The organism is Staphylococcus simulans (assembly GCF_025561465.1).
GTDB classification, from domain to species: domain Bacteria; phylum Bacillota; class Bacilli; order Staphylococcales; family Staphylococcaceae; genus Staphylococcus; species Staphylococcus simulans.
Genome location: NZ_CP095100.1, coordinates 461,371 through 692,056, shown reverse-complemented (window position 1 = coordinate 692,056; position 230,686 = coordinate 461,371). Strand labels below are relative to the sequence as shown.

Sequence of the window (230,686 nt, the reverse complement as noted above, 5' to 3'; positions counted from 1 at the left end):
CACGTTTTAAAATCGATGGATAACTTGCATCTGCGACTTGATGAATTTGTGATTCTTTCTCAATTAATTGTTCAGCTAATTGTGCTGGATCTTCTACTTCCATAAAGACAATTTGTCCAATCATCAAACGTTCACTCGATTCTACTTTAAATCCGCCAGTTTGATTGACTAACTTCGAACCATAACTTGCGGCAGCTACGACTGATGGTTCTTCTACCATCATCGGCACCGCATAATGTTTACCATCTACAATAATGTCTGGTAATAATCCGACAGGCAATGCACCTTGTGTAATCACATTTTCAATCAGACTATCAGCCACTTCTTCAGAAAGCAGCGGTATATCTAACAATTCTTGATGACTTTCTTGTGAAATCCAACCATTGTCTTCTAAACGCTGTAATTTATCTTGACGTGATAAGTGTCTGAAATCTTTCCCCAATGCTTTCATGTTGATTACTCTCCTTTTTCAACTTCTAATGCGATACCTAAACCGCCGCCGATACATGCTGTTGCAATACCGTTGTGTTTGTTTTCTTGATGCAGTTCATGAACTAATGATGTCACTAAACGTGCCCCTGAAGCACCGATTGGATGACCGATTGCGACTGCGCCGCCGTAGATGTTCAATTTCTCATCTGGAATATTCAAATTCTCTTTAACCGCAATACTTTGAACTGAAAATGCTTCTGTCATTTCTACTAAATCAATATCATCAATTGTTTGATTTGTTTTCTCTAATAATTTAGATACAGCATAGTAAGGTGCGATACCCATAATTTCAGGGTCACAACCGACTTCTGCGTAATCACCTAAAATTCCCATAATTTCATAGCCGTTTTCACGTGCATAGTCTGCATCCATTAAGATTAAGGCTGATGCACCGTCATTAATACTTGAAGCATTTCCTGCTGTTACTGTACCGTCTTCTTTGAAGATAGTATCTAAAGTCGCAAGTTTCTCTACATTACTGTTACCGCGGATACCTTCGTCCATTGTCATTTCTTCGCCATCTGCATCTGTTAATGGAATCATTTCTGCTTGGTATTTACCAGCTTGAGATGCTTCGTACGCTTTTTGATGTGAATTGACCGCAAACGCATCTTGTTGTTCACGTGTCACTTCATATTTTTCCGCAATACGTTCAGCCGTAATCCCCATCGGTACATTTTCAAACGCATCTGTCAAACCGTCATGCATAAAGCTTGGTACAGGTTTTTCTTGTCCAGGTAATACCAGTTTCGGTGCATTTGTCATACTTTCAACACCGCCAACTGCGACAACTTTTGCTTCCCCTAATTGAATCAGTTGTTTACCTAAGATTACAGCTTTTAAACCAGAACCGCATACTTCGTTGATAGTCATTCCAGGAGTTGATGTCGGCAATCCGGCATTCACCAAGATTTGACGTGTTGGATTCTGTCCGTTGCCTGCTTGCAATACGTTACCAAAAATTACATTCTCGATTTTATCTTTCGGCAGATTGATAGCATCAATTGCTGCTTCTAAAGCGATGGTGCCAAGTTGTACTGCAGAATAATCTCTTAATTTCCCTCTGAATTTTCCTACTGGTGTACGTTTTGCACTAACAATTGCGATTTTGCTCATAATTTAGTCTCCTTTTTTATCACTAGCTACTAATTTAAAATTGTATTTTTGTACCCTCTTTTGATATGATTTAAAGTGATTTAACATATCAAGAAAGGATGTTGGTTATTTATGACAATTGGTATCGACCAACTTAATTTTTATATTCCGAACTTTTACGTAGATATGGCTGATTTAGCCGAAGCACGCAATGTAGATCCAAACAAGTTTCTGATTGGTATCGGTCAGACTGAAATGGCTGTAAGCCCAGTCAGTCAAGACATTGTAACAATGGGTGCGAACGCTGCTCAACCTATCTTGACAGAACAAGACAAGAAAGATATTACGATGGTTATTGTCGCAACTGAATCAGCAATTGATTCAGCGAAAGCGTCTGCTGTACAGATTCATCATCTACTAGGAATTCAACCTTTTGCACGCTGTTTCGAAATGAAAGAAGCATGCTATGCAGCGACTCCTGCGATTCAAATGGCAAAAGATTATTTAGTACCACGTCCTAATGAAAAAGTATTAGTTATCGCAAGTGATACTGCGCGTTACGGACTTAACAGTGGCGGTGAACCGACACAAGGTGCTGGTGCAGTCGCTATGGTAATCAGTCATAACCCGCGTATTGCTGAGTTGCATGATGATTCAGTTGCATTTACAGAAGACGTTTACGATTTCTGGAGACCATCTGGTGAAATTTATCCGCTTGTTGACGGTAAATTATCTAAAGATGCTTATATCCATTCTTTCCAAGAAAGTTGGAACGAGTACGCGAAACGTTATCATAAATCATTGTCTGACTTTGCTGCGTTATGCTTCCATGTACCATTCACAAAGATGGGTCAAAAAGCACTTGATTCTATTTTAACAGATACAGCCTCAGAAGATACACAAGCAAGATTAAATGACAGTTACAAATCTGCTACGGATTATAACCGCTATGTCGGAAATATCTATACAGGTTCACTTTATTTAAGCTTGATTTCTTTACTTGAAAACCATGATTTAAATAGCGGAGACCGTATCGGTCTATTCAGCTATGGTTCTGGTTCAGTAGGTGAATTCTTCACAGCTACACTTGCAGACGGCTTCAAAGATGCACTTGATGTTGAAGCTCACCAAGCAATGTTGAAAAACCGAAAAGCATTATCTGTTGAAGAGTACGAATCATTCTTCAAACGCTTCGACAACCTTGAATTTGATGCTGAAACTGAGTTAGCAGTTGAACCAAAAGGCAACTTCTACCTTAAAGAAATCTCAGACAACATTCGTTACTATGATACCGTAAAATAATAGATAAAGCTTGTGTGAAGCAATGCTTGATTTGGAAGTCTTGAAGTCATTTCAAGGCTTCTTTTTTATTTGTACATACTCTATTTTTTTATTTGTGTTTCATTCAATTTTCTTTTACCTATAAAAGGTGGATAGTTGTAAACAAAATCTATATAATAGATATTTAATGCATTATATTTCACATCGCGTTTAAGGAAAAACAGACAATCGTAGAGGTGACTAGAATTGAAGAAATTTCTCAGAGCGTTGCGTAACGCAACTAAAGGTGTGGATCTGAGTTTGATCATAACCTTTATCCTGCTTGGTTTTATTGGGATTGTCATGGTTTATAGTGCTAGTATGGTACCCGCTTCAAAAGGTTCTTTAACAGGCGGCTACCCTGTCGCAAGCAACCATTTCATGAAACGCCAAGCTATTTATTTCGTGATTGGACTTATCATAATCTTTTTCTCTCTTTTTGTCAGAATCGATTTCTTTAAATCTCCAAATGTTCAATTGGTCATGTTGTTAGTTACCTTTGGACTTTTAGCTTTAACCTTATTAATAGGTAAAGAAATCAACGGTTCCAAGAACTGGCTGAACTTAGGATTTTTCAGTCTCCAATCTTCCGAGTTTTTAAAACTCGCTTCTATATTTTATTTCTCATACATCATTGATCGACGATTAAGCAGACAGCGTGACTATCAAATTAATCATTTAATTCCACCGTTACTCTTATTAGGCTTTGGTCTGGTCCTTGTACTCTTACAAGGTGACTTAGGCGGAACCATGTTAACCGTCGTCATTATAGGATGCATTTTACTTTATTCTGATATCAAAAATAAAATTAAAGTGCAAATCTTCGGTATCGCACTCTTGCCTGTAGCAATGTATCTGATTTATACATTACTCTTTGATACGAAGAACATTTACAGAATCAAACGTATTGCTGTTTTCTTAAATCCTTTCAAATATGAAAATAATGAAGGGTATCAGCTGACAAGTGCTTTAATTTCAATCGGTAATGGCGGTTTATTCGGTAAAGGACTCGGCAATGGAGTTTCAAAACTTGGGTACCTGCCAGAGCCGCATACAGACTTTATTTTCACTGTCTTGTCTGAAGAGTTAGGCTTAATCGGGGTACTGATTGTATTAGGACTCTATGGACTCATTGTGGTGAAAAGTTTAATCTATGCTAACCGTACTTCAAATCACTTCTACAAGCTGATATGTATCGGTATCGGCAGTTACATCTTTATCCAAGCCTTCGTTAATATCGGCGGTGTTTCAGGTACCATTCCTTTAACAGGTGTAACCTTACCGTTGCTCAGCTATGGCGGTTCATCGATGTTAAGTGTCAGTATTGCATTTGCAGCATTGATTATGACGACACGTAAAATTAATCGTGAACGTACCGCACACACTAAACTTCAAGCAATTAAATAACATTCAAAGCAGGACAAATGTAAGTCTATCACCTTTCTCTTGTCCTGCTTTTTAATATGACTAAGGACCACTAACATTCATCTATTAGTGGTCCTTACGTCTTCAATATTTACATGTTCATTCATCCATACCGTTCTTATTTAGCTGCAAGCGAACGGTTTCTCTTGCCTAAATGCCACATCGTGATAAACGCAATCACTCCGAATAATGCTAAGAAGATGAAAGCTAAGTGGCTTGTTCCTGTTAAGCTTGTCACATACGTAATCACTAATGGTGGGAAGAATCCTCCAAGACCACCCATCATTGATACGATACCGTTTGCGACACCTGCTTCTTTGTGGAAGTAATGCGGTACTAATTTGAATACTAAACCGTTACCGATACCTGCACATGCACTGATTGTTAAGCATCCAATTGTAAATAATAAGATACCATCAGAAATACCTAATAAGACAGCACCGATAATCATAATAATAAAGTCGACTTTTAATGCCATCACCGCATCAATTTTGTCCCCGATGATACCACCAAGCGGTCTAAGTAATGTCGCAATCGCGATAAAGACCCCTGCTCTGATTCCTGCGTCTACTGAAGTCAAATTAAAATGATCAACTAAGTATTTAGGTAAGAAGATACCAAATGCTACGAAAGAACCGAACGTAATGAAATACCATAAGCTTAAGTAATATAAACGTAAGTCTTTTAATAAATCTTTCGCTTGTGCTACAAATGGAACCTTAACTTTAGGTTCTTTAGCATCTCCTAAGAAGAACATTATGATTGCGAATACTGCCATTAAGATTAAGTATAATCTCACTGTTGATTGCCAACCGATAACACCTGCTAATGGTGGTGCTAAGAATGAAGATACGGCTGTCCCTAAGTTACCCATACCGTAAATACCATTCGCTAAACCAACTTTTTCTTTAGGGAAATATTTAGGTAATGACGTTACCCCAACTGAGAAAGTCGCACCTGCTACCCCTAAGAAGAAGCCTGCAATCATTAACATGTTAACTGATGTTGCTGAACTTAATAAAAAGATAGGTACTAATAGAATAATAAAACTTGCGAAGAAGACCCATTTTGCGCCAATAACGTTTGTTAAATAACCGAATGGGATACGAAGAATAGATCCTAAAATAACTGGTATTGCGAGTACAATTGAAACTTGTCCGCTCGTAATTTTAATGTCTTCTGAAATCAGCGGCATCAATGGTGCAATGATACTCCATACCATGAAGCCGGCAACCAAACTCAACGTTTGGATGGTTAACTGTAAACCGCCTCTAGATTTGTTCATTTTTTTCACCCTAACATTACATTTTCATATCATATTTAATAAGAGCAGCAGTATCCCCCTGATGTGTTTTTTGAGTCGAAGTTATTTTATTCATCAGTTAAAGATACTGCTTACACTTAATAGTGTATTATTTAGGTGAATTATTGAACATAAGGGCATTCCCTTAAAACATTCGGCTTTTCCCTAATCCCTCTATTTTAGTTAAAATCAGCATGTTAAAGGCTTTTTTCATCACAATTTTTTCACATATTAGTCACATACTATTCAAATTGTTCGACTTTAAATTAAAAAAAAGAACTCATCTATTTTGATGAGTTCAATGTCATTCCTATTTAAAAATCAAGCAATTTTTTCTTTAAGGCATACTCCACTAATTCTGGTTTAGATTTTAATTCTAACTTCTGCATAATATGTGTTTTATGTGCTTCTACAGTTTTCACTGAAATAAATAATTTTTCTGCGATGTCTTTATTCCCATAACCTTTGGCAATTAAAGGCAATACTTCTAACTCGCGTTTAGATAAAATACGAAACGGATCATTCGTATTTTTGCCATCTTGGTCAGAATTATTCACAAATTCATTGACCAATGATGTCGTCATTTTAGGGTCAATATAAGTGTCGCCGCGATAAACCGTACGCACAGCTGAAATTAATTGTTCATCTGGTGCGTTCTTTAAAATATAGCCTTTCGCGCCATTTCTTAAGACATGGAACAGATATTCATCATCATCATACATCGTTAAAATAAGTATTTTTGTTTCAGGAAAACTTTCCATAATTTTACTTGTCGCAATCAAACCTGACTCCCCTGGCGGCATGCTTAAATCCATAATTAACACGTCAGGGCGATGCTGCATCACTTTTTGGTATGCTTCAACACCCTCAGCAGCAGTATCTACGACTTCCATATCCTCTTGGAAATTCAAGATCATAGAGAAGCCCGTTCTCACCACTGCGTGATCATCTGCAATAACAATTCTCAACATCAAGTCTCCTATCGTTTATCAGTTATTGGAACTTCTAACGTCACTATTGTACCACGTCCCACTTGTGAATCAATATTAACTGAACCATTGACTAATTCAGCACGTTCATTCATGCCGAATAATCCTAGGCCGGTTCCTTTGGCTTTATCACCTATATTGAATCCTGTACCGTGATCGCTCACTTCAGCGATAATGGACGCTTCTCCTAAGTGTAAGGAAACGTAAACTGTGTCTACTTGTGCATATTTCAGCGCATTGAATAATGCTTCTTGTACCACACGATAAACTACCGTTTCGATTTCGCTGTCAAAACGTTGTGCCGAAAAATCAGTATGATACGCAATATGCACACCATAGTTCTTCTCGAACTGTTTAAAGTAAGAGCGGAAAGCAGCGTCTAGTCCTAAGTCATCTAATGAAGATGGGCGCAGCTCTACAGATAAATTACGGACATCATCGATTAAACGTGACATAATGCCTTCAATACGCTTAGAATTATCAACCATTTCATCTTTATCTTGTTGATACTTTAATAAACGTAATTCAACGTCTACATTAATCAATTCTTGGACAATACCATCATGTAATTCTCTGGAAATCCGCTTACGTTCATTTTCTTGTGCTGAAATTGTTTTTTGCATCATCAAACGCTGATAACGTTTATCTTGTCGTTCAATCTGAGGAGAAACATTGTGTAGTGTAAATGCATAGATTTCATTGGCTGTATCGATGATTTCGTATGAAGCAGTGTATGGTTCAATTTTATTGTCTCGTGTGCGCATAAAGACTTGGAAGCTGCCTTTGCCGATTTCTAACGCTTCTAAGAAACAGTTTTCACATGACATAATATCAAACTCATTTGAATAGCCTTCGCATCTTCTGCAAATCGCATTCGTCATTTGACTATAGTCATTTTCTTCAGAAAAGACCTCTTCCGCCGCTTCATTCAACGCGATCACTTGACCTTCCTTATTTAAAAACACCATTTTTTCATTGGTATTTAAATAATACTTGGTCAATAATTCTTGTAATTTTTCACGGTTATCAATTGATTTCATCTCTAAAACTCCCTAACCTGTGATTAATGCGAATCTCTTCACTGCCTTCAGGCAATGGACGCCCATTACGTTGACCTAGCAACAATGCGCCATACACACGATTATCATGCCATAAAGGAATGGCAACCATTGCTGTCAGTGATTCACTTAAAACAATCGGATAACTGAGCTTGTCGTTTGGACTCAGCACAGTATTGACATCATCTATAATCATTCTAGAGCCAGTTCGGATAACAAGACCAGCCAACCCCTTGCCAGGGCGCAAGACAATCAGCTGATAGCGGTTATTGAGATTGCCTGACGCATGTCTCCATTTGATGACTGCACTATGTGAGTCATCTTCAGGCAAAGCAATCGCCGCAAAATCAAACTGTTCTTCTTCTCTGATTTCTTCCAAAGCAGCTTGATAGTTAAAGTAACCCGTCGCAACTACACTATTCAAATTGTCTCCTCCTATCTATGTTTGACTTTGTTTCTGCGGTAAATAATGTAACTTCTGCTCGCATAAGTCAATGGTACACTCCACACATGAACCAATCTTGTGAATGGCCATAACGCAAAGATACCAAAACCAAGTAATACATGAAGTTTAAATGACCATGGCACATCTGTCATTAAATTTGCATCTGGTCCAAATGTGAATAATTGTCTGAACCATACAGAAATTGATGATCTATAATCAAAATCTGGCATAACCGCATTTGTTACTAACGTTGCATAGCACCCCATAAATACAAGAATCAACAAGAAAAAGTTTACAACCATATCTGATGCAGAACTAAGATGTCTGATATTCTTAACTGATACACGGCGTGACGTTAATAAAAACATTCCAATTAATGTTATTATACCAAAAATACTACCGATATATACAGCCCCGAAATGGTACATCTCATGGCTGACTCCCATTGCGCTGATCCATGATGGCGGGATTACTAAACCCACAAAGTGTCCGATTGCTACCGGGATAATCCCTAAGTGGAATAATAAACTGCCCCATTTCAAACGTTTCTTTTCAATAAATTCACTGGACTTTGCTGTCCAAGAGAATTGGTCATATCTAAAGCGGGCAATATGACCGAGAATAAAAATAGCGATACATAAATATGGGTATATGACCCACAAAAATTGATTAAGCATGCGGTGTCACCTCTTCACTTGGTTGTAAACATAATTTGAGTGTTTCTCTTAAGCCTTTAATTAAAGGTGCATACGGACTATCCATTTCTCTTAATTGATTCAGCATCGCAAATGTTCCATCTTCAATTACCATAATAATGAATTCGATATTGCCTTCTGCACGATCATCGTTTTGCCATTGTGCAGCGTATAAGAATTCAAGCATTAACGGTAAGAAGTCTGAAAGTTCATTATCGACCATATCGAGTCCGAACATTTCATAGAGTACTTTGAGTTTCGCTAACATTTGTCCGCGTTCTTTCTGCGTATCAAATTTATTGTAAGTCATATACAGCGGTGCTTCTTTATTAAAATCAAATGTATCTGTATACAGTTGTTTAATTTCAGTCAACGGATAACTTAGAATACGTTCACGATATTCCACCATCTCAGCATATGCTGGATGGTGACTATCGAAAACATCTTCAAATGTCTTAGGATGGAAAGTTAACTTTTCTGGAAAGTTCAGTTGTTGCGCAAAATAACCGATTGACTCTTGATATTTATAAAAGTTATTCAGGTTAATCACGGAAAATCCCTCCATAGAAGCTTTCGTTATAAGCTTCTTGTCCAGTTTGTCCCGGTTTCATTGCTACTGGTGCGCCACAGCCGTCACAACCGCTTCCGCCGATTGTGTTATCGCTGAATTCATAACCTTGACTGCCTTGTGCAGCGTAAGTGTCCATATATTGTTCTTTGTGAGATGTTGGGATTACGAAACGATCTTCATATTTCGCAATCGCTAATAGACGATACATATCTTTAGTTTGACGTTCTGTTAAACCAAGACGGTCTAAACGATCTAAATCGAAGTCTTTACCTGTCACTTGTGCACGCATGTAACTTCTCATCATTGCCATACGTTGTAATGCTTCTTTAACTGCTTTTGTATCACCAGCAGTCAATAAGCTTGCAAGGTATTCAATCGGTAAACGCATTTCTTCAATTGCAGGGAAGATTGCATCTGGGTTCTTGATTGAATCTTTACCTTCGAAGTAGTTCATGATTGGGCTTAATGGTGGGCAATACCAAACCATTGGTAATGTACGGTATTCAGGGTGTAATGGGAAAGCTAGTTTGTACTCGATTGCCAATTTATAAACTGGTGAGTTTTGTGCAGCTTCGATCCATTCCATTGATACGCCGTCTTTTAACGCTTGTTCAATAACTTCTTCATCATATGGATTTAAGAATAAATCACATTGTTTTTCGTATAAATCTTGTTCATTTTCAGTTGATGCAACTTCATGTACACGGTCAGCGTCATACAGTAATACACCTAAATAACGCATACGGCCAGTACAAGTTTCTGAACATACTGTTGGTAAACCAGCTTCAACACGTGGGAAACAGAAAGTACATTTTTCAGCTTTGTTAGTTTTCCAGTTGAAGTAAACTTTTTTGTATGGGCATCCTGTCATACAGTAACGCCATCCACGACAAGCTTCTTGGTCAACAAGCACGATACCATCTTCGTCACGTTTGTACATTGCACCTGATGGACATGATGCTACACAGCTTGGGTTTAAGCAGTGTTCACATAAACGTGGTAAATACATCATGAATGTTTGGTCAAAGTCGAATTGAATTTTTTCTTCAATACGTTGGATGTTCGGATCTTCTGGCCCAGTTACGTGTCCGCCTGCTAAGTCATCTTCCCAGTTAGGACCCCAATGTAAATCCATTTTGTCACCAGAAATGACTGAGTGTGCAGTCGCAACTGGAGAATGTTTGCCTGCTTTTGCAGTTGTCAGATGTTCGTAGTTGTAAGTCCAAGGCTCGTAGTAATCTTTAATGACTGGCATATCTGGGTTGTAGAAGATTTTACCGAAAGCAATCTTAGACCAGCGGCTGCCCGCTTTAAGGTCTAATTTGCCTTTCTTGTTCAGTGTCCATCCACCTTTATATTTCTCTTGGTCTTCCCAGCGTTTCGGATAACCGACACCTGGTTTCGTTTCTACGTTATTAAACCAAATATATTCTGCACCCGGACGGTTTGTCCAAGTGTTCTTACAAGTGACACTACATGTGTGACACCCGATACATTTGTCTAAGTTCAATACCATGGCTACTTGTGCTTTAATCTTCAAGCCAATCTACCTCCTTCATCTTTCTCACTGCTACATAAACATCTCTTTGGTTACCAATTGGACCATAATAGTTAAAGCTATAGCTGATTTGGGCATAGCCCCCAACTACTTGCGTAGGTTTCAAGTGAATACGAGTCGGTGCATTATGTGAACCGCCGCGCATTCCTGTAATTTCAGAACCCGGTGTTTGGATATGTTTATCTTGTGCGTGGTACATAAACATTGTTCCTTTCGGCATTCTGTGTGATGTAACGGCTCTTGCTGTAACAACACCGTTACGGTTATATACTTCTAACCAATCGTTATCGTTAATATCGTGTGCTTCTGCATCTTCCTTAGAAATCCAAACAACCGGACCACCACGGAATAACGTCAACATGTGTTGGTTATCTTGGTATGTTGAGTGAATATTCCATTTACCATGCGGTGTTAAATATCTTAAGACTAAGTTATCTTGACCGCCGATGACTTTCTTATCTTTTGTACCGAAGACCATCGGTGGTAATGTCGGTTTATAAACCGGTAAGCTTTCACCGAATTGCTGGAAGATTTCATGATCTAAATAGTAACTTTGACGTCCAGTCAATGTTCTGAACGGTACTAAACGTTCAATGTTTGTTGTGAATGGTGAATAACGTTTCTTACCTTTATTTGAACCAGAGAATACTGCAGTCGGAATCACTTCACGTGGTTGTGATGTAATGTTTAAGAATGTAATCTTTTCAGCACTGCGGTCACTAGAAATATCTGTTAAAGGCATACCTGTTTTATCTTCTAAGTCTTTATATGACGCTTGAGATAATTCACCGTTTGTTGCTGATGAAATATTTAAGATGACATCTGCAGCACGTCTTGCTGTATCAATACGTGGCAAGCCGTTTTTCACTGTATCGTCATTCCATGTACCAACGATATCTTTAGCTTCTTCGTATTGTTTTTTAACTGGGAAGCTGACACCGTGCGCACCTAACTTCGCATTTTCTAGTAAAGGTCCGACAGAAATGAATTTGTCATAGATTTCTGTATAGTTACGGTCTACAACTGAGAAGCCAGGCATTGTTTTACCAGGAATCGCTTCAACTTCGCCTTTTGTCCAGTCTTTAACTTTACCGTAAGGTGTCGCAATCTCTTGTTTAGAGTCATGCGCTAATGGTGAAGTCACCACATCTTTGAATGTACCTGGCATATGCACTTTCGCTAAATCAGAGAAAGTCTTACTTAATGATTTGAAGATATCCCAGTCTGAACGTGATTCCCATAATGGGTCAATCGCTGGATTGAATGGGTGAACGAATGGGTGCATATCTGTTGATGATAAGTCGTGTTTTTCATACCAAGTTGCAGCTGGTAAGACGATATCTGCTTTTAATGGTGTTGAAGTCATACGGAAATCTAATGCAACAATCAAGTCTAATTTACCTTGTACTTCATCACGCCAGATCATTTCTTCAGGTTTATCTGTTTCGTTTGCTTCAGCAAGTAATCCAGAACTTGTTCCTAACATATGTTTCATGAAGTACTCTTGTCCTTTTGCTGAACTTGATAATAAGTTTGAACGCCAGATAAATAATGATTTCGGATGGTTCTTACGTAAATCCGGATCTTCAATCGCAAATTTCGTTTCGCGATTTTTCACAGAGTCAACAGCACGTTTTAAAATTGCTTCGTTGTTGAACTCTCCAGCATCTCTTGCTTCTTCACCGAACTTCAAGCTGTTTGTATCGAACTGCGGATAAGACGGTAACCATCCTAAACGTGCAGCTGTTACGTTATAGTCAGCTGGATGTTGGTGTTTAATATTTTCTGCTAATGGTGATGCTAATTTATCGACACCAGACTCTTCATATTTCCATTGGTCTGTTGTGAAATAGAACCAGCTTGTACCATTTTGTAAACGTGGCGGACCTTGCCAGTCTTTCGCGAAGGCAATTGTGCTCCAGCCTTCAATCGGACGACATTTTTCTTGTCCTACATAGTGTGCCCAGCCGCCGCCGTTTACACCTTGACAACCGCACAGCATAACTAAGTTTAAGACTGCACGATAAATTGTGTCTGAGTTGAACCAGTGGTTGATACCTGCACCCATGATAATCATTGAGCGGCCACCTGTATCAATTGCGTTTTGGGCAAACTCTTCAGCAACTTGAGTGACTACTTTTTGTTTCACACCTGTTACTTTTTCTTGCCATGCTGGTGTGTATTCTGTATCCGCATCGTCATAACCTTTTGCTTCTAATTCATGTCCGAAACGACGTACACCGTATTGACTTGTCATTAAATCGAAAACAGTCGCCACATATGTTGTTTCGCCGTTTGCTAATGTTACTTTACGTGCTGCAATCGGACGTTCGAAAATGCTGTTGCCAGCGTTATCGAAGTAAGGAAATTTCATAATTTTAATTTCGTGTTCATCGTCAGCTACTGTTAACGCTGGATCGATTTTAGAACCATCTTCATTTTCAAGTTTCAAGTTCCATTGCTTGCCTTCTTCCCAACGTTGACCCATTGTGCCGTTAGGTACGATAATTTGACTTGATTCTTTATCAAATACAACAGGTTTCCATTCGTTGTTTTCAGATTCCATACCTAAGTCGCTTGCACGTAAGAAACGACCTGCTTTGAAGCCATCTTCATGTTTATCGAACATGATTAAGAATGGCATATCTGTATATTGTTTAGCGTAGTTAACGAACATTTCAGAAGGTTCATCTACGTAATATTTTTGCAAGATAACGTGTGTCATACCTTGTGCAATCGCTGCGTCTGAACCAGGGTTTGGTGCTAACCAGTTGTCAGCGAATTTCACGTTTTCAGCATAGTCAGGTGCAACTGAAACCACTTTTGTTCCTTTATAACGAACTTCTGTCATAAAGTGAGCATCTGGTGTACGTGTTAACGGTACGTTTGAACCCCACATAATGATGTAACTTGAGTTGTACCAGTCACTTGATTCAGGTACGTCTGTTTGTTCACCCCAGATTTGCGGTGACGCTGGTGGTAAATCGGCATACCAATCATAGAAACTTAACATTTCTCCACCTAATAGGTTGATGAAACGTGCACCTGATGCATAACTGATCATTGACATCGCTGGAATCGGTGTGAAGCCTGCGATACGGTCAGGACCGTCTTTTTTGATTGTGTAAAGAAGTTGTGCTGCAATCAGTTGTAAAACATCTTTCCATGCGACACGGATGTGTCCACCTTTACCACGTGCACTTTTATAAATATCTGCTTTTTCTTTGTCTTCAACGATAGAAGCCCAAGCTTTAATCATATTACCTTCATTTTCTTCTAATGCTGTTGTCCAAAGTTCCCATAATTTCCCTCTGATGTATGGGTAGCGTACGCGAAGCGGGCTGTATTCATACCAAGAGAATGAAGCACCACGAGGACATCCACGCGGTTCGAATTCCGGCATGTCTGGACCGCAGCTTGGGTAGTCGATTTGTTGGTTCTCCCAAGTAATGACACCGTTTTTGACGAATACTTTCCAAGAACATGAACCTGTACAGTTCACCCCATGAGTTGTTCTGACTACTTTATCGTGACTCCAACGTTCACGATACATTTTTTCCCATTCTCTACTTTTATCTTGTAAAACAGACCAATTACCATTAAATCTTTCAGTCGGCTTAAAGAAGTTTAATCCAAATTTTGCCATCTCTAACATCCTCTCATCTCAATTACTTTGCTCACTAGGCTGTTAACTTCGTAAATACTGTTTACTATTTTTTCAACTTACTCTTATTGTACGATTTCTATTATGTAAGATGTATTAGGGATTCACCTATAACCTAGAGGGGATTCCCTATGTTTTTTGAACAACACAAAAAAGCAGCACCCTCTTAGTAAGTGGCACTGCTTATACTTAAGATATTTTTTCTATGCTTTCACAATTTCTGTAATGTCATCCATCTGCATAAAGCGGTAGATTAAATCTAATTGACTTTGATGATAAGTGTCTCCGCTATTCGGATCAATCATGGCCCAACCGCCAGCATCATAAATTTCAAATGCTTTTTCAATAGCCGCTTCTCTCTCACCTGTAACGATACATTGTTTACCGAAATACTCAGGCAAGTGATCAGACTCAATATATGTGGCACCTTCTGTTAAGCCCATCGCATCTCCGACTAGTAAAATACCTGGTGCATCTTCAGGTGCAGCATCTCGTACATCTTCTTCAATCGTAGACAGATGTCCGCGAATAATCACTTGATTCGCATAAGAAACGTTGAAAATGGCACAAATCGGGTAATCTTTGCCGACTTGTCGATAAATTTGTTCAATAATCTTATGCAGACGCTTAATGCCCATGTAAATAGCTAAAGTTCCGCCATCAATCAATGAAGCAATATCAATTTCTTCTTCTTTTGAATCTTTAAAGCTTCCAGTTGTGAATGTCACACTCTTAGAGACGTTACGACTTGTTAAACCAATACCTAAAACAGCTGATGCTGCACTGGCTGTCGTTATCCCCGGAACAATTTCACAAGGAATATCATGTGCTTTTAAAGTTTCCACTTCTTCTTGTACACGCCCAAAAATCGCAGGGTCGCCTCCCTTTAGACGAACGACCCTTTGATGTTTGTATGCTGAATCTACAATGATGTCATTGATTTCACCTTGTTGAATATGTCGGCTGTACGGCTTTTTACCTACATCGACAATTTCAATACCAGGAGGTGCGAGTTGCAAGATAAAGGGATTAACTAATCGATCGTAAAGGACAATATCCGCAGTACGGATTAAATGTTCTGCTTTACGTGTCAATAAATTAGGATTCCCTGGCCCAGCACCGACCAAGTACACATGCCCGGTCGTGCTTACAGCCATAAATACACATCTCCATCTTCAACTTCTACTGTATAGACCTCAACGCAACCTTCATCAGGGTCTTGGACAAGACCCGTTTTTAGGTCGATTTGAGAGTCGTGAAGCGGACAGAATACAGTATGACCTGCTACTGTCCCTTCAGATAATGGTCCTTGTTTATGCGGACACACATTATTAATCGCATGAATTATACCGTCTTCTGTTAAGAACAATCCAATTTGTTTATCTTTCACAATGACTTTTTTACCGATTAAGGGTGTTAAGTCATCTAACGCCGCTACTTTAATTTTTTCTAACGTATGCATACTTACACCTTCTCTACTTCAAAGATTTTTTGATCTTCGCGATCATTTACAATTTCAGACCATGGCTCTTGTTCAACTGCACGTTTTGCTTCCATGATACGTTCATATAATGCATCTTGGTTTTCAGGGTTTAAGACATATTCTTTAACCACATCGAAGCCCATTCTTTCTAACCAAGGTGCTGTACGTTCAGTATAAATACCTGTTTCACGGTAATACTGCATGTACGCGCCGCATAGTTTGATTACATCATCTTCAGTTTCTACTGTAGTTAAGAATTGACCTTTCACAACTTCAGTACCGCCGTTACCGCCGACATAGATTTGGAATCCATTTTCTACACCGATAACACCGAAGTCTTTTACGCCTGATTCTACACAGCTTCTTGGACAACCAGATACACCCATTTTGAATTTGTGCGGTGTATCGATATATTCGAATGTTTTCTCTAAGCGGATACCAAGACGTGTTGTATATTGTGTACCGAAACGACAGAATTCTTTACCAACACAGCTCTTAACAGAACGTGTTTTCTTCGCGTATGCTGATGCTGAACGCATGCCTAAATCTTTCCATACTTTCGGTAAGTCTTCTTTCTTAATGCCATATAAGCCAATACGTTGTGAACCTGTTACTTTAACTAGAGGTACATCATATTTCTTCGCAACTTCACCTAAACGGATTAATTGATCAGGGTTAGTCACACCACCACGCATTTGTGGGATAACTGAGAATGTACCGTCATTTTGGATGTTTGCGTGGTAACGTTCGTTTGCGAAACGAGATGCTTTTTCATCTTCGTGTTCATTTGGATAAATCATATTTAAGTAGTAGTTGACTGCTGGACGGCACTTAGGACAACCGCCTTCAGTTTTCCATCCAAGCACATTACGTACTTCTTTAGATGTTTTCAGACCTTTAGCACGGATTTGAGTCACGATTTGATCACGTGTTAAATCTGTACACTCACAAATACCAGCAGGTCTTGATGCGACAAACGCGCCGCCTAATGTATGTTCTAATAATTCACCGATTTGCGGTTTACATTTACCACAAGAGTTACCTGCTTTTGTAGCTTTAGTCACTTCCGCAACAGATGTTAAACCTTCTTCTACAATCGCATTGACGATTGTACCTTTAGTTACACCATTACAGCCACAGATTGTTTCTTCATTATCCATGTCCGCAACAGATAAACCTTCTTCTTCGCCAGCTTTGCTTAATAATGAAACTAATGTGTAGTCTTCGATAGATTCACGTTTTTTCATCATATTGAAGAAACGTGTACCATCATCTGTATCACCGTATAATACCGCACCTACAACACGTTCACCTTTTAAGAAGATTTTTTTATAGATATGATCTTGACTGTTGTAGATTTCAACACCTTCAACTTCTTCATCTTCTTGAATTTGACCCGCACTGTATAAGTCACAGCCTGATACTTTCAATGATGTGAATGTTGTTGAACCTTTATAGCCGTCTGTATCACGGTCAGTTAAGTAGTCAGCTAATACTTTACCTTGTTCATATAAAGGAGCGACTAAACCATAAACTTTGCCGTTATGTTGCGCACATTCACCTACTGCGTAAATGTTTTCATCACTTGTACGCATGAAGTCATCCACAACAATACCGCGTTCTACATCTAGACCAGAGTCTTTCGCTTCTTGAACGAATGGACGAATACCAACAGCCATAACAACTAAGTCAGCTGGTAATTCTCTGCCGTCTGCTAAACGGATACCTTCAACGTCGTTTTCACCTAGAATTTCTTTTGTATTCGCACCTAATTCAAAGCGCATGCCTTGTTTTTCTAAGTCTTCACGTAACATTTCACCTGCTTGACGGTCTAACTGCATTTCCATTAACCATTCAGCTAAGTGAACAACAGTAACGTTCATACCTTGGTCAAGTAAACCTCTTGCACATTCCAAACCAAGCAAGCCGCCACCGATAACGATTGCTTCTTTTTTCGTTTGCGCAATTTCAATCATACGTTCTGTGTCTTCAATCGTACGCCATCCGATTACACTTGGTAATTCATGACCTGGAATCGGTAAGACAAACGCATTTGAACCTGTCGCAAAGATACAAATATCATATGGAATCTCTTGTCCTGATTCAGTTTCCACTAATTTTTGTTCACGATTAACGCGTGTTGCACGTTCTCCTGTAATAAGTGAAATGTTATTTTCCTCATACCATGAGTAAGGGTTCATGATTGTTTCATCAACCGACATTTTCTTTTGCAAAATGTTTGATAACATAATGCGGTTATAGTTTGGATAAGGTTCTTTCCCTATAATTGTGATTTCATATTTATCTTTGTCTCTCTCTAAAATCTCTTCAATTGTTCTGACGCCGGCCATACCGTTACCGATCATGACTAACTTAGTTTTTGGCATCCTTATTCCCTCCCGTATTCTTCAGCTAAAAATTGTTGAATCGCTTGTGCCACATGTTTCGCTTTTTTATAATCTCCGCCATTTGAACGGACACTGATGGATAAATCTTCAAACTCAAATTCTTTCATATTAAAAAAGTCAGATCGTTCTTTATCCCCTGTATGGTTAACCAACTGTGTCGGTTTAGTATCTTTCTTGATCTGATCGTTGATTTCTGGTGAGTCTGTTGCGATAATCACGACATCTGCGTTTTCAATATCTTCCTTCGCATAGTCTTTTGTGATTAATTTCATATTGGGGTAAGACTCTTCAAAAAATTCTGGCAAAAAAGATTTGGAAATAACTGTAACATCTCCGCAATTGGCTTTTGCCAGTTGTTTAAACTTACGGTATCCGATTCTGCCTCCGCCGACTAATACTGCATGTTTCTTTGACAAATCCAGTTGTATAGGATACATATCAAACCGCCTCTTTCTGATTCAATCTATCAATTAACATCTCATCTAACTCCGGTTCAAAATTCAACGCTGAAGTGATTGTAATATTGGAATCTCCTTTTATTTTCTCGATTTTTTTCTTAATCTTATTGACCAAGAAACCATCGTAAAAGAAAATTGGAATCACATAGATTTGGTCATAATCCTCTTTCATTTCAGGGAGTAACCCCTCAAATTGTTTATCCCCATAAAACATCATGGTGTAGACCGGTAAATCTGTAGTGATTCGTGTCGCAATATCATCGATTTCGGCATCAGGCTCTGTCACAATCGGACTGCCGTGCCCAATCAAAACAATTGCTGAACCAGGTGTATGTGCATCTGGCCATGCTTCGATACGTTGATTGATCCATTTAGTTAAACTTGGATGGTCGCAAAGGGGCTGACGTATTTCATACGTAATACTTGGAAACATCAGTTGCATCTGACGCATCACTTCAGGCAAATCTTGTAAGTAATGTCTGCCAGAAAATAATAAAAGCGGCACAATCACAAAGGAAGTTTCACCCTCCCATAAATGTTTACGTATTACCTGAGGTAATGAAAGTTCATCACTCTCGATAAACGCAACATCAAATGTGCCTTCTATTTGTTGTGCAACACTGTCAAGCTCCTCCATCAATAATTGATTTTGTTTGCCACGTCTCATTCCATGCATAACGACAATGGTTTGTGTCATATGCATTTCCCCCCTTTAATTGCATTGTACCTTAAATTTTGAATTAATGTGAATGCATTCACATAATTAATATAAAAATAGGGAATCCCCTTAGCTCTATCTTGAGGGGATTCCCTGACGTATTCAACTATTTATATGTGAAAACATAAAAAATTAAAAAACATTACATCATCTGCTGCATATTCTTTTATTATTTTTGTTGATCTAAGTAGTGATTACGTTTTCCGTTAAAGAATGCATAAAGCAGACCTACGAAAATACCGCCGCCGATATAGTTTCCGATAAATGCGAAAACAATATTTTTTAAGACATCTAACCAAGCTAATGCGCCGATATTGTAGAACATCATACCTGAGAATAAGTTAGCGTTGTAAACAACGTGTTCATAGCCCATGAATACGAAGACTACAACACCACATGCGATAAAGAAGCCTTTTGATAAGCCGTCTTTAAACTGCATAGATACGTAAATACCGATATTGATAAAGAAGTTTGCGAAGATGGCTTTCACTAAAATACCATCCCAAGTGCCAAGGATTGTTTTCTTATCGACAATACCTGTCAACGCTTTAACCATTTCTGGAGTCATAACGCTTGTGAATTTCATTAAACCGAATAACACAAAGCCTCCGACAATGTTTCCTAGGAAACATACGAAAAACAGCCATAAGATTTTACCGATTGGTACTGATTTATAATAAGCACCAGCAGTCATATACATAAAGTTACTCGTTAAAAGTTCTGAATTCGTTAATACAATTAATACTAAGGCTAAACTGAATGAAACAGCTCCGATAAAGTTGATTGTTCCTTCATTTAAACCAGTGTGTTGTGTTTTCATCGCAAGCATAAATACTGCCACAATTGATAATAAGAAACCTGACATCATAGATTTTAAAAAGTAACGTGCAGGGGTTTTGCTTAACATTACTGATTTCATTTGTGATGAACTGACTACGCTATCCATCGTTTCGCGTGAAGTATATGTATCTTCAACCGTTTTATGATTTTGCATAACCATAAAAAACTTTCCCTCCCATAATCTAATCAAGATGTATCTAGTATATTATTAATTTAAGCCGATGCCTACCCTTTATTTAAATTTTCCTATATCTAATATTTAAATAATCTGTTCAGACCAATCAATTTTAAAATTATGTAAATGTTTCTTTGAAATTATGGGAAATTAGAAAAGAAAAAATACTGGAACAAAAACGCTCCAGTATTTCCATATCAATTATTCAGCTTGTTTTTGTGTTTTACGTTTAACCATCCATTTTAAGCCAGCTGAGAAGATACCACAGCCTGCGATTGTTCTTAATGTCCATTTCAATCCGCTATTTGAAACGCATTTTGATGGGAAAATTAAGGATGGAAGTAATGTACTGATAACGTAAAGAATCACAACTTTTACGTAACGCTCGTTCATTCATCTCACCTCTTTTGTGTTAACAATTATAGTTTAGCACTTTCAAATGAGATTGAATATCACTTAGCGCAGAAATCGGGGAATCCCCTATCACTGTTTCAGGAGTTCTTCTAACTGATCCAATGTACTCTCCATACCTTGTTCGACACCCATTTCCATCAGTTGTTTCGCTGCTTCTTCTGAAGGCATCACTGACACAGAACGTACTTCTGTCTGATGAGTTCCTTGTGATGTTAAATAGATTTCCACACGCATACCATGCATCTTTGTATCCACATGACCTTTTTCATCTGCGAAATAATCACGATAAATAATTTTGTGTGGAACTTCTATCATTTCATAGTGTTGTACAGTATAACTTTGAGCGTCTGGCATCGTTATTTTAAAGAAATTCTTTCCACCTGCTTTTGGATTAAATTCAAAGACTTGTATCTCCCCGCCTTTAGGAAAGAACCATTGTTCAAATTTTTCTTTTGTAGTATAAGCATTGAATACCTGTTGTATCGGCGCATCAAATGTACGCTTGCCGATAATTTCATTACCTTCTCTTGTGACTGTCACATTTACACTTCCTTTAATGTTGATTTGAATGTCTTGATAATCTTTTCCCAAATAACAGGCATATCATACCATTTCAAAAGCAAAAATGCGCATAAAAAAACTGGAATACAGCATTCCGCCATATTCCAGTGAGTAGGAAAAGATTAGTCTTCTACGATAAATTCTACGTCAGCTTCGAATTTAACGTCTTTACCGATTAATACGCCGCCAGTTTCTAATGTTTGGTTGAATGTCATACCGTATTTTTCACGGTCAACTTTACCTGAAACTGTGAAGCCAGCTACGTTAGTATCGTTTAATGGGTTTTTACTTACGCCTTCAAAGTCAACATCGAAAGTTTCTTCATGTGTTTCGCCTTTGATTGTTAAGTCTCCTGTTACTTTGTCTTCAGAAGCTTCTTTGATTACGAATTTGATTTCTGGGTGCTCATCCGCTGCGAAGAAATCATTTGTGCGTAAGTGGTTGTCTCTGTCTTCTTGGTTAGTGTTGATTGATTTTACATCGATTGTTGCTTCACCTTTAAGTGTGCTGAAATCGTTTAAATCACCTGATAGTTCTACGTTAAATTGATCGAATGCACCTTTCACTTTAGAAACCATTAAGTGTTTCACTTGGAAAGCTACAGATGAATGTGCTGCGTCAAAAGTAAATTTAGTCATAAAACAAACCTCCAATTTTTATTTGTATACTTAGTATACCACATATATTTAATATATCAACAGTTTTGTCTAAATATTTTCGTTCTATTTTTCGCCTACCCGATTTCTATTAAGATATCCTTAACTTTAAAATAAAAAAACACGCTATTCGATGTGAATAGCGTGACGTTTTAAAACTGTGGCACTTTGATTTTATCTAATTGATTGCCGATAACTACAAGATATTGTTCTGTCTGATTTTGTAAATCTATCGGTTCTATTTCCAATTGACCTTCAGCATATTGTACTAATTGTAATTGAGGATGTTCTGCAAGTTGTATAAAGCCTTTTGCGCGATACGTCGATTGAGGTAAAGTTTCAAACCATTTAACTAAATCTTCAAGTTTAACCGAATGTTTAAACGCAAAATAACGATGACCGATACCAGAATGTGCATGACCTAAGTCACAAGCTTGAGGTATAGTTTCTGCTTTAACTTGTACTTCATTAGAAAAGACTGTGCTCGTTTCAAATTGACCAAAACTGCCGACAGATATTTCTGCATCTTGATTAAGAATCGTTAAATCAGAAAGGATAGGGGCAATATCTTCAGGCTCACATCGATCGATTTTGTTGATAAAGAGATGTGAGCAATACGACAATTGATCATAATACAGCTTTTGCATATCGCCTGGATAACTTTCAACACGTTGATATAATGTCGCATCTACTACACCGATCACACTGCGGATAGTAGAAATAGGTGCAAGCACAGGCGTCAAGCAGGCATCTATCACTGACTGTGTATGCGCAATACCGCTACATTCCACAAAAACTACATCTGGCTGATAATCTAAATAAATCTGATGTAATTGTTTTGATACATCTGCTTTCATCGCACAACAGATACAACCTTCAATAATTTCGTCCATCGGTACTGAACCTTCAACCAGTTGACTGTCGACACTGGCTTGACCGAAATCATTCATAATCACAGCTGGTTGCAACTCTTTTTGAAGTGCAGCTTTAATTAAATGATTTAAAGTGGTCGTCTTACCACCGCCTAGAAATCCGCCAATAATAATAATATCCATGTATTTGCCTCTTTCCATTTATAGAAATTAAATTAAAACACCTGCTAATAAAGCAATGGCTAATGTTAAAACGATTGATGTGACCATTTGTTTACCAATAATCGCTCCGCCTTGTTTTAAACCTAAATGTTTCGCCATCATTGAAACAGTCACCATACATGATGAAAATGTAGAACTGAAGAAAACTAAAACCAATAAACTGGCTGGTGATAATGATTGTAAAACTGCACCATTACCAAAATTAAATAACAACATACCGTCTTTTCGTATCATTGAGAATAAGATCCCTGGTGCCATACTATCTGGAATATGAAGTAAGTAAAGTAATGGCGTGAAGATTGTAGAAATCATCGTTAAAATTGGTGTCAAAGCTAATAAGCTCACAACAATACAGATGCCAATAAAAATCGGTAACGCCTGCATCAGGAACATCTCAATCGTACCCCAAATTTGTTTCAGCAAGGGTTTTAGACTCGGCCACTTCAATTGATTGCGATACACCGGTGGTGTTACATGAAAACTATTTTGTTTACGATACCATAATTTATTATGCAGAATACCCCCTGCAAAGACGAGCAATAAATAAGGCGCAAACAACCATGAATGTTGGGCAGCGCTAAAGATAGATAGTGTCGCACCAATTTGATAACTGCACGATGAACCAAAACTGATAATACTCATACAGCTTGTTTTAGTACAAGCGCTACATTGACTATTTGCTTGTGTAATAGCTGCCGCATTACAACCAAAACCTTCTAAAACCGGAATAATATCTTGACCATCCAACCCTACTTTACGCATCGTGGGTTCAATCGACCATACCACAAACTGTTTTAATTGTGTTTGATCAATCACCGCAGTGGAAATTCCAATCATTACGACCACAGGCAATGCCCATACTAAGGAATAAATACCTAATGACAACACACCGTAATCACCGTACAGTACTTGGTTCAACCATTGAAATGATGTGTGCGCATGCGTGGTCATCATTTCTATCCAATGGGAAACATATTGATTTTGAAGCCAATCCGAAAAGTGATACGCCAAATAAATCGGTAAAGCAAACATAAGGAAGATAATCAACCAACCTAGCAAAGTATCACGAAACTTTGGATGATGTTGTCGACTTGCTTCTACATACGCTTTCAATTTCTGAATATCATATTGTGTTTGTGTATTATCTGAAACCACTGCTTGATATGGCGACGCATGAATATGTTCTTTCGTAATAAACTGGCGCAGCAAAAATTGCTGCGCAGTTGTTAAATGTTTAAAGCCGATCAACTTCAACTGATGTGTGCCATCTGGTATATCAGTGGTTTGCCCGTTTGCTAAGTTGAATTTAACTTCTAGCATGAGCAGTCCACTTCACAGCAGCTGTAGTCATCTAAATACATATTATTGTTTTTATAAACTTCAACCGCTTCCTCATTAATTTCTAATGCTTCTCTTTCTAACACTGTTGTCGCAAGCACCGCAAAACGTGCACGGAATTTATAGATATAACATAAAATCGCATCCGCATGACGTACAGTTGGGCCGATTAAGAAGACATTTGGATAGCGTGTTGATTCATCATTATCTGTTAACTCAATGTCACCATCTTGTGTACTGAATAGTTGTTGGACTAATGGATTCGTTGTCGCATCAAAACCAGTTGCTAAAATCGGTTCATTTTTTGATGTTGCTTGCTTACCATTATTAAACTGGATCACATATTTACGGTCTACATCAGAAAATGAAATTTTAGATGCAGTGTAACCCACATTCAATTCAATCATAGCGCTTTGTTGGACTGCTTTACGTAAGCGTTGATGCGTATATGGTGATAAACGAATACTTGGATCAGCATGTTCATCTTCTAAACCTGTTGAATGCGTATAGATAGAAACTTGCTTTCCTTGTTCAGCCATACAAATCGCCGCGTCAAAGGCACTTTCATTACCGCCGATAATGATATATTCATCACCCAGCATTTTCGTAAAGTCTTCTACTTCGCTATAATGCTGACCATACTTAAATGGTTTACGCGCAAATGAGAAATCTCCTGTCGCTACAAAGATATATTCACTTGTGATTAAACCTTGATTTGTTTCAATTTCATAATGTCCGTCGACAAACTCAACTTTTTCAACGGCAGTATCTTCTTGTATCGGAAGTTCATAGTGTTGGGCTACTGTTTGTAAGTAATCTGCGTACGTTTCACCTGAAACGTGTTCTTCATTAAATGTATAAGCTGGAGAAGTTTCAGTAGACACGGCATTAATGTCCGGCATACCAAAACCATTCGTTGTGAATGAAGGGGTAATTGTTCTTGTAGACTTCGGCCAATTTAAGAAAGATTGTCCGACCTTACCTTTATCAATCACAATCATATCATTATCATCTAAACCTATTTGTTGGAACGCAATTGCCATGCCGACACCTGCTGCACCTGCACCTATAATTGCTACACGGTAATGTTGCATTATTTATTACTTCCTTTCCTTATCTCTCTATCAATCTCTATATAAACTTAAATCGTAATCGTTACGTTTTATATCAAAGTATTTTATCACTTACACATACTAAAGACAAGAATAGGAAATCAGATTAAATATAAAAAAGACAGTTTGCATCGTGACGCCTCACCACACAAACTGTCTTTTGAACTTATTCTTCTAGTAATTTTTTATAGTCTTTAAATTGATAGGGGTCTTTTACAATCTGTCCATCAATATAAACTACTGGTACTGTGTCTATCTTTTTTTCTTTCGCTAAAGCTTTATCTTTTTCAGCTGCTTTATATGACTTGCTGTCTTTGGTTTTATAATCTTTTTTAATCTCTTCTTTTGTTTGTTTTGAGATATTGAGTTCATCAATCAGACCATCTAGTAATTTTTCATTAATCCATGGTTTTTTATGATCTTTTGTTTCAGGTTGTTCTGTATAGATTTTTTGTTGGAAATTTAAATATTGTTTCGGCGCATAAATTTTAACCGCATGTCCGGCACGTGAACCGATAATTGAATCCTTACCTAAGAAAGCCACATTAACCATTTGATAATCAGCTTTACCTTTATCGATATAATCTTTCTTCAGTGTCGGCATGATATGGTCTTCTACTTTCTTGCAGTAAGGACATTTATAGTCCGCGAACTCTACAATTTTAATTTTATCGTCTTTACCTGCTAAATCAGGATCTTTTTGAGAACAGCCTTGAACAATGACTGCCAAAATAACAGTACTAATAAATAATAACCATTTTTTCATTTCATTTACGCCTCGATTCATGAGTTTTACTTCTTTGATGCGAATCGACTTCTTGTCTTATATTTTTTCTACTCACTCTATTTTTATACTCACAAACCTCATCATACACCTGAAAGCATCACCTTTCTAGTTTGAAACGACTTAAATAAAAATAAAAAGCCTTCGATTATGAATTAACCGAAGACTTCCTATTATTATTGTTCTTGAATTACATTTAAGAAGCGTTGTAATGCTTCTGTTTTAGGATGTTCAAACAACTCAGATGGAGGACCTTGTTCACCAATCTGACCTTCATTGATAAAGACAGTTTTATCTGAGACTTCCTTCGCAAATCTCATTTCATGCGTGACGATAACCATCGTCATACCTTCTTGAGCAAGTTCTTTGATAACACGTAAGACTTCAACCACTAACTCTGGATCCAGTGCTGAAGTCGGTTCATCAAACAACATCACTTTAGGGTTCATCGCTAATGCTCTCGCAATTGCCACACGTTGTTGTTGACCACCAGATAAAGCAATAGGATACTGATCTTTCACATGCGTCAAACCCACTTTTTCTAGTAAGTGTTCAGCACGGGCTTTCGCTTCACTTTTAGCCATTTTCTTTACGACAATCAAGCCTTCCATGACATTTTCAACTGCTGTTTTATGGGGGAATAAATTATAGTTTTGGAATACCATGCCAGATTGTTTACGTACACGAATTTGTGATTTCTTATCCTCATTCGTATAAGTTTCACCATTTACAAAAACTTGACCTTCTGTCGGTAATTCGAGCGCATTCATCATACGTAATAAAGTTGTCTTTCCTGAACCAGAACGTCCGATTAATGTTACAACTTCACCTTCAGCGACTTCTAAGTCGACACCTTTAATCACTGTTTTATCTCCAAATGCCTTTTTGATTCCTTTTAATTCAATCATGCGCGATACCCTCTTTCTAAGTAAGCTTCATAGTATGACTGAATCACTGAGATAATAAAACATACTACCCAGTACATTAAAGCAACCAGAATATAAATTGTTAAATATTCATAAGTTGTTGATGCAACTTCTTGTGCTTTTCTGAACATTTCAGCTACTAAGATAAACCCAACTAATGATGTATCTTTCAATAAATTTAAGAAAGTATTACCTAATGACGGTACCGACACTCTGATTGCTTGAGGCAAAATAATACGTCTGATTGTTTGACTGTAATTCATACCAATTGAATATGCCGCTTCTGTCTGACCTTTCGGAATAGACATAATACCACCACGAATTATCTCAGATGCATAAGCACCTACATTTAAAGATAATCCTATAATCGCAGCCACAACTGAAGGCAGTGTCCACTGGGTATCTGGATTATTCGTAATCAATCTGCCAAGTTCCGGCAAACCATAGAATATGATAAAAAGCTGCACAATCATCGGTGTGCCTCGAATAATTGAAACATAAACACGTGCAATACTACGCAATATCTTACTTGTAGAAATACGCATTAAAGCTGTAAATAATGCGATAAGTAAACCTAATACAAACGTTACCAGCGTGATGGGAATAGAATATTTTAATAAACCGCCAAGCATCGGCAAGAATGCTTGTTGTGCTGCGTCCCATGCGTGTTGCTGCTGGTCATTTAGCACAATCGCATTAAGGTTTAGAAACATCTTGACCAAACCATTTCTTACCTATTTTAGCTAACTCACCATTTTTCTCTAATTTATCTAAAGCTTTGTTAACTTCTTTGATCGTTTTGTCATCTGTTTTCTTAGAGAACGTGAATGCTGTTTTACTTTTTTCTGCATTGCCTTCAATCACTTTAATTTTCGCATTAGGTTTTTGCTTAATATAGTCTAAGTAAGATAAATTATCGTTAAATGTACCGTCTGCACGATGAGACTGAATCAAATCTACAGATTGGTTAAAACCATCTACTTTTACTAATTCAGCACCTTTTTTCTTCGCTAACTCACCGAAGTTAGATGTGAATGTTTGTGCCATTTTCTTACCTTTGACATCATCAAAACTTTTGATGTCTGTATTATCTTTGTTCACAACCAAAACACCTTTAGAGAATGTGTATGGTTTCGAGAATTTATATTTTTGTTCTCTTTCTTTATTAATACCGACTTGGTTTGCGATCACATCAAAACGACCTGAATCTAGTCCAGCAAACATTGAGTCCCATTGTGTTTCTTTAAATTTAACTTTATAACCCATTTCTTTCGCTACTGCTTTTGTAACATCAATATCATAGCCAGTCAGCTTACCTTCTTTATCATGGAAAGTAAAAGGTGCATATGTACCTTCTGTCCCAACTACAAATGTTTTATCATCTTTATCTGATGACTTTTTATCATTTGAACCATTGCCGCATGCTGCGAGTGCCACCGCAATAACTAGTGTGAATACTGCTAACAAAATTTTCTTCATAACATTTCTCCTTTTATCCTTATCAATCTAATCGGAATACTTAATATTTTAAGCCAAGTCATAACTTCCGTCAATACAAATTACTCAGACTTAACCGATTTAAAATGTGACGATATTGAGAACGTTTCTCAATTAATTTTATAAATCGTAATCATTCCTATTTACAAACATGTATTTTTCATGCATAATAGGAAATACGATTAGGAGGCGAAAGAAAATGAAACAAGATTTAGCAACAGCAAGACGTAATTTAAGTAGCCCGAATATCAAAACGCGTAAACGTGCGTTAAAGATTATCAAGGCACATAAACGTAATAATAAATAACGTTTTCCATATACTTTGCAAATGATCCTTTAACATTAATTTTCACAGATTTTATGTCCAAGACGTTTTTCACAAACACTTATTTGTGCTCTACCCATTAAGCACACCTCTGCAGCTGGATATAAACAGTATTTCAAAAAACATTCCCTTAACTTTTTATTCCTAGACAATTAATAGTTGTAGTCTATTAAACGCGATTGGTCATTTGCAAAATTATAGCCTGAGCACCCTACTTCCAAGGTTGCTCAGGCTTTTTTACATATATGAAAAAAACAGCGGTAAAATAACCGCTGCCCTTTCATGATTCATCTATTGCTTTATAAATATCTTTTAGAAACAAAGTTCAAATTGTCATCTAATTCATAGATTAAAGGTGAACCTGTTTTAATTTCATAACCTACGATATCTTCATCAGATACCCCTTCAATATGTTTGATTAACGCACGTAATGAGTTACCGTGTGCTGAAACTAATACTGTTTTACCAGTTAAAAGTTCAGGCGCAATTTGATCATCCCAATAAGGAATAACGCGTGTTAATGTATCTTTTAAACTTTCTGAAGTCGGTACAACACGTGCATCTAAATCACTGTATTTACGATCAGCTAAATCTGCTTCACGTTGTTCTGCTGTAGCTTCTGGAGGTGCGATGTCATAAGAACGACGCCAAATATGCACTTGTTCTTCACCGAATTCTTGACGTGCAGCATCTTTGTTTAAACCTTGTAATCCACCGTAGTGTCTTTCATTTAATCTCCAAGTTTTATGAACTGGAATAAATAATTGATCAGAGCGTTCAAGTAAATAGTAAGTTGTTTTGATAGCTCTTTTTAATACGGATGTGAAGGCAACATCAATTTTGATTCCTTCTGCTTTTAAGCGATCACCTGAAGTCGTTGCTTCTTCTTTACCTTGGTCAGATAAATCAACATCTGTCCATCCAGTAAATAAATTTTCTGCGTTCCAAATACTTTGACCATGTCGGCATAATATTAATTGAGGCATATATACCCTTCCTTTCTTCTAAGAAAAGCGCTCAATTTGATATACATCACTTTTCATCTCATATTTTACCACTTTTTTATACAACATCTCATAATTTTTAGCTTAAAATGAAAAGATAGAAAATTTGTCACATTTTTACTCTATAAAAACAAAATGATGAACATATGTCGCTTGATGTTAAATCTCTTCAAATAAAAACAGCACCTAAGCAATGGCTTAAGTACTGTTTACCCTATTTATGAATGATGCACTTCATGAGATTCTTCTTCAGGATGATATGGTTCTGGATGTACGTAAACCGAAGATACACCTTTACTATGCATATGTGTTTCAACTCGGTCACAAATAGCATGCGCTTCTTGTAATGTTAAGTCTGGTTCTACCGCAATGGTCACATCCACGAATACACTGCTGCCGTGATAACGTCCTTTAATACTGTTGACCGCAATGACATCTGACACTTCTAACACATCTTGACGATAATTTTCTAAGTCACGTTCATTAAATCCATCACTTAATGTGAAGATTGCTTCTCTGAAAATAGAAAAGCCTGTATAAACGATTAACGCACCTAAAATCGTTGCGAGAATAATATCGACAATCGGTAAACCGAATTGTGTAAATATCAAGCCGATACCAGTTCCTAAACTGACAATACTGTCAGACATGTTGTCTACTGCCGAAGAATGGAGTGAGCGGCTTTTGGTTTGTTTTGCTAAACGGAAATTATAGTAAGACACACCAAGCATGACAAACCCACTGACAATACTGACAATAATCGTAATCGGTGTCGGTGTATGATAATCATTTAAAAACAAACGCGGGAAGTTTTGCATCATAACTTGAACCCCGACGAACATAATAATGAACGAAACAAGTAATGAAGCAATGTTTTCTGATTTTAAATGACCATAAGGATGATTACGATCAGCAGGTTTGATTGAAATTTTCAAACCGACAATAACCGCAATTGAAACTAAAATATCAGTCATATTGTTTAATGCATCGGCTCTGACTGCCGCAGAATGATACAACGTACCTACAACATATTTAACAATAGATAGTACAACATAGGTAACTAAACTTAAATACGCACCTTTTTGTGCGCGTCGTAAATTAAGTGTTTGCGACATGGAATGTCCCACCTTTTCTTTAATTCATGTTTAGTATGCGGCATTTCATAACCACTTTCAATTTTTTTATTTTTAATTATTTTTTTATTTCTTGTGCTAATTTTTTAGTTAGCCTAACCTAAATATTAATTAAATCTATGCCGTGAGTGGAAACATAGAAAAAACAAGATAAGTCCTTTGTTGAAAAGTGTCTTATCTTGCTTCGTATTAATCTCTTAATATGTATTTAGATAATACAAACGTGACAGGAATGGTAATGATTAACCCTGCAAATGGTGCAATCACTGATGAAATGTGGAACCATTGTACAAAAACATATAATAATACTGTCTGCATGCCCATATTTACAACTTGCGTTAAAGGGAATTGAATAAATTTGCGCCATGTCGGTTTGACTTTATATACAAAATAACAATTCAAATAGTACGAAATAATGAAACTGACTACAAAACCTGTAATATGGCTGACAAGATAATTGATACCTATCACTTTCAACAATAATAAATATACAATGTAATAATTGAAGGTATTAATACCGCCTACTATAATAAATTTGATAATTTCAAAATGTGTTTGTGTTAACTTCATCTATCGTGCACCATCACTTTTCTTCTAAAAATCGATAATTCAACGTTATTATAGCACTTCTAAATTCTGTATTTCACTTATTTTCTGTCGCACTGAAAAAAATATACACACAAGCCGCTGATTTACGTTACAATTAACCATAATAATTGATTAACAGAATAGGAGTTATCTCAAATGGTCAAAACTGAACAATCACGGCTCCCTATTATTATGATTATAGTTTTAGGAGCTATGACCGCTTTCGGTCCGATGTTGGTAGACATGTATAACCCTGCTCTTCCTCAAGTGCGGGATGATTTCGGTGTTTCTACTTCAACATCACAACTTACTTTATCCTTTGTCATGATCGGTATGGCACTAGGACAATTTGTTTTCGGTCCACTCTCTGATGTTTATGGACGTAAGAAAACAGTGTTATCGATTTTAATCGGTATTGCGGTTGTCTCTTTAGCTTGTGTCTTTGTGTCATCTATTAATGTCTTCTTAGTCTTACGTTTTATTCAAGGGTTACTTGGAGGCGGCGCAATTGTAATCGCAAGAGCAACTGTCAGTGACCAATATGAAGGTGCAAGCTTAACGCAAATGATCGCAACTTTGCTTGTGGTTAATGGTATTATTACGATTATTGCACCATTAATCGGCGGTTATACCTTAGCATTTACATCATGGAAAATGATTTTTGCGGCATTAACACTGATTTCATTAGTGATTTTCTCAATTGCATTTATTAAGATGGAAGAAACACGTGATACGGCAAATGTACGCTTAAATTTCGGCGCAATTTTTAAAGACTTCGGTCACTTATTAAGCAAAGCGCGTTTTGTCATTCCAATGTTGATGCAAGGCTTTACTTACGTGATGCTTTTCAGTTTCGCAGCCGCTTCACCTTTCATCACACAAAAAATTTACCATATGTCACCTCAAGCATTCGGTTGGATGTATGCGGTAATTGGTATTGGATTAATTGCGATGAGTCAAATTACCGCATTTGCGGTGAAGTATATTGAAAGAGAGAAATTGCTGCATATCTTAACAGGTATTCAAGTATTTGGTGTGATCCTTGTGGTCATCACAACTGGTTTCCATTTACCATTACCGTTATTATTAGCTTCTTTCTTTATTATGGTATGGCCGGTAACAGGTATTGGACCGCTTGGTTTCTCTTTAGCGATTGAAGAACGTTCTGGGGGAAGCGGTAATGCTTCAAGTTTACTTGGTTTATTCCAATTTATCATCGGCGGTATTATCGCACCATTAGTTGGTATTCAAGGTGGTACAAGCGTCGGTCCATTTATTGTGATTATCTTAATCACTAGTGTGTTAGTCATCGTCTTAAACGTTTGGTTACACAAATTAATTCAAGTTAAATAACATGAATGAGAGTGAGACAACAGTCTCGCTCTTTTTTATATTTTCTGAGACAAAGTAATATACTCAGTCATGTACAACTTTTATAATAAGAGTAATGATGAACGATGGGGAGTTATCAAAAATGAAGAAAATACTAAATGTTAAACCAAAAAGTCAGCTCTCTCCAATTCCTATGGTCATGGGCTGTGAAGGCACTGCCGCATCTATGCTGCTGGATTATAATCATATATTTGTCCACCCTATTTCTTTAATGAAGCGTTGGCCGACACATCCAAGCAATCCGAATAAAGGCTACGTCGGTCATTTCTTAATGATTAAACCGGGTGCACATCAAACGATTTTCCCAAATGCATTTGTTCCCTACTTGAAACAATACGACACACGTATTAAAGATGGTACTGGTAAATCATTAGCTGAACTTGAACGTATTATCGATGCAGGTCAACCTGTGTTGATTTATCACACAGTACTGGGCCAAAAACCGCAGCGTAGAACGTTCAGAGTCGATGACACACGTAAAGAATGGGTCTCAAACATTCATATCACCTTATTAATCGGATATGACCAAAACAACTATTTTTATATTGATCCATTATGGGCACAATTTGGTCGTAAACTCTATGTTCCGGCTTTGATCCCTTCACGTTATCAAGTGATTCAAATCCCGAAAGATAAAATGCGTCAAAGCTATGACTCAGCCGGTCGTTTATGTTTGTATCATGCGACAGAAGCCACAGAAAATTTATAGAAAATGCTTACCCAAACCAGCTAAAAAATAACAAAATTTTTGATAGTTTTAAATTATGTACTTCATAAAAGTTTTTTATATTTATACATTAACAATTGCAATGTCCTGAAATTTTTTATATCATTATTAACATCATTTAACGTCAACCCCTTTGTCATATACAAATCCGAAAGGGTGCAAAAATTTTGGGACAGAAATTACAAAAAGACCTCAGCAATAGGCATATACAGCTAATCGCGATTGGTGGGGCAATTGGTACAGGTCTCTTTTTAGGATCTGGCCAAACGATTAAATTAACAGGTCCGAGCATTTTCATCGCTTATATCATCATTGGGATGTTTTTATTTGCGTTTATGCGCGGACTGGGCGAGTTACTTTTAAGCAACACACGTTTTAATTCATTTGTAGATATTGCTAATGAATATCTAGGACCATTCGGCGGTTTTGTGATTGGATGGACCTACTGGTTTTGTTGGATTGCATCAAGCATGTCTGACTTAACAGCTATCGGTCAATATATTTCATATTGGCTGCCTGATGTTCCTAACTGGATTTCAGTGCTATTCGTGGTATTAATCTTAATTTCATTCAACTTGTTAGGCGCAAAGTTGTTTGGTGAACTAGAATTCTGGTTTGCTTTAATTAAGATTATAACTATCATCGCATTGATCGTAGTAGGACTAGTATTAATTTTCATGTCAGTAAAAACTGAACATGGTACAGCAAGCTTTTCAAACTTAGTCAGTCATGGCGGATTATTCCCTAATGGTGCTTTCGGCTTCTTAATGGCTTTCCAAATGGCAATCTATTCATTTATTGGTATAGAATTGATCGGTGTAACTGCCGGTGAAACGAAAGACCGTGCTAATACGATTCCGAAAGCCATTAATAATGTACCGATTCGTATCTTATTATTCTATGTCGGTTCATTAATCATTATCACATCTGTGGTTCCTTGGAATACTTTAAGTGAAAACTCAAGTCCATTCGTTAAAGTTTTCGGCTTGATTGGTATTCCATTCGCCGCAAGTCTTGTGAACTTTGTAGTTATTACAGCTGCAGCGTCAGCTACTAACAGTGGTATTTATTCAAACAGCCGTATTTTATTCGGTTTAGCTGAACAAGGCTTAGGTCCTAAAGCATTAGGTAAAGTCAATCACCGTGGTGTACCGCATATTTCAATGTTGATTTCATCAATTTTATTACTGTTCGCAGCATTATTGAACTATGTCTTCCCTAATGCAGTACAGTTATTTATCTATGTCACAACACTATCAACCGTACTTTACTTATTTGTTTGGACATTGATTATCATTTCATACATTATTTATGCCTTTAAAAACAAGCAGGAACATAAAACGAATGACTTTAAATTACCAGGTGGTCCATATGCCGGTATCGTTGTGTTACTCTTCTTCTTGTTTGCCTATGTACTGTTATTCTTTACAGAAGAAACAAGAAATGCACTATTTGTATCACCGATTTGGTTTATTATCGTCATTATTTTCTATCAGAAATATAAACACAACGCACATGCGAATGTCGCAAAAATGCGTGAAACAAAAGAATAAATCTCAAAAAAGCCAAGAACGTCAGTGTTCTTGGCTTTCGTTTTATAGTCGCTTCCCTCTTTATATACCATGCGCCCAACAACTTATTTCTTCAATTTCAAAGGAATCATGGCTAAGATACAATTTTTTTGATAAAACAATGTCCATCTTAATAAAATACCTGTTTGGTTATGCAGTAAGTTCTGCCATGTTTTATTCGTAATAATCTGAGGGACAATAACGGTAATCACAAAGCGATCATTTTCAGCTTTGCTTCGAATTTTATCAATAAAGCGTGCTAAGGGTTTAACTACACTGCGATATTGCGAATGTAACATGACCAAACGAATATTGGGATAACGTGCTTGCCATTTCTCTAACATCTTTTGATCTTGATGTTCATCAAACGATACATGAACCGCAATAATGTGATCAGATGTCATTTTGGCGTAGGCAATAGATTTATCTACGATAGAAGATACCGAACTGACTGGTATCAAGGCTAAATTTTTATCAACATGACGCATCGCTTTAAAGAAATTGTCTGTTCGCAACTCTTCAGCAATATTGTGATAATGCGTACGAATACGTAATAATCCCATTACAACTAAAGGCAAGAAAATTAATATCGGCCATACTTGTGAGAACTTTGTAATCAGAAAAATCATAAAGACTACGAGTGTGATAGTACCGCCGATTGCGTTAGCGATTAATTTAAAGAACCAACCTTTCGGACGTTCTTTAACCCACTTTACGACCATACCGTATTGCGCAAGTGTAAATGGAATGAAGACACCTGTCGCATATAAAGGAATTAAACTGTCAGTACGTCCTTTAAATAACATAATCAATACAATCGCAACACCGCCTAGGATAATCATAGAGTTTGAGTAACCTAAACGATCACCTCTGACTGTAAACATATGTGGCATGTATTTATCTTGTGCCATATTCGCCGCAAGCAATGGAAAGGCGGTGAACCCTGTATTCGCAGCTAAAATCAAAATACATACTGTAGATGCTTGAATAAAGTAAAAGGCAACATTTTGTCCGAATACATGTGCCGCAAGTTGTGAAAGTACTGTAGTTTGAAGTTTCGGTACAATGCCATACCAATACGATAAACCAACAATACCTACTAACATCAACGCGAGGATAGTTCCCATCGCAATCAACGTTTTGACGGCGTTTTTAGGTGCCGGATCTTTAAAATCCATCACCGCATTCGATATTGCTTCAATACCAGTTAATGACGATGCCCCTGAAGAAAAAGCACGTAGTAATAAAAATAACGTTACTCCAGGTACTGCTGTACCAATAGACGCGTGAACTTCTGGTGTCGTTTGACCGGTCACTACTTTAAATGCACCATACCCAATCAATATCAACATTCCGAAAATGAATAAGTAAACTGGAAATGACAATACTGTCGCAGAGTCTGTCACCCCTCTTAAATTCAAAATCAAAATAATGATGACAAGCAGACAAGCTATCAATACTTTATGGTGATATAAAGCAGGAAACGCAGCGATAAAAGCATCTGCTCCTGAAGAAATACTAACTGCGACCGTTAATGTATAATCTACTAACAGTGCACCGCCAGCCAACAATGATAACTTTTCTCCTAAATTATATTTCGTGACAGTATATGCGCCGCCTCCCATGAGGGTATGCATATATCACTTGTCTATAAGACAAAACTAAAGCAACTAATAAGACTAAAATACCTGCGGTTATCGGTAAGGTATACCATGTCGCCAAAACACTAAGTGCAGTCAATGTTAATAAAATCTGTTCTGGACCATAGGCAACAGATGATAACGCATCTGAAGATAAGATAGCTAAAGCTTTGACTTTACTTATTTTTTCACTCGATAACTCCCTGTTACGTTTAGGTGTTCCGATCAATATGTGTTTTATTTGTTTTATATTCATATCTAAGGACCTCTAGACTCTTCATGTTTTGAATGGCAAAAACATACTCCTATTCTTTAGAAAAGTACAGTCAATTTATTTAAATTACATAGAACTTTCACATTTTACCTACATTTTTATAAACTGTTCACAAATATTTCTCACCTCTCACATGAATCAAACCCCGTGCTATAATAATAAAAACTAAACTTACAGGAGCACACACATTGTGAAAACAAAATCCATTTACTCTTACATATTACTTTTAGTTATTACCTCTGTTTTATTTTTAAGTATAAGTTATAGCTTGGTATTTTCTTATACAAAGTATTCAGTAAATCATTTTAAACACCAGACATTAAATCAATTGGTCGATCATCGTATTGAAAAAACCATGAAGGAAGATCACATACCTGGATTAAGTGTTGCGCTCATTAAACGTAACGAAGTCGCTTTAAATAAAGGCTATGGGTATGCCGATCTCAAACAACATACCTTAGCTGATGCGCAGACACGTTATGAAATCGCATCTAATACAAAAGCTTTCACAGGCTTAGCTATTTTAGAACTTGCTAAGCAAGGCAAAGTTAAATTAGAGGCACCTGTCTCAAATTATTTACCTTGGCTTCATTTAACCTATCAAGGACATGAACAAGATATCACCTTAAAGATGTTACTCGCTCAAACCAGCGGTATTGATGATCAAATGTCACCAGATCAAGAAGGTGAAGTGCCAACAAAGAAAGATAACTTAAAGGGACGTGTAGAAAGTCTGAATCATGAGGCTTTAAGAAACAAACCAGGCGATTCTTTTAACTATGCTAATATGAATTACAATATCTTAGGCTTAGTTATACAAGAAGTGACAGACACTTCATATGAAGATTATATGCATAAGCATTTTCTTAAACCGCTTCACATGGATCATGCTTTCTTTAAAACAGATAAGCAGCAAGCCGCAAAAGCACAAGGTTATGTATTAGGAGGAAGAGATGTTAAAGCAAATGACCCTGATTATTTCCGTGGTGATACACCTGCCGCTTACTTAATCAGCAGTACAACTGATTTGATTCCTTTTGTGAAAATGAACTTACAACCATCCGCTTCAAATCAAGCACTCATTAAACAATCACACACACTGTTGACAGATGTGCCTGACAAATCACATATGAATGGCTATGGCGCTGGCTGGTTTATTGATCAGTACTCAAATCAAGTCTTACATCCTGGTACATTACCTAATTATTCATCAATGATTATTTTAGATACCAAGTATCAAAATGCGGTCATCCTTTTAGCAAATTTGAACGCGCCTGGTTTACCTGATTTAGCACAAACATTACTCTACCAAATTGAACATTATCAAAACTTCACAGCACTGCATCAAACAGCAGCGGATAATCTTGTGTTATTAACTATTACTTTATGGTGGGTTATTTTAATGTTCACTGTGTTATGTGCAGCTTGCATAAGAAACAGCTATCTTCTTAAACAACATAGACACTTAAACAAATCAAGTTGGCTAAATAAATTATCAATAAGTCTAACCGTACTTATCATCATCGGCTTGCTTTATAGTACTTGGGTTATGCCTTCATGGTTATTAAAAGATGCTAGCTGGTCTATTGCCTTTAGTGTCTTTCCACCTGTTGTATTACTGATAGGTCTCGGCAGTCTACTCACATTGATACTCAGTGTGCTTTATTTCAACAGTTGTATCTTACTTAAATCAAATCGACCTAAATTATAAAATTCAATACTTTTGAACATAAAAAAGAGCAGTTCTCATTGTTTAGTTTCCCTCATAAACTAAACAACAAGTACTGCTCCTTCTTTTCATTTCTATTCTGCTGTCATACGTTTCTCATTATTATTTTTTTGCGTGGAACATTTTTTATTAATAAGTTTCGCCTTGTGATTTTGGAACTAAGAATAATACTGTAACAAACGCAATAAGGCCTAATAAGATATTAAAACCGATACCTGCCATTGCGCCTACTTGCAAGTTGACACTCTCAGATACAACGGCATAAATCGTACCTGAAATCGCAATACCAAATGCGTTACCCAGTGATGATGCCATTTTATAAATACCGGATGCAGTGCCGACTTTATTGTCTGGTGCACTTGTTACAGCTGTGTCTGTTGATGGTGTCGCATACATACCTAACCCTAAACCGAATAGCAGATAGCCAATGACACTAGATACGACATAAATACCTGTCGGCAAGAATGTTAAAGCAATCAGTAACATCCCTGCTGCGTTCAATAACGATCCGTATAACATCGGACGTTTGGCCCCAAGTTTCTGCATGATTTTTTCTCCGACACGAATCATCACAAGTACTGTGATAAGATATGTGATACTCATCATACCTGATTGGTTAGATGTAAATCCGAGTCCTTGTTGGAAATACGTATTTGCGACAATTAAAGTTCCGGCTACAGCGTTCAACGCGAAGTTTGAAATCACTGCACCAGAGTAACCTTTGTGTTTAAATAAGCCAAAGTCAATTAATGGGTTCTGTAATTTCTTCTCGTAAATTAAGAAGAAAATAACTGAAACAATAAACACAACAGTTAAGCTTAAAATCAATGGTGATAAGAATCCGAAGTGAGATGTTTGTGTAATAATCACGTTTAAACTTAACATCATAATCGCTAAAACTACTAAACCTACAACGTCAAATTTGTGACTACGCACATCACTATCTCTTGAAGCTTTTGTTTCAGGTGTGTGACGTATTAGAATCATCGCTAAAATAGCGACAATAATAGATACAATAAAAATCCAACGCCAACCTACGAATGTGGCCATTAATCCGCCAAAGTATGACGTAATACCTGAACCACCCCATGAACCGATTGACCAATAACTTAATGCTCTTTGTCTATCTTTGCCTTGGTAATATTCATTAACAATGGCTAAAGTAGCAGGCATAATACAAGCTGCAGAAAAACCTTGAATGATTCGACCGATAATCAATAATGCTGATAAATTGGAAACAATAATCAACAGTGAGCCCACGACACTGAGGATTAATCCAATATACGTCATCTTGACACGCCCGATTTTATCTGCGATACTTCCGGCCCCCACAACGAACAAACCAGAGAATAACGCTGTCAAGCTGACCGCAATATTGATCGTTCCTGCATTTGAACTAAAGGATTCTTGAAGTGTCGGTACCACATTCAATACAGACTGTGCGAACAGCCAGAATGTGATGACCCCAAGAATGATACCTAACAACAATCTGTTGTCACCTTTGAACGGTCTTGTTGCTGTCATATTTAATTCCTCCTATACCCCTGCAAAAAAATCGAAAAAAATAGCGATTTAGCTTATGCTACAATAGCAATATAAACTAAACCTATCATTTTCAATATATGAAATATCTTACAACAATTTCAACTTAAATTCTATAAATACATGCGATTCCGCTTAAATATAAGTGTTACTTTACATCAATAGTATAGAATATAATTAATTATGATTATGTTGTCACAAAATTCGAACATTACAGGTGATTTCAATGCTCAACTTATTTATGCTTTTACTCGAACGTGTCGGCTTGATTATTTTGCTCGCTTACCTCTTGATGAACTTCAATTATTTCAAGAATTTGATGCATCATCGAGAAACTTGGCGTGCGAAATGGCAGCTTGCGATTATGTTTGTCATCTTTGCTTTGCTCTCTAACGTAACGGGCGTCGTGATTAGAGATTCTCAAATTTTATCAGGTCAACTCTATACTCATTTAGCTCCTGATACTTCACTCGCAAATACACGTGTGTTGACTATCGGTGTTTCAGGTCTCGTCGGCGGGCCTGGTGTCGCTTTAGTTGTAGGGATTATCTCAGGTATCTATCGATTTTATATCGGTGGTGCGAATGCTTTTACATATTTCGTATCTTCTATCTTAATTGCGCTTGTGTCAGGCTATGTCGGCCGTTACTATTTAAAAGCACGACGCTACCCTCCTATTTTCTTAGGTGTCATTGTCGGTGCGTTATTAGAAGTCATTCAAATGACATGTATTCTGTTGTTTGCTGAACATTCTGGTCATGCTTGGTCGCTTGTGAGTTTCATTGCGATTCCAATGACTTTAATGAACAGTATCGGTACCGCAATTTTCTTATCTATTATTATTTCTACAATTAAACAAGAAGAACAAATGCGTGGAGTTCAAACTCATGATGTCTTACAACTGGCTAATGAAACTTTGCCTTACTTCAGAGAAGGTTTGACTGAAGCATCTGCTTTTAAAGCCGCACAAATCATTAAGGATTTAATGCAAGTCCAAGCGGTTGCGATTACCAATCGTCATGATATTTTAGCGCATGTCGGTGCAGGCAGTGATCATCATGTGCCGCAAAAAGCGATTATTACAGATTTATCTAAAACGGTGATTCAAAGTGGAAAAATCAAAGAAGCACATTCACGTGAAGAAATCGGATGTCACCATCCGAATTGTCCATTAGAAGCCGCCATAGTGATTCCGCTTCATATTAAAGACAAAGTAGTCGGTACGTTAAAACTGTATTTTACAGATGCACATCGATTAACCTTTGTGGAAAAGCAATTAGCCACAGGTCTAGCCAATATTTTCTCAAGTCAGCTGGAACTTGGCCAAGCAGAAACACAAAGCAAGTTATTAAAAGACGCTGAAATCAAGTCATTACAAGCGCAAGTTAATCCTCATTTCTTCTTTAATGCGATTAATACAATTTCTGCTTTAGTCAGAATTGATAGTGAAAAAGCGCGTAATTTATTACTGCAACTGAGCCAATTCTTCCGTTCTAACTTACAAGGTGCGCGCAATAACACCATTACGCTTGATAAAGAATTACAACAAGTTGAAGCTTATCTTTCATTAGAACAAGCACGCTTCCCTAACCGCTTCAACATCGACTTTGACATTGATCCAGCAGCACAACATGCACTCTTACCACCGTTTATCATCCAAGTCTTGGTCGAAAATGCTATTCGTCATGCGTTTAGAAATCGTCGTTCTAACAACAATGTCAAAGTTACAGTAAAACTCGAAGCTCATTACTTATATCTCACTGTTAAAGATAATGGTATGGGCATTCCTAAAAACAAAATGCCTTATATCGGCAAAGCCATTGTACATTCTGAATCTGGCGGTACAGGCAGTGCGTTAGAAAACTTGAATTTGAGATTATCGGGTCTATATGGACCAATGTCTATGTTGAAAATTAATTCTAATGAAGATGGAACAACAGTCCGTTGTGCCATTCCATATCGCACACAGAGTGACGAAGGAGGTCAATTGATTTGAAAACTTTAATCGTAGATGATGAGCCATTAGCACGTAATGAATTAAATTACTTACTGACACAAAATGGTCAATTCGACAAAATAGAAGAAGCTGAAACAATCTCAGAAACCTTAGAAAAATTATTATACGATACGTATGATGTCATCTTTTTAGACATTCATCTGATGGATGAAAGCGGATTGGATTTAGCTGAAAAAATTAAGAAAATGCGTCAACCTCCTTATATTATCTTTGCGACAGCACATGACAACTTTGCGGTAAAAGCCTTTGAACTGAATGCGACAGATTATATACTGAAGCCGTTTGAACAAGCGCGTATTGACGCGGCAGTTGCCCGCGTGGCTGCTCAACTGCAAACTCATACAAAAACAGAAACTGAAGTTAAATCAGAAGTGACGAACCATCAACAGCAGAAACAAAAATCCACAGACAAAGCACCTGAAGTCTTACCGATTGAAGTAGATGAACGTATCTATGTGTTGAATCAAAAAGATATTATCGCCCTAACAGTAAATAATAAAAGAACAACGCTGCATACATTAACCCATGATTATGAAACATCAGAACCTATGAATAATTACGCAAAGCGTTTAGATGAGAAACAATTTATTCGTATTCACCGCGCGACCATTATCAACAAAGCACATATTCAAACTGTAGAACCTTGGTTCAATTATACGTATCAAGTTACTATGACCAATGATCTCAAAGTACAAGTCAGTCGTTCTTATATGAAAGCATTTAAACAAACTATTGGGTTAGAATAACTCTAATCAATCAAACGACAAAAGCCTAGTTTCCACTTTACAAGAAACTAGGCTTTTTTGTATTTCAATTCTATTTTTCAGCAACTCAGATTGCTTCGCTTACATTCTAGAAATATTACTCTGAATTTCAACTTCTGATTAGTGCAACTCGCATACGAATACTCGCATCTCATCGTGAAAACGCACACAATCTCGTTTTTTCGTCTTAAACTAAAGACAAGATAAAGAAACGAACGGAGGCAATCCACGATGGAAAAAGCACAAGCAAACGTTAAAAAAGCAAGCAAAACAGCAAAAGCGTATTCATTCTTACATCAAGTCCTTGTCATCAGTATCATTTTATTAATTTCAAAAATTATCGAAAGTTTCATCCCTATTCCAATGCCGGCATCAGTGATTGGTTTAGTATTGATGTTCATCGCACTTTCAACAGGCATCATTAAACTCGGTGAAGTTGAAGGCGTGGGAACTGCGCTGACAAACAATATCGGTTTCCTATTCGTACCGGCTGGTATTTCAGTCATCAACTCACTTGGTATTTTAAGCAAGAGTCCGATATTAATTATCTTGTTGATTATTATTTCAACTGTTTTATTACTACTTTGTACTGGATTTGTTTCTCAAATATTAGTAAAGGGTTCACCTATTAAACGTAAATCTGAACAACATTCAGTCAAACATCACAATAGAGTTGCGGAGGATCATGTATGATTGAACATTTAGGCATTAACACACCGTATTTTGGTATCTTGTTATCTGTGATTCCTTTCTTAGTTGCCACATACTTCTTTAAAAAGACCAATGGTTTCTTCTTATTAGCACCATTATTTGTCAGTATGGTCTTTGGGATTGCGTTTTTAAAGGTAACTGGGATCAGTTATGAAAACTATAAAATCGGCGGAGACATTATCAACTTCTTCTTAGAACCTGCAACTATCTGTTTTGCGATTCCGTTGTATAAAAAACGTGACGTACTTAAAAAATATTGGGTTAAAATTTTCAGCGGTATTGCATTAGGTACAGTCATCGCAATCTTCGGTATCTATGCATTCGCTAAATTATTCCAATTCGGAAGCGGTATTGTGGCATCAATGATTCCGCAAGCTGCGACAACTGCCATCGCTTTACCTGTATCAGATGGTATCGGCGGCGTAAAAGAATTAACATCTTTAGCAGTGATTTTAAACGCAGTCATTATTTATGCATTAGGTAATAAACTATTACGCTTCTTCCACATTGATAATCCGATTGCACGTGGACTAGCGTTAGGAACAAGTGGCCATACACTCGGTGTTTCTGCAGCACAAGAACTTGGTGAAACAGAAACTTCAATGGCGAGCATCGCGGTTGTATTAGTGGGTGTCATTGTTGTCGCAATCGTTCCTTTCTTAGCAACAATTTTATTGTAAGACCTCTTACCTACCACAGCTTTAATTTTCCATTCGTTTAGAGACAGGATGACCTGTCTCTATTTTTTTGATTTATTAACATGAATTAAATGTAAGCGTTTTAATTTAAAGTTTTCATTAAATGTTCAATTATGAAGAGTTGTATCCTGTTTACAAGAAAATATGTGCGTATTACACTATTAGTAAACGATACGTTTCGTTTTAAAACTATATAGATTGGGATGAATTTTCATTATGTTCGGCATTTCATTAATAAGCTTGATCATCCGCTTTATATTCGGTGGATTGGCTGTTACTTTGGCGACTGTTATCGCGTCAAAACTCGGCGGCAAATTGGGTGGTATCTTTTCTACTTTCCCAGCTGTTTATTTAGCTGCCTTAGTCACATTATCTGTTGACTTTTCCGGCAATAAATTAGTTTATGAATCTATCCACTTAAGTGCTGGTGCTGTTATCGGTATTATCGGCTGTATTATCAGTGTCGCTTTAACAGCAATCGCGGTAAAACATATCGGATATAGAAAAGGCGCAGTATTCTCTATCGCCTGCTGGTTTGTTTTATCTTGTATCATCCTAGCACTGAAACATATTTAATCGAAGGTTTGAATAAAAAATGAAAATGCTATTGGTTAAATTTTTAGCCGGCGGCATGTCCGTCTGCTTGAGTTATATAGTATCTGTTATTATTCCATGGAAAGAATTCGGCGGTATCTTCGCAGTATTTCCAGCTGTATTCTTAATCGCTTTAATTGCTTCTGGTATCCAATATGGTGACAAAGTTGCAGCTCATGTCAGTAATGGTGCAGTATTCGGTATGACAGGTGTTTTATTCAACATCTTAGCTACTTGGTTGATGTTAGTTTGGACAAACAACTGGATTCTCAGTATTTTCGTTGGTTTAATTGCATGGTTCTTGAGCGCAATCATCATTTTTGAGATAGTAGAGAAACTAGCACATTTGAAACGAGGTCATTAATATGGCAGGCAGACCAAAAGATCCGAAGATAAATATAAGGATTTTTGATGAGTTAGGCAAAATGTTAGAACGTGAATCCTATAATTCTATTACTATAGATGAATTAGCTGAAAATACACAGATTTCAAAGGCGACTATTTATCGTCGTTGGAAAGATAAAGACAGTATGATTATTGATATGTTTTTAAACAAGGCACATTCTGATGTCACACTTCAAGGTGATTTCTTTGAAGATTTATATGCCACTTTGATTAAAATCACACGTCTTTATAAAACACCATTAGGTAAAGCAGTCATTCAAATCTTATTAACCAATGAAGAGAATGACTTGCGCAATCACTTTATGGAAGATTATTTCAACCAATATCGTCAGATGTTAAAACAGGTCAGCGCACCTTATATACCAGAGGAACATCAAGATATGTTTATTGATTTAATCTTCTCACCGATTTATTTTAATATCTTAATTAAACCTGAAGTGCTTACAGATGAATATATCTATAACATGTTAAATACTGTGATTGATGCCTATCGTCCTACTTAACCTTTCAGCTGTTTAACAAGAATAGAAAATGATATAAAAAATCCCCTCAAACCTATTTTTGAGTTTGAGGGGAATTTTTTTATCACTGTGTTTCTATTTCGCTGATTTCTATATTATTTTCTATCTTTTAAGAACCAATCTAATGCATATTCAATTGCTTTATCCCAGTATGCATAGTCATGTTTACCTGGGCCATCTTCGAATTGATATGCGATTTTTTTGTCATCTAAATAACTGATGAAATCACGGTTGTCTTGGTATAAATCATCTTCTGTACCGCACATAATCAATAATTCCGGAATATCTAATCCTTTTTCTATTGCTTGATCTACCAAGTAATAAGGGTCAAGTTCTGTTCCTCTAGCCGCTGTTTTCTCTCCTAATATCGCATGTTTAGAGAAGTCATGCCAATCTATATTCATCAACCAATCAGGTGTAAAAACTGCAGATAATGGTGCTGCTTTAGAGAAGCGCTCTGTTTGTGTTAATGCATATTTGATTGTGCCATAACCACCCATAGAATGACCTGCGATAAAGTGGTCTTCACGACGTTTAGATAACGGTAAGATTTGAAGTGCATAATCAAATACTTCTAATACATAATCATAATAATTATGACCATAACCCATATTCGCATAACCACTGTGATCGCCTGCTGGCATAATCACTGCGATTTGACGTTCTTTCGCATAACGTTCTAAACTTGTAAATCTTAAATAAGATGTTTCATCGCTTGATAAACCATGTAGTAATAAAAGCACAGGTAATTCTTTTGCGGGTTTACCTGTTTCAAATTGTGAAGGTTCTTCTGGTAAAAATGCATTAAAGCGTTGTTCTTTACCTAATGTGATTGAATCATAATTAACTTGTAACCATGCCATAATAAGTTCCTCCTTATGATTAGTTTCAATACCAATGATAAAGGTATCGCATATCAGATGAAATCATCTTGCATGCGATACCTTCTAATTTAATTACCCATCTACACCTTGAGGTAGTGGACCTTTCGGTTTTCTTTTCTTCACAGGATCGAGACGTTTTTCTAAGAATCTTAAAACAATATCGATGATGACTGCGATTAAAGCAATTGGAATCGCACCTGCAAGAATGAATGTTGTGCCGTCTGTCGCGTTTGTACCACGGATGATAATATCACCAAGTGTCGGTGCACCGATGAATGAACCAACCGCTACAACACCAATTGCGACAACTAATGCGATACGTAAGCCACCGATAATCACTGATAAAGCTAGTGGTAATTCAATCATACGCAATACTTGATTACCTGTCATGCCCATACCTTTACCAGCATCTTTGATATTGGCATCGACACCGATAATACCTGAGTATGTGTTCTGAATAATCGGTAATAAGGCATATAAGAATACAGTGACTACAACTGTTGTTGGACCTAATCCCATGACTAACATCAGAATGGCTAACATTGCGATAACAGGAACTGTTTGAATGATGTTCGCAATAGTAATGACAGTCTTAGATAATTTGCCGAACCTTGAAATCAGAATACCAATTGGAATTCCGACAATCGCAGCAAAGATGACGCCATAAACTGACATAAGTAAGTGTTGGAAGAAAAGTCCCCACAGATAACCGGCGTTCAATGAATAGTATTCAATCAGCTGTTGGAATAAATTACCTTTCATTATTTTTGCCCGCCTTTCTTATCTTCGAAATAATTATGTTTTTGTAAGAACTCTTCGGCTACGACTGCAGGTTCTTTACCTTGTCCGTCTGCTTCATAGTTCAAATGCTGCATTTCTTCTGTTGAAATTTTGCCTTCTAATTTTTTCAATGCTGTATTAATTTCAGGATGTTTCTTTAATAAATCTTTTTTAGCAACTGGACTCGCATCATATGGCGGGAAGAATTTTCTATCGTCTTTTAATACTTTCAAGTCATATGCCGCGATACGTCCATCAGTTGAATAACCTAATGCAACATCTAGTTTTTTACTTTTCAATGCATCATAAACTAAACCGATTTGCATTGGACGTACAGTATTAAAACTAATGCCGTACTCTTTTTTGAATCCTGGATAACCGTCACCTTTACGGTTCAACCAAGAACTATCTACACCTAAGCGTAACTCTTTTTCATGTTTCTTTAAGTCAGAAACTGTTTCTAAGTCATATTTTTCTGCTGTTTCTTTTGTCACCATGAAAGCGTACGTGTTATCAAAACCGTAAGAATCAAAGAATTTTTGATTGAATTTTTTATCGAATCCTTCTTGTGTGACTTTCATTGCTTTTTTAGGATCCTTAATTGGATCTTCACCTAAAGCACCGACTAAGTCCGTACCTGTATAACGTGTACCTGAAACATTCGCGTCACCGTTCATCAACGCGTTATGTTGGATGGTACTTGAACCCATATTATTAATTAATGTCGGTTTGATTTTATCTTTTGTTTCGTGCTCAATCATTAAGCGCACCATATGTGACATGATTTGAGACTCACTTGTTGCAAGTGATGTAATTTCTACTGAATCATCATCTGCACGACCACCGCCTAAACCAGGCAGACTGCATCCAGATAATACAACAAGACAAGTCACCATCAGAATCAAGTATTTTTTTATCTGTTTCATAAAGTTCCAATGTCCTCCCTATCTGGATATTTTATGCTTTTAAGCCTTTTGGTACTGCCCATTTTTCTACTGCGCGTAGTACGTAATCGACAATTAATGCTAATGCTGTAACAAGTACTGCAGCACTCACAATCATGATTGGGTTATATAAGTTCAATCCGTTGAAGACGAAGTCTCCTAAACCGCCTGCACCTACATAACTTGCAAGTGTTGCCCAACTGATAACATACACACTTGATAAGCGGATACCACTTAGAATTAACGGTAATGCTAAAGGCATCTCAACATCTTTCATCAGTTGGAATTTTGTCATTCCCATACTGATCGCTGCTTGGCGAACATCTGGGTTGATATTTTGAACACCTAATACAGTGTTATTTAAAATCGGTAATAAGATATACACAAACAATGCGATAATTGCTGGTGTTTTACCTACACCGAAAATTGGAATCATAATGGCTAATACTGCAAGTGTCGGAATCGTTTGCAGCACACCTGCTGTGGTTAATACAATACTTGCTGCTTTTTTAGTTTTAGCTAACAAAATACCGATCGGCACTGCTACGACGATAGCGATGAGAAGCGCAACAATAGAAATAAAGAAATGTTCGCCCGTCTTTTGAATCAGTTCGCCGCCATATTCTTGAAGGAATTCTTTCATTATCGCTCAACTCCTGCATCCGACGTTTTTTCGTGATCCATTTCTACCGGTGCTTCTTTAATACCTGATGCTTCAGATTCTTGTAGCGCTTCTTCAGCACCTTCACCCCAAATGCTGTCATAAACAATATCTACTAAGTTGGCACGTGTGATTAAACCGACTAATGTGTCGTGATCATCAACCACCGGCACGTTACGTACGTTACGTTTTAAAATCGTACGTACTGTGTCTTGTAATTTACTATTCACATTTACGCGATAAATATCACGTTGCATTGTATCAATCAGTTCTTTACCTGCACGTAATCCTTGGTTGATATCTTCAATATCCATGTAACCTAAGAATCTGTCTTGGTTAGTTACCACAAAGATTGTATCGATACGATGACGACGCATCACATCAACCGCATGGTTTAATGAATCGTCTGCACGAACTGTAATTGGTTTAATCATCGCATCTTCTACTGTACGCATATTCGGACGGTCTTGAATCAAACGGTTTTGACCGATGAAATCACGTACGAAGTCATTCGCTGGATGACGTAAAATATTATCTGGTGTGTCGAATTGAACGACTTTACCTTCAGACATAATACAAATCTTATCTGCAAGTTTGATTGCTTCATCCATATCATGTGTAACGAAAACAAATGTTTTACCTAGTTTTTGTTGTAACTCTTTAACTAAGTCTTGTAATGTATCACGTGTAATCGGGTCTAAAGCACCGAACGGTTCGTCCATTAAGATAATGTCTTGTTCAGCTGCTAAAGCACGTACAACCCCGATACGTTGTTGTTGTCCGCCTGATAATTCAGATGGATAACGATCTAAGTATTCTTCTGGTAAGTCAACTAATTTAATTAACTCACGTGCTTTTTTATCTTTCTTTTCTTCTGGCCATTTTAATAATTTTGGAACCAGTACAATGTTTTCTTTGATTGTCATGTGCGGCATTAAACCGATTTGTTGAATCACATAACCAATGCTGCGGCGTAATTCTACCGCATTCATCTTTCTGACATCTTTGCCATCAATCGTAATTTGTCCTTTCGTTGCTTCAATCATACGATTGATCATACGTAAAGCAGTTGTTTTACCACTACCACTTGTACCAATAAATGCAACAAATTCCCCTGATTGAATATCAAGCGAGATATCATCTACCGCTTTTTTACCTCCAGGGTAAACCTTAGATAAGTTCTTAATACTAAGCATTAAAGTAATTCCTTTCTTTATCGAATTTGTTTAAGCCTAAAGTAAGTTCTAAGTTGTGAGTAAAGAACAGTCTGTCTATTGTTCTCTGTACACACCCTAAAAGCAGTCAATAAAAAAATCACTTGCCCAATGTTTCAATAACTTAACGGATAAGTTCCTAAACAAAGTCGCAAATGACTTGTTAATTGCTTTAGATTCGGTTGCGCTGCAACCTTCACCTCAACTACGTTATAATACAGCGCTGTTCAACAGTGTCTGTTCTTTTGTTCAATACAATAAATTAAAAATTGTATCTTCGACTTACTTGATTAATAGTGTACTTTATAACTATAACACAAACTAAACCATTTGGTCGGATTAATCGCGAAATTTTTTTAAAAAAATTGACATATTTTCAAAATTTCATAATTTAGAGTGGATTAAATCAATATTTAATCCCTACCGCGTAACTAAATTACTTAAAACGACTAATCATTCATACCTTTACCTGCTAAAATTTGAGCTTTGTATTTTTCAACACGCGCTTTTCTTGTAGCTTCCCGTTTGGCTTGGCCGATAAAATACATATACTGACGCTGACGCCCAGGAGTAAGATTGTTAAATGCTTCATTTAACTGTTCATCCGCTTCCAACGCTGCTTGTAATTCTTGCGGCATGTCATACTCCTCAGTCTTTTTCATTTCGACCTTTTTACCAGAATGCTCAATTTCCACTGCTTCATCCACATAAGCTGCAATCATTTCTGATTCTGCTTCGATTTGAGCAAGTGATGTAAAGCGTAATTGTCTTGCTGCTTGTACATTTTTAGTTTGTTGAATCAACTTATGTTCTGGATCCTTCATTAAAGCACCCTTATGAAACAACAATGCACAATAATCTTTGAAACCATGAATCAACACCACATTTTTACCATTCAAGGTATAACATGGATGCATCCATTTGTAATCCTCTGTTAAGTCTTCATTTTTCAAGATAATAGCACGTAGTGCTTTATATTCATCATGCCACTCTTGCGCACGTGTGAAATATGCTTCTGCTTTATCATTTAATCTGTTCTTTGTCATTGTTGTGCTCCTTTTTTTACAGGCTTAATATACCATAGCCATTTATCTATTTTTCTAATCCTCAATTTTACACTTTTTGTATTCTAAAACACTCATTCACTTATTTTTCTCTTTTTCTTTCTCATTCCAGAGTTGTCATTGATTGTCTTGATTATAAGCGATGATTTTCTTGCATTTTAATTTGTTTTCTACTTTTTCTCTATGCATAATCATTAAATATATTAAAACAAGAAAATGCGCCACGACAGTTTTTTACGTATTATCACCATTAATGAATATACAAAAATCGCCGTTATATCGTATTTTCATGCGTTTTCATTCATAAAATATAAACCTGTCCTTTTCCTGTTGACGTCATCTGAATTTTCCGTATAATGTTCTATCATGAGTTAGGTTTGCCTGATTTAAAAATGAAGCAAGCTTATTTTGCTTTACAAATAAAGAGAGCATGTTCTCTGAAACTTAGGAGTTTTACTATGAAACAAACTAATAGTGGTAAAATCAGCCTGTCACAGCTTGTGTTACTTGGACTTGGTTCATTAATCGGTTCAGGTTGGCTGTTCGGGGCATGGGAAGCTTCATCTGTTGCAGGACCTGCAGCAATCTTTTCATGGGTGATTGGTTTCATCATCATCAGTTTAGTCGCATATAACTATATCGAAGTCGCGACAATGCTGCCGCAATCTGGCGGGATGAGCAACTATGCACAATATACACACGGTTCATTACTCGGCTTTATCGCCTCTTGGGCGAACTGGGTTGCTTTAGTTACGATTATCCCGATTGAAGCCGTATCTGCTGTACAATACATGAGTTCTTGGCCTTGGGAGTGGGCAAAGTTCACAAGTGTTCTGATGAAAGACGGTACAATCAGTAATATTGGTTTATTCGCTGTTTATGTCATAATTATTATCTTTTCACTGTTAAACTATTGGTCAGTGAAAGTTCTTACATCTTTTACAAGTTTAATCTCATTCTTTAAATTAGGTGTACCGACATTAACAGTCATCTTATTATTACTATCAGGTTTCCATCCAGGAAACTATGGTCATTCATTAAGCAGTTTCATTCCTTATGGTACTGCACCGATATTTGCGGCAGTTACAGTATCAGGAATTATCTTTTCATTCAACGCATTCCAAACCATTATCAACATGGGTGCTGAGATTGAAAAACCAGAGAAAAACATTTTACGCGGTATCGTGATTTGTTTATCATTAACTGCGTTATTATATGTCGTTCTACAAAGTGTGTTTATTACATCTATGCCTGAAAATATGGTCGCTGATAAAGGCTGGAAAGGTATTCAATTCAACTCACCTTTCGCTGACTTAGCCATCCTATTAAACTTGAATTGGCTAGCGATTTTACTATACATTGAAGCATTCGTTTCACCATTTGGAACTGGGGTCTCATTCGTTGCTTCAACAGGTCGTGTATTAAGCGCTATGGAGAAAAATGGACATATTCCTAAAATTTTAGGCCGTATCAACAAACAATATAATATTCCAAGAGTCGCAATTATTGTCAATGCCATTCTAGCAATGGTTATGGTGACGTTATTCAGATCTTGGGGTACACTCGCAACCGTGATCGCAACCTCAACATTAGTTGCGTATTTAACAGGGCCGACAACAGCGATGGCTTTAAGAAAGATGGGGCCAAAACTTCATCGTCCATTTAAAGCACGCTTCTTGAAAATAGCAGCACCTTTATCGTTCGCCTTAACGTCACTTGCGATTTATTGGGCAATGTGGCCGACGACTGCGAAAGTTATCTTTATCATTATTCTAGGTTTACCGATGTACTTCTTCTATGAATACAAATTAAACTGGGAAAATACTCGCAATCAATTGCGTGGCAGTCTATGGTTGATTATCTATTTACTTGTACTTTCTGGACTATCCTTTATCGGCAGTAAAGACTTTAACGGTATTAACTGGATTCATTATCCATATGACTTTATAGTCATTATTATCGTCGCTTTAGTCTTCTATAAAGTCGGTATCGGCAGTTACTTTGAAAGTAAGTACTATAAGAACGCAGTAGAAATCAACCAAACTTTAGAAAAAGATATTTCTAGCCAAGCAGAAGCTAAAACTTCATCACAATAAATGATATGAAACAGCTGAACAGATGTTATGTCTCTCAGCTGTTTCTTTTTTTATGCTATGTTAGAGGAAAGGAGCGAGTATGATGACATCTATTACAAGACACACAAAAGCAGGCACGATTATCGGACAAATTAAACAACACTGTGAAACGTATTTTGGTATTCCTTACGCTTATCCGCCCATTAACGACAGACGCTTTAAACATGCTGAACTTAAGACAACATGGTCAGAACCTTTACATGCTGATCAATTTAAAGCCATTCCGCCCCAACCCTTTAATAAACTTGAAGCGTTTTTCTCTACACATCCTGAAGACACACAAGTGCCTAAGATTAAACATCAAAGCGAAGATTGCTTATATTTAAATATTTGGAAACCCATCACCGCTTCTTCCAATCAAAAATTACCAGTTATGATTTGGTTTTATGGCGGCGGTTATCTCAATGGTCACGGTTCAGCTGAACTTTATAACCCACAAACCTTCGCTGAACATGCGCAAGTCATTGTCATTACGTTCAACTATCGTTTAGGTGCACTCGGCTATTTGAATTTTAATGCGATTCATGAAGATTACGATATGAACTGCGGCTTATCCGATCAATTCACCGCATTATTGTGGGTCAACCAATTCATCGAAGACTTCGGTGGAGATTCTAACAACATCACTTTGTGTGGACAGTCTGCAGGTGCCATGAGTATTCAAGCATTAATGCATCTAAAAGCAGCACAACCTCTTTTTCATAAAGCGGTCTTAATGAGTGGCCCATTACGTTTTGATGAGGTACAACACAGTCAAAACACTGCGCAACATTTTCTGAACACAGTCACAAAACTTTATGACACTACCAACTTAGCAGCACTCTCAACACATCAAATGATGCATGCGCTAGAAGAAGATTTAGCGCAGTACAGACCTTCTAAAGGTTTAGAATTAATTTACAGTCCTATCTTTGATGAATCCACTATGGTAGATACAACCCCTGACAAGTGGCCTGTGTTAGTGGGTTTCACTGAACAAGAAGGTGATTGTTATATCCGTAATGAATCACGCAAGTTAGCACCTGAGCGCTTTTTAGAAATCATGAAAAATAATGATGTAACCGTAAATACAGCTGCCTTTGATATCACAACGGGCAAAGGCCAATCAGAAGCAATCACCTATTATGAATTTAAACAACCATCCTTACGTTGGTTAGATCATTATCAATATAAGAAGAAATGGCTCTACTGTTTTAATTGGAGTGCACCAGCATCTCAAAATTTTAAAACACCTTATCATATTTTAGATGTCATTTTTTGGTTTGGTCATACAGATATTTTACATGCTCATCATCTTCCTATAACGCCTCATACACATACTTTGATGCAACAGATGATGGACACACTAGGCAAATTTGTGACAGAGGGTCATGTGGATTGGCCTGTTTATACAACAATTGAAGATGCTTATATTTTCGAATAAGAAAAACGCTTAACCCAAAATTGGATTAAGCGTTTTGTTTATATTTGCGGCTTTTGTGTTTGTTTAATACTTAAGACAATTAATACAATCACAATGCCTAAGATACTTGAACTATAAGCAACCGCATGTACACCGATATTTGAGACGATTAAGCCACCAATCATACCGCCCGCTGCAATACCTGCGTTTAAACTAGACATATTCCAGCTGAGCACTTGGCTCGCATCACCTTTCACGTGGTCGATCAAACCACTTTGTACGGCTGGGTTAGTACTCCATTCCATAATATTCCAAATAAAGATGATTAATACAATGATGATAGAATTCGTAATAAACCAATTGACTGCGGCTAAAGATAACGTAAACGCAATTGCGGCAATTAATAACCAAGTCTTACTAGTTAATTTATCTGCAAGGAAACCACCCATGGATGTCCCTAATGTTCCGGCAATTCCATTTACTAATAATATAATAGAGACAAATTGAATGTCATAACCATTTGTCAGCATCAACGGATTAATGTAGACAAACGTAATTGAATTCGCAGTCAGCAACATAAAGGTCACTGCTAAATATTTAATGATTTCTGCACGGTTTAAAATTTTGTATTGTGACGACGTATCGGATGTGTCACCTGACACAGCTGACAGTTCAGCAGGTGTCGGTAAGTAACGCATCATTAAGAAAGCAGCTACAACACTAACCACGATAATAAAAACGAACGTCGCACGCCAACCGAGCCATCCTCCAAGCATCGTTCCGATCGGTACGCCGAAGACATTCGCACCGCTGAACCCTGAATACACAATACCAATCATTTTACCGCGATTCTGTGGTGCCGTCAGCATAGCTGTCAGCGCTAAAATTTTAACAATAATCAAAGCTGCGGCAGCTGAAGAAATAATACGTCCAATAATCAGTAATGTAAAATTCGGTGATACCGCAATTAACGCATTACCGAAGACAAAGACTGCAATGGTCCAAAGTAATACTGTTTTCGCACTGAAACGATTAGTAACTTTGACTAGAATCGGGCCGCAAACGGCGAAAGTAACTGCGTATAACGTCACTAATTGGCCAATCCACGCTTCTGAAACATGTAAATCCGCGCTCATTAAATTCATTATCCCAGCAACCATCATTTCGACCATGCCGACAATAAACACACTGATAATAAACGTTACTATTCTCATAACTGACATTCTCTTTGCCTCCTCTCTTTTGTATGTAAAATTAATATTTTCAACCTTTCCATTATAGTTGAATTGAAATCAAAATGTAAGTGTATGAATTTATTTTTCAATATTCGCTAAAAAAACAGAGCTGTAAAGCAGAAATAGTTTCCCAGCTTTACAGCTCTGTTTATTGTAGATTTAGTTATCATCGTCTTCATCTTCCATCATACTGCCGATGAGTTGATGACGATGGTTAAAGAATTGTTTATAACTTAGATATGTTGCGATGAGTGCTGTTGTGATTGTCGCAGTGGTATGGATAAAGACAACTAAGAGTTGGAATTTGATGGCTTGAAGCGGATCCACGCCACTAATAATCATACCTGTCATCATCCCTGGAATAGAAACTAAACCATATGTTTTCACTGAATCAATCGTTGGGACAATCGCAAGTTTAATACTTTCTCTTACTGCTGATTTAGACGCTAACTTCGGTGTTGCGGCTAATGCAAGTTTACATTCGATTGTACCGTATTCTTTTACAAAAGCACGATCTAAGTTTTGATACGCAAGGTTAATCGCAATTAATCCATTATTCGCAAGCATCCCTGCGATGGGAATCAATTCATTACCGGTAAATTTAATAGCGCCCACAAAGACAATCACGGCTAATGGAATTGCGGTACCGATAAAGATAGATACAAATGAAATCCAAAAGACATGGTGCATCACTTTAGATGCACGACTGATTGTATTCCATGACGCGTTAATAATAATGATTAAGACGAATAAAATTAAAATCCACGGTTCATCCAAATCAAATATGAAATGCAGAATGTAACCTAAGATAACTAACTGAATTACTGCACGAATCGATGCGATGATTAAATCTTTTGCTATGTTTAATTTCTCTTTAATAGAGACTGCAATCGGGATAATTAATAACAGTGCCGTCAGGGCTAAGGCTGTTGTACTCATACATCAATTACCCCTTTCTTATCTTTATTGACTTTACCATCGACAATATCCACACGACGGTCAAAGTGTGACATACTTTGGTCATAGCTATGGGTAATCCACATAATTGATACCCCTTCATCTTTCGCTAAGCCAAAAATAACATCTTCTGCTTTCTCGGTATTATCCGCATCTAAAGCACTTGTGGCCTCATCTAATAATAAAACATCTGGTATGTACATCAACTGACGCGCTAAACAGATACGCTGACGTTCTCCTCCAGATAAAAACTCAACGTTAGTGTCTAAATCATAATGACCTAAACCAAATTCTGATAATAGTTTTAACGCTCTGTCTTTATCGAATTTGTCATTTCGCGCAATAGAAGGAAACGCTAAATTTTCTCCGATTGTACGATCAAATAAATCTGTTTCTTGCGGCATATAACTGATACGTTGACGTAATGTTTCCGGCTCATACGCATCGTATTCCTTGCCGTTATAATACATATGACCGCTCGTCGGACTGATTAAATCACACAACAAATGAAACAGCGTACTTTTCCCGCTGCCGGACGGTCCTACAACTGCGATTTTTCCGCCTTTTTTAACCGTTAAGTCTAAATGGTCAATAATCAGACGTTTATCCGCTTTGTAGCACACATCTTTTAATTCTAAAATCGCCATACTACTGCTCCTTTTCTTCAATCTAGAGAGATGACATTATCCATCACCTTTCTATTCCCTTTCTTATACAATTTAACATATTTCAATTTTGAAAAATATGACAATTATCTAAGTATAGAATAAAAACACTGACTTTATACTTAGCCAGTGTTCATGCATATCTATGACTTAAGAAAATAACATCAAAATAAAGCCGATTGCGTTGTTGAAGGCATGAAGCAAAATCGCAACCGCTAAGTTTTTTCGACTCATCAAATAAACAATAGAAAAGACCGTACCCATCATCACATAAGGTAAAGCTTCATATATAGAAGTCGCATACATCATATGTATACCCGCGAACAAAATGATGGATAATAGTGTTGCTAGAACATTGCCGATTTTCTTACCGAGCTCATGAATAATCACATGTCTGTATAAAAGCTCCTCTACAATTGGCGCGAGGACAACAATGCTGATAAATAAGAATAGCCATAACCATTGATGTTCAAACATAGCTTCAATCATAGCTTGGTTTTGCGTATTATCTAGGTGTAACACATGTTCCATAAGGTATCCTATGCCGGCATTTAAAGTGAAAACCACAATACCTCCGCCAATAATTAGATACCATAGTTTAAATGCACGCCTGATCCTCTCTTTCGCGATAGGTATCAGATAACGTCTATGCATTAAGTAGAAAATGAATAACAAAACTAAACTTGAGGCATCTTGTGCGATACCGCCAAACTCTTCATACTTTATCATCGGAACTTCTCGATTAGTGGCACCATAATAAAGACCAAGCACAAGTTGTAGTAGTATTGCCGCACCAAATAATAAGAAGAAAGATAACGGAATTAGGAAGAAATCACGTTTCATAACTTTAGTCGAGTCAAAAGGATTTTCTAGTGTCTTTGTTGTTTGTGTCATGTTGTCACCTCTTGTTGTTTTCTTTATTGTATAAAACTGAACCAGATTTGCATAAATAAATCATAAAACGTTAAAAACTTATCTTAACCATCAAAGTCTATATAATGCGCGATTTAATTTAATTATTTCCTAGGAAATGAAAAAAGACTGCATATGCAGCCTTTAGAGTGTTTGATTATGCTTTTATATTATGAAAATTTATCCATAATGAACTGACCGACTATGCCAATAAAGCCAATACCATTAATAATCATATGAAAAGCAATAGATACCGCTAAATTACGACGTGAATACATATAAACAAAGACTAATGCACCTGCCATGATCGCATATACACCGAATTCAAATGGCGAGACAGCCCCTGTTACATGAATACCCGCAAATATAATAATGGATAAAATAGCACCAGCTGTATATCCGATTTTCTTACCAAGTTCATGGATAATTAAATGACGGAATATCAATTCTTCTATAATCGGTGTCAAAATCACAATATCAATAAATAAAACTGGCCATGCCCAAGGATTATCAAAGAGTTGAAGAAGAATCATTTGGTTTTGTGTGTTATCAAATTGCAGATGCTTTGGCAGTAATAACATCAATCCACCATAGATTGCTTGTGCGACAGACATCGCTAAGTATGTAAGAAGCAACACCCAAGCGTAGCGTTTTACTTTCGCAAAACGTGCTTTCGCAATTGGTATGATATATTTTCGATGCATCAAGTAATAAATCAGTACTACCACTATTTGACCTACTAAACTGCCGATCACATTCAACAATATAAATGTATGCCTTGTTAAATCACCAAATTGGCTTTCATATATTAAACGTAATGGAAACATCACTAGTGCAGTAATTAATGGAATCACAAGGAAGAACAGCGGAATCAACCAAAAATCTCGTTTCATTACACGATTTGACTGATAAGGATTATCTTGTGTTTGAGCTAATGGACGTTGTTCGTTTTCATTCACGATATCACCTTTTCTAAGCAGCTGCTTATACGTTAACTGCTTGCTTTCGTTTCAAAACAAGATTATAACATATCACTCGTTTATTTAATGTGATTTTTGTGTATATTTTCAAAAATTCATTCTTAATGTTCAACAAAAATCAGACAAAAATATCATCCTAATGCCGACTATTAAAATATAGCAACATTGTCTTTAAGTGAAAAGATTATATATGAAATCTGTGAAGTATGTTTCTAAAAACGCTGCGAGTATGTATAAAGGTAAAGCAACTAGAAGATATACTTTTAGCAAATTACTTAAAGCTAGTTTAAATGAAAAATTTTGCTTTTTATTACTTCTAAATAAATTGCTTATCTTTCTGACGATTGCTTGATTTAATTTATATAAACCACTAATAACGATGCACATGGCAAATATCTCTATAATTGCATGGGGAATTGCGGATCCGACCATAATAATCCCTTTATTAAAATCAAAATGAATTGCAAATCCAAACATGATACCTGTAACTATGCTTGTAGAAATTATATTTAAACAGTACAAAAATGGTATTGGAATTAAGGAAAATATAAACATTTGAAGCGGAACACGGCCACCATTATTTAATATATATTCCCAAACTTTATTTAATCCTTGTGCATCCTCAAGGTTAGAAGGTAAACCACTTGATATACTTTTAAAAGTTTCAATTGATGGGCTAAAGATAAGCGATAACACAAAAGCAATTAAAATAAGAGTCATTGCTACGACGAAAATTTTAATAGTTCTTTTAAAATAATTTGGATCTTGGATATTTAACATAGTTAGCCTCTCTTTTTAAATTATCAAATTAATTGATTACTTTAGGATGAATCGAAAGCTCTCCATCATTACCAATTTGATTATAACAATTATTCTTATTTAATCACGTTAAAATCTATATTTAGTATTATATTTAATGTTTAGTATCTGATTAAAAGCAACAAAAAACAACAAATCACACTGAAGTGACTTGCTGTTTTTATGATGAGATTATTCTTCGCTGAGTGGTTTTTTAACAGTTAAACCAGATTTTTTCAATGATCGTTCTACAGATTTAACATCGACGTAGTCATTGCCTTCTTTTGGCCCAGTCACACCGACTCTATGTGATAACTGTTTTAAATCCGCTTCTTTATAATCAATGTCTACTTTTTGAACTGCTTTGTCTTCTTTGATATCTTTTTTGTATTTAACACCTTTTAAACCTTCGAACACTTTTTCTTGTTTAGCTAAAATATTTTCAGCATCACTTTTCGAAAGTCCATTTTCGTCGTACTTAATTGTCATAATCATTGATTGTTTAACCATTTTATCGCCTTTATAAGTTAAAGTATCAATGACATCTGCCCCTGCTAATTCGCCTTGATATGTTTTGGATTGTTCTTTTTCACAAGCTGCTAAGACGAAAAGACTCAACATAATTATCCCCATAAAGAGAAGGCTGCGTTTCATATCGTTCCCTCTTTTCTTATCCATTTAATAAAATTATTATACCACCTTTTTTCATTTCCACGTATCTCTATTATCTATTTTTTTATGTCCTATTTGAAAATTTAAAGTGTACGCGATTGCTTGTTCAAAATAATGAATATTACTATCATTTTAGTCTATACAGTTAATGTAGAATGTAATGTTTTGTGATAAAATTAAAGTGAGTAAAGAATGTGACTCTTGTTGTCATATCAGGCATTAAGCGTTCTCATTTTTTCTAAAAGAAGGAGTTAGTCATATGATTTTACCAGGACAGAAATTGATTAATCGTCTGCTGACTGCTTCTAAGCAATCAGAGGGGGTTCTCATGAAACGCATTGGATTAATCGATATCGGTTCAAACACCATTAGATTAGTTGTGTTTGAATACGATAGTAAAACAGGCCTTACGGAAATACAAAATATAAAAACACCTGCACGTTTAAGTCAATATTTAGAAGATGACTTGACGATGAATGATGAAGGTGTTCATGTCTTAATTTCAGCATTACAAAGCTTTAAGAAAGTCGCAGATGAATATAAAGTAGACGAACTGCATCCGATTGCGACAGCTGCAATTCGTCAGTCGAAAAACAGAGATGACATTTTAAAACAAGTGAAGAAAAAAATCGGTATGAAACTATCTATCGTTCCAGAATTAGATGAAGCTTATTACGGTTTCTATGCGATTATTAACTCTACTGCCATTGTAGATGGACTTTCTGTCGATATCGGTGGTGGTTCTACTGAAGTTACGTTATTTAAAGGAAAAGAGTTAATTCATTCTCACAGTTTCCCATTCGGTGTCGTTACTTTATCTCGTAAATTCTTTGAAGGCAAAGATCATAATGATAAAGATGCGATTAAAAAAATGCAGAAATTCTTAGACAAAGCCTTTGGTTCACTTGATTGGATCAATAACCAAAAAGTTGCTTTAGTCGGTGTCGGCGGTTCTGCACGTAACGTAGCACGTATCCATCAATCTGAAGTCGCTTACCCTATTGGCGGCGTGCATTGTTATACCATGACGGGCGATGACTTAAATCAAGTTTTTGATTTAATTGAAGACAGTTCACGTGACGACTTAACAAACTTAGACGGCTTAAGTCGTGACCGTGTAGATATCATTCTACCTGCTGTCGCTGTCTTTAAAGCATTATTCAAACAAGTGGATGCGACACAATTCACTTTCTCTAGAAAAGGTTTACGTGAAGGTTATGTGATGTATCAACTCAACCAAAAGATCAAAGATGCTTTTGATCGTTTTAACGTTCGTAACCGTGCATTATATCAATTGTCTAACACCTATAAACATGAAGGTGTAGGTGCCAAACAACGTGTCATTTTAGCTGGTGACTTATTAGATCAATTAAAAGAACAAGACATTATCAAGTTATCTGAGAAAGACCAACGCCTTTTTAAACAAGCAGCTTATATTTATTATTTAGGTCGTTTTATCGATGCCGATTCAGCATCACAACATACGTATTACATTATCTCAAACTCAATGATTGATGGTTTTAGTCACCATGATCGTGTTCAATTAGCGTTAATGGCAAGCTTTAAAAATAAAAGCTTATTAAAATTCTATAATGATGAAACCGGTTGGTTGAACAGTGACCAACTAAGCGACTTACAATCTCTTGGCGGTATTTTAAAATTCATCGATGCCTTGAATGTGTCACATACCAATCCAATCAAACGTATTGAACTCGTGAAAAATGATAAAGAGCATTATACTTTAAATGCCTATTACACCGGTCATCCGATTGCAGAAGAATATCAAGCAAACCGTCAAAAGAAACACTTAGAAAAAGTATTAAAAGGAAAAGTATCAATAAACTTTACAAAATCTTAACATTAATATGTTAAGTTACAAATGGATGTTTCTGTGGATTTAAGCATTTGTATACAATGAAATAAGTTATACAACAAGTTGCACTTGAGCGTTCAATATAAAATTTAAATTGCAATTACTGACATCTCTGAATGACATCACAGAACATAGTCATTTCAATTTTTTTATTTAAATAAAGTCTATTTACTTACCATGGGGTGGTCATTATGGAAAATCAAGTCGTTGAAAAAGATCTCAACAAACCAGAGTTTTACAATAACCGAGAATTAAGCTGGCTCGACTTCAACTATCGTGTCTTACAAGAAGCGAGCGACAAAACAAATCCTTTATTAGAACAATTAAATTTTATTGCGATTTTCGCATCTAACTTAGACGAGTTCTTTATGGTCCGTGTAGCTGGGCTGCAAGACCAAGTTAAAATGAACTTCAACAAACCCGAGAACAAATCTCAAATGACACCTAAACAACAACTGGCTGCTATAAAAGAAAAAAATACGCCACTTGTTGATTTACAGTACGAACGCTATAACGAATTGACGAATCGTTTACGCGAATATAATGTGATTACTACCAAACCACAAGATTTAAATGAAACGTTACAAAATGAATTAGAACAAGAATTCAAAAATAATATTTTACCGACGTTAACACCACTGGGCATTGATGCATATCATCCATTCCCGAAGCTAGTTAATAAAAGTTTGAATATCTTTGTGGAATTAGATACTGATGAAACAACAAATACAGCAATTGTTCAAATTCCATCACTAATTGATCGTTTCATGATTTTAAAAGATGAAGATAAACAATACGTTTTAATGGTTGAGGATGTTATCGATTATTTCATTGAATTCCTCTTCCAAGGTTATGACATCAGAAAAACTTTCACATTCCGTATTACACGTAATGCTGACTTAACGATTCATGAAGACGGTGCTGAAGATTTATTAATCGAAATCGAACGTTTCTTGAAAATGCGTAAAAGCGGTTCAGCTGTACGTCTAGAAGTTGATTCACGTAATACAAATGAATTAGACATTGAAGGTCTAAAAGAACAATTAGAAATTCATGACGATGATGTTTACTTTGTGGATGGTCCATTAGATTTAACAATGGTATTTGGTTTAGTTGGTTATTTAACACCGCAACTGCCAAACTTACGTTATGACCGTTATACACCGCAAATTCCTGAATCATTAGGTTACAATGATGTCTATGATTTAGCGTTAAAACGTGACATTTTCTTCCATCACCCATACGAATCATTTGAACCGATTGTCGACTTCATCCGTGAAGCTGCTGAAGATCCTGATACAATTGCGATTAAACAAACATTGTATCGTGTCAGCAAAGATTCACCGATTATCAAAAGTTTGAAATATGCGGCTGAACAAGGTAAACAAGTCACTGTTCTTGTTGAATTGAAAGCCCGCTTCGATGAAGAAAACAACGTCCATTGGGCACGTATGTTAGAAGATGCAGGTTGTCATGTAATTTACGGTATGACACATCTGAAAACACACAGTAAAATTACATTAGTGGTTAAACGCTTAAAAGGTCGTCTTGTACCATTTGTACACTTAGGTACTGGTAACTATAACGATAAAACAGCGGAAATCTATACAGATATGGGTATCATCACATCACATAAAGGTATTGCTGAAGATGCGATTAACTTCTTCAACTACTTAAGCGGTTATTCAATCAAACCTCACTACAATGAATTGATTGTAGCACCGTTTGATATTCGTGATGTATTCGTAGAACGTATCGAAACTGAAATCAAAAATCATCAAGAATATGGCAATGGTCATATCATTATGAAAATGAACTCTTTAACAGATAAAACGATTATCAAAAAGTTATTTGAAGCATCACAAGCAGGTGTTAAAATTCAATTGATTATCCGTGGTATCTGCTGCTTGAAACCTGGTGTTCCAGGCGTGAGCGACAATATTGAAGTTGTAAGTATTGTAGGTCGTTTCTTAGAACATTCTCGTATCTACTACTTCCATAACAACGGAGATGAAAAAATCTATTTATCATCAGCAGATGCGATGACACGTAACATGATTAAACGTGTAGAAATTTTATTCCCTGTTCATGATGCGAAAATCAGAGAACGCTTATTAAACTTTGTGAACTTACAATTATCTGATAACCAAAAAGGTCGTTATCAAGATAAGAATGGCGTCTACCATTACGTTAACAACAATCAACTGCCTTTAAATTCACAACTTTACTTGATGCATCAAGCAGTTGAATTAGCGAAAGCTATCAAACACAAAACACCATTTACTGAGGCGCGTCCCAAGGGTACGTCTCAACCAAGACGTAATTGGATTTCACGTTTAAAAAATACATTTAAATCTTAAGATAAGTCTCATATCAATAAAGTGTGAGAAATAAGCAAAGACCCGCAAGCCGCGGGTCTTTTCATTTATTCATTTCTATTTTCCATTTTCTTCTGCCTACTGCTTTTTCATGGTTGATGCTGACTGAGGATGTTGATACCAATCTTTTAAGAATTCCAATAATACCGCACTATACTCCGTTAAATCTTGTTTATTGATTTTCTCATCCACACTATGTGCTTCTGTTAATAATCCCGGGCCATACAATATCGTCGGAATACCGTAATCATCTAGCCAACCACCATCTGTCACTGTTGTGGACATGCCTGTCTCAAGCGGTGTGTGATGAATGGTTTCATGGGCTTTTGCTAAGGTTTTGAAACCTTCATGTTCTACTGGCAGTGTGAAGCTTGGGAAGATTTCACCTTGGTCTTCAATCATAGAAGTACCGCCCCATTCAAATTGAAGTGGATTATCTTTTAACCAGACATCCGCTTCAGCCACACGATTTAAATACGCTTCAATTTCTTTAATCACTTCATGATAATCTTCATCCGGTAAGAAATGAACTGTGATCCATAAACGACAAGTATCTGCGATAAAGGCAGGATTTCGACCGCCTTCAATAACCGCTGGATTAATCGTATTAGCACCTGCAGGCATATCTGGATAATATTTCATAACTGCCCAATGTTGTTCTAGCTCTTTTAACGCTGTAATGATTTTAGACATCTTTTCAATCGCACTCGCTCCATGCAGGCCACCGCCTGCATGTACCATTTGGCTGCGTGCACCATCATGAATTGTCGTTTTACTTTGTATTGTAATCCAGCCGGTAATCACGCCACCTTGCCCTAACGCTTGTGCATCACTTGTATCTAATACTAATGCCAAGTCAGCTTTAGGACTTAATTCACATGCCGTCTTAGTACCTGCTTCTCCGACTTCTTCTCCCACAACCGATTGTACAATGATGTCACCTTCTGGTTTTAATCCTTGTGCATGCAGTTGTTCTAAGACATAAAAGAGCGAAGCCATGCCGCCTTTCATATCACTGACACCTCGACCATACACTGCATCATCTACTTCAGTTAATTTAAATGGCGGATATTGCCAATGTTTAGGATCTTCTACATTTGCGACATCTACATGACCGTTTAATATCAACTTCGGTGCATCCTTATTTTCACCCGCTAATACACCAACCACTATACTGTCATTCTCATATAAAGGTTCACGTTTGACTTCAAAGCCTAATCCTTCTAAGTAATTTTGTATTTCTATTTGCAGCGGATCTGTATTACGTGCTGGCGGACTTTCTGTAGGATGTTCCACTAACCATTTCAACAACTCAAATAAGCGACGTTCCATGTTCCTCTTCCTTTCTAAATGTGATTGTTTGTTTTATGTTTGTTTCACTTCTCGTTACCCTGATTTAAGCGTCTTAAATAACTGTGAAATCCTCGCATCACCCATTCATGTATCACTGCTTGTGTAGATTGATAAATGCGCCAAGGTAAACGCGGCGTAAAATGCGTTAAACAGGTATATAGCGATTGTTGCTTTTGAATAAAATAAAAAGCTGAGGCGTTACTTTTAGGTTGATACAACAAGCTGTTTGCTTGAAGCGTAAGTTTGACACCATGCGTTAATGGCACTTGATTCATCGCAATCAAAGGACGTTTCATATTGAGTAAGTGAATATCAAAGCGTTCAGGTTGTCCTTTCACTTGAATAAGACCTAAAGACATTTTCTTTAAGTAATGCGCATAAGCAGTAATACTTTGATGAGCTGTATAGTCTTGAGATACCGACATTTGTTGAAGTGACGCAGCTTGTTTCGTCTTCACTTTTTGATATGCGATAATATCATGATACTCAATCACTTCAAGTGGTCCAGCCGCACATACATAATCTTTAATTAATTGACGTAGGACATGAGGCTTACCATGCCACAAACCATCTCCAAACATTTCAGGCAATGCATTCATCAGCACGATATCTTCTTTTTCTATGTATTTCTGCCAATGTGCTAAGTCTAAATAATCCATTGGTTGATAAATTATACCTGGGTATTGATCAGGTTCTCGATTTGAATCATATACAACAACAATTTCATAGTGTCCCGGATTCAAAGTCTCTAATATGTATTTTGCGGTAAGCGAAATATCTTCTATTATCACAATGCGTGTCATGGTCTTCACCTCTTCATCTTTACTATAACAAAAAAGCACGCATCTAATGAAAGACACGTGCGTTCTAAATCTATACAAATAAACTTAAGAATAAAATAAAGATAAGTCCTGAAACAGAAATAATCGTTTCAAGTAATGACCAAGTTAAGAATGTTTCTTTAATTGTTAAACCGAAGTACTCTTTAAACATCCAGAATCCTGCATCGTTAACGTGAGATAAAATCACACTGCCGGCACCAATCGCAAGCACAACTAATGCGACATTGACATCACTGGCTTGAAGCAACGGTAATACAATACCTGTTGTTGAAATTGCCGCAACTGTCGCAGAACCTAACGCAAGACGTAGAACTGCCGCAACAATCCATGCTAGTAAAATCGGAGACATCGTTGAACCTTCGAACATCTTCGCAATTGTATCACCGACACCGCCATCAATCAGTACTTGTTTAAACGTACCGCCGCCACCGATAATCAAGATCATCATACCGATCGGATAAATCGCATCTGTTACAGACTGCATAATCGCTTTGTTGTTGCGGCCTTGTCGGATACCCATTGTAACCATCGCAAAGAGTACCGCGATCAACATCGCTGTATCAGCTGTGCCGATAAAGTTGATAATACCGATAAACGCATTTTTAGAATTGTCTACATTCCCTGTAATCAATTGAACAACTGTAGCGATTAACATCAAAATAACAGGAAGTGTCGCAGTTAACACACTGATGCCAAAGCCCGGCATCTCTGATTCTTTAAATTCTTTTTGTGCACCTAATGATGAAATGTCACCTTCTCTTGTATAAGCAGTCGGTGTTAATTTTTGTGCAATTTTACCGAATACCGGACCTGCAATAATCGTAACTGGAATCGCGATAATGAAACCATATAATAATACTTCACCTAATGAAGCATGTAATTCTTTTGCGATAACGACTGGGCCAGGATGCGGTGGCAAGAAGCCATGCGTTACAGATAACGCAGTAATCATCGGCAATCCTATTTTAAGTGGAGATACTTTCGTACGTTTTGCTAGAGTAAAGACTAAAGGAACTAATAGTACAAGTCCAACTTCGAAGAACAACGCAATCCCGATCACAAAGGCAGCGACAACCATTGCCCATTGGACATGTTTCTCTCCAAATTTATCAATTAAGGTATCTGCGATACGTGTCGCACCGCCACCATCAGAGAGCAACTTACCTAAGATTGCACCTAAACCGAAGATAATTGCGATATGTCCGAGCGTGCTGCCCATCCCTTTTTCGACGGTTTCAACGACTTTATCTAACGGCATACCTAACATCAACGCAGTGACCATTGATGTAATAATTAAGGAAATAAATGTGTTCAACTTCAATACAATAATGAGTGCTAATAAAATTAAAATACCAATGACCACCGTGATTAACGGCCAAATTTCTGTAAACATAACTTTTCCTCGCTTTCCTTATGAGCACCTTTACTGACAGCGTTTACATCAGTAGTCAAAGAAAAAGCCGAAGTGCTTAATAATTATGGGTAGACACTTCAACTGCTTTTTCTCAATGGCTCATGGCTTTTTGTTTTTATAAATGTTTTCTTTGGAAATCTGCGATCTTACGATATTGCGGAGCCAAACTACGACTCAAATCAATATAAATACTAATCAATTGCTGATAAATCTCTACCGCTTCTTGGTTCGGTTGATGTGCATGTGTTGTCCCGACCATGTCTTCGATAATTGAAAAGTCTTCAATCTCTCCTAATGCTTTCAGTCCTAGAACACACGCACCAAGAGAAGAGCTCTCATAACTTTCAGGTACAATTAAATCCGTGTCAAAAATATCCGACATCATTTGGCGCCACATTTCACTTTTCGCAAAACCACCTGTTGCCTTAATGGCCGTTGGTGTTTCACCCATCATCTCAATTAACGCAAGATAAACGGTATACAGATTGTATAAAATACCTTCAAGCGCTGCACGAATCATATGTTCTTTTTGGTGTGATAACGTTAAACCAAAGTACGAACCTCTTGCATCCGCATTCCATAAAGGTGCACGTTCACCTGCAAGATAAGGATGGAAAATCAGACCTTTCGCCCCTGGTTCTACACGGCTTGCGATTTTTGTCAAAACATCATAAGGATCGACACCAAGACGTTTCGCTGTTTCTACCTCACTCGCAAGCAATTCATCACGCAACCAACGTAAAATAATCCCGCCATTATTTACTGGACCGCCAATCACATACTGTCCTTCATCTAAGACATAACAGAAAATACGTTCTTTCTCATCTGTTCTTGGATGATCAATCACAGTACGAATCGCACCTGATGTACCGATGGTAACCGCTACTTCACCTTTCTTGAAACTATTCACACCTAAGTTTGACAATACGCCATCACTTGCGCCGATAACTACAGGTGTTTCTTTGTTTAGACCTAATAGTGTGGCGTAGCGTTGTTTCATTCCTTTTAAGATATATGTTGTCGGCACAAGTTCTGGTAATTGTTCTGGTGTAATCCCAAGCAAATCTAATGCTGGTTTATCCCATGTCAATGTTTCAAGGTCCATCATACCTGTTGCTGAAGCGATAGAATGGTCCATCACATAGCGTCCATAAAGTTGGTATAAGACATAACTTTTAATATCAATATATTTTGTCGCTTGTTGATAAATCTCTGGATGCTCATCTTTCAACCAATAGATTTTAGATAACGGCGACATTGGATGAATCGGTGTCCCTGTACGTTTATAGATTTCGTGTCCGTGATGTTGTTGACGAATTTCTTCAGCATGTCGACTTGCGCGGTTATCGGCCCAAGTAATACTTTGTGTTAATGGTTTTTGTTCGTTGCCCATCGCAATTAAACTATGCATTTGTGCACTGAATGCGATTAACTTCACATCATCTGGTCCTACTTTGCCTTCTCGTATGACTGCTTTAATCGTCATTAAAACGGCATCAAAAATTTCATCTGGATTTTCTTCAGAGGTATCGACATCTGGTGTCTGCATGTCGTAACCAATATTATGTTTTAACAAATATTGACCATTTTCATCATAAAGAACAGCTTTCGTACTCGTTGTGCCAATATCGACTCCAATCATATACTGCATGGTTTGACCTCCTTATTTCTTCTCTAAAAATAATGCGCTGATATAATCTCCGACATCATCAAAATTACGATGGAATGCATCGCGTAATAATGTCGTATCGTTATGTTCAACGGCTTGTGCGTATACTTCGTGGTTGGCATGAATTCTTTCAAAATCATCAGGGTCCGTCTGCATTCTATCTCGCATCGACAACAAGATTAAACACAATAAAATAGGTTTAATATTATTCCAGCTGCTGAGTAAATAACGGTGCTTCGTCGCATGAATTAACACTTCATGGAACAAAATATCATGTTCAGTAAAAGATTCTGCATCTTCAAACTGTACCGCTACTTTCATCATCTCTAAATGCTTCCGCATAGTTTTAGCTAACGCTGCACGTTCTTCATCTTTAATACGCGCAAACGCAAAAGATTCCATCATAATGCGTAAATCATACACTTCACGACGTTCAGCTTCTCCAAACGTTAAGACATCTGCCCCCATACGTTCTAAACGAATCAATTGATCTTGTTTCAATAATTTAAACGCATCACGCACAGGAGAACGACTGACATTGAATTGTTTAGCGACTTGATTTTCAGTCAAGGCATCGTCTGATGTCAATTCACCATTGATAATCTTCAAACGTAACTCAGCCGCAACTGTTTCCCCTGTTGTCATATTCGCTAACCATTGTTTCGGATATTGTTTTTCCATCACGCACCTCTTTTCGTTCTACATACTTGTATACAAGTATATTAATACAAAGTTTCGAAGATTGCAATCGCTTACAAAAAAGTAATAAAAAAGCCCTCATCCATATTTCTATAGATGAGAGCGTGAAATTTAAATGTGATTCAATTATTCAATCGTGGTGGATTATAGAGAATCTACTTTTTCACCGTTGATTAAGATGTCATCGCCATCAAGTGTTACTTCGATGTCTTTCACATCTGTGTGTTCTAGGTAGTAGTCTGTGATACGATCACGAATTTCTCTTTCAACCACACGACGTAATGGACGTGCACCAAGTTCTGCATCGTAACCTTGATCAATTAACCAATCTTTAGCATCTTGGCTTACTTCAAGTGAGATACCTTTTTTATCAAGTGTATCAGCAACATCATCTAATAATAAGTTGATGATATCTTGTAATGCATCTTTGTCTAAATGAACGAATTCTACGATACCGTTGAAGCGGTTAAGGAATTCTGGACGGAAGAATTTTTTAAGGTCGTCCATTAATGCTTCGCGATCTTTTTCATCTTCATCACCGAAACCTGCGTTTGAAGTACAGATGATGATTGTATTTTTGAAGTTCACGACATTACCTTGACCGTCTGTTAAGTTACCGTCATCCATCACTTGTAGTAATAAAGTTAAGATTTGTGGGTTCGCTTTTTCGATTTCATCGAATAAGATGACTGAGTAAGGGTTACGTCTAACTTTTTCAGTTAAAGTATTAGAGTTATCATCATAACCTACATAACCAGCAGATGTACCAATCAATTTAGATACAGCTGTACGGTCCATGTATTCACTCATGTCTAATTTAATAAGCGCTTCTTTATTACCGAATAAGTCGATTGATAATTGTTTTGCTAATTCAGTTTTACCTACACCAGTAGGACCTACGAATAAGAAGCTGCCGATTGGTCTGTTACCTTCATCGAAACCTGCACGGTTACGACGGATGGCACGAGCTACCATATCTACTGCTTTATCTTGACCAATGATTTTGCTTTTTAGTCGTTTAGAAATGTTTTTCAAACGAGCAATATCATTGTCGTCCATTTGTGATACCGGAATACCAGTCATACGTTCTACAGTGTCTGCTACATCTTGAACAGTTGCTGTTGAACCTTCACCATGACCTGATTCAAGTCTGTCTTGTAATTCTTTGATTTCTTTTTGATATTTGTCTGCATCAGAATAAGCTTCTTCACTGACTGCTTTAGATTTTTTATCTTCTAATTCTTTAATTTCTTTTTCAACTTCCACTTTGTCTACTACAGGATTTTGTGCAGCTAAATGTGCAGCTGTGATATCTAAGATATCTAATGCTTTATCCGGTAATAAACGTTGTGGCACGTATTGGATAGATAAGTCTACACAAGCTTTCAATACATCATCAGGTAATGTTACATTGTGGTGTTCTTCGAATTTTTCACGAACACCTTCTAAGATTTTGATTGTATCTTGTGCTGATGGTTCTTTAACAACTACTTCGTTGAAACGACGTGCTAAAGCTGGGTCTTTCAAGATGTTGTTTCTATATTCGTCTTGAGTAGTTGCACCGATAACTGAAATTTCACCACGGCTCAATGCTGGTTTGATAATATCAGATAAGCCTTTGCTGCCTGAATCTCCGCCAGTAGAACCTGATCCGATGATTTGGTGAATTTCGTCAAAGAATAAGATGACATTTTTTCGTTCTTTAACGCTGTCTAGCAATTGTTGAATGTTTTCTTCGAAAGCACCACGGTATTGAGTACCTGCTTCTAATGAAGAAATGTTTACTGAGATAATTTCTTTATCTTTAATTGCTGCTGGTACATTACCTTTCACAATTGCTTGTGCCAATCCTTCAACGATTGCTGATTTACCTACACCAGCTTCACCGACTAAGATTGGATTGTTTTTATTACGACGGCTTAATACTTCTGCAGTATCTTGAACTTCTTTGTCACGTCCGATTACTGGATCTAATAAGCCTTGTCTTGCTTCTTCAGTTAAGTTACGGCCTACTTTTTCTAAGTAGTCTTCGCCGCCTTGTCCACCGCCAGCTTGTCCTGGTTGTGCACTTTGTACTTGTTGTGAAGGGTGACCACCTTGATGTTGTTGTAATGCTTGTAATTGTTCAGGTGATACTTCACGACCATTAATATAATATTTTTTATTTCCATCTGCGTTTTGCATATCTTGCATCATTCTTCTAAAAATTGAGTCAAATTCATTTCCGAAAAATCCGTTATTCATATATTCATAACCTCCGTTAATTGGTAAAAATCCATTATTTTAAGAATCTCTGTCTGACTTAAAATAACTGTTTTACACTTCCATTTATGTTATTTCCTGTGGCAAGTACACAATACTTTTTCGCTGTGCGTGTCATATTATTAACAGATAGGTGCTTTAAATTCGGATATTCAATTAGTTGACAAGATAAACTACTTCTTACATTTCAAATATACCCACCTTGTCAAAGATTCAAAACACTTTAATATTACATGTTCTTTTTATTTCTCTACTTCTACATTATCTATTGTGTCCTTGCAATTTCATGTCTTGTTTTCAAGTTAAAATTTGTATAATTATTATTTGGTCAATTAAAGTCAAATAACTTAATTCCTTTAGTTATCGCCTCTATCAACCTTACATATGTAATTATAACGCATATTTATGCATAAATCAAGTACTAAATATGCATTTTTCAAAGTTTTTTAAGTTTTTTTGGATTTTTTCGGTTAAATATACCAAATAACTAATTTACCAACCATCTGAGTACCTCTGTGTACATTACATTGATTTTTTCATAAAAAAAGAAGTTGAATCTTCATAGACTCAACTTCTTTCCGATTAATCTTCATGGCTGACTTGTTTTAAAATGTCTCCATGCATTTTCTGCAACTTATACTCTACTGTTTCGATCTCTTTAGCACATTCTTTTAATGTATCTTTATAAACTTCTGTATTTGTCGCATTTTTATAACGTAATTTATGTTCAAGGCTGGCCCACATATCCATACCAATCGTACGGATTTGAATTTCGACTGGTACATACTCAACCGTATCTGTTAAGAACACCGGTATTGATACTACAAGATGTAAACTGCGATAGCCATTCTCTTTAGGATTTTCTATATAATCTTTACGTTTTAATAATTTAACATCAGCTTGTCTTAATAATAAAGAAGCTACGACTTCAATATCTTCCAAATAATTACATACCACACGAATTCCAGCGATATCTGTAATATTTTGACGTGCAGAGTCAGTCGTTACTGGCAATCCCCTTGTTTCCAGCTTACGTACTAAACTGCTGATTTCTTTAACACGTCGTTCCATATGATGAATTGGATTATGTTCATATAAGATTTGGAAGTCATTATCTAAAATACTCAACTTCGTACTGACTTCTTCTAACGCTGATGCATACAAATGATGTAAGCTCACAAAGTCCACGAGTTCTTCAATTCGATAATTTTGTTCTTGAAACTTTGTGATATTACGTTTTAAATCTTCCTTAAGCGCATTAAGGTTAAGTGTTTCTCTTCTCTCTACATACATAATAATCCCCCGTTCTTCAGACATCTTTATTATAACGAAGTTTGTAGTTAAAATTAATTATTTGTAATTCACAAACGAATATTTGCGCATAAATTTTCAAAAGATACAAAACGAGTCTCTGCATATTTAATAGACAATTCTTTATTTTTAAACATTCATAGTTTAGGTTCATCACCTTGCGCACCGTTCTTTTTTTCTATACAATATAAATCGTAATAATTACGATTAAACGCGTGTATATATAAATAGGAGGATTTATTTATGGCTAAAATACCAGTAACGGTACTGAGTGGGTACCTTGGTTCAGGTAAAACAACTTTATTAAACCATATCTTACAAAATAGAGAAGGCTTACGCATTGCGGTCATTGTTAATGACATGAGTGAAGTGAATATTGATAAAGACTTAGTAATTGAAGGCGGGGGCATTTCACGTACTGATGAAAAATTAGTAGAACTTTCTAACGGTTGTATCTGCTGTACATTACGTGAAGACTTATTAAAAGAAGTTGAAAATATTATTAAACGTGGCGGCATTGATCAAATCGTGATTGAATCAACAGGAATTTCTGAACCTGTACCTGTCGCACAAACATTCTCATATATCGATGAAGAACTTGGTATCGATTTAACAAGCATCTGCCGTTTAGACACAATGGTTACTGTTGTTGATGCGAACCGCTTCATCAACGACATCAAATCAGAAGATTTATTAGTTGACCGCGATCAAGGTACAAGTGAAGAAGATGAACGTACTATCGCTGACTTATTAATCGACCAAGTCGAATTCTGTGACGTCTTAGTCTTAAACAAAACAGACTTAGTTTCAGAAGAAGAATTAAACAAACTAGAAGGTATTTTACGCAAATTACAACCAACTGCGAAATTTATCCGTACACAAAACTCAGTAGTTGAACTCAGCGACGTGTTAAACACTGGCTTATTCGACTTTGAAGCTGCATCAAACTCTGCAGGCTGGCTTCAAGAATTAACAGAAGGCGGCCATGCGACACATACACCAGAAACAGAAGAATACGGTATTTCTTCATTTGTATACGAACGTCGTATGCCATTCCACGCAGAACGTTTCCATAAGTGGTTAGAAAATATGCCGAATACAATTGTACGTGCTAAGGGTATTGTTTGGTTAGCACAATATAATCATGTGGCGTGCTTAATGTCACAAGCAGGTTCTTCAGTCTCTATCCACCCTGTTACATTCTGGGTTGCGGCAATGTCTGAAGCACAACAACGTGAAATCTTGCATGAACGTGAAGATGTGCGTGAAAACTGGGATCCTGAGTTTGGCGACCGCCATACACAATTTGTGATTATCGGTACAGACTTAGACCAAGAAGCATTAACAAAATCATTAGATGAATGCTTACTAACAACAGAAGAATACAATCAAGATTGGTCTCAACTACCAGAACCTTATGGATGGCAAATCACACAAGCATAAACAACAGTATATTAGACAAACGAAAGCCTCTTAACGCAATTTGTTAAGAGGCTTTCTTCTATAATAACGTATCTGTTGCTCCCTTGATTCACTATGCAACGCGCTCAGTTTCTTATTATATTGCATGCTGTGAATCGGTACTTTTAAAATACCCAAGTCCTGTTTTAAATAATCATTATCGTGCACTTAATTTAAGATTTCACATGTACTTTTGTGCCACGGTTATCTGCGATTTCATTGGCACGTTTAACCGCTTCTTCTTTCTTATCATAACTATCTGCAGCTTGTTTCGCACCATGCGTTCTGACTTTCCACTCGTTATCTTCTTTATAGACTTCGACATCATTTTCATTTAATTCCGGACGCGCGTCTTTATCTTTTTGATGACTTGTAATATTTTTATTTTTCAACTCATCAAGTTCTTCTTTCGACGCATTTTTATACCATTCTTCAGCTTGCTTTGTCGCAATCGGAATCAATGTACCTTCGTCATAACCATCTTTTAACATCGCATTACCGATATCAATCGCTTTCTTGCGTTCTAACTTATCTAAGTTCTTCCAAGTATTTGGATAGTCATCTAATGTCCAAGGCATATAACGCCCTCCTCTTCAATATCACTTAATATTGCTATACCACTTATTGAGGATTTCCAATCTTGTCCGAATTTCTTAAACGTGCATACTGCTGGATATTCAACAGTGCAGTGCGAATATTCGTATATTGCGGTAAAGAAGGTAAGCCTGTGCCTTGATAAAGCGGTACATGTTGTTCAAAGTGCGTCGCGATACCTTCAAACGCAATTAAATACTGACCCATAACGACATCATCAATCGTTTGCGGTTTTGGATTGTTTTGCGCTCTTGATAACATAAAGCTGATTTCTTCTAACGCAAAGATAATTGGATAATACGCACTGATTTTTGTACTATCCGCAAATAACTCACCATGTGCGTTTTGGTACATACTATTCATATTGCTTAGTTTGATACGTAATTTTAATTCACTGAACTTCGGTGCTTGTTTTGCTAAATGTTCATTTCTTGAGAAGACATAATAGAAGAAAGACATTTCATAACGAACCACTTCAGCAATCGCATCTGGTAATGTTTGCGATGCATTTTTTCTGCCTAGTATTAAGAGACCGATGACTGCGATAATCACACCGATGACTACATCTACAACCCTTGGTAAAGCAATTAAAATAGATAACTTGCCTGATGCAAGGCCGTTCAACATAATGACTTGCGTTGTAATGAAAATCATCGCTATCGCATAATTCGCACCAATAATAACTTCAGTAATCGTCGCACTTAACGCAAGTACAATAATACTAACAATCATATGCGGGTGAAGGGATAAAATAACGGTCAATAAGAGGACCCCGATAAACGTACCAATTGTTCTGGCAACGGCACGTTCCATACTATGAATCGTATTCGTTCCAATCAGTATCGTATGGGCCGTCAATGGAATCCAATACGCCTTATCAAAATCAAACATCAACGCGATAAAGATGGCGGCACCCATAATCATGCTGTAACGTAAAGTATTCATTAATACGAGTGAATCTAATGTTAAGTTATATTTTAACTGTTGTCCGTATAATGGTTGTCTTAGATTCGCTTCGTATTCAATTTGGCCTGTCGGACTATGTAAGATTTCATCTGTACGATAAATCTGTTTTTCTAAACGTTGAAAGCTAACCGGCAGCTCTATTTTTTCTCTCCACTGCATGATTTCTTGTTCTTCTAACCTTGAAGAAACACTTCGTTCAATATACTGCATCATTTCAATTAAAACATCTGGTAATGTTTCGACTTCTTTAGTCTTCAACTCTAACAATTCAGCAAAGATACCTTCTGCGTTATTATGCAGTAAATATAAACGATGTAATTGTTCAGATTGCTTCTTATTAGAAGTAAAAGAAGTAATCAGCTGTTTATCTGTAGATTTAAACTGATTGACCAACTGCTCAGTATTTTTCTTGAATTTCTCACTGTCTGCGTATTCTTTAACCAGTTTTAATAAGCTTTGATACTCCGCTTCAATGGCACGCTCTTGTGTATTTTTCTCTTGTAATTTTAACAGGATTGCTACAACTACTAACGCAAAGATACCGCCGATAAATACAAAAACGCCACGTGTCAATGCTTGTTCCGGCGCAATCGGCATGTTAATCGGTAACGCAAACGTTACAATGAAGAAAGTTGCTGAAGGACCAGGAATTTCTAAAGCACTGAATATGTAGTATGCTACAACAGTAACAAGCAGCAACAATATTCCAAACAGCAACGGTGTTGCAACTGTCAGTGTTCCAAATGTAATACATAACGCAAACCCGACAGCACACCACCATAAAATACGTAATTTAGATTTATCAGATCCGCCAAAGACATAAATATTAGCCAATGTCCCTGTCGCTATTAATAAACCAAATTGGAAGTAACCTAACAGATATCCTAACAGTAACGGTGTCAGCATCAATAAGCCTTGTCTTATTCCTTTACTGTAATTTACATTGTGTTTATTAAATTTAAATAGCGACTTGATATAGTGCGCCATACCATTTCTCCTCTCAAATATTAAAGTTATCTATCTTTTAACTTATCAGATGGTTATGTCCTATATGAAAATAAAAAACGTCAGAACATAATACCCGCGTATTATATCCTGACGTTAGGATGTTGTTTCGCTTATTCTGCCATTCTGATTTCTTCATCGATATTTTCGTAATCAATATCTGCTTCTAAGAATGCTTCATCTTTAGTTGGGAAGTGTTGCTCGAACGTTTCTGCATCAGAAATTTCTACACTGCCTCGTTCTAATTCAAAGCCTAAAATATGGCCGCCTACTGTACGGTCTTGGTCCACGAAATGTAAATGGAAACCTGCTGAACCAACACCGTGGAACAGTTCAGGTGTGAAGAAACCGACAATTGTACCATTTAAATAATCATAATGGTGTTCTGGTTGGCGATTCACTGATTCCATTAATCGCGTATATGGCGGCTCTTGTTTCGGCATCATACGTACATGGACATGATTGAAACTGCCTGTGATACGGATTGCTGAGAATAAGTTGCGGCTCTTCATGCGTTCCATAATTTGATCGTACAATTCATCTTGAGTTGTAACATTCAACACTTCAAATGCCTGTGTAGGGTCAAATTTCGTAATGGTCGCAAACGGCAACATCTCATGACCGTCTAAGTGTCTGAAACCGCCGTATTCATCTGCGTGATAAGCGTTACCGTTAATAAAAATGACTTCACCGTCGCAACCTGTCAATGTACCGATGCCCATATCTCCTTGTTCAAGCATCTCATCTACAGATACTGTGCCTTGAAGCATTCCAGCCATTAACGTCGCCAAAGTTCCATGTTGGTAAATCATACTCTTCATTCTCCTTACTGATTTGACATGACAGACATCTTTATGTCTTTGTCTATTTATGTCCTATTATAGCACTAAAGTCATGCCCTGCCTTATTTGTTGCTTAATTTTCTGTGAGTGTTTCTTGGTTATCAAAGACAATAATTTCTGGCTCATCTAGACAAAGTTGTACGATTTCTTGCCAATACACTTGGAAATGATCAGATTTCTTATGATTTTCAAAGCCTTCTTCACAACTCCATTGTTCAATAATCGCAAAGGCATTTGGGATATTCGCATTTTCATAATGTTCATAGCTGATATTTGATGCTTCAGCTTGTGATGCTGCGACTAATTGTCCCATTAATTGTGTATATTTATCATAATTCATATCGTTGACTTTTGTTTTAACAATTACTGTAATCATATTTTCCCTCTCCAATTTCTATATTTTACCAATACTTTCTTTCCCCTAAAATAATTCAACGAACCATAATAAAATTAAAAGGTCATGCTACGCTTGATAAGACCCTTTCTCTCATTCATCGTAACATGACCTGTATTTACTATCTTATTTTATACTTGTGCTTACATTTTAGAACGATTGACTACAAGCGGACTATCTGGTTTAACGAAGAACCACATTAATATAGCTATCGCAACCAAAATAATTAATGATTGTAATGTCCAAGTCCAACCGATCAAATCAGCTAAAATACCAGCGATTAATGGACTTAACATCGCACCGACGTTACCCCATAAGTTCATCCAACCTGAAACTGTACCAGAGAAGTTACGTCCGATGTCAGCAGCTGCTGCCCAGCTCATACCAGTAGTGACACCCATACCGCTTAAGCATACTGCTAACCAAGCGATATTCACTTCTAATACTTCACTGCGGATTGCGAATAATAAACCAATACTAAAGACAACCATACCTACAATCGCAATTGAACCACGAGCGACAAAACGTGATTTGCCAGCTTGTAAAATTCTATCTGAAATTGCACCAGCAATCATGATGCAAATAAACATCGCAAGCCATGGCACCCCTGCCAATAAGCCTAATGCTGTATATTTAACATGATATTGTTCCATTACGTAAGTCGGTAACCAAATTAAGAATAAACCAACAATAAATTGTACTACGAAATATTGAACTGCAATCGCATAGAAACTGAAATGTTTAAAGAATGCGCTCCATGGTGCAGATTGTTTTTCACCTGCATCAACCACGTCACGACCTTGAATGATATAACGTTTTTCAGCATTGTTAACCATTTTATGTTGTTCAGGTAAGTCTTTTGCGATAATCACCCACAATAACGCAATCACAAAACCAACTGCCCCGAAGATATAGAATACGGCTTGCCAGTTAAATAAACTTACAATCCATACTGTCACGATCGGTGCGATAACCGGACCGAAATATGACCCTGCAAGTAACGCACTAGATGCACGCCCTTTTTCATTTTTAGTAAACCAATATGAGTTGAATACTGCGTTCGATGGATACATCGGCGCTTCCCCTACACCGAATAAGAAACGCACAGTATATAATAAACCGTGGTTCTTAACTAAACCAGTTAAAATCGTAAATGCACTCCACCAAATCAACGCAATCGTCAACATTTTTCGCGCTCCGAATTTTTCCGCAAGAATACCGGATGGGACTTGCATCATCGCATAGCCCGCTGAGAAGAATGTTGCTAATAAACCAAACTGAGCCTTCGTCATATGTAAATCTTCCATCATTGGTGCCGCAATTAAGGAGATGTTAGATCTGTCCATATACGCAATAACCCCAATAATAAAGAACGCAAATGCGAAGAACCATCGTACGTTACTCTTTCTTTCACTCATAGATATCCCAACTTTCTGTGTTCAAAATACATTAGGTCATCATATGACCTAAGTTGTTCTAGTAAATATTACCACTATTTGAAACCGTTCACAATAACTTTTTTACAGAAATTTGAACACTATGAATGACACAATATTATTTCGTTATTTACAAAACACCTCGAACAAACCATGACTACGCCTGACTTTTACGATTTTTAAATTTGGACATGCTTATGCTGGATATATAAATAGATGTCATTTGATTCTATTTTTAGTACAATATAGCTTGGACACAAAACCACAGGTGTTCTTTAAATAAAATTAAAACATTATAAAACTTGTACATAAAAAGGAGTCATCGCATTACCATGGAACAAATACTGACTGACTTTATTTCGCGTTGGGGGTATCTCGCAATTTTTATTTTAATTCTTGCTGAGAATATCCTGCCTTTCGTGCCTTCAGAAATTGTGCTGACTTTCGCAGGTGTATTAGCCGCAAAATCACATATTTCTATTTGGCTGCTATTGATTATCGCAACAGTCGCTTCATTTATGGGGCTATTGATTCTGTATTACATCTGTAGCTTAGTTAACGAACAGAAACTTTACCGCTTCGTAGACAAATACGGTAAATGGATTAAACTTAAAGGTAAAGACGTTGAACGTGCCAACAATTGGTTTAAAAAATACGGTGCAATCGCAGTCTTTATCTGTCGATTCGTTCCAGTCTTACGTGTATTGATCACTATTCCTGCAGGTGTCAATAAAATGAATATCGTCACATTTGCGACATTGTCATTAGTCGGCACAACAATTTGGAACTTCGGTTTAATCTATTTAGGTAAATCGTTAAGCGATAACTGGCACGATATTTTAAATGTAATGCATACATACTCATATATCATGTATGCTATTATCGCAATTGCGTTAGTATACTTTGCTTACCGTTACATTGCGAAACGCCGTCATAGACAAAACTAAACAATACGAAAACAAAGCACACTTCAAAAAAATGAAGTGTGCTTTATCTATTTGTTATGATTTATTTTGATTTTTTAGAAATTCTGATTTTTAAACTTGTTCAAACCTATGAAGTAACCAAACAGCGCAAGTATTAGCGCAAAGACAAGGAAGATAGACATGCGTCCCAGTTCAAAACCAGTATGTTGCATGGCATCATTACCTGAGCCATACATATAACCGCCAATGATAAGTGTTACAGTGTTATACACGAGATATGTAACTACTATAATTCCTGTGATAATCATTTGAATTATATTCGATTTATCTGCACCAACCACATAAGTACACGGATAAAACAATGACACTAACAAACAAATTCCTATCCCTAACATGATAGCTGACAAGGATTCAGTAATAGTACCGAAGCCTAATAGATATCTGCCTGCAAAAATAAACAGAACAATGGCTAACCCTAATCCAGCAGACAGAAAATAATATGCATAATGTGCTTGTACAATTTCTTTGCGACTGACAGGTAATGTAATCGCATATTTATACCAACCCGCTGCTGCTTCATTTTTCAAATTATCAGTCGCAGCTGAAACAGAAAACATTAAAATGATTAAACTAATTAACGGTTGAAACCCTTCTAAATCCACAGCTGTGAACCCGATACCTAACAATAAACCGATACCTAGGTAGATCCACAATGCTTTCTGAGTTGAATAATACTGACTATAAATTAAACCCTTCATATGTCTTCACCTCTTAAGATTATTTTGTTGACTTGATCAATATACTCGATAGGTTCTAAATCAAAAGATAAAGTACGTTCATTTTTTAACACAATCGCTTGAACTTCACCTAAGTGGTGTTTTTTTGCTAACACATCTTCGTCTTCAAGTTTTTCAAATTCTGTTTCATCACATGTTAAACGTGCATAATTGTTGAATAATGCTGCTTTGTCAATTTGCGTATAAACTTGGCCATGTCTCAGAAAAACTAACTTTGTCGCTAAGCGGTCAATATCTTCCGCAATATGAGATGTCATCAACACACCACGATTGCTATCATGTACGAACTTTTCAATTTCATCTTGAATCTCATCACGACTTGCTGCGTCCAATCCTGCTGTCGCTTCGTCTAAAATCAATAATCGACTTTTGTGTGACAATGCGACTGCCATAGAGAGTTTCATAGACATACCTCTTGAAAAGAATTTAACTGCCTGTTTTTCTGGCAGTTCAAAACGCTGGATATAATCATTAAACAAAGTACTGTCAAAATGGCGGAACACCTTTTGAAACATACGATTCAACTTATCAACGGTCATGTTTTTAGTGAAATTCATGGAATCAAATACAACACTCATGTCATTTTTGTAGTCTGTATCTTCAGGTGAGACACGTTGACCGAAAAAATAGATTTCTCCGCTAGTTAAAGGATAATCTCCCACAATCATACGAATTAACGTTGATTTGCCTGAACCATTTTTGCCGATTAAAGCGACAATTTCACCTGGATCAACTTGAAAGGAGACATCATTGATGGAGAAGCGGCTATTAGAAAACTGTTTCGTTAAATGATGTACTGATAATAATGGTGTCATAAGACCTCCTGATATTTTTATGTTATTTTTATTTTAACATAGCTGATTCAAATATTTAGTTTATTTCTCTATTCTCCCTCTTTTTAATCCAACCACACATTATTTTTTCAGTTTTTTAAAACGTCACCATTGAAAAATTGTTAAAAAAGTACAATAATCAAATGTAAGCGCTATTATTATTAAACCCAGGAGGCACAAATGATTACCAACGAACGTGAACTTAAAAATAAGTATTTCGATTTACTTGCAGAGAAATTCAACCATGAAGAACAACTTGCATCAGAAATTATCAGTCTAGAATCTATTTTAGAATTACCAAAAGGTACAGAACACTTTGTCAGTGACTTACATGGAGAATATGAATCTTTCCAACATGTCTTACGTAACGGTTCAGGCAATGTTCGTACGAAAGTCAACGACATCTTCAAAGATAAAATGTCGAACCAAGAAATCAGCGATTTCACTGCTTTAATTTATTATCCAGAAGATAAATTAAGAATGGTTAAAAGCAGCTTCGAAACAAAAGAGCCATTAAACCGTTGGTATGAAACACGTATTGACCAAATGATTCAAATGGTTCAATATTCCGCTTCAAAATATACACGTTCTAAATTACGTAAAGCATTACCTAAAAAGTTTGTTTATATTGTCGAAGAGTTACTTTATAAAACCAACGAACTTGAGAATAAAACACCTTACTACAATACGTTGATGCGTCAAATCATCGAAACTCAACAAGCAGACGATTTAATTATCGGTTTATCTTACACAATTCAACGTCTAGTCGTAGATCACTTACATGTTGTCGGTGATATTTATGATCGTGGTCCTGAACCTGAAAAAATTGTAGAAACATTAATCAACTATCATTCTGTTGATATCCAATGGGGCAACCACGATGCGATTTGGATTGGTGCCTATGCCGGTTCTCGTGTCTGCCTAGCTAACATCTTACGTATTTGTGCACGTTACGATAACTTGAATATCGTTGAAGATGCTTACGGTATCAACTTACGCCCATTATTAAACTTAGCTGAAAAATACTATGGTGATAACCCAGCTTTCCGTCCAAAATTACGTTCTGATTCTAACTTATCTGAACAAGAACAACTTCAAATCACTAAAATTCATCAAGCCATTGCGATGATTCAATTCAAATTAGAAATGCCGATTATCAAACGTCGTCCTTCTTTCGAAATGGAAGAACGCTTAGTCTTAGAACATGTTGACTATGATAACTTAACGTATACATTACATGGCCAAACACATGAATTAACAGATACATGTTTCGTGACAGTAGATCCAGAAGATCCAGCTAAATTATTACCAGAAGAACAAGAGGTCATTGATAAATTATTAGTTTCTGTACAAGAATCAGAAAAACTTAAACGTCATATGACATTCTTAATGGATAAAGGTTCACTTTACTTACCTTACAACGGTAATTTATTAATTCACGGCTGTATCCCGATTGATGAACATGGCAATATGGAAGGCATGGAAATTGATGGCACATTCTATGCTGGCCGTCCATTATTAGACCAATTCGAAATGTATATGCGTAAAGCATTCCGAAATAAAGATATTACCGATGATTTAGCAACTGACTTAGTTTGGTATTTATGGACAGGTAAATATTCTTCATTATTCGGAAAACGTGCCATGACAACATTCGAACGTTATTTCATTAAAGATAAAGCAACTCATAAAGAAGAAAAGAACCCATATTATTCACTACGTGAAGACCCTAAAGTTGTAGGCAAACTCTTAGAAGACTTTGATTTAGATCCTGAACAAGGTCATATCATTAACGGGCATACACCAGTCAAAGAAATTGATGGTGAAGATCCGATTAAAGCCGACGGTAAAATGATCGTCATTGATGGCGGCTTCTCTAAAGTGTATCAATCTACAACAGGTATTGCGGGTTATACGTTACTGTACAACTCTTACGGTATGCAGCTAGTGGCACACCAACACTTCAACACGAAAGAAAACGTATTACGTTACGGTGCAGATGAATTATCTACAAAACGTCTTGTCGATAAAGAACTTCAACGTAAACGTATCCGCGATACGAACACAGGACAATTCATCAAAGAAGAAATCCGCAACTTAAAAGAACTTATGTCTCATCGCTATACAGATTAATAACCATAAAGAAAAGCAGAAGGTTGACTGATTAAACGTCACCTTCTGCTTTTTATGGTTATATCTTATTTTTATAGCTTGTGATTTGTCTCGTGTACTAGCATTTAAGATAATGTATTGAACTGCAATGTAAAGTTTAAGTGATACTCTGCATCATCCATACGATAACGTTCTGGTAATTCCGGTCCACAACTGTTTGTACCGATACCACTTTGGCCAACATCGATATTAACATATGTGTAACCATCTAAGTGTAATTGATCCGCATGTTCTACTGTTGTAAGTTGCGCATCTGAATAAGGTTTCGCATTGAAACTAAATGGTGTTTCAGCGTTAAACGCAACTTGTGTTGTTGTATTGTTTAATGTCACATGTGTTGTATTATTGTGACTGCCGTCTTCTTGCGGTCTGATATGCGGCCAGAAATTATCATTGACTGTAGAAATAAAGTAACCTAAATGACTCGCAAGCTGCTTATCATCATAACTGCTGAAGGGTCCATGACCATAGTATGCTAATTTTTGATAGTCATTTGATAACTTGAATTCTAAGCCAAGTCTCGGTAAGAACGGCATACGTGCATTCTTCTCAAGTTCTAAATCCGCTTCAATCTTACCATCCGCATGCACTAACCAAGTTAAAGTACCTGTTAAGATTTTCGGCACACGTTTATGCACAATACTGATTTGGAATTGAATACTTACGCCGCCTTCAGATTCGACAATCGAATAATCATATACACGCGTATGCGCATGTTCGTAACCCATTTCTTCCCATTGCTTACGAATATTAATGTCATTATCTGTCGGTGCACGCCAAATGCGGATTGCAGTAGGTTCATGAAGCACGAGCTTACCTGCTTGTGTAACGTGCGTTAATGAAGCAGTTCGCGTATCAAACGCATAATCACTATTCTCTCCTGAAATGTGAATAGTATGTGCTGTATCATCCACTGAAACTTGATAAGCAGCTTCATGCTCTGTTACTGTTTCAAATTCCAAACGTTCTTGAACGATTTGATCATGACCTAAAATTGTTTGATCTTTAAGTGAAATATACTCTACTAAAATATCACTGATTTGGTTTAAAATCGCTTCATCAATAAACGTCTGCAGTTCCACAGAAATTTCAGTATGTGGTTCAAATCCTGTTAAATCTGCATACTCTTCATATTGTTCACCTGATAATGTCGTAATCGTAAAACGTAATTGCAAGACTTCATCTGCATCAATAAAATCGAGACGATTATAAAACGTTAACGTCTGTTTATCATAATGAGATAAAATCACCAGACGATTCACTTGTTGGAATTCATAATAACCTTCGTGCGGCGTTCTATCTGGCGACACGATACCATCTACACAGAAGTTGCCGTCATGTAAATCTTCTCCGAAATCTCCGCCATAACGAAAGACTGGTTGCGCTTCATCTTGACTGATATTTACTGCGTGGTCACACCATTCCCAAACAAACGCACCAATAAAGCTTGGATACGCTTCTAATAATTCATGATATTCTAAAAGACCGCCTGGTGAATTCCCCATCGCATGTGCATACTCGCATAAGATAAAGGGTTGTGTAATATTTTGATTATCTAAATAACGCTCTTTAATTTCTTCAGGTGACGGATACATACGACTGATCATATCTAGTTTAGAGAAATCTTCCCCACCTTCTGCGTAAAAGGCACTTTCATAATGGACCGGACGTGTTGCATCTAAATCCTTCGCAAGTTCAGCTGCTTTCTCAATATTGACACCATATCCAGATTCATTACCTAATGACCACATAATAATAGATGAGAAGTTGCGTAGCGGCACAATAGACGCTTCAATACGATCTAAAATCGGTGCTTCGTATTGCGGATCATCTGCGATAATATTAAAGTCTTTAGTATTTTCATCTCCATAAAACAGCACTACGCCATGTGTTTCTAAATCCGCTTCACTCATCACATAGAACCCGTATTCATCAGCTAACTCATAGAAGCGAGGCGCTTTCGGATAGTGTGCTGTACGAATCGCATTAAAGTTGGCTTGTTTCATTAATGTCAAATCTTCATGCATTTGCGCTTCAGTTAAGACATATCCCGTTTCCGGGTTACTGTCGTGATAGTTAGCCCCACGCAATTTCACAGATTTACCATTAATCCATAACTGTTGATCTTTAATTTCAACTTCACGTAAACCGACCTGTTCAGTGATAACTTCATCCGCAGTAGTGATAACTAGCGTATAAAGGTAAGGTGTTTCAGCACTCCAAAATACGGCGTCTTCTACATTTAATACTAAAACATCTTCATTTGTCCCTTTTTGTTCAGTAATGACGCCGCCTTCTTGGTCAAGCAGCGCTACTGTATAATCAGGTTTACCATTTACTTGCGTCACATCTAAATGGACTGCACCTGTTTGTACAGCTGTATCGACTGTCGTTTGAATCGTATAATCTTCAATACGATTGTTAGGACGTTCTACAATATACACATCTCTGAAGATACCTGAATGTCTAAACATATCTTGATCTTCAAAATACGTACCATCTGAATATTTAACGACTAATACTTGAATCGTATTGTCCCCTTCTTGAACAAAAGATGTGACATCAAAACGTGACGCACTGCGTGAAACTTGGCTGTAGCCTACAAATGTATTATTGATCCATACATAATACGCACTGCTGACACCGTCAAAGTTCAACACAAATTGATGGTCATTGTCATAGATAGAATCGATGGTAAAGTTGCGTTCATAATAACCACATGGATTATCTTCTGGTACATACGGCGGATCAAATGGGATTGGATATTTAATATTGACATATTGTGTTTGGTCAAATCCATGTAAATTCCACACAGACGGTACCGGTAAAGTTTGTGTCGCTTTATGACGGCTTGCTTCGAACTCTGCCACACTGTTGAAGAAACCGAAGTTCCAGTCACCAGATAATTGTGTTACAGAAGTATTGTGTTGTTGCGGCTTTGGGATAAAATAAGCGGCATAAGGTAATGTATTAACATGTAATTGTTCTAAGTTATAGTGTAAATCTAATTTCAAGGTATGACCCTCCTAAGTATTTTTCAAAAATTATATAATTTTGTTAAATATACGTGTTATAATGGCTCTATCATAGAGAGAAAGAGAGTGAGACAAGTGCAAGTCTTTTGGACAAAACTTAAAAAAACAAGCTACGAAGCCCAAGTTGATGAATGCGGCAAAGAAAACTTATACGTAGGTAACGGCTATGAATATGAAGTCACTAAACCTGCTGTCTTGCATATCGTGACACAAGGAACCGGCACCTTTACTGTGAATGATACGACTTACCATTTAAAGAAAGGTGATGTCTTCTTATTGCTCAAAGGCATGCATGTCAAATATCATGCGACAGGAGAAACACCTTGGCATTATATGTGGGTCGGCTTCAGCGGCACACATGCCATCAGCTTTATTACACGTACTTCTTTATCAGATGAATTCGTCCTCTTAAATCAAAACACTGAAACACTGTTTAAATTAATCTTTAAAATCTGCATTCTGGCAAACAGCCATACCCCTGAGGACACCCACGATATCTTACTAAAGATAAGACTATTTGAATTGTTATATTTCCTAACACAACAAAACCAAAAAGAAATTGTAATTCCTGATCAACGTGAAGCAACAGATTTAAAAGATGCTTTAGAATATTTCAATGACAATTTCAAAAGCAAAGATACTACTGTTGATAATGCTGCTCAAGTCGCAAACATGAGCCGTAGTCAGCTCTATAAACGTTTCAAAAAGCAATTTGGCGCTTCACCAAGCAGATATCTCACCGATCTTCGTATGGCTTTTGCGGCTGAACAGCTGAAATTCACAAATAAAACTGTGCAAGCCATTGCAGATGAACTTAATTATGATGTGTCACTTGCTTTCTCCAAGGCTTTCTCTAAGTACTTTAACTGTCCACCTACGCAATACCGCAAAAATTATAAGGCCAGAAAAGCATTGCAATCTGAATAAATGAAACTATCAAGCAGCTACTTTTTTGTTGCTGTAAAACAAAAGCAGTGGATAGAGTTATGAATGAAAGCTCTAACACTGCTTATTGTATTGTTACAGTTTTTCTTCTTTATGAATCGGCGGACGTCCTTCTCTTTTACGTTTAAATTCAAGTGTTTGTTGAATATCACGTAAGAAATCGCCTTTTAAGTTGAAGGCTTTATGATATAAAATACTACAAATGATGATAAAGAAGATTGGTACTCCAATCATACCGATTCTGATACCCCAGATTGTATCTGTTGTTTGTTCAACATTTGGCACATAACCAATCATTGATAAACCGACACCGACACTTAATCCCGCAAATGCTTGTGCTAATTTTACTAAGAATGTTTGTGTTGATGTGATGACACTTTCGTTACGTTGACCGAATTTCACTTCACTGTAGTCGATTACGTCAGCTAACGCGACTGTGTTGATTCCGACAAGCGTACCTGTACCGAAGCGAATACATGCACCGCCAATAATTACCCAGATTGCTGCGTGCGGCGCAATAAAGCCTGCAAGCAAGATAACTACTAAACCAATAATAATTCCAAATACAGCGTAGTTGAATACTGCACTACGTCCGACTTTCTTAACTAAGTATGGGAAAATCAATAATGATCCCATTTCCATAAGAATCATTGTGTTAAAGACAGAGAATAAGCTTTCTACGCCTGCCACATATTTAAAGTAATACAAGATAATTGCGTTAATCATTTGTCCACATAAGTTGAATGCTAAGATTACACCAATTACCGCAAGCAACTCTTTGTTTTTAAAGAGAATACGCCAAATATCTTTAAAACGGACTTTAATTGCGTTTTGTCTTTCAATTTCAGTGTCTTCATGAACGAAGAATACTGTAATACCGATAGTAATGATAAATGTAATACTACAGATGATTGCAAGCGCAAAAATACCTGCACCTCTGAATGGTTGGCCTAAGAAATCGTCTAATTTATGGATGAACATTAAACCGAAGCTTCCGATCACAAAAGCCGCAAAGCTCGCAAAGAAACGTGGCACTACCGCAACTTCTTCACGTTCACGTGGATTATTCGTTAAGTTTGGCAGCCATGACCAGTATGGGATGTCCATAATGGTATAAGTCATACCCCATATGATGTACATGATTGAGATGTAAATGTACATGCCGTTGCCTGCGAAATCAAAGTTTGTGAAGAGTAATACTGTGATGACAGCGTTAATTAATGTACCGATAACGAGCCATGTTTTGAATTTGCCGAAGCGGTTGTGTGTATTATCAACAATCATGCCCATAATCGGGTCGTTAATCGCATCCCAAATACGTGCTGCGAAAAACAACACTCCGACGAATGCGGGTGAGAGTCCAACAATGTCCGTAATATAGAACATTAAAAACAAACTGACAATATTAAAAATGGCGTCCTTTCCTACTGTTCCGAATCCAAATGCATACTTTTCAAAGCGCGTTAATTTTCTTTCCAATCCTTTCACCTCTATCTATAGATTGTTATTTCTGGTGTTGTCTTTGTACCTTCAAATAATTAATTTTCTATTCATGTAAACGTTATCATTTTTCTGAAAACAATAGAATATCCAAATCTTTCTTTTATATGTCCAAATGTTTCGAAGTTAAAATATTTATGGCACTTTGAACCTTTAAAAAATAATTCCTCATCTTGTTATTATCATTATTCAAACGAAAAAACCCCTGTCACTTACTCTAAATAAGTAAGTACAGGAGTTCTTTTATATAACTGATATTATAATTTCAATGGTTTAAGATTTTGCGTTAAAGCTTCGCGTCTATCTTCGTATTGTGGCGGTAATTGAAGATGTTGACCTAATTGATCTTTCGGCTCATCTACCGCAAAGCCTGGACCATCTGTCGCCATTTCAAATACGATGTCACCTTTTTCTTTGAAGTAAATCGCTTTGAAGTAGTTACGGTCTTTAACTTCTGTCACAAAGTAACCATGGTCTTCCATGTGTTTTTGCCATTCTAAATGTTCTGCTTCTGTTGGGATAGACCAAGCCACATGATGCACTGTACCTACACCGAATAAACCTTTTGGCAATGGTTGTGCAGACATAATGATTTGGTGTTTTTCTTCGCCTTCTGTTTCTAAGTGGATTTTAGAAGGGTTTTCGTTAACAACACTTAATCCCATATCATCAACTAATGTACTGCGAGTACCTGCTGGATCTGCAGATAATAGTTCTGTACCGTGGAAACCTATAATAGCATTATCTTCAGCTTCTTCTTGTCCTTCAACTAATGCTAAAGCTAGTCCATGCACATCATTAAATTCTAATGTTGCTTCGTCAAACAAACCAGAAATTTTAGTTTCAATACCTTGTTCATTTAAATGTGCTTCCCAAGCATCCATTGAGCCTTTAGGAATTCTGAATGCGATACGTCCAACTTGTCCGCTTCCCACTCGACCTTTATGTTGATTTGGCCAGTTAAAGAATGTCATTACCATACGTTTGTCGTCATCTTGTCTTGAGAAGTATAAGTGATAAACACCTGGGTCATCGAAGTTTACTGTTTGTTTAATCAATTGTAAGCCAAGTACATTACGATAGAAGTCTAAGTTCTCTTGTGCGTCACCTACAATTGCTGAAATATGATGTATGCGTTTAATATTTTCCATATATGGAAACCTCCTTTATTCAGTATAATTATTATACTTACTTTGTTAAACTCATTATAACACTAGTATAATTTTTATACCAGTGTTTTGTTTCATGTAAATAAAAAATACGCACTTCCGATTTAACCGGAAATGCGTATCATAAACGTTAATCACATTAGTTGTCTAAAGCTTTTTTCAGTGACTCGATGTTTTTCTTCATTAATGATTGATAAGTAACATCTTTATCTTTTGATTCATCTTTTGTTAAAACTGATAAGTTATGGAATGGTAATGGTTTCGTGTTAGTTTCTTTTCTGATGATATCTGTCACTTTAGAAGTGATGTTTTGTTCGTATAATACATATGGTTGTTTTTCTTTCTTGATATCAGAAACGATAGCCATTAATTCTTTTTGTGTTGGTTCATCGTTGTTCATGCCGTTAATACCTTCTTGTTCGAAGTCATAACGTTTAGCTAAGTAAGCTAATGAATCGTGAGAGATAATCACTTTGTCGCGTTTTTTGTTTTTAGAAACGTCTTTTAATTCTTTATCTACATCTGAGATGTCTTGAACTAATTTTTTGTAGTTCTTTTCGTAGTAATCTTTGTGATCAGGGTCTTTTTTCACAAATTCATCTTTGATTTCTTTCGCAAATGTTTTATCTGCTACTGGATCTAACCAAATATGTGGATCGTATTTGCCGTGGTGATGATGGTGTTCTTCGTGATCACCATGCTCTTCATGTTCACCGTGTTCTTCATGATCACCGTGTTCGTGGTGTTCACCTTCTTCATGGTCACCATGTTCATGTTCGTGTTCATGCTCATGTTCTTCACCAGGAAGAATCGCGTTTTTGTCTAAGCCTTTTGTTAACTCAAGCACTTTCTTGTTGTCTTTAATTGTTTTCGCAATTTTACCCGCTGCTGGGTCCATTTCTTTGTCTGTATAAATAAATAAGTCGCCTTTAGAAATGTTCATGATTTCTTTTTGTGTTGGTTCAAAACTATGTAAGTCTGTACCTGGTGGGTAAATTGATTTCACATCTGCATATTTACCGCCGATTTGATCCGCAAAACTTTGGAATGCGAATACAGTTGTGTTAACTTTCATCTTATTGCTTTCGCTGTACTTAGCATCTTTACTGTCTTTATTACCGCTGTCTTTGCTGCTGTCACCATTACCGCAAGCTGCTAATACAACTGTTAAGACTAAAGATAACATTATGAAAAGTGTCTTTTTCATCTTAAAAGGTCCCTCCAAATCGTAATCATTATGTTTTAAACTATACCCTTAAATACACTAAATTGCAATGGTATTCATGAAATCTTTTAGATTCTCAGAATTCTGAAATTTTCAACCTAATATTTTATAATTAAAAAACAGTTAGGTTCACTATTCATATACACATTAAAGAGAAAAGTACTCTTTTTAATTTGGCGCTAATTATTTTGTAAATTTATAAATTAAAGAAAACGCTTACATTAAAGAAAACATATAATTTTTGTAATAACCCTTGTTTCTGACCCGCTTTGTTTTGTACCATTTAGATAGGAGTAACATTAAATAGATAAAGGGGATTATGACTATGACAGATTTAAAGCAAGGCGACCATAAGTTCTTTATTGGGGAAGAAAGTTCACCGAGCGCCATCATTGAATTCAGAGATGAGCAAGAAAATGTGATTGATATTTTCCATACTGCTGTCAGTGATGAATTAGGCGGCCAAGGTATCGGAACGAAACTCGTTGAAAAAGTAGTAGATTACGCGAATGCAAATCAACTTAAAATCACTGCGAGCTGTTCATTCGCAAGACGTGTGATTGAACAATTCCCAGAGTTTAAACTATTCTTAGCTGGTAAGGAATAACACTTACATAAACTAAAGAGAAGCACCTAAAGTTCAAACGGCTTTAGGTGCTTCTTTTGTTACGCTTATTCTTTTATCCATTTTGCAGCAAATACATATTATAATAAATGCCTTTTTGCGCAAGTAATTCTTCATGGGTACCCCGTTCGACTATCGCACCTTGATTTAACACTAAAATTTGATTTGCATCTTGAATCGTCGACAATCGATGTGCAATTGCGAGCGTTGTACGTCCTTTACGCATATCTTTCAATGAGTTTTGTATTTGTTCTTCTGTTTCAGAATCAATAAAAGCAGTTGCTTCATCTAAAATAAGAATTTTAAGGTCAATTGCCATCGTTCTCGCAAATGCGATTAACTGACGTTCACCACTAGAGAATGCACTACCCTTCTCTATTACTTTATGCTCATATTGATCTGGCAGTTGTTCAATAAAGCGATCAGCATGCACAAATTCTGCAGCAGCTTTTGCTTGTTCGAATGTCATTGTTGGATGATATAAGCGGATGTTAGATAAGACTGTTCCATAGAAGATAAACGGATCCTGCAGAACCAGTCCTACTTTTTGTTTCAATTCTTGCTTTGGAATTGATTTGATAGATTGACCATCAATTAATATTTCACCTTGATGAAATTCATAAAAGCGCATAAATAAATTAATAATCGTACTTTTACCAGAACCTGTATGGCCTACAAGCGCTATTGTTTCACCAGGATTAGCAGTAAATGTAATATGTTTTAATACATTGTGTTCTCCATCATAACTGAAGGTTACATCTTTAAATTCAATTTTACCTTTTGTGATATGATGGTCAGCGATTTCATTTTGTTTAGGTTCTAATGTGTCGTTATCTAGTAATGTAAAGACACGGTTAGCTGCGACAATAGCTTGTTGGAATATATTCAAATTTTGACTGACTTGGTTAATAGGTTCGAAAAAGCGCTGCATATATTGTACGAACGCATAAACAACCCCTGCCGTCACAGTCGAAGAGAAGCTTAATAATCCGAAATAACTTAGTATCATCACTGTCGCAAAGATACTTAACATACCGATGGCTGGACGTAATAATAGACCATCTAGGCGAATCGTTTTCAAGTTATATTGATAGTGCTCTTCGTTAATTTCATCAAATTCTTTTTGTAGTCTGCGTTCTTGGTTAAAGACTTGAATCATACGGATACCTTCAATAGATTCGGCAAGTTTCGCGTTCAAATCAGATAACCGTTGACGTGCTTGTGCAAAGAATATTGAAGCATATTTACGATATAAAGCTAAAATAATGATAATAATCGGCATAAAACATAAAGCCATTAACGCAAGTCTGACATCTAGAATAAACATCATAATAAAACTTGAAATGACTGTAAATAATGCCATCATAAAGGAAGAAAACACCCCGACAAACATGTTAACGATGGCTTCTGTGTCATTCGTTAATCGTGACACGATACTTCCACTTGGCACCTCATCAAAATACTTCATGCCGAGTTCGCCCATTTTATCAAACGCATCAATACGTAATTGTTGGATAATTTTAAATGCGAAGTTTTGGAACATATAAATGTTAATATATGTTGTTATCGCACCAATCAATTCAATGCCGATAAAGATAACAATCATCCAAATAATTTCATGTTGTGGAAAGTGTCTTGGTGTTAAGTAATCATCAATAAACACTTTCACAATATAAGGCACCGCCACACCTGCTGCTGTGGAAATCCCAAGCATCACAAATGCAGCTAAAATCAACCATTTAAACGGGAAGGTATAACGCATCAAGCGCATTAATGTATGCCACTGATCACGCGCACTGAGTTGATTATCACCATGCATTTTCTGTCTTCTAGCCATGATAATCACCCTCCTCTTCATGTGCCGCTTCATCTAACTTTTTAGTTAATTGGTCGCGTAATTGTTGTGACTGATAAGTTTTCGCATACCAACCTTGATTGCGCATCAATTGTTCATGTGTCCCTTGTTCTGCCACTGTACCTTCATCCATCACGATAATTAAATCCGCATGACTCACTGCACTCATACGATGTGCAGTAATAATATTCGTTTTGCCTTGTCTTTGGTCTCTCATATTGTTAAGAATATGTTCTTCTGTATCTGCATCAACTGCTGACAAAGAGTCATCAAACATCAAGACAGGCGGATCCGAAATGACTGCACGTGCGATAGAAACACGTTGTTTTTGACCTCCTGATAATGAAACACCACGTTCTCCAACAATCGTGTCATACCCTTGAGGAAAATTTAAAATATCATGATGAACATAGCTGGTTTCAGCTGCTTGTTGAATTTGTTGTTTTGTACTATTCGGTGCCGCAAAAGCAATATTTTCTCGGATAGTTGTAGAGAATAAGAAGTTGTCTTGCGGTACATAACCAAACATCGCACGTAAATGTTGTATTTCATAATCACGGATTGGAATACCGCCATAAGTAATATCTTCAGGACGTTGCGTATCAAATTCGCGTACTAACAATCGTAATAGCGTACTCTTTCCTGAACTTGTACGCCCAACTATACCGACAGTCATACCTTCTTCAATAGTAAAGTGTACATCTCTTAACGAAGGATGTTCACTGCCCGGGAAAGTAAAAGATTTAATTTGATAAGTGATGGGTCCTGATGGATAACCATTTACTTTATAAGTTAAATCTATTTCATTTTCTGTGTCTAAAATACCACTAATTCTTTCATAGGATGCATGACCTCTTTGAATAATATTAAAGAAGAAACCTAACGCAAGTAACGGCCACACTAACATACCGAGATACGTTGTTGCGGTAATTAACTGACCCAACGTAATTGTATGATTGAAAATCATAAATGTACCAAACACTAATGCGAGGAAGTAACTTGTACCAATCACTAACATAATCGTTGGACTGAATAAGGCATCAATTTGCGCAACTTTTAAATTTTTTCGAACCACATCATCACTGATAGCTTTAAAGTCCTTTTGGTCACTTTTTTCATAACCCATTGTTTTAGTAACTTTAATACCAGCAATACTTTCTTGTGTCTTATCATTTAAACGACTGAATGCCGCTTGTGCTTTTTTAAAGCCTTTGCTCATCAAACGACCATAATAACTTGTTAATAAGACTAAAATAGGTAAAGGCAGCATAATTATCAACGTCAATTTCCAGTTGATTGTCAGTGCCATCGTAATTAAAATTGATGTTCCTGTAATTAAAGAGTCGCCAATCATTAACACCCCTGGACCTGCGGCACCTTGAACAGCATTAATATCATTGGTCGCATGGGCCATCAAGTCACCTGTTCGACGTCTTTGGAAGAAAGATGGACTCATAGAAGTATATTTCTCATATAAGCGGTTACGTAAAATCTTCCCTAACTTATTACTTGTTCCAAAAATCAGAACACGCCAAGAGTAGCGTAGAATATAAATCATCACTGCCGCAAAAGCAAGTATCATCATATAAGTAAATAGCTGCCTTCCCGTTAAACGATCAGCTGCAATCGCATCAATCGTTTTACCGATGATTTGCGGCGGAATAAGCTGAAATAATGCGATAAAGAGTAATACTAATAGCCCGCCAATATACTTCAACTTCTCTTGTTTAAAAAACCAGCTTAAATGCATAAACACTTTCATCTCATCACTTCCTCCTTTCTTTTATCTTTTTATTTATCAACAGCATTTTAGTTGACTCTTGTTTGTGCATCTCCTGTTTCTAATACTTCCATAGTACTGTTCAATCCGCCTTCAGCAAGATTTTTTACAGCTTCGTGTGTAAAGAATGCGATGTGAGGAGAAGCTAACACATCATCACGTTCAATCAACTCTAGTAAGGTTTCATCTTGAACCTCTCTATTTGAAAAATCTCTTCGGAAATATTGCGCCTCATTTTCATACGTATCGATAACAGCACCCGCTACTTTACCACTATTCAATGCATCTAGCAAAGCTTGTGTCTCAACAACCATACCACGTGCGCAGTTGACAAAGATCACACCATCTTTCAACTGATTAAATGTTGCTTGATTAAACATATGGTACGTCTCTTTATTTCCCGGGACATGAAGTGAAACGATATCTGCTTGTGCGATTGCCTCTTCTAACGAATCTTTAAATTCAACAATATTTTCTAATTCCGGCTTATCTTCGATATCGTAACCAACAACTTTACAACCGAAATTTGAGAACAATTGCGCTGAAATACTGCCGATGCGTCCTACACCGATAATCGCTACGGTTAAATCTTTGACAGGACGTGAAATCAATGGTGCATCCCATACAAAGTTATGATTCTCCATACGTTGTTTGATAAGTGGCAACTGTCTCACAAAATACAAAGCGCCTGTGACTGCATATTCAGCAATAGAACTTGGTGAATAGCTGGGTACTGTTGTAATGATTAAATTATGTGCTTTGGCTTCTTCTAAGTCATACATATCGAATCCAGCACTGCGTTGTGCAATTTGTTTAATACCATAGCTTTCTAATTTACTATAAATCTCAGGATTGAATGGTCCATTATGAGATAATGATAAGCCATCATATCCTTTTACTTGTTCAATATTGTCCATAGTTAAAGGATGGCTTTCATAATCCACTTCTACTTGGTGTTCCGCTGACCAATTTTTAATTGCGTCAATTTCATAAGGTGCGACATCAAACATTTTTATTCTTACCATCTTAAAACTCCCCTTTAATATGTATTACATCTTTATAAATCAAGAATATAGGTAATATTATAGCATTGAAACAAAGGTAAGAAACACAAGATTCAGACAATTAAAATAAAAAGACTCAAGCTGTTAAAGCTCAAGTCTTTCCTAAATAACTATTCAAGCCATTCAATGACATCTTCATATGCTTGACGAGTTTTGGCACGTTTCGGATCTTCTTCACGATAACCGAAAGCTACCATAACTGATGGTAAGAACTCATCTTCATTCATAATTCCTTCATCAGAAAGCAATTGTGTGACTTCTTTCATACTGAAACCTTCAATTGGACAAGAGTCTACACCTAAAAATGCGGCTACTGACATCATATTACCTAAGGCAATGTATGTTTGTTTACTTGCCCAGTCCCATAATGAACGTTCACTTTCATATAAATCCAAGCTATCATTTTGGAACATTTCATAACGTTTATTCATATCTTCTAATACATCATCTGGTACATTTTTTATTTCTTTCATAATATGTGTTAAATATTCTGTACCCGGACGTACGTTTTTACGCGCAAGTAAAATCACAAAGTGTGAGGCTGTATCTAATTGGCCTTGTGCACCCCAAGATACTTTTTTTAATTTTTGACGTAAGTCTTCATTTTGAACGACTAAAAAACGCCATGGTTCCGCACCGATTGAGCTTGGTGAAAGACGCCCAGCTTCAATAATGGTATGGAAATCTTCCGCATTCACTTTTTTGTCTGGATTAAAACGTTTTGTCGCATGTCTAAAATTAAATGCTTGTAAAATTTGATCGCGTATTGCTTGTTGTTCCATTACTATTTTCGCTCCTCATCTTATGTAGTCACCTATAGTATAGTGAACCTACCAAGGAGTCTAAAGGAAAATGCTTGTGGTTACTGTTTTTGAAGTCTTTCAACAAATGCCACATATTCATCAGCATTTTCTGCGAGAGTCGCAAAATTATCGATGTCATCCGTTTGGTAAATCGCATGAATGCCAAAGAAATGGCCACCGATTAAATTAACAACACCTTTTAATGGATTACAAATTTCGTCAATCGTATACCCTATCGGTCCATCTTCTTTATAATGTGCTTTTGGTTGGCCGCATGAAATGGCTAATGCGAAATGTTTTCCTTTTAAAGCGTCACCGCCATCAAACGCAAAACCATGTGTATAGACTTCATCGAACCATTGCTGTAAAAGTGGCGGATAACTCATCCAAAACATGGGATATTGAAAGATAATATAATCATGTTTCTGTAATAACGCTTGCTCATGTTCAACATCAATGTTTCCATCTGGATAAGTTTGATACAAGTCATGTACCGTCACTAAATCAGAACGATCTTCTAATGTTTTCTTCCATACTTGATTAACGTCGCCTTCTTGAATATCAGGATGTGCAATAATTACTAATGTGGACATGATAATCCTTCCTTTCATTCAAAATAAAAATGAGATGTACCCCGAAGTCATCTCATTTTAAGTCGTACTATTTAGTTATTCCCCTTTGGTCTCCATCATTAACTTTGTGTAATAGAATAAGAATACAATGATCATACTGATAGACATTGATTTCAACAGACTATTCATCATTGTACCGATATCTGTCAGGTAAAACGTAATGGCTGAGTTAATGAAGAAAGCAATAAAAATGTATAGTAATCTTGTTATCATATCCCATCATCCCCTTTTGACTAGTTTACCCATAAAAGATACAAATTGCAATATGTATTTTGAATTTTGTGACAACTTATGTTTTTATAAATAAAAACACGCAACCTTTTTCAGGTTGCGTGTTTCTAGAATTTATCAATTTAACTTTTAATGAAATTTACATATTCATCAGGCAATTATGATTTAACTTGTGAGTCACCGAAGATTTTACGTTTGATTGCTTCACCTGTCGGTGTACCTGCTAAACCGCCAAGACCAGTTTCACGTAATTCAGCTGGTAAGTTACGTCCAACTTTATCCATAGCTTCAATTACTTCATCTACTGGGATACGGCTTTCCACGCCAGCTAATGCTAAGTCAGCTGAGATTAATGCGTTACCTGAACCGATTGCGTTACGCATTACACATGGAATTTCTACTAAACCAGCAACTGGGTCACAAACTAGACCTAATAAGTTACTGATTGCGATAGCCATTGCTTGACCTGAAGCTTCTGGTTTACCGCCGAATGTTTCAACTGCAGCTGCTGCAGCAATAGCTGATGCTGAACCAACTTCAGCTTGGCAACCGCCTGTTGCGCCAGCAACACTTGCGTTGTTTGCTACAACACGGCCGAAGATAGCTGCTGTGAATAAGAAGTCCACCATTTGATCTTCAGTTAAGCCATGTGTTTTTTCTAATTTAAATAGTGTACCTGGAATTGTACCGGAGGAACCAGCTGTTGGAGTAGCACAAATGATACCCATTGCTGCGTTCACTTCGTTTGTCGCAACTGCACCCATAACGGCACTCATCATTTCATTACCTGAAAGCGCATGGTTGTTTTCGTTATAGTTTTTAATTTTAATTGCGTCTTGACCAGTATACCCTGTTACACTTTTAACGCCTTCGCCAGTTGTCCCTTTTTCAACTGCGTCGCGCATTACTTGTAAGTTTTGTCTCATTTGTTCACGGATTTCATCACGTGATTTCCCACTTAATTCTTTCTCTTCTTCAATCATAATTTCTGAGAATTTCATATCATGTTTATTCGCATAATCTATGATCTCTTTAATTGAATCAAACATACATTACACCTCTTTATTTTATATATGCAAAGTTTAAGTCGCTATATTTCTCTCTTAAATCGCTAAGTGCTTCTTCTGGTAAGGCTTTGTTTAAGTGTAAAGCCATTAAACAGCCATCTGGATTAATCGTTTTGATTTCTTCGTTGATGTCTGCACCGTGTTCGATTAAATCATTGATTAAATGGTTGATTGTCGCATTGTCAGTTGGTCCATCGATTTCTAATAATGGTAAGCCGTGGTTCATTAGAATACATTGACCATTGACGTTAATGCTTTTAATTTTAATAGTTCCGCCACCGATTGAGATTCCGTTCAATTCGATGTGACGATCACCTTGTTTTGCTTTAATTAATGCACAGTTAGGATGCTCTCCTAAACTTCTTCCTGTTTCTTCGATGAAACGAACATCGATACCATCGTTTTTAGCAATGTTTACTGCATTGCTGATACGTTCGTCGAAAGTGCTGAATCCTAGTAAGCCACCAACGATTGCAACGTCTGTACCGTGTCCTAAGTGTGTTTGTGCAAATGATTCATAATAATGAACTTCAATATCTTCAGGTTCTCCTTGAAGTACCATTCTTGCTGCGTTACCGATTTTTACTGCACCTGCAGTGTGTGAACTTGATGGTCCCATCATAACTGGACCGATTATATCAAATGCGCTTTGGTAATCATGTTTACGTGCCATAGCGTATTGTCATCTCCTTAATCTCTTTATAAGAAATGCTTAATTAATTTGCTTTTGACGGTTCTGCTTTGCCTTCAGGTAATTTGTCAGATAGTTTCTTGAAGTTGATTTTGTTCATAATCTTACCTAAAATCCAACCAAGGATAATTGCTGTCACGATAACAGCTGCGATAGTAATAAGTGATGGAATTGGTTTGTTAAATCCAAACAATACAATTGCACCAGCTATTGGTGTTGCCATTCCCGTTACATTAATAACTAAACCTGCAATCGTAACAATTGTCGCTGTAAACATACCGACTATGGCGTTTGCGCCGTAAAGTTGAATCGGATATTTTGCGATTGTATCGATTTGTGTTAAAGGTTCTACTGCAACTGCGAAGGCTTTACCTAAGCCGCCGATTTTAAGTGCTCTGAACATCATAAAGTTAACGAATGATGAACCTGTAGTTGTTAATGCACCGATAGCCATCGGAACACCTGTTAAACCAAGTAAACTTGTTAATACCATAGAACTTAATGGCGTCATACCTACCACCGGAATGATTAAGCCTAAAATAATTGCTAAAGCGTAAGGATTATTGTCACCAACTGCTGTAATCGCACCACCGATTTGTCTTAACACAGCCATTACTCCTGGTGAAATTAATCCGCCGATTCCGAATGCTAATGCCGGAGCGACTAAGATTACGACAATTAAGTCTAAGCCTTCTGGTACTTTTTTCTCGATCAATTTAATCAAGAAGCTCACTAAGTAAGCAGCGATAAATGCCGGTAATAATTTTTGATCATGTAAAACTAAACCAATGATAACTGCGAAGACTGGAGAGATTCCCAATTTCAAACCAGTTAAAATACCTACTGCAATACCACTTAAGCTTCCTGCTAAGTCTCCAATTCTTTGGAAGAATTCCAAGTGGAACACGCCACCGATCGCATAACTTAAGAATGCTTGCGGTAAAAATGTTGCACATGCTGCACCTGAAAGTGCTTGTAGCCCCTGTTTACCATAAGGAGCAAATTTTAAGAATAACGACATTGCTAGAAGGACTAGCAACAACGTCCCAGTTCCCAAAATAATATCCATGCCAAATGACCTCTTTTCCTACTATATATTTAATTTTCCTACCACCGACATCATACTACCTTTGATAAAGCGTTTTCAATACCTTTTGCAAACATTTTGTGAACAAATTGCGAATAATTTCACAAACTCTTTATTATGACTATTATTACTCTTTATTTTTAAATATAAAGAGTAATTATAATCATAACGTTTATAAAGTTGTCACAATTAGTTTAAACGATAGCAATTAATTTAAACACTTACCATTAATAAAAATAATCTTGCTAACCCTAAAACAACATTAAAAGACTCCCTTTAGACTTTTATTGTTATTTGTCTATACAAATTATTTTCCATTAGCAACTATAACACTTTAGTAAATAACTTTAAACCAACAAATTCGGGTGATTTTATCGGGTAAAAGCTAAAATGCTTGATACCGTAGGATTTTGAGCAATTTAATACCTAAAAAGTTCTAATATACTGAAAATTTACGAAGTTTATCCTTTTTTAAACTCAATTTTAAGTTAGCTTAATATTCCTATGCCATGCTTGAAGTGAAGAAATTGATGATAACGCCGAATCACTGCGGAAAGCAATACTATCCCATAAAGCCGTACACCAGAAATCTATCTCTCACATATCCGCATGTGTATATCAATTTTCTTCGTTGTCGTTTTGTCTGTTTCATCCGACAGTTTATACCTCATACTCATAACACCATGGATGACATGACACTTTCATTTTGAAATAGGAGTGTTGTTTTCATGCCTATGAAGTTAAGTAAAAAGAAAAGCTTGCTTCATGTTTCTACGCTAGCTTTAAGCGGTTTACTATTCTTTAATATGCTTGGAGTGATGAATGCTGCTGAAAGTCATGATTACGCAAATGAACAGTCCGCTGAATTATCCGCTTTGGTCGAAAATACTGATACTGCTCAAACAACTGAAACATTTATCCCTACATCGCATCCAACTGATGTGGCTCAAGCTGCTGATGTTGAACCCGATCCTTCCCTTGCAGAAAATGTTTCAAAGACAAATATCGCAGATGCAGAAAGAAATCGTAAAGAAGCAGATACTGAGTCCACAACCTCAAAAGCAACAGCAGGACAAACCTATGCGCATCAAGCATCAGCAACAACTTCAAAAAGTGAAGATGCAGGCTCACACTATCAGGGTGAAACCGCATCATACGCTGACTTGCCAGAAACAGGACACGTTGACCATCCAGAATCGGGTGCTGTCATAGCCATTATTATGAGTATTGTTGTCTCTACTATTGCCCTTATTCACGTATGCAGACAAAATGCACGTTCAGTTGTCCCAAACCGAGATGACGTTTGATTGAAAAATCCCTAGTATATCATTTCTAAAATCCCTAAAAAAACAGACTTAGAAACCTGTCTTTTCTCCCTTTCTTTAAGACATTGTTTCTAAGTCTGTTTATTTTTTATTCATTTTTAGATGAGTGCACACTAGAGTCTCTGACATTTAACTGTGCCATTAACCAATCTGATTGAATTTGTTCACTTTCTCCTTCAAAAAATTGTTTTAAGCGTGCAAAAATTGATGCGCCGATAGTTTCAGCATGAATACCTACAGCGGTTAATGATGGATAATGTACTTTATTCCAACTATTCTCTTCTAATGTAACAATTGCAACATCTTCAGGCACTTTTAATTCCTTTGTTTTAAGTGCTTGTAAAATACCAGACAACATCGCATGATTCGAAGCAATCAATGCAGTTGGATGATTTGATTGCGCAAAGAGTTGCTGGACGGTGTCATAGCCGTATTTTTCTGTAGCTTGTAAACTTAAATCAGTATATTGATATGAGATTAGTCGTTCATCCATTTGTTGTTCAAAATCTTCTAATGCTGCTTTATATCCCATTCTTGTATCAGCTGTTGCACTGGAAGCAGGATTACCTAAAATTAAAGCGATTGATTGATGGTTTTGTTTCAATAAATGTTCAGCAGCTTGATAGGCTGTATCTTCATGATTTAACCCAATGTAAGGTATCTGTTCATCCTCAATTTGATTATCAATAATTACCATTGGAATGTCTCTCCAACGTTTTGAAATACGCATTTGTGCTGAAACTGGCGAAACAATAATACCATCTACTTGTTGTGATACAAACCAATCAATCAGTTCATCTTGACGTTGTACTTGTTCATTAGATGCCATCGCAATAATTCGAATAGACTCTGAACCTTGTTGATGCTCAATCGCATCAATGACAGAGGCATAATAAGTATCATGTCTCGGTATAATAAATGCGATTGTTTTAATACTTTCTCCGCGTAAAGATTGAATATATCGACTCGGTTCATAGCCTAACATTTCTAATGCTTCCACTACACGTGCACGTGCTTGATCATTAGAAACATGCTTTTTATCTTCTAATATTTGATTGACCGTCGCAATCGACAAGCCAGAAATTCTCGCAATATCATGTAAGGTCGGTTGTGTTTTCTTCATTTTCTTTCAAACTCCTTGAATCAGTTGAATTGTTGTTTATTCTTGGTGTGCTTACTTATCAATGTTCTCCATAGATAATTCAAAATCTAACCAATTTACAATATCTGATAATAACATACCGCGATATGAACTTACATTTAATAACTCATGATCTAACCCGTCATAAATTCTTAATGATTTATGTGTGGTTTTAGCTTCTTTGAAGAATTGGATTGCATCATCAGAACTTACAATGCGGTCACTGCCACCATGCATAATCAACACTTTGTCTTCAAACTTAGAAAATTCGATATCCATATCTCGGACCGCTTCTCTAAATGATTTGATTCTTTTATGTTTCTCAATATCCGCTTCTTCATCCTGATTTTCTATTTCTGCTGAATGATCCACCACATCATCACGAAAGACAGGTTGCCCCGTTGGAGACAAACCACCTGCAGAAATATAACCGTGCACTGCATTCGGATAACGTATACCAAATAATGTCGCTATTGTACCGCCTACACCATGGCCTAAAATAAATATTTTTCCTGTCAATTGTGCTTTAACATAATCTACAACAGCCTTTAAATCTTCTACGACGATATCTACATGTTCATAAAGATTTTTGTCACCAGGAGTTTTACCATGACCTCGTTGATCATAACGAATGACATTATAATCATATTCATTAAATGTTGAAGCCACACCATCATAGTCATCTAATTCTTCTGACAATCCTTGTACAATAATCAAATTAGCCATTGGCTGTTCACCTAACGTAATTTTACTGTAGAGATTCACACCATCAAAAGATGAAATATAATCAATATCTGACACAGATAAAAACCTCTCTTTCACTATATATCCTTATTTTCACTTACCCTATGCAGACTTGAAAATCACTTTTTCATTACAATAGCTCCATTCTCTTTTAGTTATTTACTTACTTGTTTATTCGTATTAAAATAATAGAGTTCTTTCATAGTTAATTTATTATATTGACTAAATTATAAAATGCAGAAAGCAGATGACGCTATTGAACATCAGGACTACTCATATTAAAGATATGCTTCCTTATTTAATCATTATTATATTATTGCACCTGATAGGTGTTACTTGTTTATGGATGGGTGCACATACACATCCTATTTTATTCGGAATGGGTATCTTAGCATATACACTAGGTTTACGTCATGCATTTGATGCTGACCACATTGCAGCTATTGATAATACAGTTCGCAAACTGATGCAAGAAAAACAAAATCCGTCAGGTGTTGGCTTCTATTTTTCTATCGGCCATTCCAGCGTAGTTTTTATCATGGCACTTTTATTAGGTGTTTCAGTATCATGGGCACAGCGACAGATGCCCCTCTTTCAAGCTATTGGTGGAATCATCGGAACGATGGTTTCTGGTCTGTTTCTACTACTAATTGGTATTTTGAACTTAATTATCTTAGTGTCATTGATTCGTTTATTTATGCGTTTACGCTTTGAACAAGTTTCTGACGATGAACTGGATCAATTGTTAGCTTCTAGAGGGCTTATTCAACGATTTGTTGGTCCTTATTTTAAATTCATCAACAGAAGTTGGCACGTTTTACCATTAGGTTTCCTATTTGGATTAGGCTTTGATACTGCAAGTGAGATTGCTTTGCTTGCATTATCATCTGGAGCTGCTGAACAGTCATTGCCTTTTGCTGGCATTATCGCACTTCCATTATTATTTGCGGCAGGCATGAGTTTATTAGATACACTAGATGGCGCGCTCATGAAGTCTGCTTATCACTGGGCATTTCTAAAACCAGTTCGTAAAATTTATTACAATATTACCATTACCGCCATCTCCGTCATAGCTGCGTTGATAATCGGTACTGTAGAAATTCTACAAATGATTGGCGAACATTTTAAATTGCACAGTCCTTTTTGGGATGAAGTTGCATCAATTGAATTTAATCATTTAGGTTATCTGCTCGTTGGTGTATTCTTATTATTTTGGTTAGTATCTGTGATTATTTGGAAACTTAATCACTTTGAAGAACAACAGTTGCGATAGTATTCAAAACTTTTCTTACCATAACAATTCCTTACCTTCATCTAAAATAAAGCAATCCTTACATTTACTTAATTTTTAAAGTGAAATGTAAGGATTGCTTTTTAAAATACAAATTGAACTAATATCATATAAGCGATTGTACCACCCGCAATTGAAATCAACATATTACGTTTAATCACATGCAAGATAATAATCACTACAATCGCAATCAACTCTGGCAGCCCATGATTGCCAGTTAAGATAGGCGTTTTACGCAACGCATAAACGACTAAGAAACCAAATACCGCTGCAGGAAGTACAACGCCTAAATATTGTACAAACTTTGGTGTTTCTTTATCTTTAGAAAAGATTAAAAACGGCAAGAAGCGTGTCAACATCGTTCCAATCACAACAACCGCAATCGTTAAAATTTGTTGGGTTAAGGTCATATTAAGCCACACCCTTTCTTGCGAAATATCCTCTGAGGATAGTCAATGCGAGCACAATTAAAATCATTGAAGGTAAGATGAATTGATTAGGTCCGAAGATGACCAAACAAACTATAGGGATAGCCAACCCAATTAATGAACTTACATGATTCTTTTCTTTCAACCAAGACTCTAAAAAGATTACAACGAAAAGAGCGACCATCACAAAATCTAAGCCTTTTGTATCAAACTTAATAAAGACACCGAACAGACTTCCGATTGTCGTACCGAAAAACCAATAAAATTGATTTAATAATGTGACATAGAACATAAATAAGGTCTTATCGACATTTTTAGGTACATTCGCCATATTATTAATTACGAAGGTTTCATCACACATCCCAAAAATTAAGTATGGCTTATATTTTCCTGTCCCTTTAAATCGGTCCAACATGGAAATACCATAAAATAAGTGTCTGGAATTCAGCATAAGTGTCAATACGAAGACACTTAATGGATTAAATGGAACTAATAATAAACTTCCGGCCACAAATTCCATGGATCCTGCAAAAATCAACAAACTCATCAGCATCGCATAAATTGGCGGGAAGCGTAATGAATGCATATAAATACCATAAGCAATACCAATAAATGAAAACCCTGCGAAAATTGGAATTGTTTGAGGAAATGCTGCTTTTATAGCTTTTAAATGCGGATGTTCAGTCATGACTATCAATCCTCTTTCTATGTATATGAAAATCTTCGAAAAACATTCATTTTCCGAAGATTTAATGTAGCTTATAAAACTCTGAATGCATCAGGTACTGGTACTACTTTTTGTTCAACAATATTGTAGAACCCGCCATACTGCATACCTTGGCAATGGATTTGATTACCTGTACTGATTTCAAATTCAAACACCCATTTTAAACGACTGATTTTCGTTAACCAGCATTTGCCAACGGGTTTGTCGTGAATAGTAAGTGGTATCTTATAATCAATTTCAGTATGCATAAGTATAGGTGAAATATTTTGTTTCAACATTTCAGAAGGGGTTAGATGCTTATTTACAAATATTGTTCTTAAATCTTCAAACCAACGGACATAGACAATATTGCTGACGATACCCATCGCATCAATATCATAGCCGTTTACTTCAATTTCTGTTTCTGCCACTAATTTACGTTCGCTCAACACCGACAACTCCTATCTTTCTTTATAACATCAGTATAACAACGTTTTTATAAAGTTGATAAGTGTTATCTTAATTTACAATGAAGTTTCTGTATTGAATTCATATTTCAGCAAAGCGTATCTATGAAAGTCTTCAAATTGTCCACGTTCAAATGACTCATCTTTATCCGTTCCAACAAAACGGAAGTTTGCACGTTCTGCGACTTTTTGACTGGCTTTGTTTTTAGTGTTGATGTGCAACGATAACTTATTTAAATCCAAAGTATTGAATGCGAAATCACAGATTTTATGTAGGCAACGGGCAATGATTCCTAAGCCATTATACTTACTCTGCAACCAATATCCTACGAAAGCTTTTTTATTTTCTAAATCAATTTGCTGTATATCAATAGTGCCAACTACTTGGTCTCGATAGTAAATCACAAAAAGGCGATGTTCACCTGCAGCCTGTTCCTTCAACATTAACTTAATGAAGTTGAGTTCATCTTCCACCGTTAAGGTATGATCAATGAACGGTAAATACGTTGAAAGAAATGCTCTATCTTGTTCAATCACTTGAAATAAAGGTTCAGCCATGAATGTTTCAGGTTGTGCTAACTTTATGTCTTCATCTACTGGAAAATAAAAAAAGTCCACATGTATCGCCTGCTTTCGCTCTATGTATTTTTTCATGAATAACTAGAGTATAGTGGAGTTGACAGAATATTTCAATATTAATTCGATGTAAAAAAAGACGAGTAATGCAAAATGCACTACTCGTCGAAATTGAGTATTCAGTTCATTTCTTAAATATTATAAGAAACGTTTAGCTGCTACTGAAAGTGGTGGGATTTCATCAAAGTCTAATTTTTTATCTTCAGTAATAGATCTGTATGCCCATTTAGCATAGTTGATTGCTTCATCCGGTACAATTTTACCTGGAAGTGGTGCAGCGTTCGCATCAACATGTACGTTTACGATTGTTGGTCTGTTTTCATTTAATGCAGCTTCAACAACAGTATCGATGTCTGCTGGATCTTCTAATGTGTAACCAGCACCGCCGCATGCTTCAGCGAATTTAGCAACATCCATATCTGAGAAGTCGATTGCATATTCTAATTCACCAGCTGCTTGTTGTTCGTATTTGATGAACGCTAATTGTTTGTTGTTCAATACGAAGATAACCATTGGCATGTTATATTGAACAGCTGTTGCGAAGTCTTGCATTACCATTTGGAAACCACCGTCACCAGCGATACCGATAACTTGACGGTTAGGGAATGCTACGTTAGATGCAATTGCACCTGGTAACGCGCAACCCATTGTACCTAACCAGCTTGAGATAATGAATTCGTTGCTTGGTTTAAGGTTTAGGTAACGTGTTGACCATACTGTTGAAGTACCAACATCAATTGAGAATACAGCGTCATTGTCTGCTTCTCTGTTGATAGCTTGCATCAAGTGTTCTGGACGGATTGGATAAGAATCATTGTTAAGGTCTTTTTCCATCCATTCTTTCCAAGTAGCCATGTTATCTAATGCTTCTTTTAAGAATTTACGGTTTTTAACTGGTTTAACAAGGTTTGTTAATTCAGTTAACGCGATTTTAGCGTCACCGATAATTCCAGCATTTACTTTGAAACGGTGACCGATTGCACTTGGATCAATGTCGATTTGAACGGCTTTGATATTTTTCTTAGGAAGGTAGTCAACATATGGATAGTTTGTACCTACCATGATTAATAAGTCAGCATTTTGCATTGCTTGATATGCAGGTTTTGTACCGATTTTACCGATGTTACCTAAGTTATATGGGTGGTCATCTGGAATGATTGTTTTAGCTGGTAAAGTGATGATTGTAGGGATTTGTGCTTTATTGATTAAAGCTTCTACTTCAGGTCCAGCATGTTTTGCACCAGTACCCATTAACATTACAGGTTTTTTAGCTTTATTAATTAATTTTGCAGCTTTTTTAATTTTAGCTGTGTTTGGTGCTGGGATTGTTGGGCGTTTTTTGTTTACAACTTTATTAGTTGTATCTTTAACTTTGTTAGTTAATAAGTTGTTAGGCAAGATTAAAGTTGCCACACCTTTTTTCTCGTAAGCTGTTTTAATAGCTTCGTTTACGATACCAAAGATATCGTCATCTTTTTCTGAGATTTGACGGTTGTATACTGAAACATCTTCACATAATGATAATAAGTTTGTTTCTTGGAAAGCTTTAGTACCAAGTACAGTACTATTAGATTGACCTACTAGCACTAATTGAGGAACGCCATCCATTTTAGCGTCATACATACCATTTAATAAGTGGATCGCACCTGGACCACCGATTGCTAATGATACGCCGATTTTACCAGTAAGTTTTGTGTAAGCTGAAGCTGCTAAGCTTCCTACTTCTTCATGACGAACATGATAGAATTTAATTTGTTCACTTACTGTACGTAAACTATCAACTACTGCGTCGATAGAGTCGCCCGGGATACCATATAAGTGATCAATATCCCATTGTAGTAAAGCTTCTACAAGTGCTTGATTTGCTTTAATTTTTGCCATTTTAAAAATAGCCCCTTTCTATTCATTAAAAAAGTAACTGTATTCAAACTACCCTTTAGTTAGTGTTTGATGCTGCGTTATGCAAAGTGTGTCTATATATTCTAATGCTAATAAAAAAGAATAATCAGGATTGGTAACAACACTGAACTGATGACTGCAGTCAGAATCATACCAATTGAACTGAATGCACCTGATTCTAAATCTAATTCTAAGGCTTTTGCTGTTCCGAACGCATGTGATGCATTTCCAAATGCAAGCCCTTTTGCAATGGAAGTTCTAAAGTTCCCCATACGCAACAGCAATGAGCCGAGCATACTGCCGATTAAGCCAGTGGTAATAATAAATAGTACTGTAATTGTATCTGCACCGCCCATTTGGTGAGATACTTGGATACCAACCGCTGCTGTGATGGAACGCGGTAATAATGTGACAATTTCTTCTTTATTGAAGCCTAAAATCTTCAACGACGAATAAACTAACACAAAATTGAGTAATACGCCAGTCAATACGCTTGTAAAAATAATATTGAAGTTTTCAAATATTTTATGACGATTGATATAAAGCGGATAAGCTAAGCAAACAACCGTACAGCTCAGCAAGTAATTAATTAAATGGCCGCCTGCCATGTAAGAATTATAATTCTGACGGAACAACAATAACACGATTATAATTCCAATTGAAGCAACTAGGGCTGGATTTAAGAATGGGCTAGGAAATCTCTTGTGCAGCTTCTTCGCTGCAAGATACATAACCACTGTCAGTACTATCATTATGATGTCTTTTAAAATAATCATGATGTGTGACTCCCCTTACCACCATGTTGTCTTCTGGCCATCTTCTCAGCAATTAGCCCAGAGACGTAAGCGACAGCTATTGTTCCGAGAATGATGACGCCGAAGAACAAAATAAAGTTGAGGTGTATGTCACCTATGATATCCATTACACCAACGACGGAAGGGATAAAGAAAAACACCATCGTTGTTAGCAAGAAGTTGGAACCCGCTTCGACCCATTTGACAGGTATAATTTTAAATTGTAATAGTAGGAAAAAGAGTCCTAGGCCGACGATACTTCCAGCTAATGGAATATGCAAAAGGTGCTGAAGGGTGTTGCCTAAATACGTGATGCCCATAATCAAGATAATTTGGAAGATAATCTTTAAAACCTTCGATGTCATAAGCTAACACCTTTCCTTAAAAATAAGCGTATAAATGGTCATTTCCAAATCGATTCTGGTGTCTGAATCTAGTGTCCATCACTATTTATACACATTCTTTTGACTTACATTCCTTATTCTATGACAATTCTGTGTATAATAAAAATATCGATTTTAGATACTACCTATTACTTTTTTCTATGAAAGCGATAACATCGATTACTTTTCTTCCAAATACGAACTTTTGTTACCATCAATCTTGTTCCATAACGTATATACCCCTTTCTGACAGTCTTAACAATAAATTTAAAAGCACACAAAAACAGCTGTTCATTTTACCGAACAACTGTCTTGCTTTAGAAATGAAAGCATTGAAAATACCGTTAAATATAATTGTATGATCTGTGCAACCTCTTAAACATTCGCTTTATACCCCATTATGACATTCTAGTGAACTTTACTTATCTTGGTGACAATTCATCTTCAGTCATCCACATATGATTCTTAACCATCTTGCCATTATCTTTATCTTTATAGTCCACTGTATAAACTGTTGTTTTTTCTACTTTATCGATTGTTGCTTTCGCACCTTTCATACCCTTCATATGATTCGCTTTCAAAGTAACAGTGTCCCCTTTTTTGAAACCTTCTCTCGGTGCATTTTCTATTTCCTCATTCACGACCCATTTGTGATGAGAAACTTTTTTACCGCCATCAGTTGGTTGATAGCTGACTTCGTACACACATGTATTATAAGCGCCTTTAACTTTACCGTCAGCATTCATCATGCCTGGCATGTGGCCTTCTTTTAATCTAACATCATCCCCCTCATCAAACTGACTGTGACGTGCATGATGCATATGTTCAGGCATTTGACCATGATGATGCCCCATGTGATGTTCTCCCTCTTTTGAAGTCTGTTTATCTTGTGTTGTATTTTGAGCATTTTGACTTGAGGTTTGTGTGTCCTCTTGATCATTTGAACAAGCGGTAAGTATCAGAGACGACGTTAACATAACCATTCCGATTCTTTTTAACATACCTTTCACCCTTTCTTTACTCCCACATTTATCATATACCCCCTTTAGGTATATTACAATCTAATAAAAATAGGACGCCCTTATGCTGTCGCAAAAAGTGACATCCTTTGTCTAATTTTTTATATAGTTAATGATGATTTCATGTAATCAATATATTCTCTTGTCGCATAGTTGATATACTTTTCTTTTTTCCAAATCACACCTAGTTGCCATCTCATAGAAGCATCATTAATTTTCGCACTATGAATAGGCCCACGCAGCATTTTCACAATGTTTTCTGGTAGGATACTGACTCCTAATCCAGCTGTTAATAAGTTTTCGATAAAGTTCCATTGCGAAATTTTGGAAATAGTCTTAGGCACAAAACCAGAACGTTTAGCTGTTTCAATAATTTTATCGTTTAAATAGAAATCTTCATTAAACAATATAAAATCTTCATTTGCTAACTCATGCATTTCTACCATTTCACGTCCAGCGAATGGATGTGTTTCACTAACAACCAACAAAATATCCTCTGTATAAAGTGGAATAGATTCAAAGATAGCACTGTCTACAGGCAAAGTTGTAATGCCAATGTCAATTTCATTATTGATGATTTGAGATTCTAATGCCTTCCCGCCATTCTCTACCAAATTGTACGTAATATTTGGATACATTTGATGGAAATTACCTAGTGTATCAATGAATTTATTCATGTTCATAACAGCTGATAATCCAATACTGATATGACCCGCTTCAAGTCCCTTTAACTGATTCACTTCTTTAGGCAGGTTCTCAAACAAATTCATAATTTCCAATGATTTCTTATAGAAAATCTCTCCGCTGTCTGTCAAAGTTAAATGACGTTTACTACGATCAAATAACGCACTGCCCAGTTCGTTTTCTAAATCTTTGATTGCTTTGCTGATTGTGGGCTGTGCAATATAAAGTTCTTTAGAGGCATTTGTCATACCGCCATGTTGTACAACTGCAATAAAATATCCCATTTGTTTAATATCCATGTTTGTACCCCTTCTCTTTTTACAATTTCTTTCTTTTCACATATACCACTATTTTATAATATCAACTGCTGAAGTGCTATATATCCAGAAAAACAGACCAGAGAACTTTTCAACTCTCGGTCTGCTTTCTTTTTATTTAATAATATCAATCAATTCTTTTTTAGCTGCTGCACGTGCTGGTATCCAACCGAATATAATACCAATTAAAGTTGATACACCCACTGCGAGTAAAACAGATCCTAAACTTACAGCACTCTTGATATAATCAGGTGTGACTACATCGACAAGCGAAGCAATTCCGATACCTAATAATAATCCGATAATGCCACCTATTAAACAAAGTACGACACTTTCAACTAAGAATTGTATCTCAATATCTCTTGCCTTAGCACCGAACGCGCGACGTATTGCGATTTCTTCTGAACGCTCCGCAACGGAAATGTACATCACATTCATCACACCAATACCTGCAATGAATAGAGATATACCTGCGACTGCTGCTACAAAGTACGTAATTCCATCAAATATTTTACTGATGCCTTTCATCATTTCTTCCATATCTGAATATTGATAACTACCTGCTGCTTGGCCGCTTCCTTTTTTCGATAACACCTTTGCGACACGTTCACCTACTTCTTTTTTGTTATGACCATCTTCGATCTTAACTTCTAACTGTGCAAAATCTTGCGTTAGATTGGGTAAATAATGTTCAAGCGTTTGTGTCGGCATATGTACGACATTATTTTCAAAGCCATCACCCGTGGTTATACCGACAATCTTAAATCCTTGTCCATTAATAAATAGTGATTGTCCAACTGCTTTTTTAGGTTTATCAAATAAATCCTCAGCTAATTTCTTATCAATGGTTACAACTTTGTTTTCAATCGCATTATCACCTTGATTAAAACCGTGACCTTCATCTACATTGCTAAATTGGTCCTTCACGTAAATATTTGCATTGCCATTTTTACGTGAATTCGTCACTTTAGCTGTAAATGCTTGATCTTTATCTTTTTTAATCTGTGCTTTTTCTACTCCTTTTTCTCTTTCCGCTAATTGAATATCACTAGGTGCAAAAGGCTCTGTTTTTATATCAGCATCCGTAGACTGCATAAAGCTAATAAGCGCAGCATCTTTAGACGCACCTGAATCTGAAAACTGTTCATTTGCGGTCTTTTTGAATCCATTTCCTAAAGCCATGATAGTAATCACAGCCGCAATACCAATAATAATCCCAATCATCGTGAAGATATTACGTCGCTTATTTTTCATGATTGAACGTAGTGAAACAATGAGTATATTAGATAATCGACTCATTTTATCACCTCTTCTTCCTGAATGCGCCCATCCAAGATGTGGAAGATGCGATCTGCTTTTTCAGCTACTGCTCTATCATGTGTCACCATAATCATCGTTGTCTCTTGTTCTTGATTCAGACGTATAAATAATTCCATTATATCTTCTGAAGTTTTTGAGTCGAGTGCACCCGTAGGTTCATCTGCGATAATAAACTTTGGTTGATTCACTATGGAACGCGCAATTGCCACCCGTTGTTGTTGACCGCCAGATAATTTATTTGGCACAAAATTTTCTTTATCGTAGAGCCCGACATTATGCAGTGTATTTAAAACACGCTGCTTTCTTTCTTGACTTCCGATACCTGCATAAACTAAAGGAATACTTACATTTTCTAGCACTGTGTTATTTTGTATCAATTTAAAATTTTGAAAGACAAAACCTACAACTTGGTTTCTAATTTCAGCTAATTGATTATCCGAACTCTTTTTATAATTGTTGTTATTAAATAAGTATTCGCCCTCATAGCCTCTATCAATGAAACCTATGATATTAATCAATGTACTTTTACCTGAACCAGAAGGTCCCATAATTGCGATAAACTCGCCCTTTTTTATTTCCAGGGAAATATCCTTTAAGATATGATTCACTTTATCTCCATTTTTAAAAGAACGATTGATGTTTTCTAACTTAATCATTCTTTCACCTCAATCTTATCTCCCTCTTTTAGAGATGATTTAGGATTTTGAACTAAACGTTCTCCTTCTTTCAATCCTGACTTAACGTAAATAGAACCCTCTTTCTTTTCTACTTTGATTTTACGTTTTTCAATTTTATTTTCTTTATTTAGAACATAAATTGTATTATCTTTGTCCAATACATTTTGAGGAATTTTAATTTTGTCAGTAGCGACAGAAGCATCTAGTGATAAACCTGCACGTACTGGAGAAGATAAATGACCAATAAGCACTTTATATTTCGAAGCATCGTTTGAACTGTCTTTACCTGATACATCATTCATAACAGGATTCGAAGCTTGTCCTGCTCCTTCTTCTTCAGAAGCACCTGCAGCAGAAGCACCACTCATCGCATTTTCATTCAGACTGTCTTCATAACTTGTTGGAAGTTCAGATATCTTTATAACTTCACCTGTCCCTTTGTCACCTGTGCTGTTGACCTTATATTCAATTTTTTGTCCTTCTTTAATTTTATTCAAATCATATTCAGTTACTGTTGTTTTGATTTGCGGATCTTTTGAAATTAATTGAAGAATCGTTTCACCTTCATTAGGATAATCCTCTTGCATAATTTCTATCTTTCCTGGGAAAGCCGCAAATAAGCTATCGTTAATTTGTTGATCAAATTGATTTAATGATTGGTTCGCTTTATTTAAGTTTGCTTGTGCTTCTGATAGTTGTTCGTTGGCTTGCTCATCATTTGGTGCACGATTGACACTTTCTTGCGCTTTTTGTCTTGCACGTTCTGATTGGTTCACTTTATCAAGTAAGCTTTGACGTTGATTCTGGCTCGTATCATAGCTGATAATTTGTTGACCTTTTTCAACGTCTTGACCATTTGAAACAGTAGTATTGATATATGTACCGATAGTTGAATTATTTTGGTAAGACTTCACTGTTTCTGGAGAAGCTTTACCTTGCATAGTTAGCGGACTTTCTTTTTTAGCTTTATAGACACTATATGTATTTTCCTTATTTGATGTGCCTTCAGCATTTTTAACAATGATTGCGATAATAAATAATAGTAGAATTGCCGCAATGATTGAAATTATCCATGTCATTTTCTTTTTCACACTAATTCTCTCTCCTAACGATTAATTTTAAACTCACAATTGAATAATATCACAACTTAAAAATAAATGAATACCTTTACATTAATAAAGTTAGATATTTATAATCTTTAAAGTTGTCTACTAATTTAAGCAACGCTCATTAACAATGAAATCAAATGATTAAAACATCAATAAAAAATTTTATCATTTTTAGAAAAACCATTTATTAAAATTAATGATTATGATACGCTCTTAATAAATCTTACATAAGGAGTAGCATATGGAAAATTCTAACTTACTGCTAGGGGATTCCTTTAGCAAATTCAGAGAACGTCCAAAATGGATACTTAATTTAATTATTTGGATTGTCGTAGTTATTGGTTCACTATGGTTGACTTTCGCTTTTAGTGATTGGACAGAACTCATGAAACAAACCAATCCAAATATGAATCAAGCACAAGTTGAACAAGCTAGATCGTTTATGGGACCAGTCACTGTTATTGGAGGCCTCTTCTCACAACTTTTCTATTTACTTATCGCATTTTTAATCGTTTGGGCAATTGCGCGTATTTTCAAATCTAATGTGAAAAAGAAAAGCATTTTTGCGGGAACATTATTTGCGCTGTTAATCAGCTCATTAGTAGCACTGATTGTCTTAGTGATTCAAGTGATTGTCGGTTTAGATATTGTGAAAATTTCGATCACAAGCTTGAATATATTTGACCCAGGTAATAAAGTACTTAGCGTATTTAACTTACAGACTTTACTTTCTGGTTATTTATTGAGTGTTTTACTGTATAAAACTTGTAAGTTATCAGGAAAAGTTTCTATTATTTTTGGTGTTGCATTAGTCATTATTTCAATCGGATTCGGATTGCTTGGCGCATCCATTCAATAATATAGCTAATGAATAAGAGGGAATGAACATGTGTGTCATTCCCTCTTATTTATATATTTATGATTCGTTTTTCTATTCAAAAAAGCTTAAACTATTAACTAGTCATTTGTAGTGACTTATTCAAGCAGAAAGTAGTGATTCTAATAGATACACAAACAAACACCATACAAACACCTGATAATTTCCAACTTCATATACGTACGCACCTTTCACAACAACCGAAAGGTATCATCATCTATTATCATGGTGGTGGTTTAATTGCGGGTTCACCTCACGATTTATCTGATGAAGCAATTCAAATACTGACACAACATTTTCATTTAGTGGAAGCACCCTATCGGTTAGCACCCGAATCCAATATCGGCACTATTTTAAATGATGCTTTTTTAGTATTTGATAACATCAATAAAATATATCCTGATTTGCCACTCTTTACTTTCGGACGATCTTCCGGTGGTTATTTAGCTTTGCAAATCGCATCTCAACGTACTGTTAAAGGTGTCATTGATTTTTATGGTTATGCAAAAGTGGACTTGCCTGAATTCAAATTACCGCACAGTGAATTCCAAAAGAAAACGGCCCATCTTAACTCAGCTATGATTGATATGATGATTCAATCACAACCGATTACAGAAGGACCGATTCAGTTTCGTTATCCACTCTATTTATATACAAGAGGCATCGGACAGTGGTATGAATTTGTCGGTATTCAAGATGCTGAAAAAACTGAATTAAATTTAAGTGCACGTGCTTTAAAACAATTGCCTCTCGTTTTTATTGCGCATGCTTCAAGAGATATTGATGTTCCTTTTAGTGAAAGCGAACGGTTGAAACAATATATTCCTAATTCCACATTAATTACACTCGATAGTGATGAACACGATTTTGATCGTTCGTTTAATAGTAATATTAAAACAATATACCAACAAGCAGAGCAATTCTTACACCAATGTTTAGAAATTTAAGTCGTAAATTGATTTAAGTCATGATGTTCACATTCTAATAAATAACGCTTCCTATCTAATCCGCCACCATATCCAGTCAGTTTGTTGTGGTGGCCTACCACACGGTGGCAAGGGATAATAATAGAAATCGGATTACTGCCTACTGCTCCACCAACTGCTTGTGCAGACATTTTTTTCTTACCTCTTAACTGTGCAATTTTACGTGCTATATCTCCATACGTTACTAATTCACCGTAAGGAATTTTAACAAGCTCATTCCAAACCTGTTCTCTGAATTCAGTACCAGAAGCATGATACTTAAAATTAATTTCTGGATTTTCCCCTTTAAAATAACGATCTAACCAATCACTGACTTGGTTAAAAACTGGCACTGAGGTTAATGCCACTTTATCTATATTTGGATCTTCTTTATTAATTTGTCCTTCGTAATAAATACCTGTCAATACATCATCTTCGCTTACAAGCGTTAATGTTCCTATTGGAGATTGATAATCACTCATTTTCGTCATTAAATCACCTTTTCTTCTTTTTATCTATTTAAACGCTGCAAATTCAATAATTTCTTTTAATCCCTATTACTTTCATTATGTATAAAAAAAGAACACACCTCAAATGAGATGTGTTCCAAAAATCATTGATAGATTTTTTAGTTAAACTTATTGTTTATCTTTATTGTCTTTACGACGTCTACCGAATAACAAGATTGAACCTAGAGCTGCAAATAATCCACCGAATAATGGTGCGTTATTTGTGCTTTCTGTTTCACCTGTGTCTGGTAAAGCTTCTTCCTTCTCTTTAGAACTTGCTTCTTCAGAAGGCTTTTCTTGTTTTTCAACTGCTGGTTGTTCCACGCTTGGAGCTGGAGTAACAGCTGGTGCAGTTGGTTCCTCTGGTGTTGTTGGAACTTCCGGTTTTTCAGGTGTGCCTGGCTCTTCCGGTGTTGTCGGAACTTCTGGTTTTTCAGGTGTGCCTGGTTCTTCCGGCGTTGTTGGAACTTCTGGTTTTTCAGGTGTGCCTGGTTCCTCTGGTGTTGTCGGAACTTCCGGTTTTTCAGGTGTGCCTAGTTCCTCTGGTGTTGTCGGAACTTCCGGTTTTTCAGGTGTGCCTGGTTCCTCTGGTGTTGTCGGTTCTTCCGGTTTTTCAGGTGTGCCTGGCTCTTCCGGTGTTGTCGGAACTTCCGGTTTTTCAGGTGTGCCTGGTTCCTCTGGTGTTGTCGGTTCTTCCGGTTTTTCAGGTGTGCCTGGTTCCTCTGGTGTTGTCGGTTCTTCCGGCTTTTCAGGTGTGCCTGGTTCTTCCGGTGTTGTCGGTTCTTCCGGTTTTTCAGGTGTGCCTGGTTCCTCTGGTGTTGTCGGTTCTTCCGGCTTTTCAGGTGTGCCTGGCTCTTCCGGTGTTGGATCCTCTGGTGTTGGTTCTACTACTGGTTTGTAGAATCCGCTGTCGATTGTTTTATCATCTGCGTTATTTACAATCACTGTTACAGTTTTGCCGTCTGAGTCTAATGCAGTATTTCCTACATTAACTAATGTTGGTTCATAACCTTCTGGCGTTTCAAATGTAATTGTATATTCACCATTCGGTAAGTTTGTGAACTCATAATTACCATTTTCGTCTGTTGTAGTTGTAACTGTTGATCCATCTGGTTTTGTCAACGTTACTTCTACGCCAGGGATGCCAGGTTCATTTGAGTTTTGGATACCGTCTTTGTTTGTATCTTCCCAAACTTTATCGCCAACTGTGTAAGTTGCTGGTACTGGTGTTGGTTCTACTACTGGTTTAAAGAAGCCACTATCAATTGTGTAGTTATCTGCATTATTGATTGTAACTGTTGTAGTTGTTCCATCTGAATCAAGCGCAGTATTTCCTACATTAACTAATGTTGGTTCATAACCTTCCGGTGCTTCGAATGTGATCGTGTATTCACCATTTGGTAAATCTGTGAATTCATACTTACCATTCGCATCTGTTGTTGTTGTAACGACTGAACCATCCGGTTTCGTTAACGTTACTGTTACACCTTCGATACCTACTTCGTTAGAGTTTTGGATACCGTCTTTATTACTATCTTCCCATACATAATCACCTAAGTTATATGTTGCTGGTACTGGTGTTGGCTCAACTGTTGGTTTGTAGAAACCGCTGTCGATTGTTTTATCGTCGCCGTTATTAACAGTAACTGTTGTTGTCGTACCGTTTGAGTCCAATTCAGGGTTGCCAACATTCGGTGTTGTCGGTTCATAACCTTCCGGTGTTTCGAATGTGATCGTGTAATCACCGTTCGGTAAGTTTGTAAACTCATAGTTACCGTTATTGTCTGTTGTTGTCGTTACTGTTGATCCGTCCGGTTTTGTCAACGTTACTTCTACGCCAGGGATACCTGGTTCATTTGAGTTTTGTACTCCGTCTTTGTTTGTGTCTTCCCAAACTTTATCACCAACTGTGTAAGTTGCTGGTTCTTGTGGTGTTTCTTGTACTGGTTTGTAGAAACCGCTGTCGATTGTTTTATCGTCGCCGTTATTAACAGTAACTGTTGTTGTTGTTCCGTTTGAGTCCAATTCAGGGTTGCCGACATTCGGTGTTGTTGGTTCATAACCTTCTGGTGTTTCGAATGTGATTGTGTAATCACCGTTCGGTAAGTTTGTAAACTCATAGTTACCGTTATTGTCTGTTGTTGTCGTAACTGTTGAACCATCTGGTTTCGTTAATGTTACTTCAACACCAGGGATACCTGGTTCATTTGAGTTTTGTACTCCGTCTTTGTTTGTATCTTCCCAAACTTTATCGCCAACTGTGTAAGTTGCTGGTTCTTGTGGTGTTTCTTGTACTGGTTTGTAGAAACCGCTGTCGATTGTTTTATCGTCGCCGTTATTAACAGTAACTGTTGTTGTTGTTCCGTTTGAGTCCAATTCAGGGTTGCCGACATTCGGTGTTGTTGGTTCATAACCTTCTGGTGTTTCGAATGTGATTGTGTAATCACCGTTCGGTAAGTTTGTAAACTCATAGTTACCGTTATTGTCTGTTGTTGTCGTAACTGTTGAACCATCTGGTTTCGTTAATGTTACTTCAACACCAGGGATACCTGGTTCATTTGAGTTTTGTACTCCGTCTTTGTTTGTGTCTTCCCAAACTTTATCGCCAACTGTGTAAGTTGCTGGTTCTTGTGGTGTTTCTTGTACTGGTTTGTAGAAACCGCTGTCGATTGTTTTATCGTCGCCGTTATTAACAGTAACTGTTGTTGTTGTTCCGTTTGAGTCCAATTCAGGGTTGCCGACATTCGGTGTTGTTGGTTCATAACCTTCTGGTGTTTCGAATGTGATTGTGTAATCACCGTTCGGTAAGTTTGTAAACTCATAGTTACCGTTATTGTCTGTTGTTGTCGTAACTGTTGAACCATCTGGTTTCGTTAATGTTACTTCAACACCAGGGATACCTGGTTCATTTGAGTTTTGTACTCCGTCTTTGTTTGTGTCTTCCCAAACTTTATCACCAACTGTGTAAGTTGCTGGTTCTTGTGGTGTTTCTTGTACTGGTTTGTAGAAACCGCTGTCGATTGTTTTATCGTCGCCGTTATTAACAGTAACTGTTGTTGTTGTTCCGTTTGAGTCCAATTCAGGGTTGCCGACATTCGGTGTTGTTGGTTCATAACCTTCTGGTGTTTCGAATGTGATTGTGTAATCACCGTTCGGTAAGTTTGTAAACTCATAGTTACCGTTATTGTCTGTTGTTGTCGTAACTGTTGAACCATCTGGTTTCGTTAATGTTACTTCAACACCAGGGATACCTGGTTCATTTGAGTTTTGTACTCCGTCTTTGTTTGTGTCTTCCCAAACTTTATCACCAACTGTGTAAGTTGCTGGTTCTTGTGGTGTTTCTTGTACTGGTTTGTAGAAACCGCTGTCGATTGTTTTATCATCGCCGTTATTAACAGTAACTGTTGTTGTCGTACCGTTTGAATCTAATTCAGGATTACCGACATTCGGTGTTGTTGGTTCGTAACCTTCTGGTGTTTCGAATGTGATTGTGTAGTCACCGTTCGGTAAGTTTGTAAACTCATAGTTACCGTTATTGTCTGTTGTTGTCGTTACTGTTGATCCGTCTGGTTTTGTCAACGTTACTTCTACGCCAGAGATGCCAGGTTCATTTGAGTTTTGGATACCGTCTTTGTTTGTGTCTTCCCAAACTTTATCGCCAACTGTGTAAGTAGCTGGTACTGGTGTCGGCTCTTCAACTGGTTTGTAGAATCCGCTGTCGATTGTGTAGTTATCCGCGTTATTGATTGTTACTGTTGTTGACGCGCCGTCTGAATCCAATGCATCGTCACCTACGTTGACTAATGTTGCTTCATAACCTTCCGGTGCTGTGAAATCAACTGTGTAGTCGCCGTTTTCTAGACCAGTAAACTCATATTTACCGTTCGCATCTGTAACTGTCGTTACTGTTGATCCGTCTGGTTTTGTCAATGTTACTGTTACGCCTTCGATACCCACTTCATTCGAGTTTTGGATGCCGTCTTTATTGCTGTCTTCCCATACATAGTCACCTAAGTTGTATGTTGCCGGTACTGGTTCTGGCGCAACCACTGGTTTGTAGAATCCGCTGTCGATTGTGTAATTATCCGCGTTATTGATTGTCACTGTTGTTGACGCGCCGTCTGAATCCAATGCATCGTCACCTACGTTGACTAATGTTGATTCATAACCTTCCGGTGCTGTGAAATCAACTGTGTAGTCGCCGTTTTCTAGGCCAGTGAATTCATATTTACCGTTCGCATCTGTAACTGTTGTTACTGTTGATCCGTCTGGTTTTGTTAACGTTACAGTTACGCCTTCGATTCCTACTTCGTTAGAGTTTTGGATGCCGTCTTTGTTGCTGTCTTCCCATACATAGTCACCTAAGTTGTATGTCGCTGGTACTGGCGTTGGTTCTTCAACCGTTGGTTTGAAGAATCCGCTGTCGATTGTGTAGTTATCTGCGTTATTGATTGTTACTGTTGTTGACGCGCCGTCTGAATCTAATGCGTCGTCGCCTACATTGACTAATGTTGCTTCATAGCCTTCCGGTGCTGTGAAATCAACTGTGTAGTCGCCGTTTTCTAGACCAGTAAACTCATATTTACCGTTCGCATCTGTAACTGTCGTTACTGTTGATCCGTCTGGTTTTGTCAATGTTACTGTTACGCCTTCGATACCCACTTCATTCGAGTTTTGGATGCCGTCTTTATTGCTGTCTTCCCATACATAGTCACCTAAGTTGTATGTTGCCGGTACTGGTTCTGGCGCAACCACTGGTTTGTAGAATCCGCTGTCGATTGTGTAATTATCCGCGTTATTGATTGTTACTGTTGTTGACGCGCCGTCTGAATCCAATGCATCGTCACCTACGTTGACTAATGTTGATTCATAACCTTCCGGTGCTGTGAAATCAACTGTGTAGTCGCCGTTTTCTAGACCAGTAAACTCATATTTACCGTTCGCATCTGTAACTGTCGTTACGGTTGATCCGTCTGGTTTTGTTAACGTTACAGTTACGCCTTCGATTCCTACTTCGTTAGAGTTTTGGATGCCGTCTTTGTTGCTGTCTTCCCATACATAGTCACCTAAGTTGTATGTCGCTGGTACTGGTTCTGGCGCAACCACTGGTTTGAAGAATCCGCTGTCGATTGTGTAGTTATCTGCGTTATTGATTGTTACTGTTGTTGACGCGCCGTCTGAATCCAATGCATCGTCACCTACGTTGACTAATGTTGCTTCATAACCTTCCGGTGCTGTGAAATCAACTGTGTAGTCGCCGTTTTCTAGACCAGTAAACTCATATTTACCGTTCGCATCTGTAACTGTCGTTACGGTTGATCCGTCTGGTTTTGTCAATGTTACTGTTACGCCTTCGATACCCACTTCATTCGAGTTTTGGATGCCGTCTTTGTTTGAATCTTCCCATACATAGTCACCTAAGTTGTATGTTGCCGGTACTGGCGTTGGTTCTTCAACCGCTGGTTTGAAGAACCCGCTGTCGATTGTGTAGTTATCCGCGTTATTGATTGTCACTGTTGTTGACGCGCCGTCTGAATCCAATGCATCGTCACCTACGTTGACTAATGTTGCTTCATAACCTTCCGGTGCTGTGAAATCAACTGTGTAGTCGCCGTTTTCTAGGCCAGTGAATTCATATTTACCGTTCGCATCTGTAACTGTTGTTACTGTTGATCCGTCTGGTTTTGTCAACGTTACTGTTACACCTTCGATACCCACTTCGTTTGAGTTTTGGATGCCGTCTTTGTTTGAATCTTCCCATACATAGTCACCTAAGTTGTATGTTGCCGGTACTGGCGTTGGTTCTTCAACCGCTGGTTTGAAGAATCCGCTGTCGATTGTGTAGTTATCCGCGTTATTGATTGTTACTGTTGTTGACGCGCCGTCTGAATCCAATGCATCGTCACCTACGTTGACTAATGTTGCTTCATAACCTTCCGGTGCTGTGAAATCAACTGTGTAGTCGCCGTTTTCTAGACCAGTAAACTCATATTTACCGTTCGCATCTGTAACTGTCGTTACTGTTGATCCGTCTGGTTTTGTCAATGTTACTGTTACGCCTTCGATACCCACTTCATTCGAGTTTTGGATGCCGTCTTTATTGCTGTCTTCCCATACATAGTCACCTAAGTTGTATGTTGCCGGTACTGGTTCTGGCGCAACCACTGGTTTGTAGAATCCGCTGTCGATTGTGTAATTATCCGCGTTATTGATTGTCACTGTTGTTGACGCGCCGTCTGAATCCAATGCATCGTCACCTAAGTTGACTAATGTTGATTCATAACCTTCCGGTGCTGTGAAATCAACTGTGTAGTCGCCGTTTTCTAGGCCAGTGAATTCATATTTACCGTTCGCATCTGTAACTGTTGTTACTGTTGATCCGTCTGGTTTTGTTAACGTTACAGTTACGCCTTCGATTCCTACTTCGTTAGAGTTTTGGATGCCGTCTTTGTTGCTGTCTTCCCATACATAGTCGCCTAAGTTGTATGTCGCAGCTACAGGTTTATAGAAACCAGAGTCGATTGTTAAGTTATCCGCACCATTAATTGTTACAGGTACAACTAAACCATTTGAGTCTACAGTGCCATCTGTTCCAGCATTTTGTGTAGTCGGAACATAGCCTTCTGGTGTACTAAATTCTACTGTATAATCTCCGTTATTTAAATCTGAGAATAAGTAGTTCCCATATCGGTCTGTTACTGCTGTATTGATAATGTTACCGTTAGCATCTTTAAGAGTAACTAACACGTTTGAAATTGGTGTTTCTCCACTATCTTGAATACCATTTTGGTTAGTATCTTCCCATACATAGTCACCTAGTCTATAAGTTTCAAGTGTTCCGTCTCCAGTACCTGAACTATTTTCAATTACAAAGCTGTTATCAAAGAAATAACTTGCATAGTTACCAAATTGATCTGTAGCCTCTAATGTTGCTCTTGTCGTTAAATCTGAACTGTAGGTTGGATCGAAGTATGAGTCCATAACTACTACATACGGTGTATCAATAGCACCGAAATTAATAACCATATCACCATTTGTATTTGTATAGATACTACCATTATTGCGGAAATTTTGTGCTAAGTCTTGATAACCTGCAGCGTTGAAGTCATAGCTATCAGTTAATTGACTTGGATCTGGTACTTCATAAATATGGAAATTTGTATAATTAAATCCAATTAACGCATTACTATTATAGTCTTTTGGAGATACAGTAAGAATTGCTCTGCTTAAATTTTCATCAGTAGGGTTAACGTAAATTACTTCCGTGAAGTCATTTGTTGTATTTGTCGCATCAACGTTTGTAATCATTGAATCAACAAAAGCAGGGTAATTTCCGTGTTCGTGTGAATCATACGCGTATGTGATTTGTGTATTATATGCTTCACCAGCTAAATTATAATTTAGTGGATATGTTCCATAATCTTGTGCTGTTTTACGATCAGCAAATTGCGCTAAACTAAAGCTTCCTGAAATATTATCTTTATTATTAACCCAATCAGTGAATGTATAAGTCAAAGTTTTAGATGTTGTATCGTAAACACCATTTGCGACTACATATCCTGATGGTGATAATAAATCAGTTTTAAATTGGTTATTTGCATTTGAGTAATCTAATTCCCCATCCATATTTGCATATGTTGGCATTTGTACAGTGAAATAGTCTCCTGCTTGAACAGCGCCATTAACTGTATAGTCTGCATTCAAACGGAAGTTACCGTTTTGGTTAGGGTCAATTTGTTTTGTTGAGATTGTAGGATTTGAAATAGTAACTAAATCATTTACATTCGTACCTGTTGCTGCTGCTAATGTTGTGAATGTTGTTGGTGATGCTGACATTAAACTTAATGAACGTGACATTGGTGTTGTTTCAGCTGTCGTTTGAATTGTGTTTGCATCTTTATTATCAGAAGATTGTTGCAATAATTTGTATGTTGCTAGTTCAGGTGAATCAGCACTTGTAACACCAGCTTGTGCAGCTAAATCACTTGATTGTAAAGATGTATCTTGAGTAGTACCTGTACCTGCATCTGTAGTTGTATTTGAATCAGCAGCTGCAATGACTTGTTGAGTCGGTTCAGTAGATGAGACAGTATTTTGTTCAGCACTTGGTTCAACTGTTGATTTATCAACCGTTTGGTCAGTAGAACCTTGAGTAGTTACAGGTTCTTCAGCTGTTTGAGCAGAAGTCGTATTTGAAGTGCTTGATGTATCTGCTGATTTTTCTTGTGTTGTAGTAGTTGGTTCTTGTGCAGAAGATGTAGGTGCATCTACTTTATCAGAAGTCGATGATTGTGATGATGTATCAGAAGTTGATTTTTCTTGTGTTGTAGAAGTTGTTGTATCAGCTGACTCTGGTGCTGATTGTGATGAAGTATCTTTTGTTGTCGATGATGTATCTGTAGAAGATGCAGTTTGAGGAGAAGTTTCTTGTTGTGGAGCATCTGACGTAGTTGTTGTATTTGTATCATTATTAGTTGTTGTATTTTGTTCTGGTGTTACAGTTTCACCAGTTGTAGGTGCATCTGTAGTTTTTGTATCAGTTTGTGGTGTTGTTGATTCAACAGGTTGGTCAACCGATTGGTCAGTTGATTGATCTGTTGTGTTTGTTTGTGTTTCTTGTGTCGGTGCAGTCTCTTGAGTTGGTGCAGCATCTTCTGTTGGTTGTGATGCTGGATCACTAGTCGAACTACCTGACGTTTGGTTACCAGTAGAATCAGTTGTTCCTTCTGCAGCTCTTGCTTCGTTACCAATTCCGAACAATAAAGTTGCTCCGACGATAATTGAAGCTGTTCCTACAGTGAAACGACGGATTGAATATTTATTTTGACGCCTTGCGTCAAAGCCTCGCGAATGTGAATTATTTCTCATATTAAGATATAACCCCTTTCCAAAAATTAAAAAATTTCCCTTGTCCAATTGTTACGTATATTGTCTACCACTTACCTAAGTTTTCAAAAAACTAGTATAAATAGATAGTATCACAGTTCCAAACAACTTTGTATTACTATTGATTTATTTTTCGTAAATTTTATGGAACAACGCATTTCAACAACAAAAACTTAACTGCATGAAATTTTTTGATTAAATGTATAATTATGTTAATGAAAAATCATCTGTAAGTTGGTCGAATCCACACGATGCAATTGAACTCAATTTATTTCTTTTTTATAAATTATCACTCTGATTAGAGTTAATTTACTCTACAGTTTCCAAAATAATCTCAATAATAAAGCGTTTACAAATTTAATAACCTCTTAATATTTGTCACAATTTAGACACATTTAGATGATTTCTTTTGTATTTTTTGATTTAAATGCCCTAACTTTGACAAATTAAATGTTGTAAAACATCCCTTTCACATAAAAACCTTCACTTGCATATCCTCCCACACAAATGTAAACTTAAAATATTAATAAGTTTACATATTGAATTTCACTATAAAGGAGATCTCGATTATGCAAATTGCACAAGATATTTTAAATGGCAAATCACTCACTAAAGAAGAAGCCTATAATTTATATACAGATGTATCTATTGATACGATGACATTATTAGATGAGGCTTATGCTATTCGAAAACATTATTACGGAAAGAAAGTAAAACTGAATATGATTTTAAATGCGAAGAGTGGTATCTGTCCTGAAGATTGTGGGTACTGTGGTCAATCAAGGGATATGAAAAGAAAAGACCGTTATGCTTTGATTCCTGAAAATGACATTGTGGCTGGCGCAAATGCTGCTGCTGAACATCAAATAGGTACATACTGTATTGTGATGAGCGGTCGTGGTCCTAGTGATAAAGAAGTTGACCATATCACTTCATCAGTGAAACAAATCAAACAAACGCATCCTGAATTAAAAGTTTGTGCATGTTTAGGCATCGCAAATGATGATCAAGCACAACGTTTAAAAGATGCAGGTGTTGATCGTTACAACCATAACTTAAATACAAGTGAAAATTATCATGATACTGTGGTCACAACCCACTCCTATGAACAACGTGTGAATACTGTAGAAATTATGAAAGCACATCATATATCACCTTGCTCTGGCGTTATCTGCGGCATGGGTGAAACAGATCAAGATAGAATTGATATGGCCTTTGCCTTAAAAGAAATTGATGCAGACAGTATTCCTATTAATTTCTTACATCCTATTCAAGGCACAAAGTTCGGAGAGATGGACGAACTTACACCTATGAAATGTTTACGAATCATTGCTTTATTTCGTTTAGTTAATCCAACTAAAGAAATTAGAATTGCAGGCGGACGTGAAATCAATTTGCAGTCACTCCAACCTTTAGCATTACTAGCAGCTAACTCAATTTTTGTAGGTGATTACTTAATTACAGGTGGTCAGCCGAATGAAATGGATTATCGCATGATTCAAGACTTAGGTTTTGAAATTGATCACAGTAATTTACCTGAAGATACTGCCGAACAAATCACACAGAAATTAGAAGCATAATAGTAGATGCATAAAAAATAGACCTGAGACTGTTATCGTTGTCTCAGGTCTTTCTTATTATGCAACTCTTTCAGCAGTATAAATACTACGTGTTTCCCACTCGCCAGTTTGTGGATTATAATCATCACATGTAATTAATGTTAATTGATCTTTTTTCTTTTTCTGTTCAGCTAACACACTAATTTCAGTAGGTTTTACGTCTTTAATCTTTGTGATTTTATATTTACGTGTTTCTTTGCCGACCTTAAAAGTGACTTTTGCACCTTTTTTTACTTTGTGTAAATTTGTAAATTGATAGTTGCCTGATGTATTTGTATGACCGGCAATCGCTATGTTTTGCTGATCTAATGATTCATCCTCTTCGGCTAAGCTGACACCTCTGTTTAATTGTTCAGGTGTTGCTTCACCAGGATAAACCGCTTCTTTAATATTCACACTTGGTATATCAATATACCCTACCAATTGTGATTTATCTTTAGGAACTTGCGGCACTTCTTTTTTCTCTTGTTTTTTTGAGGCTTGTTGTTTATCGTATTGTTCTATTTTCGCTTCATTTTCTTTACCAGCAATAAAGTGGTTGATTTGTGGTTTAAACACCATAAAGATGCCCGCTAAAATAAGTACGACACCCACTAATGTAAATAACCGTGATTTCCATTTACCCATTATAAACCTCCTAATTCAGTTCGACTCATGCTGTGAATTTCATTCATTATAACATGGTTTTCAATATTCATATAGAGCAATGCGCTCACTAGCAATCACAATAAAAATGTTATACAATTAATTAGATAACAAACTATTTTCAAGGAGAAAGACGATGTGGAATTTATTTAAAGGAATCGTTTTTATATTAGCACTTATCGGAACTTACAAAGTATGGCAAGAAGGCAATTATTTAACTAACTTCCTACATTTCTATGGTCAAATTTTTAATGGTACTTTCTTAAGTCAAATTCAACAATGGTCAGATAATCAACCTTTACTTCAAAACCTTGAATATTATACTGAACAACTTCCTTCATTAGATGAAATCAAAAACTTTCTACATTTAACATAAAATCATCATTTATAAAGCCTGTCACTTACTTTATAAATGATGATTTTATTTTATTGTTGCTTATGGTGTTTCAACTTCATAGATTCTTTATATGCTGCATCAGCACTTTGAAAATGCGGACTGCGAGGAATGACTTTATTTTCGACAGCTGTCTCATATGCTCCTAACTTTTGTGCTTCTGTTTTCTTCGGATCATTAAAGAATGCTTTCAATTGTTTTTCTGTTGTTATACCTTTGACTTTATATTTTTGTGTTGCTGCTGCCTTCGCATCATTCTGCATTTCAGCTTTAATCGTATACAAACCTGAACCCACTACTAACAAAAATAATAATGTACCGATGATTAAATTCTTCATCACTTCACCTCTAGGTATGAATTTCAAAAATATTATAAACCTAACCCTAGAACACACTCCACTTTAAACTTACTTGTTCACTAAATCTACTTATTTCATTTCTTTAAGATGCACCAAAAGTGAAAACTTTACCCTTTACATATAGTAATTGTACCTAGTATAATAAATATATCTTAAATTACATGAAAAAGGATGATTATTAATGTCACAAGTTTTATATATCACTGCACACCCATTAGATGAAATGGTTTCCAACTCAATGGCAGTTGGAAAAGCTTTTATTGATACTTACAAAGCAGAACACCCTGAAGATGAAGTCGTTCACATCGACTTATTTAAAGATGAAGTACCTGAAATCGACGCTGAAGTATTTTCAGGTTGGGGTAAATTACAATCTGGCGAAACATTAACTGATTCAGAACAACAAAAAGTTAACCGTTTAACTGAACTTGTAGATCAATTCGTAGCGGCAGATAAATATGTTTTCGTTACACCAATGTGGAACTTATCATTCCCTCCTGCAGTTAAACGTTATTTCGACGCAGTCGCAGTTGCTGGTAAAACATTCAAATACACTGCTGAAGGTCCACAAGGCTTATTAACAGATAAAGCAGCATTGCATATCCAATCACGTGGCGGCTACTACAGCGAAGGTCCAGCAGCTGACTTTGAACTAGGAGACCGTTATATCCGCACTATCCTAGCATTCATGGGTGTACCTGATATTAGTTTAATCGCAATTGAAGGTCACAATGCAGAACCAGAAAATGCAGAAGAAATTAAACTAAATGCGATTCAACAAGCAGAACAATTCGCAAAACAATTTTAATCATATAAAAACGGGCAACCTTAATGGCTGCCCGTTTTTTATTATTTATCTTCGTTTTTCTTTTCTAATTTTTCTTTTTGCTTTTTCGCTTGCTCTTTAGTTTCGTCTACTACGCGTCCTTGGATTGAACCTTTTTTCTCTTCAGCCATAATATAGCCTCCTTTAGTTATGTTTTGTCTTATATCAACTAAACAAACGGTTGAATTTTATAACCGTACTTATTATATTACCCAAAAGAGAATTGAATCACACATATTTATGCTTTTTCATCTTCAAATTGCTCAAAATAATTTTCATCTAAGTGATTCAAATCTAGATGTTCAATCTGTAACGTTGTATGATGTAAGCCATACTTTGTTTTTAATAATTGCTCTAACTGGTTGATGATGCGATAAGCATCCTGGCTATCTTTACTGTCTAATACCACATGTGCAGATAATGAATACTGATCAGAAGTTACACTCCATAAATGGAATTCATGCACATCTAAAACGTGTTCTGCTTTTTTCATATCATCCATGATTTGATCGACATCTAAACCTTCTGGCACAGATTCCATTAAAATCATCCACGCATTTTTCAAGATTTTATAACCGCCATTTAATAACACAGCTGAAATGACAATACTTAAAATCGGGTCAATCATTTGAATACCAGTCAATTTAATTAAAATTACTGCTAAGATGACACCCACTGAATTTAATAAGTCACCAAAGAAATGCCATAATGCACTTTGAATATTGATATTTTCTTCAGATTTTAAAGAATGATACAGTAACCACGTTAATACAATATTAACGATTAAACCAATTACCGCAATCACTAACATTAGTCCACTTTCAATTTCTCTCGGGAAAATCATACGCATAATAGCTTCATAAAAAATCCACAGTGAAATCACTACAAGTGCCAGTCCGTTCAAGAAAGCAGCGATAACTTCGAACCTTAAAAACCCATAAGTAAAACGGTCAGTCGGCTGCCTGCTTGATAAATAAATTGCGACCATTGATAACCCCAGTGCTAAAACGTCACTGAGCATGTGGAAGGAGTCTGATAAAAGTGCCAGTGAGTTCGACACGATACCCCCTATAAATTCAACAAATGTAAAGAATAACGTAATAATTAAAGATAACCACAGTGTTTTCTTAGAACTTTGTTGAATTTTGCGATGTTCCACATGATGAAAATAATAGGTTCTAGAATAATTTCTCGCCATTATTTTCTTCTCCCCCTTCTTGCCATTGTTCCTTTTCTATCCATTGACAATATATCCCGTAATTAACTTTATACTTCTCACTAGTATATCAGTCTTTAATCGTGGTGTACGCCCCACAAAGCAGTTTCACATGTTTTAATAATACGTTTTAATACCGCAATACGCGCTGTTTTCTTATGATCAGCTGGCACAACATACCATGGTGCATTATGAGTATCGGTTTTTTGAATCATATCCGCACTGGCTTCTAAATATAAATCCCACTTTTCACGGTTGCGCCAATCCTCATCCGTAATCTTCCATTGTTTATCCGGATTTTCTTCTCTAGCTTTAAAACGTTCTAACTGAACATCTTTATCTAAGCTTAAGAAGAATTTTAACAGAATTGCTCCTTCATCTGTCCACATTTTTTCAAAGTCATTAATTTCATGATAAGCACGTTGCCATTCATCCGTTGTCGCAAAACCTTCTACACGTTCTACCAGTACACGGCCATACCAACTGCGGTCAAAAAGTTCAATATGTCCTGTTCGTGGCATATCTCGCGCAAAACGCCATAAGTATTGGTGCGCAAGTTCAACATCTGTAGGTGCACTAATCGCATTGACTTCATAACCCGTCGGATCAAGTTTCTCACGAATGCGTTTAATATTACCGCCTTTACCTGCCGCATCCATACCTTCAAACACTAAAATTAATGGAATTTTTCGTTCATATAACGCAAATTGAATTTCTAACATACGTGCTTGAAGTTTTTCTATTTGTGTTTTGTACTCTGATTTACTGACTTTTTCTAATGGATTATCGAAAACATCTGTTGTATACCCTTCAGTAAATAAACCATCACGTGTTTGAACACGTTCGTGATAAGCTTTAATCGCTTTTTTAAGGCGTTTGATAATGTGTTCATACATTAAAATAGTAGCCGCTTCTCCATCCGTATAATCAATAATCTTCCAATCTTTTTGAGTTGGATCTTGAAGAATTTCACGCATTTCTTCAAGATAAATATCATCCGGAATAACATTTTCATATTCTTGTGCTTTCCATCTTGTAAGAGGATTTTCTTTCGTTTGTCTAATATGTTCTTGGCGTTTTTGTTCATCAATTTCAATATAAAATTTAATGATTTCGTATTGGTCGTTTTCAAGCATCGTTTCAAAACCATCAATTTGATCACGCAATACATGATAATCTTTGTACTGTAAATGCTTAATCCCATTTACTTTGTAATCAATATAGTGCGCATACCAGCTACGGAAATAAATATTAATGTCTCCTTTGCCTGGTAATGTGTTCCAATACTTTTGTAAGAATTGGTAACGTAAATTTTCTGGTGTCGGTGATGCGGTCGCAATAAAGCTCGAGTATTTCGCATCCAAAGTTAATAATAATTCATTAGATAAACGTGTTTTCCCTGCTGCAGGTACACCCTCGAAAAGAATCATCACTGGAATTCCTAATTGATGTGTTGTTCTTGTTAACTCAGATGCTTCTAACTCTAGGTCTTTAATCTTAGTTGACATTATTCTCACCCCATTTTTAAACTTACTTATAAATTAACATTTTTTACGCTTGAAATGGACAAAGGAGTAAAATTCCACCAGAACAAAAGCTATGTAAAAAGCGACCTACTTTACCAGTAAGTCGCTATGATTCCAATTAGAAGTTGGCATCACTTAAAATTTTATCCATTGAAGCATCTACACTGCCTTCATACATTGGACCGAATTTCACTAAGTGTACTAATAATAAATAGAATTTATAGAATTCAATGCGTTGATACGCACCTTCATCTAAAGGATAAGCTTTATCATAAGCTTCATAGAATTCTTCAGAGAAACCACCGAATGTCGTTGTCGCTCCTAAATCGAATTCACGATCGCCATACATTGGAGCTGGATCAAAGAGTGCAGGTTCACCATTTTCTAAGAACATATAGTTGCCGCCCCATAAATCACCATGTAATAGCGATGGTTTACTTTTGTGATTGTCTAATGCATTCACAATCACTTGACGTACATTATCAAATTTATTCAATTGATCGACGTTCCACAATCCTTTTTCAACGACCACTTCTCTTAAATGATCCAATCTGCGGTTCACAAAGATTTCTTTCCAAGAATCTGTCCATTCATTATTGAAAGAAATATCTCTGCCTTCATAAGGATGGTCGTAACCAAAACGTTTGTCTGGATTATGGAAATCGTGCAATTTTGCGACCAATTTACCCAGTTCAGCTTGGCTGCCTCGTGGTCCCTCTTCTAGCCAACTTAATACTAAATAAGCATCTCCATCAATTTCACCATTCGCAATCACACGCGGTGCAGTAACTTCCGCATACTCAAAATCTTTCAACCCTTCTGCTTCTGCCGCATAGAAGTCATAAGAAGTATTCGGTTGTACTAATAAGAAGAAAGTTTCATCATTTTCAGTATCAATACGATATGCATCATTCACGTCACCGCCTGCGACAGGTACAATATCTTTAATACCTGAAATCGGTAAATTTTGTTGCCATAACTTATCCATTATTTCTTCCCCCGTTCTAAAATGTCTCATACATAATATATACCACTTATCTTATAATTATAACTTGCTTTTATTAACCCTCTTCTTAGGAACATGACTTTTGTTTATTTCTTTTTACAATAGCGTGTTATTCAAAATAACAATCTTTTTTGCAGTTGCTTTTATGCTATACTAATGACAAATAATTGGAGGGTGAAATCCTAAATGAAAAAACTTCTACATCGTTGGTTTATTCAAGGTCTAAGTTATATGACCTTAGGCCTATTCGGTTCACTTATTATCGGTTTAATCTTACAAACTATCGGTAAACAAACTTTGTTTCCTGTTTTAAATTTACATTTTTTATCTGAAATCGGCACAGTCGCGATGGGCTTAACAGGTGCCGCAATCGGTGGTGCCATTGCTTATGGTTTAGGTGCACAACCTTTAGTTGTCTTTTCTTGTATCATCGTCGGTTCTCTCGGCTATGACAAGTTTGGCGGCGGTGCAGTAGGTGCCTTCGTTGCCACTTTAATCGCCACTGAATTAAGTCGTTTTTATGCAGCTAAAACGAAAATTGACATTATTATCTCACCATTACTTACTTTAATTGTCGGTGGTGCAGTGGCTAAATTTATTGGACCATTCTTAAATGACTTTATGGTGTCACTTGGTAAAATGATTATGCTTGCGACTGATCAACGTCCGCTTGTGATGGGTATCTTAGTCGCAGTGATTTTCGGTCTAGCTTTAACAGCACCGATTTCAAGTGCTGCTTTAGCTTTAATGCTAGATTTATCTGGTTTAGCCGCAGGTGCCGCAACAATCGGTTGTTGTGCACAAATGGTCGGTTTTGCGGTAACGAGCTATAAAGATAATGGCGTCGGCGGTATCATTTCAGTCGGTATCGGTACAAGTATGTTGCAAGTACCGAATATCTTAATGAACCCCGCAATACTTATTCCACCGACACTCGCAAGCGCAATTGTCGCTCCAATCATGACGACACTCTTCCCAATGACTAATAATGCGGCAGGTGCAGGGATGGGAACGAGCGGTTTTATTGGACAGATTATGACGATAAATACCATGGGTGCTTCACTTCACACTTGGATTTTAATCGGTGTTTTCCAAATTGCTTTACCTACCATCGTCAGCTACTTGCTTTATAAAGTGTGTCGTAATGCAGGATGGATTAAAGATGGTGATCAGAAAATCCATATTGGTGACAAACGCACTTCAAATTCATAAACACAATTAAATATACATCATAAAAATAACGTTCTATCCTGATTACTTGGATAGAACGTTATTTTGTATTTACACTAACTTACTTATGAAATTCAGTTATTCTGTTTCAACACCTAATTCAGATAAATAGCTGCGTCCGAATTCAGGCATTGGTACATTAAAGTTATCTGCGATTGTCGCACCGATAGAACTGAACGTTGTATCACCGCTAAGTTCATGTGCTTTATCTTTTAATTTAGGACTATAGAACAATACTGGAATATATTCACGCGTATGGTCTGTACCAGGCGCAATCGGATCATTACCATGATCTGCAGTAATAATGACTAAATCATCTTCTTGCAGATTTTCAAAAAGTTCTGGTAGACGTTCATCAAATTCTTTGATTGCTTGCGCGTAACCATCTTTATCACGACGATGGCCATATAACGCATCGAAATCTACTAAGTTTAAGAAACTGAGTCCAGTAAAGTCATGTTTAACAACTTCAACAAGTTGATCCATACCATCCATATTATTTTTTGTACGTACCGCTTTCGTTACACCTTCACCATCATATATATCATTGATTTTACCAATTGCGATGACATCGTAACCATTATCCTTTAATTCATTCATGACAGTACGACCAAATGGTTTCAATGCATAATCATGGCGATTTGACGTACGTGTGAAATTACCTGGTTCGCCCACATAAGGACGTGCAATAATACGTCCAATTAAATATTTAGGATCTTTCGTTAATTCACGGACCTTCTCGCAGATATCATAAAGTTCTTCTAAAGGAATGATATCTTCGTGTGCCGCAATTTGAAGTACAGGGTCAGCTGAAGTATAGACAATCAAATCACCTGTCTTCATTTGATGTTCGCCCCACTCATCAATAATCTGCGTACCAGAAGCTGGTCGGTTCGCGACTATTTTACGTCCTGTCATATCTTCAATTTCTTTAACTAGTTCATCTGGGAAACCTTCAGGATAAACTTTAAATGGCTGCATGATGTTTAAGCCCATAATTTCCCAATGACCTGTCATTGTATCTTTGCCAACAGAAGCTTCGCTGAGTTTTGTATAAAAGGCTTCAGGATGGTCGACTTCATTAACAACTGGTAATTGATCAATATTACCTAATCCTAAACGTTCTAAATTCGGTAATTTTTGTTTAAATCCTTCTAATGTATGTTTTAAAGTGTGGCTGCCTTCATCGTTGAATGCGGCCGCATCTGGCCCTTCTCCGATACCTACAGAGTCCATCACAATTAAATGTACACGTTTAAATGGAGTTGTCATACTCATTCGCTCCTATCTTTCTTTATTTCAAATTTATTCAGTAATCACCGTATGAATCAATGTCGGCGCTTCACCTGTTTGCGCAATCGTAATATTATCATAGATTTTAGCTTTGACATCATCAATGGATTCCGTATTACTGTAAACTGTCATCAGGCTTTCGCCCTCTTCAACTTTGTCCCCGACTTTTTTATGCAGAACTAAGCCGACAGCTAAATCTATTTCATCTTCTTTTGTTTGGCGTCCTGCACCTAGCATCATAGACGCAATACCCATTTCGTTCGCCACAATCTCAGTGACAACACCGCTTGATTTGGCTGGAATGTCAATTTGGTATTTGGCTTGAGGTAATAATTCAGGATGGTCTACTACTTCTGTATTACCCCCTTGATTGCCTAAGAATGTGCGGAATTTATCTAAAGCTGCACCGCTATCAATAGCTTCTTGAAGTAACGTACGTGCTTCATCTAATGTTTCAGCTTTACCGCCGAGCACGACCATTTGAGAACCAAGCGTCATTACAAGTTCAGTTAGATCTTCTGGTCCTTCACCACGTAATGTATCGATTGCTTCTTTTAATTCAAGCGCATTACCAATCGCATTGCCGAGTGGTTGACTCATATCAGAAATAATCGCCATAGTTTGTCTGCCGACATCATTACCGATTTTAACCATCGCATGTGCCAATGCTTTCGCATCATCTAACGTCTTCATGAATGCGCCGTTACCTGCCTTAACATCTAAAACAATCGCATCGGCACCCGCCGCAATCTTCTTACTCATAATAGAAGATGCGATTAATGGGATAGAATTTACTGTACCTGTCACATCACGCAATGCATAAATCTTCTTATCGGCCGGTGTTAAGTTACCTGATTGTCCAATTACTGCTAATTTATCTTCATTTACAAGACGAATGAACTCATCTTCTGAGATTTCTACATGGAAGCCATCAACCGCTTCTAATTTATCGATAGTACCGCCTGTGTGCCCTAATCCACGTCCGCTCATCTTAGCAACTGGTACACCCACTGCCGCAACGAGTGGCGCAAGTACTAATGTCGTCGTATCTCCTACGCCGCCTGTAGAGTGTTTATCAACTTTAATCCCTTCGATTTTGGATAAATCAATCATATCTCCTGAATGTACCATTGCCATGGTTAAAGCAGCACGCTCTTCATCATTCATATCTTGGAAAAAAATTGCCATCGCAAGACTCGACATTTGATAATCTGGGATGTCACCATTCGTATAGTGTTCGACCATCCAATTAATTTCTTCAGTCGTTAATGCCTTGCCGTCCCTTTTCTTATCGATTAAATCCACCATTCTCATAATACTGTCACTCCTTCAAGTATTCTCTTTCATCTGTGCTTTGTGACACTTGCTTACTTATATTTTACCATGAGAATACATCAAAACGAGAATGAAATGAATAGAGAATGAGTCAAAATCAAAAACAATTATTTGCGCCAAGAATATAAATAACACAATTTCACAAGCTTGTGAAACATAGATTAAACTGCGTATTTCTAGGGAAAGTAGGTGTATAATAAAGTAAATTAGAAATTGGAAGTGTTTAGGGTATGGCAAAAGTGAAAATGCGAGCAATCATCAATAAAAAATATGGCAAACATGCCAAAGCAGAATTAAAAGAAATCAAACGACCTAAAATCAAAGACAATCAAGTGCTCATTAAAATACATGCGGCAAGTGTCAATCCGGTCGATTTTAAAATTGCGCAAGGCGGTAAAATGCGTCTCTTCTTTAATTATAAAACACCTTATATTATGGGACATGATTTTGCGGGGGAAATCGTGGAAGTCGGCAAGCATATTTCTGCATTCCAAGTCGGTGACAATGTCTATGGCTTAAAAGCAGGTGCTTTCGCAGAATATATTACGGCTACGCAAAACCAAATTGCGGCAATGCCAAATCACTTAAGTTATGAAGAAGCTGCTTCTATTCCTATGGCAGGTTTAACTTCTTACCAAGCTTTAAATGACGTCATGCATTTAACCAAAGATCAAAAAGTTTTAATCCAAGCAGGCTCTGGGGGCGTTGGTTCTTTTGCGATTCAATTTGCGAAAGTATTAGGCGCTTACGTTGCGACAACAACCAGTAGTAAAAATCGTGAGCTTGTCAAAGATCTCGGTGCTGATAACATCATCGATTACCGTCGTCAAAACTTTACTGATAGTTTAACCAACTATGATGGTGTTTTTGATACGTTAGGCGGCGAAAACTTATTTTCAGCATTTAAGATTTTAAAACCTTTAGGTAAAGTGGTTTCTATCAGCGGCATTCCTGATGCGCAAACCGCGAAAGATTTGAAACTCTCTTTATGGAAACGTTTCTTATTAAAATTTGCGGCACGTAAAGTTCACCGTGCAGCACGCCAACATCACGCTTCATATCACTTTATCTTTACACGTGACAGTCGTTCACAACTCAACAAAATCAGACAATTGATTGAATCAGGTAAAATCAAACCTGTGTTAGACTTAACTTTTGATTTTGAAGAAACAGATAAAGCTTTAGAATACATTCAACAAGGCCACGCAACTGGCAAAGTGGTTATTCGTATTTCAAGATAACTTGAAATACAAAAGCAAACATAAAAACACCACATCACTTTTATCACAAACCTCAACCTTTGCGATAGAAATGATGTGGTGTTTCTTTATATACTTCAAATAATTATAGTTTATTGAATTGAAATTTCAGCGTCTTCTTCTGCATCAGCACCATTATCAATATAAACATAAGTTCTGAGCGTCAACGCATCTGTATCTTTTTGGAATTCATAATTCTCTAGTGGAAATTCAAATGGTTTTTCCACTGTTTGTGCCGCTTCAACGACTTGTTCACTATGAATTTCATAGACTTGTAAAACATTTTCCATTTCATCAAAGTCACTGTGTTCTGTTTCATTTTCTTTGTGTTCGATTAAAGATAATTTAATTTTAGAGATTTGTTGATCCGCATCTCCGCCTTTTAATACGACTTTACCTTTAATCAATTCATTAGCATCAAACACATCTTTTTCTAAACGTGTTTCTACTGTTAATGCACCTACACCTAATGATGTTAAGATTTTTTCAAACATAGTATGCCCTCCTTGAAATGTGTGAAGTTTTATCCTCTCGACTTATTTATCTCTTCCCTAACTTTAAGTCGTTTAATTCAAAAACTGATTCATTAGATTTGAACAACAACTTTATCTTAAAAAAGAATTTCATCTCATGTCAATCTAAGCATATTGAAAAACAGACACATAGAAAAATTCATTCTAAGCGTCTGTTTTTTTAGTTCTAATATTTATACACTAACTGGAGTGATACCTTTAAAGTTTACTAAATCGTATGCACGTACAACTTCTTCTGTTGTCGGTTCGATTACACCTTCTAATGGATATTCAAGTTCTAATGCTTCGTACTTATGCACACCAAGTTGATGATAAGGTAAGATTTCAAAGCGTTCTACATTCTCAAGTGAGTTAATAAATTCACCGAGTTTAATTAAATCTTCTTCATCATCAGTATAACCTGGTACAAGGACATGGCGAATCCAAACAGGTTGTTTTCGTTCTGACAACATCTTCGCAAATTTAATAATATGTTCATTAGGTTTACCTGTTAATGCGATATGTTTTTCATTATCAATATGTTTTAAATCAAGCAAAATCAAGTCAGTATACTCAAGCAAATTATCTAAATGGGAAAGAAATGCTTTTGTTTCATTCACACAGCCTGCCGAAGTATCAATGCATGTGTGAATATCTGCTTTTTTAAGCTCTTTAAATAATGCTTCTACAAATGGCATTTGAAGCAAAGGTTCGCCACCGCTGATTGTGACACCTCCGCCAGAGACAGTAAAGTAAGGACGATATGGAAGAATCTCATCCACTAATTCGTCAACTGTCGCTTTACGGGATGCGTCAGTCAAACCCCAAGTGTCAGGGTTATGACAGTACAGGCATCTTAACAAACATCCTTGCGTAAATATAATATAGCGAAGGCCTGGGCCGTCAACTGTCCCTAAACTTTCTACTGAGTGAATTCTTCCTTCCATAATAATCGTCCTTTCTTTTTGTTTCATGATCCATATTACTCTTATTTTTTATACGGCATACTTTTTATTCATAATAGGCATCAAGCCGCAATAAATGCGGCTTTTACCTTAATTACATTCTTTCGTGGAATGTTCTTGAGATAACATCTAGTTGTTGTTCTCTTGTTAATTTAATGAAGTTAACTGCGTATCCAGATACACGAATTGTTAATTGTGGATACTCTTCAGGATGTTCCATTGCGTCTAATAATGTGTCTCTGTTAAATACGTTGATATTTAAGTGGTGACCATGTTGCATTGCGTAACCATCTAATACAGAAACTAAGTTATGGTTTTGTTCCATATCTGTTTTACCTAATGATTTAGGTACGATACTGAATGTATTAGAGATACCATCTTTACAATATTCGTAAGGGATTTTCGCAACTGATGATAATGATGCTAATGCACCGTGTTCGTCACGGCCGTGCATTGGGTTAGCACCTGGTGCGAATGGTTCGCCTTCTTTACGTCCATCTGGTGTATTACCAGTTTTCTTACCATAAACAACGTTTGAAGTGATTGTTAAGACACTCATTGTGTGTTCTGAATCACGGTAAGTTTTGTGTTTACGTAATTTTTTCATGAATGATTTTACTAATTCTACAGCGATATCGTCTACACGTTTATCATTGTTACCATATTTAGGGAAGTCGCCAGTTGTTTCGAAATCTACTGCTAAGCCATCTTCGTTACGGATAGCGCGAACTTCACCGTATTTGATTGCTGATAATGAGTCTGCAGCTACTGATAAACCTGCGATACCTGTTGCCATTGTGCGCATAACATCTGTATCATGTAACGCCATTTCAATACGTTCGTAGCTGTATTTATCATGCATGTAATGGATGATGTTTAGAGAGTTGATATAAACGCCTGCTAACCATTCCATCATTTGATCGAATTTCGCATACACTTCATCGTAGTCTAAGATTTCTGAAGTTACTGGTACGAATTCTGGACCTACTTGTTTGCCTGATTTTTCATCTTTACCGCCGTTGATAGCGTAAAGTAAAGTTTTCGCTAAGTTAGCACGTGCACCGAAGAATTGCATTTGTTTACCGATACGCATTGCAGATACACAACATGCGATACCATAGTCATCGCCATAGCTTTCACGCATTAAGTCATCGTTTTCGTATTGGATCGCACTTGATTTGATACTCATTTCAGCACAGAAAGTTTTGAAGTTTTCTGGTAAACGTTGTGACCATAAAACTGTTAAGTTTGGTTCTGGAGCTGGTCCTAAGTTATCTAATGTGTGTAAGAAACGGAATGAGTTTTTAGTAACCATGTGACGTCCGTCAATACCTACACCACCGATTGATTCAGTTACCCAAGTTGGGTCTCCTGAGAATAATTCGTTGTAGTCAGGTGTTCTTGCAAATTTTACAAGACGTAATTTCATAATGAAGTGATCCACAATTTCTTGTACTTCACGTTCAGTGATGTCACCATTTTGTAAGTCACGTTCTGCATAGATGTCTAAGAATGTAGAAGTACGTCCTAAACTCATTGCAGCACCGTTTTGTTCTTTGATTGCTGCTAAGTATGCAAAGTATAACCATTGAACTGCTTCTTTGAAGTTTGTAGCTGGTTTGCTGATGTCATAACCATACATTTCAGCCATTGCTTTTAATTCATGTAATGCACGGTGTTGTTCAGATAATTCTTCACGTAAACGGATTGTTGCTTCGTCCATTTCAGTAGACATGTTATTGAAGTCTTTTACTTTTTCTTCAATTAAGTAGTCCACACCATATAATGCTACACGACGATAGTCACCGATAATACGTCCACGTCCGTATGCATCTGGTAAACCTGTGATGATACCTGCTTTACGGCAAGCTAACATTTCTTTAGAGTAAGCATCGAATACACCTTGGTTATGTGTTTTACGAATGTCAGTAAAGATTTTTTCAGTTTCTTTATCTAATTCATAACCGTATGCTTCACAAGCTGCTTTCGCCATACGAATACCACCGAATGGTTGCATTGAACGTTTGAATGGTTTTTCAGTTTGAACACCTACGATTTGTTCAGTGTCTTTGTTTAAGTAGCCTGCATCATGTGAAACGATTGTTGATGCAACTTTAGTATCCATATCCCACATGCCGCCACGATCGCGTTCTTCTTTAGATAATTCCATAACTTGTTTCCATAAATCACTTGTTGCACGTGTTGGTGATTCTAAGAATGATGAATCGCCATTGTACATTGTGTAGTTCAATTGAATAAAGTTTCTAACATCCACTTCTGAAGTCCATTTGCCAGTCTCAAATCCTGCCCATGCTGATTGTTTTCTTGATTTTGGTTCAATCATTGATATCCCTCCATGGATAATGTGTATTTTAGGTTTATTGTTTGTTCACCTTTTCACATACTATTATACATTGACTTGTGAAATAAATCACTAAAATATGAAAACGTTTTAATAAACATGTGTCAAGGTTGTGACTCTGTTAGATTAAGTGTTACATTCAAAAATCACTGTATTAGAACAGTAAATTTTTAATTGCAAATAAAAAACAATCCAGTAAAGCGTTATATGCATTACTGGATTGCTTCAATATTTATTCAATGATTACTGGTTAATTTAACGTTACTTGTATCCTTGATCTTTCAAATAAGATTGTAAGACAACAGCTTGATTATGTTTTTCATCTTTAGCGCCAAATAGAATAATCACATCTTTACGTGCATCTTTAACCATGCCTTCTAATGTTTTGAGTTCTTCATTTTGTTCATCATTGTTTTCAAGTTCTTTGATATATTTCTTTTTAAAGTTTTCGAACTTATCTGCATCATGGTTGAACCACTCTCTTAATTCTTTTGTCGGTCCGATATTTTTTAACCATTCATCCAAATTCGCATTTTCTTTTGAAATACCACGTGGCCAAACTCGATCCACTAATACACGTACACCATCGTCTTCTGCTTTGTCATCATAAATGCGTTTTACTTTGATTGCCATACAAGCATCCTTCCTTTCAAACAATAATCAGCACTTTATATTTATTATACCCTTGTCCTATATACACAAACGACGCTCATTTCTTATTTTAATAGGAAGAAACACAACATTCCGTATTGTATACAATCATTCTGTGGTGGTACAGCGCTTACATAGTACAACAGTAAACTGTACAGTTTCACAATAACGTCACAACTCTAAAAAGTTATGCACCATTTATAGTGATTTTAACCACAACTCATGTTATTGTAGTATGTGAAATAGATAACAAAGTTGTTTCAAGCGATAATGTTGTTCAAGAGACCCCTGAGACACGAACAACAGATAGATGAGCGCTTTAAACAACGCTATCTATTTAATATTTTAATTTGGCGGCATTATTTTACGATAATGCGACGCTTTACAGTGAACGAGTACATCTCAGAACAACAACCTAGAAATGTCATTGGCAGGAACACCGTGGTAGGATTTCTGTCATGTTGCTGCATATTTCTTTAAAGATGTTCCCCGCATCCTAAAGAAACATGTATCAATTTTAGTATATTTCAGGAGGTGAGTTGCTCATATAAGCGAAAACGAAGACAGGATTACCCCATCCTAATTTCGATGCTGACATATTCGAATCATATTAAACTTTGATGTGTTTCCCCTGATACATCAAATTAACAACAAAATTTCAAAACAGCTGCATTTTAAAGTAAGTGGCTCCCCAACCATTTACTTAGTATACTCCCAACTTTCGTAAGCGGCTGTAAGGAATGATGTGCCCCGATAATATGAATCGAATGCACGAGCTTATCTCTAAAAATGAGTCGTAGGTATATTCAAAAGTTGAGCATTCATGAAACAGATAGATTGGATGACAGAGGATTCAACGTCTGCATGTCATACATGCTCAATCCACTCCTTAAAAATTGTAGGCAAAGTAAGTAATAAGAATGATAACCAATCATATTGATGAACTCTGATAGAAATATACTAAATGGTTAGTCTCAATACACTTTCCCCTGAGTGTATTGAACAATGAGTAAACTCCTTAAAAATTGATATTGTTATTACAAGTACTAGAAATGATTCCCCTTCATTTCTAAAATCACTGTAATGGAGAGAAGGTTTCCCCAGACCTTCTCTCTTTTTTGCTTTTTAACCACTTGTCGTCTCCTTGATACCACATGTATCAAAACTATTCTCATAATCATCAAGCTCTGCTTTAATAGAATTAAAGAGAGGAGCGAGTGCTCATGAAAATCAATTCCTATTTTGATCCGACTTATCCTGAAGAATATGTTGATATCTACGCACACGAACATTCCAAAACAGTCGATGCGATTATCCAAGCTGCACAACAAACATCAACCATTCAAACTTTAACAGGCAAAGAAAATGATAAAACATACCGCTTCCCCATAGAAGATTTCCTCTACATCCGTTCAGAACAGCGCAAACTCTTCGCCTATACAACCTCGCATCGTCTGCACATTCAACAGCGCTTTTATCAGCTAGAACAATCCTTACCAAAGGATTTCATCAGAATCTCACAATCAGAAATCATTAACATGCATAATATTAAGCACTTAAGCTTAAGTAAAAACGGTATGATTCATATCGAAATGAAACATGGTGAAGCAACTTATTCCTCACGACGTTATTTAAAACAATTGAAAGCGAGGTTATTCCAATGAAACATATGATTAAACAATTATGTATCGGTTTTATGGTTGGCATAACGATAGGTATCACGATGTCTCTTATCTTCTCGTTTATTTTTGCGCAAGGTCAATACGAACCCTTATCACCCGTTTCAACAATGGGAATGTACTATCATACACATCTTTCTGAAGTGATGACCATGTTCGTATGTGTCATCATATGGGGACTGATTGGTGTACTCTTCACACTCGCTGAAATGATTTATTATAAAACAGATTGGAGCTTGCTTAAAACAACACTCGTCCATTTAGTACTCTGTTATGTTGGATTCTTACCGCTTGCGATGTTAGCTGGATGGTTCCCGCTCGATTTATTAAATATCTTGGTATTTACACTCATCTTCCTCTTCATCTACAGTATGATTTGGATCATCAACTATATTAAGAATAAACGCTTAGTCAATGAGATTAATCACAAACTCAAATAAATAAAAAGCTCCCGATAAAGGATTCACTGTATCAGTGCCTGCCTCATCGGGAGCTTAATTGATTTATGATTGTGTAGTTTCATTGTGCTCAAGCTCATCAAAGAAAGCTTGGGCTGCTTTATTCACTTCTTTAAAGTCAATCCCTTGTGCTTGTGCCGCAAAAACACAGCCACAATAACATTGACGATAAATATTATAGTCTCGACACATTTCTAAAGAACGTTCATAGCCTTTATTCTTTTTGAAATCACTCGGTAAATAATTAACATCATATAATTTTTGAACTTCTGATCCTATTTCATTAATCAACTGCGCATTTTTCTTTGGCGATAATGTTAATGCGCTGCCGAAATAATCATAACCATATTTGACAGCCGCTTCTGCCACCATATCCAAGCGCATTTCAAAACATGCCGTACAACGTAAGCCACCTTCTGGTTCATCTGTCACACCACGTTCTTTCGCCATCTTCATAAATTCATGCGGCTTGTAAGGGGCTTCGATATAGCGGACATTTGTCCCATTACGTTCATTGAAATCTTTAATAAATGCTTCTTGTACATACGCACGGCGTTCATATTCTTTCTTTGGATGAATATTCGGGTTCGCAAAATAAATCGCCACATCCGCATACTGTGTCAAAAACTCTAACACATACGTACTACAAGGCGCACAACAACTGTGCAATAAGATTTTAGGACATTCCTCTGAGCGCTCCCATTGCTGTATCATTTTCTTTAAGACTCTATCGTAATTGATCTTTTGATTTTTCATTTTGGCTACAATGCCGTCCATTTCAATCATGGATGTCTTCGCTCCTTCTTAGTTGAGAATTTATATGTGCGTTTATTATAACGGAATTATCATAGATGTGCTATTACTCATGGTCTGATACGTTATTCTTCGGCATATTCAATGGAATCGTATAATGTGACGTGTCTTCCCAACCTTGGTGCTCAGTAAAGATTTCAAAGCCGCGTTTAAATGTTTCATCTATCGTATCTAATTCATCTAAATCACCGCGTTGTAACTCATAAATAAATTCTGTTAATTGTTTACTGAAATAAGCGCCTTCTGGTAATGTACCTTCATACGTAAAGTCAGCATCTACGAATGGATAAGGTAAGACGAAGAAAGTAGGTCCTTCAAAGTTATCATCACCGAACCAGAAACCAAATTCTACAAAACGTTCATCGAAACAACCATATTCAATCACTTGGCGTGGTTTGAATGTTTCATGCATTTCGTTATACACCACTAATGTTGATACATCGAATGTTCCCCAGAATAAACCAGGACCTTCTACACGTGCACGTAAAGGGTGCACAAAGCGTTCTAATGCACGATTCGCATACTGAAAGAGTTGGATAGCTTTCACTGCTTTATCATGGTCATAATGGTGATGTTTTGTATCTTCATCAAATGGTGTTTTATCTGCCAATTCTTGAGGTTCTGGGTTAATGTCGACTTCAATATCAAACTCTTTAACCGTTCCTGTGATTTGTTTGTAGTAGTCTTGAACTGTTTTGCCATCTTGTAGTGGGAAGGTTGTCATATCTTCATTCACACGCACTTCGATTTGGTCATCTAATACGTTCACGCTGATTGAGAAATATTTTTCACCAAAATACAACATCCCTGTCGTAAAGCCTTCAGGTGTAATATTTAAGACTACATGTTCCCATTGAGGTGCTTGATAAGCACACGCTAATTTATATTTACCTAGTATTTGCGCAATTAAATGTAATGTTTGATGCTCTTCTTTCCAATCTTGATACTTTAAGATTTCCATGGAAATACCTCCTCTTTTTCTTACCTCTACCCCTTTTTATCAGAGAAATGTAAAAGAAACCGCCGAAGCGGTTTCTAACTGTCATATCTATTCAACGACCATGTTATAGATTTACTTAACGATTAATACTGGCGTATTAGAACGTTTTGCGACTTTATGAGTCACATGGCCTAGTACGTGTTTAATTTCAATGCGAGAACGTTTGTTACTCATCACAACGATATCATAATGATTTTTCTCTAACTCATCTAAAATTTCAATTGTCGGACTACCTGTTGTAAAGACAATTTCATAGTTCATGCCTTTATCTTCAAGGATTTGTATAAATGGTTTCATGTCGACTTCTTTTTCTTTTGTCACTTCTTCAAAGTGTTTGTTTTGATAACGTACATAGTTTGCTAATTCAGTTTCAGAAATCACATGATACACAGTGATTTTGGCTTGATCATTTCCTCTTGTTAAAGCTTCTAATTGGTCTGGTACATTGTTGAACGCATTACCGAAATCATACGGTACTAAAATATTATTATACATACAACTTCACTTCTTTCTTGATAAAGTTTAGTATTAACCTATTCATTATTAATATACCCTAAGTTATTAATCTATAACGGAAACTTCCTATTTTGTGCATGAAAAAAACAGAAGATGCGAATAAACATCCTCTGTTATAAATTATGGCTTATAAATCTAAAGATTGGATATATGATTTGATTTCTTCTTTCATTTCATCATCTTTTAATGCATAAGCAATCGTCGTTTTAACGAAACCGATTTTCTCTCCAACATCAAAACGATGTCCTTCAAAATCATACGCAAACACTTCATCGTCATGATTCAAGCGTTCAATCGCATCTGTTAATTGAATTTCGCCGCCGCTGCCTTTATCTTGCGTAGATAAATAATCGAATATTTCAGGTGTTAAGACATAACGCCCCATAATCGCAAGGTTTGATGGTGCTGTCCCTGGCGCTGGTTTTTCGACGAATTTTTCCACTTCATACAAACGCCCATTTTGCTTCTCAGGTTTCACAATACCATAACGGTGTGTTTCCTTTTCTGGCACTGTTTGTACACCGATGACAGATTTGCCTGTTTCATCATAAACATCCATTAATTGTTTAATCGCTGGTGTATCAGATTCCACAATATCATCACCAAGTAAAACAGCGAATGGTTCATTACCGATGAATTGTCTTGCTGTCCAAATCGCATGGCCTAAACCTTTTTGTTCACGCTGACGGACATAAAATACGTTGGCTAAGTGTGTAGAGCGTTGCACTTTCTCTAATAAATCTGTTTTGCCTTTTTCTCTTAAGTTGTTTTCAAGTTCAACTTGATTATCAAAGTGATCTTCAATGGCACGTTTGTGTTTACCTGTCACAATAATAATGTCTTCAATTCCTGCGCGATAGGCTTCTTCAACGATATATTGAATCGTCGGCTTATCTAAAATCGGCAACATTTCTTTCGGCATCGCTTTTGTTGCTGGTAGGAAACGTGTTCCTAGGCCTGCTGCGGGAATTACTGCTTTTTTAATCTTAGTCATACAATATCTCCTTTTTCATCAGGTGGTCTGAAATTATCAAGATTATACCTTGACTTGTCTTTTAAACAGCCACATTTAAAACGTTCATCTCTTTATCTTCAAACTATGATTTCATCACAAATTGTAACGTTTACATCACTGATAATATTAGGGTTTTATCGTGTAATAGTCAACTTTTAACAAAAGCACCTGATTTTCATCAGATGCTTAGTTGAGGTGTTATTTGATTAGACGAAAGGGAGGGATGTCAGTGTTCCCTTCATCATCTTTTTGTGGTTTATTGTTAATGTCGTAGCGATGATTCGCAAGATCAATTAATTTTTGTTTATAGTCCTTACTATGAATAATCTCATCTAAAATACGTAGGACATCTTCATTTTTCATTTCTTCTACTTTACCGCGGTAGATTTTTTCATAAACTTGTTCTGGATGGATTTCGTCTTCATCAAGCAACTCTTCATATAACTTTTCACCAGGTCTGAGACCTGTGAATTTGATTTCAATGTCTCCATCTCTATAACCGCTTAAGCGAATTAGGTTTTTCGCAAGATCTACGATTTTAACAGGTTCTCCCATATCTAATACGAAGACTTCACCGCCATCCGCAATCGCACCTGCTTGTAATACCAGACGTGCTGCTTCAGGGATTGTCATAAAGTAACGTGTGATTTCAGGGTGTGTCACTGTAATTGGACCGCCCGCTTCAATTTGTTTCTTGAATAACGGGATAACAGAACCACGTGAACCTAATACATTACCGAATCTTACTGCCACAAAGTTCGTATGACTGTTTTCTTCATTCATACTTTGTACAATCATTTCAGCGGCACGTTTAGACGCACCCATCACATTCGGCGGATTCACTGCTTTATCTGTAGAAATCATAACGAACTTAGATACTCTCGCTTCTCGCGCTGCTTCAGCCACATTTTTCGTTCCGATTACGTTATTTTTAATCGCTTCACTTGGGTTATATTCCATCATCGGCACATGTTTATGTGCAGCTGCATGGTAAACCACATATGGTTGGTAATGACTGACGATTTTAAATAAGCGTGAACGGTCTTGAATATCAGCGATAACAGGTACGATATCAATTTGATCGCCGTATTGTTTTTGAAGTTCTTGGTGAATTAAGTAAATACTGTTTTCACCATGTCCTAACAAAATAATACGTGCGGGTGCAAAACGACACACTTGTCGACAAATTTCAGAACCGATTGAACCGCCGGCACCTGTAACCATAATCGTTTGATGTGTTAATTCTTTGGAAATCATTTCCATGTCCAACTCTACAGGATCACGTCCAAGTAAATCTTCAACTTCCACTTTCTTCAATTGGCTGACTTCTAATTTACCTGACATAACTTCTTCAATATTCGGCATTTTCAATACAGTCGCTTGTGTATTTTCACAAATACTATTGATTTCTCTTAAGCGCTGTTGTGTTAACGTTGGTATCGCAATAATGATATTTTTAATACGATATTTATTAACTAGATCTGGGATATCTTCAATAGTACCTTGAACTTTAACCCCTTCTGTAATCGTCAACTTTTGTTTCTTTGGATCATCATCCACGACTACAACAGGTTCCATGCCCATAGTCGGACGTTTCAACATTTGGTTAATCAACATTGAACCGCCTTCACCAGCACCGATAACTAATGTATTCTTACGTTTAACGCCTTTACGTACCAGTGTTCTTCTAAATAAACGCCATGATAAACGAGAGCCACCGATTAATAACACATGCATCATCCATGTGATGAAGTATAATCTCAAAAACGGACCTTCATGTGTAAAGAACGGTACGATTAAAACGGTCATGGCCATCGAACATGTGACCGCTTTAACTATGACAATCATTTCATTGACACTCGCATATTCCCAAGCCCGGTGGTATAAGTTGAATACACTGGCAAAGATGTGATGAGAAAACAGCAATACCAGTGATGATAAAATTAACAATGATAAAGAATAACCGCGGAAATACGGTTCAAGAATTAAATAACTCAAAAAGACAGAAAAAGCAACAATGATTGAATCAATAAACAATAGTAATATCAGTCGCTGCTGTCTTGCGGAAATTTTTGACACTTTATTTCACCTCAATTAATTGATCTCTGTTTACTCTCGGTGTAATGTTTATGTTATTTCTAAATGAAATGGAAAAGGTTGGGAAGCTTACCTGTCCCAACCCGCTGTTCCTCTCAGATTCTTGCTGCAAGACTTGCGCTTATCTTAGCGTTCAAAGTCATCTTGTGTTAAATCTTCTCGTTTTGTACGTCTACGTTGTTGTGTATGTTGTGTCTGATGTGTATTTGATTTTGAAGAACTTTTTGATTGATTTAAGAACTCTCGGATTAAGATTAAAATAACTGCGATAATAAAGCCTGCGACCAACCCTATAAATGCATTTTTAGCAATGCTTGATGAAATTTCTTTCACATCATCTTTGGATTTAGAAAGAATTTCAATACCGCCATCTGGTGATATTGCATTGACCTCTTCTTTAAGTACTTCAGCAGCAGTATCTGCGATTTTCACCGCATCTTTCTCACTATTAGCCGTTGCGGTAAAGTTCAATACTTGAGAATTCGGTTGGTTGTTCACTTCTACCTTTTCAGTGATGGATTTCGCATCTTCATCTTTTCCAATCTCTTCTGCCACTTTGCCTAAGACACGTGGGCTTTTCGCAATATCTGTATATGTAGCCACAATTTGAGAATCAGCTTGGTATTTCTCAGCCATCGTCAAATCGCCTTTATCACTTTTTTCAATCAATACTTGTGAAGTTGCTTCATATTTCGGTTGCGCTATAAGTGCTGTTAACAGCACGCTTAAAATCAGACCTGCAATAGGAAAAATAATCAACCACTTTAAGTAACGCTTGATTATCCTCCATACATTTGAAAAATCAAAACTATTATTTTCTTCCATATTGCTTCGTTACCTCCGTAATGCGGAAATTGAATGATACATGTCAGAAACGTTAAAGTTATTTTAACTTACACAACAAATTCCGACCGTTTGATAACCATTATAAAGGAAAACAAAATAAATTAATTCACATTAATTGAATTGTTGCATAAGTTTTACATGTAATTAACATTCTTAAATCGCAATTAACGACAGAAACAACAAAGTATACAATAAACCTAAAGAAACGCAAAAATAGCTTCATACTTGCTTAACATTAAATGCATTAAACATTGAAGTCACAAAAACAACTAAGATATGCATAAGCGTGCATGATCAAGTGTTAAATTAATTTTAGGTTAATGGAATAAAAAAATGCATCATTTGAAAATAACGCATGTCTACATGCGTGGTCATGAAGTTTAAGCAACTGTCTATTCTTACATAAACAGCCTAGCTTTTTCGTTGCGAGTTGGAGATGTTCTAAGATGAGGAATAAATAATCGCACTAAAATTTGTGCCTAAAACAAAAAAATCATTTCTATCATTATTATGATGACAAAATGTTTGTTAACAAGATTGATTATAATATACAACAAACTTAAAAGGCAATAGGCTTGACAATCCATTTTCAAAATTTTGTAAAGGTTCATACACATACTCAGTTTGTTTGAAACAAACAAAAAATGTAACACTGTTCAAATAATGTTCGAAATAACTTTTAAACTTTATATTGTAGTCATCTTCTTTTTAGTGTAAAATATCAATGATAATAGTTATCAATTAGTAATAAACGAGAGAGGTGTCCCGTATGGTAGACGCAGCAAACGCCAAAAAAGGTTTAACTTATAAAATCATCAACATGAACTTCGATAATACAATGCTAGCACATCGCTTAAGCGCACTTGGTTTTACAGTCGGAAGCAAAATTAAAGTACGTCAGAAATTCTTTATGAAAGGTCCATGCACATTAGAAATGGACGGACAATGTATCGGCATCAGACATTGTGATGCATGTAAAATCACATTGGAGCAAGCGCATGTCTAATACCTATTGTATTGTCGGCAATCCGAATGTCGGCAAAACCACACTGTTCAATGCCCTGACAGGTTCATATGAATATGTCGGCAACTGGAGCGGTGTGACCGTTGAAAAGAAAGTCGGTATTTTATCAGATAAGCAAGGAGATCTGGTCGATTTACCTGGTATTTATGACTTATTACCGATTTCGAAAGATGAAACAGTCGTGACAGATTATTTACTGCACGATGAGTTTTCAAAAATCATCAATATTGTCGACGCAGTACAATTAAAACGTAATTTATTATTAACGACACAATTGATGGAATTCGGGGCACCTTTATTACTTTGTTTAAATATGGGCGATGTCGCAGAGAAACGCGGCATCCAAATCAATCGTAATTTATTGATGCGTCGTTTGAAGTTGCCGATTTTGCCGATTGTGGCGAGAAGCGGCCAAGGTATCGATAGCATCTTAGAACTCTTGAAAGAAGAAACTTTATCTACATCACAACCATTGAAAATTCCATACGAGCATAAAGTCGAACACGCCTTATCTGAAATACAACATTATTTAAAACATCATTTAGAATTACCTGAGAAACGCCATCGTTTTATCGCTGTTCAATATTTACTGGGCAATCCAGCCATTGAACACTATATCAGTGCACATCATCATGAAGATTTACGTCAAATCCGTAATCATCTTGCTGAACAATTAGATATTTCAATCGTGGATAGTATGCGTCGTTCACGTACTGAGTTTATCGATACACTTATTGAAGATGTCATTACGCATCAAGATAAGAAAAAACAATATTTGACTGACCGTATCGACAAAATTTTAACAAATAAGATTTTAGGTATCCCTATCTTTTTAGGTATCATGTGGCTGATTTTCCAAGCGACCTTCTCATTGATCGGTACCCCGCTGTCAGATAAATTAGATGAATTTATCGGCGGTACCTTTACAGATTGGGTCAACCAAGGAATGGATGCGATTGGACTCTTCCCATTCATGAAAGATTTGATTACAGATGGGATTATCGCAGGTGTCGGTGCTGTCTTAGTTTTCGTACCGCAAATCTTAATTCTATTCTTCTTTATTTCAGTATTAGAGGATTCAGGTTATATGGCACGTATTGCCTTGATTATGGATAAAGTCATGGAAGGCTTAGGTCTTAATGGTAAATCATTTATCCCAATGATTATTGGTTTTGGTTGTAATGTTCCAGGTGTCATGGCAACGCGTTCTATTGAACAAGAGAAAGAGCGTTTAACAACTATCTTAATTACACCATTCATGTCATGTTCAGCACGTTTACCTGTATACGCATTATTTGTAGGTGTTTTCTTCCAAACACACCAAGCACTCATCGTGTTAAGTTTATACGTGATTGGTATTGTCGTCGCATTAATTGTCAGCTTTGTGATGACAAAAACAATTTTGAAAAAGGAAAACTCAGTTTTTGTGATTGAATTACCACCTTATCGTTTACCATCAGCAAAAACACTTTGGCGTAGTACATGGGAAAAAGCAAAAGGCTTTGTGAAAAAAGCAGGTACATTTATCTTCGGTGGATCAGTCGTTATTTGGTTATTAAACTATGCAGGTCCAACTGGCTTTGGCGTTGATGTTGACCATAGTTTCTTACACTTAATCGGTGCAGCGATTGCGCCATTATTGATTCCTTTAGGATTCAGTTCATGGCAAGCGGGTGCTACATTAATCCCTGGCTTCTTAGCTAAAGAAGTCGTTGTCAGCGCAATGGCGATTATTTACGCCGTAGACAGCCAAGGTTTAACAAATATGATTGCGAGTCATTTCACACCCGCATCAGCGTATGCGTTTATGTTATTTATCTTATTGTACATTCCATGTTTGTCCACTGTCGCAGCCATCAGAAAAGAAACAGTGTCTTGGAAATGGACGATTATCGCAACGCTTTATCCGATTGCGATTGCCTATCTCCTAGCATTTGTGTTCTACCAATCTAGCCAACTCTTTTTCTAGGAGGAATTATTTATGACACTACTCATTAATCTTGTCATCTTTTTATTGATATTTGGATATGCGGCCTTTACAATCGTCCGCTTCTTCAAAAAATCTAAACAAGGCAAATGCGCAGCTTGCGACATCAACAAAGGTTGTGGTCATTCAATGCCTAAAGAAATGAAAAAACATCAACAACATCACTCATCATAAATTTACTAATATAAATAAAACCTAAAGGCCGACAACCTTTAGGTTTATTTTTTATGCATAGCTATATTCATAAATTTTCTTGAGTCGACCGACTTCTACCGCACAGACGTGTTGATGTGTTAAATCTACGAGTGATAAACGTTTACCGTGTCCTGCGCCTGTATCGATATCAATCGTATGGTCTGCGACGTGAATGCGATGTTGTTTAACCCCTAATCGTTTCGTCGGTACATGACCATGTACGACACATTTTCCTTTAATTTTTCGCGATAATTTTGCGGGCGGTTCAAACCCAGATACTTCTTTTAATTTTTGTTTGGATAAACACTTCTTAGGGTTAACTCCTGCATGAACAAATAAGTAATCCCCAATATGTGCCATACTGTCGAATTGTTTTAAGACAGCTTTCCATTTGCGTTTCTCTTTTTCTTTTGACTTCATCCAGCGTACATCATGATTGCCTAATAAAACAATCGCACCTTCACGATGTAACTGTTGTACCATTTTAAGGGTCCCATCAGAATCAGGTCCATGATTGACATAATCCCCTAACAAAACCAGCTGATCACGTTTAGGATTATAATCTACATAAGCAAGTAAGGTTGCGAGTGCTTCTTTATGTCCATGAATATCTGATGAGACGAGTAATCTGCCTTTCATGATGATGCATGCCTCCTTTATCGTGTTCTCTCTATTTTGTTTGCTTGTTTTTAGTATAGCGAAAAACTGCCGAATTGTTTTTTAAATTTTTGTAAAGTTAGAAAGAGGTTGGGTGAAGCGGTGGTGTATCATTCAAGTTGATATAATAAACCAGACGATCTGTCCATTCCCCGTTCTCAAAAATAAATTGTGTTCTGGTACATTCATACTCAAAACCGCACTTCTTCAATAAGGCGATAGAGGCATGATTACCTGGATGTACATGGGCTTCTAGTCGATGATATTTTAAACGCTTAGCGATTTTAAATATGGCTGTAAAAGCTTCATACGCATAACCTTGACGCCAAAATTGATTATGAATCGCATAACCGCATTCTGCCCATTGAAAATGTTGACGTGCTAACGTTACTAAATTGAAGTTGCCGAGATGTACACCATCAGCTTTGCGAAATACACCAAAGACATAAGTATCATCTGATTGAATAAGCGCTTGTTGTTGTGCAATCAAACGCTGAAACCACGCTTTAGAGTAATGAGATATCTCTAAACAACCTTCATCAAAAGGACTTTGAGGCATGGCTCGACCTGCATAGCCTTTTACCCATTGCTCATAATCTTCTGTATTCATTGGTCTGACTTCTAACCGTTCTGTTGTTTCTGTTAAGTATTCAAACTGCATCTCTTCCCTCCTCTCTTCTAATCTGGATTATTCACATTCTTACGCTTTTTCATTCAAAAATGTTATATTTAAATTGAAATTAACTAAACAACAATTCTAAAAGGAGGTCATCCTATGTCATTCAAGGAATATGTAGAAGATGTTGTAGAAACAATCAAACATATGCGCTTTGGTTCTAAAAACGGTATTATCATGATTGTTTCTGCCATTGTGTTAAGTGCGATCACAACACCAATTATCGGTCTTCCATTAGGCGCTTGGATTGGTTACTATTTAGAGAAAAACGGTAAATAATTTTGATAGACGCTATGTAAAGAAATCCCTTGAGACACTTCATTAAAGTACTCAAGGGATTTTTATTTATTTTTGAAGTGCTAACAAGTCACTTGTGAGATGACGTGTAGCTTGATAGGCTTGTTGGTAAATTTCAAAGTATGCTTCATACGTCTGATGACGTTTTAAATCAGGTTGGAACACTTTTGAATAATGAATAAAGGCTTCTGCACAATCTTTCAATGAATCATACCAACCTAAGCTGTATGCTGCTAACATTGCTGCACCCATACTTGGTCCTTCTTCATGTTTCAACTTATAGATTTCAGTGTTGAAGACATCTGCTTGAAGTTGGAGCCAGAAATCACTCTTAGCACCGCCACCTGTTGAGACAATCTTAGTCACATTGCGTCCAATACTACGTAAGTACACTAATGAATCATATAAAGAATACGTAATACCCTCTACCACTGCACGTCCAAAATCACCACGTGTATGATTACCTGTAATACCAATAAAGCTGCCTCGAATTGACGCATCACCATGCGGTGTACGCTCTCCAACTAGATAAGGTGTAAAGATTAAACCGTGTGCACCAATTTGAGAGGCTTCGACATCTTTCATTAAAGTGGTGAAATCATCTTCAGGATAAAATTCACGTTTAAACCAACTCAAACTATAGCCTGCACTTAACGTCACACCCATTAAATAGTTAACATCCGGTACCGCATGATTCATCAAATGAATTTTATGACCATAGCCTTCTGATTCTCCGACAGGTTCGCAAATTAATAACACACCTGATGTACCGATACTACAAATCGCATCATCAGGATGAATCACGCCTGAGCCTAACGCTGCACATGCATTGTCTGCTCCGCCCGCAAAAACAGGTACAGGTTTATTAAGAGACAATTGTTGTTGTAACTCAGCTTTTAATACACCGACTTGTGCGTGTGATTCAACTAAGTCTGGATAAATATGGTCTGGAATATCAAACGAAGCACCTAACGCTTTATCCCATGCCTTAGTTTGTGGATTTAATAACATCGTTGCAGCCGCATCTGAATACTCTGTGTGCAATACACCTGTTAACGCAAAGCGTAAAAAGTCTTTCGGCAACATAAACGTATCAATTTGTTTAAATAAATCCGGTTCATGTTGTTGTACCCATAAGAGTTTAGTCAGTGTAAATCCTTCGACCACAGGATTACCAAGAACTTGATCACCATACTTCGCTTTGATTTGTTCACATTGAGGAGTCGTACGTGTATCGTTCCATAAAATTGCACGTCTTAATGGTTGACCTGCCTGATCTACAATAACAAGTCCATGCATTTGACCTGAAAATGAAAGACCTTCAATCGAAACATCTGATAATACTGGTTGTGCTAATAAATGATGGAGCCCATTTACTGCAGCTGCCACCCATTCTTCTGGTGCTTGTTCTGAATAACCTGGATAGTCGTGATAAAGTTTGAGCGGTTCACTTTGTGTGCCGAGTACATTGCCTAAGCGATCGACCGCAATCAGTTTAATTGCGCTCGTTCCTAAATCGATGCCGATTACCGCTTCTGTTGTCATGTAAATCATCCTTTCCAAACGATTAAATACGAGTATTTTGATGAATCAAGTATTACTTTTTATCTCATTAGTTATAGTATAGCGTTTTCATTTATATAAATATATATCCTTTATACTAAATTTATCTTTATTATGTATACATCGGTATGCTAGAAAACTCACATACCTTATTACTCAAAAAAGCACACGAGCAACGTTTGCTCGTGTGTCTTTGATTGATGTTATTAAGAATTCCATAAATCCGCTAAACCTTGGAATGATAAGAATCCTGTTACGATTGTTACGAGTACAGCAAGTACACCGAACATTAACATCCATGTTGGATGTTTGTAATCGCCGACAATTGATTTCTTCTTACTTGCGATTAAAATAACACCTAATGTAATCGGTAAGATTAAACCGTTCAACGCACCTGCGATGATTAATAATTTAACTGGTTTACCGATTAATAAGAATGTAATCGTTGAAACAACGATGAACACAATCACAATGATATTACTGCGTTTCATCAATGATTTGCTTAACGTTTTCAAGAATGTTGCACTTGTGTACGCTGAGCCGATTACTGATGATAAGGCAGCTGCGAATAATACGATACCGAAGATATTCTTACCAATTGGTCCAAGTGCGTGTTCGAATACTGATGCTGGCGGGTTTTCAGGGTTTAATGTCACACCTGTAACAACCACACCTAATACAGCTAAGAATAATAAACCACGCATGACACCTGTTGTTAAGATACCAGCAATCGCTGAATGGTTAACAAACGGAAGATAGTCTTTCCCTTTGATTCCTGAATCCAAGATTCTGTGTGCACCTGCGAATGTGATATAACCACCCACAGTACCACCAATTAATGTGATAATCGGTAATACTAAAGCACCTGGATGTTCAGGCATAACCATTTTCTCTGCAGCTTCTAAGTATGGTGGATTTGATTTCACCATTACATACGCTGTAATACCAATCATCATTACCCCTAAGATCATCGTTACGAAGTCCATCACTTTTTGACCGCTCTTACTAATGAATACGCCAATTGCTAAAATGGCTGTAATTGCGGCACCCCATTTTACATCAATACCGAAAATCGCATTTAAACCTAAACCGGCTCCTGCGACGTTACCGATATTGAAGGCCAGACCACCGATCGCAACTAAAATGGAAATGAAGGTCCCTAACCCTTTAACCATTTTGTTCGCGATTTCTTGTCCACGTAAGCCTGTCACAACCAAGATACGCCAAATATTGATTTGCGCTCCGATATCAATAATGATAGATAATAAGATCGCAAACGCGAAACTTGCGGCGAATTGTTGTGTGAAAACCGCTGTTTGTGTTAAGAACGCCGGACCGATGGCTGATGTCGCCATTAAGAAGACTGACCCTAATAACAGTCTCTTATGTTCCTTAGTGAACTGGAACTCCGGTTTGTTTTGTTTGTTTTCTCCCATAGATTAACCCCCTAATTTCGTAATCGAAATACCTTCTTTCGTTAGTCTTTCTCGTATTTTCGATACGAATTCCAATGCATGCGCGCCATCGCCATGCACACAAATTGTATCTGCTTTAAGCTCAATTTCTTTTCCTGTTTTCGCAATGACTTTGTTTTCTTTAACCATCTTCACAACCTGTTCAATCGCTTCATCCGTATCCGTTAACACAGCGTCAGCTTCTTTACGGCTTACTAGTTGACCGTTTTCTTCATAACGTCTGTCTGCGAATACTTCATTTGCGGCTTTCAAACCAACTGCTTCGGCTTCTGATACTAATAATGTATTAGATAAGCCCACTAAAATTAGTGATGGGTCCACGTCATATACTGCTTGTGCAATTGCGTGTGCAATATCTTTGTCACGCGCACCCATGTTATATAAGGCACCATGAGGTTTAACATGATTGATTTTGACATCGTGAATACGGCAAAACGCTGATAAAGCACCAATTTGGTATGCAACCAAGGTATAAATCTCATCAGGTGATAAATCCATATTACGGCGTCCGAAACCTTGAATATCATGGAAGCCTGGGTGTGCACCGATGCCCACACCGTTTTCTTTCGCAAGTTTCACAGTTTCATACATTACATTTTCATCACCTGCGTGGAATCCGCAGGCAATGTTTGCGGAGGTAATCAAAGGAATAATTTGGTGATCTCCACCGAATGAATAATTGCCGAATGCTTCGCCTAAATCACAATTCAAATCTATTTTCATGTTAAAGCAGCCCCCTTAGTAATTTGATGACGGTCTAAGAATTTAATATCGACATCTTTAGCATCACCATCAGCGTATGCTGGATATGATAATACCGCATACAAGAAATCAGCCGTTGTTGAGAAACCGTCAATGACCATTTCATCAAGTGTTGCTTTTAATTTCTCAATCGCATGCGTACGGTTTGCACCTTTGACAATCACTTTTGCGACAAGTGAATCATAGTAAGGTGACACGACATAACCTGGATACAATAATGAATCGACACGTACATTGAAACCTTGTGGTAAATGTAATGCTTTGACTTTACCTGGTGAAGGTTGGAATTTACGTTCTGGATTTTCTGCGTTGATACGTGCTTCAATCACGTGGCCAGTGAAGTGAATATCATCTTGGCTGAATGGCAGTTCTCCATGTTTCATTAAGTAAAGTTGTGCTTGTAATAAATCTCTGTCAGCACGCATTTCTGTGACAGTATGTTCTACTTGGATACGTGCGTTCATTTCGATGAAGTAATATGCATCATCAGTTACTAAGAACTCGATTGTACCCGCACTACGGTAATTAGATGCTTGCGCAACTTTAACCGCGTCTTCACAAATCTTTTGACGCTTTTCTTCTGATAGTGCTGCACATGGTGATTCTTCGATTAATTTTTGGTTTTTACGTTGTACTGAACAGTCACGTTCACCTAAGTGTACATAATTTTCTTTACCGTCACCGATAACTTGTACTTCTACGTGTTTCGCAACTGGAATAAATGCTTCAACGTAAATACGATCATCATCGAAGTATTTTTTACCTTCACTTTGTGCTTCTTTAAAAGCTTTCTCTAAATGTTCTGGTTCTTTAACGATACGGATACCTTTACCGCCACCGCCGCTTGCGGCTTTTAATACGACTGGATAACCGATATCTTTAGCAATTTCTTTAATTTCATCAACAGAATGTACCGCACCGATAGAACCTGGGATAATCGGCACATCGGCAGATTCAACTGTTTGACGTGCAGTGATTTTATCACCCATCATTTCCATCGTACGTTTTGTCGGTCCAATAAAGTAGATATCATTTTCTTCTACTTTTTGCGCAAAGTTAGGGCTTTCTGATAAGAAACCATAACCTGGATGGATTGCATTGGCACCTGTAATTTCTGCTGCTGCAATAATACGATTAATATTTAAATAGCTATCAAGCGGATTCGCTTCGCCAATACAAATGGCTTGGTCTGCTAAACTGACATGCAGACTCTTTTCGTCTCCTTTCGCATATACGGCTACTGTTTCAACGCCCACTTCACGGCAGGCACGAATAATACGTACAGCGATTTCTCCTCTATTCGCAATTAAACAACGATACATGATAATTTCTCACCCCTTTACTTAACTTCAATCAGTGCTTGGTCATATTCTACATTTGTGCCATGATCAACTAAGATATCTGTAACTTCGCCTTCTACTTCACTAGTTACTTCATTCATGACTTTCATTGCTTCGATATAACCGATAACATCGCCTTTTTTAATTTTGTCTCCGACTTTCACAATCGGTTCAGTTAATTCTTTTGTATCTTGCAAGAAGAATGTGCCGACCATTGGCGCATTCACTGTTTCACCAGATGCTTGGTTATCAGCTTGTGGTTCTTGAGCCGCTTCTGGTGCTGGATTAGATGTTGCTTGATTTTGAATTTGTGTTGCTGGTTGTGTTTGTTGCGGTGATGAAAAATCTAATTCAATTTCATGTGCCTCATCTTTATATTTGAACTTGTTCACCTTGTTCTCTTTAACTAAGTTAATTAAATCTTTGATTTCTTCTAATTTCATTTCTATTCATCCCCCTCTAGTAATTCGCTAATACGTTTTGATGTTGTTCTCATTTCCCTCATGTCAAACAACGGTTCTTTTTCTATTGCTTCTAATGAAGCTTCGAAACCTTTATTATAATCATCTAAATGTTGAATGGCTTCTTCCACAGTTACCCACTCAAAGTTTACTTTTTGACCGGGTTGTTTTTGTGCCAAGACACTTAAGTCTGACTGGCAGACTGTCGCAATCTTAGTGTAACCGCCGACTGTTTGTTTATCATTCATCAATACAATCGGGTTACCGTCATTTGGTACTTGTACACTGCCGAGTGCAACAGGTTCAGAAATAATATCTGCACTGTCTGTCGGCGGAATAGAAGCACCCTTCAAACGAAAGCCCATACGATCCGATTGTTCAGAAATCTCAAAAGGTTCTGACACTAACCCTTCATGGCTAGCATCAGGGAAGCTGTCATATTGCGGACCTTCCACAACTCTGATCGCATCTGTCCCTTCATGGATTAAATCTAAATCGCTCGTATAACCGACATGACGACGGTAATCATTATTATAATGAACCGGAATCATATCATCTTTTCTTAATGCACGGCCATGGAAACCGCCCATTTTAGTACGTGTATGCGTCGCATAACTTCCTGCAACTTCAGGTACGTCAATCGGATGACCGAAGTGTAAATAACCTCTTGCGCCTGTAATTGCGGCGTTTAATGCGAGTACATCACCTTTATATACTTGTACAACCGTTTGGTGGGAAATCGGATCACCATTCAATGTTGCTTTAAATTCTGCGCCTGTAATAACTACAGTATTATCTTCTAAGAATTGTAATGTCGGTCCGATAATAGTTGCTTCGATTGCCGGACCTTCATTACCGATTAATTGTGTACCTAAACGGTAACTATATCTATCTAATGCACCTGCACTAGAGAAACCTTCTTTTTGGTAACCATAACGTCCGATATCTTGAATTGTTGAGAATAGTCCTGGTTTAATAATTCTAATGCTCATCTTGAACAGTCACCCATCTTTCTATATCAAAATCAGGATCGTTTTTCTGTGCGATAATCTCATCATACGTATCTTGTGAGATTTGATAGAATTCAATACGATCTCCCGCTTCATAAAGTGTCATTGGTTCACGGTCCAAGTCGAACACATCTAAAGGTGTACGTCCGATAATTTGCCAACCGCCTGGCGAATCTTGCGGATACAAACCAGTTTGGTTTTTCGCAATGCCGACAGAGCCAGCATCAATACGTACTCTTGGTTCATCCCTTCTTGGTGTATACAGACGCTCATCTAATCCACCAAGATATGGGAAACCAGGCATAAATCCTAGCATATAAATTAAATAAGTTGGTTCTGTATGTAATTGAATCACATCTTCAACTGTTAAATCATTAAGCTTAGCGACTTCTTCAATATCAGGTCCGTATTTTCCTCCATAAATGACTGGAATACGTACCACTTTGGAGCTTTCTGACGTCTCAATATCACTTACATCGAGCGTATCAAGCTTCAAGTCTTCGATTAATGCTTTCGCATGAATCTTATGATCATCGAAGTGAATCATCACTGCACGATAAGACGGTACAATCTCTTTAATCGCTTCATGATCTTGGCGTTCCAAATAAACCACAAGTTGTTGGACTTTCTTGAATGTCTCAGGTGCAATCTGCGGTTCAAAGCGAACTAAGATAGCTTGTTCACTGATAATTTGGTAATCCATTGTTTTGCCTCCCCTTTGTGTTAGGTAATACTGAACATCTATCCAGACGTTCTTTCCTTTGTTTAAGAATGTGACTGCACAAACTGAAACTTAGCTTCAGCTCGGGCAGTCTTTATATGTTTAACACTGTTATCTCTTCAGTTGTTAAGATACTTTTGAAAATTGTAACCGTTTTAAAAACGGCCAACAAATTTAATTATAACATTTATGCCCCATCCGTATCGATTAACTTGGGTATTAAAATCACAACTCAAATTCTATAAGAAATTTTAATAATATGAAATCATGCCTTTTATCGCCATTTTCATAAGTTTTCTGACAATTTAGATGAAAACCTTTTCATGCGTATTGTTTTAATATAATACATTTGTTACCTAAGTAAAAGACTTTTTTTGCTATAATTTTACACTTCGAATTGTGTTTAATTTAATATCCAATGGTACAACAGGGTTTAGACGATATTACAATCCTATTAAATTTCTGATTTTATTTGTCAGAAATACGATTATCCTAGGAATCTGAAGATTTCTTTATCATAAAGTTTAAAGATTTTGATGAAAATAAAGTGCGCGATATAAGCAACCGTAAATGGAACGACAAAGAATGCGGTGATAATCAAGACTAATTTCAACCAAACTTCATCAACATGCATAAATCTAAAGGCATTAATCGGTCCGACCATACCGATAATACCGAAACCTGCAGACTCTTTTGTTCCGCCAATACCGATAATACCGAAACCTGCAGACTCTTTTGTTCCGCCAATACCGATAAAACTTGCCACAAAACCTGAGATGGCTGCGGTAACTGTAATCGGTACTAACATCACAGGATATTTAACCATATTTGGAAGCATCATCTTAACACCGCCTAGTAAAATTGTGGCAGGAACACCGAGACGGTTTACAGTGATTGTCCCAAAAACTAATGTTGCTTCAGCTGCTGTAATACCGATTGATGCTGCACCAGCTGCTAGACCGCTGATACCGATGGCCATAGATGTTGCTACTGTGGAAATCGGTGAAATGATGATCATACTATAAGCAATCGCAATCAGCATACACATTAACACTGGCTGCATCTCTGTAAAGGTATTAATGATATGTCCAATACCTGTAGTGACTAATTTTACGTATGGCAAAGTATGTAATGTAATAAACCCAGTAATAACTGCTACAAAGGTAGGTAAAATGATTAAATTCAAGCTTCCGAAGCGTTCACCTATGAATAAAATTAAAAGTGAGGCGATTGAAGCTGCTAACATCGTATTGATCAAGTCACCAATACCTGTGATTACCCATGCACCATTTTTAAATTGCGCTGCCCCGCTTCCGATAAATGAAGCTGCCGCAACAACCGCAATGCCAAGCGGTGTGAATTTAAAGCGATGTGCGACTAATGCACCAACCAACATCGGCACCGTAAATTGAATGGCTGTTGCTACTTGTAATAGAACACCTGCTGATTTAGAGTACGGTGATAATGCTTTTAAAATTTCCCCTAATACCGCATGCGGTACGAGTCCTGCGATAATTGCGAATGCGACCCCGTTTAATACGTTATAAAAAAATGTACCCACCGACACCTTGGTACCTGGTCTTGTCATAGTTCCTCCCATATATTCTCCTCCGTTTTCTGTGTTGTTAATTATGTTTGTAATATTCTGATAATTCTAATATTTAAAATACTTAAAGTCAATATCTGCTCGAATTTAATAATGGTTTTAAGAACATATAATAGTAAGAAACCACTAAAATGGTAGAATGAATTATCTTATAACCCTTTCTAAATAAGCTATCTTTTGTATCACAATAAAAAAGAGACAGAAACCACACATATGATTACTGTCTCATTAATGTATTAATCGATAAATTTAAAGATTTCTTCATCATAAATTTTAAATATTTTACTATAAACAAAGTGCGCGATAAACGCAGTAATAAATGGAACGATAAAGAATGCGACTGCACAAAGTATCGCTTTAAGCCAGAAGTCCCCGTAATCTAAAAATCTGAACGCATTGATCGGTCCAACTAAACCGATGATACCGAAACCAGCTGATTCTTTCGTTCCTCCAATACCGATTAAACTTGCCACAAAGCCGGTTACTGCCGCAGTCGTAGTAATCGGTAGGAAAATAATCGGATGACGTACTAAGTTCGGCAACATCATTTTAACGCCACCTAAAAAGATTGTCATCGGTACACCTAAGCGATTAACGCGCAATGTTCCGATTGTTAATACTGCTTCTACTGCCGCTATACCGATAGAAGCTGAACCTGCAGCTAATCCTTCAATACCGATTGCCATGGATAATGCGGCGGTTGAAATTGGCGAAATAACAATTGATGCATAAACTAATGAAATCAAAATACACATCGGAATCGGTTGTAATTCAGTAAAGCTATTAACCATATTACCGATGGCTGTTGTGACAAGTTTGACATAAGGTAGTGTATGCAATGCGATGAAACCTGTACTTACTGCCACAAATGTCGGTAATATAATCAAGTTCAAGCTGCCAAAACGTTCACCAATAAATAAAATCATAAGCGAAGCGATTGCAGCTGCGAACATAGTGTTGATTAAGTCACCAATACCTGTGATAACCCATGCATTATGTTTAAAGACGACAGCGCCACTACCGATAAAGGAAGCCGCTGAAACTACCGCGATACCTAAAGGTGTAAATTTAAAACGATACGCAACTAACGCACCGATTAAACAAGGCACCGCAAATTGAATAGCCGTCGTAACGTGTAGTAATTGAGTAAAGACTGGATTGAATGGGACAAGTGCTTTTAAGATTTCTCCTAAAATCGCATTCGGGATTAAACCTGCTACGATACCAATCGCAACCCCATTTAATAAGTTAAAAAGAAAATATTTGGGACCTATCTTAGTCCCTGGATGTGTGGGTGAAGTATGATCCATCGCTGTGTGTTCCATAAAAAGACTCCTCTCGTGATGCAAAAGACCTGATGTTTTCGTAATTTTCAGAATTATTGTATGCCTATCATTAAAGTATGTCAATGACAGAAAATAGAAAAAAGCAGCCGAAGCTGCTTAAAAATTACAGAGTACTAAAACATTCGCTACGCTTGAATGCAAAAAGCAAAAGAATCACTTATACCTAAAATTACAGAGTACTAAAACTTCTTGTACAGTTACTCAATGAGAGGGCTTGAATCACTTATACCTAAAATTACAGAGTACTAAAACTGCTCGCCACTACAAATGGTGGCAATATTGGAATCACTTATACCTAAAATTACAGAGTACTAAAACTTGTGTCATGTCATGTCATAACATGAATTCGAATCACTTATACCTAAAATTACAGAGTACTAAAACAAGCACCAGCTAACTGCAATACTTGTTTAGGAATCACTTATACCTAAAATTACAGAGTACTAAAACTAAGTCGATAAACTCTTTCATCTCTTGTTTGGAATCACTTATACCTAAAATTACAGAGTACTAAAACCTTATGGTGATGAGATGAAAACGCAAATGCGAATCACTTATACCTAAAATTACAGAGTACTAAAACTGATTTGCGCACGTACGAAACGGTCTACCCGAATCACTTATACCTAAAATTACAGAGTACTAAAACTTGTTGTGACATGATATACACAACACTCTGAATCACTTATACCTAAAATTACAGAGTACTAAAACGCGTACAATCCGTTAATTCTAATACCTTTGGAATCACTTATACCTAAAATTACAGAGTACTAAAACATAATGTATTTTGGGCTTACTGGTGACAATGAATCACTTATACCTAAAATTACAGAGTACTAAAACTGTGCTACCTCCCATGTGATTTTAATATTGAATCACTTATACCTAAAATTACAGAGTACTAAAACCTCTAGCACAATTATAAACTTGAATTTTGGTTAAGAAAATAGATACGCCGATAATGCTGAAGAAATTTTCTCCTTATCAATGTCTAGGTGATAGTTAAATTTGCAATGTTTTAAAAAAGCTATGACTATATAAAGATCCAAATCATCGAAAACAACAATTTCCGTCAAATTATAATTAGAAATTGTAGGATTAACTTCTAGAAAAGAACAATAGTTTTTAAACAAATACTCAAATCTCTCTTTAAACTTTTCTATTTCTATATTAATTGGCGCATTCCAGTAACTATCATCAATAAACTCTTCAGTAATCATTTGGATATTGTTGATAAAGTAGTTCAAACCTTTGATATTCTCTGATAAAAAATATGAGGACTCTGTTAATACTATTATTGGAATTGGCAGATCATTTAATGTTTTTCTAAATCTAATTTGCTCTTTTATACTTAAACCCGCTTCTGGATACAGATAAATCAAAAACGCCTTTTCTTTTGCTTGATAATTCATTTCATCTACTACTAACGGGACTACTTGTTCTAAACGATTAATCAGCCTAGCATAATCTTCAGTGTAATCATATTTAAATGAAAGCAGTCTTATAAACTGCTTTAAATCAAATGATTTAACAGCCAAAGGTAAAGTCCCTCTTAGATTTTCCCTTAAGTCATCCAATAATACATTAATCGAATTGATATATCCTTCTATTTCCATATCATTATGCAATTCTCTAATGATTTTCTTAGTCATCATACTTGTTGCTGCTAATTGATGCTCATTTTCTATAGCAGAATGATTCAAGATAAAACCTCTAAACCGATTATTTGAAACCCTCTCACATTCTAAAAGATTTGTAATGGTTACACAGTCTTTATTGGAATTTCTTGGTTGAAAGTAATTCTTAAGTGTTTCTAGAATGTATTCTTCATGTGTTGAATCTTCATTGTAAATAGAGGTATACTCACTAGTATTTAAAATAACTCTTGGTAATTCCTCAATACTAATCTCTAAAACCGCTTCATACATATTTTTTCTCCTAAAATAAAATGGTACGATTATCTCCTAATATTTCAATATTTTTATCTTCTTCACCCAATAATATTTTCATTTTCTCATATTGCTTCTCCGTAATTGTCAATGCTCTCACATGACCATCAGGCGGCAAGATACGTTTCACATAATTCACACTGCTTTCTGCTGAATCTTTATTTATACAACTTTTAATGTAAATAGAGTACTGCATCATCAAAAACCCTTCAGAAATCAGCCCTTTTCTAAACTTACTATATAAGCGTCTTTCCTCTTTCGTGTCAGTTGGGAGATCAAACATTATCATTACTCTCATAAATTTATAACTCATGATTCATAAAAAGAATATTGTTTAATGTTTGGTAGCTTGAGTGTTTCATATCTCCCCGTTCTGAAATACTCAATGATTGATTGAACCATAATTTCAATCGCTCTAATAACTGTGTGCTGCTTTCCGTCAATTTGTACTCTTGCATGCATTAAATTCACTAACTCTAATCTATATGCCTTTGTCATATATTCTTCTTCTGGAGGATGTTTTAATAGATATAAATCTACTAATGGTCTAAATACTTCAATGATGTCTGATGCAAGGTTAAAATGATTTCGTGCACCAATATGATGAATACCAAGTGCTGGAATTAACCCTTTTGCTACAATGGTTCTAGCGATTGCTGAATTTAAAATTGTATAACCAAAATTCAACACCATATTTTCTATTAAAAATTCATCATCACGTCTGAAACCCTCAAAAAATGTATTGAAATAATATTTAGCTGCTTGTCCTTCTATATTCATTTCATCTCTAGATGTAACTAAAGTTTGCAACTCTTTCATTTTAATAATTCTTTCATCAAGGACTCCAACATGTTTCATACATTGAATCTGATTTTGAATTTTTTGAACCAATATATGTTTCCACAATTCTCCTTTATTTTGTTCTGACCATTGAAGTTGCTCTTTCATTTGTCCGTATTGGTTAAAATGACCATTAATTGGATGCACCATACATTCCGGTAAATGTTGTTGATTGCAAAAAACCACTAAAATATTATATTTAGAAAGCTCTATCATAAGCCTTGAGGTTATAGTTGTTGTTAAGTCTTCAATTACAATAGCGAAAATATCGCTTAGGGGGATTTTAACCTCCAAATCCCCTTTTGCGATTTTCAAATTATTTAAGTTTAATGCAAGTTTATCTACTTCTGAAAGATATACAATTCTCCACGCCAAAAACTACTCACCCTTTCATGATCATTTGAGGCTTTTTCTTACTTTTTACTTTATAAAGATTCCCTAAAATATCTGTGGAATATTTTTCAATAGAATATGTTTTTTGAGATATCGTTTTCAATATTCGTGGTGTTCGTTTATCATTAATATTCTCCAAATATTCTTTATATGTGATTGGAATCATATTTAGCTCTACAACATTTCTTGTGTCGTTATTAACCCCTACAATTCTATATAACTCTCCATCAATTTTAATCAAATCATTATTATAAAAACTTGCGATAAACACTGCATTTTCATCAATTTTTTTCTCACTTTTTGCTTTCTCATAAGCATTTGAATCAATTTTAAAGAAACCTTCTTTTTTGATGACATCTAAATTTTTAACTGTCACAAATTTATATCCACCATTATCTAAGTAAACATCAAAGCGATATGGTTTTAATGATAGTTTTACTATTTTATTCTGACTATTTGAATAGTCGTTTGTAATATCAAGATGCGCATTTAACTTTTTACCGTAATATTTAACCTTTTTGATGATAGGTCCATTATCTTTTTTACTATATTTAGTTAAATAATTGCCTGTTTCTTCATGGTACTTATAAAGCGGGTTCTTCTCATTACTGTATTGTTCCATAATAGTTTTCAGTTTTTGATAAGTTTGTGGATCATGATGATACATTAATAATTTTTCTGGTGACTTCTTAATTAAATTTTTCAATTTATCATTATCTTTGTCATATAGTCCTTTGATGTTATTTATGATAAGTGTATTGCCTTTATCATCTTTCCTTGTTGAATATAAGGTATCATTTACTAATTCTCTATTCGGTTTTTTATCGACTCTGTGTGAGTACTTATAATCTTTAAAGTCTTTAATACTTTGTATTTGGCGCGGGATTACAAATATTTCTTTATATTCATCGTCAGTTTCAATTCCCGGCATATTTTCAGCTTGTTGCTCTTCAACTGTTTGGTTTTCCATGACTTTATTAGTTGTATCTAGTTTTTTCCATTCTTTGAAAATAAAGTCAGCGTTAGCAATGACCAATGCGTCTTCAGCATGATGTTTGTAACCTTGATTTCTTTCTTTTTTGAACTTCCATTTTTTTCTTAAGAAACTCGTGAAACCTCCATTAATCGATTTTACTTTGACATCTAAGTCATTTACTCTAAAATAGGATCTTAATAAATTCATTAACTCTCTAGTCGCATATCGTGTATCTACTAAATTACGGTTAATAAAATCTTTTTGGACACTAAATCGATTAATATCTCTTTCTTCTAATAAATATTCTTTTTTCTTCTTAGAAACTCTTCCTTTACCTTTAGAAAGGTTCAAAATATGCTTTTTAAATATCTCATAACTAATTTTCGCATCAGAAGAACTCAAATATTGAAATGGCGTTCTATTCCCTTTCTTACTATTCTCCTCTTGTTTTACTAGCACTTTATTATTGAAAGAGTTATCAAAAGAAACAGAACGAGGAATAATATGATCAACTTCATAATGATATGGATTATTAAGTAAATCTTCTAATGGAATAGGTTCCAATGAATACAAACATTTTCCTTCTTGCATATCATGCAATTTAATCTTTTCAATTAAGAATTTAGCTTTTTCTTTACCAGTTTCCTTAATGATTTTTTCGATTCTTTCATTAGTCTGGCGGTTTCTTTTCTGCATTTCATTGATGAATTTTTGTGCCTCTTTAGAATTCTTTTCTCTTGCTAGCTCAATAATAATATCTTTTGGCAAACCGAATTTTTTAATAATAGCATTAATCACTTTGATGGATTGAATGAATGAACGTTTCACCACTGGCGATAAGATAAAATCGTCCACTAAAGATGTTGGTATTTCTTTTTGTTGGCTTAAATCAACTTTTTTCGGCACAAGTTTCAAACGATTGAAAATAGTCATTTGGTTATCACTTGTGTGCCATAATTCATCCAATATTAAATTGATAGCTTTTAGGGAGAGACGATGTGTGCCGGTATAACCAGTTAAATTTGAAATTTGTTCGATTTCTTCTTGTGTCAATTTTGGTTCCAGTTCAGCTAATTCTTCTTGTATATCTTCTGCTGACTGGTAAATCGTTAAAATTCCAGCGATTTGATTGAGTAGATCAGCATTCTCCAGAATTTCTTTTCGGGATGTAATGCCTTTTATATCATGATAAATTTTAAAATTAGTGAATTCTGGTTTACCTGTACTCGTTACACGATAGCCTTTAATATCTTCTTCATTCACAAGTATCTCTTTCGCAATTTGTTTGAGTGTCAGCTTTTTCTTTTGTTTAAAGACATTCTCAATAATCTGGAATTTCTCATAATACTCTAGTTTCTCATTCTCATCTCGTGCAATAACCAAGTTATTTAAATCATTTAGGGCATTGTATAAATCAGCATTATAAGCATATTTAACACTTCGTAATTCCTCAGGGAAATATGTACAATGTCCCATTAACATTTCATACCATTCTTTAATATCCTTCCAGCCAAATGGACTACCTTCTCCTGGACCTTCATAGTATGTTCTTCTAGTTTCTAATAAGCTGATATATGTCTCTATGAAAGTTTCATCAATTTTATGATGATTACTTTGTGTCTTTAATAACTGCTTTGCTTCTTTGATGTAATCAGATGTTTTGAAGCGGTTAGCTGCACCTCTTACTTCGCCTTGTTCTTTTAATCGTTCTAACTGTAATTCCGCAACATATTTATCTTCCAAGGCTTTATTATTTCTTGCGATTTGTTCTTTAGTGGATAATTCATTGCCTGTATCTTCTTCCACATCACTTACATTATGTACACCTCTGCGCTTTGCTAAATGAAGCAATGCCGCAGAAAATTCTTCATCGCTTAATTTTTCACTTAGTCCTTTACCGCGAGCTTCGTATGGATTTATTCCACTTATTTCACTGTCTTCATTTAATAATTTATAATCAAACAACATTTTTTTTACTCTTTGTAATCTATGTCTACGACGCCTCTTAAGTCGTCTTGCCCCTCTTTTTGATCGTCGTCCTTCATTATTTTCTACATTAGCTTCTTTAAATAAACGAACACCTGCATCTATAACATCTCTTGTTTCATAATCAATAATTCCATAACCCACTGATGTAATTCCAATATCTAGTCCTAAGATATAACTATTATTCATACTATCACTCCCTTATAATTTGAATATTTAAAATTTAATAAATGTAAAAAAAAATCTCGCCAAACAAGTTGACGAGATAAACACGGCATTTTGCCTTGTTTTAGTAGATTCTGTAATTTTAGGTATAAGTACAATACAATTATTAGTATTGTAACTTAATGATATTATAGTAGTCATTATTAGTCAATCAATATTTTGTATTTTCTAATAATTTTAATTTTGACTTTGTTGAAAGATTTGTTAGAACATTTCTTTCGTTATTCACTTTTACGTTTTCTACTAGTCATAACAGTTACCATACCTATTAATGAAATACACAAGCCAAAGATTACTAATACAAGATTTATTTCAGCTTCACCGGCTGCTGGTAATTCTTGTGATTGAGATGCATCAATTGATCTTGCTTCTGAAATTAATGCAGCAACTTTTTCATTGTATTCAGTCGTAGACATTTTACCAGTGTCTTTCAGATGTGTTAATTGAACTAACTTAGTTTGGTAAGGTTCATCTAATTTGATATTTTCAAATCCGATATTTGCCCATCCGTCACCGTCTGGATCCAATTCATCAGAAACTACTTCACCCGTAACTGCTTTAGCTGCTTGCGCTTCTGCACCTTTCACAATGTCTTCAATTCCAGTAAAAATTAATGCTACCGCAACTAACGTTGTTAAAAAGATACCGATTTTTCTCATTATAGGCCTCCTAAGTTTATCTAGTTTACTCATCTTTAACGTAACCAAACTTGCCTTCTTTAAAAACCCTATTTACAGTAACTAAACAAACTTTGCGGAATGTTCGTAAATGAAATAGAGGTGGCTCATTTTTTTCACTGTCTCATCGAACAATGCTAAAATTTATTAACAAAGAAACTGACATGGATGCACTAATCCCCTCACTACTACGAATAGCGAGGGGATTTTTAAATATGATTATAAACTTCTATTTATCGTTTTATTCATGATTACTATATTATTAATGTGCTTGTACTTTTCCTTTTTCTTTTAGCATCAATGCTGCTACTAAACCAACCACAAGTAATAGCGCTGCTAAATAGAACCCAATGGCCATTGAACCTGTAAGATCGGTTAAGAAGCCTGTAATGTATGGGGCTAAGATTGAAGCGGTCATTCCGATGAAGTTATAAACACTGAATGATGTACCTAATGCACTTTTAGGCGCATTATCCGCAACAACAGCAATTAAAACTGGGTTTGTACTGATTTTACCAACAATTCCATAGCCGATTAATGCAATATATAGAATGACTAAGTTATCGAAAAATACGATAGATGCTGTAAAAATAAACGCTAACGGTAACATAATCATTAATACTGGTTTTCTTCTTCCTAACTTATCTGATAACCAACTAAAGAATAAAGAGCCTGGAATAGCTGCCCAAGGTACGAGTGATGCAACAAAAGCTACCTGTGCACCATTGATACCTCTTTCTGATTCTAAGTAATACGGTAACCAAGTAATAATCATAAAGAATCCATAAATGGAACAGAAGATAATAATATAAGCTAGAATTAGATTTCGATTTTTAAATAAACTAGACATTTTAAATGGCGCTATATTTTCGTCTTGCTGCACTTGTTTACGTGGGCGTTCTTTAATAATACGATACATTAAAAACGCGATGATAAGTATCGGTACTGCCATAATATAAAATGGTATTCTCCAGCTCATTCCCATCTCAGAAACTGAAATACTCGAGATAAAATAACCGATTGATGTTCCAAAAGCCATACCACTATTAATTAAAGCACTGCCTAAAGTGATATTTTTTTCTGGTATAGCTTCTGACGAAAGTGCATATTGTGGACCATAGAACATACCTTGTGCTAAACCTACAATCACCCATGCGATAACAAATAAGAAATAGCTAGGCATCAAACCTGTAATAACCATAAAGATACCAAAAACTAAAAAACTAGGTACTAATATTTTCTTTCGACCTATTTTATCCCCCATGATACCTGAAGGAATTTGTGTAACGGTATAACCAATAAAGAACAAACTCATTATTAATCCTAATTGAGCATTATCTAAGGTGAATTCAGCTTTAATATTACCCATAATCGGATTTAATATTGTGCGTGCTGCATAAATAACTAACCAACCTAATGTAAAGACTGCAACAAGTTTTATCCAATATCGATTACTAACTTGATTTGCTTTGTTGTTATTCATAATGATCGCTCCTTTAAAATTACTTTCAATTTAAGCTTAACGAACATAAAAAAGGCGAACATTGGCAAAAATTCCAATTTTCACACGACCTTTTGACTACTTTAAACAATTTTAATTTTTATGAATAACAATGCTACTTAATTCTCATTCTTTTTATTAAAAACCAATAATTTTCACACTTCCGTCATACAATTTTCAAAATATGACAAACATTTGTCCTTTCATCTATTTAAAAATCTGCAATAATATAATATAGCTTTTATATAAAGCGAAATCATTACATTTTATATAGATAAAGAGGTAAATTATGAAACCCAACACATTTAATCCTATGCAGCGATTACACTTTTACGCTGCGGTCTTTATTACGCCTTTATTAATTACTTTGACTTTGTCAGGTATTGCTTATCTTTTCTTCCCTGAAGTTGAAAATCAATTGTATAAGCACGAATTCTATGGTCAAAGCGAACATACAAAACAACAATCTATGACCGATGCGATTAAACAAATCGAAAAAGAACATCCTGGTTACACTATCAATAAAGTTAGTGTGATGGAGTCACCTTACAATAACCGCATCACAATTGGTGATATGGAAGGTAATTCTTACTATATTTTTCTAGACAATCATAACCAAATTGTCGATCAACAAAATGCGAAATACACCTATTCCAATATGGTCAGAAGTATACATAGTTCCCTTTCAACTGAAAATACTGCGATTAACTACTTAGTTGAATTAACCGCATGTTGGACTGTTTTTATGATATTATCTGGTATTTATATGTTAGTACGTAAAAAGTTATTAAAATCTAACAACAAAGTACTCAAATTCCAAAAATGGCATGCGATTGTCGGATTAATAATCGCTATTCCGATGTTAATCTTAGTCTTTACAGGCTTACCTTGGTCTGGCTTCATGGGTGCTAAAATCAATCAGATTTCTACTGCGTACCCACAATTAGGACAAACTCAACTCGTCGCAAATCCACCTAAATCAGAAGCCAATGAAATTCCATGGGCTTTAAGACAAAAAGCAGCACCACAATCAGAAGGTGGTGGGCATCATGGTGGTATGGCGATGCCGATGACAAACATTCCTGGTCAATTATCTTTGGATAAAGTGATTCACAACGCTGAAAAGCAAGGTTTAACACGTCCTTTTGCGATTGTTTATCCAACCAGTCCTGATGGTTCCTTTACGCTATCTAAAGCCAGCAATAGTGGTGTAACCGGCTTTGATGTCGCACCTGAAAAAGAAACCACACGTTATATGGATCAATATACTGGTAAACAATTAGGCAAAGTGGATTATCAAGATTACGGTATCTTAGCGAAATGGTTAACTTGGGGCATTCCGCTTCACGAAGGCCACCTTTTCGGTATGGCTAATAAAATCATTAACTTGCTCGTATGTATCGCCTTTTTAGGCGGAATCATCTTTGGTTTCACGTCTTGGTTTAGACGCTTAAAACACATGAAACAAGCTGAAATGCTACCAAGACGTGTAAAAAAGCCGATGTCTATTTCACTTATAATCACTTTGATTATCTTAGGAGTTTTAATGCCTTTATTCGGCTTCTCACTCATTATCGTCTTTATTATAGAAACACTCTTATACTTCAAAGATAAGCGAAATAAACAATTGAATTAATCAACAGAAACAAACAGCGCAACCCTGGGAGGCTGCGCTGTTTTTATATAGTAGGCTTTGTTTATATACTTACATATTGGATTTTGGGAGTAATTATTATTTAATATTTTAATGTTCAGTGAGTTTCAATCATTGGCTTACTTTGTTTTATAGTAGAAATCTGGAATATTTGCCCAACGCTCTTTGAAGTAGAACGCTACAGATTTTGGTTTACGATCTCTTGTGAAGATACCTTTACGGTTACCTTGCACACGGATATGCCCTGTACTTGTTTCGAAGTCAGCGAAGTTCCAAGTTTGTTCCCCGATAAACTGTGGATATTGGTCTACGATTTTATGGTTAGCTTCGTAATATTTCACTTGGTATTCTTCTGTGAACATAATGTCATCGATTGCGTGTAATCCAGCTACAGTATCTGCACCGTATTCTGTAAACATGATTGGCTTATTCGGTTGTGCTTTAGACCAGCCATCCATTTCTTTCTTCAATGATGCTTTCGCTGCTCTTAAATCGCCTTGGTCTACATACCAACCATAATATCTGTTCAAGCAAAGTACATCGACTAAATCTTGAACTTGACAGTTATCAGGTTGCGAGAACATGATTGTTACGATTGTCATTGGACGATCTTGTGGGTCTAAGTCTCTTGCCAGTTGTACAAGCGGTTCGAAATATTCTTTCGCACCTTTAGCATCTGATTCTGGTTCGTTAGCGATAGACCACATTACAACACATGCATGGTTTTTATCACGTGCGATTAATTCACGAATCACTTGTTCATGCGCTTCTTTTGTTTTAATGTCTTTCCATGTATCAATAGGATTATTTGACTTACCTAAGTGTACTAAGAAGTTCAAGTGAACCCCTACTGCAGTAGTTTCATCAATTACTACAATACCTTGTTCATCCGCAAGACGCATCATTTCTTCTGAATAAGGATAGTGCGCTGTTCTGAATGAGTTCGCATTGATCCACTTCATTAAGTTCAAGTCCATAACATTTGCGTTTTCATTATAGCCTCTACCATTGATAGGTGTATCTTCGTGTTTACCGAATCCTTTGAAGTAGAATGGTTTGTTGTTGATTAAGAATTGACCATCTTTCACTTCAACAGAGCGGATACCTACACGTTCTGTATACGTATCAACTACTTCACCATTGTCAAATAACGTTACTTTTAAGTTATATAAATATGCGTTTAACGGTTCCCATAGACGTGGGTTTTCTACTTTGATGTCACCTTGTGCACCTGTTGCTGAACCTACGATTGTACCTTCTTCATCTAATAATTCAACACGTATCTCTTCCACATCACCGACAACCTCAGTTTCATAACAAACGGTCGCATTGTCACCTTCAACCTTAGGTACCACTGTAATATCTTCTACATATTTATGTGGTGTTGTGTAGATTTTAACCGGACGGTGTAAGCCAGAATAGTTAAAGAAGTCGAAGTTTGGTGTGTTCTTTCTGATTAAGTTGCCATCTTCATCTGTAAACTTTTCATAGTTACCTACAGGTAGTGTTGAGTGATCTAAAATGTTGTTTACTGACACAGTTAAACGGTGGCTGCCTGCGCCAACTTTATCTGTAATATCTACTTCAAATGGTAAGAAACCACCTTTATGAGATACAACTTCTTCACCATCAATATATACAATCGCTTCATGTGTAGCTGATCCGAAACGTAAAACTAAACGCTCGTCACGTAATGCTTTTGGTACGATAAAGTCTCTTTCGTAAAAGACAGTACCCACATGGTTACGAATCTCACTAATCGCACCTTGCTCGTTATATGAACCTGGGACACTCATCACTAAATCAGTATCTAATGGTTGTGTCGCATCTAACTTTTCATTCGCATGTTCTAATCGGAATTTCCAAGTGCCATTTAAATCAATAATATTTCTTGTTTCTGTTGTAATTGGATATAACATATCATTCTCTCCTTCATTTATTATACGCCTGAATATGCATTGAACCCGCCATCAACTGGTAATACTACGCCGTCCACAAAGCTTGATGAACGGTAATCGACTAAGAAGAATAATGCACCGATTAATTCTTCTGGTTTACCAAAACGATGTAAAGGTGTCGCATTCAAGATTTTTTCTGCACGTGCTGAATAACTGCCATCTTCTTTAATTAATAACTTTTCATTTTGAGATGTCACTAAGAACCCTGGCGCAATCGCATTAACACGTACGCCTGTATCAGCAAGGTAAACGCTTAACCATTGCGTGAAGTTGCTGACAGCTGCTTTTGCTCCACTGTATGCTGGAATCTTAGTTAATGGTGTAAATGCGTTCATTGATGAAATGTTGATGATTGTTGCTTCTTTGTTATCAATCATGTCTTGCGCAAAGACTTGTGATGGAATGAACGTACCTAAGAAGTTCAAGTCGAACACAAAACCAACACTTGCTTCATCCAATTCAAAGAATGTCTGCATTTGATCTTTATTATCTTTATCAAAATGTTCATCATCCGTCGTACCTTTAGGATGGTTACCGCCTGCACCATTAATTAACACATCCACTTTGCCAAATGCTTCATGGATTTTTGTTTTTGCTTGTTCCATCTGTGCTTTATCTGTAACGCTTGCTGAAATGAAAAGTGCTTTACCGCCCGCTTCTTCAATCTCACGTACAACTTGTGCACCTGTCTCATCATTCAACCCAATAATCGCAATATTAGCACCGACTTGAGCTAATGATTTCGACATCGCTGAACCGATGACACCATTACCACCAGTCACTACTACTGTTTTATTGTTCAAATCAATTTCGTATGGAATCATATACTCACTCCTTACCTTTGCTTACTGCTTCATAAAGTCCGATTAAATATGTCGCACCTAGTGCTCTGTCATATAAACCGTAACCTGGTTTACCTGTTTCGCCCCAGATCATACGACCATGGTCTGGACGTACCGGCCCTTCATAACCGAAATCATGCATGGCTTTAACAATTTCATACATATCTAATGAACCTTTTTCTGATGGGTGTGCAGATTCTTCAAATGAGTGTGTACCTGTATGTTTGATATTACGCGCATGCACGAAGTGTACGCGGTCTTTTTTACCAAAGTAACGTAACATTTCAGGGAAATCATTGTTTTTATCACAGCCTAATGAACCTGAACACATTGTTAAACCGTTTGATTTTGAATCATATAGATTAATGAAGCGTTCTAAGTTTTCTTTATTTGTGATGATTCGTGGTAAGCCGAAAATATTCCATGGTGGATCATCCGGATGAATCGCCATTAAAATATCTTCCTCTTCAGCTACAGGGATAATTTTATTAATAAAGTAAGACAAGTTTTCCCATAGCTTTTCTTCATCAACAGATTCATAAGCTTTAAATAAATCTGCTAAATCATCTTTCGTATAACTTGAATCCCAACCAGGTAATGAAAGTTCCCCGCTTAATGGATCCATCTTTTTGATATGGTCTTCGTTATAGATTAAAGCAGTTGAACCATCGTCTAAACGATATTCTAAGTCTGAACGCGTCCAATCAAACACTGGCATAAAATTATAGCACACAACTTTAATTCCTGCTTTGCTTAAATTACGTAATGTTTGTTGGTAGTTTTCAATATACTTGTCACGTGTAGGACGTCCTAACTTAATATCTTCATGTACTGGTACACTTTCAATCACAGATAACTCTAAACCAGCATCTTCTATCTCTTTCTTTAGTGCTTCGATTTTATCTAATGGCCAAACTTCACCAACAGGTACATCATAAATTGCGCTGACAATCCCTTCCATACCAGGAATTTGACGAATGTACTCTAAACTAATTGGATCTTCTTTACCATACCAACGAAATGTCATCTTCATTGATTATTCTCCTCCTTAATTAATCCAAAGTAATGATAAGCATTGTTGTAACAAATGCCTTTAATTAATTTTTCTAATAATGATGGTTCATCTGGAATTTCTCCATTTTCAACCATCTCTCCGATATATGTGCATAGAATGCGACGGAAGTATTCATGTCGTGCGTATGAGATAAAGCTTCTTGAGTCAGTCAACATACCTACAAAGTGCATCAGCATACCTTGATCAGCTAGTGATGACATTTGTCTCAACATGCCGCGTTTTGTATCGTTGAACCACCAGCCAGCACCGTGTTGGATTTTACTCGCAATACCTGGCTCTGTTTGGAAGTTCGCAATTGTTGAACCTACAACGTCGTTATAATTTGGGTTCAAGTTGTAAAGAATCGTTTTTGGTAAGTGATCTTCACGTTCCATCATATCTAGTAAATGGTTCAAGTTATACGCTAAGTTCGTTTGATCGTTAATTGAATCAAAACCTGTGTCTGGACCTAGCTTTTCAAATGCTCTCGTATTGTTATTTCTGATCGCACCGAAGTGAATTTGCATTGTCCATCCTTTGTCAGCGTATGCTTTGCTTAACTCATTTAAGACGAATGTGATAAATTGTGCTTTTTCAAAATCAGAAACCGTTTCTTTGCTTAATGCTTTTCTGAAGATGTCCGTGATTTCTTCTGATGTGAAATCTTCATAATCAATTCGTTCCAAACCATGGTCAGCTAATCTGCCGCCTTTGCTGTGGAAGTAATCGATACGTTGTTTCAAACTGTCAATGAAGCTTTCAACACTTTGAATCGGTTGAGTAATCTCAGCTAGTTTTTCAACAAAATCTAAGAAATCTTGTGAACCGATTTTAAATGCTGCATCAGGTCTGAATGCTGGTAAAACTGCTGTTTTGAAATCAGATTGGGCTTTAATTTCATCATGATAATGTAAATCATCTGTTGGATTATCTGTCGTACAAATCAAATTAACTTTTGATTCTTTAATTAAAGATTGCGTTGTCACATGATTGTCTTTCAGATATTGATTCACACGCTCATAAATTTCTTCTGCGTTATCTTCAGTTAATAAATCATAGACACCGAAGTACATCGCAAGTTCTAATTGTGACCAGTGATACACTGGGTTGCCGACTGCGTTTTGAAGTGCTTGTGCCCATTTGACAAACTTTTCTTTTTTGTCCGCATCTCCAGTGATGTAATGTTCTTCGATACCTTGAGCACGCATAACTCTCCATTTATAATGATCGCCGCTCAACCATAAATCTGTAATGTTATCAAAGTGATGATCCTCACTGATTTGTTTAGGGTCTAAATGACAATGGTAGTCATAAATTGGCATGTCTTTTGCATAATCTTCATAAAGTTGTACTGCTTTATCATTGTGTAACATAAAAGTTTCATTGATAAATGCCATAGTATATACGCTCCTTTTAAATTTCTTCTCTTAACGCTAATTCTTTTACAATTTGTTCATGTCGTTTATCTGTTAATTTATAGAATATTCCGAAGACAATTACCGCAATTAAACTGATAACAGCAGGTACGACAAAGTATAAAAGTCCTAACCCCTGTAATGTATCGGCAGTTTGCTCGACATTCGGTTGATAACCAATAAACGTTAGTGCTATACCTGGAATAAATCCAGCTAAAGCTTGTGATACTTTACGTGTGAAGCTGTAGCTTGAATAAATAATCCCCTCAGTACGAACTCCTGATTTCCATTGGCCGTATTCTACAACGTCTGCGATAAATGCCCATGTAACTGTATTAGGAATCACTAGGAAGAACATGCCTAATGTACTAAAGATTAAGAAGGTTACAACGTTCTCTCCAAAGAATGCATAGTTTAACATTTCACAAATGATAAAGCCTACAACACCAATAATCGCAGTCATTTTTTTACCAAACTTCTTACTTAAAACAGTTGTAAGATATAATGCTGGAATCAGTGCGATAAAGTTGAACAAGCTAACAATGCCTACTAAATTAACTTCGCCAAGTACATATTGGAAGTAATACAATTGTGTAGATTGCTTTAAGAACATGGCTGTAATTGTTAGTAATGTATAGAAGGCAAGCACTGCGAATGCTCCGTTTTTCAATAAGTTTTTAAACGCAATTCTACTTTGTCCTTTTGTATCAGGGGGTTCTACTGTAAAGCGTTCTTTAACACCTTTATAACAAAAGATGTGGAAAATCACACCAATTGCCGCAAGTACACCTACAACAACTGGGAACCCAATTGCTTGATTAGGGAATTGGCTTACCATAGGTAAAACAATGATACCTGTAATGAACAACGCACCTTGTGACCCCATATTTCTGAACACTGAAAGTTGTGTACGGTCATCTGCGTTTACTGTCATAGATGCAGAAAGTGAACCATAAGGAATATTAACAATTGAATAAGCCATACTGAATATCATATAAGTTGCGAATGCCCATATCACTTTACCGGTATAATCTAAATTCGGGGTGATAAAGGTCATTACTGTCATAATTGCTAAAGGTACTGTCCCAAATAAGATATATGGTCTGAACTTACCTCTTGGACCAATATTTTTACGTGAATCTACATAAGATCCGACACCTGTATCGACAAAAGCGTCAAATATTTTTGAAATTAGGAATACTAAACCTGCATACGTTGCTGATATTCCTAAAACATCTGTATAGAACTTAAGTAAGTAGATTTGACCTAAGTCAAACATCATTCCGTTACCTAAGTCACCAAATCCATAAGCTATTTTCTCTTTAAGCGGTAGTTTCGGTTTTTCTATCGCTTTGAATGTTTCAACTTTTTCTTCTTCTCTCTTTGTCATCGTTTCCATAAAATGACCTCGTTTCTAGCGTTTAATATCCGCTGAGTCTGTAATATGGAAAATTGTTTCAACATCCGCTGTATGGTAGTCACCATGGACTGCGTGTTTATACAACATATTGTTAATCGCAAATTGAACTGTCGTTCTCAAATCCCAATTTTCCATTAATCCATAAATAATCCCTGTGCTGAATGCGTCACCAGTACCGACGCGGTCTAAAATATCTGAATCAAATTGTGCTGTCTGTTCTATATGGTTTCTATGTGATATAAAACCTTGTAAGCGGTTTCTTGAGTTCGTAAAATTTTTTCTTTGTGTAAAAGCAATGTATTCAATGTCATAGCGTTCGTGTATTTCAGCTAAATATGGTTTTAATGTTTCAATCGAAGCTAATCTATCTAAGCCATCCTTTTTATCCGTTCCATCTTCATTTGTAAGTGATAAAGGTTCATAACCAAAGATTAAATCAACATAAGGTAACAACTCAGACATCGCCTCACGTGCTGTTTCAAAAGACCATAATGCCGCTCGGAAGTTTAAATCACAACTTACAAATAAGCCTTGTGATTTTGCGGCTTTTACGGCTTGTAACGTAACCTTAAACAACTGTTCATTCAATGCAGGTGTAATACCTGTAAAGTGGAACCACTGTTGATTTTTAAAAGCTGCTTCAAAATCAATTGACGTTGTATCCAACTGTGAAAATACTGAATTCGCACGATCATACACTACTTTAGAAGGTCGATAAGCAAATCCTTTTTCTAAGTAATACACACCTAATCTGCCATCAGCTTGTACGATATGATCTGTCCCGACACCGTACTTTCTTAAAGTTCTTAATACAGCTTGCCCAAGCTCATTTTGAGGTAATCCCGTTATCACTTGTGTTGATACGCCGAATCCAGCTAACCCGACAGCTACATTCGTTTCTGCACCGCCATAGACCGCATCAAACGATGTGGTTTCTGTAATCGTTTGATGGTTTGGAGGTGTTAAACGCATCATGATTTCACCTAGTGTGATAAAATTCATGACTTATCACCTCGAATACGTTCGAAGCGTTCTACAAATTTCTTCGTGTTCTGATAAATGATGTTATCACTGCCGTCTTTCGCACCTTTTGTTAATCCGCCGCCAATACCGATTGCATAGGCACCTTTTTGATACCATTCATCCATGTTATCTATTGATACACCGCCTGAAGGCATCATTGCGACATTAGGAATAGGTCCGTGGACTGCTTTGATAAAGTCTGAACCAAGCACATCACCTGGAAAAACTTTGACTAAATCTACACCTGATTTCAATGCATCTGTAATTTCTGTGACCGACCCGCAACCAGGCAGATACGGAATTGAATACAAGTTACATAACTGTGCAATGTCTCCATCAAAATTTGGACTGACGATATATTTAGCGCCGTTTAAGATTGCGATACGCGCAGTATGCGCATCGAGTACAGTGCCAGCACCAATCACAACTGTGTCATCAGCATGTTGTTGTAAATGTTGAATCACATGTTCTGCACCTGGTGTTGTAAATGTTACTTCAATATTTTTGATTCCGCCCTCTATAATTTGATCAATCATATTTTGTGCATCTTCTTGTGATTTGCCTCTAACAACTGCGACCAGGTAATTGTTATGCAACTGTTCCAATATTGTATATTTATGCATTGTTTAATCCTCCCTTAAAAATACTTTTTTAACTAGCTAGCTCACCACTAAAGTAAAAGTTTTTTTAAGAATGGTCAATTTTCCATCAGATTTCAGACCTCTTTTTATGCAAAAAATGCAAATAAAAAAACGCCTTTATCAATCAAGTTAAACCCTTGATATAAAAGCGTTTCTTTGTAATATTTATCTACACGAACAATGAATTTCCGGCGAAAATTGATATGAAATTTTACGTTACTATTTTACTTTTTACTCTTGGAATATCCGCTGTTTTTATCATTTTTTTACGTTTTTATACAAATTTTTACCTTATTTGCGTTTTTTTCGAGATTTCTGACAAATTGATACTATGAAAAATTGTTTATGTTTATGAATTTAGATACAATAATGGTGTAGCGATTGTAAACGGTTTCATCATTTTGTATGTTTTTTCATTTTTCGATACTTTAATGGAGACATGTGATATACTTCTTTAAATCTTTGAGTAAAATAACTTTGATTTTTAAACCCGACATAAACTGCAATGTCAGAGACAGACATATTGGTTCGCACTAACAAGTCCCGCCCAACTTTAATGCGAGCTTTAATGATGTATTGTGATAAGGTAACGCCTAATTCCTCGCTAAAGATTCTAGATAAATAAGAAGGAGATAAATCAACCATCTCTGCTAAATATTGAAGCGTGAGTGGATGATCTAAATGTAAATCGATATACTGCAGAATTTTATTAACTTTTGGTGTATGTTCGTACTGTTTCACTTTTTGAGCAATATCGGTGTATTCCATAGTTAACGCATGCATCACATCACTGAGTCCCTGCAAATTAACTACTTCATCTATTTCAGCAGCATATTTTTTAGAAATCTGATCGACTAGCAACAAGTTTGCGCCTGCTTTTTCGATTGCTTTACGTCCGAATGTATTTAAAATATAAGCTTTATATTTTGCGTTTAAAGCGTAATCATTTGAACGTTTCATACCAGCCACACTACTCATTAATTTTATCAGACAATTAAATACTGTTTCTTTATCACCATTTTCCATCGCAGTGATTAATTGATTCTCAACTTTATATCTTTCTTCTAATTCATTCAATGTGAATTCATATTGTTCTTGTGTCGCTGTATAACCTAGTTCTGTTGTATGCATCTTTAATGTAAATGGAATGACTTCATAATTCACATCTCGATTTTTAATAAAACGTACGGCTAATCGTGTCATTTTCAATGCGTCTCTACGATTACAAACCGGAATGCTCAATAAATATTGTTTCAAAGTAGCCATCTTTGATATTTTAATGCCCGCTTCTTGCAGCATTTCATGACTCTGTTTTTCAGTCGGTCGTTCATTTAAGAAAGGACCGATCATAATAAATTGTTTTTGTTTACGATACTTGAAGAAATAATAATGGACATTAAACGCATTGGTATAAAAGTAAATGTGCTGACTGCTCATCTCATTAATGTAAGTCTTTAAAGACTTACGTAATTGTTTACTTTCGTAATTCATAAACGGCGTTTTAATTTCATTTACAATTTGATTAATATGACGATTATCAAACACTTTTAATTCTAGCCCTAATAAGTACATTGCATGTGTTTTCAACATTTCAATTGTCTTATCATCCATATAAACACCTACTGACTTTATTTATAATGACGCCAAAAAGACGTAATGTCTGCTTTATCCTCTAAGTTGAATTGAATCATATCCTTTAATAAGTCATAGTCTATATCTTGCGTCCATTTAATACGGAATAAGTTTTCAGTATACGTATAGCCATTTGCGTCAAAACGGTCTATAAACGGCTTCATTCCTGCAGCTTCAGGATTTATAGAGAAATGTGCCTTTGCACGACTGAACCCGATAATATAGGTACCATGATGTGTATACATAGGTTGATTCCATTTAATGGCTTTTTCTAACTCAGGAAACGTTTCATCTACCCAGTTAAAAACAGTTGTTAAAATTTCCTTTTGTTTTGGATCCTCGATTTTATTTAAATACTCATTAAAATTTTCCATTGATTTCTCCCTTTATTTCGACTTACTTCCATTATATGAGACCATTCTCAAAAGGGCTATGAATGTATCTCTAAATTTCCATTAAAAAAGCATGACAGCGTAAGTCTATTTACTGTCATGCTTAAAGTAACTATGCTAATTCATCTTCTACTTCACCGTGTGAAGAAAGCAATCCAAATACATAGAATAAGACACCCATCGCAACGAGTGAAATAATTCCAGAAATCCATCCACCAGTCACATCGTGTAGTAAACCGATTAAGAATGGTCCGATTGCGGCGATGAAGTAACCGATTGATTGACCGAAGCCAGATAATGCGATACTGCCATCACTTGTACGTGCACGGATTGAGAAGAATGTCATACATAAACTAAATCCAGAACCCATACCAAAGCCGGCTAAAATCATACCGATAATTAATAGCGTAAATGATTGTGAGAAGAACAGTGCGAATCCGATAATAAAGAATGCGGAAACGATAGTCACTAATAGTTTTTGGTTCTTCATACGTGACGCTAAAATAGGGAAAATAAACGTCATCGGTACTTGTGCGAATTGGTTCAGCATCAATAAGTAGCCTGCTGTTGAAGCATCTACACCTCTATCTACTAAGATAGACGGTACCCATGCGACAACTGTATAGAAAATCATAGATTGGAAGCCCATCATGAATGCGACTGTCCATGCGAGTTTAGAACGACTGATTTTAAATAACTTTTTCTCTTCTTTAGCTGCTTGTTCAAGCATAGCTTTCTCTTGTTTCGTACCTGAAAGCATTTGCGGAACCCATAATATAATCGCAATTATCGCAAATACTAACCAGAAACCTAACGATAGACGATATGTACCCGCTTCAGATAACGGATAACTTAAGCCGCCGCCTAAACCTGCAGTGAAGTTCATTGTACCACTGTATAAGCCTGTCATTAGACCGATTTGAAGCGGGAATTTCCATTTTACATAACTTGGCAGCACGACGTTACCAAAGGCAATACCAATACCTAGCAACACTGTACCAAGGATGAAAATCGGGAATCCGCCAGAGACACGTACGATTAACGCAATAATGACTAAAATCGTAGATAAGAACACCGTCTTAGACATCGTCAGACGCGAGGATACTTTAGATACAAACGGTGATACAATACCAAAAATCAACAGCGGGATCGTCGTTAAGATACCTGCCACACTGTTATTGATTGATAAGGCATCTTTAATTTGATCAATAACCGGACCAACTGCTGTTAACGGTGCACGTAATGTTGATGCGACAAAGACCATCGCAAGAACAATCAACCACGAATCGCGCAATCTATGTTTTTGGAAGCGTTCATCCTGTACCATATGCTCACCCTTTCTTCATTTATTTAAGTTTATTTGAAAATAAAGAGAGAGGTAGGACAGAACCTAATCTCCCCACCTCATTGAATTAACTTTATTCTATGTCTTTCGTTTCATCAATGCAAGTACAGGTATAGAAGATTAACATACCTTACTATGCATCACGTCACTTATTTATTTAAAGTGATACGTGTACCTGCTTTACCTTCTAAAGCATCGACAGCGTCTGCTAATGAACAGATAATCGCTTCTTTACCTGTTTTCGCGAATTCAATCGCAGCTTGGATTTTCGGTAACATACTGCCTGCTGGGAATTGACCTTCCGCAACATATTGTTCCGCTTCCTCAACTGAGATGTTTTCTAATTTCGCTTCATTTTCTTTACCGTAGTTGATATAAACATTCGGTACGTCAGTTAACATAATGAACGTATCAGCGTTCACTTGTTCAGCTAATTTCAAGCCTGAACGGTCTTTATCAATAACCGCTTCTAAGCCATGAATTTTGCCGTCATCGTCACGATATACAGGGATACCGCCACCGCCAGATGAAATGACAACTGTGTCTGTCATTAAGCGTTTAATCGCGTCTACACCGTTGATCACCATTGGTTCTGGTGAAGGTACAACACGACGATAGCCACGGCCAGCATCTTCAACCATAGTGAAACCTTGTTCTTTTTCCATGCGTTTTGCTTCTTCTTCTGAGAAGAACACACCGATTGGTTTCGTTGGATTATCGAAAGCTGGATCATCTTTGCTGACTTCAACCATTGTTAAAAATGACACAACATTTGAATCGATACCGCGTTGGTATAAATCGTTTTTCAGTGCGCTTTCCATCATATAACCGATGAAACCTTGAGATTCAGCGTTACAAACATCAATCGGCATTGGTGAAACTTGGTCTTTAGCCGCTTCGTTTTGAACGATGATGTTACCTACTTGCGGTCCGTTACCGTGTGTCACAACAATTTTGTGTCCACTTTCTTTAATGTCGGCCATTTTGCTTGCCGCATTTTTTACGTTGTTATATTGATTTTCAAACGTTGTTTCTTGGCCAGGTTGTAAAATTGCGTTACCGCCAAGTGCTAAAACAACATATTTACCCATTCTTCTTTCACTCCTTCAATAAAACTATAGACATACCATAAAGTGTGTCTTTACCTGATGATGAGCCTACTTGGAGAAGTTTTTCTAACGTCGACTTAGAGGCGTCTTCCATCAAATCAGTTAATTTAGAACTAAAAATACGTTTAACGGCATACTTTAAAAAGGTTTGGCTGACCAATGTCGTTAAAGGTTCATCCACCAGCTGTTCAATTTCTGTTAAATGCTGCGGCTGAATAAACGGTCTAATAAAGTGAACAAACAACATCCCGACTAACATATCATCGCCTGATGGCGTCAAACCTTGTCCTCGACCTATTAAATAGCGTAATTCAGTCTTCGCATCTCCATGTGGGTTTGACAATGCATCATAAATCGATTGCATTTTAGCAGGATTAAAGTCACCGTCAGCATATTCACAAAAATCAAATGCTTGGATACTCTCCTTTAATTGATTCAAATGAATGGCTTCAAAATTTTGACTCGCTTTAAATACATTCACATTGATATTTAGTTGTAGATTGCGATCAAACGCTAAAGCACGTGGATGTGCTTTTAACGTTTGACCCACCTGAATCGATTGTAGTAATCGATCTCTAGTGTATGCATCAACTACAACGCCAAATGGGAACATCCCATTTTCAGTGGTACCGATAAAGATGAGATTGTCATCTTTATCCACCACATTAAAACCTTTATTAAAGCAACTGTGTACTTTAAGTTCTGTTGTATGATTCAAGATTCTGCTTGCACTTGCGCCAATGGCTTGTGCTGTGAGAATCATCCATTAAATCCTAATTTTTCAGCATAAGCTGTGATTGCTTTTTCGAAGCATTCGATTGGTGGATGCACTGTACCTGCACCAATTTGACCGAAGCCGGCAATTTTGTGTGCGATACCTGTGTTGATCACTGGTGTAATACCTTTTTCAACTACTAAGCGTGCATCGATACCTAAGCAAGCACCTTTGAAGTCCCAAGTCGGGATAGAGAAGTTAGGGTTCTCACCAATACAAATTTCAGTCATTTCGTCTGAAGTTGCTAAGGCATCTGCAAAGCCGCCGCTACCTACGAAACGTGTAACTGCAGGTGCTGCGATCATTGCCATACCGCCGACACCGATTGTTTCAGTGATTGCTGAGTCACCGATATCAGGGTTAGCATCGTCTGATGAATAACCTGTGAAATATAAACCTTGTGGTGTATTTACAGGTGCTGTGAACCATTCGTCACCCATACCAGCGATACGGATACCGAAGTTTTCACCGTTACGGCACATTGCTGTAACGATTGTACCGTGTTGAATTTCACGAGCTGCGTCCATCATTGCTTTACCTGTTGCCATCGCAACGTTTAAGAAGAATTGGTCAGTGTCTGCTAAGAACTGAATAACTTCTGTACGTTTTTCTGGTTCAACATCTTCTAATTCAGAGATGATTGGCGCAACTTCTTTTAAGAATGCAAGTGAAGCTGCAATGTTACGTTGGTGGAATTCGTCTCCCATTGCGATTGCTTTCGCAATTAAAACGTTAACGTTTAAGCCGTCTTCCATTTGACGAACAGCTTTACCTAATACTGGACCTAATACGTCTTTCATCCAGTGTAGACGGTTAACAACTGTTTCATTGTAAGCACCGAAACGTAATACTGCGCCGATACCTTCGTTCATTTGGCAATAAGCTTCGTTGCCGCTTTCTCTGTTTTCAACAACCAATACAGGCATGTTCATTGAAGTGATACCGCCCATTGGTCCTACTGCATTCACGTGATGACAAGGAATGAATTCGATTTTATCGTTTTCTAGTAATTCACGTGCAGCATCTTCATCATTTGCCCATTCTTCGAATAAGATTGCACCGATACATGCACCTTTCATTGGATCAGTCATGTTTTCATATTTAATCGGTGGACCCGCATGTAGTAAAACATGCTCTTTCAATTCAGGAATTTTATCTTTCGCAGGTACCACGTCAACTAGGAATGGTGCTGCTGCGATCATTTTATCTATGACAGCTTGGTTTGCTTCATCAATTGTTTGGTAACCCATTATACAGACTCTCCTTCATAGTTGTTTAAGAATTGTAATACTTTCATTAGTTTTTCGTCTCCGCCAGCAACTGGTCTCCAGTTGAATTGCACAACGTCTGCGCCGCTTTCATCAATTGCAGTCGCAAAGCTTTTTAGTCCAACGTTGATAACGCTTGGAGTTGTGTTGATTAATTGAAGAATCTTATCGTCTACAGATAAGTCAACTGAAGTTGCGTCGAATGACTCTTCTTTCAATTCTGGTTGTTCAGCTTTATGACCTGTTAATTCGATTGCTGAACGTACCATTTGATCGTTTGTTTCGCAGATTTGTGCACCTGCTTCTTCTAATGTTTTGATTTGTTGTTCATAGTTTTGTGGATCGTGTTCTGTACCAACAACAGTTGCTAATACAGCAATGTCACGACCATTTGCTTTTGCTTCGCTGATGATATCTTCGATAGCTGGTGCTAATTGACCTGCCATATCATCATGGCTGCCGTAACCGATTACGTTATCTAACATGATTACTGCAGTGTTTTCATCATTTGCAGCTTCTTGTAATTTTTCGATACGTTTACCTGGGTCGATCATTGGGTGAGGACGACCTTGTGTATACATGTCATCACCTAAGTCAATGATTTCATGGTTGCCAGCTTTGTAAGTGAAACCTTCTGTAGTTTCATCTTTTAAGCCGTCGAACGCATCTTTTACAAGCATTGCTGCTTCACTTGCTAATGTACCACCTGAGTAGTAACCTTTGATGCCGTCTTGGCCATCTTTCAATGTTGCTTTGATTTCTTTTGTTGCTGGTTTGAATTCAGGTTTTTCACCATTAGAAAGTTGAACTGATACGCGTGCAGCTTCTTCTAGTGTGTATGCATGGTAAATATTTGCTTCAGTGTATTCTGGTTTGTGACCTAAGAATAATGTCACAACTGGTTTGTCGATATTACGAAGCAAGTTCAATACTTTTTCTTCTACTTCTTTAGCTGGTGGTTTTGAAACAACTGTAATGACTTTAACAGCTGGATCTTGTGCTAACGCTTTGATACTGTCCATCATTGTAATTGCGCCGACTTCTGTTGATAAGTCACGGCCGCCTGTACCGATTGCGTTAGTTACACCTTTACCTTCACGGTCAACAATTGTAGTGACCTCTTGGATACCAGTACCTGAAGCACCTACGATACCAATGTCACCTTTGTTAACGATGTTAGTGAAAGCTAATGGTAACGAATGGATAATACCTGTACCACAGTCAGGACCCATTACAAGTAAACCTTTGTCATGTGCCATTTCTTTCAAACGTACTTCATCATCTTTAGGTACGTTGTCACTGAACATGAATACATGCAAGTTGTTTCTTAATGCAGTTTCAGCTTCCATAGCCGCATATTGACCAGGCACTGAAATTAACGCAAGGTTAGGATTAGTAGCTTTATCTAACGCTTGGTTCCAGTTAGAAACTTCTTGTGTTGATTCAGCTTTATCGTCTTCCGCTTTACCTTTTAATTCATCTTCAACTTGTTGATTCACTTCATCAACCATTGATTCATCATCTGTATCGATCATGATAACAATGTCATTTGGTTTTGCTTCATCTAGTTCAGGTGAATCGAAGCCTGAAGCTCTGAAGATGTCTTTGTTTGCGGGTGTACCCATCATAATTGATACTTTATTAACGCCGTCCATTGCTGATAATTTGTTTGATAACAACATCAATACAATAGAGTCTTGATACGTATTCTCTTTAATGATTGTATATAACATAATAGTCCTCCATTATTATTCTGCAAATCTGTTTTTACCGTGATAACGGTCGTAATGTACATCATCTAACTTCAAGTAGTCATAGATGTCATCTACAATTTCAATACCATCTTTGTCATAGCGTTCACTACGTAAACGTCCACGTTCACCTGGGTAGTAAACTTCGCCATAACCTTTCGCAGCTGGTTGTGCTTTCAACTCATCAATCATTGTTGAAAGTTGTTGTTTGAACTGTTTAGGGTCAGTGAAGTAAGCCGGGTTAATTACAACGTGTAATTGGCCTAAATCTCTGCCTTTTGTTAAATCTTTGTACATAGATGACACGTGGCCGCCGAATGGTAAACCAAGCAAGCTGCCTGATAAAATGTCTACCATCATCATCAAGCCGTAACCTTTAGGTCCTGCAACAGGTACTAAAGCGTGTACCGCTCTTGAATCTGTAGTAGGTTCACCGTTTTCATCTACTGCCCATGTATCTGGGATAGATTGGCCTTTTGAACGTGCATCTAACACTTTGCCCCATGCTTGTACAGTTGTCGCCATATCAAATGTGATCACACGATCATCATTTGTCGGTGCACTGAAAGCAATCGGGTTCGTACCGAAATATGGTTCAGTTCCGCCGAATGGTACAACCATTGGGTCAGATTGACACATACTGATACCGACCATATCTTGGTCTGCTGCCATTTCAACGAAATAGCCTAACGCACCACTGTGGCTGATGTTTTTCACACCCACAACTGCGATACCATTTTCTTTCGCCATTTCAATCGCTTTGTCCATAGCTTGTTTTGCTGCTTGGTGTCCTGGGCCATTGTCGCCGTGGAACACTGCAGAAGATGGACCTGTTTTTTCAAACTCGTAATTCGGATGAGCATTAATACCACCCTTGGCAATACGCTCTGCGTAATATTCAACACGTACTGCACCATGAGAATGAATCCCGCGATGGTCTGCGAATGTTAAAACATCTGAAACGTCAGCAGCTGCATCTTCTTGCAAACCTGCTTTCATCAATTTATTTTTCATTAACTCATAAAGTTCTTTTTTTGTAACACGCATCACTAAAACCCTCCTGACTTTTTTGAAGATTCTTGCAATTTATTAGTCTGCAAAACTAAATAAAGAGCGGTGCCGGTGCAATGACCAGCACCGCTCATTCAATTGAATTAGTAAACTTGTTCTGACTTCATGTAATCATAGATAGATTGTGGAATTGGAATACCTGTTTCGTCGTATTTTGCTTCCACATCTTCTTGAATTTCACCTGGATAGTAGACTTGGTCAAAGCCTTTCGCAGGATCGATGTCATGAAGTTCTTGAACCATTTGTTCCATTTGTGATAAGAATTGTTCCTCGTCACCAAAGTAACTTGGATTGATCACTAAATGGAATTGGCCCAGACGACGGTACGCACTGTAATCTTCATACATTGAAGACACATGCTGACCAAATGGTAAGCCAAGCAAGCTGCCTGATAGAATATCTACCATCATCATCAAGCCGTAACCTTTCGGTCCAGCTGCAGGCAACAATGCACTGACTTTATAAGGGTCTGTCGTCGGTTCACCTTTATCATCCACTGCCCAAGTATCTGGGATTGAATGATATTTTGAACGTGCGTCTAAGATTTTACCCCACGCTTGTACAGTTGTAGCCATATCAAAGACAATAGGCTTGCCGTCTTTACGAGGTGCACCAAATGCAATTGGGTTCGTACCGAAGTAAGGTTTTGTTCCTCCGAACGGTACTACCATCGGATCTGATTGGCAGACACTTAATGACACTAAACCATGTTTACCAGCCATTTGTGTGTAGTAACCAATCGCACCGCTGTGTCCCATTTCTTTGACACCTACTGCAGCAATACCGTTTTCTTTTGCCATTTGAATCGCTTCTTCCATCGCATGGTAAGCTGCGTAATGACCCACTGTATTATCTGCGTGATAAATACCTGTAGATTTTCCTGTTTTTTCAAATTTAATTTCTGGTTCTAAGTTGAATCCGCCTTTTGCTGTACGTTCTGCATAGTAGCGCAAGCGCACGGCACCATGTGAATGGATACCACGTGCGTCTGCGAATACCATCAGCTCAGCGACTTTGTCTGCATACTTGTCAGGCATGCCTGCAAGCATAAGCTTTTCTTTAAATAATTGGCGTAACTCATCATAGCCAACATAAACTAAATTCTCTTCACTCATGATTTAGAAACCCTCTCTTATAGTTCGATGTCACGGTTAGCATCTTTAGAGTAGATATATGCGAATGGTTCTTCTAAGCCGATAGCATAAGTTGCTTGTGGAGCATAAGCACCCATGAAGATATAGTCACCTTTGTCTACTGGTAACCATTCGTTGTCTAGGTTGTACATACCGCGGCCGCTTAATACGTATGCACCGTGTTCTTGTACGTGTGTTTCAACATAACCATGTGAAGCACCTGGTTCGAATGATAAGATGTGAATATTCATGTCATATGCGATATCTTTTGGTAATAAGTCTTGAACTAATACTTCTTTCATACCTTCATATGGTTCTGCTTTAAGGTCATTAACATTGCCTGTCACAACTTCTGGTTTGTGACCTTCAAGTGGTTGGTAACGTTTTTTGTATAAGAATACGCGGCTGTCTTCGTTATTGTTGTTGTTTTCGAATTTCATCACTTGATCAGCTGGTACGTATAAGTAACCGCCTTGTGATAATTCGTATTTTTCATCGCCAGCATACGCATTGATGTTTCCGTATACAACATAGATGAATGTTTGGATACCGTCTCCGCCGAAGCCTTGAGTGTTGCCGCCTTGGTCTTTCAATGTAACTAGGTAGTCAACGAAACGTGCACCTAAACGTGGTGAACCTAAAATAGTAACGTCGCAATCTTCGAATCCTGGTACTACGTTATTTACTAAACCGTCTGGAACGATAACTGCGTAATTGTCTTTTTTGATAACTGCTCTTGTTTCTAATAAACCTTCTCTATAACCTTGATTGTGATTTAAGTAACCCATTATTAAAAACTCCTTTACATTAATTATTCTTTGTAAGCTAATTCATATAAAACGTCTTTTAATACTTCGATTCCTTTTACTAAGTCTTCGATGTTTGTTTCTTCTTCAACGTTATGACTGATGCCGTTGATAGATGGTGTGAACAACATTGCTGTCGGAACAAATTTCGCAAAGATTTGCGAATCGTGTCCGGCACCTGATGCCATGACTTTATATTGTTCTTTACCCACTATTTGGTCAGCTGATTGTTCGATTCTATCTACTAAACCTTTGTCCATTAATACTGGGGCTTCGTCCATCCATAAATCAATATCGTACTCTAAGCCTTCTGACTCAGATACTGATTTGATTGTTTCTGTGATTTCGTCAGCGAATTGATTCAATGCGTCTTGGTCAATATGACGTGTATCAATACTGAAGACAATTTCACCTGGAACTACGTTAACTGTGTTCGGTACAGGATCAACACGGCCGAAAGTCAGTACTAACGGATCGCCGATTTCTCTAGCGCGTTGTGTTAATTTAGAAGCAATCTCACTAAATCCTACAACTGCGTCTTTTCTTAAGCCCATCGGTGTTGTACCTGCGTGGTTCGCTTCACCTTTTAATGTAACTGTGTAACGTTTTTGGCCGACAATTCCATTCACTACACCAATTGCTTTGTTTTCAGTTTCAAGCACTTTCCCCTGCTCGATATGCACTTCAACAAAGGCTTTGATGTCATCGTGGTTTTGGTCTTGTTTTCTGTAGTCAAAGCCAGAGTCTCTCATCGCATCTTCAAAACGCACACCTTCTGCGTCTGCAATCTCTTCAACTTCTGATTTGTCTACAAGATTGAAGTAGTTTTTACTGCCCCAGAATGCGAATGGGAAACGGCTGCCTTCTTCTTCAGCTAAGGCAAGGACTTCTAAAGAACGAAGCGGTTGGCCGTGTTCTTCTTTAAGTGCCTTCATTGCTGTCACAGCAGCTAAGATTCCGTATTGACCGTCTAAATGACCGCCTTCAACGACTGTGTCAATATGAGAACCTGAAACAATTTTTTCATCTGGATATTTACTGCCTTCTAAACGACCTGTTAAGTTGCCGATGTCGTCGAAAGTTGCGTCAAATCCAGCTGATTCTAATGTTTCTTTTAAAGCATGCACGGCTTGCTGCCATTCATCTGAATAAAGCAAGCGTGTAATTCCTCCGCCAATCAAACCGCCATATGCGGTAAACTGCTTATCTAAAGCTTCAAAAGAGGAACGGATGTTCATATTCAACAACTCCTTTTCATCTCATCATCTATTATAAATGTTTACTTTTGTTACTACATCCACAATTCCGACAATTAACATCCTCGTATTTATTCATTTTGTACAAATACGATAGATATAAGATTTGCGATAATTATTTTGGGTAATTATGAACAATTTAAAGCAATCTAACATAACCAAAGGAGGTTCTTTTGTTGTCAGAAACAAAACACATCACAACCCAAGACCAATTTCAATTAACGCAACTCATTACACCCGCTCAAAATGAACCTAAAGGTATCATTCTTTACTTTCATGGTGGCGGCTTAATTTTCGGTCAACCTGATGATTTACCACAGGCCTACGTTGATTTGTTAACTGAAGATTTCACAATGATTTCAGCAGATTATCGTTTAGCACCTGAAAGCAATATCGATACGATTATGAATGATGCATTAACACAATTCGATGATGTCAAAGCTAATCATCCTGACTTGCCAATCTTCTTATTCGGTCGTTCAGCAGGATCATTCTTATCTTTAATCATTGCTTCTAAACGCGACGTCCAAGGTATTCTTGATTTCTATGGTTATAGTCGTTTCCACGTACCGCAATTCTTACGTGCGAATCCACAATACAAAGCCATGTCTCAACAAATCACACCAGAACTGTTAAATAATATGATTCAAACAGAACCTTTAACACAAGGTGATTTACAGACACGTTATCTCATTTACCTTTATGCACGCGGACAAAACGAATGGCTGAAGTTACTAGGCATTCAACAATCTACAGATGCTGCCTATAACATTGCGCCTAAAACACTTAAAGCATTTCCACCTACATTTATTGTGCATGGTAAACAAGATCCAGATGTGCCTTTCGGTGAAGCTCAACATTTAGACCGTAATATTCCAGAAACTAAATTCATCGCTTTCGATAACAAAGATCACGATTTTGATCGCGAAGTGAATGACTTTAATTTAGATATCTACCAACAAGCTAAAACATTCTTATTAAATCTTGTTTAAATGTGACAAAAGACCTCCGAACTGAAATGGTTCGGAGGCCTTTTTTATATTAATGCTGTGATACAGCATGCATACTTATTTGAATTTAACCAAGACTTAGATAAATTCACCACGGAAGTCATTAGAAACACCGTCTTCAAGACTGTAAGTTTCTTCACCGCGTAAAATTGTTTTCGCAACTTGTGCGTTAATTGTACGACCTACATATGGGCTTAGTTTATTGCGGTATTCTAAATCTTCAGCTTGTAATGTGTATGAAGATTCTGGTTTGATGAAGACGAAGTCTGCATCTTTACCAACTGCAATACTACCTTTGTTGTCTAAGCCGAAACGTTTTGCAGGTTCAGTCGCAATAATTTCAGCGAAACGTTTAAGTGATAAGTCACGTTTTTGAACACCTTCGTCGAATAAGATATCCACGTTATTTTGGATACCTGCGATACCTCCCCAAGCTTCAAATGCGTTGTCAGTATCTTTTAAGTCAGGTGTACTTGGTGAGTGGTCAGATGTTACGAAGTTGATGTCACCATTGATAACACGTTCCCACATACCTGGTAAGCGTGATTCTTCACGGATTGGTGGTGAACATTTAACAACTGGACCAATGTCATCTAATTCTTCTTTGTAGAAGTATAGATAGTGTGTACAAGTTTCACATGTTACGTCTACACCTTCTTGTTGTGCTTTAATAACTTCATCCACGCCTTCTTCACATGCAACGTGTACGATGTGTAAACGGCAGCCAGTTTCTTTTGCGAATAAGATCAATTTGCGGATAGGTTCAACTTCTGTGAATACAGGTCTTGAATCTACGTAAGCTGCCAATGATTTTTCGCCGTTTTTATAAGCGATTTCGCCTAAACGGTCTGTAATATCAGCGTTTTCTGCGTGTACAGATAAGATTTTACCTGTTTTCGCAATTTGTTTCATACCTTCGTAAAGTGAATAGTCATCTACGTTTTCGAAGTCGCCATCGATTGAACGGTCACCACAAGTAGCTAAGAACGCTTTGTAAGCCACAACGCCTTCTTCGTCTAATTCTTGGATACCACCATCTAAGTTATAAGGCACTAAACCGCCATAACTTGCAACGTCAGCTGATAATTTACCTTTACCTGCATCAAATTTTTCTTGGATTGACGCTCTATCAGTTGTTGCTGGTACTTGGTTTAAAGGCATTTCAACGATTGTAGTAACGCCGCCTTTTGCAGCACCTTTCAATCCTGTTTCGTAGCCTTCCCACTCGTCACGGTAGCCGCCTCCTGGTTCTGTAATATGCACGTGTGCATCTACCATACCTGGCGCAACGACTTGTCCTTTTGCATCGATAACTTTTTCTGCGTCACCTAAGTCATGACCAATTGCTGCGATTTTTCCGTCTTTAACAGCTACTTCTACTTCTTGTTCGCCTTCGTCTAAAATGACACGACCATTTTTAATCAATAAATCATATTTCATTAGCTTTCTCTCCTTTATCCTTTCTAAATTTCTTTTCTAACACGTATAAAATGATGTAAGAAATGCCTGCGATGAAAAATCCGATAAACCATGAGAAGTCAGAAATGACTTGGAATTTCGGAATGAAACCTAATAGTGAAACAACAACACCAAGAATTGTAGCCACATAAGCAGAGAAGTTAAATCTTAATCCGCCATGATTTGGATTATTTGTATCAAAATACAATCTCTCGATGTCGACTTTACATCTGTTGATTAAGTAGAAATGTACGATTAATACACCTGCAACCGGTCCTAAAATTGCACCGATCATATTTAAGAAAACGAAAATACTATCTTCATTTTCCATTAATTTCCAAGGCATAATCAGAACACTCACAACAGAAGCTAAAATTACACCACGACGATAGTTAATCAACTTCGGCATCAATACACTTAATTGATATGCTGCTGGAATGATATTACTTGTCGCGTTCGTTGAAATTGTAGTCATCAATAATACACCTGTGGCGATTAAAATCGTCCAGATATTATCCCAGTTATTGATAATTGTTAAGATATTCCATTCTTGGTGACCTAAGAAGATAGAACCACCAATAATGATGAACACACTACTGAATGCGAATAATAAGTGTGCAACAACAATACCTGAAACTTGTCCTACAATTTGTGCACGTGTTGAAACTGCTTTTTGTGTAAAGTCAGAAACACTTGCTCCTGGTCCAGCCCAAACACCCATCATTGAGTTGAAAATTAGGATGAATGATAAAATAGCTGGATAAATAATACCACTTGATTTTGTTGTGATTTCATAATGCATGATGTTGTCCCAGCCGCCGGCAACCATGAAGCCCCAGATTGCCATACCGCCGAATACAATGTAAATTAACGGGTTTAAAACTGCAGTGAATTTATTTAGTGTCTTACCGCCGCCGATACCAATCGCAAAGTTAATAGCCCAGAATACTAAAAATGCGATTAAACCAGGTATCGTGATGCCTAAAATTGTCGTTCCATTACCAAAATGCTCGAACCCCGGGAAGATCTTAATAAGCAAAATGAGTAATGCCTGTGAGCCTGCGAAGGTTTGTAATCCGAACCAACCAATACCCGCAATTACACCACGTAACACACCAGGAAGTTTTGCCCCGATGTCACCATACGTTTGACGTAACTGCATGGCAAATGGAATGCCGTATTTAGAACCAGCATAACCGTTAACCGCAAGTAATGTCGCAATAATAAATGAACTGAAGATCAATGCGAAAATTACTTGTAACGGCGAAAGCCCTAGTAGCAAAAATCCGCCTACGGCAGTATAGTTAGGAATGTTATGGACAGCACCCATCCAAAGGGTGAAGAAGTTGAATGTTGATATATTTCTTTGGCTGTCTGTTTTAGGCATAACATCCTTGTTATAGCCTCTGCGTTCGAAGAAAGCCGCATCATGAATGCCGCTTTGCGCTTGCCCCTGTTTCGTCATTTCTATATCTCCTTTGAGTTGGAATAAATATGACTATACGTATAATCTTTACTTAAAATTTTACAGTTACTGGAAGCGTTTTTCTTTGTGCAGTTTGACAGTAATTTTTTATAAAATTATCGATTTCGAACAAATTCTGCCATTTCATGTTAAAATTTATTTCAGTAGATGCGTTACAATAACAAGAGCATATAGTATTCAAAAACTTATAATGACGATTACATAGAGTGTTTGAAGGCGTTTAAATACTACTCATTTAAATAAACATATAGAATTAATAAGTAAATTCACTTGTATAAAGAGAAACCATTGTAATAACATCTGAAATTCAACATACCAACTTTAAGGAAGGTGATTAAATGCCGACGTTGCAAAACATACTCGCTGCTCCGAGCTTTGCCGGGTTGAAACTCATTAACGAAAATGGGGATTTAAAAAGAGAAGTTCGCCACTTAGACATCACAGAAAATATTGATATTAAAGACTACACTGCTAAAGAGTCATTTATACTCACGACGGGGTTATTATTTCGGGATAATCAAGCAGGCTTAAAACAAATGATTAAAGAATTAAAGGATATTGATACCGCGGGGTTAGGTATTAAAACGTCTCGTTATTTAAAACATATCAATCAAGAAGTGATTGATTACGCAAACGAATTAGAATTTCCATTGATAGAAATCTCTGAAGAGTGGAATTTAGGGGAAATCACAAGACAAATTTCAACTTATATTTCAGATGAACAAACAGCTAAATTAAACTACGCTTTGAATATTCAAGAAGAATTGAACGATATGCTGATTAAAGGTTTCGGTGTCGAAACAATGATAGAAAGAATGAGCCGTATTTTAGGCGTACCCGTTCTGTTATTCAATCCATTCTATATGGTTGATTCTCAAAGTTGGCATTACCAACAGAATAATTTGTTGAAACAACAACATATCCGTTACTTTTTAGAATACTTACGTTCAGAAAACGCTAACACAATTACTCGCAATCAAACGAAGTTCACTAATGACGTGGCGATTTTCAAAGTACAAGCCTATGCTTATTTCCCATATTATTTAATGGTGTCAGATATCAATAAGCTGTCTTATCCTTTCAGTTTATTAACGATTGAACAAATTGTCTCAACATTGAGCTTTGCGATATATAAAAATAAAAAGATTGAAGAAGCTGAACACTCAGATATCAATCGTTTCTTTGAATCCCTGATTACAAATCGTTCTGATCAATCTTTATCTGTTCATAATCATCCGATTTTATTTGAACAATACGGTATTTACCCTTCCGATTATTATCAAGTCATTATCTGTGCCATTGACCCAATGGATAATTTAGAAAATAGTCAATACGTTGAAGAGCGTTATCAATTCGTTTACACATGGCTCATACACAAACTCACAGATTTAGATTCACGTATCAGTGTTTACAGTATGCCAAGTAATCGCAGATTTGCGATTTTACTACAATCTAAACATGAGTATTATTTAAATTACTTAAAACATATTCAACAAGAATACCATGAGTTCTTCGACAGCAGTATTTCATTCGGGATTGGTAATAGAGTCACAGAATTCTCTCAATTATCAACGTCCTTTATGGAAGCGAACGAAGCTTATGAAAGCGGCTTAGATAAAGCACGTAAAGCATTCATGAACTTCTATCAATCAAAGAGTATGAAAGAACTCTTACAGCTGTTGCCGCCAAGTAAATTGAAACCTTTCATTCAACATACTTTAGGTGACCTAGCCTATCCTAAAACGAAAAAGGATGAAGAGTTAAAAGATACGCTTAAAATGTACATGGATTATCAATGTGATATTACCAAAACTGCGAAGAAAATGTTCATTCACCGTAACACTGTAAAATATCGAATTAAAAATTGTGAAGAAATATTAGGTTGCACGGTTGAAGATCCGTTCAACTCATTAAATATTCGTCTCGCATTATATGCATCAGAAGAAATACTCTTCGATCAATAATAACGTTATAACTATCTATCAATCATTAATCAAACAGGGGGAGCTCCATGAATTTAGATACTGTCATGTCTCATTTAGACACTTTTAATAACTATGGTTTTAATACAGAAACAGGCGGCACAAACCGCATTGCCTTTCGTCACGCTGAACGCTTAGCCGCATTGAAATTCTCAATGTTGTGCCAAGAAGCAGGATTAGATGTCCGCTTCGACTACTTCGGCAACGTCATCGCAAGAAGAGAAGGTAAGCAACCTAACTTACCGCCCGTTATGATCGGATCACATATCGATACCGTAAAAGATGGCGGACGTTACGACGGCTTACTTGGTGTTGTAGCTGCATTACAACTTATGCTGCATTTAAACGAACACCAAATTGAAACAGATCATCCGATTGAAATCGTCGCATTTACAGCAGAAGAATCTGCACGTTTCAACACTGCGACACTCGGCAGTAAATACATTACAGGCAACTTGTCTCAAGACGATATGAAAGAAATTAAAGATAATGAAGGCAAAACGCTATTCCAATTGGTCGACACTTTAAAACAAAGCTTGCCTTCAGAACAAGATTTCTATCATCAAGAAGATTTAAAGGCCTTCTTAGAACTGCATATTGAACAAGGACCTATCTTACAAAACAAACACAAAGACATTGGTATTGTGACTCATATTGCAGCACCTCACCGTTTTAAAGTTAAATTAACAGGTGAAACAAGTCATTCCGGATCAACACCTATGCCGATGCGTTATGACGCTTTAACTGCCGCATCAGAAATCATCTTACAAGTTGAAGCCATCGCACAACATTACCATAAAGCAGGTGTCGTTGCGACAGTCGGTCATTTAGATGCCTTCCCTAATATCATGAATGCTATCCCTGGCGATGTAACATTATTGATTGATATTCGAGGTAAAGAATTAGAATCACGTGAACAAGTTGCGACTGAGGTACAACAAGCCATTTCAGAGATTACAAAACGTCGTAATATACAAGCTGAGGTTAAAGACTTAGGACAAGATATGCCTGTGGGTCTGAATGCAGAAATTGCCCAAATTACTAAACAAGTGTGCGAACAACATGACTACAGTTACCGTTTCATGTTCAGCGGTGCCGGTCATGATTCCATGAACATGGCATTAATCTGCCCTACCAGCATGTTGTTCATTCCATGTAAAGACGGTATCAGCCACTCACCTAAAGAGTCTGTTGAACCAGAAGAAATTGAAAAAGGTATTCAAACACTTATAGATACAGTGATTGAAGTGGCAAAAGCAGACGTCAAACTACAATAAAAACACCAAACTGAATATTAAACAGTTAAAACAAACCCGAGAGAAAAATTCATGTTTCCTCTCGGGTTTTATGTATAATAAAATAATAAATAGCAAACAACTTTCCATCTCCAGCAGAAGTCAGTCATAATTACATAACTATAAGAGGAGCACACAACATCTATGAATATTGGAAAACAACTCGTCCGCTTAAGTCAATTACACGGTTATAGTTACAAAACTTTAGCTAAACACTTAAATATAAGTGAATACCAATTAAGACAATGCGAGAATAAGCATGCACCTTTTGATTTCAATCTGACTTTAACTTTAAGTCAATTTTTCAAAGTAAGAACCAGTTATCTAACAGCCGAACATACAGTCTTTTCTAGAACCAATACAGTACAACGCGGCCATGTTTCTATAAGCAACTATGACTTTCATACACACACCCAACAATTTTACCAATCCATATATCTAGCGAACTTTGTAGAATTCCAATCAAGATTCGTCAAATCACCTTTTAAACAGGTTTTAGACGTCACGGCTGAAATAGAACACCTTTATGATCAAGCTAATAGCCAAATTAATTTTATTAAAAACGCTGCTGAAAAAGCACGCGCATTACTTATAAAAGAACCGTCGAACCTAAGGTTGCTATTCATGTTAGAAAAAGCAGGTTTATGTATATACGAGTCAAATATCAATAACGAAGCGAAACCTTTCAGTTTTTGGTCTGAAAAAGGTATGCCTTATATTGTTCTAAACCATAACAATGATTTTGCGGTAAAAAGCGTGTTTGATGTTGCGCATGAATTAGGTCATTTACTGTTACATAAGCATATTCAATTTGATTTACTCACTTATGAAGAATTTCAAGATATAGAACGTGAAGCAAATATCTTCGCCGCTTCATTCCTATTGCCTGAACAAGCATTTAAGGAAGATCTAAAGAAGGTGTCTAACTTGTCTAATCCAGATGAATACACACCATTAAAACAGAAGTGGTATGTATCTATCAAAGCCATGGGTCAGCGTGCTTATGAGTTAGGATTACTCACATTTGAAGAATATATTGCTTTTTGTCATGCGATTCATGAAAAGCAATATGAAGCGGTTGAACCTTTAGATAATACACTGGCACGCAGACATCCAATTAAAATAACCGCTCATTTAGAATACATGTTTGTAAGAAAACTCATTACACCGCAAAAATTGTTAGACATCTTAAAAGTAGAACCTGAATTTTTAACACAGTTAGCCAATATCAATCAAAGCTTATTTGATAAATTCACTAAAAAAGAACCTAAAGAAATTTTAAAATACGATTTTATAGACACTTCTGATAACCGTTAAAAACCATTGAATATTTTTCATACAAAATAACCAGTACGAGTTCTTCGCACTGGTTATTTTGTATTTACACATTTATAATTTCGAAACCATTTTATCCCTATTAAATGACTTCACAAGTAATAAGAATATAATGATGTCTAAGATAATTAAGACGAAACCTGCGATTAAGATGATTTGATAACCTAACAGCATAATACCTGAAGCTTGAGAAATGATTAAACCGATAATCGGTACAACTAAGAATAACGCAACACTTTGAGCTGACTTCATACTCTTTGCCTTATTCGCAACCATCATCACGAGACATATCGAAAGGAAAGTCATTGATGGTATAATCAACAGAATTAAAGAGAGCCATGCTCCATTAGGAAAAATTAATTGATGGAATTGTTTCCAACCAAATAAATTCACTGTTATACCATAGAGTACAATGGCGCCATATGTGATGACGATGGAAGGTATAAAAGATGCGATAACTTTTCCTAACAACATTTCTTTATCTGATAATGGTGTATACAACAATCCCTCTAACGTTTTGTGTTCTTTTTCTCCTACAAAGCTATAACTCGCAGAAGCATTAGAAATAATGACAGGCATCAAAAGAAAGAGTGGCATTAAGAAATACATCAATACTATATAAATTAAAATACGTTCAGGTGATGCATGAACAGGTAAATTAAGTGTATTTAACTGGTGAATCGATTTTTCAAATTCACTCGGTAAATTAACTAAATCAACTTTCGTACTGAAAATAATCAAGATATTCGGCAGTATGACGCTGAAAAAGACAGCGATGAAAAGCATAGGATATAACGTCGACTTATCATACATCATTTCTAACAATTCTTTTTTAACCAATGCTTTGATACGATGTGTATTCATCTTATAAACCACCTACTTTTTTCTCATAGAGTTCTTGTAACGCATGTTGATATTGTGTAACTTCATAAACCTTTATATTTTCTTTTACTAAAACAGTAATAACTTCAGAAATGTCCTTATATGCATCCACTTTCACAATCAATTGATCATCTCTAACCTCATAGAAAGAAACTAGATCAATAGATGCTCGACTTAAAAGACGTTCTGCTTCTTGAACATCTGACACTTTTAAATGAAATTCATGTCCCGGCCATTCTGTTTGTATCAATTGTGATACTGTCCCTTGCGCAATAAACGTTCCTTTTTTCATAATGAAAATATTATCCGCAATTTTTTCTAAACCTTGAAGTTGGTGCGTACACATTAAAATGGTAGTTCCTTGCTTTTTAGCCATCTGTTTAAGTAATTCAATAAAGCGTTCTGAAGCAATAGGATCCAACCCTGAAGTTGGTTCATCTAATATTAATAATTTAGGGTTTGTCATCATCGCTCGAATTAACAATACCTTTTGTTTCATACCTTTACTTAAAGCACCTGCTTTGGCTTGCATATGTGCTTCAATATCAAACACTTTTAATAAATAAGTACTGTTTTGATTAAAATCAGTTGTATCTAAACCATACAACTGCGCCCAAAACTTTAAATTTTGAGCAACAGTTAAATTTTCATATAAAGCCCCATCATTTTGGACAGCCATAGCTTGTCGTACTTCATTGAAGTGCGGTTGGTCTAAAGATTGATCAAATAAGGTGACCACACCTTTATCCGGTTTCAACAAACCGGTCATCAATTTTATGGTTGTTGTTTTACCGGAACCATTCGGACCAAGTATCGCATGAATTTTTCCTGTTTCTAACTCAAACGAAATATCCTTTATAACTTCCACATCTCCAAAACTTTTAGATAAATGTTCAACTTTCGCAATCATGATGATCTTCCTCTCTTCAAATCAACTTATTGTTATCCGCTACCTCAATACAATAATGCGTTTCACCGCAATTTGGACATGTGAGTTTGCGCGTTTTGAAAGTATGATTAGCGAAAATCATGTGACTTAATTTAGGTTTGAAGACTGTTTGGCAATTTGGACAAACGTAACTGACATTTTGGTAGTAATACGCTGTTAACCCTGCCGCAACAAGCACTCTGAACGGAATGGCTTTCGCCCAAATTTTCCAATCTTTTTTAGTTAGTGCACGTACTAAAGCACTAACTTGATAACTACCAATAGCAATACCAGTTATTAACATATTACGACGAATCTGACTCATTTGGTCCATACGTGCTGATAATTGTTCAAAATGATGCGCATTATCTAGTAAACCTGTGCTGTCATCTCCTACAAGCTCATCTAGCTTTTGAAGACGTTCTAATTTTTGTTTCGTTTGAGTTAAAGCTTTTTCTAATTCAACTTCTTTCTTTTTCAACAAAACTTTTAATGTCGCTGTATCTTCTGATTCATTTAATATATGATGAATCTCTTGAAGCGAAACGCCCATGCTTTTTAATAAAACAATACTTTCTAATTGTGTTTTATCTGCTTCACTATATACTCTGCGATTATGTTCAACACGACTTGGTTTCAGCAATCCTTTTTGGTCATAATATTGGACTGTTCTGACAGACACTTCACAAGCTTTGGCTAATTCACCTGTTGAATATTCCATTTAAACTTCCTCCTTGCCTCTTTAATTTCTCTACACTCTTAGCTTACGCTATAACGTTGCGTTACTAGCAAGCACTTTATTATTAAATTAGTGTAAAGTCAGACTGCCGTATGTCTTATAAACATTGTCATGACAGCGTTTTGTCCCTTTACATAATTTTAATAGTTTAACATGTCTTTTGTCTTTCAACTTTTAAAGTATAATGCTACACTTTAGACGTATACATATTAAAATAGATATAAGACATTAATTTTCTAACAAGGAAGGTACTTATTATGAAAGTATTGATTACAGGGGGCGCTGGTTTTATCGGTTCGCACATCGCAGAGAAATTTAACAACGAAGGTGGAGAAGTGTTTGTCGTAGATAACCTCTCTACAGGTAAACGAGACAATATCCCTTTTATAGATGAAGATCATTTTTATCAAAATGACGTGAAAGACTTTGAATTACTCGAAGAACTTGTGAAAGTGCATCAATTCGATTACGTCTTTCATTTAGCCGCAATGGTCAGTGTCGTAGAAACTGTGGGCAAACCAGTTGAATCTAATGGGGACAATATTGATTCAACGATTCATTTATTAGAAGCAAACCGTCAACATAACCCGAATTTGAAAAAATTCTTATTTGCTTCATCTGCCGCAATTTATGGTGATTTGCCAGATTTACCAAAATCAACAGATTCCAAAATTAATCCTTTATCACCTTATGCAGTACAAAAATTCGCAAGTGAACAGTATACAAAGATTTATCATTCACTCTATAACTTGCCGACTGTTTCTTTACGTTTCTTCAACGTTTATGGTCCAAGACAAAATCCAGAGTCAGACTACTCAGGGGTATTATCAATTTTAAATCAAAAATTCTTAAACAAAGCTGACTTTACTTTCTTTGGTGACGGCAAACAAACACGAGACTTTATTTACATCAAAGATTTACTTCAAGCAATTTGGATTGTGTTAGAAAAAGAAGAAACAAACGGAAAGATTTATAATGCGGGTACTGGAGAAGAAACAGATTTATTAACTGTTTTCAAAGCCTTTTCTGACTACTTCGGTTATGAGGTTCATTATTCATTTGAAGATGAACGTGCAGGTGACATTAAATATTCTCGTTCAGATGTGACACCGTTAAAAGCATTAGGTTATCAACCTGAATATCCTGTATCTAAAGGTATTGCGGAGTATCTAGAATATAATAAAAATTAACTTTAAAATAAAAAAATTCCCAAGCGGCAATCGTTCGCTTGGGAATTTTAGCATTTCAATTCATTAGGGTACTTATAAGAAATCAACTTCTATTCTATATATTACTATGACTTTCTTATTTTAAATATGTACAAATTAAACAAAATTATTAAAGCTTATGCACATGTTTGTACATCATTGTTTACCGTATCGCTTAATCAATTGATTCATTAATTCTGTCGCAGTTTCATCTTCAGTCGGTTTAAATAACTCGTCTGGTCTTAAGTTAGGATCTTTGTCATTATGGTCTTTTGGCGCAAACCCTGAAGACAATGTTATTTGTTGACTCGGTTTAAATTGGCATTCGTAAACTTTACCGTCATCTGCGAATAAGTATTTTGTAACAGGTTGATTTAAATCTGCCACATTACGATAACCTTCTATATTAGATAAATCTTTCGCTTTCTCATCAAATCCTGTTACACCTTGATTAGAGTGATAAAATACCACACCTACTAAATTATGACGTTCAAAAGCTTTAGGACCTGGTTCATTTTGATTACTGACTTGCAGCTCACCTTTAGGTGTCATCGCATACCAGTCTCCTGTTGAAATTTCCCCTGCTCCAAAATAACGGTTAGAAGCTGCTAAACCTTGTTGCTTAGCACGTTTGTCTGCCCACTTCATCACTTCTTCTTTTAATTTTGCTTGATCTTGACTAGATAATTTCTCTTTGTTTATTTTAATATCTTTAGAACTTGAGGCTGGTTGATTTTGTTGTGTCTGTGCTTTAGCGTCACTTGTCTTTTTCTCTTGTTGATCGCTGCATCCTGTTAATAATAAGCTCAAGCTTGCGACTGCCGCAGTATATGTTAAAAATTTCCTCATTTTGTTGCCTCCTATGTATAAAGGTATAGGACTCGTATGATTTACGAGTCCCTACCTGAGTCAAATGACTTAATTAAAGCTATCAACAGTTATTATTTTTTGTCAGTTTTTGAAATACCGAATTGGTCGATTAACTTAACTGTTCTTTGTTCGCCTTTACTGATGTCACCGTTTAATTGATAGATTTTCACAATCAATTTGTCGCCTTTCACTTCATAAACTGAGAAGTTTTGAGCTGATGAGTCACGGTTGTTTTCGTGGCTATCGTTAAACGCATCTGTTTTTTGAGGTTGTTCACCTACTGCGAATAAGTTGTTGTATTCTTGACGTTGTGCTTCAGTTAACCAGCTCAATTTCGGACGAATTTTCTTGATATGTTCTAATGGTTTGCTGTAGATATCATCATAAGCTTTTGTACCACCTGTGTTTGGCAACACGTAAACTGAACCTTTTGGATTATCGTAGTATGTGACACCATCTTCACCTTTAACTTGTTTTGCATCTTCAATTTTAGCGTTTACGAAGCTGTTTTTTGTTGAAGTATGTTGTAACATTTTAGTTCTAGCGAGTACGTGGTCATGTCCTTGTAATACTAAATCCACATCTAAATCATCGATTTCTTTCGTTAATTCTTCACGTAATTTCTTAATGTCTTCATCTTCTAAAGCATGATAAGACTTAGAGTACATTGGTTTATGCAAGTTTAAGATAACCCATTTTGAGCCGTTTTCACGTGCTTTTTTGATATCTTGTTTAATCCATTCCATTTGTTTCTTACCAATGGCTTTACCTTCTGGATTGTCTTCACCTTTTTTGTTGTCATTTGTATTTGCAACAACCATGTGTGCACCGTTGTAGTCAAATGAGTAGTATGAACCACCGTTGACTGCGTTATTCGCTTTAGGTACGTTCACGTGACGGTTGAAACGATCTAATAACTTTTTATTCTTCTCATCGAATGCATATTCATCATGGTTACCTGCTGCTGCCGCAACTGGTAAAGACATGAATGAAGGACGAGATTGGTCATAAATGTCATTCCACTCATCTTCAACTTGTGAGTTCTCTACAAAGTCACCTGTATGCAATGCGAAGTTTGGATTACCTGCTGTTTTAATTGCTTCAGCGATTGTGTTTGCACCGAATTTCGCTTCGTTACGTACGTGTTCGTTCCAGTAAGCATTTTGTGTATCCGTATATTGTACGAATTTGAATGGATCACCTGCGTTACCAGATGTTCTGAATGTACCGACTTGGCTTTGTTTGCCTTTTTTACTACCAACTTTGTAGTAGTATGTTGTATTTGGTTTTAAGCCTGTTGCTTGTGCTTTATAGTTATATTCTTTCACATTCATTAAAGATGCTTTACCATGTTGGTCACCGCTTGTCCATTCTGGACCGCCTGCACCTTTATCTGTGTAATAACCTTTAATTTTTGGTTTACCATTTTCATCTTTGACTGGCTCACCATTATCATCTTTCTCCACATCAGCGAAAATGAAGTGGCCTGAATGATCTCTTTCTATGTATTGAGAGTCCACTTGTTCTGCCTTAGCTGTGAATGTTTTCGCGTCTTTCATATTCTTTGAAGTTGAGACCCAAACTTGTGGTGCTTCAGCTTTATCTGTTGTAAACCAGTTGAAGCCCATTTCTGTTTTAGTATCACCATTAAAGTTTGTCATAATACGGTTCGGGCTGTTTTTCTTTTTAACAGGTGCTACTTTTGGTTTCTTATTTAATAATTTAATACCTTGTTGTTGTTGATGTGCTTGTTGCGCTTGCGGTGCTGCTTGTTGCGCTGGTTGGCCGCTGGCATCTGCTTGTGCTGCCCCTGTTGATAATAAGAGCATTAAACTTGCCATACTTCCTGCTACAATCTTAGTCATCTTGATATTCTTCAATGCGCTACCTCCAAAATAGGTTGAAATTTAAAGGAAGTCCCAAAATTAAAAGACACCGTGATATCTGTCTTCAATAGACCTTTACTTCCTCTCAACACAAATTGTAGCAAGCAATCTTTAAGCTATTATTAAGTTGGTGTTTGGTTTGTAAATTCTATTTAAACAAAAGTATAAACAATAACTAAAACAACTATACATGGGTATACTATATGTGATTTTTATAATGAAACACATTATTATACGCCGTTATATATCTAATTGTAGACACCAAAAACACAAATAAAAAAAGCACCCGTTTTAAATACGAGTGCCTCTAACTATAAATTAATAGTTATGAACTTGACCGTTTTTAATTGTTGTTTTGACATGCATGTCTTGATCTAATAAGACTAAGTCTGCATCTTTGCCTTCTTTAATGCTGCCTTTATGATCGTCTATACCTAACGCAATGGCTTGATTTAGGCTTGTTACACGCCACATTTCTTCGAGTGATGCACCAGTAAATGTAAGCATATTGCGTAAGCCGTCATTCATTTTTAAGATACTGCCAGCTAAAGCACCTGATTCTAATCGTGCTTCTGAGCCTTTGACAATAACGTTTTGTCCACCTAAATCATACTCGCCATCCGACATACCTTTTGCGCGCATCGCATCTGTAATTAAGTAAAATCGTTTATTGCCTTTCATTGTATAAGCGATTTTAACTGATGCTGGATGTGAATGAATACCATCTGCGATTAGTTCTGTATGGATACCGTCGTTGGTCCATGCCGCACCAAATTGTCCAGGCGCACGATGTTCAAATGGTGTTCCTGCATTATAAAGATGTGTGACATGTTTTGCGCCATGTTCTACTGCTTCATTCACTTCATCAAATGTCGCAACAGTATGACCCATAGAAAAGATAATTGGGTCGGATAATTTTTCTAGAACTTCTTTTGCACCTTCTACTTCTGGGGCAAAAGTAATCACTTTAATATTACCGTCAGCTTTCTCTTGGAAGTGTTCAATCGCATCTACTGAAGGACGTTGTACATATTTAGGGTTTTGGGCGCCTACTTTATGTTCTGAAATAAACGGACCTTCTAAATGAACTCCTGCAATTTCAGCCGCATTTTCTTTATCTTGAACTGCTTTATATTCCACAATATTTTCTAAAGCACGATCGATGTTTTCCACTGATTGTGTCATTGTTGTCGCAAGGAAAGATGTAGTACCTTCAGAAAGTAACGATTCAGCTAAATGTTTCAATCCGTCAAACGAAGCATCCATCGCATCTTGTCCGTACCCGCCATGAATATGAATATCAATAAACCCAGGTAAAACATATTGTCCTTGTGCATCCACTACTTCTAGATCTCCTTGATAATCACCATGACCAACCTCTGAAATTTTGCCATCAGAAATTTTCACATAACCTTTATCTAAGACACCTGTTTCTGTATAAACTTTACCGTTTGTCACTACATATTCAGTCATTTTCTAACCTTCTTTATTCATAATATATACCATTGGTATTTTAACACATAACAGCGCCCCAAACTTGAAAATTAATTTCATAACAAAACATCAAAAAAAGCAGAAGCCTGTCAGACTTCTGCCGTATCACTCAATGTTTTTGTCTTACACTCATGATGTTTACTGCTTTCTAAATCTTTAATTTTTAAAGTACTAATTAATGAACGATATAAAAATTGAACAACGATACAATGACTCCGATTATAGTACAAGATATTGTAATGGTAGTTATCATTTCTTTTTTCCATGTACAAAACTTGTTTTCTAATCTAGATTCAAACTTCTCATCTAATTTATTTATTGCTTGTTTAACTTCACTAAAGTTTTGATTCGTTTCATTATTCATCTCTTTTAATCGTTTGTCTACTTGTTCAAAGCGCTTGTCTACCTGTTCAAAACGCTTATCTACTTGATCAATACGTTTATCTACTTGGTCAAATCGTTGATTCACCTGTTCGAAGCGTTGATTAACTCCATTAAATCTTTCTTTTACATTTTCGGATTCTATTTTAAAATTTTCTTGTATGTTACTTAAATGTTGGGTTGTTCTTGCTTGTTCTATTTGGATATTTTTAACGTCAAGTGCTAAAATTTCAAATTTATTTTCAATAGCTGTTAATCTTTCTAATGGTGTTTTCACTGGAAAAATTTCATTACCTTTTTCCTCATTATACTTAGGAACTAAATTATTATCTGCCGTAGTCATCTTGATGTTCTCCTTTGAAGTATAGATTTATATTTTTAAGCGTCCTCGATTATTAATTACTTATTTATAACTTCGCTGAATAGTTATAAAGTCATTACGCTAAGACGGCTGAACCCCAGCAAAATAAGGCATACGATGTAGATATTTTAAAGATTTTTTCATAGTTGATACCGCCCTTCCTTATATTTAAACACTGAAGCACTCACTAGTTCCCCTAGATATTTATTAATATAATTATACTACGGTTCAATTCTTAATTCCATATACAACTTGAATTTTAATTTTACTATTTAGGTAAAATAATTGTCATCTTTTTTTACGAAATTGAATCAAACTAGGTAAATAAAAACAAAAAAACAATCTCCCTAATCCGTGCGACTCATTTCACACTTTTAAAGAGATTGTATTTAAAGTCTATCTAATATGACTTCTCACAAAACTTCCTGTTGATCCATTTAACGCTTCTCCGCCTGCCATTTCAACTTTGGCGTAATTATAAGGTGATGTACCCCAGAGGTTATAGCCGTATGTGCGTAATCCATAGATACGATAATTACCATCAACCATGACTGATCCCGAAGCACCTGCACGGAATTTATCTTTGGTTTGTAGTTCTGTGCCGTTTGAAGATTTTTGTATGAATTTTAATTTACTCCAGTAGGATTTTGTATTATCTCCATTTTGCCATGGATAACCTACTGAATAGAGATTGCGATTATAAGTTAAGTTGTTAATTTGAGTATTCGACGCAAGAGGTAATGCTTGTGTGTAGTTCGTCAGTTTTTCTTTGGTATAGACTAATGCGACATCGGCTTGAGGTACTTTAACCACTTTCGTTGCGTGGAAAGTATAAGTTTTTGCCTTACCATCGCGATTTAAATCAAACGTAATATATTTAGGATTAGCTGCCGCACCTTTGGCATCATCTATCACGTGTGCATTGGTAATTAATGTATAAGGTCCTATAACAGTCCCTGTCCCCATACTGTCTTTACCTCTACCTTTCCAACCATCTTTATTACTAATACGTCCTACTGCTTTATATTTTCCTTTGTATGCATTTGCGATGTGTTTAATTTGTACATCATTATTAGAAATTCGCTTTGTTTTAGGATAAGCTTTAGACGCATTATAATCCGTCATCCCATTATAATAATAGCTACCTGCTGCTAACGTTTCTGTATTTGTTAAAGTTAAACTAGCCACAACCGCAAGTGATACAACTGCACTTTTGAATATATGTTTCATGTATATCCCCTTATGTTTTTTCTCATTGTATCACACATATTGACGGCTATATTTGCTTGTTTCAATAGTCTTACTTGTAAGCAGTAAAAACCTACAATGAAAGCGATTCGCTATTGCAATTTTAATGCAAGTGATTTATGATGTGTTTGTATATAGAAGGAAGTTATATTTCAAGAATGAAAAAGTCAGTCCAATACGTTAACGCCTCGCTACACGATTAGTTAAAGTATTGAATATGATGACTTCCTGAAATACTATGAATCAAATAATTTCAATAAGTCCACTGGAAGTGCCTGTTCCTACAGGCTGAGATCCTTATGTATGATAAGGAAATTCTTGGAACCTGATCTAGTTTATACTAGCGTAGGAAAGTGGCGTATTGTACGTTTAATGCGCTATTTTCTTATATGGAAATAGCGTTTTTTTATTTCGCTTTTCTTTCGACTTATTGATTAAAGAAGGTGAATCCATCGTGTGGGTCGCGATAACGCCATATGAACTCACAAAAACAACCATAGCTCAATATGTTGAAATAGCGCCTGTGATTGACTGTTTAATTGTACGAACTGCTCAAGCAACTCAAGCTACAGATATTCAACGCTTACTAGATGCTGGATTTCCTAAAGCTAAAATCACTGCGCATTCCAATATAAAACTATTTGAAAATTTTGATTTAAAGCGTATTCATTTTAAAGAGATGGACGAGCGTGCCTTTGAATTTAAAAACAAGTATCCAGATGCATGTGTCAGCATGTCTACACATCATAAAGATACAATTCAATCCGCTAAAAATCATCACTTAGATTTTGTGTTATTCGGTCATCTTTTCGAGACCGGTTCTAAACCAGGTTTACCGCCACGTACGCCATCTGAAATATCAGATGCCTTACAAGTAGATATGCCTACCATCGCACTTGGCGGTATTAACGAAAATACCTTATCACAAGTGCCGCATGGTTTTAGTGGTATCGCAGCCATTTCTTTCTTCTTACAACATGATATACAAACACTTCGCACCCTCAAGGAAGGTGAACATTATGTATGATTTAGCTATTATCGGAGCAGGCGTCATCGGAATGTCTATCGCAAGACATTTAAAAGACAGTGGTTTATCTATCGCATTAATCGACCGTGATATCGAAGGCAAACATGCCTCTTATAAAGCAGGCGGTATGTTAGGTGCACAAAATGAATTTAAAGAGGATAGCCCCCTCTTTCGTTTAGCACTTACATCCCGTGCTAAGTTCAACGCATTAAGTACAGACTTATTTTCAGAAACAGGTATTGATATTCAGTACCAACAAAATGGCCTGATTAAGTTAGCCACTCAAACAGAAGATGTCCCATCATTGAAACAACAATATGCATTTCTTCATTCACATGATGAGGATGTTCAAGACTTATCAGATACTGATTTAGCATTACTGACCAATCATTTAGTTAAAGGTACAGAAGCCATGATGTTTGTGCCGCACGACCATCAAATCAATGCTAATCATTATACTAAGGCACTTCATGCTTCACTCGAAAACGCACCAAATATTGATCGCTTCTCACACACGAACGTAACCGCAATTCATCGTGTCGGTGAAGGTTATGATATTGAAGCAGAGCGTAACGGACGTCGCACTTTAACAAAAGCACATAAAGTAATTGAAGCCACAGGTGCTTGGGCTGGCAATGTCTCAGAACAACCAGACATTCAAGAAGCAGTCAGCGGCGTTAAAGGCGAAGTCTTGCTCGTTGAAAATGAAGACTTAGATTTAAAACAAACGTTATTTATGACTAACGGATGCTATATCGTACCTAAACCCCCGCATCGTTTCTTAATCGGCGCAACAAGCTACTTTGATGATTACTCTGTCGGTGTATCTGAACAAGGTAAAACATGGTTATTAGAAGAAGCGATTAAACGTGTGCCTGAACTTGCGAGAAGCAAAGAACTCAAATACTGGTCAGGTATTCGTCCATGGACTAAAGAAGAACAGCCGATTATGGATGAAGTACAAGAAGGATTATGGATTATCACTGGCCATTACCGTAATGGTATTTTATTATCACCTGTTATCGGTGAATTAATGGCCGAATGGGTTGCGACTGGACATCGTCCACAAACACTCGAACCCTTTCAATTTGAATTAAGGAGGGAGAAACATGAAGTGCATCATTAATGGTGATCCGTTCACATTCGATACTGAAGTCACAATTCAAGATATTTTAAATCATTTAGAACTCGACAAAAAACGTGTCATCGCAGAACATAACCAAAACTTAATACAACGTGAAGATTTCGCAAACCAAATCGTACGCGAAGATGATCGTTTAGAACTATTAGAATTTGTTGGAGGCGGATAATATGTTAAAAATTGGACCTTATGAAATGGAATCAAGATTATTACTCGGTACAGGAAAATTTGAAAATGAAGATGTACAAACGAAAGCTATCGAAGCTTCAGGTACAAACGTACTGACATTTGCGGTACGTCGTATGAATCTATATGACAAAAACTTACCGAACCCCCTTGCGAACGTTAACTTAAAAGACTTTGTTACGTTCCCTAATACAGCTGGTGCGAAAACAGTTGAAGAAGCTGTTCGTATCGCAGAAATCGCAAAACACGCAGGTGTTTGCGACATGATTAAAGTCGAAATTATCGGTGACGATGAAACATTACTACCTGATCCGATTGCGACGTATGAAACATGTAAAATTTTATTAGAACGTGGCTACATTGTATGTCCTTATATCTCTGAAGACCCAGTATTAGCCAAACGTTTAGAAGAATTAGGTGTTCATGCGGTAATGCCTTTAGCTTCACCTATAGGTACAGGCCGTGGTATCAACAACCCATTAAACCTAAGCTATATTATTAAGAATTCAAATGTACCGATTATCGTTGATGCAGGTATTGGTTCAGCGAAAGATGCGGCACAAGCGATGGAACTTGGCGCAGATGGTATCTTATTAAACTCTGCTGTATCACGTGCCAAAGATCCAGTGAAAATGGCAGAAGCAATGAAACTTGGTGTTGAAGCAGGTCGTTTAAGTTATGAAGCTGGCCGTATCCCAATTAAATATACTGCACAAGCATCAAGCCCTACCGAAGGTTTAGGATTCTTATAATGCCTACACCGTCAGAAACACCAGATTTCAACGAACGCTATAGCCGCCAAACACGCTTTACGCCTTTTGGCGCACAAGGTCAACACAACCTTGAACACACACATGTATTAGTCATGGGTGCGGGTGCCCTTGGCAGTCATATAGCTGAACAACTTGTGCGTATGGGTATCGGCAAATTAACCATCGTCGATATGGATATTGTTGAATTAACCAACCTTCATCGCCAAGCACTTTATGATGAAACAGATGTCACAGAAATGCGTCCGAAAGTCTATGCATTAGCAGATAAACTAAAAGTTATTAACTCTAATGTAGAAGTAGATCCTATCTATGAAGAAATCACTTCAACAAATATTGAAACGATGATTCAAGATATTAATCCAGATATTTTATTAGATGGAATGGACCATTTTGCGATTCGCTTCTTATTTAATGAAGTTTGTCATAAATTAAATTTACCTTGGATTTATGGTGCAGCTGTTGGAGGTAAAGGTTCTGTCTATGCGATTGATTATACAGGTCCTTGTTTACGTTGTTTTATGGAAGAAACACCTGAAACTGCAGAAAGTTGTGCAATTAATGGTGTGATACCACCTGTCATTATGCAGGTCGTGAGTTATCAGATTGCGGAGTTGATGCGCTATGTATCAGGCACAGGCTTCTCTGGCAAACTCATTACGGTGTCACCCTTTGAAGTCAAACAACAATCTATGGATGTCAGCCGCTTCAAAAACCCTAATTGCACAGTCTGTGCACAAGGTAATTACGAATATCTAGGTAAACGTCAATCAAACGTCATCGAAGGCAGTTGCGGGGATACATTCGTCTTCCGCTTCAAACCTGATCACTTTGACAACGCCGACTTATTCCCAGGTCAAATTCTTAAAGCGAATCCTTACGTCAAACTTTTAAATGTAGACGGTTATGAAGCCACACTCTTTAAAGATGGCCGCATGAATGTTCATCATATTGAAGATGAAGACACTGCAGAAACACTCTATCGCACTTTATTAAAAGCAGTAAAATAGCAATGAAACTACACAATAGAAGTGTACACCTAAAACGCGTGTACACTTCTTTTTTACTGAATAAGGCGTTCAGTTATTAAGAAACTTCAATTATTTAATCTCAATATTACTTCTAACTTACAAACAAGTTCTTTCATTTATTCAAAGCACTTTGCGATAATATTGTTAAATAAGCAAAAATGATTTGAGTTCACTTAACTTATAGAATACAATAATACTGTATAATTATTAATTTAAGGGATGAGGATATGGAAAGAGAGAAACGTCTTGATTTAATTAAATTACTACTAAAGAATAACAAGATTTCTACAGTACGTGAGTTAGCTGAAATCATGGAAGAGCAATACAATTTAATTTTCAGTATGACCACAGTCGCAAAAGATTTACAACATTTAAGAGTGACGAAAGTTCCGAATGGCTCAGCCCCTTCTTATTATGTGTTACCAGAAAAAAATGAAGCAAACAGCTTTCGTGAAGCTTTCAAGAAATATCGCGATGATAGTATCAACTCTATTATCGTTAAAGACAGCTATATCCTAATTAAAACAGAACCGGGATTTGCCCGTACCATCAATTACTGTATTGACCAAATGCAACTGCCGCATGTTTTGGGTACAGTCAGTGGTAATGATGTTATTATGATGTTAATGAAATCAAATGAAGAAGCAGAATATGTGAAATACTTATTATTGAAGCCTTGATGAGCTAAATAAAGATAAATGAAAAGAGAGAAGCGACATGATTACTTTGTTCAAAAGTAGGGATGCCGCTTCTCTCTTCTTCTACAAGGACTTACTTACAGTCCAAGTTTGATGATTCTTTAACACTAAATTTTGTTTACTTAAATCTCTGATCACATGACTGGCTTTTTCTCTTGATACACCTGCTAACTCACTTAACAGTGTCACAGTCATAATCTTATCTAGTTCGTAATAAGCACCTTGATCGTTTCCTACCGTTTCGCACATTACGCGCAATGTGTTTATCACCTTTTGTTCGGCATTACGACCAAGTAAAGCCATATTACGTTCAATGTTTTGGTTAGCTTCTGTACGTAATAAATCAAAGATTTTAATAAACGTATCTTCGTGATTTTTACATAAATATTCAATGACATTTTTAGGCACTCTGACAATCAAGCTGCTTGTGAGCGCTGTACATGATTCACGGTAATGATCAGAATGGAATAAATGATTTAAAGGAAACATATTAATCGGTCGGTTCAACATTAAATAGTCGTCACCGTTTTCGTTCAACATTTCTCTTGATACATAACCTTCTAATAATACATAGATACTATCCGCTTCTGATCCTTGATAATAAATCACTTGCCCTTTTTCATAGTTCCTGACATAAATCTCAGAAAGATGAGGAACGAGCAGCCCTGATGGTACCTCTAATATTTTCGATAATGCTTGAATCGACGCTTGATAATCTTCAGTACTATTGCTCATACACGTTCACCTCATCTCTTTCTCTCTTTTTCATGAATGTGTGTTGAAAATATAGTTTTTATTAATTGAGACAGCTGAAATATCTGCCCTTTTTTCAACATGTACAACGTGTTTATTGTATCATATTGCGTTCGCACACACATTCTTATGTATACAGATAGAAAGGCAGCTTACAGGATGTAGCGAGGTCCTGCAGGCTGCCATTTCTTTATCTGTTGTCAGGATTTCATGCGTCAGTAATTAGAAGACACTTACTGCGCCACTGAACAATCTTATTAAACCAAGAATGGCAAAGATGACAATGAATCCCATTAAAATGTAGTCTCTTGTGATGAATTTGATACCTTTGTTGCGTTGTACAATCCAGTAAACGAACAGACCAGGTACATATAGCAACATTGTCAGTAGCAAGTAGTCCACGCCTGCTGCGTAAATGAGCCATACCGCATAGATAGAAGCGATAATACCTATTGCCATTTGTAGGTTGCTTTTACGATCATACTGCAATGTATATTTGAACTGATAGAATGCACTGAATGCATATGGAATCAATATCGCACTGGATGCGAGTGAGAATGCGAATTGATACGCACTATCTGTAAATAACATACTGATTAAGAACAGTTGTACTAAGATGTTTGTGATTAGGAGTGAGTTGACTGGTGCACCATTTTTGTTTTGTTTCGCAAACCATTTCGGGAACATTTTATCTTTTGCGACGATGAATGGTAACTCACCAGCAAGCAATGTCCAACCTAACCAAGCTCCAAGTACTGAGATGATTAAACCAATGTTTGTCACAACTGAACCCCATGGGCCGACGATGTGAGCAAGTAAGGCTGCCATTGATGGACTGCTTAATTCAGAGATTTGATTTTGTTCGATAACACCTTGTGCAAGTACAGTTAATAAGAAGTAAATCACTAATACAATCAATAGACCGAGTACTGTAGCTGTACCCACATCTTTCTTCGTTTTCGCACGGCCTGAGAATACAACCGCACCTTCAATACCAGTGAATACCCATACTGTAATCAACATTGTACCTCTCACTTGTTCCATAATGTTTGAGAAGTTGATTGGTAATGCGATGTTGCCTTTCATTCCTGCAAAACCGGCCATAAACGTGTCAAAGTTAAATGCGACGATCATACATACAATTGCTAGGAAGATAGGAATTAACTTGGCAACTGTGACAATACTGTTGATTAGGGTTGCTGTTTCTACGCCTCGCAGAATCAGGAAGTGTACACCCCAAAGTAAAATGGAGGCTACGATAATACTTGGAAGTGTGTTGCCGCCTTTAAATATCGGGAAGAAGTTGCCGACTGCTGACATCAGCAACGTGGCATATGCAACGTTTCCTAAGAATGCTGCGAACCAGTATCCCCATGCACTGGAGAAACCGACGAAGTCACCGAAACCGGCACGTGCATAACTGTAAATACCGCCGTCTAAATCAGGACGTTTATTTGTTAAGTTCTGGAATACAAATGCGAGTGATATCATACCTACAGCTGTAATGATCCATCCGATGATAATTGCTAATCCGCCGGCATTGCTGCCCATGTCAGAGATAATATTAAAGGCGCCGCCGCCGATCATTGAACCAACGACCAGACCGATTAAAGCCGTTTTACTGAGTTTACTTTGTTCTCCGCTCATCTTCAAAACTCCTTTAATGCTTGAGACTCTCTCAAAGCATGTGTTGTCAATTTATTTATTTTTTGACGCTATACTGCTTTAATTGTTTTAAAGGGCCTGCGCCTCTTGCTATTTCCAAAATCATAGGCCATGTACAAACATGTCGCCGTGAATAGGTATCAAATTAAGTCAAAGCAGTATTCAATCTAAAGCCAGGCTTTAAGTGATGACGCTAAACTGCCTCTATTGATGCAATCCTTATCACTTAAAGCACTGTATACTTTAGAATTAGATATCTTCACGGTATAACGGTTGGCTCATGCAACGTGGGCCCCCGCGTCCGCGAACTAATTCACTACCTGTTACTTCGATAACTTTAATGCCTTTGTCGCGTAATAATTGGTTAGATACATAGTTACGGTCGTAAGTAACAACGACACCTGGACGGATTGTTAATGTGTTAGATCCGTCGTTCCATTGTTCACGAGGTCCTACGATGCGGTCACCGTCACCTGTCGGAATGAAGTCGATGTGGTCTAAATTCAACGCGTCTTTTAATGTTTCTTTTAAGTTGTGTGTACGTGTGATTGTGATATCTTTGCCATCTTCAGTTGGTTCAAGTGTGAAGATATTCATGTCTTCACCTTTTTTCTCGATAGCTGAGTGGATTGTGAATTTATCATAGTCAATCATTGTGAATACTGTGTCTAAGTGCATGAATGCACGTGTATTCGCGATTTCAATCGCAACAACTTTTCTGATTTTTGAATCTGGGTTCGCAAAGATTTGACGCGCTAATTTTTCAATCGCTTGTGCTGATGTTCTTTCAGAGATACCGATTGCGATTACTTCTTCAGAAAGAACTAATTCGTCTCCACCTTCAATGTTGTAAGGTGAGTTTCTGTCTAACCATACTGGAATATCAGCATCTTTGAATCTTGGGTGATGTTTTAAGATATAAGTGATGAAGATAGACTCTCTGCGACGTGCTGGCCAGAACATACGATTAACTGTCATACCATTACCTACTGACGCTTGTGGGTCACGTGTGAAGTAAAGGTTTGGCATTGGGTTCATGTAGAATGGATAAGAATCGTCCACATACTCTACTAAGTGTGCATGGTCTTGTCTTACTTCTTCTTTACGAACACCTGCCATTACTTTTTCGATTAAGTCTTCGTTATTTAATGTTTCGAATAACTCTTTTACTTCTTCTTCATGGCCTAATAATGTATCTTCAGATTCCGCTAATACATCTTCAATAAATTGTTCACGTACTTTTGGATCTTCAATGGCTTCTGCAGCTAATTTTTCTAAATAAAGCACTTCTACGCCTTCGTCACGTAGCACTTGTGCAAATTTGTCATGCTCTTCTTGTGCTACTTTTAAATACGGGATATCATCAAATAATAATTCTCCTAAATACTCAGGTACTAAATTTTCTAATTCTTTACCAGGTCGTTTAAGTAATACCGTTTTTAATTTACCGATCTCACTGTTTACTTTAATTGGATGTTCATTCATTTGTGAAACCTCCTTGTTTTATTTATCTATATTGTAAGCCCTTTCAAATGTTGCTCATGTGAATTAAATCACATTACAACTGTTGTACTTTTCACACTTATCTTTTTATTCATTACATGTTTCTGTATATTTAATACATTTATATGGGGTTTACATGTATAAACTATGAATAATAAGCGAATTTAATGTGCTTTAAATCCCAAAGAAAAAATTTTATTCATTTTTTAGAGAATATATACATTATGTTTCATAAACCGTGTCAGTGTGGCCCTTTTAACAATGCATCTCAGTCTTAGTATTTTGAGACATAAAAAAAGAACCAGCATAAAGGTCCAATATAAATCCCTCCTTATATGGCTCTACCCGTATTTGATTAAATAACCGCTTCTTTACAAAACTT

200 protein-coding genes, 2 pseudogenes, 1 CRISPR repeat array and 1 riboswitch (1 of these 204 cut by a window edge) are annotated in these 230,686 nt (G+C 36.6%); of the genes and pseudogenes, 50 read left to right on the top strand and 152 right to left on the bottom strand.

Going from position 1 to position 230,686, the window contains the following annotated elements:
- Positions 1-451, bottom strand: the start of a protein-coding gene (locus MUA87_RS02790; protein WP_262551275.1) for a hydroxymethylglutaryl-CoA reductase, degradative. It extends 827 nt beyond the left edge of the window; 451 of the gene's 1,278 nt are visible here — the first part of the coding sequence; it begins with the start codon at positions 449-451; its stop codon lies beyond the left edge, outside the window.
- Between the two features lie 5 nt (positions 452-456).
- Complete coding sequence (locus MUA87_RS02785; protein ID WP_262551274.1) at positions 457-1,608, bottom strand: thiolase family protein; 1,152 nt, start codon at positions 1,606-1,608, stop codon at positions 457-459.
- A 111-nt stretch (positions 1,609-1,719) separates the two neighbouring features.
- Between MUA87_RS02785 and MUA87_RS02780 the strand changes: the two genes are divergently transcribed.
- A complete protein-coding gene (locus MUA87_RS02780) occupies positions 1,720-2,889 on the top strand; it encodes a hydroxymethylglutaryl-CoA synthase (protein WP_002479723.1) in 1,170 nt (389 codons plus the stop codon).
- A gap of 225 nt (positions 2,890-3,114) precedes the next feature.
- Positions 3,115-4,314: an FtsW/RodA/SpoVE family cell cycle protein gene (locus MUA87_RS02775; RefSeq protein ID WP_060803609.1), complete on the top strand. Its 1,200-nt coding sequence runs from the start codon at positions 3,115-3,117 to the stop codon at positions 4,312-4,314.
- 136 nt (positions 4,315-4,450) lie between these two features.
- Here the strand turns inward: MUA87_RS02775 and MUA87_RS02770 are convergent, their stop codons facing one another.
- The 24 genes from MUA87_RS02770 to MUA87_RS02655 all read right to left on the bottom strand — a co-directional run bounded on the left by MUA87_RS02770 (position 4,451) and on the right by MUA87_RS02655 (position 29,061).
- Entirely contained in the window at positions 4,451-5,617 is a 1,167-nt protein-coding gene (locus tag MUA87_RS02770) for a nitrate/nitrite transporter (protein ID WP_002479725.1), read from the bottom strand.
- Between the two features lie 332 nt (positions 5,618-5,949).
- Entirely contained in the window at positions 5,950-6,603 is a 654-nt protein-coding gene (nreC, locus tag MUA87_RS02765; protein WP_031262458.1) for a nitrate respiration regulation response regulator NreC, read from the bottom strand.
- Positions 6,604-6,614: 11 nt separating this feature from the next.
- Positions 6,615-7,664 (bottom strand): nitrate respiration regulation sensor histidine kinase NreB, encoded by a 1,050-nt coding sequence (gene nreB, locus MUA87_RS02760; RefSeq protein ID WP_002479727.1) that lies wholly within the window; start codon positions 7,662-7,664, stop codon positions 6,615-6,617.
- A complete protein-coding gene (gene nreA / locus MUA87_RS02755; protein ID WP_002479728.1) occupies positions 7,651-8,106 on the bottom strand; it encodes a nitrate respiration regulation accessory nitrate sensor NreA in 456 nt (151 codons plus the stop codon). Before nreA ends, nreB begins: the two co-directional genes overlap by 14 nt.
- Before the next feature lie 11 nt (positions 8,107-8,117).
- Positions 8,118-8,804 (bottom strand): respiratory nitrate reductase subunit gamma, encoded by a 687-nt coding sequence (gene narI / locus MUA87_RS02750; protein WP_002479729.1) that lies wholly within the window; start codon positions 8,802-8,804, stop codon positions 8,118-8,120.
- Complete coding sequence (locus tag MUA87_RS02745) at positions 8,797-9,372, bottom strand: nitrate reductase molybdenum cofactor assembly chaperone (RefSeq protein WP_002479730.1); 576 nt, start codon at positions 9,370-9,372, stop codon at positions 8,797-8,799. Before MUA87_RS02745 ends, narI begins: the two co-directional genes overlap by 8 nt.
- Positions 9,365-10,933 (bottom strand): nitrate reductase subunit beta, encoded by a 1,569-nt coding sequence (gene narH / locus MUA87_RS02740; protein ID WP_002479731.1) that lies wholly within the window; start codon positions 10,931-10,933, stop codon positions 9,365-9,367. Before narH ends, MUA87_RS02745 begins: the two co-directional genes overlap by 8 nt.
- Positions 10,923-14,597 carry a nitrate reductase subunit alpha gene (locus MUA87_RS02735; RefSeq protein WP_002479732.1) on the bottom strand — a complete coding sequence of 1,225 codons (3,675 nt, stop codon included), beginning with the start codon at positions 14,595-14,597 and terminating at the stop codon, positions 10,923-10,925. The genes narH and MUA87_RS02735 overlap by 11 nt, the downstream gene beginning before the upstream one ends.
- 221 nt (positions 14,598-14,818) lie before the next feature.
- Positions 14,819-15,772 (bottom strand): uroporphyrinogen-III C-methyltransferase, encoded by a 954-nt coding sequence (gene cobA / locus MUA87_RS02730; protein ID WP_057509960.1) that lies wholly within the window; start codon positions 15,770-15,772, stop codon positions 14,819-14,821.
- Positions 15,763-16,077: a nitrite reductase small subunit NirD gene (nirD, locus tag MUA87_RS02725; RefSeq protein ID WP_262551273.1), complete on the bottom strand. Its 315-nt coding sequence runs from the start codon at positions 16,075-16,077 to the stop codon at positions 15,763-15,765. Before nirD ends, cobA begins: the two co-directional genes overlap by 10 nt.
- 2 nt (positions 16,078-16,079) lie before the next feature.
- A complete protein-coding gene (nirB, locus tag MUA87_RS02720) occupies positions 16,080-18,485 on the bottom strand; it encodes a nitrite reductase large subunit NirB (RefSeq protein WP_105976042.1) in 2,406 nt (801 codons plus the stop codon).
- A gap of 2 nt (positions 18,486-18,487) precedes the next feature.
- Positions 18,488-18,943, bottom strand: coding sequence for a precorrin-2 dehydrogenase/sirohydrochlorin ferrochelatase family protein (locus tag MUA87_RS02715; protein WP_002479736.1), 456 nt, complete (start codon positions 18,941-18,943; stop codon positions 18,488-18,490).
- Between the two features lies 1 nt (position 18,944).
- Complete coding sequence (locus MUA87_RS02710) at positions 18,945-19,661, bottom strand: sirohydrochlorin chelatase (RefSeq protein WP_262551272.1); 717 nt, start codon at positions 19,659-19,661, stop codon at positions 18,945-18,947.
- A gap of 190 nt (positions 19,662-19,851) precedes the next feature.
- Complete coding sequence (locus tag MUA87_RS02705; protein ID WP_002479738.1) at positions 19,852-20,682, bottom strand: formate/nitrite transporter family protein; 831 nt, start codon at positions 20,680-20,682, stop codon at positions 19,852-19,854.
- Positions 20,683-20,898: 216 nt separating this feature from the next.
- Positions 20,899-21,090 carry a hypothetical protein gene (locus tag MUA87_RS02700; RefSeq protein ID WP_023015069.1) on the bottom strand — a complete coding sequence of 64 codons (192 nt, stop codon included), beginning with the start codon at positions 21,088-21,090 and terminating at the stop codon, positions 20,899-20,901.
- 90 nt (positions 21,091-21,180) lie between these two features.
- Positions 21,181-21,651, bottom strand: coding sequence for an SRPBCC family protein (locus tag MUA87_RS02695; RefSeq protein ID WP_262551271.1), 471 nt, complete (start codon positions 21,649-21,651; stop codon positions 21,181-21,183).
- Between the two features lie 143 nt (positions 21,652-21,794).
- Entirely contained in the window at positions 21,795-22,310 is a 516-nt protein-coding gene (locus MUA87_RS02690; protein ID WP_002479741.1) for a YceI family protein, read from the bottom strand.
- A 170-nt stretch (positions 22,311-22,480) separates the two neighbouring features.
- Positions 22,481-23,383, bottom strand: coding sequence for a CobW family GTP-binding protein (locus tag MUA87_RS02685; protein ID WP_060803603.1), 903 nt, complete (start codon positions 23,381-23,383; stop codon positions 22,481-22,483).
- A gap of 27 nt (positions 23,384-23,410) precedes the next feature.
- Complete coding sequence (locus MUA87_RS02680) at positions 23,411-24,742, bottom strand: nucleoside recognition domain-containing protein (protein WP_262551270.1); 1,332 nt, start codon at positions 24,740-24,742, stop codon at positions 23,411-23,413.
- Entirely contained in the window at positions 24,736-25,854 is a 1,119-nt protein-coding gene (locus tag MUA87_RS02675; RefSeq protein ID WP_262551269.1) for an NAD(P)/FAD-dependent oxidoreductase, read from the bottom strand. The genes MUA87_RS02680 and MUA87_RS02675 overlap by 7 nt, the downstream gene beginning before the upstream one ends.
- Positions 25,855-26,038: 184 nt before the next feature.
- Entirely contained in the window at positions 26,039-26,638 is a 600-nt protein-coding gene (locus MUA87_RS02670) for a DsbA family protein (protein ID WP_262551396.1), read from the bottom strand.
- A gap of 194 nt (positions 26,639-26,832) precedes the next feature.
- Positions 26,833-27,564: an amino acid ABC transporter ATP-binding protein gene (locus MUA87_RS02665; protein ID WP_002479746.1), complete on the bottom strand. Its 732-nt coding sequence runs from the start codon at positions 27,562-27,564 to the stop codon at positions 26,833-26,835.
- The gene (locus MUA87_RS02660; protein WP_023015074.1) at positions 27,561-28,295 is read right to left on the bottom strand and encodes an amino acid ABC transporter permease; all 735 of its coding nucleotides are present in this window, start codon (positions 28,293-28,295) and stop codon (positions 27,561-27,563) included. Before MUA87_RS02660 ends, MUA87_RS02665 begins: the two co-directional genes overlap by 4 nt.
- The gene (locus MUA87_RS02655) at positions 28,279-29,061 is read right to left on the bottom strand and encodes an amino acid ABC transporter substrate-binding protein (RefSeq protein ID WP_002479748.1); all 783 of its coding nucleotides are present in this window, start codon (positions 29,059-29,061) and stop codon (positions 28,279-28,281) included. The genes MUA87_RS02660 and MUA87_RS02655 overlap by 17 nt, the downstream gene beginning before the upstream one ends.
- 217 nt (positions 29,062-29,278) lie before the next feature.
- Between MUA87_RS02655 and MUA87_RS02650 the strand changes: the two genes are divergently transcribed.
- On the top strand, positions 29,279-29,386 hold the full coding sequence (locus MUA87_RS02650) for a putative metal homeostasis protein (RefSeq protein WP_002479749.1): 108 nt from the start codon (positions 29,279-29,281) through the stop codon (positions 29,384-29,386).
- Between the two features lie 317 nt (positions 29,387-29,703).
- On the opposite strand, the gene MUA87_RS02645 is transcribed toward MUA87_RS02650, so the two are convergent.
- The 3 genes from MUA87_RS02645 to MUA87_RS02635 all read right to left on the bottom strand — a co-directional run bounded on the left by MUA87_RS02645 (position 29,704) and on the right by MUA87_RS02635 (position 32,111).
- Positions 29,704-30,390 (bottom strand): 2,3-diphosphoglycerate-dependent phosphoglycerate mutase, encoded by a 687-nt coding sequence (locus tag MUA87_RS02645; protein ID WP_002479750.1) that lies wholly within the window; start codon positions 30,388-30,390, stop codon positions 29,704-29,706.
- A 236-nt stretch (positions 30,391-30,626) separates the two neighbouring features.
- Positions 30,627-31,523 carry a cation diffusion facilitator family transporter gene (locus MUA87_RS02640; protein ID WP_262551268.1) on the bottom strand — a complete coding sequence of 299 codons (897 nt, stop codon included), beginning with the start codon at positions 31,521-31,523 and terminating at the stop codon, positions 30,627-30,629.
- A gap of 207 nt (positions 31,524-31,730) precedes the next feature.
- Complete coding sequence (locus MUA87_RS02635; protein WP_002479753.1) at positions 31,731-32,111, bottom strand: GtrA family protein; 381 nt, start codon at positions 32,109-32,111, stop codon at positions 31,731-31,733.
- 174 nt (positions 32,112-32,285) lie between these two features.
- Between MUA87_RS02635 and MUA87_RS02630 the strand changes: the two genes are divergently transcribed.
- The 3 genes from MUA87_RS02630 (at position 32,286) to MUA87_RS02620 (ending at position 35,801) form a co-directional block, all read left to right on the top strand.
- The gene (locus MUA87_RS02630; protein ID WP_002479754.1) at positions 32,286-33,482 is read left to right on the top strand and encodes a putative multidrug effflux MFS transporter TcaB; all 1,197 of its coding nucleotides are present in this window, start codon (positions 32,286-32,288) and stop codon (positions 33,480-33,482) included.
- A gap of 121 nt (positions 33,483-33,603) precedes the next feature.
- The gene (locus tag MUA87_RS02625; RefSeq protein ID WP_002479756.1) at positions 33,604-34,230 is read left to right on the top strand and encodes a C39 family peptidase; all 627 of its coding nucleotides are present in this window, start codon (positions 33,604-33,606) and stop codon (positions 34,228-34,230) included.
- Between the two features lie 185 nt (positions 34,231-34,415).
- Entirely contained in the window at positions 34,416-35,801 is a 1,386-nt protein-coding gene (locus MUA87_RS02620; RefSeq protein WP_023015075.1) for an amino acid permease, read from the top strand.
- A gap of 83 nt (positions 35,802-35,884) precedes the next feature.
- Here MUA87_RS02620 and MUA87_RS02615 read toward each other — a convergent pair.
- Positions 35,885-37,715: pseudogene (locus tag MUA87_RS02615) on the bottom strand (APC family permease).
- 286 nt (positions 37,716-38,001) lie between these two features.
- On the opposite strand from MUA87_RS02615, the gene MUA87_RS02610 reads away from it, so the two are divergent.
- Positions 38,002-39,444 (top strand): serine hydrolase domain-containing protein, encoded by a 1,443-nt coding sequence (locus MUA87_RS02610; protein WP_262551267.1) that lies wholly within the window; start codon positions 38,002-38,004, stop codon positions 39,442-39,444.
- A gap of 147 nt (positions 39,445-39,591) precedes the next feature.
- Here the strand turns inward: MUA87_RS02610 and MUA87_RS02605 are convergent, their stop codons facing one another.
- Positions 39,592-40,986 (bottom strand): MFS transporter, encoded by a 1,395-nt coding sequence (locus MUA87_RS02605; protein WP_002479761.1) that lies wholly within the window; start codon positions 40,984-40,986, stop codon positions 39,592-39,594.
- A gap of 244 nt (positions 40,987-41,230) precedes the next feature.
- Between MUA87_RS02605 and MUA87_RS02600 the strand changes: the two genes are divergently transcribed.
- The 7 genes from MUA87_RS02600 to MUA87_RS02570 all read left to right on the top strand — a co-directional run bounded on the left by MUA87_RS02600 (position 41,231) and on the right by MUA87_RS02570 (position 46,696).
- A complete protein-coding gene (locus MUA87_RS02600) occupies positions 41,231-43,000 on the top strand; it encodes a sensor histidine kinase (protein WP_002479762.1) in 1,770 nt (589 codons plus the stop codon).
- On the top strand, positions 42,997-43,767 hold the full coding sequence (locus MUA87_RS02595; RefSeq protein WP_262551266.1) for a response regulator transcription factor LytR: 771 nt from the start codon (positions 42,997-42,999) through the stop codon (positions 43,765-43,767). The genes MUA87_RS02600 and MUA87_RS02595 overlap by 4 nt, the downstream gene beginning before the upstream one ends.
- A 249-nt stretch (positions 43,768-44,016) precedes the next feature.
- On the top strand, positions 44,017-44,478 hold the full coding sequence (gene lrgA / locus MUA87_RS02590; RefSeq protein ID WP_057509971.1) for an antiholin-like murein hydrolase modulator LrgA: 462 nt from the start codon (positions 44,017-44,019) through the stop codon (positions 44,476-44,478).
- Positions 44,475-45,176, top strand: a complete 702-nt coding sequence (gene lrgB / locus MUA87_RS02585; protein ID WP_002479765.1) for an antiholin-like protein LrgB — start codon at positions 44,475-44,477, stop codon at positions 45,174-45,176. Before lrgA ends, lrgB begins: the two co-directional genes overlap by 4 nt.
- Before the next feature lie 234 nt (positions 45,177-45,410).
- Positions 45,411-45,770 (top strand): DUF3147 family protein, encoded by a 360-nt coding sequence (locus tag MUA87_RS02580; protein ID WP_002479766.1) that lies wholly within the window; start codon positions 45,411-45,413, stop codon positions 45,768-45,770.
- A gap of 19 nt (positions 45,771-45,789) precedes the next feature.
- Entirely contained in the window at positions 45,790-46,152 is a 363-nt protein-coding gene (locus MUA87_RS02575; protein ID WP_002479767.1) for a DUF3147 family protein, read from the top strand.
- A 1-nt stretch (position 46,153) separates the two neighbouring features.
- Positions 46,154-46,696 (top strand): TetR/AcrR family transcriptional regulator, encoded by a 543-nt coding sequence (locus MUA87_RS02570; RefSeq protein WP_262551265.1) that lies wholly within the window; start codon positions 46,154-46,156, stop codon positions 46,694-46,696.
- Positions 46,697-46,809: 113 nt separating this feature from the next.
- Here the strand turns inward: MUA87_RS02570 and MUA87_RS02565 are convergent, their stop codons facing one another.
- From MUA87_RS02565 to MUA87_RS02540, 6 genes are all read right to left on the bottom strand, one after another.
- The gene (locus MUA87_RS02565) at positions 46,810-47,577 is read right to left on the bottom strand and encodes an alpha/beta hydrolase (protein WP_023015080.1); all 768 of its coding nucleotides are present in this window, start codon (positions 47,575-47,577) and stop codon (positions 46,810-46,812) included.
- A gap of 93 nt (positions 47,578-47,670) precedes the next feature.
- Entirely contained in the window at positions 47,671-48,360 is a 690-nt protein-coding gene (locus MUA87_RS02560) for an ABC transporter permease (protein ID WP_002479770.1), read from the bottom strand.
- The gene (locus tag MUA87_RS02555) at positions 48,360-49,304 is read right to left on the bottom strand and encodes an osmoprotectant ABC transporter substrate-binding protein (RefSeq protein WP_002479771.1); all 945 of its coding nucleotides are present in this window, start codon (positions 49,302-49,304) and stop codon (positions 48,360-48,362) included. The genes MUA87_RS02560 and MUA87_RS02555 overlap by 1 nt, the downstream gene beginning before the upstream one ends.
- A 31-nt stretch (positions 49,305-49,335) precedes the next feature.
- Entirely contained in the window at positions 49,336-49,965 is a 630-nt protein-coding gene (locus tag MUA87_RS02550) for an ABC transporter permease (protein ID WP_002479772.1), read from the bottom strand.
- On the bottom strand, positions 49,965-51,179 hold the full coding sequence (locus MUA87_RS02545) for a betaine/proline/choline family ABC transporter ATP-binding protein (protein ID WP_023015081.1): 1,215 nt from the start codon (positions 51,177-51,179) through the stop codon (positions 49,965-49,967). The genes MUA87_RS02550 and MUA87_RS02545 overlap by 1 nt, the downstream gene beginning before the upstream one ends.
- A gap of 467 nt (positions 51,180-51,646) precedes the next feature.
- Positions 51,647-52,243 (bottom strand): YdeI/OmpD-associated family protein, encoded by a 597-nt coding sequence (locus MUA87_RS02540; RefSeq protein WP_061054603.1) that lies wholly within the window; start codon positions 52,241-52,243, stop codon positions 51,647-51,649.
- A 476-nt stretch (positions 52,244-52,719) separates the two neighbouring features.
- Here MUA87_RS02540 and MUA87_RS02535 point away from each other — a divergent pair, with 476 nt between their 5' ends.
- Together MUA87_RS02535 and MUA87_RS02530 are read left to right on the top strand one after the other, a co-directional pair.
- Positions 52,720-54,357, top strand: coding sequence for an APC family permease (locus MUA87_RS02535; protein ID WP_262551263.1), 1,638 nt, complete (start codon positions 52,720-52,722; stop codon positions 54,355-54,357).
- 82 nt (positions 54,358-54,439) lie between these two features.
- Positions 54,440-55,819 (top strand): carboxylesterase family protein, encoded by a 1,380-nt coding sequence (locus MUA87_RS02530; RefSeq protein ID WP_262551262.1) that lies wholly within the window; start codon positions 54,440-54,442, stop codon positions 55,817-55,819.
- 38 nt (positions 55,820-55,857) lie between these two features.
- On the opposite strand, the gene MUA87_RS02525 is transcribed toward MUA87_RS02530, so the two are convergent.
- The 7 genes from MUA87_RS02525 to MUA87_RS02495 form a co-directional block, all read right to left on the bottom strand.
- Positions 55,858-57,021 carry an MFS transporter gene (locus MUA87_RS02525; RefSeq protein ID WP_023015084.1) on the bottom strand — a complete coding sequence of 388 codons (1,164 nt, stop codon included), beginning with the start codon at positions 57,019-57,021 and terminating at the stop codon, positions 55,858-55,860.
- A 171-nt stretch (positions 57,022-57,192) separates the two neighbouring features.
- Positions 57,193-57,972 (bottom strand): ABC transporter permease, encoded by a 780-nt coding sequence (locus MUA87_RS02520; RefSeq protein WP_002479779.1) that lies wholly within the window; start codon positions 57,970-57,972, stop codon positions 57,193-57,195.
- Positions 57,969-58,637, bottom strand: coding sequence for an ABC transporter ATP-binding protein (locus tag MUA87_RS02515; RefSeq protein WP_262551261.1), 669 nt, complete (start codon positions 58,635-58,637; stop codon positions 57,969-57,971). Before MUA87_RS02515 ends, MUA87_RS02520 begins: the two co-directional genes overlap by 4 nt.
- A gap of 168 nt (positions 58,638-58,805) precedes the next feature.
- On the bottom strand, positions 58,806-59,549 hold the full coding sequence (locus MUA87_RS02510) for a CPBP family intramembrane glutamic endopeptidase (protein ID WP_262551260.1): 744 nt from the start codon (positions 59,547-59,549) through the stop codon (positions 58,806-58,808).
- A gap of 188 nt (positions 59,550-59,737) precedes the next feature.
- The gene (locus MUA87_RS02505) at positions 59,738-60,526 is read right to left on the bottom strand and encodes a CPBP family intramembrane glutamic endopeptidase (RefSeq protein WP_002479782.1); all 789 of its coding nucleotides are present in this window, start codon (positions 60,524-60,526) and stop codon (positions 59,738-59,740) included.
- Between the two features lie 192 nt (positions 60,527-60,718).
- Complete coding sequence (locus MUA87_RS02500; RefSeq protein ID WP_262551259.1) at positions 60,719-61,327, bottom strand: stage II sporulation protein M; 609 nt, start codon at positions 61,325-61,327, stop codon at positions 60,719-60,721.
- 210 nt (positions 61,328-61,537) lie between these two features.
- Entirely contained in the window at positions 61,538-61,999 is a 462-nt protein-coding gene (locus MUA87_RS02495) for a DUF1307 domain-containing protein (protein WP_002479783.1), read from the bottom strand.
- 346 nt (positions 62,000-62,345) lie between these two features.
- On the opposite strand from MUA87_RS02495, the gene ppx reads away from it, so the two are divergent.
- Both ppx and MUA87_RS02485 read left to right on the top strand, forming a co-directional pair.
- A complete protein-coding gene (ppx, locus tag MUA87_RS02490; protein ID WP_037556180.1) occupies positions 62,346-63,875 on the top strand; it encodes an exopolyphosphatase in 1,530 nt (509 codons plus the stop codon).
- Positions 63,876-64,081: 206 nt separating this feature from the next.
- Positions 64,082-66,250, top strand: coding sequence for an RNA degradosome polyphosphate kinase (locus MUA87_RS02485; RefSeq protein ID WP_262551258.1), 2,169 nt, complete (start codon positions 64,082-64,084; stop codon positions 66,248-66,250).
- Positions 66,251-66,346: 96 nt separating this feature from the next.
- Here the strand turns inward: MUA87_RS02485 and MUA87_RS02480 are convergent.
- The 7 genes and pseudogenes from MUA87_RS02480 to MUA87_RS02450 form a co-directional block, all read right to left on the bottom strand.
- Positions 66,347-67,603, bottom strand: a pseudogene (locus tag MUA87_RS02480) (acetylornithine deacetylase); the annotation flags it as partial.
- A gap of 41 nt (positions 67,604-67,644) precedes the next feature.
- Complete coding sequence (locus MUA87_RS02475; RefSeq protein WP_262551257.1) at positions 67,645-68,424, bottom strand: hypothetical protein; 780 nt, start codon at positions 68,422-68,424, stop codon at positions 67,645-67,647.
- A 70-nt stretch (positions 68,425-68,494) separates the two neighbouring features.
- Positions 68,495-69,856 carry a gluconate:H+ symporter gene (locus tag MUA87_RS02470; protein WP_105978521.1) on the bottom strand — a complete coding sequence of 454 codons (1,362 nt, stop codon included), beginning with the start codon at positions 69,854-69,856 and terminating at the stop codon, positions 68,495-68,497.
- Positions 69,857-69,992: 136 nt separating this feature from the next.
- A complete protein-coding gene (gene gntK, locus MUA87_RS02465; protein ID WP_002479789.1) occupies positions 69,993-71,528 on the bottom strand; it encodes a gluconokinase in 1,536 nt (511 codons plus the stop codon).
- 12 nt (positions 71,529-71,540) lie between these two features.
- A complete protein-coding gene (locus MUA87_RS02460) occupies positions 71,541-72,227 on the bottom strand; it encodes a GntR family transcriptional regulator (RefSeq protein WP_060803590.1) in 687 nt (228 codons plus the stop codon).
- A gap of 162 nt (positions 72,228-72,389) precedes the next feature.
- A complete protein-coding gene (locus MUA87_RS02455) occupies positions 72,390-74,489 on the bottom strand; it encodes an AAA family ATPase (protein ID WP_002479791.1) in 2,100 nt (699 codons plus the stop codon).
- 600 nt (positions 74,490-75,089) lie between these two features.
- Complete coding sequence (locus MUA87_RS02450; RefSeq protein ID WP_002479792.1) at positions 75,090-75,800, bottom strand: GTP pyrophosphokinase; 711 nt, start codon at positions 75,798-75,800, stop codon at positions 75,090-75,092.
- A gap of 261 nt (positions 75,801-76,061) precedes the next feature.
- On the opposite strand from MUA87_RS02450, the gene MUA87_RS02445 reads away from it, so the two are divergent.
- A complete protein-coding gene (locus tag MUA87_RS02445; RefSeq protein ID WP_262551256.1) occupies positions 76,062-77,261 on the top strand; it encodes a GTP-binding protein in 1,200 nt (399 codons plus the stop codon).
- Between the two features lie 191 nt (positions 77,262-77,452).
- Here MUA87_RS02445 and MUA87_RS02440 read toward each other — a convergent pair whose 3' ends face one another.
- From MUA87_RS02440 to MUA87_RS02420, 5 genes are all read right to left on the bottom strand, one after another.
- The gene (locus MUA87_RS02440) at positions 77,453-77,857 is read right to left on the bottom strand and encodes a DUF2188 domain-containing protein (RefSeq protein WP_002479794.1); all 405 of its coding nucleotides are present in this window, start codon (positions 77,855-77,857) and stop codon (positions 77,453-77,455) included.
- Between the two features lie 43 nt (positions 77,858-77,900).
- Complete coding sequence (locus MUA87_RS02435) at positions 77,901-79,826, bottom strand: FUSC family protein (RefSeq protein WP_103363896.1); 1,926 nt, start codon at positions 79,824-79,826, stop codon at positions 77,901-77,903.
- 131 nt (positions 79,827-79,957) lie between these two features.
- Complete coding sequence (budA, locus tag MUA87_RS02430) at positions 79,958-80,665, bottom strand: acetolactate decarboxylase (RefSeq protein ID WP_031262481.1); 708 nt, start codon at positions 80,663-80,665, stop codon at positions 79,958-79,960.
- Positions 80,666-80,759: 94 nt separating this feature from the next.
- Positions 80,760-81,062, bottom strand: coding sequence for a putative quinol monooxygenase (locus tag MUA87_RS02425; RefSeq protein ID WP_002479797.1), 303 nt, complete (start codon positions 81,060-81,062; stop codon positions 80,760-80,762).
- 161 nt (positions 81,063-81,223) lie between these two features.
- The gene (locus MUA87_RS02420) at positions 81,224-82,498 is read right to left on the bottom strand and encodes a pyruvate MFS transporter (RefSeq protein ID WP_262551255.1); all 1,275 of its coding nucleotides are present in this window, start codon (positions 82,496-82,498) and stop codon (positions 81,224-81,226) included.
- Positions 82,499-82,848: 350 nt separating this feature from the next.
- Between MUA87_RS02420 and MUA87_RS02415 the strand changes: the two genes are divergently transcribed.
- Entirely contained in the window at positions 82,849-83,463 is a 615-nt protein-coding gene (locus MUA87_RS02415; RefSeq protein WP_002479799.1) for an undecaprenyl phosphate transporter UptA, read from the top strand.
- Between the two features lie 74 nt (positions 83,464-83,537).
- Here MUA87_RS02415 and MUA87_RS02410 read toward each other — a convergent pair whose 3' ends face one another.
- Positions 83,538-84,200 carry an ABC-2 transporter permease gene (locus tag MUA87_RS02410; protein ID WP_070864388.1) on the bottom strand — a complete coding sequence of 221 codons (663 nt, stop codon included), beginning with the start codon at positions 84,198-84,200 and terminating at the stop codon, positions 83,538-83,540.
- Positions 84,197-85,054: an ABC transporter ATP-binding protein gene (locus MUA87_RS02405; RefSeq protein WP_262551254.1), complete on the bottom strand. Its 858-nt coding sequence runs from the start codon at positions 85,052-85,054 to the stop codon at positions 84,197-84,199. Before MUA87_RS02405 ends, MUA87_RS02410 begins: the two co-directional genes overlap by 4 nt.
- 198 nt (positions 85,055-85,252) lie before the next feature.
- On the opposite strand from MUA87_RS02405, the gene MUA87_RS02400 reads away from it, so the two are divergent.
- The gene (locus tag MUA87_RS02400; protein WP_002479802.1) at positions 85,253-87,205 is read left to right on the top strand and encodes a fructose-bisphosphatase class III; all 1,953 of its coding nucleotides are present in this window, start codon (positions 85,253-85,255) and stop codon (positions 87,203-87,205) included.
- Positions 87,206-87,309: 104 nt separating this feature from the next.
- Here the strand turns inward: MUA87_RS02400 and MUA87_RS02395 are convergent, their stop codons facing one another.
- Positions 87,310-90,258: a glycoside hydrolase family 2 TIM barrel-domain containing protein gene (locus MUA87_RS02395; protein WP_262551253.1), complete on the bottom strand. Its 2,949-nt coding sequence runs from the start codon at positions 90,256-90,258 to the stop codon at positions 87,310-87,312.
- A gap of 87 nt (positions 90,259-90,345) precedes the next feature.
- On the opposite strand from MUA87_RS02395, the gene MUA87_RS02390 reads away from it, so the two are divergent.
- The gene (locus tag MUA87_RS02390) at positions 90,346-91,206 is read left to right on the top strand and encodes an AraC family transcriptional regulator (RefSeq protein ID WP_081600380.1); all 861 of its coding nucleotides are present in this window, start codon (positions 90,346-90,348) and stop codon (positions 91,204-91,206) included.
- Between the two features lie 93 nt (positions 91,207-91,299).
- Here MUA87_RS02390 and melB read toward each other — a convergent pair whose 3' ends face one another.
- The 3 genes from melB to MUA87_RS02375 all read right to left on the bottom strand — a co-directional run bounded on the left by melB (position 91,300) and on the right by MUA87_RS02375 (position 95,100).
- Positions 91,300-92,703 carry a melibiose:sodium transporter MelB gene (gene melB / locus MUA87_RS02385; protein ID WP_070848186.1) on the bottom strand — a complete coding sequence of 468 codons (1,404 nt, stop codon included), beginning with the start codon at positions 92,701-92,703 and terminating at the stop codon, positions 91,300-91,302.
- 278 nt (positions 92,704-92,981) lie between these two features.
- Positions 92,982-93,875, bottom strand: a complete 894-nt coding sequence (locus tag MUA87_RS02380) for a VOC family protein (RefSeq protein ID WP_119564229.1) — start codon at positions 93,873-93,875, stop codon at positions 92,982-92,984.
- A gap of 157 nt (positions 93,876-94,032) precedes the next feature.
- Positions 94,033-95,100 carry a metal ABC transporter solute-binding protein, Zn/Mn family gene (locus MUA87_RS02375; protein ID WP_002479807.1) on the bottom strand — a complete coding sequence of 356 codons (1,068 nt, stop codon included), beginning with the start codon at positions 95,098-95,100 and terminating at the stop codon, positions 94,033-94,035.
- Between the two features lie 343 nt (positions 95,101-95,443).
- Between MUA87_RS02375 and MUA87_RS02370 the strand changes: the two genes are divergently transcribed.
- Positions 95,444-95,725 carry a GNAT family N-acetyltransferase gene (locus tag MUA87_RS02370; protein WP_002479808.1) on the top strand — a complete coding sequence of 94 codons (282 nt, stop codon included), beginning with the start codon at positions 95,444-95,446 and terminating at the stop codon, positions 95,723-95,725.
- 73 nt (positions 95,726-95,798) lie between these two features.
- Here the strand turns inward: MUA87_RS02370 and MUA87_RS02365 are convergent, their stop codons facing one another.
- From MUA87_RS02365 to MUA87_RS02325, 9 genes are all read right to left on the bottom strand, one after another.
- Positions 95,799-97,580: an ABC transporter ATP-binding protein gene (locus MUA87_RS02365; protein WP_372510717.1), complete on the bottom strand. Its 1,782-nt coding sequence runs from the start codon at positions 97,578-97,580 to the stop codon at positions 95,799-95,801.
- The gene (locus MUA87_RS02360; protein WP_105979980.1) at positions 97,573-99,360 is read right to left on the bottom strand and encodes an ABC transporter ATP-binding protein; all 1,788 of its coding nucleotides are present in this window, start codon (positions 99,358-99,360) and stop codon (positions 97,573-97,575) included. Before MUA87_RS02360 ends, MUA87_RS02365 begins: the two co-directional genes overlap by 8 nt.
- 47 nt (positions 99,361-99,407) lie before the next feature.
- Entirely contained in the window at positions 99,408-100,403 is a 996-nt protein-coding gene (locus tag MUA87_RS02355) for a D-2-hydroxyacid dehydrogenase (RefSeq protein WP_262551252.1), read from the bottom strand.
- A 149-nt stretch (positions 100,404-100,552) separates the two neighbouring features.
- Entirely contained in the window at positions 100,553-101,224 is a 672-nt protein-coding gene (locus MUA87_RS02350) for an NAD(P)H-dependent oxidoreductase (RefSeq protein ID WP_105966567.1), read from the bottom strand.
- 80 nt (positions 101,225-101,304) lie between these two features.
- Positions 101,305-101,838 carry an NAD(P)H-dependent oxidoreductase gene (locus MUA87_RS02345; protein WP_002479813.1) on the bottom strand — a complete coding sequence of 178 codons (534 nt, stop codon included), beginning with the start codon at positions 101,836-101,838 and terminating at the stop codon, positions 101,305-101,307.
- A 75-nt stretch (positions 101,839-101,913) separates the two neighbouring features.
- Complete coding sequence (locus tag MUA87_RS02340) at positions 101,914-102,090, bottom strand: hypothetical protein (RefSeq protein ID WP_002479814.1); 177 nt, start codon at positions 102,088-102,090, stop codon at positions 101,914-101,916.
- Positions 102,091-102,266: 176 nt separating this feature from the next.
- On the bottom strand, positions 102,267-103,157 hold the full coding sequence (sdaAA, locus tag MUA87_RS02335; protein WP_002479815.1) for an L-serine ammonia-lyase, iron-sulfur-dependent, subunit alpha: 891 nt from the start codon (positions 103,155-103,157) through the stop codon (positions 102,267-102,269).
- 13 nt (positions 103,158-103,170) lie between these two features.
- Positions 103,171-103,848, bottom strand: coding sequence for an L-serine ammonia-lyase, iron-sulfur-dependent subunit beta (gene sdaAB, locus MUA87_RS02330; protein ID WP_002479816.1), 678 nt, complete (start codon positions 103,846-103,848; stop codon positions 103,171-103,173).
- A gap of 43 nt (positions 103,849-103,891) precedes the next feature.
- On the bottom strand, positions 103,892-104,935 hold the full coding sequence (locus tag MUA87_RS02325; RefSeq protein ID WP_057509997.1) for a PTS sugar transporter subunit IIC: 1,044 nt from the start codon (positions 104,933-104,935) through the stop codon (positions 103,892-103,894).
- A gap of 746 nt (positions 104,936-105,681) precedes the next feature.
- On the opposite strand from MUA87_RS02325, the gene MUA87_RS02320 reads away from it, so the two are divergent.
- Entirely contained in the window at positions 105,682-106,260 is a 579-nt protein-coding gene (locus MUA87_RS02320; RefSeq protein WP_262551251.1) for a hypothetical protein, read from the top strand.
- A gap of 106 nt (positions 106,261-106,366) precedes the next feature.
- Here the strand turns inward: MUA87_RS02320 and MUA87_RS02315 are convergent, their stop codons facing one another.
- Together MUA87_RS02315 and MUA87_RS02310 are read right to left on the bottom strand one after the other, a co-directional pair.
- Positions 106,367-107,401 carry a LacI family DNA-binding transcriptional regulator gene (locus MUA87_RS02315; RefSeq protein WP_262551250.1) on the bottom strand — a complete coding sequence of 345 codons (1,035 nt, stop codon included), beginning with the start codon at positions 107,399-107,401 and terminating at the stop codon, positions 106,367-106,369.
- 51 nt (positions 107,402-107,452) lie between these two features.
- Positions 107,453-108,220: an alpha/beta hydrolase gene (locus tag MUA87_RS02310; protein ID WP_262551249.1), complete on the bottom strand. Its 768-nt coding sequence runs from the start codon at positions 108,218-108,220 to the stop codon at positions 107,453-107,455.
- Positions 108,221-108,410: 190 nt separating this feature from the next.
- On the opposite strand from MUA87_RS02310, the gene MUA87_RS02305 reads away from it, so the two are divergent.
- Positions 108,411-109,436, top strand: coding sequence for a HoxN/HupN/NixA family nickel/cobalt transporter (locus MUA87_RS02305; protein WP_060803578.1), 1,026 nt, complete (start codon positions 108,411-108,413; stop codon positions 109,434-109,436).
- A 101-nt stretch (positions 109,437-109,537) separates the two neighbouring features.
- Here the strand turns inward: MUA87_RS02305 and MUA87_RS02300 are convergent, their stop codons facing one another.
- The 12 genes from MUA87_RS02300 to MUA87_RS02245 form a co-directional block, all read right to left on the bottom strand.
- Positions 109,538-109,864, bottom strand: a complete 327-nt coding sequence (locus tag MUA87_RS02300; protein WP_262551248.1) for a branched-chain amino acid transporter permease — start codon at positions 109,862-109,864, stop codon at positions 109,538-109,540.
- 1 nt (position 109,865) lies between these two features.
- Positions 109,866-110,570 carry an AzlC family ABC transporter permease gene (locus tag MUA87_RS02295; RefSeq protein WP_262551247.1) on the bottom strand — a complete coding sequence of 235 codons (705 nt, stop codon included), beginning with the start codon at positions 110,568-110,570 and terminating at the stop codon, positions 109,866-109,868.
- A 71-nt stretch (positions 110,571-110,641) separates the two neighbouring features.
- Complete coding sequence (locus MUA87_RS02290) at positions 110,642-111,040, bottom strand: acyl-CoA thioesterase (RefSeq protein ID WP_037557637.1); 399 nt, start codon at positions 111,038-111,040, stop codon at positions 110,642-110,644.
- A 72-nt stretch (positions 111,041-111,112) separates the two neighbouring features.
- Positions 111,113-111,673: a GNAT family N-acetyltransferase gene (locus MUA87_RS02285; protein ID WP_262551246.1), complete on the bottom strand. Its 561-nt coding sequence runs from the start codon at positions 111,671-111,673 to the stop codon at positions 111,113-111,115.
- A gap of 156 nt (positions 111,674-111,829) precedes the next feature.
- Positions 111,830-113,572 (bottom strand): pyruvate oxidase, encoded by a 1,743-nt coding sequence (locus MUA87_RS02280; RefSeq protein WP_002479826.1) that lies wholly within the window; start codon positions 113,570-113,572, stop codon positions 111,830-111,832.
- Positions 113,573-113,679: 107 nt separating this feature from the next.
- Entirely contained in the window at positions 113,680-114,366 is a 687-nt protein-coding gene (locus tag MUA87_RS02275) for an LrgB family protein (RefSeq protein ID WP_002479827.1), read from the bottom strand.
- Positions 114,363-114,749 carry a CidA/LrgA family protein gene (locus MUA87_RS02270; RefSeq protein WP_002479828.1) on the bottom strand — a complete coding sequence of 129 codons (387 nt, stop codon included), beginning with the start codon at positions 114,747-114,749 and terminating at the stop codon, positions 114,363-114,365. Before MUA87_RS02270 ends, MUA87_RS02275 begins: the two co-directional genes overlap by 4 nt.
- 440 nt (positions 114,750-115,189) lie before the next feature.
- Positions 115,190-115,768 carry a YdhK family protein gene (locus MUA87_RS02265; RefSeq protein WP_262551245.1) on the bottom strand — a complete coding sequence of 193 codons (579 nt, stop codon included), beginning with the start codon at positions 115,766-115,768 and terminating at the stop codon, positions 115,190-115,192.
- A 119-nt stretch (positions 115,769-115,887) separates the two neighbouring features.
- Positions 115,888-116,769, bottom strand: a complete 882-nt coding sequence (cidR, locus tag MUA87_RS02260; protein WP_002479830.1) for a cidABC operon transcriptional activator CidR — start codon at positions 116,767-116,769, stop codon at positions 115,888-115,890.
- 132 nt (positions 116,770-116,901) lie between these two features.
- Complete coding sequence (locus tag MUA87_RS02255) at positions 116,902-118,086, bottom strand: ABC transporter permease (RefSeq protein ID WP_057510005.1); 1,185 nt, start codon at positions 118,084-118,086, stop codon at positions 116,902-116,904.
- Positions 118,083-118,763, bottom strand: coding sequence for an ABC transporter ATP-binding protein (locus tag MUA87_RS02250; RefSeq protein WP_002479832.1), 681 nt, complete (start codon positions 118,761-118,763; stop codon positions 118,083-118,085). The genes MUA87_RS02255 and MUA87_RS02250 overlap by 4 nt, the downstream gene beginning before the upstream one ends.
- Positions 118,760-119,875: an efflux RND transporter periplasmic adaptor subunit gene (locus MUA87_RS02245; protein ID WP_105978538.1), complete on the bottom strand. Its 1,116-nt coding sequence runs from the start codon at positions 119,873-119,875 to the stop codon at positions 118,760-118,762. Before MUA87_RS02245 ends, MUA87_RS02250 begins: the two co-directional genes overlap by 4 nt.
- 259 nt (positions 119,876-120,134) lie before the next feature.
- On the opposite strand from MUA87_RS02245, the gene MUA87_RS02240 reads away from it, so the two are divergent.
- Together MUA87_RS02240 and MUA87_RS02235 are read left to right on the top strand one after the other, a co-directional pair.
- Entirely contained in the window at positions 120,135-120,752 is a 618-nt protein-coding gene (locus tag MUA87_RS02240; protein ID WP_002479834.1) for a YIP1 family protein, read from the top strand.
- Positions 120,753-120,886: 134 nt separating this feature from the next.
- Positions 120,887-121,717, top strand: a complete 831-nt coding sequence (locus MUA87_RS02235) for an alpha/beta hydrolase (RefSeq protein WP_262551244.1) — start codon at positions 120,887-120,889, stop codon at positions 121,715-121,717.
- Here MUA87_RS02235 and MUA87_RS02230 read toward each other — a convergent pair.
- Entirely contained in the window at positions 121,714-122,226 is a 513-nt protein-coding gene (locus tag MUA87_RS02230; RefSeq protein ID WP_057510009.1) for a methylated-DNA--[protein]-cysteine S-methyltransferase, read from the bottom strand. The genes MUA87_RS02235 and MUA87_RS02230 overlap by 4 nt on opposite strands.
- Positions 122,227-122,373: 147 nt before the next feature.
- Complete coding sequence (locus tag MUA87_RS12945) at positions 122,374-131,112, bottom strand: SdrD B-like domain-containing protein (RefSeq protein WP_262551243.1); 8,739 nt, start codon at positions 131,110-131,112, stop codon at positions 122,374-122,376.
- A 587-nt stretch (positions 131,113-131,699) separates the two neighbouring features.
- Here MUA87_RS12945 and bioB point away from each other — a divergent pair.
- On the top strand, positions 131,700-132,710 hold the full coding sequence (bioB, locus tag MUA87_RS02220) for a biotin synthase BioB (RefSeq protein ID WP_105978385.1): 1,011 nt from the start codon (positions 131,700-131,702) through the stop codon (positions 132,708-132,710).
- 57 nt (positions 132,711-132,767) lie between these two features.
- On the opposite strand, the gene srtA is transcribed toward bioB, so the two are convergent.
- A complete protein-coding gene (gene srtA / locus MUA87_RS02215) occupies positions 132,768-133,376 on the bottom strand; it encodes a class A sortase SrtA (RefSeq protein WP_023015493.1) in 609 nt (202 codons plus the stop codon).
- Between the two features lie 154 nt (positions 133,377-133,530).
- On the opposite strand from srtA, the gene MUA87_RS02210 reads away from it, so the two are divergent.
- Positions 133,531-133,770 (top strand): hypothetical protein, encoded by a 240-nt coding sequence (locus MUA87_RS02210; RefSeq protein ID WP_023015494.1) that lies wholly within the window; start codon positions 133,531-133,533, stop codon positions 133,768-133,770.
- A gap of 50 nt (positions 133,771-133,820) precedes the next feature.
- Here MUA87_RS02210 and MUA87_RS02205 read toward each other — a convergent pair whose 3' ends face one another.
- The gene (locus MUA87_RS02205; protein ID WP_002479843.1) at positions 133,821-134,126 is read right to left on the bottom strand and encodes a hypothetical protein; all 306 of its coding nucleotides are present in this window, start codon (positions 134,124-134,126) and stop codon (positions 133,821-133,823) included.
- 202 nt (positions 134,127-134,328) lie between these two features.
- Here MUA87_RS02205 and MUA87_RS02200 point away from each other — a divergent pair, with 202 nt between their 5' ends.
- On the top strand, positions 134,329-134,955 hold the full coding sequence (locus MUA87_RS02200; RefSeq protein WP_002479844.1) for an FMN-dependent NADH-azoreductase: 627 nt from the start codon (positions 134,329-134,331) through the stop codon (positions 134,953-134,955).
- 256 nt (positions 134,956-135,211) lie between these two features.
- Here the strand turns inward: MUA87_RS02200 and MUA87_RS02195 are convergent, their stop codons facing one another.
- From MUA87_RS02195 to MUA87_RS02185, 3 genes are all read right to left on the bottom strand, one after another.
- Positions 135,212-136,171 carry a cation diffusion facilitator family transporter gene (locus MUA87_RS02195; RefSeq protein ID WP_002479846.1) on the bottom strand — a complete coding sequence of 320 codons (960 nt, stop codon included), beginning with the start codon at positions 136,169-136,171 and terminating at the stop codon, positions 135,212-135,214.
- 95 nt (positions 136,172-136,266) lie between these two features.
- Entirely contained in the window at positions 136,267-137,697 is a 1,431-nt protein-coding gene (locus MUA87_RS02190; protein WP_023015496.1) for a polyphosphate--AMP phosphotransferase, read from the bottom strand.
- Between the two features lie 136 nt (positions 137,698-137,833).
- Positions 137,834-138,703 (bottom strand): fructosamine kinase family protein, encoded by an 870-nt coding sequence (locus MUA87_RS02185; RefSeq protein WP_002479848.1) that lies wholly within the window; start codon positions 138,701-138,703, stop codon positions 137,834-137,836.
- Between the two features lie 204 nt (positions 138,704-138,907).
- Here MUA87_RS02185 and MUA87_RS02180 point away from each other — a divergent pair, with 204 nt between their 5' ends.
- The gene (locus MUA87_RS02180; RefSeq protein ID WP_262551242.1) at positions 138,908-139,933 is read left to right on the top strand and encodes a PTS sugar transporter subunit IIC; all 1,026 of its coding nucleotides are present in this window, start codon (positions 138,908-138,910) and stop codon (positions 139,931-139,933) included.
- Between the two features lie 96 nt (positions 139,934-140,029).
- On the opposite strand, the gene deoB is transcribed toward MUA87_RS02180, so the two are convergent.
- Together deoB and MUA87_RS02170 are read right to left on the bottom strand one after the other, a co-directional pair.
- Complete coding sequence (gene deoB / locus MUA87_RS02175) at positions 140,030-141,223, bottom strand: phosphopentomutase (RefSeq protein ID WP_262551241.1); 1,194 nt, start codon at positions 141,221-141,223, stop codon at positions 140,030-140,032.
- A 33-nt stretch (positions 141,224-141,256) separates the two neighbouring features.
- The gene (locus tag MUA87_RS02170) at positions 141,257-142,558 is read right to left on the bottom strand and encodes a pyrimidine-nucleoside phosphorylase (RefSeq protein ID WP_262551240.1); all 1,302 of its coding nucleotides are present in this window, start codon (positions 142,556-142,558) and stop codon (positions 141,257-141,259) included.
- A gap of 266 nt (positions 142,559-142,824) precedes the next feature.
- On the opposite strand from MUA87_RS02170, the gene MUA87_RS02165 reads away from it, so the two are divergent.
- The gene (locus MUA87_RS02165) at positions 142,825-143,820 is read left to right on the top strand and encodes an NADP-dependent oxidoreductase (RefSeq protein WP_031262648.1); all 996 of its coding nucleotides are present in this window, start codon (positions 142,825-142,827) and stop codon (positions 143,818-143,820) included.
- Between the two features lie 110 nt (positions 143,821-143,930).
- Here the strand turns inward: MUA87_RS02165 and MUA87_RS02160 are convergent, their stop codons facing one another.
- The 4 genes from MUA87_RS02160 to MUA87_RS02145 all read right to left on the bottom strand — a co-directional run bounded on the left by MUA87_RS02160 (position 143,931) and on the right by MUA87_RS02145 (position 148,310).
- Positions 143,931-144,332 (bottom strand): sporulation protein, encoded by a 402-nt coding sequence (locus MUA87_RS02160; protein WP_002479853.1) that lies wholly within the window; start codon positions 144,330-144,332, stop codon positions 143,931-143,933.
- Positions 144,333-144,544: 212 nt separating this feature from the next.
- Positions 144,545-145,300, bottom strand: a complete 756-nt coding sequence (gene pflA / locus MUA87_RS02155) for a pyruvate formate-lyase-activating protein (RefSeq protein ID WP_057510118.1) — start codon at positions 145,298-145,300, stop codon at positions 144,545-144,547.
- Positions 145,301-145,409: 109 nt separating this feature from the next.
- Complete coding sequence (pflB, locus tag MUA87_RS02150) at positions 145,410-147,659, bottom strand: formate C-acetyltransferase (protein WP_002479855.1); 2,250 nt, start codon at positions 147,657-147,659, stop codon at positions 145,410-145,412.
- A 279-nt stretch (positions 147,660-147,938) separates the two neighbouring features.
- Positions 147,939-148,310, bottom strand: a complete 372-nt coding sequence (locus MUA87_RS02145) for a DUF488 domain-containing protein (protein WP_262551239.1) — start codon at positions 148,308-148,310, stop codon at positions 147,939-147,941.
- 1,241 nt (positions 148,311-149,551) lie between these two features.
- Here MUA87_RS02145 and MUA87_RS02140 point away from each other — a divergent pair.
- Both MUA87_RS02140 and MUA87_RS02135 read left to right on the top strand, forming a co-directional pair.
- Positions 149,552-149,992, top strand: coding sequence for a LytTR family DNA-binding domain-containing protein (locus MUA87_RS02140; protein ID WP_002479857.1), 441 nt, complete (start codon positions 149,552-149,554; stop codon positions 149,990-149,992).
- Positions 149,989-150,447, top strand: coding sequence for a DUF3021 domain-containing protein (locus MUA87_RS02135; protein ID WP_057510022.1), 459 nt, complete (start codon positions 149,989-149,991; stop codon positions 150,445-150,447). Before MUA87_RS02140 ends, MUA87_RS02135 begins: the two co-directional genes overlap by 4 nt.
- Before the next feature lie 63 nt (positions 150,448-150,510).
- Here MUA87_RS02135 and MUA87_RS02130 read toward each other — a convergent pair whose 3' ends face one another.
- The 6 genes from MUA87_RS02130 to MUA87_RS02105 all read right to left on the bottom strand — a co-directional run bounded on the left by MUA87_RS02130 (position 150,511) and on the right by MUA87_RS02105 (position 156,731).
- Complete coding sequence (locus tag MUA87_RS02130) at positions 150,511-151,251, bottom strand: epoxyqueuosine reductase QueH (RefSeq protein ID WP_262551238.1); 741 nt, start codon at positions 151,249-151,251, stop codon at positions 150,511-150,513.
- Between the two features lie 73 nt (positions 151,252-151,324).
- The gene (locus MUA87_RS02125; protein WP_262551237.1) at positions 151,325-152,239 is read right to left on the bottom strand and encodes a DUF5996 family protein; all 915 of its coding nucleotides are present in this window, start codon (positions 152,237-152,239) and stop codon (positions 151,325-151,327) included.
- 111 nt (positions 152,240-152,350) lie between these two features.
- Entirely contained in the window at positions 152,351-152,773 is a 423-nt protein-coding gene (locus tag MUA87_RS02120; RefSeq protein ID WP_002479861.1) for a universal stress protein, read from the bottom strand.
- A gap of 148 nt (positions 152,774-152,921) precedes the next feature.
- Positions 152,922-153,788 (bottom strand): UTP--glucose-1-phosphate uridylyltransferase GalU, encoded by an 867-nt coding sequence (gene galU / locus MUA87_RS02115; protein WP_002479862.1) that lies wholly within the window; start codon positions 153,786-153,788, stop codon positions 152,922-152,924.
- Between the two features lie 219 nt (positions 153,789-154,007).
- Positions 154,008-155,888, bottom strand: coding sequence for a polysaccharide biosynthesis protein (locus MUA87_RS02110; protein ID WP_023015502.1), 1,881 nt, complete (start codon positions 155,886-155,888; stop codon positions 154,008-154,010).
- A 144-nt stretch (positions 155,889-156,032) separates the two neighbouring features.
- On the bottom strand, positions 156,033-156,731 hold the full coding sequence (locus MUA87_RS02105; protein WP_023015503.1) for a YveK family protein: 699 nt from the start codon (positions 156,729-156,731) through the stop codon (positions 156,033-156,035).
- Between the two features lie 790 nt (positions 156,732-157,521).
- On the opposite strand from MUA87_RS02105, the gene MUA87_RS02100 reads away from it, so the two are divergent.
- From MUA87_RS02100 to MUA87_RS02090, 3 genes are read left to right on the top strand one after another with little or no spacing between them, the layout of a single operon-like run.
- Entirely contained in the window at positions 157,522-157,758 is a 237-nt protein-coding gene (locus MUA87_RS02100; RefSeq protein ID WP_002479865.1) for a FeoA family protein, read from the top strand.
- The gene (gene feoB / locus MUA87_RS02095) at positions 157,751-159,745 is read left to right on the top strand and encodes a ferrous iron transport protein B (RefSeq protein WP_262551236.1); all 1,995 of its coding nucleotides are present in this window, start codon (positions 157,751-157,753) and stop codon (positions 159,743-159,745) included. The genes MUA87_RS02100 and feoB overlap by 8 nt, the downstream gene beginning before the upstream one ends.
- 12 nt (positions 159,746-159,757) lie before the next feature.
- Positions 159,758-159,937 (top strand): FeoB-associated Cys-rich membrane protein, encoded by a 180-nt coding sequence (locus MUA87_RS02090; RefSeq protein WP_002479867.1) that lies wholly within the window; start codon positions 159,758-159,760, stop codon positions 159,935-159,937.
- A gap of 51 nt (positions 159,938-159,988) precedes the next feature.
- Here MUA87_RS02090 and MUA87_RS02085 read toward each other — a convergent pair whose 3' ends face one another.
- Together MUA87_RS02085 and MUA87_RS02080 are read right to left on the bottom strand one after the other, a co-directional pair.
- Positions 159,989-160,597 carry a metallophosphoesterase gene (locus tag MUA87_RS02085; protein ID WP_002479869.1) on the bottom strand — a complete coding sequence of 203 codons (609 nt, stop codon included), beginning with the start codon at positions 160,595-160,597 and terminating at the stop codon, positions 159,989-159,991.
- A 97-nt stretch (positions 160,598-160,694) separates the two neighbouring features.
- Positions 160,695-161,276: a GNAT family N-acetyltransferase gene (locus MUA87_RS02080; protein ID WP_262551235.1), complete on the bottom strand. Its 582-nt coding sequence runs from the start codon at positions 161,274-161,276 to the stop codon at positions 160,695-160,697.
- A 114-nt stretch (positions 161,277-161,390) separates the two neighbouring features.
- On the opposite strand from MUA87_RS02080, the gene MUA87_RS02075 reads away from it, so the two are divergent.
- Positions 161,391-161,570 carry a VraH family peptide resistance protein gene (locus MUA87_RS02075; RefSeq protein ID WP_002479871.1) on the top strand — a complete coding sequence of 60 codons (180 nt, stop codon included), beginning with the start codon at positions 161,391-161,393 and terminating at the stop codon, positions 161,568-161,570.
- Positions 161,571-161,636: 66 nt separating this feature from the next.
- Here MUA87_RS02075 and xylB read toward each other — a convergent pair whose 3' ends face one another.
- The 15 genes from xylB to MUA87_RS02000 all read right to left on the bottom strand — a co-directional run bounded on the left by xylB (position 161,637) and on the right by MUA87_RS02000 (position 180,404).
- Entirely contained in the window at positions 161,637-163,133 is a 1,497-nt protein-coding gene (gene xylB / locus MUA87_RS02070) for a xylulokinase (RefSeq protein WP_262551234.1), read from the bottom strand.
- Positions 163,134-163,357: 224 nt separating this feature from the next.
- Entirely contained in the window at positions 163,358-164,587 is a 1,230-nt protein-coding gene (locus MUA87_RS02065; protein ID WP_002479873.1) for an NRAMP family divalent metal transporter, read from the bottom strand.
- 3 nt (positions 164,588-164,590) lie between these two features.
- Positions 164,591-165,349 (bottom strand): 5-oxoprolinase subunit PxpA, encoded by a 759-nt coding sequence (pxpA, locus tag MUA87_RS02060; protein WP_057510028.1) that lies wholly within the window; start codon positions 165,347-165,349, stop codon positions 164,591-164,593.
- A complete protein-coding gene (locus MUA87_RS02055; protein WP_002479875.1) occupies positions 165,346-166,710 on the bottom strand; it encodes an acetyl-CoA carboxylase biotin carboxylase subunit in 1,365 nt (454 codons plus the stop codon). The genes pxpA and MUA87_RS02055 overlap by 4 nt, the downstream gene beginning before the upstream one ends.
- Before the next feature lie 17 nt (positions 166,711-166,727).
- Complete coding sequence (locus tag MUA87_RS02050) at positions 166,728-167,171, bottom strand: acetyl-CoA carboxylase biotin carboxyl carrier protein (protein ID WP_002479876.1); 444 nt, start codon at positions 167,169-167,171, stop codon at positions 166,728-166,730.
- 2 nt (positions 167,172-167,173) lie between these two features.
- On the bottom strand, positions 167,174-168,181 hold the full coding sequence (locus MUA87_RS02045) for a 5-oxoprolinase subunit C family protein (RefSeq protein WP_262551233.1): 1,008 nt from the start codon (positions 168,179-168,181) through the stop codon (positions 167,174-167,176).
- On the bottom strand, positions 168,171-168,902 hold the full coding sequence (pxpB, locus tag MUA87_RS02040) for a 5-oxoprolinase subunit PxpB (protein ID WP_002479878.1): 732 nt from the start codon (positions 168,900-168,902) through the stop codon (positions 168,171-168,173). The genes MUA87_RS02045 and pxpB overlap by 11 nt, the downstream gene beginning before the upstream one ends.
- Before the next feature lie 505 nt (positions 168,903-169,407).
- Positions 169,408-170,520 (bottom strand): PTS sugar transporter subunit IIC, encoded by a 1,113-nt coding sequence (locus MUA87_RS02035; RefSeq protein ID WP_394356887.1) that lies wholly within the window; start codon positions 170,518-170,520, stop codon positions 169,408-169,410.
- Between the two features lie 242 nt (positions 170,521-170,762).
- Positions 170,763-171,851 (bottom strand): PTS sugar transporter subunit IIC, encoded by a 1,089-nt coding sequence (locus tag MUA87_RS02030; protein ID WP_082732266.1) that lies wholly within the window; start codon positions 171,849-171,851, stop codon positions 170,763-170,765.
- A 171-nt stretch (positions 171,852-172,022) separates the two neighbouring features.
- Positions 172,023-172,783: a CRISPR direct-repeat array (repeat unit 36 nt; unit sequence GAATCACTTATACCTAAAATTACAGAGTACTAAAAC).
- Positions 172,784-172,813: 30 nt separating this feature from the next.
- A complete protein-coding gene (locus MUA87_RS02025; protein WP_070848935.1) occupies positions 172,814-173,803 on the bottom strand; it encodes a hypothetical protein in 990 nt (329 codons plus the stop codon).
- A 10-nt stretch (positions 173,804-173,813) separates the two neighbouring features.
- Positions 173,814-174,122, bottom strand: a complete 309-nt coding sequence (gene cas2 / locus MUA87_RS02020) for a CRISPR-associated endonuclease Cas2 (RefSeq protein ID WP_060803561.1) — start codon at positions 174,120-174,122, stop codon at positions 173,814-173,816.
- 11 nt (positions 174,123-174,133) lie between these two features.
- On the bottom strand, positions 174,134-175,039 hold the full coding sequence (gene cas1, locus MUA87_RS02015; RefSeq protein ID WP_070848933.1) for a type II CRISPR-associated endonuclease Cas1: 906 nt from the start codon (positions 175,037-175,039) through the stop codon (positions 174,134-174,136).
- A gap of 7 nt (positions 175,040-175,046) precedes the next feature.
- Complete coding sequence (cas9, locus tag MUA87_RS02010; RefSeq protein ID WP_262551232.1) at positions 175,047-178,208, bottom strand: type II CRISPR RNA-guided endonuclease Cas9; 3,162 nt, start codon at positions 178,206-178,208, stop codon at positions 175,047-175,049.
- 257 nt (positions 178,209-178,465) lie between these two features.
- The gene (locus tag MUA87_RS02005; protein WP_023015514.1) at positions 178,466-178,903 is read right to left on the bottom strand and encodes an LPXTG cell wall anchor domain-containing protein; all 438 of its coding nucleotides are present in this window, start codon (positions 178,901-178,903) and stop codon (positions 178,466-178,468) included.
- 280 nt (positions 178,904-179,183) lie between these two features.
- Positions 179,184-180,404 (bottom strand): MFS transporter, encoded by a 1,221-nt coding sequence (locus MUA87_RS02000; RefSeq protein WP_002479882.1) that lies wholly within the window; start codon positions 180,402-180,404, stop codon positions 179,184-179,186.
- Positions 180,405-180,711: 307 nt separating this feature from the next.
- On the opposite strand from MUA87_RS02000, the gene MUA87_RS01995 reads away from it, so the two are divergent.
- Complete coding sequence (locus MUA87_RS01995) at positions 180,712-182,058, top strand: PepSY-associated TM helix domain-containing protein (RefSeq protein WP_262551231.1); 1,347 nt, start codon at positions 180,712-180,714, stop codon at positions 182,056-182,058.
- A 137-nt stretch (positions 182,059-182,195) separates the two neighbouring features.
- Here the strand turns inward: MUA87_RS01995 and uidA are convergent, their stop codons facing one another.
- The 18 genes from uidA to allC form a co-directional block, all read right to left on the bottom strand.
- Positions 182,196-183,995: a beta-glucuronidase gene (gene uidA / locus MUA87_RS01990; protein ID WP_107587487.1), complete on the bottom strand. Its 1,800-nt coding sequence runs from the start codon at positions 183,993-183,995 to the stop codon at positions 182,196-182,198.
- Positions 183,996-184,015: 20 nt separating this feature from the next.
- The gene (locus MUA87_RS01985; protein WP_002479885.1) at positions 184,016-184,858 is read right to left on the bottom strand and encodes an SDR family oxidoreductase; all 843 of its coding nucleotides are present in this window, start codon (positions 184,856-184,858) and stop codon (positions 184,016-184,018) included.
- A 4-nt stretch (positions 184,859-184,862) separates the two neighbouring features.
- Positions 184,863-185,909 (bottom strand): mannonate dehydratase, encoded by a 1,047-nt coding sequence (gene uxuA / locus MUA87_RS01980; RefSeq protein WP_070625337.1) that lies wholly within the window; start codon positions 185,907-185,909, stop codon positions 184,863-184,865.
- Positions 185,906-187,327 (bottom strand): glucuronate isomerase, encoded by a 1,422-nt coding sequence (gene uxaC, locus MUA87_RS01975; protein ID WP_061055229.1) that lies wholly within the window; start codon positions 187,325-187,327, stop codon positions 185,906-185,908. The genes uxuA and uxaC overlap by 4 nt, the downstream gene beginning before the upstream one ends.
- Before the next feature lie 16 nt (positions 187,328-187,343).
- On the bottom strand, positions 187,344-188,744 hold the full coding sequence (locus tag MUA87_RS01970) for a glycoside-pentoside-hexuronide (GPH):cation symporter (protein ID WP_262551230.1): 1,401 nt from the start codon (positions 188,742-188,744) through the stop codon (positions 187,344-187,346).
- A gap of 15 nt (positions 188,745-188,759) precedes the next feature.
- Positions 188,760-189,767, bottom strand: coding sequence for a sugar kinase (locus MUA87_RS01965; RefSeq protein ID WP_262551229.1), 1,008 nt, complete (start codon positions 189,765-189,767; stop codon positions 188,760-188,762).
- Complete coding sequence (locus tag MUA87_RS01960) at positions 189,764-190,411, bottom strand: bifunctional 2-keto-4-hydroxyglutarate aldolase/2-keto-3-deoxy-6-phosphogluconate aldolase (protein ID WP_119563776.1); 648 nt, start codon at positions 190,409-190,411, stop codon at positions 189,764-189,766. The genes MUA87_RS01965 and MUA87_RS01960 overlap by 4 nt, the downstream gene beginning before the upstream one ends.
- Positions 190,412-190,825: 414 nt before the next feature.
- Complete coding sequence (locus MUA87_RS01955) at positions 190,826-192,040, bottom strand: helix-turn-helix domain-containing protein (RefSeq protein ID WP_002479891.1); 1,215 nt, start codon at positions 192,038-192,040, stop codon at positions 190,826-190,828.
- A gap of 17 nt (positions 192,041-192,057) precedes the next feature.
- Positions 192,058-192,435, bottom strand: a complete 378-nt coding sequence (locus MUA87_RS01950) for an iron chaperone (protein ID WP_002479892.1) — start codon at positions 192,433-192,435, stop codon at positions 192,058-192,060.
- A 130-nt stretch (positions 192,436-192,565) separates the two neighbouring features.
- A complete protein-coding gene (locus tag MUA87_RS01945; protein WP_002479893.1) occupies positions 192,566-193,780 on the bottom strand; it encodes a CynX/NimT family MFS transporter in 1,215 nt (404 codons plus the stop codon).
- Between the two features lie 167 nt (positions 193,781-193,947).
- Positions 193,948-194,889, bottom strand: coding sequence for a carbamate kinase (gene arcC / locus MUA87_RS01940; protein WP_070848920.1), 942 nt, complete (start codon positions 194,887-194,889; stop codon positions 193,948-193,950).
- A 7-nt stretch (positions 194,890-194,896) separates the two neighbouring features.
- Positions 194,897-195,670 carry an oxamate carbamoyltransferase subunit AllH family protein gene (locus MUA87_RS01935; RefSeq protein WP_262551228.1) on the bottom strand — a complete coding sequence of 258 codons (774 nt, stop codon included), beginning with the start codon at positions 195,668-195,670 and terminating at the stop codon, positions 194,897-194,899.
- Positions 195,667-196,932, bottom strand: a complete 1,266-nt coding sequence (locus MUA87_RS01930; RefSeq protein WP_002479896.1) for a YlbE family protein — start codon at positions 196,930-196,932, stop codon at positions 195,667-195,669. Before MUA87_RS01930 ends, MUA87_RS01935 begins: the two co-directional genes overlap by 4 nt.
- Positions 196,932-198,683 (bottom strand): acyl-CoA synthetase FdrA, encoded by a 1,752-nt coding sequence (locus MUA87_RS01925; protein ID WP_002479897.1) that lies wholly within the window; start codon positions 198,681-198,683, stop codon positions 196,932-196,934. The genes MUA87_RS01930 and MUA87_RS01925 overlap by 1 nt, the downstream gene beginning before the upstream one ends.
- A gap of 15 nt (positions 198,684-198,698) precedes the next feature.
- On the bottom strand, positions 198,699-199,748 hold the full coding sequence (allD, locus tag MUA87_RS01920; protein WP_262551227.1) for an ureidoglycolate dehydrogenase: 1,050 nt from the start codon (positions 199,746-199,748) through the stop codon (positions 198,699-198,701).
- A gap of 107 nt (positions 199,749-199,855) precedes the next feature.
- Positions 199,856-200,887, bottom strand: a complete 1,032-nt coding sequence (gene allD / locus MUA87_RS01915; RefSeq protein WP_002479899.1) for an ureidoglycolate dehydrogenase — start codon at positions 200,885-200,887, stop codon at positions 199,856-199,858.
- Between the two features lie 17 nt (positions 200,888-200,904).
- A complete protein-coding gene (allE, locus tag MUA87_RS01910; protein WP_002479900.1) occupies positions 200,905-201,693 on the bottom strand; it encodes a (S)-ureidoglycine aminohydrolase in 789 nt (262 codons plus the stop codon).
- A gap of 23 nt (positions 201,694-201,716) precedes the next feature.
- Positions 201,717-202,949 (bottom strand): allantoate deiminase, encoded by a 1,233-nt coding sequence (allC, locus tag MUA87_RS01905; protein WP_070848914.1) that lies wholly within the window; start codon positions 202,947-202,949, stop codon positions 201,717-201,719.
- Between the two features lie 194 nt (positions 202,950-203,143).
- Here allC and MUA87_RS01900 point away from each other — a divergent pair, with 194 nt between their 5' ends.
- Positions 203,144-203,959: an alpha/beta hydrolase gene (locus tag MUA87_RS01900; protein ID WP_233650684.1), complete on the top strand. Its 816-nt coding sequence runs from the start codon at positions 203,144-203,146 to the stop codon at positions 203,957-203,959.
- 96 nt (positions 203,960-204,055) lie between these two features.
- Here MUA87_RS01900 and allB read toward each other — a convergent pair whose 3' ends face one another.
- Both allB and allW read right to left on the bottom strand, forming a co-directional pair.
- On the bottom strand, positions 204,056-205,417 hold the full coding sequence (allB, locus tag MUA87_RS01895; RefSeq protein ID WP_107547870.1) for an allantoinase AllB: 1,362 nt from the start codon (positions 205,415-205,417) through the stop codon (positions 204,056-204,058).
- Positions 205,407-206,900 carry an allantoin permease gene (allW, locus tag MUA87_RS01890; protein WP_262551226.1) on the bottom strand — a complete coding sequence of 498 codons (1,494 nt, stop codon included), beginning with the start codon at positions 206,898-206,900 and terminating at the stop codon, positions 205,407-205,409. Before allW ends, allB begins: the two co-directional genes overlap by 11 nt.
- 359 nt (positions 206,901-207,259) lie before the next feature.
- Between allW and MUA87_RS01885 the strand changes: the two genes are divergently transcribed.
- From MUA87_RS01885 to MUA87_RS01875, 3 genes are all read left to right on the top strand, one after another.
- Entirely contained in the window at positions 207,260-208,885 is a 1,626-nt protein-coding gene (locus MUA87_RS01885; RefSeq protein WP_262551225.1) for a PucR family transcriptional regulator, read from the top strand.
- A 47-nt stretch (positions 208,886-208,932) separates the two neighbouring features.
- Positions 208,933-210,180, top strand: a complete 1,248-nt coding sequence (locus tag MUA87_RS01880) for a Zn-dependent hydrolase (protein ID WP_262551224.1) — start codon at positions 208,933-208,935, stop codon at positions 210,178-210,180.
- A gap of 162 nt (positions 210,181-210,342) precedes the next feature.
- Positions 210,343-211,515: an ImmA/IrrE family metallo-endopeptidase gene (locus MUA87_RS01875; protein ID WP_262551223.1), complete on the top strand. Its 1,173-nt coding sequence runs from the start codon at positions 210,343-210,345 to the stop codon at positions 211,513-211,515.
- A 72-nt stretch (positions 211,516-211,587) separates the two neighbouring features.
- Here MUA87_RS01875 and MUA87_RS01870 read toward each other — a convergent pair whose 3' ends face one another.
- Genes MUA87_RS01870 through MUA87_RS01860 form a run of 3 tightly spaced genes read right to left on the bottom strand, consistent with a single transcriptional unit; the run spans position 211,588 to position 214,064 of the window.
- Positions 211,588-212,397, bottom strand: coding sequence for an ABC transporter permease subunit (locus MUA87_RS01870; RefSeq protein WP_061055219.1), 810 nt, complete (start codon positions 212,395-212,397; stop codon positions 211,588-211,590).
- Position 212,398: 1 nt separating this feature from the next.
- Complete coding sequence (locus MUA87_RS01865; RefSeq protein ID WP_262551222.1) at positions 212,399-213,325, bottom strand: ABC transporter ATP-binding protein; 927 nt, start codon at positions 213,323-213,325, stop codon at positions 212,399-212,401.
- Positions 213,326-213,341: 16 nt separating this feature from the next.
- Positions 213,342-214,064: a MerR family transcriptional regulator gene (locus tag MUA87_RS01860; protein ID WP_107597061.1), complete on the bottom strand. Its 723-nt coding sequence runs from the start codon at positions 214,062-214,064 to the stop codon at positions 213,342-213,344.
- A gap of 275 nt (positions 214,065-214,339) precedes the next feature.
- Here MUA87_RS01860 and MUA87_RS01855 point away from each other — a divergent pair, with 275 nt between their 5' ends.
- Positions 214,340-215,272 (top strand): NAD-dependent epimerase/dehydratase family protein, encoded by a 933-nt coding sequence (locus MUA87_RS01855; RefSeq protein ID WP_105978412.1) that lies wholly within the window; start codon positions 214,340-214,342, stop codon positions 215,270-215,272.
- Positions 215,273-215,446: 174 nt separating this feature from the next.
- Here MUA87_RS01855 and MUA87_RS01850 read toward each other — a convergent pair whose 3' ends face one another.
- The 5 genes from MUA87_RS01850 to MUA87_RS01830 form a co-directional block, all read right to left on the bottom strand.
- Positions 215,447-216,139, bottom strand: a complete 693-nt coding sequence (locus MUA87_RS01850; RefSeq protein WP_262551221.1) for a putative periplasmic lipoprotein — start codon at positions 216,137-216,139, stop codon at positions 215,447-215,449.
- A 92-nt stretch (positions 216,140-216,231) separates the two neighbouring features.
- Positions 216,232-218,025: a purple acid phosphatase family protein gene (locus MUA87_RS01845; protein WP_262551394.1), complete on the bottom strand. Its 1,794-nt coding sequence runs from the start codon at positions 218,023-218,025 to the stop codon at positions 216,232-216,234.
- 339 nt (positions 218,026-218,364) lie between these two features.
- Positions 218,365-219,519, bottom strand: coding sequence for an N-acetylglucosamine-6-phosphate deacetylase (gene nagA, locus MUA87_RS01840; protein ID WP_262551220.1), 1,155 nt, complete (start codon positions 219,517-219,519; stop codon positions 218,365-218,367).
- A gap of 196 nt (positions 219,520-219,715) precedes the next feature.
- On the bottom strand, positions 219,716-220,264 hold the full coding sequence (locus tag MUA87_RS01835) for a hypothetical protein (RefSeq protein ID WP_002479916.1): 549 nt from the start codon (positions 220,262-220,264) through the stop codon (positions 219,716-219,718).
- 414 nt (positions 220,265-220,678) lie between these two features.
- On the bottom strand, positions 220,679-221,512 hold the full coding sequence (locus MUA87_RS01830) for a trypsin-like serine peptidase (protein WP_070625368.1): 834 nt from the start codon (positions 221,510-221,512) through the stop codon (positions 220,679-220,681).
- Between the two features lie 275 nt (positions 221,513-221,787).
- A riboswitch (TPP riboswitch) is annotated at positions 221,788-221,899 on the top strand.
- Positions 221,900-221,984: 85 nt separating this feature from the next.
- On the opposite strand from MUA87_RS01830, the gene MUA87_RS01825 reads away from it, so the two are divergent.
- The 6 genes from MUA87_RS01825 (at position 221,985) to MUA87_RS01800 (ending at position 226,365) form a co-directional block, all read left to right on the top strand.
- Positions 221,985-222,557 carry a thiamine phosphate synthase gene (locus MUA87_RS01825; protein WP_262551219.1) on the top strand — a complete coding sequence of 191 codons (573 nt, stop codon included), beginning with the start codon at positions 221,985-221,987 and terminating at the stop codon, positions 222,555-222,557.
- Complete coding sequence (locus MUA87_RS01820) at positions 222,550-223,683, top strand: NAD(P)/FAD-dependent oxidoreductase (protein ID WP_262551218.1); 1,134 nt, start codon at positions 222,550-222,552, stop codon at positions 223,681-223,683. Before MUA87_RS01825 ends, MUA87_RS01820 begins: the two co-directional genes overlap by 8 nt.
- A complete protein-coding gene (gene thiS / locus MUA87_RS01815; protein ID WP_262551217.1) occupies positions 223,667-223,867 on the top strand; it encodes a sulfur carrier protein ThiS in 201 nt (66 codons plus the stop codon). The genes MUA87_RS01820 and thiS overlap by 17 nt, the downstream gene beginning before the upstream one ends.
- 1 nt (position 223,868) lies before the next feature.
- Entirely contained in the window at positions 223,869-224,636 is a 768-nt protein-coding gene (locus MUA87_RS01810; RefSeq protein WP_002479921.1) for a thiazole synthase, read from the top strand.
- Positions 224,636-225,664, top strand: a complete 1,029-nt coding sequence (locus MUA87_RS01805; protein WP_262551216.1) for a ThiF family adenylyltransferase — start codon at positions 224,636-224,638, stop codon at positions 225,662-225,664. Before MUA87_RS01810 ends, MUA87_RS01805 begins: the two co-directional genes overlap by 1 nt.
- Positions 225,665-225,912: 248 nt before the next feature.
- The gene (locus MUA87_RS01800) at positions 225,913-226,365 is read left to right on the top strand and encodes an arginine repressor (protein WP_002479923.1); all 453 of its coding nucleotides are present in this window, start codon (positions 225,913-225,915) and stop codon (positions 226,363-226,365) included.
- 81 nt (positions 226,366-226,446) lie between these two features.
- Here the strand turns inward: MUA87_RS01800 and MUA87_RS01795 are convergent, their stop codons facing one another.
- The 3 genes from MUA87_RS01795 to arcA form a co-directional block, all read right to left on the bottom strand.
- The gene (locus tag MUA87_RS01795) at positions 226,447-227,118 is read right to left on the bottom strand and encodes a Crp/Fnr family transcriptional regulator (protein ID WP_262551215.1); all 672 of its coding nucleotides are present in this window, start codon (positions 227,116-227,118) and stop codon (positions 226,447-226,449) included.
- Positions 227,119-227,358: 240 nt separating this feature from the next.
- Entirely contained in the window at positions 227,359-228,783 is a 1,425-nt protein-coding gene (gene arcD, locus MUA87_RS01790) for an arginine-ornithine antiporter (protein WP_002479925.1), read from the bottom strand.
- A gap of 267 nt (positions 228,784-229,050) precedes the next feature.
- Positions 229,051-230,286: an arginine deiminase gene (gene arcA, locus MUA87_RS01785; protein ID WP_002479926.1), complete on the bottom strand. Its 1,236-nt coding sequence runs from the start codon at positions 230,284-230,286 to the stop codon at positions 229,051-229,053.
- Between the last annotated feature and the right edge of the window lie 400 nt (positions 230,287-230,686).

Excerpts from the sequence above, each read along its gene's own strand:
- MUA87_RS02785 (WP_262551274.1), bottom strand. The coding sequence starts at position 1,608 with ATGAGCAAAATCGCAATTGTTAGTGCAAAACGTACACCAGTAGGAAAA.
- MUA87_RS02780 (WP_002479723.1), top strand. The coding sequence starts at position 1,720 with ATGACAATTGGTATCGACCAACTTAATTTTTATATTCCGAACTTTTAC.
- MUA87_RS02770 (WP_002479725.1), bottom strand. The coding sequence starts at position 5,617 with ATGAACAAATCTAGAGGCGGTTTACAGTTAACCATCCAAACGTTGAGT.
- nreB (WP_002479727.1), bottom strand. The coding sequence starts at position 7,664 with ATGAAATCAATTGATAACCGTGAAAAATTACAAGAATTATTGACCAAG.
- narI (WP_002479729.1), bottom strand. The coding sequence starts at position 8,804 with ATGCTTAATCAATTTTTGTGGGTCATATACCCATATTTATGTATCGCT.
- MUA87_RS02735 (WP_002479732.1), bottom strand. The coding sequence starts at position 14,597 with ATGGCAAAATTTGGATTAAACTTCTTTAAGCCGACTGAAAGATTTAAT.
- cobA (WP_057509960.1), bottom strand. The coding sequence starts at position 15,772 with ATGGCTGTAAGCACGACCGGGCATGTGTACTTGGTCGGTGCTGGGCCA.
- nirD (WP_262551273.1), bottom strand. The coding sequence starts at position 16,077 with ATGCATACGTTAGAAAAAATTAAAGTAGCGGCGTTAGATGACTTAACA.
- nirB (WP_105976042.1), bottom strand. The coding sequence starts at position 18,485 with ATGCCAAAAACTAAGTTAGTCATGATCGGTAACGGTATGGCCGGCGTC.
- MUA87_RS02715 (WP_002479736.1), bottom strand. The coding sequence starts at position 18,943 with ATGTATCCTATACAACTGGATTTGTCAAAGAAACATGCAGTATTAGTC.
- MUA87_RS02710 (WP_262551272.1), bottom strand. The coding sequence starts at position 19,661 with ATGACACAAACCATTGTCGTTATGCATGGAATGAGACGTGGCAAACAA.
- MUA87_RS02705 (WP_002479738.1), bottom strand. The coding sequence starts at position 20,682 with ATGGTTATGCAAAATCATAAAACGGTTGAAGATACATATACTTCACGC.
- MUA87_RS02700 (WP_023015069.1), bottom strand. The coding sequence starts at position 21,090 with ATGAACGAGCGTTACGTAAAAGTTGTGATTCTTTACGTTATCAGTACA.
- MUA87_RS02690 (WP_002479741.1), bottom strand. The coding sequence starts at position 22,310 with ATGACTAAATTTACTTTTGACGCAGCACATTCATCTGTAGCTTTCCAA.
- MUA87_RS02685 (WP_060803603.1), bottom strand. The coding sequence starts at position 23,383 with ATGGATATTATTATTATTGGCGGATTTCTAGGCGGTGGTAAGACGACC.
- MUA87_RS02680 (WP_262551270.1), bottom strand. The coding sequence starts at position 24,742 with ATGCTAGAAGTTAAATTCAACTTAGCAAACGGGCAAACCACTGATATA.
- MUA87_RS02675 (WP_262551269.1), bottom strand. The coding sequence starts at position 25,854 with ATGCAACATTACCGTGTAGCAATTATAGGTGCAGGTGCAGCAGGTGTC.
- MUA87_RS02670 (WP_262551396.1), bottom strand. The coding sequence starts at position 26,638 with ATGAAAAAATGGTTATTATTTATTAGTACTGTTATTTTGGCAGTCATT.
- MUA87_RS02665 (WP_002479746.1), bottom strand. The coding sequence starts at position 27,564 with ATGATTGAATTAAAAGGAATCAAAAAGGCATTTGGAGATAAAACAGTG.
- MUA87_RS02660 (WP_023015074.1), bottom strand. The coding sequence starts at position 28,295 with ATGTTTCTAAACCTTAATGCGATTGTGCTAAATGACCAGCAGCAACAC.
- MUA87_RS02655 (WP_002479748.1), bottom strand. The coding sequence starts at position 29,061 with ATGAAGAAAATTTTGTTAGCAGTATTCACACTAGTTATTGCGGTGGCA.
- MUA87_RS02650 (WP_002479749.1), top strand. The coding sequence starts at position 29,279 with ATGAAACAAGATTTAGCAACAGCAAGACGTAATTTAAGTAGCCCGAAT.
- MUA87_RS02645 (WP_002479750.1), bottom strand. The coding sequence starts at position 30,390 with ATGCCTCAATTAATATTATGCCGACATGGTCAAAGTATTTGGAACGCA.
- MUA87_RS02640 (WP_262551268.1), bottom strand. The coding sequence starts at position 31,523 with ATGTCGCAAACACTTAATTTACGACGCGCACAAAAAGGTGCGTATTTA.
- MUA87_RS02635 (WP_002479753.1), bottom strand. The coding sequence starts at position 32,111 with ATGAAGTTAACACAAACACATTTTGAAATTATCAAATTTATTATAGTA.
- MUA87_RS02630 (WP_002479754.1), top strand. The coding sequence starts at position 32,286 with ATGGTCAAAACTGAACAATCACGGCTCCCTATTATTATGATTATAGTT.
- MUA87_RS02625 (WP_002479756.1), top strand. The coding sequence starts at position 33,604 with ATGAAGAAAATACTAAATGTTAAACCAAAAAGTCAGCTCTCTCCAATT.
- MUA87_RS02605 (WP_002479761.1), bottom strand. The coding sequence starts at position 40,986 with ATGACAGCAACAAGACCGTTCAAAGGTGACAACAGATTGTTGTTAGGT.
- MUA87_RS02600 (WP_002479762.1), top strand. The coding sequence starts at position 41,231 with ATGCTCAACTTATTTATGCTTTTACTCGAACGTGTCGGCTTGATTATT.
- lrgA (WP_057509971.1), top strand. The coding sequence starts at position 44,017 with ATGGAAAAAGCACAAGCAAACGTTAAAAAAGCAAGCAAAACAGCAAAA.
- lrgB (WP_002479765.1), top strand. The coding sequence starts at position 44,475 with ATGATTGAACATTTAGGCATTAACACACCGTATTTTGGTATCTTGTTA.
- MUA87_RS02580 (WP_002479766.1), top strand. The coding sequence starts at position 45,411 with ATGTTCGGCATTTCATTAATAAGCTTGATCATCCGCTTTATATTCGGT.
- MUA87_RS02575 (WP_002479767.1), top strand. The coding sequence starts at position 45,790 with ATGAAAATGCTATTGGTTAAATTTTTAGCCGGCGGCATGTCCGTCTGC.
- MUA87_RS02570 (WP_262551265.1), top strand. The coding sequence starts at position 46,154 with ATGGCAGGCAGACCAAAAGATCCGAAGATAAATATAAGGATTTTTGAT.
- MUA87_RS02565 (WP_023015080.1), bottom strand. The coding sequence starts at position 47,577 with ATGGCATGGTTACAAGTTAATTATGATTCAATCACATTAGGTAAAGAA.
- MUA87_RS02560 (WP_002479770.1), bottom strand. The coding sequence starts at position 48,360 with ATGAAAGGTAATTTATTCCAACAGCTGATTGAATACTATTCATTGAAC.
- MUA87_RS02555 (WP_002479771.1), bottom strand. The coding sequence starts at position 49,304 with ATGAAACAGATAAAAAAATACTTGATTCTGATGGTGACTTGTCTTGTT.
- MUA87_RS02550 (WP_002479772.1), bottom strand. The coding sequence starts at position 49,965 with ATGAAAGAATTCCTTCAAGAATATGGCGGCGAACTGATTCAAAAGACG.
- MUA87_RS02545 (WP_023015081.1), bottom strand. The coding sequence starts at position 51,179 with ATGCTTAGTATTAAGAACTTATCTAAGGTTTACCCTGGAGGTAAAAAA.
- MUA87_RS02540 (WP_061054603.1), bottom strand. The coding sequence starts at position 52,243 with ATGACAAAGAACAGATTAAATGATAAAGCAGAAGCATATTTCACACGT.
- MUA87_RS02535 (WP_262551263.1), top strand. The coding sequence starts at position 52,720 with ATGAAACAAACTAATAGTGGTAAAATCAGCCTGTCACAGCTTGTGTTA.
- MUA87_RS02530 (WP_262551262.1), top strand. The coding sequence starts at position 54,440 with ATGACATCTATTACAAGACACACAAAAGCAGGCACGATTATCGGACAA.
- MUA87_RS02525 (WP_023015084.1), bottom strand. The coding sequence starts at position 57,021 with ATGTCAGTTATGAGAATAGTAACGTTTATTATCAGTGTGTTTATTGTC.
- MUA87_RS02520 (WP_002479779.1), bottom strand. The coding sequence starts at position 57,972 with ATGAGTACAACAGCCTTAGCCCTGACGGCACTGTTATTAATTATCCCG.
- MUA87_RS02515 (WP_262551261.1), bottom strand. The coding sequence starts at position 58,637 with ATGGCGATTTTAGAATTAAAAGATGTGTGCTACAAAGCGGATAAACGT.
- MUA87_RS02510 (WP_262551260.1), bottom strand. The coding sequence starts at position 59,549 with ATGACACAAACAACAAAGACACTAGAAAATCCTTTTGACTCGACTAAA.
- MUA87_RS02500 (WP_262551259.1), bottom strand. The coding sequence starts at position 61,327 with ATGTTAAATATCCAAGATCCAAATTATTTTAAAAGAACTATTAAAATT.
- MUA87_RS02495 (WP_002479783.1), bottom strand. The coding sequence starts at position 61,999 with ATGAAACGCAGCCTTCTCTTTATGGGGATAATTATGTTGAGTCTTTTC.
- ppx (WP_037556180.1), top strand. The coding sequence starts at position 62,346 with ATGAAACGCATTGGATTAATCGATATCGGTTCAAACACCATTAGATTA.
- MUA87_RS02485 (WP_262551258.1), top strand. The coding sequence starts at position 64,082 with ATGGAAAATCAAGTCGTTGAAAAAGATCTCAACAAACCAGAGTTTTAC.
- MUA87_RS02475 (WP_262551257.1), bottom strand. The coding sequence starts at position 68,424 with ATGACACGCATTGTGATAATAGAAGATATTTCGCTTACCGCAAAATAC.
- MUA87_RS02470 (WP_105978521.1), bottom strand. The coding sequence starts at position 69,856 with ATGTTTACAGAAATTTGGCCGTTAATCACGGTGGTCATTGGTATTTTA.
- gntK (WP_002479789.1), bottom strand. The coding sequence starts at position 71,528 with ATGCAGTATATGATTGGAGTCGATATTGGCACAACGAGTACGAAAGCT.
- MUA87_RS02460 (WP_060803590.1), bottom strand. The coding sequence starts at position 72,227 with ATGGAAAAACAATATCCGAAACAATGGTTAGCGAATATGACAACAGGG.
- MUA87_RS02455 (WP_002479791.1), bottom strand. The coding sequence starts at position 74,489 with ATGAATAACGGATTTTTCGGAAATGAATTTGACTCAATTTTTAGAAGA.
- MUA87_RS02450 (WP_002479792.1), bottom strand. The coding sequence starts at position 75,800 with ATGTATGTAGAGAGAAGAGAAACACTTAACCTTAATGCGCTTAAGGAA.
- MUA87_RS02445 (WP_262551256.1), top strand. The coding sequence starts at position 76,062 with ATGGCTAAAATACCAGTAACGGTACTGAGTGGGTACCTTGGTTCAGGT.
- MUA87_RS02440 (WP_002479794.1), bottom strand. The coding sequence starts at position 77,857 with ATGCCTTGGACATTAGATGACTATCCAAATACTTGGAAGAACTTAGAT.
- MUA87_RS02435 (WP_103363896.1), bottom strand. The coding sequence starts at position 79,826 with ATGGCGCACTATATCAAGTCGCTATTTAAATTTAATAAACACAATGTA.
- budA (WP_031262481.1), bottom strand. The coding sequence starts at position 80,665 with ATGAAGAGTATGATTTACCAACATGGAACTTTGGCGACGTTAATGGCT.
- MUA87_RS02425 (WP_002479797.1), bottom strand. The coding sequence starts at position 81,062 with ATGATTACAGTAATTGTTAAAACAAAAGTCAACGATATGAATTATGAT.
- MUA87_RS02420 (WP_262551255.1), bottom strand. The coding sequence starts at position 82,498 with ATGAGTGAAAGAAAGAGTAACGTACGATGGTTCTTCGCATTTGCGTTC.
- MUA87_RS02415 (WP_002479799.1), top strand. The coding sequence starts at position 82,849 with ATGGAACAAATACTGACTGACTTTATTTCGCGTTGGGGGTATCTCGCA.
- MUA87_RS02410 (WP_070864388.1), bottom strand. The coding sequence starts at position 84,200 with ATGAAGGGTTTAATTTATAGTCAGTATTATTCAACTCAGAAAGCATTG.
- MUA87_RS02405 (WP_262551254.1), bottom strand. The coding sequence starts at position 85,054 with ATGACACCATTATTATCAGTACATCATTTAACGAAACAGTTTTCTAAT.
- MUA87_RS02400 (WP_002479802.1), top strand. The coding sequence starts at position 85,253 with ATGATTACCAACGAACGTGAACTTAAAAATAAGTATTTCGATTTACTT.
- MUA87_RS02380 (WP_119564229.1), bottom strand. The coding sequence starts at position 93,875 with ATGGAAAATATTAAACGCATACATCATATTTCAGCAATTGTAGGTGAC.
- MUA87_RS02375 (WP_002479807.1), bottom strand. The coding sequence starts at position 95,100 with ATGAAAAAGACACTTTTCATAATGTTATCTTTAGTCTTAACAGTTGTA.
- MUA87_RS02370 (WP_002479808.1), top strand. The coding sequence starts at position 95,444 with ATGACAGATTTAAAGCAAGGCGACCATAAGTTCTTTATTGGGGAAGAA.
- MUA87_RS02365 (WP_372510717.1), bottom strand. The coding sequence starts at position 97,580 with ATGGCTAGAAGACAGAAAATGCATGGTGATAATCAACTCAGTGCGCGT.
- MUA87_RS02360 (WP_105979980.1), bottom strand. The coding sequence starts at position 99,360 with ATGAAAGTGTTTATGCATTTAAGCTGGTTTTTTAAACAAGAGAAGTTG.
- MUA87_RS02355 (WP_262551252.1), bottom strand. The coding sequence starts at position 100,403 with ATGGTAAGAATAAAAATGTTTGATGTCGCACCTTATGAAATTGACGCA.
- MUA87_RS02350 (WP_105966567.1), bottom strand. The coding sequence starts at position 101,224 with ATGGAACAACAAGCAATACGCGATCAAATTTTACAAGCATTTAATTTT.
- MUA87_RS02345 (WP_002479813.1), bottom strand. The coding sequence starts at position 101,838 with ATGTCCACATTAGTAATTATTGCACATCCTGATATTCAAGAAGGCGAC.
- MUA87_RS02340 (WP_002479814.1), bottom strand. The coding sequence starts at position 102,090 with ATGATAACAAGATTACTATACATTTTTATTGCTTTCTTCATTAACTCA.
- sdaAA (WP_002479815.1), bottom strand. The coding sequence starts at position 103,157 with ATGTTTGATTCAATTAAAGAGATCATAGATTATGCGAATAAACATGAT.
- sdaAB (WP_002479816.1), bottom strand. The coding sequence starts at position 103,848 with ATGGCACGTAAACATGATTACCAAAGCGCATTTGATATAATCGGTCCA.
- MUA87_RS02325 (WP_057509997.1), bottom strand. The coding sequence starts at position 104,935 with ATGGATATTATTTTGGGAACTGGGACGTTGTTGCTAGTCCTTCTAGCA.
- MUA87_RS02320 (WP_262551251.1), top strand. The coding sequence starts at position 105,682 with ATGCCTATGAAGTTAAGTAAAAAGAAAAGCTTGCTTCATGTTTCTACG.
- MUA87_RS02315 (WP_262551250.1), bottom strand. The coding sequence starts at position 107,401 with ATGAAGAAAACACAACCGACCTTACATGATATTGCGAGAATTTCTGGC.
- MUA87_RS02305 (WP_060803578.1), top strand. The coding sequence starts at position 108,411 with ATGACGCTATTGAACATCAGGACTACTCATATTAAAGATATGCTTCCT.
- MUA87_RS02300 (WP_262551248.1), bottom strand. The coding sequence starts at position 109,864 with ATGACCTTAACCCAACAAATTTTAACGATTGCGGTTGTTGTGATTGGA.
- MUA87_RS02295 (WP_262551247.1), bottom strand. The coding sequence starts at position 110,570 with ATGACTGAACATCCGCATTTAAAAGCTATAAAAGCAGCATTTCCTCAA.
- MUA87_RS02280 (WP_002479826.1), bottom strand. The coding sequence starts at position 113,572 with ATGGCAAAAATTAAAGCAAATCAAGCACTTGTAGAAGCTTTACTACAA.
- MUA87_RS02275 (WP_002479827.1), bottom strand. The coding sequence starts at position 114,366 with ATGATTATTTTAAAAGACATCATAATGATAGTACTGACAGTGGTTATG.
- MUA87_RS02270 (WP_002479828.1), bottom strand. The coding sequence starts at position 114,749 with ATGACATCGAAGGTTTTAAAGATTATCTTCCAAATTATCTTGATTATG.
- MUA87_RS02265 (WP_262551245.1), bottom strand. The coding sequence starts at position 115,768 with ATGTTAAAAAGAATCGGAATGGTTATGTTAACGTCGTCTCTGATACTT.
- cidR (WP_002479830.1), bottom strand. The coding sequence starts at position 116,769 with ATGGATATTAAACAAATGGGATATTTTATTGCAGTTGTACAACATGGC.
- MUA87_RS02255 (WP_057510005.1), bottom strand. The coding sequence starts at position 118,086 with ATGAGTCGATTATCTAATATACTCATTGTTTCACTACGTTCAATCATG.
- MUA87_RS02250 (WP_002479832.1), bottom strand. The coding sequence starts at position 118,763 with ATGATTAAGTTAGAAAACATCAATCGTTCTTTTAAAAATGGAGATAAA.
- MUA87_RS02240 (WP_002479834.1), top strand. The coding sequence starts at position 120,135 with ATGGAAAATTCTAACTTACTGCTAGGGGATTCCTTTAGCAAATTCAGA.
- MUA87_RS02230 (WP_057510009.1), bottom strand. The coding sequence starts at position 122,226 with ATGACGAAAATGAGTGATTATCAATCTCCAATAGGAACATTAACGCTT.
- MUA87_RS12945 (WP_262551243.1), bottom strand. The coding sequence starts at position 131,112 with ATGAGAAATAATTCACATTCGCGAGGCTTTGACGCAAGGCGTCAAAAT.
- bioB (WP_105978385.1), top strand. The coding sequence starts at position 131,700 with ATGCAAATTGCACAAGATATTTTAAATGGCAAATCACTCACTAAAGAA.
- srtA (WP_023015493.1), bottom strand. The coding sequence starts at position 133,376 with ATGGGTAAATGGAAATCACGGTTATTTACATTAGTGGGTGTCGTACTT.
- MUA87_RS02210 (WP_023015494.1), top strand. The coding sequence starts at position 133,531 with ATGTGGAATTTATTTAAAGGAATCGTTTTTATATTAGCACTTATCGGA.
- MUA87_RS02205 (WP_002479843.1), bottom strand. The coding sequence starts at position 134,126 with ATGAAGAATTTAATCATCGGTACATTATTATTTTTGTTAGTAGTGGGT.
- MUA87_RS02200 (WP_002479844.1), top strand. The coding sequence starts at position 134,329 with ATGTCACAAGTTTTATATATCACTGCACACCCATTAGATGAAATGGTT.
- MUA87_RS02195 (WP_002479846.1), bottom strand. The coding sequence starts at position 136,171 with ATGGCGAGAAATTATTCTAGAACCTATTATTTTCATCATGTGGAACAT.
- MUA87_RS02190 (WP_023015496.1), bottom strand. The coding sequence starts at position 137,697 with ATGTCAACTAAGATTAAAGACCTAGAGTTAGAAGCATCTGAGTTAACA.
- MUA87_RS02185 (WP_002479848.1), bottom strand. The coding sequence starts at position 138,703 with ATGGATAAGTTATGGCAACAAAATTTACCGATTTCAGGTATTAAAGAT.
- MUA87_RS02180 (WP_262551242.1), top strand. The coding sequence starts at position 138,908 with ATGAAAAAACTTCTACATCGTTGGTTTATTCAAGGTCTAAGTTATATG.
- deoB (WP_262551241.1), bottom strand. The coding sequence starts at position 141,223 with ATGACAACTCCATTTAAACGTGTACATTTAATTGTGATGGACTCTGTA.
- MUA87_RS02170 (WP_262551240.1), bottom strand. The coding sequence starts at position 142,558 with ATGAGAATGGTGGATTTAATCGATAAGAAAAGGGACGGCAAGGCATTA.
- MUA87_RS02165 (WP_031262648.1), top strand. The coding sequence starts at position 142,825 with ATGCGAGCAATCATCAATAAAAAATATGGCAAACATGCCAAAGCAGAA.
- MUA87_RS02160 (WP_002479853.1), bottom strand. The coding sequence starts at position 144,332 with ATGTTTGAAAAAATCTTAACATCATTAGGTGTAGGTGCATTAACAGTA.
- pflB (WP_002479855.1), bottom strand. The coding sequence starts at position 147,659 with ATGATTGAACCAAAATCAAGAAAACAATCAGCATGGGCAGGATTTGAG.
- MUA87_RS02145 (WP_262551239.1), bottom strand. The coding sequence starts at position 148,310 with ATGGCAATCAAAGTAAAACGCATTTATGATGACAAAGCAGAAGACGAT.
- MUA87_RS02140 (WP_002479857.1), top strand. The coding sequence starts at position 149,552 with ATGAAAATCAATTCCTATTTTGATCCGACTTATCCTGAAGAATATGTT.
- MUA87_RS02135 (WP_057510022.1), top strand. The coding sequence starts at position 149,989 with ATGAAACATATGATTAAACAATTATGTATCGGTTTTATGGTTGGCATA.
- MUA87_RS02130 (WP_262551238.1), bottom strand. The coding sequence starts at position 151,251 with ATGATTGAAATGGACGGCATTGTAGCCAAAATGAAAAATCAAAAGATC.
- MUA87_RS02125 (WP_262551237.1), bottom strand. The coding sequence starts at position 152,239 with ATGGAAATCTTAAAGTATCAAGATTGGAAAGAAGAGCATCAAACATTA.
- MUA87_RS02120 (WP_002479861.1), bottom strand. The coding sequence starts at position 152,773 with ATGTATAATAATATTTTAGTACCGTATGATTTCGGTAATGCGTTCAAC.
- galU (WP_002479862.1), bottom strand. The coding sequence starts at position 153,788 with ATGACTAAGATTAAAAAAGCAGTAATTCCCGCAGCAGGCCTAGGAACA.
- MUA87_RS02105 (WP_023015503.1), bottom strand. The coding sequence starts at position 156,731 with ATGGAAGAAAATAATAGTTTTGATTTTTCAAATGTATGGAGGATAATC.
- MUA87_RS02100 (WP_002479865.1), top strand. The coding sequence starts at position 157,522 with ATGGTAGACGCAGCAAACGCCAAAAAAGGTTTAACTTATAAAATCATC.
- feoB (WP_262551236.1), top strand. The coding sequence starts at position 157,751 with ATGTCTAATACCTATTGTATTGTCGGCAATCCGAATGTCGGCAAAACC.
- MUA87_RS02090 (WP_002479867.1), top strand. The coding sequence starts at position 159,758 with ATGACACTACTCATTAATCTTGTCATCTTTTTATTGATATTTGGATAT.
- MUA87_RS02085 (WP_002479869.1), bottom strand. The coding sequence starts at position 160,597 with ATGAAAGGCAGATTACTCGTCTCATCAGATATTCATGGACATAAAGAA.
- MUA87_RS02080 (WP_262551235.1), bottom strand. The coding sequence starts at position 161,276 with ATGCAGTTTGAATACTTAACAGAAACAACAGAACGGTTAGAAGTCAGA.
- MUA87_RS02075 (WP_002479871.1), top strand. The coding sequence starts at position 161,391 with ATGTCATTCAAGGAATATGTAGAAGATGTTGTAGAAACAATCAAACAT.
- xylB (WP_262551234.1), bottom strand. The coding sequence starts at position 163,133 with ATGACAACAGAAGCGGTAATCGGCATCGATTTAGGAACGAGCGCAATT.
- MUA87_RS02065 (WP_002479873.1), bottom strand. The coding sequence starts at position 164,587 with ATGGGAGAAAACAAACAAAACAAACCGGAGTTCCAGTTCACTAAGGAA.
- pxpA (WP_057510028.1), bottom strand. The coding sequence starts at position 165,349 with ATGAAAATAGATTTGAATTGTGATTTAGGCGAAGCATTCGGCAATTAT.
- MUA87_RS02055 (WP_002479875.1), bottom strand. The coding sequence starts at position 166,710 with ATGTATCGTTGTTTAATTGCGAATAGAGGAGAAATCGCTGTACGTATT.
- MUA87_RS02050 (WP_002479876.1), bottom strand. The coding sequence starts at position 167,171 with ATGAAATTAGAAGAAATCAAAGATTTAATTAACTTAGTTAAAGAGAAC.
- MUA87_RS02045 (WP_262551233.1), bottom strand. The coding sequence starts at position 168,181 with ATGAGCATTAGAATTATTAAACCAGGACTATTCTCAACAATTCAAGAT.
- pxpB (WP_002479878.1), bottom strand. The coding sequence starts at position 168,902 with ATGGATTACCAAATTATCAGTGAACAAGCTATCTTAGTTCGCTTTGAA.
- MUA87_RS02035 (WP_394356887.1), bottom strand. The coding sequence starts at position 170,520 with ATGGGAGGAACTATGACAAGACCAGGTACCAAGGTGTCGGTGGGTACA.
- MUA87_RS02030 (WP_082732266.1), bottom strand. The coding sequence starts at position 171,851 with ATGGAACACACAGCGATGGATCATACTTCACCCACACATCCAGGGACT.
- MUA87_RS02025 (WP_070848935.1), bottom strand. The coding sequence starts at position 173,803 with ATGTATGAAGCGGTTTTAGAGATTAGTATTGAGGAATTACCAAGAGTT.
- cas2 (WP_060803561.1), bottom strand. The coding sequence starts at position 174,122 with ATGAGAGTAATGATAATGTTTGATCTCCCAACTGACACGAAAGAGGAA.
- cas9 (WP_262551232.1), bottom strand. The coding sequence starts at position 178,208 with ATGAATAATAGTTATATCTTAGGACTAGATATTGGAATTACATCAGTG.
- MUA87_RS02005 (WP_023015514.1), bottom strand. The coding sequence starts at position 178,903 with ATGAGAAAAATCGGTATCTTTTTAACAACGTTAGTTGCGGTAGCATTA.
- MUA87_RS02000 (WP_002479882.1), bottom strand. The coding sequence starts at position 180,404 with ATGAATAACAACAAAGCAAATCAAGTTAGTAATCGATATTGGATAAAA.
- MUA87_RS01995 (WP_262551231.1), top strand. The coding sequence starts at position 180,712 with ATGAAACCCAACACATTTAATCCTATGCAGCGATTACACTTTTACGCT.
- uidA (WP_107587487.1), bottom strand. The coding sequence starts at position 183,995 with ATGTTATATCCAATTACAACAGAAACAAGAAATATTATTGATTTAAAT.
- MUA87_RS01985 (WP_002479885.1), bottom strand. The coding sequence starts at position 184,858 with ATGATTCCATACGAAATTGATTTGAACAATAAAACAGTAGTAGTGACT.
- uxuA (WP_070625337.1), bottom strand. The coding sequence starts at position 185,909 with ATGAAGATGACATTTCGTTGGTATGGTAAAGAAGATCCAATTAGTTTA.
- uxaC (WP_061055229.1), bottom strand. The coding sequence starts at position 187,327 with ATGGCATTTATCAATGAAACTTTTATGTTACACAATGATAAAGCAGTA.
- MUA87_RS01970 (WP_262551230.1), bottom strand. The coding sequence starts at position 188,744 with ATGGAAACGATGACAAAGAGAGAAGAAGAAAAAGTTGAAACATTCAAA.
- MUA87_RS01965 (WP_262551229.1), bottom strand. The coding sequence starts at position 189,767 with ATGAATTTTATCACACTAGGTGAAATCATGATGCGTTTAACACCTCCA.
- MUA87_RS01960 (WP_119563776.1), bottom strand. The coding sequence starts at position 190,411 with ATGCATAAATATACAATATTGGAACAGTTGCATAACAATTACCTGGTC.
- MUA87_RS01955 (WP_002479891.1), bottom strand. The coding sequence starts at position 192,040 with ATGGATGATAAGACAATTGAAATGTTGAAAACACATGCAATGTACTTA.
- MUA87_RS01950 (WP_002479892.1), bottom strand. The coding sequence starts at position 192,435 with ATGGAAAATTTTAATGAGTATTTAAATAAAATCGAGGATCCAAAACAA.
- MUA87_RS01945 (WP_002479893.1), bottom strand. The coding sequence starts at position 193,780 with ATGGTACAGGATGAACGCTTCCAAAAACATAGATTGCGCGATTCGTGG.
- arcC (WP_070848920.1), bottom strand. The coding sequence starts at position 194,889 with ATGGGTAAATATGTTGTTTTAGCACTTGGCGGTAACGCAATTTTACAA.
- MUA87_RS01935 (WP_262551228.1), bottom strand. The coding sequence starts at position 195,670 with ATGATTCTCACAGCACAAGCCATTGGCGCAAGTGCAAGCAGAATCTTG.
- MUA87_RS01930 (WP_002479896.1), bottom strand. The coding sequence starts at position 196,932 with ATGGGTTACCAAACAATTGATGAAGCAAACCAAGCTGTCATAGATAAA.
- MUA87_RS01925 (WP_002479897.1), bottom strand. The coding sequence starts at position 198,683 with ATGTTATATACAATCATTAAAGAGAATACGTATCAAGACTCTATTGTA.
- allD (WP_262551227.1), bottom strand. The coding sequence starts at position 199,748 with ATGCGTGTTACAAAAAAAGAACTTTATGAGTTAATGAAAAATAAATTG.
- allD (WP_002479899.1), bottom strand. The coding sequence starts at position 200,887 with ATGAGTGAAGAGAATTTAGTTTATGTTGGCTATGATGAGTTACGCCAA.
- allE (WP_002479900.1), bottom strand. The coding sequence starts at position 201,693 with ATGGGTTACTTAAATCACAATCAAGGTTATAGAGAAGGTTTATTAGAA.
- allC (WP_070848914.1), bottom strand. The coding sequence starts at position 202,949 with ATGAACATCCGTTCCTCTTTTGAAGCTTTAGATAAGCAGTTTACCGCA.
- allB (WP_107547870.1), bottom strand. The coding sequence starts at position 205,417 with ATGAAATATGATTTATTGATTAAAAATGGTCGTGTCATTTTAGACGAA.
- allW (WP_262551226.1), bottom strand. The coding sequence starts at position 206,900 with ATGACGAAACAGGGGCAAGCGCAAAGCGGCATTCATGATGCGGCTTTC.
- MUA87_RS01885 (WP_262551225.1), top strand. The coding sequence starts at position 207,260 with ATGCCGACGTTGCAAAACATACTCGCTGCTCCGAGCTTTGCCGGGTTG.
- MUA87_RS01880 (WP_262551224.1), top strand. The coding sequence starts at position 208,933 with ATGAATTTAGATACTGTCATGTCTCATTTAGACACTTTTAATAACTAT.
- MUA87_RS01875 (WP_262551223.1), top strand. The coding sequence starts at position 210,343 with ATGAATATTGGAAAACAACTCGTCCGCTTAAGTCAATTACACGGTTAT.
- MUA87_RS01870 (WP_061055219.1), bottom strand. The coding sequence starts at position 212,397 with ATGAATACACATCGTATCAAAGCATTGGTTAAAAAAGAATTGTTAGAA.
- MUA87_RS01865 (WP_262551222.1), bottom strand. The coding sequence starts at position 213,325 with ATGATTGCGAAAGTTGAACATTTATCTAAAAGTTTTGGAGATGTGGAA.
- MUA87_RS01860 (WP_107597061.1), bottom strand. The coding sequence starts at position 214,064 with ATGGAATATTCAACAGGTGAATTAGCCAAAGCTTGTGAAGTGTCTGTC.
- MUA87_RS01855 (WP_105978412.1), top strand. The coding sequence starts at position 214,340 with ATGAAAGTATTGATTACAGGGGGCGCTGGTTTTATCGGTTCGCACATC.
- MUA87_RS01850 (WP_262551221.1), bottom strand. The coding sequence starts at position 216,139 with ATGAGGAAATTTTTAACATATACTGCGGCAGTCGCAAGCTTGAGCTTA.
- MUA87_RS01845 (WP_262551394.1), bottom strand. The coding sequence starts at position 218,025 with ATGACTAAGATTGTAGCAGGAAGTATGGCAAGTTTAATGCTCTTATTA.
- nagA (WP_262551220.1), bottom strand. The coding sequence starts at position 219,519 with ATGACTGAATATGTAGTGACAAACGGTAAAGTTTATACAGAAACAGGT.
- MUA87_RS01835 (WP_002479916.1), bottom strand. The coding sequence starts at position 220,264 with ATGACTACGGCAGATAATAATTTAGTTCCTAAGTATAATGAGGAAAAA.
- MUA87_RS01830 (WP_070625368.1), bottom strand. The coding sequence starts at position 221,512 with ATGAAACATATATTCAAAAGTGCAGTTGTATCACTTGCGGTTGTGGCT.
- MUA87_RS01820 (WP_262551218.1), top strand. The coding sequence starts at position 222,550 with ATGTATGATTTAGCTATTATCGGAGCAGGCGTCATCGGAATGTCTATC.
- thiS (WP_262551217.1), top strand. The coding sequence starts at position 223,667 with ATGAAGTGCATCATTAATGGTGATCCGTTCACATTCGATACTGAAGTC.
- MUA87_RS01810 (WP_002479921.1), top strand. The coding sequence starts at position 223,869 with ATGTTAAAAATTGGACCTTATGAAATGGAATCAAGATTATTACTCGGT.
- MUA87_RS01805 (WP_262551216.1), top strand. The coding sequence starts at position 224,636 with ATGCCTACACCGTCAGAAACACCAGATTTCAACGAACGCTATAGCCGC.
- MUA87_RS01800 (WP_002479923.1), top strand. The coding sequence starts at position 225,913 with ATGGAAAGAGAGAAACGTCTTGATTTAATTAAATTACTACTAAAGAAT.
- MUA87_RS01795 (WP_262551215.1), bottom strand. The coding sequence starts at position 227,118 with ATGAGCAATAGTACTGAAGATTATCAAGCGTCGATTCAAGCATTATCG.
- arcD (WP_002479925.1), bottom strand. The coding sequence starts at position 228,783 with ATGAGCGGAGAACAAAGTAAACTCAGTAAAACGGCTTTAATCGGTCTG.
- arcA (WP_002479926.1), bottom strand. The coding sequence starts at position 230,286 with ATGAATGAACATCCAATTAAAGTAAACAGTGAGATCGGTAAATTAAAA.